This is a genomic window from Paraburkholderia sp. SIMBA_027 (assembly GCF_046535315.1).
Taxonomy (GTDB): Bacteria; Pseudomonadota; Gammaproteobacteria; order Burkholderiales; family Burkholderiaceae; genus Paraburkholderia; species Paraburkholderia tropica.
The window spans coordinates 1-230,686 of sequence record NZ_JAWRWY010000001.1 but is presented as its reverse complement, the minus strand read 5'-3'; the positions used below and the strand labels follow the sequence as shown (position 1 = coordinate 230,686).

Here is a 230,686-nt window from a genome sequence, read left to right as displayed (position 1 = left end):
CAGTTCGACTGCGGGCTTGCCCTTCTGGCTTTCCTGCGTGAGGATGCGCACGCGTTTGCCGTCGAGATCCTCGACGAGCCACGCATGGATCACATCGAGACGCGAATCGCCTTCGCCCGCCCAGCCATGCCACGCCACCCGGCCTGGCTGCCCGTTGGCCGGCGCGACATATTCGGTGCATTGCGATTCGACGGGAAAGCCGAACGTCTCGAAGTAAAAGCGCACGCCGTTTTCAAGCACGGGGCCTTTGCCGTCGTGGAAGCGAATATTTGCGGAGTTCGCGTAATACTCCGGCCAGCGCGCGGGGACGCTCAACAGCGGCCAGACGTCGGCGGCGCTCAAGCCCGCGACGATCACTTCGTTCGAGCAGAAGTTGTCGGTGAAGCCCGGGGTGTAGCCGTCGGGCCAGATGATCGCATTCATTTGCATGGCATTGCTCCGTCGCGCGCCGACTCGACCGGTCCGGCGCGAATTCAGTGAACCCGCAACGAGCCGTATGGTGACACGTTGCCGAAAAGCGTTGCGCCATGATGGCCGGTTCGCTGAAATCGATCCAATCGAATCTTCGTATTTTTGTCATTACGAATGTTGATATCTGGATCGAAACGGCTGGATTGCGCAGCGCAGCGGACGAGCCGGGGGATGGGGGGCAGGTAAGGAGCTGATGGGTTTGCTACGCGTTTTGCAACGTCTGCGCATGAAATGAATGGTGGGGGCGAGTGCCGTCGAATGCAGCCGCCCCCACAGAGTCAAACCGCCGGCACTTGCTCGAGCGGCGATTCGTCCCGCGCGGCCAGGCGCGTCAGGTTAAACAACAGCAGTTCGATCGCAACCAGCGCAATGGCGGCATAGCCGATCGCACCGAAGCCAATGAACTTGACCAGCGTGCCGCCAAGAAATGGCGCGATGGCGGCGCCCACCATCAGCATGGCGGGTGTGGCCGCCACCGCGCGTCCGGTCGGGTCCAGGCGAGCCAGCAGACCAAATGCAAAGGTGTGCGTGAACAGAATCGTGAACGCCATCAGCGCTCCTGAAGCGGCGAACAACAGATAACTCCAGGTATGCGTCACGATCATGGCAAACACCGCCTGCATGATCGGTCCGATCGAAATCACCGTGGTGGCCTTGATGCGCTTTTCGAGCAGACCGGCGAGGGGCGCCGGAAAGAGCGTGACGATCCCATAGAGCACGAGTGCGAGCGTCACCAGTTCACGGCCAAAGCCGCGTGCGATGCCGATGCGTTCGTAAAAGCTCAGCGTCATCGCCTGGGTCATGGCGAGCAGGGCGATGCCGACGATCGAGTACCAGACTGCACGCGAGAGCGGTTGAGCCCGCGCCGACGATCCCTCGCGTTGCTCATCGTCTTGCCGGCTCGGACGCGGGAAAGACAGCACGCCCATCACGGCGGCCAGCGCCATGATCGCGGCAAAGCCGATGAACAGCGTCGCGCCGCCGAATCGGGCCAGCAAGCCCGGCGTGCCGCCCAGAAACACGATGCCGAATATGCCGATCGCCAGCCCCGCCCATGCAAAAACGCGGTGCGGATTGAGCGCGCGCCCGATGGTGCCGTGCGTAAAACTCAGCGCGGTTCCCGCCGCGAGGCCGCCTGCGAAATGCAAGGGCGCCAGCGTGCTCATGCTCGTCTGGCCGTAACAGAGCGCGAACGCCAGCGCGGCAATCGCAAAGCCCGCGACGGCGGCCCACCGCGCGTTCACGCGGTTGAAGCGGGAAGCAAAGAATACGCTCGACAACGACGCGCCGATCAGAAACAGCGTCGGCAAGGTGCCGGCCTGTTGCGGATTGAGACGATAGTACGCGATCAGTGTGCCGACCCACAACGGCAGCGCGACGAGATCGAGCATGCCGGCGCAGTGGGCAATCATCAGCGTGGCCATGCCGCGCGCGCTTTCGATTTTTGGATGTTGGCTTGGCTGTTGCATGTTCGTCTCCTTGTCAGAACGCATGAATCCAGCGCAGATTCACGTGCGTGCCGGAGTAGGTGTTACGTTCGACGACGGGAAAGTAGAGGTTGGCGAAGACGAAGTTATGTCGATTGATGGTCCACTCGGCGCCCGGGCCCAGCGATAGATTCGTCGTGCGCGCCGCGGGCTGGCTCGCGCCGTTGACGCGGTCGTCGGTGATTTGACGGAACCAGAAGCCGTTCAGGCCCACTTCGAGATTCGGCAAGATCTTGTAGGCCGCCGCGAAATTGGCCCACACCGCCTGGCCCGCCTGAAAGTTCATCATATCGGGTACTTCGAATGGGTTATTGATGCCCGGATTGGTGTTCTTCAGGTTGTACAGATAGTGCATACGCACCGACACTTCCGTTTTTGGCGTAGGCAGAATCGTCACCGACCAGTACGGGTTCAGCGACCAGAAGTTCGAGCCCGGATTGACGAGCCGATTCGGGTCGTAAGCGCCCGTGGGCGCGATGACGTCGAACTCGAAACGCTGCACAAAGACCGGACGACCGTTGCTGATCACGGGCGCCATCTGCAGGAACGGACCGAAGGTAATGTCGCCGAAGCCGGAACGCGAGGTCAGCGTGGGCGCATAGGGATTGAATTCGGTCGAGTGCGAATTCAGCCAGGCAACCGGCAGCATCGCCGTGAATCCGAGCGAGCCGCCGAGAATGTGAATCGGCGACGTATAGACGATCTGCGGCATCCAGACCAGCGCATTGAGCTGCGCGTCCTTGAACGCCGGGCTGCGTGCGCCCGTATTCGTATAGAAGTTCGTGTTGTGTTCGTACTGGAGGAGTTGAATGCTCGTCCAGCCCGGCTCCGTCGAGCCGAATGCGTCGTTGAACGTCGTGGCGCCGAGGTCGATGCCGGCCGGTTGATAGGTCGAGGCCTGCACGAGGCATGACATCGCGGCCAATGTCGCGCCAGCGACGACCTGTCCATATCGACCCATCCTGCTGTGATATCCGATTCCGTTTGTCATGCTGTCTCCTTTATATAGTAGTACTGGTTATTGCATGTGAATCTTTACATCCGGGCACGACTCCCAAGGTCTGGCAATGGCGAACGGTCCGCGACGATTCGATCGCGGCTGTTTCTTATGATTAAATAGTTCGTAGTCCGATAAAAATGAACGACTACTTAGTCGTTCATTCGCGGATGATTCAGGCTAATTCAACTGCTGCCGCCACTTCTTCGTTTATCGGCTTGACGATGCGAAAGGCAGAACGAGGCGCGACAGGTGCGTGGCATCCCGGTAAATCGTGTGACTGACTGCGCGGCCAACGGGCAGATGGAACGCATCGGGCGGCAACAGCGAGTTGTGTTCATCCACCAGCGGCTCGTTGCACATGAGTTCGACCACCAGCTTGTGGCCGGGCTTGAACTCGTTGGCGAACGGATAGAGCCGGATGACGTACTCGTTGATCACGCCAGGCTCGACCGGCACGCTGCGCGTGTGCGGGTGATACGGATTGCCTTCGGTGGTCCGCTCGTCGAGTTCGCGGTGCGACGCCTTGAGAAAACCCGTCGTGACGAGTTGACGCTTGCCGGTCGGCGCTTCGTCCCACATGCGCAGAATGAAGTTGGTGTCGTCCTGATCGATGGCCGCGTAGAGGTGCGCCGCGCCCACGCCATGTACCGAGGTGGCGCTCTGGAACGGTTCGGTGGACCACGTCAGCTTTTCGACCTTGTCGACGACCGTCAGCGGCGCCTGATAGAAGCCTTCCGCATGCGCATGCTCCGCGTCGAGCGGTTCGGGTTCGAACGCCAGCTTGCTACGGGTGCGCAGATACAGCGAACGGTATTCGACGGGCGTGACGGGCCAATGCTCGCCGCTCATCCACTGGCGGCTGCCCTCGACATGCACTTTCACGGGCGGCTCGTCCATGATGCCGTTGTCGATGCCCTTGAGCCAGTAGTCGTACCAGCGGAACATGGTGTCGTGCTCGTCCACCCACGGGCGCGTCTGCATCGGCGGATACGGCCCGATCTCCAGCTTCTTGGGGCCTTTGAGCACGTCGAAAAGCTCAAGGGTGCCATCGACGGTCCAGCCTCGCCCCTGGTTGATCTGCAGATACACCGGGATGTCGATGTTGCTCGCCAGGTTGATCGGATTCTGTTCTTCGTACCACTCGCCGTCGAGGTGATTGGTGACGATGTCGAACCACGATTCATGGTGAATCGGATAGTTCAGCACATGCACGAGGTTCGGCCAGGCCGCGACGTCGGGATCGGCGAGACGCTCGGCCACGCGCTGGCGAACCGCTTCCTCGGAGTACGTTTCCAGCATGCGCGACTTGTGCCGATGCGTGAATGCCCAGCCCGAATCGCCGCCGCGGCCTTCGCGCGCCGCGCGCGGCATGAACCACATCACGCCGCCGTGATAGGTCGTCTCATAGAAGTCGAAATGACCGCCGCTGACGAAAATAGCCTTGAGATGAGGCGGGCGTTCGGCGGCGGCAAAAATCTGCATGGAGCCGAAATACGAAATGCCGATCATGCCGACGACGCCGTTGCACCACGGCTGCGCGGCGACCCATTCGATGAAGTCGTACGCGTCCTGCCCGAGCGGCACGCCGCCCGCGTTGTAGTTGCCGATGTGTTCGCCTTCGGATGCGCCCGAGCCGCGCACATCGCCGATCACGTGCACGTAGCCTTCCTTCACCACGCGCGCGATGTCACCCGCTTCGATGCAGCCGTCCCACAGCGGAGAAGGGCGGCGCTGCGGCGGCATGGTGAGCGCCAGCGCCTGAAGTTCCTTGCCGTAAGGGCTCAGTGCGACCAGCGCGGGACGTGGCTCGTCGCCTTTGGCGTGATAGGCATCGGCGGCCAGATGAACGCCGTCGCGCATCGGAACGCGCAGGTCTTTGTGTACGACGATCATGACCGATAACCCTTGTGAAAGTAGCCGTGCATAGTGGTGAAAAACGGTGAGGGTTCGAGCGTGGGATCGCCCTCGTAGCGCAGGTATTGCGCGATACAGCAGAAGGGCGAGCAGGAGGTCTTCGCAACGGCGTCGCCGTCGAGGCCGAATTGTTCGGTGGCGGCGCGCACGCGGGCCTCGATGTCGAGGCTTTCCTGGATTTTTGCCGCCGCCTGTTCGCGATCGAGCACCACGCCGAGCGATTCGGCGTTCTGGCTGCGATAGGGATGGCCGAGGAACAGGCGGTTCGGCTTGACGTGGTCGCGCAGGTGCAGCAGGCTCGCGCGGTACGCGTCCGGATCGGCGTAGCTCGGAAAGCCGTTGGCGGCGCCGTGAATCTGCACCGCGTCGCCGACGAAGACGTCGCGCTGACCTTCCACCACGTACGCGACCGAACCGGCCGTGTGGCCCGGAACGGAATGCACGGTGATCTTCACGTCCGGTCCCAGCGAGATTTCATCGCCGTGGCGCACGATCACGTCGGGTTCCATTTCGCCGGAGATCGCGGCCTCGCAGGCGGCCGTCAATTTCGCTTCCGCGTCCGCGTCGTCGATATAGCGGCCACGCGCGGCCAGATACTCGTCCACATGCGTGCGGCGGGAACGAAGGAACGGTACGTCCGCCTCGTGAATCACGATTTTTGCTTTGCGGCCCGTGAGTTCCCACAGCGCATGCGCGCCGCCGATATGGTCGATGTGTCCGTGCGTCAGCAGAATCCAGCGCACGTCTTCGATGCGCCGGCCCAGTTGCGCGAACGCCGGCGCGATGCCATTGGCGGGCGATGCGGCGATGCCCGTATCGACAATCGCCGGCTCGCTGCCGTCGATAAAAAAGCTGTAGAGGCCAAAGCGTCCCCACTGCGAGAACAGCGGGTGGATATCGACGGTTTTCATCGTTGAGGATTCCGGATGAAATCGGCCGTCTCGGCGAACACGCCCTGAAACTCGGGAAGCCACGCGAAGTACTGAACAAAGCCATGCGCCGCCGACTCGTAGCGATGCACCTTCACGGGGACGCCCGCTTGCTTCAGGTCGTGGCCATACAACTCGCCCTCGTCACGCAGCGGATCGCACTCCGCCGTGATGATGAGCGCCGCGGGCAATCCGGCCAGGTCTTTGCGCTTGATCGGCGAGACGAGCGGGTTGGCGGGATCGGCGCCGCTCTCGATGTAGAACGCGTTGAACGGCTTCAGCGACGCGGTCTCCAGACCGTTGCCGACGGCGTTGGTCTTCAGCGACGCGTAGCGCTCGACATCGAAGTCGAGATCGAGCGACGGATAATAGAGCACCTGATGCGTGATGCAGTTCAGGCCCGCATCGAGCGCCATCGCGGTGACGGCGGCCGCGAAGTTGCCGCCCGAACTGTCGCCGGCCACCACCAGGGTTTCGCCATTCCAGCCGATGCCGTTCTCCGGCTCGCGGCCATGCTGGGCGATCCACTCGAGCGCGGCGTAGCAGTCGTTCAGGCCCGCGGGAAACGCGTGCTCGGGCGCCAGCCGGTAATCGACCGCCACCACGGCGCATTGCGTCGCATTGGCGAGCGCGCGCGCCACATGATCGTGCGTGTTGAGGCTGCCGAGAAAGAACGCGCCGCCGTGGAAATATACGAGCACCGGATGCGTGTCCGCCGCCGTCGGCTGGTAGACGCGCACGGGCACGTCACCCGTGCGCGTCGGCAAGATGCGTTCGGTGACGGCGTGCACGGGCAGGCGCTGTTCGATGGGCGCAACGTGGCTTTCGTCCGCCGCCCGCATGGCGGCCGGATCAAGCGGACCCGGCGGCGGGGGCGGCAGGGAAGCGATGAACTGGGCAACCTGAGGATGAAGGGCCATGATTTAGCTCCGTGCGGCGAGTTCGCCTTGATGCTGGCTCGGGAAGACGCTTTGGACTTCGTCCTCGCTCCAGCTTTGGCGCGACAGGCGTTGAAGTTCGTCGGTGACGGGCTTGCGGCTGGCCTGGTATTGCGCCAGCGCTTGCGGAATCGACTCGGCCTCGCTCAGGCAGGCGGCGAGCGCGCCCGCGTCGAGCACCGCCGAGTTCGCGCCTTGTCCCTGATGGTGCAGCATCGCGTGCGCTGCATCGCCGATCAGCACGACCGAATTCGAGTGCCACGTCGGCACCGGGTCGATGTCGTAGACGGCGCGCAGGTTCACCTTGTCCATGTCGAGCCCCTCGGTGATCGCCACCAGTCGAGGATCGAAGCCCGCCACGACCTTCAGCAACTGTTCCTTGCTCGCCACCGGCGCGGGCGTGGAGTCGGTCGCGAGACAGGTGACGTCGAACGACACTTCGTCGCGATGATGCAGCGGCAGCAAATAGATCTTGGTGCCGTGGCCCACGTACATGCGCAGGTTGCCGTCGTCCACGAGACCGCAGGTATCCGCCGCCGGGATAACCGCGCGATACGCGTGTTCACCCGCGAAAACCGGCGGCTTGTCGCTGAACAGATGCTGACGCACCTGCGAGCGAATGCCGTCGGCGCCGACGATCAGATCGGCCGTCACGCTCACGCCGTTCGCGAAGACCGCCGTGGCGCTGTCGCCGTTGTCGACGATCTGGCTCAGACGGTGATTGAGCTTCACCATGCCTTCGGGCAGCACGCCCAGCAGCGCGTCGATAAAATCGCCACGGTGCACGAAGCGCGTGGTCGCGCCGAAGGCTTCTTTTTCGGGCCACTCTTCCATCGCGATGCGCTGGCCGAGTGCCGTGAGGATTTCGAAATAATCGCTCGCCGACGTCACGGCGGCGATGCGCTCGAATATGCCGAGCTTGCGGAACTGGTCCATCGTGGAGGGACGCAGGCCGATCCCGGCACCGACCTCTTTCACTTCTTGCGCCTGCTCGTAGACCGTCACCGTGGCGCCGGCCTGGCTCAGCGCCAGGGCGGCCGTGGCGCCGGCATAACCGGCGCCGATCACGGCGATATTCAGGTTCTTCAAATTACCGGGTGTCATGATGTGTCTCTTGAGTTGATTGTTCTGTCAATGCTGCGGGTTCGGCGTCAGGGCGAGAAACTCGGCCGTGTTCTGCACGAACAGCTGGTCGATGACCGCGTCCTCGACGCCTTCGGCGCGCAGGTCGGGCAACAGCTGTTCGAACAGATAATTCACGGTGTGGCCCTTCACGCCGGGCCAGCCGAGCGGCGAGCAGTTCGCATCCGCCGACGCCAGCACCTGTTTCACCAGACCGGTGTTGAGGAAGCGCAGGAAGTGCTTGAGACGCTCTTGACGATGGCGGCCCCAGAAGGGCGGATCGGGCAATTCGAGGTCGTAGCCGAAGGTGTCGAAGCCAATCCGGCCGCCCGCTTCCAGAATGGCTTTCTCGTTGACGAGGCCTTGACTGACGCCATCGTCGGCGTGGCCGAACAGCACGCGATGGCAGGGCAGTTCTTCTTCCGCGAAGATGTTCAGTGCCGGCGCGGAATCGACGGCGAGGTGGGTGAAGATCGGCGCGCCCGTGATGCGCGAGGCGCGCGCCGCCGCGCGATAGATGCGCAGATCGAGCTCCTTCATCTTGAAGCCGCGGCTCACGCCCACCTTGATGATCCCGGCCTTCGCGCCCGTATCGCCGATACCGACCGTGATTTCGTGCACGAACTGATCGGTCAGATACTCCACGCTCGCGCGCTCGAAGAACGGCAAGGCGGTGTCGCCGCCGACAAAGCCCGTGCTCGCGACGATATGCACGCCGGTCTTGTCGGACAGCGACTTGTAGTAGTCGATGTCGCGACCGTTGCAGATGCCCGTGGCTTCCACGAAGGTCGCCGCGCCCCACGGTTTCGTGTTTTCGTGAAACCGGCGCAGCTTGGGCACCGTCTCTTCATAACGTTGCTCCGGCGTCTTCCACCAGCGGCTGTCGAGCTCGCAACCGGGCATGCCGTAGCCGATGTGTTCGTGGATCGCAACAAAGCCAAGCTCCGCCGCCGAAATCGTGCCCAGCACTGTATTTACGCGTGTCATTTGGCTTCCCCGTTGACGCTCAGGAGTTGGGCGGTGTTGGTCATCAGAATGTGGGCGATGTGTTGCTGCGACACCCCGGCCGCCTCGAGCATGGGCGCGAACGTCGTGAGCACGTCGCAGTACGGAAGGTCATTGCCGGCTTCGCCGAACGCGATGCCGGTGGCGCTCGACGAGAGCACGATGCGATCGACGTGGCCTGCTTCGATCAACGCGACGATCAGGTCGACGCGCTCGGCGTCGGTGATGTAGAGCGGGTCGGTCGAACCAATGTGGTCGATGCCGACTCGCACGCCCGCGCGTGCAACCGCCATCGGCCAGTCTTTGGCGACGGCGTCGCGGCGATCCATGCCGCCCATGACCAGACGGTTCGGGTTCAGCGCTTCGTCGAGCGCCAGTTGCATGTCTTCCAGCGCGTTGGCGCCGTATCGGATGAAGACGGGCACGCCGTAGGTCGAACCGGCGCGCGCCGCGCCGCGCACGAGGCTGCCGTCGGTCGGCGTCATGCCGCTGCGGGTCACCGCCGTGGCGACGAGGCCCGCAGGCGCGCGGCGCTCGAAACGCGGCACCACCATGCCATCGTTGACTTCGCGGCCGAACATCTCGGCGAACTTCGCGGCCGGCCAGGGCGCGGGCGGATTGGTCTGCGGCGTCAGAAAGTAGCCGCCGAGCATGGCTTCCGGACCTTGCCCGGTGGACGCGACGATATGCACGCCGGTGGCGCGTGACAGCGCTTCATACAGGCGCAGGTCGCGCCCCTCGAACATGCCGGTCGCGTCGACGATCGCGCCGCCGCCTGCGGCCTTGAACGCGCGCAGCTTGGCTGCGATGGCGTCGAAAATCTCCGCGCGATCGAACTTGAGGTCGTAGGCGTACTGCGCGCCGGGCAACACGTACAGCAGCGATTCGCTGATCAGCGTAATGCCCAGTTCGCGGGCGTCGACGGGGCCGAGCACCGTGTTGACGGTCCCGGCATCGACGCCACCATCGTTGCGTGCGGCAAGGATGAGGGACGTGAAGGGCGGCGTCGGCTCCGGGACGCCCTGGCTGTGTTTAACGCACATGTCGGCCTCCGAGGGACTCAGGACTGCGATGCACGTCGCCAGCAATAGAAACGGTCATGCGACTCAAGAGGATGTCTCCTGTTCATTGATTACAATGTTGTATTGTTATGACAAAGTGCCGGGCAAAAAAAACCGTCAGCGGCTCAGACCAAACGCGTACTTGAAGTCTTCGGCGCGGTGCACCGCCCGGCGCCAGCCGCCGGGATGCCCGTCACTGCTGAAAAGCGTCGTCTCGGCGACGAGGACCGGCGCGCCAACGTCGACTTCGAGCGCCTGCGCCTCTTCCGGACTCGCGCCCGACGCCCAGATGTGCTGCTCGCCGCGCGTGTACACGACGCCCAGCGCTTGCTCGATCAACGCGAACACGGTGCCGACGCGCTCGAGCTCTTCGACCGACGGAGCAAAATCGGGCGGCGTGCAAAGGTAGGTACAGGCCCAGACCAGCGGGGCGCCTTTGACCGAAATAACGCGCTGGAGATAAAGCAGCTTCTCGGGCGAGGTGAGGCCGAGCGCCTCCATGACGGCTTCCGGCGGCTCGACGCGCTGAAGGCCGGTCACGCGCGAGGTCGGCGTCAAGCCTTGCTCGGTGAGGTAGCGGGTCAAACCACCCAGTTCGAGCGCCGGAGGCAGGCGCACATTCACGCCGTGAACCGGAAACGTGCCTTTGGCTCGCTGACGAACGACGTAGCCCTCGTCGACCAGTTCCTTGAGCGCCTGACGAATCGGCGCCCGGCTCACATGAAACCGTTTCATCAGGCTGGCCTCCGTCAAGGCCGGCGCGGTCGCGCTGCCCGCACCCTGCAGCTCGTTGATCAGGATCTGCTTGATCTGGCTGTACAGGGGAATGGTCGAAATCCGGTCGATGGTCTGTTGCATGGCAGGATATTGGTACAAGGTTGTACCAATAATATTGTTATGCCAAAGTGATGTCAACTTGAACCTGAAAACAGGCGAGGAGGTGGTTCTTGTCGTCGGTGAGGCGGGCGGTGCGCGGGAGGCGCCGGCGCGCCGAACCTGGACTACGCACCGGATGGCCGACGACCGCCTGCGCCCGCGATGTCGCCGATTCAGGCGTTCGACTGCCGGAGGACGTCGCAGTGCCGTAGGTCACTGAATCGGAGTTTGTTCGCAACCGGGCGATGACCGGGCATCGCGTGCTCCCGCGAAATACCATGATTCCGTCACCGGTAAGACGGGGTTGTGCACAAGTCCGCGATCAAGCTCCCTGACGGCAATTCGTTCACGAAGTCGCGCTGGTTCCCACAAATGGCGAGTTGGAAGCCAGCGCGTCGATCTGAAGTCCGGCCTGCTCTCTGCCGTGATTTTCCTGCTCCAACCAGATCTGGCTGTCGGGAAACCAGAAAGCGTTTGCGCGCGGAGGTGCGACGAGCCTGACTGGCAATGACGGATTGAAGATCCTGGACCACGCGGACAAATACGAGGGCGTCTTGATCAGATACCCGCAACTCGAGAGAAGCAGGCTCGTAATCAGCGCTTCGCGCCCGATCGCAAGCCCGGGGTGTCCGCTGAAGTGCACCGGCTTTTCTCCATTTGCCAGCATTGTCGCGGGCGCGATATCGACTGGCACGGCGAATCCCCAGTTCTTGAAAAAGTCGAGAAAGGTCTGCTCGTCGCTCGACACGAAGATGTTCGTGAGATGCGGATGGTCGGAGAGCGTTTTCTCTACCATCCGGCAAAAGGCATCTCGTTCGATTACATGGGCTTCGTACTTCTTGTCGGTTCCGCGAAAATGCACCCCGAGTGTAGATGGACCAATACCCAGTCTCCGGCATGTCGTGTCGACCTCGGTCCGGATCGATGGAGCAGGGCGATACTGCGAGAGAAACACCGTGCTCGCGTGTGTCAGCTGAAGGCCCGACTCGTATCGACGAAACCCCAGATTTCCAAGGTCTTCCACTCGTGACGTTCGCAAGCGCAAGTTTGAGTCCCGCGGTGTGGCACTGTGTGCGATGTTTTCGAAGCACTCGGCAAGCCAGTCGACTTTGCCCTGCGCGTCACCATAACTGCCGCCTCGCGCGGAGATGAATGGCGTCAGATTTTTTTCTTCGCAGTAGAGCAGGATGCACAACACGATTTGCATCACGGAGAAAAATCCCGAATTTGCGCGAATTTCTATCGCAAAGTATCCGTGATTGAAGTGCTGCTTCAGATGAAGCGACAAACGCGACGGGGAATTGAGCGCGTTCTTGAAGGCTTCACTTCGCCGGATCTGTTTTGCGAGGTCAATAAAGTCTTCGAACATGTCAGCTCTCTCCTGTCACCGGCAACACGTTACCAGCCCGGTGCGCGTTATCAATAACGATCCGGTGGATATATATTTCGCAAACCTTATTAAATGGCGTGAAGTGGATATTCGAAAATCCATGCCATCGTATCGAACCTTGGTGTACGTCGCCGAATGAAAAAATAAGATTATGTGCGGCACCGCACCATGGCTGGCGCCATGCGCATGCACCGCAATGGCGAGACGGCGCGGAGTTGGTTGCCTGAAGGGTAAAGGTTTCCAATCGCTAACTGAGCGTCATGGAAGGCAGGCAAACCCGTCGCCGACCGATAAATCAGCGCACCCGGGTCATTGCGATTGCCATCGGGATTATGCGAGCGCGCCAGGCAGGCCTTTCGACACACGCTATTTGCATCACGGCAAGTTAGGAAAATCTGACATGCGCATATGGGGAAGCCGCCGAATTCGTGCGGCAAACACATTCATCCATTCGACCAGAAGCTCATGGTCAGCGCGGTGCAATCGCCCCAGAACCGCAGATAGCGCCAAAGCTAGCCTGGTCGTTTTCGCGGTCGGAAGTCTCTGTGACAAGTATGTGAAATACTGCATTGGTCAATCTCGGCCAGGGTCGCAAGTCGCGCCACCGTCAAATTCGCGGCCCCGCATTCCATTCTCAAATGCGGCCGATGAAAGTATGCGTGCGGTTATTCACACGAGAATACGATGTTAATTTCCGCACAGCCTATTTTCGAATCATTACCAATCCGTGTAAGTATTTCCCGCGAGCTCTCTAACCGGCGGCCCGGCAATTCCGCACGCGCGGTACGGTAGGATGGTTGCGCTTTAACCGTCCTTCACGTTCTCGTCCCTTTCATCCGCCCCAATGCACAAGCCTGCCCAATCCGACGCTCTCGCCTCGCACATTCACGCGCGCTCGCTGCGCTACTTCGACGCCATCCGCCGTCACCGCTCGATTCGCGAGGCGGCGCGGCAACTGCATGTCGCGTCGTCGGCGGTGAACCGGCAATTGCTGAAGCTCGAAGCCGAAGTCGGCACGCCGCTGTTCGAGCGTCTGCCGGGCGGCCTCGCGCTTACGGCGGCGGGCGAGGCGTTCGCGCGTCACGTCATCACGGTGCTTCAGGACGCGCGCCGCTTCGACAGCGAAATGGATGCGCTGCGCGGTATCCGGCGCGGCGAGATTTCGCTCGTGACCGTCGAGGGGCTCAACACGAGCCTGCTGCCCGACGTGGTGGAGCGCATGCTGACGCGCTATCCGGGCATCCGCTTTCACGTGCATACGGCGGGCTCGGCGGCCATTCGGCGCATGATTCTCGACGGCGACGCCGATCTCGGTCTGGCGTTTTCGCTGCCGCACACGGGCGATCTCCAGCAACTGGCGGTCGGCCGCTTCCAGCTGGGCGCGATCGTGGCCGCGGGGCACGCGCTCGCGGCCGAGGCGAGCGTCACGTTCGCACAATGCGCGCGGTTTCCGCTGTTGCTCGGCAACGCGCGGCTGTCGATCGGTGGCCTGCTCGAACCGCTGATCCGCCGCTATGCCAAGCCGCTCGACACCGTGCTCGAAAGCGATTCGATCGAGCTGATGCGGCGTCTCGCGGCGCGCGGCCACGGCGTGGGCTTTCAGACGCGGCTCGGCCTCGAAAACGATTTCGCCGAAGGTTCGCTCGTGCACGTCCCGCTGCGTTCGCCGCGTCCGCTCGTCTCGGAGCTGGGCGTCTACGCGCGCGCCGGCCGCACGATGACGCCGGCGCTCGACGCCTTCGTGCGCCTGCTCGCGGAAGCCATCGCCGAACGCGAACAGGACGAGCCGATCGTGTGAGCCCGGGGGAAGGCAACGGCCACCCGCCAGCCCCGGCGCGTGCACGTGCGAGCCGATGCCGAAACGGCATCACCATGGACACTTTTCTCTGCTTTTTTGAGCACGGCGGCACGGCTAGACTTGCCTGAAATCCTTTTGCAAGGAATCCGCATGTCAGTCTGCCCGCCCGCCGAGGCGCCGTTCGCCGCGCGCATCGTACCCACGGCCACGCTGCCGGTCATCGATATCGGCGGTCTCTTATCGGCGCAGGCCGACGATCGCGCACAGGTCGGCGCGGCGCTGCACGCCGCCTGCGCCGACAAAGGCTTCTTCTACATCGCGAACCACGGTGTGCCCGTCGCGCTCGTCGACGCCGCGCGCCGCGAAGCGGAAGCCTTCTTTGCGCTCGACGAGTCCGACAAGCGCCGTGTCGACAAGGCGCTTTCGCCCTGCAACCGGGGGTACGAGCCGTTGCGCGGCCAGGTGCTGGAGGCGGGCACGCCACCCGATCTCAAGGAAGGCTTCTACATCGGCAACGAACTCGCCGACGACCATCCGCACGTGCAGGCGCGCACATTCAATTGCGGCCCGAATCAGTGGCCCCGCCATTCGCCGACGTTTCGTCCCGCGATGCAGGCGTATTTCGACGCGCTGTATGCGCTGTCGAAACGTCTGACGCGCGGCCTCGCGCTGGCGCTCGGTCTCGCCGAGGACCACTTCGACGGATTCTGCGACGACGCGATGGCCACGCTGCGGCTGCTCCACTATCCGCCGCAACCGGCGGGCGCGCTGCCGGGGCAGAAGGGCTGCGGTGCGCACACCGACTTCGGCTGCCTCACGCTGCTCTGGCAGGACGAGCACGGCGGCCTGCAAGTCGAGGACGGCGACGCCTGGATTCACGTGCCGCCGCTGCCGGGGACCTTCGTCGTCAATCTCGGCGATCTGATCGCGCGCTGGACCAACGGCCGTTATCGCTCGACGCTGCATCGCGTCGTCAACGTCTCGGGGCGCGAGCGCTACTCGATGCCGTTCTTCTTCACCGGCCGCCCGGACTATCTCGTCACCTGCATCACGGCCGCGCCGGGCGAAGCCGCCGCGTGGCCGCCGATCACGGTCGGCGACCACTTGCAGGCCTGCTACCGGAGAACCTACGGATGACGCGCGCGGCCGGCATGCTGCTGATCCACGGGGCCTGGCAGGGCGCGTGGGCATGGGACGCGTGGCGCGCGCCGATGCGCGAGCGCGGCTGGCTCGCGCACGCGCTCGATCTGCCCGGCAATGGCTGCAACGGCGGCAACGGCGGCGATCTCGCGCGCAACGCCGCGCCGGGCGAGATCACGCTCGATACCTATGTCGAGGCCGTGCGCGCGCAGCTCGACCGTTTCGACGGCCCGTGCGTGATCGTCGCGCATAGCGGCGCGGGCGTGATCGCCTCGCAGGTGGCCGAAGCCGTGCCGGAGCGCGTCGCGGCGATCGTCTACGTCGCCGGGATGATGCTGCCGTCGGGCATGGGTTACGGCGAGCTTGTCGAAGCCGCGAGCGCCGAGGTCGAGAACGCGGGCGGCATCGCGCCTTACCTGGTCTGGAGCGACGACGGCCGCGTGTCGCGCGTGCCCGCCGCCGCCGCGCTGGAAATCTTTCTGCACGACTGCCCGCCCGGCGCGGCGCGGCGAGCGGCCGGCCTGCTCACGGCGCAGGCCGAAGGCGGCCGCGCGCTCGTCGCGACGCTGAGCGCGGCGCGCTTTGGCCGCGTGCCGCGCGTCTACATCGAGGCGACGCTCGATCGCTCCGTGCTCTTGCCTTTGCAGCGCCGTATGCAGGCGCTGGTGCCCGGCGCGCGCGTGCGCACACTCGAATGCGGCCACGTTCCGCAACTCGCCCAGCCCGAAGCGCTCGCGCGGATCGTCTGCGAAACGCTCGCCGAACTCGGTATCACCCATGACGATCTGTCCGCCGCACGCTCCGCTTCCTCACCTCGCGCCCTGAAGGGAACGCCCACATGACGACGCCCGCCTGTCTTAACGCCTGTCTCAACGATTTGCCGTCCGCTGTTATGTCCGCTTTTTCGTCCACTGTGTCTTCCGCTTTTCGGTCCGCTTCGCTCGTTGCGCTCGTCGCCGCCGCGCTCGCGGGCCCGCTCGACGTCTGCGCCGCGCAAAACGCACCCGCCACGCAAGCCGCTTCCGGCGCGCCGCTCGACGTGTCGATCGTCTATCTCGGCAATCCCGGCGATGCGGGCTGGACCTACGCGCACGAACGCGGCATCAGCGCCGCACAGAAGGTGCTCGGCGGCGAGATGCAGCTCAAGCGGATCGAAAACGTCCCTGAAAACGCCGATGCCGAACGCGTGTTCCGCGACCGCGCGGCGAAGGGCGACAAGGTCGTGATCGGCACTTCGTTCGGCTACATGGACGCGATGATGAAAGTCGCGCGCGACTATCCCGACACGGTGTTCCTGCATTGCTCGGGCTACAAGAGCGCGCGCAATCTCGGCAACTTCAACGGCAAGGTCTACGAATCCGCCTACCTGGCCGGCGTGCTCGCGGGCTATACGTCGAAGACGCATGTGCTGGGCTTCGTGGGTTCGGTGCCGATTCCCGAAGTCATCCGCAATATCGACGCGTTCGCGCTCGGCGCGCGTTCGGTCGCGCCGCAGACCGTCGTGAAGGTCGTGTGGATCAGCAGCTGGTTCGATCCGGGCAAGGAGCGCCAGGCCGCTGAAACGCTGATCGGCATGAACGCCGACGTGCTGATGCAGAACACCGATTCGACCGCGACGATGAGCGTGGCCGAAGCGCACCATGTCCACGCGTTCGGTTGGGACTCGGATATGAGCCAATGGGGACCGCACGCGCATCTGGGCTCGGTCGCTTACGACTGGAGCAGGTATTACGTCAAGGCGATCGAGGCGGTGCGCCAAGGCACGTGGACGAATCAGCCCGTGTACTGGGGCGTGAAGGAAGGCATCACCGATCTCGTGCACGTCAACGCGCAGGCCGTGCCGCCCGAGGCGCTGAGCAAGCTGGCGGAGCGCCGCGCCGCGCTCGTCGCGGGCACGCTCGATCCGTTCGCCGGGCCGATCAAGGATCAGAAGGGCCAGACGCGCGTGGCGGCGGGCACGGCGCTGTCGGCGGCGGACGCCAACCGGCTCGACTGGTTCGTCGACGGCGTGCAGGGCAGCCTCGCGCAGTGATCGCGCGCACCACGAAAAAAGAACTGGGAGACGGGCAGATGGATACGTCAAACGACGCAGCGCGCGACGCGCTGATCTGGAACGACTGGCATCCCGTGGCCGCGCTCGACGGCCTGCGCGCGGGCCGCACGCAGCTGCTGGGCGTTGCGTTGTATGTCGAGCCTGGCGACGGTTCGCCGAATGCGCCGCGCGTGACGCGGCTCGACCTCGGCACGCCGTGTCACGCGCGGGCGCGGCATGGCGTGGTGTGGGCGTGCCTCGGCGAGCCGCGCGCGGACATCGTCGCGATTCCCGAGACCGCCGAGCCGGACCGCCGTCTGCTGCACGCCGGTGCGTTTCGCGTGCATGTGAGCGGTCTGCGCGCGGTCGAGAATTTTCTCGACATGGGTCATTTCCCGTTCGTGCATACGGGCTATCTGGGCGTCGAGCCTTACACCGAGGTCGCGCCGTATCGCATCGAACACGACGAGGCGAACGACGAACTGTACGCACGCGATTGCCGTTTCTATCAGCCGCGCGCGGCGATGACCGCCGATGCGGCGCTCGACGTGCAATACGTTTATCGCGTGGCGCGGCCGTATATCGCCGTGCTGTACAAGACCTGTCCGCCGCAGCCCGCGCGCTTCGACGTCATCGCGCTGTTCGTGCAGCCGCTCGACGACGAGTGGTGCGTGGCGCACACGGTCATGAGCTATCTCGACGATGCGAGCCCAGACGAAGCCTTGCGCGGCTTTCAGCAAACCATTTTCGCGCAGGACATCAAGATTCTCGTCAACCAGGTGCCCAGGCGTCTGCCGCTGACGGCGGGCAGCGAACATCCGGTGCTGGCCGACGCGATGTCGGTGGCGTATCGGCGCTGGCTGCGCGCTCGCGGCGTGACGTATGGGACAACCGATGGCGCGGTGGCTGGCACAACGGCGTCGCCGTCACAAGGAGCGCAGCATGGATGAGCGCAGGCAGGAGCCGGCGCGCTGGTACGCGCTGTGCGCGGCGGGCGCGCTGGACAAGGGGGCGATTCATCGCACCGAACTGCACGGCGAAGGCCTCGTTGTCTGGCGTGCCGACGACGGGCGCGTCAATGTGTGGGAGGACCGCTGCCCGCATCGCGGCGTGCGGCTTTCGCTCGGTCATCATCGCGGCGATACGCTGCAATGCCAGTATCACGGCTGGCGCTTCGCGAGCGGCGAGGGCGCGTGCCGCGCGGTGCCCGCGCATCCGCACGCGAGCGCGCCGCCGATCCACGCGACGACGTGGCCCGCGATCGAGCGCTACGGTTTCGTGTGGACGTACGCACGCGCGGAAGGCGCGGCGCCGACGGCGTTTCCGGCCATCGACGCGCTCACCGCCGCCCGGCCGCCTGACTGCGTGCCCTTGCGCACCACGACGATGGACGCCGATCTCGCGAGCGTGAAGCGTGCCTTGTCGGCCTATGTGCTGCCGCAGGCCGATGCCGCGGAGTGCGCCGCCTTCGAATGCGAATCCGGCACGCTCACGGTCGAGTCGCTCGACGGCGCGGCGTGCCCGGCGATCTTCGTGCTGCAACCCGCGCAGAAGGGCAAGACGCGCGTGCACGGCGTCGTGCCGGGCGACTTCGACGCGGCGCAGCGGCTCGCGCTCCAGCGCGCGCATCAGGCTCGACTCAATGCCGTGCGTGATGCGCTCGAAGCGGTGAGCGAAGAGCAGCCCGATGCGTTAACCGGTTCGCTCGCCGAAGCGCCCGCGCAAAACCGCACGCCGCGCGCGCAGCTATCGCCCGTCGCCGTCACGATGCCGCTCGTGCGCATGGACGCCGCCCCGAGCGCGATGTCCCCGGCCATCGACGCATCGAACCAGGCATCGAGCGAAGAAGACGGTCCGTTCACCGTGCATCTCGCGCGCAGCGGCGGCAGCGTCGACGTGCCCGCGAATACGAGCCTGCTCGACGCGCTGCGCGCGCACGGCGTCGAGGTGCCGACGTCGTGCGAGCAGGGCGTCTGCGGCACCTGCCTGACGCCCGTGCTCGACGGCGAGCCGCTGCATCGCGACGTGTGGCTCGACGCGCGCGAACGCGCCGCCGGCGACTGCATGCTCGTGTGCGTCTCGCGCGCACGCACGCCTACCTTGACGCTCGACCTGTGAGGCCGCCGATGCTCAAACTCCACGACGACGAACTCTGCGGCGACAGCTACAAGGCGCGTCTGCTGCTGGGCTTGCTCGGCCTGAACGCGGAGCGCATCCGCGTCGAGCGCTATCCGTCGCGCCAGCAGGATGCGCCCGCGTTTCGCGAGCTGAGCCCGCTGGGCGCGTTGCCGGTGTTGCAGGACGGCGGCACCACGCTCGCCGACGCCCACGCGATCCTCGTCTGGCTGGCGCAGCGGTACGACGCAAGCCGCACGTGGCTGCCCGAACACGACGCGCAAACGCACGCGGCGATCCAGCGCTGGCTCGGCGTGGCGACGCGGCTTTCGCACATCGTGTTTACGCGCCGCGAGCAGGTGCTCCACGACGTAGGCGCGCCGGTGCCTCGCGCGGATCGCGACGCGCGGCCCTTGCTGCGCCTGCTCGACGAAACCTGCTGGTTCAACGAGGCGATGGACACGCCGTTCCTCTGTTCGACCCGCACGCCGACGATTGCCGATATCGCGTGCTTTGCGCCCGTCGTGCTGCTCGACGAAGCGCAGATCGAGACGATCGACTATCCGTCGCTTGCAACATGGTGTACGCGCATCAAGCGCCTCGATGGCTTCGTGACGATGGCGGGCGTTTATGCGGCCCACTGAAACCGTCGGTGGTTTGGCGGGCGCGAGGGCATGCACGCACGCCTCTGGTGCTTCGATGCCCAGCCAGGGTGCCGCCAACGGCGACGCCGTGGCGCATGCAGCGCTTTGCGCCACGTCATTGCAGGGATGCGGCGTTTCGTGCGTAGCTGGCACGAAGCTCGCTTGAAACACGGCACAGAGTAGAAGCGGCTAGCGACCGGCACGGCCTTCGAGGCAGCCGGCACCGTGGGGCATTGCTCTTGGGGCGCATCGTGCGCCCACGCCGATCATCGATCGGCGTTTGACCGGAATCGTCGGATTCCGCCAACAAGGAGCGAGCGATGCAGCGGCCCCAGACGATTCATCACCACGACGTTGCCGAACCGGCGCACACACGCGCCGCGGATCGGCTTCGCGCCTTCATTTCCCACAGCACCCGGAGTTTCCCCATGAGCAACCTGCTTTGCGTTGCGCGCTGGCTTCGGCTCGCGCGTTTCCTCGGTGTTTTTGCGTCGACGGCTTTGGCGTCGGTTTTCATGACGGCCTGGCCCACCGCCGCCCGCGCCGACGATCACGTCACGCTCCTCACGAGCTGGTATGCGCAGGCGGAGCACGGCGGCTTCTATCAGGCCGTCGCGACCGGCATCTACAAGAAGTACGGGCTCGACGTGACGATCCGCATGGGCGGCCCGCAGGTCAACGGGCTGCAACTGCTGGCGGGCGGCCAGGCCGACTTCATTCTCGGCTACGACTTCCAGGTGCTGTCGGCCGTGGAGGCGAAGATTCCCGTCACGACCGTGGCCGCGTCGTTCCAGTTCGATCCGCAGGGCATGCTCACGCACGACGACGTAAAAACGCTCGCCGATCTCAAGGGCAAGACGATCCTCGTGGCGGGTTCGGGCCGCACGAGCTGGTGGCCGTGGCTCAAGGCGAAGTACGGCTACAGCGACGCGCAGGCGCGCCCCTATACGTTCAACCTGCAACCGTTCTACGCGGATCGCGACGTGGCCATGCAGGCCTATCCCACCTCGGAGACCTTTCAGGCCGACGCGGCGCACGTGAAAACCCACTTCTTCCTGTTCGCCGACGCGGGCTATCCGCCGTACAACACCACGATCGTGACGATGCGCGACACGCTCAAGCACAAGCCCGAGATGGTCGCGCGCTTCGTGAAGGCGTCGATGGAAGGCTGGAAGAGCTATCTCAGCGATCCCGCGCCGGGCAACGCGCTCATCAAGAAGGACAACCCGCAGATGAGCGACGCCCAGCTCGCCTACGGCGTGGCGCAGATGAAGAAGCTGCGGCTCGTTACCGGCGGCGACGCCGCGACGCTCGGCATCGGCGCCATGACGGACGCGCGCTGGAAACGCACCTACGACTACATGGTCGAAGCGGGCCTGCTGAAGTCCGATACGGATTACCGCAACGCCTACACGCTCCAGTTCGTCGACACCCTCAAGGTCATGCCCTGAACCTCGCGCACGCGATAAGGCAATCACGAGGACAACAAGAGGATCACACCATGCTCGTCACGCAACAGAAAGTGCTGCGCCGCTTCTGGTACGCCATCATGCCGCTGTCGCAACTCGACGCGGGCCCGCAACCGTTCACGCTGCTCGGCGAACCGATCGTGCTCTGGAAGGGCGCCGACGGGCAGCCGCACGCGCTGCGCGACCGCTGCTGCCATCGCACGGCGAAACTCTCGAAAGGCTTCGTCGACGACGACGGCAACATCGCCTGCGGTTATCACGGCTGGACCTACGATTGCAGCGGCCGCTGCGTGAAGATTCCGCAAAACGACGGCGCCGCCATTCCGTCGCGCGCCGTGGTGCCCGCGTATCGCTGCGAGGCGCGCTACGGCTATGCGTGGGTCGCGCTCGACGAACCGTTGCAGCCGATTCCCGACTTTCCCGAGGAAACCGCGGGCGGCTATCGGCGCGTCCTGCAGTTCTACGAGCGCTGGCAAACGAGCCCGTTGCGCATGATGGAGAACTCCTTCGACAACTCGCATTTCAGCTTCGTGCACAAGGCCAACTTCGGCTTGTTCAGCAGCCCGAAACCGTCGAAATACGCATTCCGGCCCAACGATTGGGGCTTCGAAGCCGAAACGCACGTGCCCGTGCGCAATCCGGCCGCCAGCCATCGCATCACCGGCACGACCGAGGAGATCACCGAACGCCATCTGCTGAACCGCTGGTTCATGCCGTTCGCGCGGCGTTTTGGTTGCGTGTATCCGGCGAGCGGCGTGCATCACATCATCTACAACTGCGCGACGCCGATCGACGACCGCACGATCATGCTGTCGCAATGGCTCTATCGCAACGACACCGAGGACGCGTGCTCGACGCAGGAGCTGATCGACTGGGACCGCCCGATCACGGATGAAGACCGCGACATTCTCGAAGCAACGGACTACGACGCCTGCATCGACGTGCGTCGCCAGCAGGAGTGCCACATGGAATCGGATCAGCCAGGCCTGCTGATGCGCCGCATGCTGCTCAAGCTGCTCGAAACGCATGGCGAGCGCGAAGTGTTCCGTATCGAAACGGAGGTCTGATCATGTCGATTCCTTTGCTTGCAGTGCAGCGCGTGGACAAGTGCTATTCGAACGGCACCGTCGCGCTCGACGACGTGAGGCTCGACATCGAGCCGGGCGAGTTCGTCTCGCTGCTGGGGCCGTCGGGTTGCGGCAAGAGCACCTTGCTCAAGATGTTCGCGGGCATCGAAACGCCCACGCACGGCCATCTGCGCTGGTGGGGCGGCCCGTTCGCGACGGTGGGCGCACCGGGGCGGCGGCTCTCGTTCGTGTTTCAGGAGGCGACCTTGATGCCGTGGGCGACGGTCGCCGAGAACGTGCGGCTGCCGCTCGATCTCGCGGGCGTGCCGCGCCGCGAGGCGCAGGCGCGCGCATGCGAGGCGCTCGAAGGCGTGGGGCTCGGCAAGTTCTGCGCCGCGCGGCCGCGCGAGTTGTCGGGCGGAATGCAGATGCGCGCGTCGCTGGCCCGCGCGCTTGTCACGGAGCCCGATCTGCTGCTGCTCGACGAACCGTTCGGCGCGCTCGACGAATTCACCCGCAACCGGCTCGACAGCGATCTGCGCGCGCTCTGGCTGCGCCGCGCGATGACGGTCGTGTTCGTCACGCACAGCATCCAGGAAGCGGTATTTCTGTCGAGCCGCGTGGTGGTCATGCAGGCGCGGCCGGGCCGCGTGATCGCCGACGTGCCGATCGACGGGCCCGCCGCGCGCGACGACGACTGGCGAATCAGCACGCCGTTTATCGAACATACGTGCGCGCTTTCGAAACGCATTGCCGACGCGCACGCCGCGTTGCAGATCGACGAGGACAGCGAGGTGCAATCATGAGCGGACAAACCGTGCAGCCGCTGCGCATCGCGCGCGCGGCCGGTGAAACCGCCGGGGCAGCCACGACCGCCGCGCGCGAGCGCGTGCCGCTGCTGCGCCGCCCCGGCGTGGCGCGCGCGCTGGCGCCCTGGTGCGTGGGCTTTCTGATGCTCGGCATCTGGCAGGCGTGGTGCACGCTCGGCGCGGTGCCGGCGTATCTCGTGCCGTCGCCGGCCGCGATCGTGCAGCAACTGGTGCAGGACTGGCCGATGCTGTTCGCGAGCCTGCTCGCGACGCTCAAGATCACGCTGCTCGCCTTCGCCGTGGCGACGGTGCTGGGCGTGGCGATCGCGTTGCTGTTCGTGCAGAGTCCGCTGATCGAGGCGAGCCTGTTTCCCTATGCGATCCTGTTGCAGGTCACGCCGGTCGTGGCGATTGCGCCGCTCATCATCATCTGGGTCAAGAACACGACGGCGGCGCTGGTCGTCTGCGCGATGCTGGTCGCGCTCTTTCCGGTCATCTCCAACACGGCGCTCGGACTGCGCAGCGTGAACCCGGGGCTCGTCAATCTGTTCCGGATTCATCGCGCGACACGCTGGCAGACGCTCGTGCGCTTGCGCATTCCAAGCGCGCTTCCGTATTTCTTCGGCGGGCTGCGCATTTCCAGCGGGCTTTCGCTGATCGGCGCCGTGGTGGCCGAGTTCGTCGCGGGCACGGGCGGCAGCGGGGCGGGGCTTGCGTATCAGATCCTGCAAGCGGGCTTTCAGCTCAACATTCCGCGTCTGTTCGCCGCGCTGCTGCTGATCACCGTGACGGGCGTGCTGCTGTTCGGCATGACCGTGTGGCTGTCGCGGGTTTGCCTGCGCGGCTGGCACGAGAGCGAGCTGTAGAGCGAGCGGTCGATGGCCGGACAATCAACGCAACGGCATTTTCATGAGGCGTCACCGATGACATCCACGATTTCCACCACGCTGATCCGCCATGCCGCCGCGATCATGACGGGCGGCGACCCGCGCGCGGGCGAAGCGACGCGGCTCGCCGGTCCCGACATCCGCTTGCGCGGCGACAGCATCGAAGCGATTGGCGCGCTCGCGCCGCTGCCGGGCGAGCGCGTGATCGACGCAACCGACTGCGTGATCTACCCGGCGTGGGTGAACACCCACCACCATCTGTTCCAGTCGCTGCTCAAGGGCGACCGCGCGGGGCTCGACGCGAGCCTCACGCCCTGGCTCGCGGCCACGCCGTACCGGTTTCGTGCGGGCTTCGACGAAGCGCGATTCCGGCTGGCGGCGCGCATCGGCCTGATCGAGCTGGCGCGCTCGGGTTGCGCGACGGTCGCGGATCACAATTACCTGTACTACCCGCAGATGCCGTTCGACAGCTCGGCGATTCTCTTCGACGAGGCCGAGCGGCTGGGTCTGCGTTTCGTGCTGCTGCGCGGCGGCGCGACGCGCACGCGCCAGCTCGAGGCCGAATTGCCGACGGCCTTGCGTCCCGAGTCTTTCGACGACTATCTCGCCGATATCGAGCGGCTGGCCGCGCGCTATCACGATCCGTCGCCGCGCGCGTCGCGCCGCGTCGTCATGGCGCCGACCACGGTGCTCTATTCGATTTCGCCGCAGCAGATGCGCGAGAGCGCGGCGTTCGCGCGGCGGCTCGGCCTGCGCCTGCACAGCCATCTGTCGGAGACGGTTTCGTATCAGGACAGCGCGCGGGCGATGCACGGCTGCTCGCCCGTGGCGTTCTGCGGCGAATACGACTGGCTTGGCGACGACGTCTGGTTCGCCCATCTCGTCAAGCTCGACGCGGACGAGATCGCCATGCTCGGCCAGACGCGCACGGGCGTGGCGCACTGTCCGCAAAGCAACGGGCGGCTCGGCAGCGGCATCTGCGCGCTGACCGAACTGGCGGAGGCGGGCGCGCCTGTCTCGATCGGCGTGGACGGCGCAGCATCCAACGAGGCCGCCGACATGATTTCGGAGGTGCATATGACGTGGCTCGCGCAGCGCGCCCGCGTGGGCATGGCGGCGCGTCCCGAGTATGCGGGCGGCAGCTTCGAGGGCGGGGCGCACGCGGCGAGCGTGGAAGACGTGATTCACTGGGGCACGGCGGGGGGCGCGCACGTGCTCGGCCTGACGGATCTCGGCCGCATCGCGCCCGGCGCGCCCGCCGATCTCGCGATCTACCGGCTCGACGATCCGCGCTATTTTGGCTTGCACGATCCGGCCATCGGCCCGGTGGCGAGCGGCGGGCGGCCCGCGTTGAAGGCGTTGTTCGCGGCAGGCCAGACCGTGGTGGTCGACGACACCATTCCAGGGCTCGACATGGTCGAACTCGGGCGCGAAGCGCGCGATGCCGTGCGCGCGCTCATAGCGCAGGCGCAGGCGTGAGTGGACTTGCCGGGCGGCGTGCGTGCTTCGACTTCTACGCAGCGATAGTTAGCGAAACGTCGTCGATATGTGCAGGAAACAAGCGCCGGAAGTCATGTGAAGCAAGGCTTTCAGCGCCTTGCCGTCCCGCCTCATGGCGGCGGACTAGCGACAATTGACTCAGCGATACCTCGCCGCTCCGCAGAGCACCTCCGGTGTAATCCCGATGGCGCCCGGCAGGACTCGGCAAGCCGACGCGTGAGCACGGGAAGGCCCACATTGGGCCGCGTTCCGTATCGTCCACACAGCAGCCGACCCGTCGCACGACCGTGTTGAAGAGTATTGAAATAACGTCGCTATGCCGAAGCTTTCCGCATCGGCAGGCGCTCCTCAAATGCGTTCGAAGCGGTGTCAATAATTTCCCGGTAGTGCTTTTTGACGTGCTTATCCCGTGCGCCAGGATGGAATGTCCTGAAACACTCGATGCCATTCGACCGGAAGTGCCAAAGAGCTTTTGGCTCGACCTTCACAGTCTGGCGTTCGGGAAGCACAGCTTTCAAGGCGCGATCGTACGTGTGGCCGCTACCGAAAATGATGAGATCCGGTTTAAGCAATTCGATTTCGAACTTGACGGTTGCTACCGAAAAATCAAACAAATGTGCGGAATGACCGATCGAGGTTCTGGAATAGCCGCGTTTCGGACGGTGCCAGTCCATTTTCATTAGGTTGTTCCAGCAAACAGCGGCTCGGTCGCCTCTCGCGAACGCGTCGGCGAATCGCTGCCATTGCCGCAATAACTCACTATTACCGGTGCCACGGGCATGTTGATCCTCGTAGCGAGCCCTCGCGATATCGATCATGTCCGGGCGCTCGTAAAAGGCTCCGAGCTTGCCACACCACCCGTTAGTTTCCTTCCCGATGAACATGACCCGGACGGGCGCATCGAGGTAAGCCTGAGATACGCTCAGGAGAAACGGCGCCGACAACTCGTGAAAATATTGAATCAAGCCGGACTTGGCCGCGGCAAGCGCTCTTGCATAATAAGTATCCAAGACCGCTTGAACATCGTCTTTAAGCATGGTTCCACCGGATGGTATGCGTTGGCGGCAGCGCTGCCCTTCGCTTTCGGCTTTAGATTCGGCGGAAATTGTCGCATAAGTGGATCAGATGTCGGCGGAACGCACGGGCGTGTCTATGACTCTCCGCGTGGGTCTCTTCTGGGAGGGCTGTGTCAGCCCGCTCTTCAAATTCACCGTCGGAAATCGGGCAGTCGGCAGTGTGTACTGCCGACCCGAAGCAATTCGCCTCTCCAGGGAATTGTGGTCATGCGAGTGTCGGCAATTCAGGCGGCGTAGTCGAATGTCCCTTGTCGGCCGGCGCGCGGAAGCTGAGAGTGGTGCTGCCATCGCGGCTCTGTCAATCGTTGAGTTTCTGTAGCTAACCCGTTTTGGACATTTAGAGACGCCGCAGTCAGTGGGCGCTTTGCGGCCCATATTGTCGTTTGTGTCGTTTTGCAACCTGACAGGCCTCGGTGTCGAATTCGCACGGTGACGCGAACGACACGGAAACGACCGTCAATAACACCCACGTCACCGGCTCGAACAGCGTGTCGATCGTGAGCGGCGGCGATACGAACATTATCGGTTCGAACGTGAATGGCGGCGCGGTGTCGGCGGTCGTCGGTGGCAATCTCGATATTGAAAGCGTCCAGGATACGGCTTCGAGCGCCGCGCATCAGAGTAGTTCTGGTTTCAGTGTCTCTGGCAGCCAGCGCAGTGCAAGTGTGAGCGTTACGGCGCAAAACGGACACGCCGATTCGAACTATGTGCAGGTCAACGAGCAGGCAGGCATTCAAGCGGGCAGCGGCGGTTTCAATATCGCAGTTGCCGGCAACACGAACCTGACGGGCGCCTATATTGCGAGCGATGCCGGCGAGTCAGAAAATGCGTTCACGACGGGCACGCTCACATTCAGCAATATCGACAATTCGTCCCACTACAGCGCTGCCAGCAACGGGATTTCGGCAGGCTTCGGTACAAGCAGCACGGTTGGGGGCAGTACGGGCAAAGCGACAGGGCCTGCTTCGGTGGCGGGTGTCCCTGGGGTGTCCCCCATGATTTCGCAGGACGAGAGCGGCGACGATAGCGCGACGACGCGCAGTGCGATCAGCGCAGGCGCGATCAGCATCACGAACCAGGCTGCGCAGACGCAGGATGTATCGACCCTGAGTCGCGACACGACGAATACCAGCGGCAACGTGTCTAAAACGCCTGATGTGAATGCGATGCTGTCCGATCAGGGCGACCTCATGCAGGCCGCGCAGGCGGCTGGTCAGGTTGTCGCCCAGAGAATTGGCACCTATGCGGACGCGAGACGCGACGAACTGATCGCCGAGGGCAAGGCTGCCTTAGCAAGTGGCGACCTCGCAACAGCTGCAGCGGACGCAGCGGCGGCGAAACAATGGCTGGAAGGGGGAAGCTCCCGCGCGGAATTGCAGATTATCGGCGGCGCGCTGATTGGCGGGCTCGGTGGCGGTAGCGGCTTTACGGCGGCTGGTGGAGCAGCGGGGGCGGGGCTCTCGTCATTCCTCGCTGACCAGATCAAGGCTGCAGGTAAAGGTGTTGCGGATACGACAGATTCGCAGTTACTGGGCAACCTCGCCGGTAACGTGCTGGCCGGTGTAGGCGGCGCGCTTGTCGGAGGGGCGGCCGGCGCGGCAACGGGATCGAGCGTCAATCTCTATAACGAGAACAACGACAAGGGCGACGAGGCCGCAAAGACGGAACTGGACGCGCTCGGTCAGCAGATTGTGTCCGCATATAACGCTGTCCAACAAGCAAGGCTGAAGGTCAGTATTGCCATCAGCTCGACGGTCAGCGGAGTAGTAGGTCAGGTGCAGGCGCATAACGGGCAGAATCCACCCGCTGACGCCAATCCGCTTGTGCAGGCGAACGACGGAGGCAATACTCCTTCTGGCTCGGCGGGCGCGGTTGTTACGCCATCGGTCATCGTCTGCACACCGAATGGCGGCTGCACAGTAACACCTGCTGTTGTGACGCCAGGAACTCCGGGTTATGTTCCTGACAATGCAACCTTGGCAAACAACGGTAGCGACAATTCACAGGTGCCTTCCTCCATCTTGGGCGAAGATGGAAAACTGCCTGCCGGGATCGGCGGACTGGGCACGCCAATTCCAATGGAGCCGACGGCTGACCCTAGCGCAACAGCAGAGCAATTTGCTACTGAGGCGTTTAATGGTCAAACTCCTGTCAAGGTTATAAAGAGCATAACGGGTGAAGGTAGTTGGGTGGCAATCATGCCAGATGGTACGGCAATCACCTACCGTCCTGCGGGTCAGGCATCGGTTGCAACGGCAGATACAACAGCGACTGTTGAAATTAATAGTGCAGCCGTAAAAAATATCAATAATGGAAATGTTGCGAAGTTCAAATTTCCGAGTGAGTGAGAGTAATGTAATGAATTTCCCTGAAAGTGACTATCAACGGCAACTCATCGTAGCAAGTCTCGATGACTTTACGCCCAACGCAACGCTGCCGAATTTTCTCGGAGGGCAATTTGGAGCTACTCCCGAAAATTGGAGGCGAGCGGTTGTGAATTTTCTGTGCCTAAATGTCAACTGCGGACTCATCGAGGCTACGCATAGGCCAGAAATATCAGCGCACGATAGCGCGCGATTTCTTGCTGAATTATTGTCTAATGGAGATGTTGGGAACAATATTCCTGTTGATGTTCTGTGGGATGTTTTATATTTCAACGGAACTGATGAGCTCAAGAAGATTGTTGAGTCGGTTGGTATGTGCAGCTGGAATTCAATTTCTTCACCTCTGAATCGGGATTTTGTCGGGAAATTGACGGAAATTTACGAGAATTTCGTTAAAAAATAAAAGGCTATGTGGCGTGATTTTCACGCCCTAATCCTGCCAGTTTTATACCCGTGAAAATCCATACCAGGTTGGCGGCACTGCCGCTTACAGCCGCGATGTCGCTCGCTCATTCGCAGACGCCGCCCAACGCGGCGGTACACGTGGACGCCGAACAACAACAGCAAGTCCAGCAACGCCGCGAGGCCCAGCAGCGCGCGGCTGCCGTGGCGGCGCCGGTCGTGCGCTCGGACGCGCCGAAGGCTGACGAATGGCCTGCGCTACCCGTCGAAACGCCGTGTTTCCGTATTGAGGTATTCACGGTCGGCGTGCCGGATTCGCTGCCAGCCGCGACGCGCGTCAAGGGCGCGTCGGCGCTGCCGATGGACCCGTTCTCGTTTCTGCCCGAATGGCTCCAGCACTATAGCGGACAATGCGTTGGCAAAGAGGGCCTTGATGTGCTGGCCAAGGGCTTGCAAGGTGTTCTCCTGAGTCGCGGCTACATCACGACGCGCGCACTCCTGCCGACGCAGGATTTGTCCAAAGGAGTGCTGAAATTTGCGCTGATACCAGGTGTCATCCGTCATCTGAAGTTTGCTGACGCGAACACACGCGGCACGCTCAAAACGGCCTTCCCCGCGCGCGATGGTGACGTGCTGAACCTCCGCGATCTGGAACAGGGCCTTGAGCAGATGAAACGCGTACCAAATCAGGATGCGACCATGCAGCTAGTTCCTGGCACGTCGCCCGGTGAAAGTGACGTGGTCGTGTCCGTCAAGCGTTCGAAACCATGGTCGCTGGTCGTGTCTGCGGATAACTCCGGCACACGTGAGACGGGCGGCTATATCGGCAATGTGACGCTCGGGCTCTATAACGTGCTAGGCGTCAATGACGTACTGTCTGCGGGCTATAACCAGGATTTGCAGTTCGGTAATCACAAGCTCGGAACACACGGCTGGAGCGGTTCCTACGCGGTGCCGTGGGGCTTCTGGACCGGCACGCTCTACGGTTATACGAACACGTACTATCAGCAGGTCGCGGGCGTCAATCAAACGTTTGTCTCCAGCGGAAACGCGCAGACCGTGGGACTCAAGCTGGAACGTGTGGTGTATCGCAGCCAGTCGGACGTGACAGGCTTTGAATTCCAGTTCATCAAGCGGTTTGGCGCGAGCTTCGTCGAGGATACGGAGATTCCGCAGCAGCGCCGCGACAACACCTTTGTCGAGGCGGGCGTGACGAACCGTCATTACTTCGGCGCATCGCAGTTCGACGGTACGCTCGCGTATCGTCAGGGTGTCGGCGGGTTCGGCGCACAGACTGACACGCCGGATGGCCCCACGTACCGTTTCCGTATGGCGACGCTCGACGCGAATCTCGTAGCGCCATTCGCCATTGCAGGGCAAAACTTCCGCTACGTTGGCACGCTGCACGGGCAGTACACCGCAGACGAACTGAACTACATTGATGACCTCACTATCGGCAGTCGTTACACGGTGCGAGGTTTCAGCGGCGAAACGATGCTGGCGGCAGAGCGTGGGTTCTACTTGCGCAACGAAGTGCAGTATTCCATCGGCCAGAGCGGCCAGGCGGTCTATGCTGGGCTCGATTACGGCCACGTCTGGGGGCCGTCCGCACAGTATCTCGCGGGCACGCAGTTGGCTGGCGCGGTCATCGGCTTCAAGGGAGCGATTTCCGGACGGTTCGGAACGCTCAGTTATGACGTGTTCGCTGGCGCCCCCGTCTATAAACCGGCTGATTTTCCGGCGTCGAGAGTGACGCTCGGCTTCCAGGTGACAGGACAGTTTTAGGTCCGGTCCGCTGCACGCGCAGATTCGGGTTCGTGGTCGATCGGTCCACCAACCGATCGGATGATCGAAGAGCAGCAGTTTGCAGCCACTTATAGCTGCCGAGTGAGCTCCTCCTCATGGCCGAGTGCCGTCTCATGCACATCGCATAGAGTGACGCACTTCGAGTTGAGGCGAGAGTCCGCATGCGACCCAAAGCTGCCTCTCATGCGTTCATAACCCAATGACCGTTTACGGCTACAGCGCGGTCGTTCGCGAATGCCCAACTATTGCAGAGTGTTCTGTCTGGCGAACCAAACACACGTGTACGCTTGAGACATCCGTTCGCTTATTCGTTGCTGGACGATGACATATATTGCTGCGGCGAAGCGCCAAACAGTCGCCGGAACATCACCGTAAATGCGCTCGGCGTGCTGTATCCGAGATCGAGTGCGACCGACGTGACCGCAGCGCCCAGCGCGAGCCGCGTCGTCGCTTCGGCGGCGCGCATATGCTGACGCCAGTGTCCGAAGCTCATACCCGTTTCCTCCTTGAAGTGCCGCGCGAGCGTGCGGCCGCTCGTGCCGATTTCGTCCGCCCACCGGTCGAGCGTGTAATCGGTGGCCGGCTCGGTCATCATGTGCTCGCAGATCGCGAGCAATCGTGCATCGCGCGGTAGCGGCAGACCTTCCTCGCCCAGCAGCGGCGCTTCTTCGAGCATCTTCAGGAGGAAGGGAACGGCCAGCGCGGTGCGGCTGTCTGGCTCGTAATCCGTGCCGTCGTGCAGCATGCCCTTGAGCAGTTCGCGCAGCAGCGGCTCGACGGGCAGCACCTTGCCGTTCGCCCACAGCCATCCGGTCGTGCCGGGCTCCACATTCACCGTGCAAAGATGCAGGCTCCCGACCGCGTGCAATTCGTGGTCGATGAATGATGGCAGCCACAGCCCGCGCGACGGCGGCAGCGTCCAGGTGCGGTTGGGCGTGAGCACACGCACCACGCCGCGCAGCGGGACGATCAAATGGCCGTGCTCATGCTGATGCCACAGTTCGCGCTCGCCGTCGTGGTAGGCGAGTGCGCGCACCGTGACCTGCCGCGCAAGTTGCCTGCGCTGGTGCGGATAGCGCTTGAGCAGAAATTCCTTCATGCGACTCCCGGAGTGACCGTTTAGATCCGGCCAGAAGATGGCTGAAACTGAACATTTGTTGTCAACCTGTGTGAAATGGTAGTCGCTATCATCCTATAGATCAACTGAGTGAGAAACATAGTGCGAATGCAAATGCAAACGCTTATCATTTAAATTGTGCCTGGCAAGGCACACAAAGGCTATAGAAGATGAAAATCGGGGATCTTTCCAACCCGCTCAAATTGAGCGTTATCGCTGCTCTGCTGGGGAGCAGCGTGCTGCGAGCGCACGCGGCCGACTCGACCGATGCCGCTTCCGCTGCAGCGGCGGCATCCGCGCCTTCGGCTTCGACGAACGGCAACGTGCTGCCCATGGTCAACGTGAAATCCGCCGCCGTCGAGGACCCGCAGGGGCCGGGCGTGGGCTACGTCGCGAAGCGCAGCAAGACGGGTTCGAAGACCGACTCGGCGGTGATCCACAATCCGCAGTCGATCTCAACGGTCACGCGCCAGCAGATGGACGATCAGGGCGTGCAGACGGTCGACCAGGCGCTGCGCTACACGACCGGCGTCTACACGCAGGACGGCACCGACGTACGCTTCGACCAGCTGCGCGCGCGCGGTTTCGACATGGACTCGTACATGGACGGCCTCGCGCTGTATCAGTCGCCGCGTTTCGCCACGCCGCGGATCGACACCTATCTGATGGATCGTATCGACGTGCTGTTCGGGCCGTCCTCGGTGCTGTACGGGCAGGGCAACCCCGGCGGCATGGTCAACTACGTGAGCAAGCTGCCGACCGACACACCGTATCACGAGGTCGAAGCAATCATCGGCAATCACAATAACTACCAGCTCGGTTTCGATTTCAGCGGCCCGCTCGACAAGGACGGCACGGTGCTGTATCGCATCACGGGGATTGGCCGCGATTCGGAAACGCAGGTCAGCGACATCAAGGACCAGCGCATTGCGATCGCGCCGTCCATCACGTTCAAGCCCGATCACCAGACCAGCCTCACGCTGCAGGCCGGTTATCAGCGCGACCCGAACGGCGGGCTGTTCAATCCGATCACGGCCAGCGGCACGATCTGGGACAACCCGAACGGCAAGCTCGGCCCGGACCAGTACTTCGGCGACCCGAACACCGACGGCATGCAGCGCACGCAGTACTGGTTCGGCTATCAGTTTCAGCACGCGTTCAACGACACGTGGAGCGTCTCGCAGAATCTGCGCTACCTGCATATCGACGAGCGCTATTACCAGACCTCGGTCACGAGCGGCCTGACCAACAACGACACGGCCTACATGTGGGGCAATGTCGATAACGAGCACTGGAGCCAGTTCCAGGTCGATACGCACGCGCAGGCGAAGTTCGCCACGGGTCCGGTCGACCATACGGTGTTGTTCGGCCTCGACTATCGCCGCGTGCTGGGCGGCGACGATACGGGCGGCGGCCTCGCCGGCACGCTGAATCTGTTCAACCCGGACTACGCCTCGCTGTCGACGATCACGCCGGACGAGCGTCTCGACTATTCGCTGGCTCAGGTCGGCGTCTATGCACAGGATGAAATGCGCTACCGGCACTGGGTCTTCACGGTCGGTATTCGCGAGGATTATGCGAGCACCAACCAGCAGGACGACAGCGCGGTCACGCATGCCACTGATCACGCGTTCACGTGGCGCGCGGGTCTGGCCTACGAGTTCGACAACGGCATCGTGCCGTACGTCAGCTATGCGCGGTCGTTCGAGCCGGTGCTCGGGTCGACGGAGAACGGCGCGCCGTTCGTGCCGACCACGGGCAAGCAGCTCGAAGTCGGCGTGCGTTATCAACCGAAGGGCTATGCGGGCTACTTCCGCCTGTCGGCCTACGACCTGCGCCAGAACAACGTGGCCACGACCGATCCCACCAACGCGAACTTCCAGGTGCAGACCGGTCAGGTGCGCTCGCAAGGGATCGAAGCCGAAGCGCACGCGAACATCACGGAAGAACTCAAGCTGATCGCCTCGTACACGTATCTGAACCAGCGCGTGACGCAGGACTCGACCTACGAAGGCAAGCGTCCGACCATCGCGCCGCGTAACAGCGCCGCGTTGTGGGCCGATTACACCTTCCATCGCGGGCCGCTGCGCAACTTCGGCCTTGGCGGCGGGCTTCGCTACATGGGCAGTTCGGAGGGCGACAGCGCGAACACGTTCCAGGTGCCGGCGCGCACGCTGGTCGACCTCGCGTTCCACTACGACTGGCAGAACTGGAGACTGGGTCTGAACATCAATAACCTGTTCAATCACGAATACATTTCGTATTGCACGAATACGTTCTACTGCTACTGGGGCGCGACGCGTTCCATCGTCGGCTCGGCGCGCTATACGTGGTAACGACGTGGTAAACATCGCCGACCTGTTCGATGAAGCCATCGTGGCGCGGCGGCGCCCGGCTCGGGAACCCGACGCCGGGCGCCGCCGCGTGCTCGGCAGGCTGGCCGCGTGGCTGGTGGCGCCTGCTTGCCTGATGCCGCCTTCGCCCGCTGCATTCGCCAATGAAGTTGCGCGCGCAGCCGTCGGAGCGCCGCGCCGTATCGTCGTGCTCGACTGGGACCTCACCGAGATCGTGCTGTCGCTCGGCGTCGTCCCGGTGGGCGTGGCGCGGCCCATCTGGTACACGCAACTCGACGGCGATCCGCCGCTGCCCGACGAGGTCGTCGATACGGGGTTGCTGTATCAGCCGAATTTCGAAGTCTTGCAGCGCCTCGCGCCCGATCTGATCGTCATCACCGCATGGCACGCCATGCTGCGTCCGTTGCTCGAACGGATTGCGCCGACGTTGACCGTGACCTTGTATGCGCCGGGCGTTGCTGCGTCGCGGGGCGACGCCTATCTGAACATGCGCACGCAGACGCGCTACCTCGCACACGCGCTGGGCCGCGAGCCGCAGGCCGACGCGCTGCTGGCGCGTCTCGACGCAACCATCGTGCGGAGCGCCACGCAGGTGCGCGAATCCGGCGCAGCGCGCTGGTCGCTGTACGCGCTGCGGCCCATCGATGGGCGCCATGTGACGGTCTACGGGCCGCAAGGGCTGTTCGACGGCGTGATGCGCGAACTCGGTCTCACCAACGCATGGCAGGGCGGTACCGACGCACAGGGCGCCGCCGAAACGGATCTCGCCGCCCTGGCGCAGCGGCCCGAGGCGGGCGCGGTGCTGGTCGGCATGGCGTCGTCCGGCGTGCCGCCAGAACTCGCACAGAGTCCGCTGTGGCGCGCGCTGCCGTTCGTCAAGGACGGGCGGCTGCATTCGATCGGCAAGGCGTCGCCGACCGGCGGCCCCGTCTCGGCCATGCGCTTCGCCACGCAACTGGCCGGTGCATTGAGCGGAGCGAGATCATGAAGCGTATCGCCGACGAAGCGGCCATCGCGCCACTGCTTGCTCGTTTTCCCATTCGAGGACCCTGGCGTCTGCCCGCGTGGCTCGCGCTGTGCGCCGCGCTGATCGCGCTGCATACGCTGAGCGGCCATCTCGCGCCCGCGCACTGGTTCGATGCGAACCCGGACTCGCCCGTGGTCGCGCTCCAGCGCATGGTCGTGCATTACGCGTGGTGGCCGCGTCTGGCCGTCTCGCTGCTCGTGGGGGGCGCGCTGGCGCTGGCGGGCACGCTGTTCCAGCAGGTATTGCGCAACCCGCTTGCCGAGCCAATGACGCTGGGCGTCTCGGCGGGCGCGAGCCTCGCCATGACCGTGGCCGCGATCTGGGCGCCCGCGCTGCTCGCCAGCCAGCGCCTCGGCGTGGCGCTCGTGGGCGCCGCCCTGGCGATGCTCGTCACGCTGTGCCTCACCTGGCGCAAGGGCTTCGCGCCCGTTCCGGTCGTCCTGGCGGGGATGATCGTCAATCTGTACTGCGGCGCAGTCGCCGTGATCTTGACGATCGCGCACGAACGCACGCTCATCGCCGTATTCATCTGGGGCGGCGGATCGCTGAGCCAGAACGGCTGGGACAGCGTGCTGTGGCTGCTGCCGCGCGTGACGGCGGGACTCGTGTGCGCCGTGTTGCTCGTGAGGCCGCTGACACTGTTCGCGCTGCCCGATGCGGGCGCGCGTCAACTCGGTCTCTCGCTCGCCTGCGTAAGGCCGTTGGCACTGGGCGTGGCGGTGGCCCTGGCGGCGTTCGCCACGAGCGCGGTGGGCGTGATCGGTTTCGTGGGGCTGGCGGGTCCGGTGCTGGCGCGCCTCGCGGGCGCACGGCGTCTGCGCGATCAGTTGCTCTGGGCGCCACTGACCGGCGCGGCGCTGCTCGCGCTGACCGATCAGCTCGTCCAGTGCCTGCCCGGTCTGGGCGGCGAGTTGCTGCCCACTGGCGCGGCCACCGCATTGCTGGGCGGTCCGCTTCTGCTCTGGCTCCTGCGCCGCCTGCCGCTCGACGGCGGCGGGGCGGGCTTGCTGCACGCCGAACCGGCCATCGCGCGACGCCGCCTCGCGACCGCCGTCATGATCCTGCTGGGTGCGCTCGCGCTCGCCGTGCTCGTCTCGCTGTGCTACGCGAACACGGAGACTGGCTGGTACTGGAGTGGCGCGCGCGAACTGGGCGCGGTGTCGCTCTGGCGCGTGCCGCGGCTGGTCGCATCGGCGGCGGCGGGCGTCATGCTGGCGATCGCGGGTACTGTGCTGCAGCGGACGAGCGGCAATCCGATGGCCAGTCCGGAACTGCTCGGCGTGAGCGGCGGCGCAATGCTCGGGCTGTTCGGCGCAACGCTGACGTCTGCCGCACCGACCGCGCCCGCGTTGCTCGGCGCCTCGTTTGCCGGTTCGCTGATCGGCCTCGCGGCGATGATGCTGTTTGCGCGCCGCAGCCGGTTCGCGCCCGCGTCGATGTTGCTCGCGGGCGTGGCGCTGACCGGGCTCTCGCAATCGGTGATCGCGCTCGCGACGGCCAGCGGCGGCGCGTTCGCCTTCCTGTTACGCAGCCTGACGCTGGGCTCGACCTATCTGATCGGGCCGGGCGTGGCCTCGGCGGCCGTGGTCTGGGCCGTGGCCTCGGCGCTCGCGGCGCTCGTCTGCGGACGCTGGCTCACGATGTTGCCGCTGGGCGCGGGCATGGCGGGCGCATTGGGCGTCGAACCGGGGCGCGCGCGCTTCCTGCTGATGCTGGTGGCCGCCATGGCGACGGCGGGCGCAACGATCGTGGTCGGCCCGTTGTCGTTCATTGGGCTGCTCGCGCCGCATCTCGCGCGGCTGCTCGGCTTTCCGCGCGCACGTGGCCAGTTGACAGTGGCGGCGCTGACTGGCGCGCTGGTGATGGTGCTCGCCGACTGGGCGGGCCGCAACCTGATCTTCCCGCAGCAGATGCCGGCCGGATTGCTTGCCGCCATGATTGGAGGTCCTTATTTGTTGTGGCTGTTGAGACGTTAGCCAGCGGCGAAGTCGTCTCGCGGACTTCGTCGCTTGCCATCGCGTGCAACCTGATTCGCAGAACAATGAATGGCCATCCGCCCGCGCCGTGCCACACTGCGCGGACGGCGAGACGGCCTCAGGAAATCCCCATGTCCATCTTTCTCTATCTCGTTCGCCAGTCGCGCTGGATGCTGATCACGGCGCTGGCCACCAGCATCGTGAGCGGCCTCGGCAACGCCGCGCTGATCGCGCTCATCAATGAAGCGCTTGGCGCGTCGAGCGACCGCCTGATCGAACTCGGCTGGCGCTTCCTGCTGGTGGGCGCGCTGGTGCTCGTCACCCGTACGCTCTCGCAGACGCAGTTCATGTATCTCGGACAGCGCGCCAAGGCCACGCTGCGGATGTACGCCGTGCGGCGCATCGGCGAAGCGTCGTTTCGCGAACTCGAACTGCAGGGCGGAGCGAAAGCGCTCGCCGTGCTGACCCAGGATCTCGATACGATCGTCGTGCTGTTCATCAGCCTGCCGACGCTCGCGATGCAGGGCGCGGTGATCGCCGGCTGTCTCGGCTATCTCGGGTTTCTGTCGTGGCGCATCCTGATGTTCGCCATTCCGATGATCGGCGTGGGCGCGGCCGGCTTCTGGTTTGCGAACAGCCGCGCGGTGTTCCATCTGCGTGCGTCGCGACGCCGCGAAGACGATCTGATCAAGCAGTTCCGCGCGCTGTTCGACGGAGCGAAGGAACTCAAGCTCCATCGCCTGCGCCGCGCCGCCTTCGTCGAAGAGACGCTGGCCGGCAACGTCGAAGCTGTGCGCGTGCAGCGCACGCGCGGCTATGTGCTGTACGCCGCCGCCGCTAGCTGGGGCAGCTTCATGCTGTTCGCGTTTATCGGCTGCACGCTGTTCGTCCTCAACCGGCTGTATCCGGTCGGCCCGCACGTCATGGCCGGTTACGCGATGGTGTTTCTGTACATGATCATGCCGATCGAAGCGTTGCTTGCCGCGATTCCGAATGTGAGTTCGGCGCGCGTAGCGCTGGAGCGCATACAGCAATTCAGCCTCGATCTGCCCGTCGAAATGGCGCGCGCCACGACGCCGTTGCACGCGTTCGATTCGATCGTGCTCGACGGCGTCACGCATCAGTACTTCCGCGAAAAAGAAAATGAAGTCTTCACGCTCGGTCCCGTCGATCTCACCTTCAAATCCGGCGAGCTGGTCTATCTGATTGGCGGAAACGGCAGCGGCAAGACCACGCTCGCGAAGATGATCGTGGGTCTCTATCCGCCCGAGCAGGGACGCGTGCTGGTGAACGGCGAGCCCGTGGGCGAAGCGCAGCGCGACGACTATCGGCAGCTGTTTTCCGTGGTGTTCAGCGACTTCTTCCTGTTCGACAGTTTGCTAGGTATGCGGCTCGACGGACTTGATCAATCGGCGCAACGCCTGCTCGAACTGCTACATCTCGATCACAAGGTGCGGATTGCGGACGGCGCGTTCTCGACACTCGAATTGTCGCAAGGCCAGCGCAAACGCCTCGCGCTGCTGGTCGCGTATCTCGAGGACCGGCCGTTCTATCTGTTCGACGAATGGGCCGCCGATCAAGACCCGCTTTTCAAGGACGTTTTCTATCGCGAGCTGCTGCCTGCGTTGAAAGCGAAGGGCAAGACGGTGGTCGTCATCACGCACGACGACCGCTATTTCCATCTCGCCGACCGCTATATCAAGCTCGATTACGGGCAGATCGTCGAAGCCGGTACCGGAGAAGAACTGCTCGCAAAAGACAGCGCAGCCACACGCGCTTCGTCCGTCGTCAAGATGTTTCGTACCAGCCAATGAGTCTTCCATGAACATGCACGCGCCTGACATGACCGATACCCACACGGCGGCGACCGCCGCTCGCCCCAACGAAGCCGACGCTAGCCCCTTGTTCTCGCTCGATCAGGTGACGTTCGAGGTCGGTGGGCGCGCGCTGCTCAAGCCGCTGACCTTGTCGCTGTCGAAGGGGCGCATGTATGGGCTGATCGGCCATAACGGCTCGGGCAAATCGACGCTCGTCAAACTGCTCGCGCGCCAGCAGCATTCTGGCGGGGGCGTGTTGCGTTTCGCGGGGCGGCCGATTGCCGATTGGGACAATCGTGCGTTCGCCCGGAAGGTGGCCTATCTGCCGCAAAATCTGCCGACCGCCGACGGCATGACGGTGCGCGAGCTGGTCGCGCTCGGGCGCTATCCGTGGCACGGCGCATTGGGCCGCTTTTCGCGCACGGACGAGAGCAAGGTGACGGAGGCGATGGAGCAGACCGATGTCGCGCGCTACGCGGACCGCGCCGTGGACAGCCTGTCCGGCGGTGAGCGTCAGCGCGTCTGGATCGCGATGCTGCTCGCGCAGGATAGCGACTGCCTGTTGCTCGACGAGCCGATTTCGGCGCTCGATATCGCGCATCAGATCGACGTGCTGGCGTTGGTGAGGCGCTTGAGCGAGGAGCGGGGACTCGGCGTGGTCGTGGTGCTGCACGACATCAATATGGCCGCGCGATTCTGCGACGAGCTCATCGCGCTGAAAGACGGCCGGTTGCTCGCGAACGGGGCGACCGCGCAGATGATGGACGCGCAAACGCTGAGCGCGATTTACGGTATTCCGATGATGACCTTGCCGCATCCGCATGGCGGCGCTGCATCGATCAGTTTTGCCTTGTAATGTGCAAGGCTGCGTTGGCAGAGGCAGGGAGTGTTGTGCGCAGGCGATTTATGTTCGCTGGCATTGACGAGACTGCGCGAGATTCGAGTGCCTTGGCGCTTTGAACTTGAGCCCGGGGTGGCCGTGATCGTCGGGGGGGAAGGTTGAGAAACGGTCGGCGATCCTGAGCATTTCATGCTGCTTTTGTCTAATAAATACCTGGTTTGAGGTATGGCTCGCCGTCGCTCGAAGCCATACCGTATCCATCACGACGCTGCGACCGGCCGTGGAAAAACGAACACGTTCCACGAAGGTGAGTAACGACCTTCAGCAAATTGGTCACGCGTTGCCCAACCAGGAGATCGTGAAAATGGAAAACGAATTGGTCAAGGCGGACCCCGCGGAACTCATCAAACTTTTTACCGAGTCCATGCGATCGGCATTGCCTGCCGAAGACATCGCGCTGGTGTCGTCCGGATTGCGCGCGGCACAAGAAGGTAAGCAATATCCGGCAAAGGCTAATGTCATCAGCGCCATCTTTTATCTGCGCTTTCATATTGAAACGACGGCGGACCGGAAATACGGCAATCCGATCAAAACGTTCACCGGAAATGCCGGCGGCATTTCCAGCCCGGGCGGCGGCGCATTGTTCGGTACCGTATTTACGAAAGACATCGAACTGCTTTATGCCGACACCCGCAGCTTTCAGTTCAATGCCAGTCCGGTCATGTTGAACGTGAACTTCTTTGGCAAGGGCAGCAAATTCCTTGGCAATTTCATGTCAGGTGGCGTCAGCACCGTAGGCGGAACGGGGGGCGGAAGCGGTCACTGGAAGTAAGCGCATCAGCGCGTCCAATGCGCGCGTCCAATGCGCGCGGTTAAGGCGGAGGCGGCGGATTCGCCGCCTCCACGTCGGGTTTGACCACGACGACGTGAGTCGATCCTGATGCGCTGGATACTTCGAATGTCGCGCCCAAGCGTGTGGCACGATGTGCCATGCTGCGCAGACCGGTCGAATAGTGCGATCCGCTTTGCCCATGCGTTTCGAATCCCACGCCGTCATCGGTGACGCGTAGCTCGAACGCGTTCTTTGTCGTACGCAGTACGATCTGCACGCGGCGCGCGCGACTGTGCTTGAGCACATTCGTCAACGCTTCCTGCAGTATGCGGGTGATATCGAGCACCTGCGCTGCCGAAAGATTGCACGGATCCGCGCCGTCGATTAACCAGCTGCATTCGATTTGCCGGTTTTCGAAAATGCGCGTCATCCGATGACGCAGCGGCCCGATCTGTTCCGCAAGCGAAGCGCTGTCTTCGGTTGAGTGAGCGGCCGCGTCAATCACGATTCTCAGATCGTCGCGAAGCTCTTTGAGGATGGAGAGAAAGCGATCCGACGAAATGTCGGCGGGCGAGTGTTCGAGCGCCGCGATACTCGACACCAGCGTGCCGCCCAGACCGTCGTGCAGATCGTGGGCGAGATTGAGGCGTTCTCCGAGCCGCGCATTCGCGACCTCGAGCGTATGCTGGCGCGTCAGCGTGTGCGCGAGTTCCTGCGTCGCGAGATCGACCCTGGAGCGCAGTTCGTCGTTGAACTGCTCGATCTTCCGGACGTTCTGGGCGAATCGCCAGGCAAGGGCAAGCGCCATGCTCAACATGAGCGCTTGCGACGTGAACACGGCGTAGTAGATGTTGGTATTCAGGATGCCGACAAAAACCAGCAGGTCGTGAACGCCGACGGCAATGAAAATCACCATGCAAACCGTCAGGATCTGCTGCTCGATTTCGCGGCTGCGCCACGAAAACCACAGCAGCAGACCGCAGCTTCCGATGAAACCCGCCATCGGTATGAGCGCCCAGAGTGCTCGCGCATCGGCAATTGCCGAGCCGGGCGTCACGATCAGCCAGCCGCTGCCGATCAGCACGATCGCCCAGAGCGCTCGCTCGGCGCGTGGGGCGCGGCGTCGGCAAAAACGCAGTACGAAGACCATGAAGCTCGCGCAATAAAGCAGAAACGCGATGGAGCTGAACTTCTCCCACGCATGCGTCGTTGCGAATGGCCACGGCGAGATCGCAATCTGGTTATAGGCATAGCACCACCAGGCGATAGACATCGCCGCGAACCATCCGTAAGCGGACTCTTGCCGACGCATGATCCACAGCGCGAGGAAGACGCCGCCCAGCGTGACCGTGATGGCGAGACCGAAGAACTGCAGGTCCTGGCGAAGCAGCAAGGCGTGCCGGTATTGCGCCATGACGGGCGCGGGGTCGCCGCGAACCACGTTGCCGAGTCCGGGACTATAGGCGGCCAGTCCCGACACGCGGATGAGCAGGGTATTGTCGCCGTCGCGCAGAACCGGGCTATCGACGATCCAGATGCGCGGCGTGTTCCATGCTCGCGATAGCGGTTCGGTCAGGTTCGTGTCGCGGCTGAGCAGACTGCCGTTGAGATACACCGCGCCCGCCATATTCAGGTAGTCGAGCAGGATGGCGCAGGGCCGGGCGGCGCCCGACCGACGCCAACTCAACCGGTACCAGACCACGCCGTCGAAACCGGGCCAGCGGCCGGCCCAGACGTCCGGCAAGGTGACGGGCGTCCATCCGGTTAGCGGCGGCGCGGGCGCATCCCAGCCGGAGCGGGCGGCTTCGATGCGATCGAAGCCCGATGTCGATGCGCCATTGTCGGGTTGGCAAGTTGCCGCCGAGTGCGCCGCGCCGGCATGTGTCGCGATGGCCAACACCGAAAGAATCAGGATGCGCCTCAGGGCAGCAAACCATGCGTGCGGGCTTCGAAGACCGCCTGTGTCCGCGAACTGACGGCCAGTTTTTTGTAGATATTGCGGATATGGCATGCGACGGTCAGGGTCGATAGAAAGAGCAGCGCGGCGATCTCGCGATTGGTGAGCCCTTTCGCCACGAGGCCGAGAATTTCGGTCTCGCGCGGGCTCAGCGGCGGCGCGGGAGGCGCGTTCGCACGAACTTCCGCGGCGCGCACGAGGCCCAGAATATGCCGCGCGACGAACGGATCGATCGGCGCGCCGCCGCGCAGTGCACTGCGAATGGAGGCCGCGATTTCGACATCGTCGCGTTCCTTGAGCACATACCCCGAGGCGCCCGCCTGGAGCGCCTGAACGATCGTCTGTTCCGTGCTCCACGCGGAGATTACCAGCATCGGCAATGCCGGGTCGCGAGCATGAAGCTCGTGTATGAGATCGACACCGCTGCCGTCGGGCAGGCCGATGTCGATCAGCGTCAGGGCGAACGGTTGCTCGGCGAGGATCGTGCGGGCCTCGGCAAGACTCCCGGCGATCGAGATTTCCTGCTCGCCATATCCCAGTCCTAAAAGAATCGACCGCAGACGCAACTGCATCAGGTGTTCGTCTTCGACGAGTAAAAGCGGGCTGGGCAGGAAGGATTCGGGGCGGTCGTCTGAAGCTGAGGTCATGGGGAACAGGTTGCCGACGAGACGCAACAGTTGGAGATCCCGTTGCTGGCGCGCAAGCCGGTGATGCCCGAAGGCGCGCGGAATCCAGCAGGGAGCCGGTGTTGCCGATGATACCCGGGCGGATGGACTTGCCGTCGCCTTTTCCGGTCCTGCGAGAGCAGCATGCGCGCGAAATACCTGGTTTAGACGATGGGACGATCGGGGCGGAGCTACTACCCTGCGCTCGACGGTTTTGCATTGAAAGTTTGCGCTTTTTCGCGCCGGTCCGCAGGTTGGCGGCGCGTTCATGACGCGCGTACGTGACGGCATAGGGCGTCACCGCAAGCCCAGACAACGGCTGACACCGGCCGACGACGAAAACAAACACGGTGGGACGCGCGCGCAGACACCACGCGAGGCCACCGCCTACGGGGAACAAACCATGAACCACATCTACCGGATTGTCTGGTGCGCCGCCGCGAATGCGTGGCGGGTCGCATCGGAACTGGCGGGGAATCGTCGCGGGAACGGTCTGAACAGCCGGACGGGCGTGAGCGCGCGGCCGGCGATGCGTGGCGAAGTCCGCGGCGTCCGCGGCGCGTGTGTGCCGTCGCCTTTGAGAGGCGTGTGTGCGGTGCTCATGGCCGCGAGTTGCATCGCCGTGACGCCGATCGCGCGTGCGGACAGCACGGGAGGCCAGGGGAGCAGTGATGGGGGCGTTGGCGGGAGTGGCAACGGTGGCGGCGGTGGCGGCGGCCTGACTGGCGCGACTGGCAGCGCAAGCGCCAACGGCAGCGGTGGCGACGGCAGCATCTTTGCTTATGCGTCGCCCGGTATGACCGGTACCGTCGGTGTGGGCGGCGCTGCGGGCGCCTCGACTACGGGCAGTACGGCGATCACCGGACAGGCCGGCGGCGCAGGCGGCGGAGTGGGGAGCCAGGGGGCATTCGACGGCGGCGGCGGCGGCGGCGGCGCGGGCGTCGACTCGACCACCGCGTCCGCGAGCCTGATCAACGCAACCACCGTGACGGGCGGCGCGGGCGGCGCCGGCGGCAGCGGTACCTACGAGTACAACGGCGGCGGGGGCGGAGGCGGCGTCGGCCTGTCGATGGTCGATGGCAGCCTCACGAACAGCGGGACCATCGCGGGCGGCGCGGGCGGCAACGGGGGCGTGGGCGGCAGCGTGGGCGGCGGGGGCGGAGGCGGCGATGGTGTCGACGTGACGGGCACGGCCGGCACGGTCATCGTCAATACTGGCACGATCGCTGGCGGTACGGGCGGCAGTAGTGACGGAGGGCAGCAAGGCGGCGGGGGCGAGGGGATCGTCGGGGCGTCGCTGAGCATCACGAACAGCGGCACGATTTCCGGCGGCAGCGGCCTCGGCGGAACCGCCAACGCGATCGAATTCACCGGCGGCACGAACGCCCTGACGCTCGAAACGGGCTCGACGTTGACCGGCAACATCGCGATCGATGCGGGCAGCGTCCTGTTCAACCAGACGAGCGCGCAGACGTTGAGCAACGCGATCACGGGCGCGGGCAGTGTGATCGTGGGCGGCACCGGCACGCTCACGCTGACCGGCGTCAGCACGTATACCGGCGGCACGACGATCGACGCCGGCACGCTGCGGCTGGGCGACGGCGCGACGGACGGCCAGATCGCCGGCGCGGTGGTCGACAACGGCACGCTCGTATTCGACGAGGCGAGCGCCGCCACCACGTTTTCGAGCGCGATTTCCGGATCGGGCAGCGTGATCCAGGCGGGCGCGCAAACGCTGACGCTGTCCGGCAACAACAGCTACAGCGGCGGCACGCAGATTCAGTCCGGCACACTCGTCATCGGCAGCAGCACGGCATTGGGCACGGGCCGCGTGGCCCTGTCCGACGGCGCGGGGCTGATGTTCGGCGCGACGGGATTGAGTCTCGCCAACGACTTCACGTTGAGCGGCGTGTCGACCTGGACCGTCGCCTCCGGCGACACGGCGAGCGTGGCGGGAACGCTCGCGTCCACGGGCGGTCTTGCATTGGCGGGCGGCGGCACGCTCACCCTCACGGGCGCGAACACCTACACGGGCACGACGACGATCGGCGCCGGCACGCTCGCGTTGAGCGGCGCGGGCAGCATCGCGCAGTCCGCCGGCGTGATCGACAATGGCACGTTCGACATTTCGGCCACCACAGGCGGTGCGTCCATCACGGCGCTCACCGGATCGGGGGCGGTGGTGCTCGGCGCCCGCGCGCTCTCGGTGACGCAGGCGAGCGGCACATTCGACGGCACGATCTCCGGTACCGGCGGTTTGAGCGTGACGGGCGGCACACAAACGCTTGGCAACGCCAACAGCTACAGCGGCGCCACGACTATCGCGAGCGGCGCGACGCTGGCGCTCTCGGGACAGGGCAGCATCGCGCAGACGAGCGGCGTGGCGGACAACGGCGTGCTCGATATTTCGGCGACCACTGTGGGCGCGGTTCTGAGCAACCTGTCGGGTACGGGCAGCGTGAGCATCGGAACGCGCACGCTCACGCTGTCCGGCGCGGACGGCGTGTTCTCGGGTAGTTTCACCGGATCGGGCAAGCTCATCAAACAGGGCGCGGGCGCGTTCATACTCGATGGCGACAGTTCGGCGTACACCGGCACGACCGAAGTGTCCGCAGGACTGCTGGAGGTGGGCGATGCCGACAACGCGCAGGCGGTGCTCGGCGGCGACGTCGACGTTGACAGCGACGCGACCTTGCGCGGTCACGGCACGATCCTCGGCGACGTCAGCAACGACGGCACCGTTGCGCCCGGCGGATCGATCGGCACGTTGACCATCGGCGGCAATTACACGCAGACGGCAACGGCCACGCTTGCGATCGAAGTCAGTCCGGGCGCCGCGTCGCAATTGCGCGTCAACGGCAGTGCGACGCTCAACGGTGTACTCGCGATCACCTACGATCCGGGCACGTACACGTCGACGCAATACACGCTGCTCACCGCCAGCAAGGGCGTGAGCGGCCAGTTTTCGTCGACGACATCGACGCTCGCGAGCGGCGCAACGCTCGGCACGCTTGAATCGTCGCTGACCTATGGCGCGAACGACGTCGTGCTCACCCTCGCGAGCGCCGCGCCGACGAGCGTGAACGTCACCGTGGTCGCGCCCACCGACACAAGTATCTACACGGCAGTCGGGACCGCGACCGTCATGAACGCACAGGGCGTGACGTCCGCCTTGATGGATCGTCTCGACGACCGGCCTGCCGGCGCGAGTGGGCGCAATGCGAGCGGCTGGGCGGTGGCAACCGGTGCGCAGACCGACGTGGATGGCACGGACGGCCGACCCGGATTTCAGGCGAATCAATATGGCTTTCTGGCCGGATTCGACCGCTCGGTCGATGACGATCTGATCGGCGTGGCGGGCGGTTATCAGCATATCGACCTGAGCGAACAGGCGACGGGCGATTCCGGTACCGTGGACGCGTTGCGCGGGCTGATCTATGCGCGGCGCTGGCTCGGGCCGGTCAGCCTCGCGGGGACATTGGGCTATGGGCTGGATTTCATGTCGCAAAAGCGTCCGTTCGCTGGCATCGGCACGGCGAGTGGCGACCACATCGGCCAGGAATTCACGGGCGCGGCACAGGCGGGCATGCCGATGGGTCTCGCAGGCTTCGTGCTGACGCCGCGAATCGGCGTACGGTATGCGTGGCTGCACGCCAATGGCTTCGATGAGAGCGGCGCGGGCGGTCAGGATCTCACGGTCGGCACCGACAATGTCCGCAGTCTCCAACCGTATGCGGAGGTCGCGCTGAAGCGGGCGTTCGGCGATGCGTTCAGACCGGTCGATGTGCAAGTCCGCGTTGGCTACGCGCGGGAGGTGCTGGACGCGGGCCGTGCGATCAGTGTGTCGTCGCAGGACGGCACGCTGTTTACCGCAGCGGGAACGAGCTTGCCGAGAGGTTATCTGACCGCGGGTATCGGCATTGGCATGAAGCCGACAAAGAACTGCACCGTGTCACTCGACTACAACGCACTGATCAACACGGATCATGCATCGGCTCAAGGCGGATCGGTGAAGGTGGACTGGCTGTTTTGACGGGTTGGAAGCGGGTTGTTCGATCGTGCCATCTGTCCGGCGGGCAACCCGGGTGCGGTTTCGATTCGCGCAGCAGGTTGTGGTCACGCGCCGTCAGCAAGGCCGCTTCGTCGCTTGCGTCGGCGAGCGCACGATATGCGTGGATTGATTACTGATCGAGTCAGAACGGTATGGTTCGCTGGCGGTCCCAACAGAAGCAGCCCTGAAGGATGTGTTTGCTATCGGTGGCGATTTCTTATTTCTCCGAGATTTTCTGATTAGTCCACGTTAGGTCTGTAGAGTACTTTATTCGGATTACTCTATAGATTTGCTTTCTGGTCAGTGATCTGGTGATTCCCCATCCCGGACAGCGATGAAGCCGTGGAGCGCGCTGCACCGGCTTCTATAGCCTTTGATTTGGGATGGTGCAGGCGGAGTTCGCGTCAACAACTTCGCAATTTCGGCGTTCACAGCCCAAGCGCATTTCATGAGAGCTCGCAGACAAGCCGGAAAGCGCATAGCGACCCGCAAGGGCCCTTCAGAATTCTAAAGAGTGGTCGTTGAAGCAATATAGATTCGAGGAACCGACCTTTTTAAATAGGTTGCTACTTTCGCCAGCGCTTCGCGCGAAGCTCGTTGAGCTTCGACTCCTTCGCGATCTTATCTAAAGCAGCGGTCACTGTGGCCGCAATCGGCGATGTTTCTTGCCCCCGAAAACTCGCTGAGCGATAAAACATGTCGATCAGCGGTTGCATGAGCGTGCAAATTCGCAAAGAAGCGGTGGCCCGCGCAACAGGCGTTCCGTCGACTGATCAATACTGCGTCGCAACGCCGGACGATCCGGCGGACCGTGCAACACAGCGCTTCATTCGTGGACACGAAACGCACACCGCAATGCGGCGCTGATGTCGCTCAATCCAGGGAAATAGGAGTTACATCATGACGACGCTCACACTCAAGGACGGCACGGAACTGTTTTACAAGGACTGGGGCAACGGGACGCCGATTGTCTTTTCGCATGGCTGGCCGCTGAACGCCGACGCCTGGGACGCGCAGATGCTGTTTCTGGCAGAGCGTGGTTTCCGTGTTATCGCGCATGACCGTCGAGGCCATGGCCGGTCGAGCCAGCCATGGGCGGGCAACGACATGGATCATTACGCCGACGATCTCGCTCAGCTGATCGAGCATCTTGATCTGCGTGACGCCGTGCTGGCCGGTCATTCGACCGGCGGCGGCGAAGTGGCGCGCTACATCGGCCGGCATGGCACGCAGCGTGTGAGGAAGGCCGTGCTGATTTCGGCGGTGCCGCCCATCATGCTCAAGTCCGATGCGAATCCGGGCGGCTTGCCGCTGTCCGTTTTCGACGAGATCCGCGCGGGCGTGCGCACGAATCGCTCGCAGTTCTTCAAGGACCTCGCGCTGCCGTTCTACGGTTTCAACCGGCCGGGCGCGAAGGCGTCGCAAGGCACCATCGACGCGTTTTGGCTGGCGGGCATGCAGTGCTCGATCAAGAGCGCTTACGACTGCATCAAGGCCTTCTCGGAGACCGACTTCAACGACGACCTCAAGAAGATGACGATTCCGACGCTCGTGATTCAGGGTGACGCCGACCAGATCGTGCCCCTTGACGACTCGGGCCGGCTTTCGGCGCAACGCGTGCCGACGGGCAAGCTCGAAGTCATCGCAGGCGCGCCGCATGGTCTGTGCACGACCCACGCCGATCAGGTCAACGCTGCGCTGCTCGACTTCATCGCGAGCTGATGGCGGCGTGCGCCTGTCGGCCCATGTGGTGCGGCAGGCGCAGCGTGTTGCAGCACCGTCGCTTGCATCGACACAGCAGGTTGCCTGATATGCCGTTGGCAGCGAGATCGGCGAGCTCGCTCAGGCGATGGGCAAGGTCATTCGAAACTCGGCGCCATCGTCAAGACCGAAGGCATCGAGCGTGCCATGATGCGCTTCGACGATGGAGCGGCAAATGGCGAGCCCCATCCCCATGCCAGTGGACTTCGTCGTGTAAAGCGGCTCGAAGATTCTCTCCATCACGTGGTCCGGAATGCCGGCGCCGTGGTCGCGCACGGACATGACGACCTGCGCGCCCTCGACGAGCGTGGATATCGTGAGCGTGCGCCTGTCCACGGCGGTCTCGCTCATCGCTTCGACGGCATTCGTGAACAGATTCAGCACGACTTGCTGGAGCTGTATGCGATCGGCCTCGACCGTCGCGTCGGCAGCGTCGAGAAGGCTCACGACGCTGACCTGCCTCGCCTCCGCTTCGGGTTGAAGCAAGTCCAGGACATCGCGCACGACGTCGTTGACGCGCATGGGTGCGAGCACCGCAGGCGCCTGCTTGGCGAGCGCCCGCAACGCGCGGATGATTTCGAGCGCGCGCAGACTGGTGCGCTTGATCTGCATGAGCCCCGACGTCACTTCCTCCAGATCCGCGGGGTCACGCTGCAGCCAGCGCAGGCTCGCATCGACCGTGGTGGTGATGGCCGCGAGCGGTTGATTGACTTCGTGCGCAATCGAGGCCGCCACGTTGCCCATCACGGTCAGGTGAGCCGTGCGCGCGAGTTCATCGCGCGCGGCCCGCAGGCTGATTTCCGCATTCAGACGGTGATCGCTTTCGTCGACGAGCCGTTCATACAGCCGCGCCGTTTCGAGAGACACGGCCACCTGAGGCGCGAGCACTTCGAGATCCGTCACGCGCGTCGGGTCGAATACGCCGGGCGCGAGATTGTTCTCGAGGTAGACGACGCCGACGAGCGAGCCTCCCCGTAGCAGCGGCGTGCACAGCACCGAGCGCTGCACGCGCCCGGCGCCCACGCGGGATCGCAATGATGGGGACTCGAATCCGGCATCCGCGAATACGAGCGTGTTGCGGGTGCGAACGACGCTGTTGAGAACGGCCAATGGCAACGCATCGTCGTCCGGTGCGGCGTTGCCGTGCGTGATGACCACCTTGGTCGACTCCACGCGCGCCATCGCGACGACCTTGAGCCCGTCATCGTGCGAAAGCAACAAGAGTCCGTATTGCGCGCCCGCGTAGACCACGATGCCGTTCAGCAGCTTTTCGACCAGCCGTTCCGTGACGGCCTCGCCAGAAATGGTCTTCGCCGTTTCGATGCCCAGATCGACGAACGGTTGCTGGCGCGAGGGCGCCTCGACCTCGGTCTGTTCGGCCGCGTTGCCGAGCAGCGATGCATGCCGCTCGTGGAGCCGTTGTTCCGCGTTCACCGCGCCCCAACGGCGGTAGCAGGCGGCCGCCTGACGCAAGTGATACATCGCGGACGATTCCAGCGTCTGCGACAGGTAAAGCTCGCCGGCCAGTTCATGAGCGAGACCTTGCTCGTGAACGAAGCCCACCGTTTCCGCCGCCCGCGCGGAATGCTCGTAGGCGATCAGCGCAGCCATCACGTCGCCGCGAAGGCGCGCGATTTCCGCTTCGATCAAAAGAAGCTTGTTGCGAAACGTGGCACCGTTTCGATTGGCCCATTTCACGAACTGGCTTCGATGCCCGGAGAGTTCAACGAGAGCGTTTGTCGGGGACACGTTTTCTGCATGCGCGAAAGCGATCGCGCGATACAGCCTGGAATCGGCAACGTTGATGTGTGCGGGGACGGTCCAGGCGAGATCGGCGGCCTTATCCAGCAGGGAAAATGCCGCAGCATAATCCCTGGCGAAAATCTTCGTCAGGCCGCCGTAGAAGAAGATAAAGAATCGGGCGATCTGGGAGACCGAGGCCAGGTTATCGACTTCGCGTTTTTCCAACCGTTGCGTGGACGCATTGTCGGTATCGATCTCGCTCGCTGGCGCTGCGCTCATCAAGGCCCGCGCAAAGTCGCGCTGCGCCTGGAGCACGGCTTCGATATCCCGATAGCGAATGATGGCCGTGAGTTCCAGGCCGCGTTCGACTTCGTCATCGACGATGGACAGATGCTCGCCCATGGCGATCAGGTCGGAAACGATGTGATTGCACGCATAGCACGCCATTCCGATGTCCCCCGAGGCGCGTCCGAGCGCTCTCGCCTGGCGCGCATAGCCGAGGGCAAACGAAAGGGGACGTGTCCAGACACTGACCTGGTCGATTGCGACGAGCGTCGCCACGCGCTGCGCTTCGAAACCGTGCTGGTCGATCAGCGCCAGCGCGGCCTGGCCGTATTCATAGCCTGCGTCGGGGGCGTCGTACATGCCCGCAAAAAGGACGCCAAACCACGCCAGGCCGCTGGGAGACTCGGGCGTCACGCCATGTTCGATCGTGAGTTCGACCATCTTGGCGAGATGCAGAATGCCAACGCCGTCGGTGGCGAAAAACGACGAAGTCATGGTGGCGAGCAGCCCCATGATGACCTGGATCCGCGGGTCATCGCAGCGCGGCAGGTGCCGCATGGGGTGGATCGTTTTGTTCTTGAGCGCGCGTTGGGCGGACTCGCAGGCGCGCCGCATCTGTTCTGCGGTTGGCGCGCGATGTAGATGGACATCGAGAAGCGCCAGCCCGGCCAGCGCGGCCGACAACGCGCCCTCGTAGTCGGACTGGACGGTCTTCAGGACGGCCTTTATCCGATGCACGTCGGCCCGATGAAGCGGCGTGAGCGGGTGCGCAAGCAAATCGTCCACGCCGTGTTGAGCGTCGACGAGGGCCGCTTGCGCCAGCGAGCACTCGCAATACTGTAGTTTCGCCCCATAGGCGAGATCGTAATGGCTCGACCACCAGGGTTCGTCCACCATCGCGAGCGCGATATTCGCATATACCGTTGCCTGGTCGAGCGCGGCCGCATTGCGCGCGCGTTTGCCCGCGAGGATGAGAATACCCACGTACGCGACGCGTGTGTCTGGCGACAGGGCGTCCATGGCGGCGCGCTCGATCTGGCTCGCGATCTCGAACGCGTACTCGGCGAGTCTGGACTGCCAATAGCCGATCATGGCCGAGGCGATGTGCGCGTGATGCAGCGGCTTCGACGCGGAGTCGATGCGCGAGTAAGCCGACTCCAATACGCGATCGTGCTGGAACGCGTAGGAGTCGGAATCCTGCACGAGCAGATTGGCGTCGACAAAAGGACGAAGCGTGTGATGCACCTCGTCATTCGACAGGCCGCTGATTTCAGCGAGCAATCCCGTTTCACAGCGAATCCCCACGCAGGCCAGACTTTCCAGCAGCTTCGTGCCTTCGGGCGGGAAACGTTCAATGCGGCGTACCAGCAGGTCGATGACGTTATCCGAGTAGAGCCGTTGCGCAATGCTCGTCTCATCCCACGTCCACGCGCCGCTCTTGACGCTGAATCTCAGTACCTCATCGTCGATGAGCATGCGCAGAAGCTGGCGGGAAAAGAACGGATTGCCGCCCGTCTTCGCATGCACGGCGCGCGCGAGCGCTTCGACGCGATCGGCCGATTCACCGAGCGTGAAGCCAATCAGCGCGGTCAGGTTCGCCACGGAGAGCGAGTGCAGCGGCACGTGTGTCAGATGCATCGTCGTGCTATCGCGCAACGCGTGTTGCCATTGCAGTTGACCGACCTGTTCGGCGGAAAACTCGCGGCACGCGCAAAGCAATAACACGTTTGGCGGCGGTTCTGCGGAGAAGGCTTTGAGGAAGCTGAGCGAGGCCGGATCGGCCCACTGGAGGTCGTCGACGAACAGCACGACAGGTGCGCCCGGCGAGGCGAATGCCGCGATCGTATTCAGCAGTGCGCGAATCAGGCGCGTCTGCGCGAGCGGACCCGCGACCTCGGCAAGCGGCGTGCACCGTCCGATGATGTGCTCGACTTCGGGCACGAGTTCGGCGACTGCCCGTCCCTGGCCTTCGAGGAGCGCGATCCAGCGCTCGCGAACGGCGGCCAGCAGGTCGTCATCCGCGCCAAGCAATTCGAGCGTCAGCGTGCGGACGATCTGCACGACAGGCGCATACGGAATGCCGGAGCGTTGCTTGTCGGCTTTACCGGAGGCATAGCGAAAGGCGCGGCGTCGTACGTCGTTGAACAGCGACTCGACGAGCGCCGATTTTCCGGATCCCGCGCTGCCGGAGATGAATACCAGCTCGGTTTTTCCGGTCTCGACCACGCGCGCGAGCGCCCGGTCGAGGTGGGCTTTCTCCGCGGCGCGGCCAAAGAGCATGCTCGACATGCTGAGCAAGCGCGATGAGACGGCGGCATCGGCGGCAAGAGGCGTTTCATGGCCATGAAAACGGATCGCGTCGCGAATGAGTTGCAGGTCCGCTAGCGCTTGCGTGGCGCTCGTGTAGCGTTCGAGCGGATCTTTCGCCATCAGCCGGAGCAACACGACGGACAGAATATCGGGCACATCGGGCCGATGCCGCGAAGGGTGCAGCGGCTCGACCGCAAGGCGCGCGTGATACCAGCCGGCCGCGCTTTCGGCCGTGAATGGCAGCGCCCCGGCCAGCAGCGCATAGAGCGTGACGCCGAGAGCGTAGAGGTCGGCGCTCTTTTCGCGCTTATGATCAGGCTCCGCATCGATGATGCCACGCTCGGGCGCGAGGAATGGCTGGGCGTTCAGCCGCTCGCGATACGCTTTGGGGGCTTCGGGATCGAAGCCGATCAGACTGACCGTGCCGTCGTCACCGAGAACGATGCTCGCGGGCCGCAGGTCGCCGTGGCAGATTCCCGCGGCATGCGCGTCGCTCAGCGCGCGCGTTGCACCGATGGCGATCCGCAAGAACGCGTCGATCGTCAACTGCCGGGGATCGACATTCGATGCTAGCGTTGCCGTGGACGACAGCGGGTAGATGACGATGACGCGCTCGTCCTGCCAGAGCGTGGCGATTTGTGGCAATCCCCACGGCAAGCGGATTCGCGCACTCCATTCCAGTTCGCGCTTCAGGCGCTCGGATGCGGAAGCGGACGAATGCGTTTCATAGCGTGCGAGCCAATGGCGATCGCCGGCGCGCTCGGTGAGCAGGCCGGTCACGACGCCGTCCGAGTGATCGAGTTCGTGCTTGTGGCACCCGTCGAACCAGGCGATGTCAAAGGGCTTTCTTGTGGTTCCCGCGCCGTCTGCATCGCGATCTTCGATCGACGTATCGGACGAGCGGGAAGGCGTGCCTTGCGTGGTCATTTTGCGGCCATGCGTATGTCGAGTTTCTGGACAATCGATAAAAAGCCGGCAGCCAGGGCGTGACAGTGTCTGACGCGCATCCGGCCGCGCTGCTGGTGTATCGATACTTCGCTACGTCTTCTTCATGAAGTCCTGCCGCCGCAGACAAGTCGTTACATGACCGTCGCGCGCTTCGCCTTGGATTGCATCGAAAATGTGGCGGCAAAGACTTCGTCGAGAAGAGCGCCAAAAGTAGCACGGGAAAATATTCGATGCGCGTAAGAGCCGACCGGTGCGAGTCACGCGTGGCTCTCGGGGCGACGGCCACGCATGCGGCGCGGGTCGCGCCCGGCGATGTTGATACGGGCCATTGTGCGCATGATTGGTGCAAGGGGAGCCGGGCGTTCGCCAGAATGCCGGACGAGCGGCGGATGACCGTGCGAATCTATAAACGCGCGGCCAATTCGCGCACGTCCCGCCGCCTGTCTGTCCATCATCGCTCCATCGCCAGCACGCGCAATCCGGCATGGTGCGCGGCGCTAACCACACGTGGAGGGACTCGCTATGGACATGTTCAAATCACTCAAGGCTTTTATCGCGGTGGGACAGTTGGGCAGCTTTACGCAAGCCGCGCGCGCATCGGGACTGTCCACGCCGGCGGTGAGCCGTGCGGTGTCGGAACTGGAGGGCGCACTGCGGGTGCAATTGTTCAATCGTTCGACACGCCGCGTGAGCCTCACGGAAGAGGGCACGCTTTTCTTCACGCCCTTGAGCCAGGGCATTCAGATGATCGAGTCGAGCATGAGCGCAGTCTGCCGCTCGAATACCGACTTGCGCGGTGTGATCCGGATTGGCGGAGCCCCGAGCATCAGCGCCATGCTCACGCGGTTGATCGCGGAATTCAGCGAACGGCATCCGGAGATCGAATTCGATGTGTCGATCGACGAGCGGCACAACGAAGTGCTCGACGAACAGATTGACGTCGCCGTGCGCGTGGGTAGCGAGCCCGAATGCCGCTGGGTCGTGCGCTCGCTCGGTCCGCTGCGGCTCGTGCATTGCGCCGCGCCTCACTACCTGCGCCAGCGCGGCGCGCCCCGAACGCCCGACGACCTCGGGCGGCATCGCTGCATTGGTCGTCGCGACACGCGCTCGGCAAGAGCGCGCACATGGGATCCGGCGGGCAGCGGCGAGAGCCCGCGTGGCCAGATCAACGCCGTGGCCACATTCAATGACGACGGCGCCATCATCCAGGCCGCCCTCGCGGGCGTGGGCATCGCGCAGATTCCCCAGTATCTCGTGCGCCGGGAACTCGACGCGGGGCGGCTTGTGCAGGTCTTGCCGGAACATACGAGCGAGCGCAGCAAGGTGATGCTCTGCTATCCTCGCCGCGCGCCCATGCCGATGCGGGTGCGAAGCTTCATCGACTTTGCCGTCAGTCGGGTGACCGAGGAACTCAACGGCCCGCCGGATGGCGCGCAGGCCGACATGACCGCGCGCCGCGTCCCGCACTGACCCAACCATACTTAGATATAGTTGCACCAGATCGAAATATAGTGTTATTGGATCGCACACCTGTCTAAGATAACGAACGTGAGCGGTCAGCCCTTCTACGCCCCGCCCGAATTGCCGTTTTGGACGAGGACTATTCGCTTGCAAACCCCCATGATTGTTTCCATTGTCGACGACGACGAAAATGTCCGCGTCGCAACGTGCAGTCTCGTTCGCTCCCTGGGTTGCAAGGTGCGGGACTACGCTTCGGCGGAGGCGTTTTTGCGCGCGGATGGCCTGAGGGAGGTGCATTGCGTGATCTCGGACGTTCAGATGCCGGGCATGGATGGGATCGAGATGCAGCGCAGGCTCAACGAAACGCCAGGCGCGCCGCCGGTCATCTTCATTAGCGCGTTCGGCTCGGAGGCGCGCCGCAGTGAAGCACTCGCCAACGGCGCCCTGTGTTTTCTCGACAAACCGGTCGACGGCGATGTCTTACTCGCATGCCTGGAAAAACTCGGTCAGAATGCGGATGGAGTTTGAGCGTCCCCGCTACGTATTGCGAAACGGAGTGGTCGCTCGCGGGCTGAACCGCCGGATCGTCGCAGCAGATTATTGCCGATGACCTGGTCGGGCCCGCCGCTTCTAGGTGCAAACGTCTCTGGTGTCATGGCGAGTTTCAGTCCGGTTTTGAATACGGGTTCGCCTGATTTTCCAGTTCACATCCGAATGTTGGTGAAATGAGCGGCGCTCTTTAGCGCCGCCACCTGTTTCCGGCAAAGCCGCCCGTGAATGCAACCCTGATCCGATCGAACACGAAGCGAGCGCTCCCCGAGGGGCCGATCGTTTTCTGGTTCGCTGCAATCGTCGCGCTGACGGTTTTTAGTATCGACGCCTTTACGTCGCTCGATATTGCGGTCGCTGTTTTCTACGTGGTGGTCGTGCTGCTGGTGGCATCCAGCGGCTCCGATCTCGCGGTCATGGGCGCGACGGTCATCGTGGCGATGCTCACGCTCGCCGGTTTCCTGATTTCGCACGACAGCGATTACGCCGGCGGCGCCATCGCGCGCTGCGTGCTGAGCCTGCTCGCCATTGGTTCGACTTCGATACTTTCGCTGCGCAATCTATCCAACACGGCGCGACTGCTCGAACAGATCGACATGCTGAATCTGACCCACGACGCCGTGCTGGTCGTGGACCTCGAAGGGCGAGTGACGTTCTGGAATCACGGCGCGGAATCGCTGTACGGGTGGAGTGCGGAGCAGGCATTGGGGCAGCGCATTCATGAACTCACGCAGACGCGCGCCGCGTTGCCGCTCGACGAAATCCACGCGAAGTTGCTCGACAGCGGAAGCTGGTCCGGCGAACTGCAACGCGTTCGCCGCGATGGGCGTACGGTGACGGTCATGAGCCGCGTCGCGGTGTGGCGCGATGCGAAGGGCGCGCCCCGCGCGATCCTCGCGACGAACAACGACATCACGCTGCAAAAGCAGATGGCCAACGAGATCGAGGCGCAGCAGGCGGAGTTGCGCGCGGCCATCGACACGATTCCCGGCATGGTGTGGAGCGCCTCGGGCGACGGCGACGTGGTGTACGTCAATCGCCGCTGGCAAGAGTCCGGCGTCGATACGGAGGGCCGCGGCGCCGATCTCTGGGACGCCGTCGTGCATCCGGACGATCTCGGCGCGATGCGCCGCGACTGGCTGGACGCGCTCCGCTCCGGGAGTGCGCTCGACAATATGTCGCGCGTGCGCCAGAGAGACGGCGGCTATCGCTGGATGCACATCGCCGCCGAACCGCTGCGCGATGCAGACTGCGCCGTGCGCCGCTGGTATGGCGTCAATACGGACGTCGAGGCGCGCAAGCGTGCGGAAGATGCGCTCACGCGAAGCGAGGCGTTTCTCGTCGACGCGCAGCGCCTGAGCAAGACGGGCAGCATCGGCATCGAAGCCGTGCACGGCAAGATGATCTGGTCGGCCGAGGCTTACCGGATCTTCGGTTACGAGCCGTCGCCAGCGTTGACGCCCGGTCTCGCGCTCATACTCGAACGTACTCATCCCGAGGATCGCCGCCAGGTTGAAATCGCGCACGGCGCCGCAATGGCGACGCCGTTGGTCGATTTGAAATATCGGCTGATCATGCCCGACGGCGAGCTTAAATACGTGCATTACGTCGCGCATTCGGGACCGCCGCTTTCCACGGATCTGAACTACGTCGGCGCGCTCATGGACGTGACATCGTCGCAACGCACGCAGGAGGCGCTGACACGTTCGATGGCGGAGCTCGCGCACGCCACGCGCATGACCACGCTCGGCGAGATGGCCGCTTCGATGGCGCATGAGGTGACGCAGCCCATGGCCGCGGTGATCACCTCGGGCGACGCGGCGCTGCGTTGGCTCGGCAGGCCGGAGCCGGATATCGGCGAAGTCTCCCGATCAATCGGCCAGATGATCCATTCCGCGCGCCGGGCGAACGACATCGTGCGACAGATTCGCGCGATGGCGCGAAAGCGGCCGTCGGCGCTCAGTCGCGTCTCGCTGGTCGAGATGGTTGAAGAGGCGGTCAGCATGATGGCGCCGGAACTGGTGCGCCACGGTGTGATCTGCGAAGTGCAGCCGCCGTCGGATGCGATTCACGTACACGCGGACAGCGTCCAGATTCAGCAAGTCGTCGTGAATCTCCTGTTGAACGCGGCGCAGGCGATGGCCGATCTGCCGGGCAAGCCGCATCGCATCGTCATTTCGATTTCCGCGCCGCGCGAGGGCAGTGTCGACCTTCGCATCGAAGATTCGGGCAACGGCGTACCCGAGGATGTTCGCGAGCGGCTTTTCACACCGTTTTTTACGACGAAAACCAATGGCATGGGCATGGGCTTGTCGATCTGTCGATCGATCATCGAGGCACATGGCGGCCGTATCACGCTTGAAGATTCATTGGCGGCAGGTGCCCGGTTTTTGATTACGCTGCCGTTGGATGCTGAAAAAAAGGAGAATAATCCATGAACCTTCAGCGCGGTGGCGCTGGCGACGCCGAGCCAAACCGGATGGTGTACGTCGTGGACGACGACGAGTCGATGCGCGATGCCGTCAGCAATTTGCTGCGCTCGGTTGATTTGCCGGTGCAGGCATTCGCTTCGGCGCGCGAGTTTCTTGCCTTCGAGCGCCCGGATGTCCCCAGTTGCCTGATTCTCGACGTGCGCCTTAAAGGACAGAGCGGATTTGCCGTTCAGGAACAGATCGCCGATGGCGCATTAAGCATTCCGATCATCTTCATGACGGCGCACGGCGACATCGCCATGACGGTCAGGGCGATGAAGGCGGGGGCGATGGACTTTCTCGCCAAGCCCTTTCGCGATCAGGACATGCTCGATGCCGTCGATCAGGCGCTCGCGGCAGATGAAAAGCGTCGTGCAGCCGATCGTTCTGTTTCGAATCTGCGCAAATGCTACGGTTCGCTGACGCAGCGGGAGCGCGAAGTGATGGCGCTGGTCGCCTCGGGGTTGCGCAACAAGCAGATTGCGGCGGAAATGAACCTGAGCGAAATTACGGTGAAGATTCACCGCGGCCAGGCGATGAGAAAGATGGAGTCGAACTCGTTTGCTGACTTTGTGCTAAAAGCCAAGACGTTGGGAATCGGATCGTCGGCGGAAGATTCCTGAAAACTGTTTGCTTCACGTCACCGTTTTTATTTTCGACGCCCGGTCATTTTTATATTTGAAAATGACCGGGCGTTTTCATTCGCGAGCGAAATTTTTCGCGTTGCCAAAAAAATATCGCGGCATTAAACAATAGTATGAGTGCGTAAAACTTATACGCGAGAGGCGCATTCTATTGTACGACTAGAATCGAATATTTGAGTCGGGTAACGTAGAGGCTAATCACACAACCTGTCTTGCTGCGTCGCGGGTCTGATCGATTCTGGATTGCGCCGACAAAGGAGAGCACCGTATGAATAGTTTATCCGACAGCCTCTCGCCACCGCGCACGGCGCGTTATCCCATCGAAATGGAACGTGAGTGGCGTCAGCCGGGAAGCGTGGAAGACGCATCGCACGAAATTCGGGTGCTGCGCTGGTCGAATCACTGCTCCGAACCTCTCGACGTGTCGAGCGACGGTGCGGCGCCGATGCATTGTGTCGCGCTGAATCTGAAATGTACCGTTGTCGATTTCTATTATGCGGCGCGTCCGTTGATTCGCGGTCGCGTGGCGGCGGGAGTAGCGCATATTGGCGCGCCCGGTGTCGCGGCGCGCGCCCGCTTTTCGTCTCAGTTCGACGTCTTGCACCTCTTTGTCACGCAGCGCGTTTTGAAGGAATTCTACGCGGACCTGTTTGGACGCACGCCCGGTGAAGAACTCACGCTTGGCGATGGCAGCTTGCTGCGCGACCCCGCGATTGAGCGGCTGAGCCAGGCGCTGGCGGTCTCGCAGACCCACGACGCGGCGCTGGGAAAAGTATTCACCGATAGCGTGAGCCTGGCCATTGCTTCGCGCCTTGTCGCGAGCCAGTATGCGGGCACGTCGCGCGGATCGCGGGGCGCCTCGGAGTTGCCGAAATGGCGCATGACCCGCGTGATGGATTATGTGGACGCGCATCTCGGCGAGCCGATTGGTCTGGCGGACATGGCCGACAGTGCGGGACTCACGCGCATGCATTTCGCCGCCCAGTTCCGTCAGGCGAGCGGTTTGCGCCCCCACGAATATCTTCTGCGCAGGCGCATTGAACATGCGCAGTCGATGCTGCTCCGCTCGCAACACAATGTGCTCGATGTTGCGCTTGCCAGCGGATTTCGTTCCCAGGCTCACTTTACGACCGTATTCAAACGATTCGTTGGCGAGACGCCCTGTTCATGGAGAAAAAATCACGATGGGCTTCGATAGCCAGATTGTCCGCTTTATGGCATGCAGCGCCGAGTATCTGTTTGGTCCGGCTTCCGCGGGTCAAGAGGCGTGCACCATCGAACGATCGCTCGCGCAATGCGCTCTGGAGTTGAGCATGCGCGAACCGAGGATGCACCCCTTGCTTTTGGATAAGGGAGCGAAACGATCCTCGGAAGTTTCGGCGGGCTGACGGTCCGGGCAACAGTAAAGAATCTATTTAAAAGCACGCGCTAAACATTCAACGGTATTGTCTACTCATGTAGGAGTGCAATATATGATTCCGCAGATTCAAACGATTGTCGATCCGTGGCAGATGACGGTTGGCTTGCTCGGCTTGTTGTCGAGGGAGAAATATGAAGGCGTTCAGGTGCCGTCTGCACGCAGGTACGTCGCGCGTCGATGCGCCGATCAGCCGGTCGCCGGCCTGACGGTTCAGCTCGTCGAGCGGGCCACCGCCACGCGTGTGACCTTGGCCTGGCGCGATCCGTCGCGTTGCGCATATTGCGATCAGGAGTGGTTTCGCACGCGGGCGCGTCGCAATGGCGTATGCGCGGTATCCGGTCGCTCGATTCGCCGGGGCGACGACGTCTATCGGCCGCGAGCCATGCGGCCACGCGCGATCAATGCCGACATGATGCTTCACTGCAACGTCGTGGAGGCGTTGTCCTGAGCGCGGATCGCCAACCAGACTGGAATCTACGCATCTGCGTATTCGAACTGACATTGATGCCCGAGGAGCCGATCCGGCTTTCTCGGGCATTCGCTCAACGCATCATCCGTTACTTTCCGCCGTTGGGCCGACCGTGCCGCGAAAGATCGCGTACTGGTAGAGGTTGCAGCCAATCATGATCGGAAACACGAAGCCAATGCCGATCAAGACCGGTGCTGATCGGCGTTGAGCCGAAGGTTGCCATTTCTATCAGGTTTTGCGGTGCGGCGAAGCGTTCGAGCGTACGCTCGCGAAAGGGATTGAACGAGATGATGCTCGCACCGCTCACGATCGATTGCGGCGGCATGAAGGTCGCTCATCATGCGCGGACTGTTGGTGCCGAATCGGGCGTGCAGCGCATTTCCGTCGCTTCCCACGCGACCGCCTTCGCGCTTCTCTCGCAGAACTCGAACGAAGATGTGTGCTTCGGATCGGGCCACGCACAACCGGGGATAAGCATGAATAAGCACGAGTAAGAACGAGTAAGAACGAGTAAGAACGAGTAAGCGCGAAAAGATGCGACTCGCTACGCCCAGTATTGGTAGCCATCTCTGCGGCTTCGCATGGACGGCGTTTCCTGAAGACGCAACAGGCGGCTTTGCTGCGCGCGCGTCGGTCTCGTCGACGAATTGAGCGGCAGCGTTTCGCGCCGAGGTGTGCGTGTGTCGTCGGCGTTTGTTGCACCGACTGCCACGCGTTCCAGTGGCAATTCCGTTTGTGCGCCGACCTTCATTAACGCGGTGCGCAGTCCCACGCCGTTCTGCAGCGATACGGCAACGATCAGGCAGGCACCGAGGGCGGCGAGCGAGGAGGCGAGAAAGCGAATGGGCACGATGTAGCTCCGTGAGCAAACTGAATCGTCGGGAATCGACGAGCGCCATTCTCGAGGGGCACGCACGCGTTCATTTTCGGATTGGCACCCGGTTGATGAAAAACGCACGGTTGCGGCTGGGGAGGGAGCGTTATGTTATTGCAGGCGGAATGGGGCAAGGGAGTGGCGTATTCGCCGAGCGTGCGAATACGAAAGATCAGGAAAGCGCAGGCGATGGCTGGGTACTGGCGAGTAGGGCGAACATCTCGCGCACCTCCGGCACCGCGCTGCACGCATCGAATCGATTCGCAAGCGCCGACAGGGCATTCCGCGCCTCGTTGGCTTCCTCATCACCAAGCGGCAATTTAATCAGATCGAGCGTCGCGCGCAATTCCCACATGCGCGCGCCCTGCGACTGTGCCATCGCGATCGCCTTCGTAAAACACGCCTTTGCACGCGTCAGCGCGTGCGCATCGTATGGGCGGTCGGTATCGAGCGTGCGGGACATGGCATGCGCGCATAAACCCCGGCCGCGCAGGATTTCAGGCATAAAGTAAAAAGAGCCGTTGATCTCGCAGAATGCCTGTGCGTCCTGCAAGCGATCGAGCGCATCCGAGGTCCGGCCCACGCTGATGAGCGCTTGCGCGCATTCGACGATCAGCGGCGACGTCAAGCGCCGGAACCCTCGCGCCAGCAGCGAGTCGAGCGTGCGCTCCAGCCTGGATAGTCCTCTGACCACGTCCCCATCGTGAATGAGGAGGATGGCGGCGAGGCATTCGCCGAACTCGTGCCAGATAGTCAGGCGGTGCAGCGTCGTTTGCGAGCGCATGATCGACAGATAGTGGCGCGCACGCTCGCGATCTCCCGAGATCAGCGCAAGCGGCGCCGCGACAACGCCGAGGACGTGCGTAAACCACGGCTCCATGGTCTCGGCGGGAATCAGATCCAGCGAGCGACTCGCGAGGCGCGCGGCCTCGCCGACGTCTCCTTCGAGCCAACGGATACGGGCCAGCCCCGCGTAGCAGACCGCGAGCGGGTCCACCGCGAACTGCCGGATCTCGGCCGCATCGTTGGGATAGGCTTGAACATGTTGCACGACGGCTTCGAGCGTCGCGGCCGCGCCATGATGATCGCCGGCGCAGTGCGCCGCGGTGGCGGCGAGCGTCGTCGCGAAGATGTGCTGCCACCGGCAATGCTTCTGACGCGCGAATTGTTCGAATTGCTCTGCATACCGGCGCGCGTCGCTGACTTTGCCGGAAGAGAGCATCGCATTCCACAATCCCCAGTAACTCCGCGCGCGCAGGCCGTCGTCTTCGATTCGCAGCGCATGCTCGTGCACTTCGCGCCAGAGTTCGCACGCGCGTTCCACCGGACCTTCCAGATTCGGCAGCACGGCGGCGAGTGCGATTTTGAGGCGGATCGCGGCAGCGGGTGGCATGGCGGGCTCAGGCAGCGCCTGACGCGCCTGAAGCGCCAGCGCGGCGCGGCGGCCGCATTCGTCCAGCTTGGCGCGCGCCAGCAGCGCGCTCACCAGCGTGGACGAAAGCTCCACGCCTGTACGCACATCGCCATCGGGAGAAAAGGCCCAATCCACCGCGTTGCGCGTGTCGTCCAGCATGTCCTCGGGATGCTCGCCAGTGGCGAGCGCCGGCCCGCTTCCGGCGGCTTCCTGGTTGCGGAACCGCGCAGCCAGATCGCGTGCATGGCGTGCCGATACTTCCTTGACTTCGCCCGCCGAGAGGAGATGTTCGAGGGCGTAGGCGCGCGTCGACTCCGACAAGCGATAGTGAGCGATCGGGCCGTCGAACGACACCTTGACGAGCGATTTCGCCAGAAGCTCGCCGATTCCGTCGATGACGGTGCTCACCGGCAATGTCGCGTCGCAAGCCACCGCGCACAGGGATTCGATCGAGAAGCGGCGGGTAAACAGCGCGAGGCGTCTCAGCAGCGTGCGGCTGCGTGAGTCGAGCAGCGCGAAGCTCCAGTCCAGCGTTGCACGGAGCGTGCGATGGCGCGGCATCGCCGTGCGAAAACCCCGTGAAAGCAGCGTCAATTGATCGGCGAGACCGCGATGGACGCCTTCTACGCCCAATGTCGGCACCCGCGCGGCGGCCAGTTCGATCGCGAGCGGCAAGCCGTCGAGCCGGCGGCAGATTTCGCCGATCAGGCCGATTTCCTCGGGGTCTCCGTGAACAGGGCGGCCTGTTGCCTCGACGCGCTTCATGAAAAGCTGCACAGCGGCTTGGCGGCGAACAGTCTGCTCGTCGGCTTCGCGCTCGGGGACGGCGAGCGGCTCAACCGGCATGAGTGTTTCGCGGTCGATCGCCAGCGCTTCCCGGCTCGTCACGAGCACATGCAACGCCGGGTAGTCGTCGAGCACGCGATGCACGATGTCGGCGACTGCCGCGATCATGTGTTCGGCGTTGTCGAGCAGAAGCAGCGAGCCGGAATTGCCGCTCGTACCGCTCGCGCCGTGCGCCGACAGTCGGGCCTTGACGGCGCGGGCGACTTCGTCGGCCGTTGCCATCGCCGCGAGTTCGATCACCATGACGTGACCGCCGCGCTCCGCTTCAAAGCGCTGCGCGACCGCCATCGACAGCGTGGTCTTACCGATTCCGCCCGATCCGATGAGCGTCAAGGCGCGCCCGCAGGTCAGCGCGCCGAGCACCGACGAAATGGCGTGGTCCCTGCCAATCGGCGGCGGAAGATTCGGCAGTCGTGCGGCGGGTGGCGTCGGGTGATCCCCGTTGCCCGGCACATTGCGTGGGCCGTTTGCGATTTCGCTGCGTGTACGCTCGTTCGCACGCGCGGCCAGAAGCCGATAGCCGCGTCCCGATTCGGTGACGATACAGGCGCGGTCATCGCCCAGCGCGCGGCGCAGCTTCGACAACTGCACCTGCAGATTGTTTTCCTCGACGACAACGCCGGGCCAGGCGCGCGCGAGGAGTTCGTGCTTCGTGACGAGCCCGCCGTCGGCTTCGATCAGCGCTTCGAGAATCGCATAGGCGCGCGCGCCCACCTGGACCGGTTCGCCGTTTCGCAGCAGGACACGCTCGCGGAGATCGACGCGCGCGTGGCCAAGCTGGAAGACAGCCGACGGCGGCTCGGAAAGCGAAGGCATGCGATCAGGACCGGAAGGAGACGGGTGACAAAACGGCTTGCTGTGCCGACGCGGAACGTGCGGCGCTTCGCAAGTAGTCCGCGCGACGTTCGACCATCGTTGCCAGTTCGCCCGCTTCGGCAAGCCTCTGCCTTCCGAACGATTTCGAAGGCGTGAGCAGGCGGTACGTTACTGCCGCGCCGTCGAAATGAATGTCGAGCAGTGAGTGATCGACCAGCTCGGACACACATTGCATCACCGCCGTTGGCGACATCCTGACATCGCTTGCGAGCGCACTCGCGGCCTGGGCGTCGAACGCGCCGTCGAACACAGAAAGCCGCTGAAACACGGTCTGTTCGCTCGACACGAGCATGTCGAAGCTCCATTTGATCGACGCGAGCAAACTCTTGTGCCGTGCGCATGCGGTGCGGTAACCGCCGTCGAGATAGGGCAGCGGATCGGCGAGATTGTTCAGGACAGGCTCCAGGCCGAGAATCGCTGCGCGCGATGCCGCCAGTTCGATGGCAAGCGGTATGCCGTCGAGGCAGCGGCAGATCTCGGCGGCTTGCGTCATGAGTTCGTCGTCGATGACCCGGTGCCGGCCGTCGTGCGACAGGCGGCGCAGAAACAAGGCGATCGCGGGCGATGGACTGCCGTTCGCGTCACAGGGCTCGGTCGCTTCGCCCGACACGGCGAGCGGCGTCACGCGATAAACCGTCTCGGCAGGAATGCGCAGCGGCTGGCGGCTCGTGACGAGAAAGCGCGGTGGGTTGGCGGAATGGCACGCGCGTTCGAGCAGTTGCGCGACGGGGTCGGCGACGTGTTCGGCGTTGTCGATCACGATCAGGCCGCGAATACGCGTGAGCATGGCGGCCGTTGTGTCGAGATCGGGCTCGCCGTCTTCGCGCGCCACGGGGCCAATTGCGCCGAACGCCAGCAGGACTTCGCCCAGCGAGCGTTGATCGGACACATCGACGAAGTGGACGTCGTCTTCGTTGCTGCCCGATGTGCGATGCGCGATTTCCAGCGCGATCGACGTCTTGCCGATGCCCCCGGGGCCCGCGAGTGTGAGCACGCGAGTGTCGCGCATCATGGCGCAGATCACGTCGATCGCCGTCTCTCGGCCCAGCAGCGCCGACCGCATCGGCATCATCGCCGTACGCAGTGTACGTTGGCTGTCGTCCTCGAAATTCGCTGCGGGCACCGGCGTGGACGGCGACGCAATCAACTGGTAGCCGCGTCGGGGGACCGTTACAATAAGCTTGCTGTCTTGCCCGATTACTTTGCGTATTGTGGAAAGATGCACGTGTAGTGCATTTTCGTCCACGATCGTATCGGGCCAGACACTGTCTATCAGCTCATCCTTGTGCACGACGCGCCCGCTCGCCTGTGCAAGCGTCGCGAGCAGGTCGAATGCGCGCGAGCCGAGTTCCAGCACGCGGCTACCCTGGCGAAGTACGCGCATGCCGATGTCGAGTTCCGTTTCGCCGAATCGTATGAACCGGGAGCCGAATTCATGCGCCGACGCGAACGTGCAAAGCTCAGAGGTCGCTGACGTCATGGTGGTTGCGTCCGTGTCGATCCGGGTGGCCCGGCGGGTTGGCAGACGGCGGGAAACAGGCGGTGCAGGGCTCCGTGACGAGCCTGCTCGCGAAGAATTGATGTCGGCTGAAGCATAGCCAGATTGTATTTTGCTGTCATTAACCGCGGATTAAATTTGGTTAATGTTCGGATTTAATTGAGGCCGTGACGGCTGGATGATGCCCGACTCGATTCCAGCGCGAATTTACCGCGGCGTTTTTCGGGCGGATTATTTTGAAATGCCGAAGCCTGTCTGCTTCGGCGGCGAAATGAAACGCCAGAGGAAACGCCAGAGCGGACATTAACGAAATTTAATGTGCGGCACAAAGACAGTCATTCGGATCGCAACCGATAATTCACCTTTCCGAAGCCTGAAGCCGCAAACCCCGGGTCATCGAAGCGCCTGCGCGTGTCGAATCGGCCGGACACCATGAATGGGCCAGATGAAGATCTTGTTAGTCGAAGACAACGTGCAGGTGGCCGGATTCCTGAAGAAGGGATTGACGGAAGCCGGGCATGGCGTCGACTCCGCCGACAACGGCCGCGATGGCATGTTGCTGGCGCTGAGCGGCGTCGCCTATGACGCGGTGGTGCTCGACCGCATGCTGCCGGGCGGCGTGGACGGGCTCAGCATCGTCGCGGCCATGCGCGCCACCGGCAGCAAGGTGCCGGTCCTGATCCTGAGCGCGCTCGACGCCGTGGATGAGCGCATCCGCGGGCTGAAGGCGGGCGGCGACGACTATGTCGTCAAGCCGTTTGCGTTCGGCGAAGTGCTCGCGCGGCTCGAAGTCCTGCAGCGCCGCACGCAGACCGATCCCGTGACGTCGTCGTTGCGTTGCGGCGACCTGAGCATCGACGTGCTGTCACGCAAGGTCTCGCGCGGCGGCAAACCCATCATCCTCAAGCCGCGCGAATTCAAGCTGCTCGAATATCTGATGCGTCATGCCGACAAAGTCGTCACGCGCACCATGTTGCTCGAAAATATCTGGGATTATCATTTCGACCCGCAAACCAATGTGGTCGACGTGCACGTGAGCAAGCTGCGGCAAAAGATCGACGCGGGTTTCGACACCTCGCTGCTACGCACCGTGCGCAATGCCGGCTACATGCTCACGGCTGAAGCATGACGCGCGATCGGGAAGACGCAATCCGCCTCGGCGACGACGGTCTGTTCGTGCTCGCGCGCGTCGCCGATGGAGCGAGTGCGAATCCCGACGCGCCCGCGCGCCTTGTCGTGTTTCCCACGTCGCCGCAACCTTCGACGCATACGCTCGCGATGCTGGAAAACGCGTGGGCATGGCGCGCGCGCCTCGACAGCCCGCGCTTGACCCCGCCGCTCGAATTTGTTCGCGAGGGCATGACGGCCACGCTCGCGCTGCTGGATCCGGGCGGCGTGCCGCTGTCCACGCTCGATCTGCGCGCATTCACGCACGCGCAGATCATGACGATCGCCGCCAACGTCGCGCAGGCGCTCGACGCGTTGCATCGACGGGAACTGGTGCATAACGACCTGCGTCCGGAACACGTGCTGGTCGACACGGCCACGCTTGCTGTCGCGCTGACCGGCTTCGGCCTGACCGCGAGTCCCACGCCCGTCGGCAACGTGGCTGCGCCGCCCTTGATGGTGGCGCAGGCGCTGCCGTATCTCGCGCCCGAGCGCACCGGCCTCGTCAACCGTCAGGTCGATGCGCGCGCCGATCTCTACGCGCTCGGCATCGTGACCGGCTGGATGCTCACCGGGCGCTTTCCGTACGCCGCGGCGTCGCCCGGCGAGTGGCTGTATTGCCATACCGCGAGCGTGCCGGTGCCGCTGCGCGACTGGCTGCCCGCGCTGCCGGAAACACTCGATCTGCTGGTCGCGCGACTGCTCGCGAAGGCCGCCGAGGATCGCTACCAGACCGCTCGCGGTGTCGAGCACGATCTGCGCGAATGCGCCGACCGGCTGCGCGGCAGCGGTGCGTTCGCGCCGTTCAGGCTCGGCAGCGCCGATACCGACGATCGCCTGCTCATCCCCGACCGCCTCTACGGCCGCGCCGCCGAACTCGATGCGCTCACGCAGGCGTTCGAGCGCGTCGCCCGCGACGGCTCGACCGAATGTGTATTTATCTCCGGCTATTCGGGCATCGGCAAATCGTCGCTGGTCGAGGATTTTCACCGCAGCATGACGCGCGGGCGTTTCGCATCGGGCAAATTCGATCAGCACCGCCGCAACGTGCCGTACGCCACGATCGCGCAATGCCTGGAGCAATTATTGCAGCGGATTCTGCGCGACGAGCCGCGCGAGCAGGCGCGTTGGCGCAAGCGCATCCAGCAGGCGCTCGGGCCGCATGGACGCCTGCTCGTCGATCTGCTGCCGTCGCTGGAACAGCTCGTCGGGCCGCAGTCCGCCGTCGCCGAAGCGCCGCCGCACGAAGCACTGACGCGCTTCGTCGCCGTGCTGACACGCTGCATCGCGGCGTTTGCCGGCGCGGGCCAGCCGCTCGTGTTGTTTCTCGACGATCTGCAATGGCTCGACGCCGGCACGCAGTCGATTCTTGAAGCGCTCGGCCGCGGCGCGGGCAACGATGCGTTGCTGATCGTCGGCGCGTATCGCGAGAACGAAGTCGGCGCGGCGCATCCGCTCGCGCATGTGATCGCCGATCTGCGCGCGCGCGGCGCGCGTGTGAGCGACCTGTTGCTCGCGCCGCTCACGGTGGACGACATCGAGCGCCTCGTGCGCGACGCCACGCGCAGCGATACGGCGGCCAGCGGCCCGCTCGCGCGGCTGATGTTCGAGCGCACGGGGGGCAATCCGTTCTTCGCGGTGCAGTATCTGCACGCGCTCGCCGACGACGGCTATTTGCGTTTCGACGATACGGCGCGCCACTGGGTCTGGAGCGTCGAGCAGATTGCGCAGCGCGCGTTTCCTGAAAGCGTCGTCGATCTGATGATCGGAAAGATCGAGCGTCTTTCCGCGCCGACGCAACGGCTGCTGACCGATTTCGCCTGTGTGGGCGCCACGGCGTCGCGCACGGTGCTCGCGAGCGTGCACGACCGGACCGCCGCACAGATCGACGCCACGCTGGCGGAAGCCGTCGAGCAGGGGCTGGTTTATCGCCGGGCGCACGCCTACGCGTTCGTGCACGATCGCGTGCAGGAAGCGGCCTATGCGCTGCTCGGGCCGCACGAGCGGGTCGCCGCGCACGGGCGAATTGGACGGCGGCTCGATCTCGACGATGCCGATCCGGAACTCGATCGCACGATCTTCGATATCGTCAACCAATATAACCGCGCCCTGAGCGCCATCGACGACGCAGCGCTGCGCCTGCGCGTCGGCCTGCTGAATCTGCGGGCGGCGCAGCGTGCCCGCGCGGCGTCTGCTTACGCCACGGCGCTCAACTATCTGGTCGCGGGCAGCGAGATTCTCGACGAAACGGCGTGGCAAACGCATTATCGCGAGAAGTTCTCGCTCGAACTGCTGCTCGCCGAATGCACGTTCCTCGCCGGTAATCCGGGCGACGCGGAAAGCCGTTTGCGCGCGCTCGCGGCGCTGGCGCGCAGCATCCCCGAAAAAGCGGCCGTGGCGTTTCTGCGCATCACGCTGCATACAGCGCTCGACGAAATGAGCGTGGCCGTCGACATCTGCCTGCATTATCTGCGCGAAGTGGGCGTCGACTGGAGCGCGCATCCCGAGCGCGCGGCGGCGCACGCCGAATACGCAAAAGTGGCTGCGCGCGTGCGGGAGCGCTCGATCATGGCGATGCTCGATAATCCCACGCTCGCCGACGAAACGCTCGAGGCGACGCTCAACGTCTTCACGGCGGTGCTGCCGCCCGCGTTTTTCACCGATGAAAATCTCGTTTGCCTCGTGCTGGCGCGCATGGCGAACCTGAGCATGGAGCACGGCAACGCGGGCGCATCGTCGCTCGGCTTTGCCTATCTGGGCATGGTGGCGGGGCCCGTATTCGGCGATTATCCGGGAGGTTATGAGTTCGGCAAGCTCGGGATGGCGCTCGTCGACGAGAAGGGCCTCGATCAGTTTCGCGCCCGCGTCTACATGTGCTTCTCGTACCACGTCATGCCGTGGACGCAACCGATTGGCCACAGCCTGCCGATTCTGCAGCGCGCCTTCGAGGTCGCCACGGAAAGCGGCGATCTCACCTACATCGGCTTCAGCAGTTGCTGTCTCGTCACGACGCTGCTCGCCGCATCGACGCCGCTCGCGGAAGTGGAAGCGCGCGCGCTCGAACGGCTGCACGTCGTACGCGAGGCCGGTTTCGGCCTGATCGTCGATATCATCAACGCGCAGCTCGCCTTGATTCGCGATCTGCGCGGCACCTCGCCGTGGTTCGGCTCGCCTGACGCCGATTACGCCGACACGGCCGCGCTGGAAAATCATTTCGAGCACAATCGCGCGCTCGATATCGCCGCGTGCTGGTACTGGATTCGCCAGCAGCAAGCGCGCTATTTCGCGGGCGATATCGAAGGCGCGCTCGCGGCGGGCGCGCGTGCCGCGCCGCTCGTGTGGACGTCGTCGGGCCACTTCGAACTCGCCGAGTATCACTTCTTTTCGGCGCTCGCGGGCTTGCGTTCGGCGCAAACCGTCGACGCGGCGCTCGAAGCACACGTGAGCAAGGTGCAGGCGTGGGCCGCGAGTTGTCCCGCCAATTTCGAAGCGCGTGCGGCTTTGCTCGAAGCCGAGCTTGCGTGCGTGCGCGGCGCGGAAATGGAGGCGATGCGGCTCTATGAACGCGCGATCGACAGCGCGCGCGCGAACCGACTGCTGCACGTCGAAGCGCTGGCGGCGGAGCGTGCGGGTCACTTCTACCTCGCGCGCGGCTTCGCGGCGATTGCGCCCGTGTATCTTCGCCGCGCGCGCGAGGCTTACGAAAGCTGGGGCGCGAGTGCGCGTGTCGCGGCGCTCGACGCGGCGCATCCGCAACTCGCCTTCGACGCGCCGCGCGCCGTCACGCCGGACGCGGCTGCGAATCTGCTCGACGTGGAGTCGGTCGTGCGTGCGTCGCAGGCGATTTCGAGCGAACGCGTGCTGGACCGGCTCATGCACACGCTCATGACGATCGTGCTGGAGCACACGGGCGCACGCCGTGCACTGCTGGTTCTTCCGCACGAGGAGCGGCTGCACGTCGAGGCCGAAGCGCGCGAGGGCGGCGAGGTGCGCATCGGACGGCAGCCCGGAACGCCGCGCACCTTGCCGCTGACCATGCTGAACGCGTGTTTGCGCACGCACGACGCGCTGCTCGTCGACGACGCGTGCGCTCACAATCCGTTCGCGGCTGACGAATACTTTCAGGACCGCGTCTCGCGTTCGGTATTGTGTCTGCCGCTCGTCAAGCAGACACGCGTGATCGGCGCGCTGTATCTGGAAAACGAGCTCGCGCCGGGCGTATTCACGCCGCCACGCATGACGGTGCTGCGCCTGCTGGCGTCGCAGGCCGCCATCTCGCTTGAAAATGCCAGTCTCGAACAGGTCGAGGCCTTGCTCGAAGAGAAGGATGCGTTGCTCCACGAGGTGCATCATCGCGTGAAAAACAACCTGCAGTTGATCAGCAGCCTGCTCAACCTGCAGGGCGCGCGCGTGCCGGATCGCGCGGTCGCCGAACTGTTCCAGGAAAGCCGGAATCGGGTCCGGTCGATGGCGATGGTGCACGAAAACCTCTATCGCGCAGGCAATTTCGCGCGCATCGACATGGCGCCGCACATACGCAATCTGTGCGCGCATCTGGCGCGCGTCTACGAAATGAGCCAGTCGGGCGTGGTCCTCGATGTCAAGGTGGACGACGTTCAACTCGACATGAATCGCGCGATTGCGTGCGGCATGATCGTCAACGAGCTGGTGTCGAACGCGCTCAAGCACGCGTTTCCGCAAGGGCGGCGCGGGAACTTGCGCGTGACGCTGAGCCTCGACGACACGGTGGAGCATGCGCCTCGTCACGCGGATGCCGCGCCGCGCTGCATCCTGAGCGTCGCCGACGACGGCGTGGGCTTGCCCGTCGCGTTTGCCATCGAAGAGGTCGATTCGCTCGGGCTGCAACTCGTTCACGATCTGAGCTGCCAGTTGCGAGGCGTCATCGACATCTCCCGCCATGGAGGGACGTGCTTTGCGATCCAGTTCTGAGCCGGACGCGCGCGCAGCGTCCGCGACGCCTCCCGCGCGCATCCTGATCGTGGAAGACGATTGGGTGGTGGCGCGCGATATCGCCCAGCAGATGCAGCGCTGCGGACATAACGTGATCGGCCAGGTCGCGACCGGAGAGGACGCGCTGGCGCTGGCCGCGCGCGACAAGCCGGGTCTGGTGCTCATGGACATCCGGCTCGAAGGTGCGCTCGACGGTATCGACGCGGCTCGGCAGCTCCGCGCGGCGCACGACGTGCCCGTCGTATTCCTGACCGCTTACGCCGACGAGGATACGGTTCGCCGCGCGACGCTCAGCGAGCCGTTCGGCTACGTGCTGAAACCGTTCGACGATCTGCAACTGCGTACCGTCGTGGACATGGCGCTCTACAAGCACGATGCCGAACGCCGCCTGCGCGAGAGCGAGCAGCGTTATGCCGTGACGCTGGCCAGCATTGGCGACGGCGTCATCGCAACGGACACCGATGGCCGCATCACGCTGATGAATCCCGTCGCCGAGCGGCTGACCGGATGGCGCGGCGACGCGGCGGCGGGACGTCCGCTCGCCGATGTGCTCGCGCTGGTCGACGAGGACACGAATGCGTCGGTAGCGGTCAGCGTGGCCTTCGCGCTGCTGGCGGGCGGCAACGTGCCGTATCCGGCGCGCACGCGGCTGGTGGAACGGAGCGGACGGACGCTGCCTGTCGAGATCCGCAGTTCGCCGATCGTGAGCGATGGAGGCGCGGTTTACGGCATGGTCTTCGCCATCCGCGATGCGACGGAGTCGAGACACGCGTCGCAAGCCGCAATCCTGCGCGAAACCAACGAACGCCTTGGCGTGGCGATGCGCGGCTCGAAAGTCGGCGTGTGGGACGTGGAGATTCCGCGCACACGTGTGCGTGCGACGCGTCTTCAGTGCTGGAATATTTCCGCGTGGCTCGGCTATGCGGAGCGCGATGCCGAGCTGGATTCCCTCCGCGTGCTGGAGCTGGTCCACGAGGACGACCGCGCGGTGCTGCGCCGCGCCTTTGCACGATGTGCGGCGCGACCGGGAAGCGGCTTCGAGATCGAGCATCGCGTGCGCAAACGTGACGGCACCTATCGCTGGGTGCTCACGCGCGGCACGTCGACGGCGCTCGCGGCGCGGGGCGGCACGCGCGTGTCCGGCACGGCGGCGGACATCACGGAACGCAAGGCGCTCGAGGAAACGGTGCGAGTCGCGCGCGACGACGCGGAAACCGCGAATCGCGCCAAGGACCAGTTTCTCGCCAACATCAGCCACGAACTCAGAACGCCGCTCAACTGCATCCTCGGGTATTCGCAGATCCTGCGGCAAGATACGTCGTTGGCCGATCGGGCGAAGACGCACATTGCATTGATCGAGCAAAGCGGTTCGCATCTGCTGACCTTGATTACCGATCTGCTCGACTTCGCGCGTGCGGGTGCCGGGAGCGTGCTGCTCGACGTCGGTGACGTGCTGCTCTCGCCATTCGTCGAAACGTTGTCGGACATGGTGTGCCTGCGGGCGCGCGAGAAAGGTCTCGCGCAGACCTGCGTGCTCGCGCCCGACACCCCGCGCGTCATTCGCGCCGACGAGAAACGCTTGCGCCAGGTGCTGCTCAATCTGCTCTCGAACGCGGTCAAATTCACCGACTTCGGCAGCATCCAGTTTTCGGTGAGTATGGCGCGCCGCGACGTGCTGCGTTTCGAGGTCCGCGATACGGGAATCGGCATTCGTGCGGACCAGCTCGAACGCGTATTTCAGCCGTTCGAACAGGCCGGCGACAGTGAGCGCAGGCGTGCAGGGCTCGGGCTTGGCCTGTCGATCAGTCAGCATCTTGCGAATCGCATGGGCAGCGCGATCCGCGTGGAGAGTGTGCTGGGGCGCGGCAGCCGGTTCTGGCTGGATTTCGCGGTTGACGCAGATGTGGAGCGCGCGCCTGCCCGTGAGACCACGCGTGAACTGGCCGGCGCCACGCGCCGCGCCGAGGGCGAGCCCTCCAGGCGCGCCGAGCCGGCCAGATCGGCGGCGCCGTTCGAGCTGCCTTCGCGCGCCAATATGGAAGTGCTCCATGCGCTCGCGCTTCGCGGGTCGATGAGTGAAGTGGTACGGCACGTGCAGAACTTGTGCGAAGGCCCTGAAAATGGCCGCTATCGCGTGTTTGCAGGGCAAGTCCGTGCACTCGCGCAGACCTTCGAATCGCGTCAGTTGCTTGCACTGATCGAAAAGCATTTGAACGAGACTTGACGTCTATGCCCGACGAATTTCAAATCAGGCCGCCGGTCGTGCTGGTGGTCGACGATACGGCGTCGAATCTGGGCATCGTAGTGGACTTTCTGGAGGCAAGCGGTCTTCAGGTGTCGATCGCGCGCGATGGTGAGGAGGGGCTGAACCGGGCGGAACTGGTGCGTCCGGATCTGATTCTGCTGGACGTCATGATGCCTGGACTCGACGGTTTCGAAGTGTGCCGCCGGCTCAAGGCGCAACCCGAAACGTGGGAGATCCCGGTGATCTTCATGACGTCGCTTTCGCGTGCCGACGACAAACACCGGGGATTTCAGGTTGGTGCGGTCGATTACGTGACCAAACCGCTTCAGATGGAAGAGTTGCTTGCGCGTGTGCAGACGCACGTCAAGTTGCGGCGGCTTCAGCAGGCACTACAAGAACGCAACGCTCGCCTGCACGAAGAGATAGAGCGCCGCCAGGTCGCGCAGGAAGCGCTGGTCGAGATGATCAACAGCGTGCGCAACTCGTCGAATGCCATCGCTCACGATCTGCGAACGCCGCTCTCCGAGCTGCGCGCGCGTATGGAAGTGATGATCTTCGAATTGCGCAAGCAGGTCGGCACCGACACGCTCGAACGCCTCGAAGGGGCGCTCGGCGATATCGACCGTGTGATCAGCATCTTCAACGCGCTGCTGCGTCTCGCGGAAATCGATGCGGGCGTCAGGCGCTCAGGGTTCGTTTCGAGTAACGTTGCGGACATCGTTTCGGAGGCCGTGGACTTCTATCAGCCGCTCGGCGACGTGCGGGGCATCGCGCTGTCTCTCACGTGTCCACTCGAACTCAATGCGATCGTCGACCCGCTACTCATTGCGCAGGCGATCGGCAACCTGATCGACAACGGGCTCAAGTACGCTTGCACGCGAGTGCATGTGAGCGTCAACGAGCGCGAAGGCGTGATCGAAATCGAAGTCGCTGACGACGGCCCCGGCATTCCGCTGTGCGAGCGCGAGAAAGTGACGGAGCGTTTCTATCGCGGCGACGCGAGCCGCGGGACGCCTGGCGTCGGACTTGGCCTGGCACTCGTGAAGAGCGTGGCGACACTGCATCGCGGAACGCTTACTCTGGCGGACAATGGCGGCGGCCTCGCGGTGACGCTGGCTGTTTCGAGCCGCCCGGTGTATCGGCTTGCGACCTCGCCTTGACGTACGGCACAGAGGGCGTTCCTCGCGGTTATACGAAGGTTTCGTTCGCTCCTGCCTTCTAGTGAAATCTCCATGCGACGGCATGATTGTCAGACCGTCAAGCCCGGCGATATTCTGGAACACATCGGTTGCCGCGTTAGGCGGTAACTCACTGAAGCCCATCAGGAGCGTTCCCGAACATGAACACGTCGCCTTCCGTACATCATGCTTCCCCGCTGCAGCCCGGTGCGCAAGCGCCGGACTTCACATTGCCCGCCACGCCGGACCAGACGATGTCGTTGTCGGAGTTGCGCGGCGCTCCGGTCGTCCTGGCGTTCTATCCAGCCGACTGGAGTCCGGTTTGCAGTGACGAACTCGGTCTTTTCAATGCCGCGCTCGACATGTTCAAGCACTACGAAGCACAGCTCGTCGCCATTTCCGTAGACAGCGCCTGGTCGCACGCGGCCTTTTCGACGCAGCGCGGCTATCACTTTCCGACGCTCGCCGATTTCGAGCCCAAAGGGGCAGTCGCCAGAAGTTATGGCGTTTATCGTGCAGCGGAGGGCGTGAGCGAGCGGGCGCTTTTCGTGATCGATGGCGCAGGCTTCGTGCGCTGGTCGGACGTCTCGCCCATCAGCATCAATCCCGGCGTGGACGGCGTGCTCGACGCCCTGCAACGCCTCGCCCCCACCACGCAACAGGTGCTGTCATGAGCAATCTCACGCCGCCCGTGCACGCCGCCGACCATATTCAGGGCACCGCTGATTCGCCGGTCACGCTTGTCGAATATGGTGACTTCGAATGTCCGTATTGCGGCGCGATGTATCCTGTAGTCAAGGCCGTTCAGCAAGCGATGGGCAATCGTCTGCGCTTTGTGTTCCGGCAATTTCCGCTGACTTCGATGCATCCGCATGCGCTCCATGCGGCCCAAATGTCGGAGGCCGCCGCGGCGGTCGGACGCTTCTGGGAGGCCCACGACCTGCTATATGAAAACCAGGGCGCATTGAACGATGCTGCGCTCTCGAATTACGCCGCGCACGTCGGCGTGAGTGCGAGCGACTTGAAATCGGCCTTCGAAGGCGCTTATGACGAACGGATTCAACGTGACTTCGACGGCGGCTTGCGTAGCGGCGTAAATGGTACGCCGAGCCTGTTCATCAACGGTCGGCGTTATGACGGCGATCGCGACGCCAGGAGTCTGCTCGAAGCCCTCGATGCTGCCGCGGCGGGCGCGTGAGCGGCGCCGATCCGGTGGTGGAGACACTGGGCGCCGAAAGCCTTCTAGGCTGAGAAACCCTCGACAAAGCGGATGAAAGCGCGAACTTTGCGCGAGAGGCGGCGGTTGGGAAGGTAGGTGGCATACACGAAAGCCTCGCCCGCATCGGCCGTGATTTCCCAGTCTTCGAATAGCCGCACGAGGCGTTCGGCTTCGAGGTCGGGTGCCACGAGCCATCTGGGCAGCAACGCTACGCCCTGGCCACCAATTGCGGCTCCCGCGATCATGTCGAGGTTATTGGTCACGAGTTGACCGGTCACGATAACGGGCTCCGTCGTGTCGCCCAAGCGAAAATTCCAGCGCTGTCGTCGCCCCGGCTTATAGGCGAATTGCAGGCATTCGGCCCGAGAAAGGTCGGAGGGCGTGGCGGGGCGTCCATGCCGCTCCAGCCACGCAGGACTCGCTACCAGAAAGCGTTTGCTTTTGCCGAGCGTCTTGACGATGAGGCGGTCGTCGAGGTCGGGCACGCCAACACGCAGGGCCACATCGAGGCGGTCATTCACGAGATCGAGGTGGACGTCCGACACGACGAGATCGATGGTGATCCTGGGATAGGCCTGAAGAAACTCGGGTATTCGCGTGGCGAGGTGAAGACGGCCATAGGTCGCGGAAACCGACACACGCAAATGCCCCGTGAGTTCGCTGCCGCGATCGATCACGCTGCTATCGGCATCGTTCAGATCGGAAAGCACCTGCCGCACCTGTTCGACATAAGCGCACCCCGCATCGGTGAGCGAGACGTTGCGCGAGGTTCTCGTGAGCAGGGGCGTGCCAAGCGATGCCTCAAGACCGTCCATGATGCGCGCGATTGAAGACGTTGTTTTGCCGAGCTCCTGTGCCGCCGCCGTGAATCCCCCGCAGTCCGCGACTTTCAGCAAGGTATGCAGGGCTAACAACTTGTCCATGTCGGTTCCCGATTGGCTTGTGGGCCCGTTCGATTCTAAGTCAACCCGGCGCCTGAACGAAAAGAGTCGAGCGAGAAAATGCAGCTCGGCTGCGGGGCCTTTCTTGCGTCCCCTTAGAACTTGTGCTTGATCCCCAGCGTGACGACGAGCTGGCGATTGCCGCTGGCCGGTCCATATCCGAGTATGGTTGCATGGTGAGCGTCGCCTGCGGCCTGCTGCATGAATGTGAGCATCGAAAGGTCCGTGCGTTTGGACAGCGAATACACGATGGCGAGGTTCAGTTCGTGCCACATGGGTATCTCGCGCGGGCGATCGTAGACGCCGCGCGTGAACACATACGCCGCGCCGAGCAGCAACCATGGTCTCAAGTAATAGCGCGCACTGACGTTGAAGTTGTTGAGCGTGAGGTGCGTGGCGTCGAGATAGTCGTAGTTGACGTTGCTGTACATCGCACCGAATATCGCCGACCCCGCCGTGTAGAATCCGCCGGTGCCGAAGATCTTCTGGCGGCTCGCGTAGGCGTGCGGGTCCGCCGCGCTGTGCGTAAAGATCAGATAGCTTGCCGAATAATCATTATCGACCGCGCCCGGCTGATTCGTCGAGCTATAAGGCGAGTCGTATTCCGCATAGGCAACGTTCCAGTTCAAACCGCCGTAGTCGTAACTCGCCCCAAAGCTGAACGCCCGATTGTTCGCAAATCCTCCAGGCGCGTTGCTCAACCCGTAAAGCGCGGTCGCCTTGAAGCCTTTGATGTTCGGCGTCACGTACTTGAGCGAATTCTGGATGCGGATATTGTTGAACGTGTTGTCGCTGTCGCCAACGCTGCCCAGCCAGCTCCACGCCGTGTTCGGCCCGAGGTAATCGACCACGGCGTCATATTGACGGCCGGCCGTGAACGTGCCCCATCTCGGGCTGGAAAGACCCACATAGGCCTGGCGTCCGAACAGGCGGCCACTTTGGCTCGCGCTGCCGGTGTAGGGATTGAAGCCATTTTCCAGCACGAATACGGCGCTATTGCCACCGCCCAGGTCCTCCGTGCCGCGCAGGCCCCAGCGGGGGCTTTGATTCTGCCCGCTCAGCGCTTGCCAGGTGTGATGGCCGGATTGATTCGGCGACCACGCAATGCCCACGGAAATGAGACCGTACAGAGTCACGGTGCTTTGTGCATGGGCCGCGCCGGCATGTGCGCCGGCCAGACAAATCAGTGCGAGTGCGTGCGTTTTTAATTTCATTCTGGATTCCGGTCATTCCGCGGACCAAAGCGCGTTCAATGGACGTGGCGATTCCCGCGTCCGCGCACGATTGCGCGGACGCTGCAATAACGCGTGAGCGTGTGGGGAAAACGGGAGATCAGGCTGCGATGGGACTGACCGGAGCGCGGCGAATCACCTTCTCGCCCGCGTCGGTCTGGACACCCAAGGCATAGAGGCCTGAATGCTGCTTGTTGTAGCGAATCTCGAACGGAAAGTCGGCGGGACGCGCGATATCGCCAAGCCAGCGCGCGAGCGCATCTTCATCCTCGCCAATTTCAATCCAGTTGAGGCCCTCGCCGCGCACCGACCCCGATCCCGGCACGACCGGCAGCGTTGCAGGATGCGGACCGTTCGTCATCTTGAAGTACAGGTTCGGCTTGCCGATGGGCCAGGCGGTCAACGCGCTGGGCGTCTGCAAGGCAAAGCTGCGATTGCCGTTCATCATCTGACGGCCGGCCTCCTTGCCCGTGGTGTTCGGATCGACCACGGTATGGTGGTGACGCGCGAAGGCCTCCAGTTCATCGAGCGTGTCCGCACGCAGGCACCATCCAACGAAGCAGTCGCCTGTTTGCGTTTGGCGCGCGAAGAATTCTGCAAGCGGTTGCCCGCGCTTGAGGACCGTATGATCGACAATGCTTTCGACCTCGATGTAAATATCTTCGGCGAGCGGCACGACGCGATGCCCGATGCCATAGAGCGGGAAGAATCCGCCGTCGTAATTGCCGATGCCGGTTTCCTGGCTCAGTCGAAATGTGGCTTCGTACACGTTTTGCGCGGCGAGGCAAATATGATCGAAGTGAATCATCGTGAGTGCGTTCCTTGCTGTGGGGTGGTGAGAGGGCGAGCCGTTTCTGCCTTGAATTCGGGGCAGGCTTACCGGTTATGAAGCGATGGCCCGATTTGCGGTGAAGTCGACGACGGGTTCGCGTTTTTAGATGAAGCATCGTTCTGTTCGTATCGAGGCATCAAGGCGAAGACTGCGGAGGCTGCAATGGCCAGCAGCGCGCTCAGCATGAGGCCGGGCTGATAGCTGCCGAACCGGTCGGCGAGCCAGCCGATGGAGAACGGGCCGATGCCGGCGACGATGCAAAGCGAGCCGTATTGCCACGCGTAGACGCGAGGAAACACACGCAGGCCGAAATACCGCGTGCACATGTATGAGACGAGGTCGATTTCGCCGCCGAATGTCCAGCCCACTGAGAACGCATAGAAAGCCGCATAACGAATGCCGCCGAAATGGATCGCGAGCAGGCCCGCTGCGCCTACCAGGCACGAAAAGACCATGAGCCAGGAAGCCTGAACATAGTCGGAAAGCCACCCGCAGATCAGTCGCACGCAAATCGTGCCGATGCCGACCAGGCTGATGTATTTCGCGGCGGTGCCCGGCGCCGCGCCGGACTCAGCGAGCAACGGCGCCATGTGCTGAGCGTTGCCGGATACCACGAGGGTGGAGAGCGTGAAGGCGACGAACATCAGCCAGAATGTGCGGCTGCGTTTGGCATCGGCGAACTCACGCTCGAGCGCTTGCATATCGACGGCGTGCAGTCTCTCCTCGCGCCGCGGCGGCGTTTCGGACGTCGTCGTTTCGGCGCGATGATCGCGCAGCACCAGGAGAGCGATGGGCACACCGGTCGCGGCCAGTGCGGACAACGCCATGTAACCGACATGCCAGCCTAGCCGGTGAATCACGGCGGCGATCAACAACGGGAACGCCGCGCCGCATAGACCCAAACCGACCTGCGTGAGGCCCAGTGCGAGACCCCGGCCGCGATCGAACCAGCTGCTGACCACGCGCGTGTAAGGCAGGCCGCTGGTGCCGCTACCCACTAAACCAAGGAGTCCGATGAGTCCGATATACGTCACGGGAGAGCGCGCGCCGGCTGCAATCGCGAGAAAGCACAGCGCAAGCGCGAGCGCGCTGGCGGCGACTGTGCGCGCGGCGCCGAAGCGAGACAGCATGCGCCCCCAGAACTGCAATCCCACGGCAAGGCCGAGTGTGAACGCGAGATATCCCGCGCCGTACTGCGTTTTCGTGAGACCGAAGGCCTGTTCGAGGTCCCTGGCAAAGAGACCGAGGTTATAAGAACCCAGGCCGATCACTCCGACACCGAGGCCGGCCGTGCAAGCAATCAATTGAGGCCAGCCTCGGTGAAATTCGTCAAGCTTGCGCATACATGTCCTGTGTCTGGATGATTTCGTCGTGCCGACGCACGCGCGAAACAAACCGGGGTTATCGTTCAAGCGCCGCTGCACATGCATCGACGGGCTCAAGAATAGGGCCGAAAAAAAACACGATAAACGGAGATCTTGCGAACGCCGCGTTGCGTTTTCTGCAATGCACAGGCGTGAAAAGGGCATGCACGCGCCGCGGAATACGCGGGTGCGCCAGGCAATTGATGAAGTGGATTAAAGGAATGCGACGCGAGGGAAATAGCGCGTCCAAGCTGAACCAAACGATCCAGCTCGGCTCAAGAAAGGGAAATCAGACGCGGGCGTGCCCCGCGCTGTAGCGGGACGCTCGCGTAGTGCAGCAGGCGGGCCCGGCTAAATGCGCAGCAGTCGTGCGGCGTTGCCGCCCACGATCATGTTGCGCCCGGCGTCATCGATCGGAACGTGGTCGAGAAAGCGCACGGGCTGCTCGTATCCCATATCGAAGCAGTAGTCGCTGCCAAGCACGAGTCGATCCACGCCGACGTTCTTGATGAGAAACTCGAGTATGGGCCCCGAATGGGAAACCGTGTCGTAGCTGAAGCGGCGCGCGTAGCTGCTGGGCTGCTGGGCGAGCTTGCGCGTTTCAGGCCGCACATTCCACCCGGCATCGATGCGCCCCAGCAGAATCGGCAAAGCCCCGCCCGCATGCGGCAGCGTGATTTCCAGCGTGGGATAGCGGTCCATCACGCCGCCGAGAATCAGATGCGACGCGGCAATGGCCGTGTCGAAAGGATTGCCAAGCAGATTGCTCAGATAGTAGTCGGCGAGGCGGCTCCCACCGACGGTTTGTTGGGGATGCAAAAAGACCGGCAGCCCCATTTGGGCGATACGGGCGAAAATCGGATCGAAGCGGGGATCGTCGAGATCGTGATTGTCGATGTTCGTGCCCATATACACGCCGCGCACGCCAGGCAAGTCCGCGGCGCGATCGAGTTCATCGAGCGCGTCGCGCGCGTCCAGCATCGGCAGCGTCGCCAGCACGACGAATCGTGTGGGGTGGGCGCGATAGACGTCCGATGCTGCCACATTCCACGTTCTCGCCAATCGCGCATTGAACGGGCGGTCGCCCCAGTATGCCATGGGCACACTCAGTGATAGCGCCTGAACATCGACGCCACTTGCGTTCATGTCCCGCAGGCGTTGGTCGACATCGATGAACTTCATGGGCAACGGACCCAGGCCGCCGGCCGGTGTCTTGAAGGTGAACGAGTGGCCGTCGGACACAAAACTGCCGCCGTATTTCGAACCCTCCTTACCCACGAGGTCGCAATACGCTTCGGGGTAGTAGTGCGCGTGAACATCGATCGAACGCTGGTTGGCGGCCGCCGCCGAAGCCTGTTTGCCGCTCACGCCGAGTGCGGCTCCCCCGGAGACCGCGCCCAGTGCGCCGAGCAAACGGCGGCGAGCCGGGGAAATACAGCATGTGCAATCCATACCTTGTCTCCTTCTGTTTATATGTGGTGAGTACTTGCGAGGCTTACGCACCGTGCGTGGTGCCTATTTCACATCTGACAGTTTGCGAATCGAACAGCATGCGCTCGCGTTGCGCGCGGGCTGAGCGGTCGGTGACTGAGAAAAACCAGATGCCCGCAAATGCGCAAATCATCGAAAAGAGCGCGGGATATTCGTACGGGTAAGCCGCATGAACGTGCCCCAGCACCTGCACCCATACTGTTGGGCTGAGTATGGTCAGCGCCACGGCGACGGCGAGTCCAATCGTGCCGCCCGCCACGGCGCCGCGCGTGGTCATGCCACGCCAGTAAATCGACAACAGCAGCACCGGGAAATTCGAGCTTGCGGCGATCGAAAACGTCAGGCTGACGATAAACGCGATATTCTGCTTTTCGAACGCGAGTCCGAGCAGGATGGCGAATATGCCCAGAACAAAGGTGGTCGCGCGCGAGACGCGCATTTCGTCGCGCTCGGAAGCCTTGCCACGGCGCAGCACGTTCGCATAGAGGTCATGCGAGATCGCAGAAGAGCCCGCGAGCGTGAGCCCCGCCACGACGGCAAGAATGGTCGAGAACGCAACGGCGCAGATAAAGCCTAGAAAGACATTGCCGCCCACCGCGTGCGCGAGATGAATCGCGACCATATTGACGCCGCCTGTCACCGCGCCCGAAGGCGTGTGATAGCGTGGGTCCGTCGCCACGAGCGCAATCGTGCCGAACCCGATCACGATAATGAGGGCGTAGCCTATGCCGACGATGCCCGTCGCGTAAAGAATGCTCTTGCGCGCCGCCTTGACGTCGCGGACTGTGAAAAAGCGCATCAGGATATGCGGCAAGCCCGCGGTGCCGAATATGAGTGCGAGGCCCAGCGAGATGGCCGAAACCGGATCGGAGACCAGGCCGCCCGGTCGCATGATTGCGTCGTGCGCCGGATGCACGGCAACGGCTTGGGCAAAGAGTGCGTTCAGGCTGAAGCCGAAGCGCGAGAGCACCATGATCGCCATGAACGCCGCGCCCGCGAGCAACAGCACCGCCTTGATGATCTGGATCCACGTGGTGGCGAGCATGCCGCCGAAGAATACATAAACGACCATCAGCACGCCCACCATCACCACGGCCACGCTGTAGTGCAGGCCGAACAGCAGTTCGATCAGCTTGCCGGCGCCGACCATCTGCGAGACGAGATAGAGCAGCACGATGACGATGGAACTCGACGCCGCGAATGCACGGATCGGGCGCTGTGCGAGACGCCAGGACACGACGTCCGCGAGCGTGTATTTGCCGAGATTGCGCAGCGGTTCTGCGATGAGGAACAGAATGATCGGCCAGCTTGCGAGAAAGCCAATCGAGTAGATCAAGCCGTCGTAGCCGCTCGTAAATACTAGCGCGGAGATGCCGAGCAGCGAAGCGGCCGACATGTAGTCGCCCGCAATGGCCCAGCCGTTCTGAAGTGCGGTGATCTTGCCGCCTGCCGCGTAGTGGTCGGATACGCTGTTGTTCCTGCGCGCCGCCCATTTGGTGATGACGAGCGTGGAGGCGACGAAAACGAGGAACATGCCGATGGCGAGCGTATTGTGGCCTTGCGCGATAGAAGAAGTCGTCGCGGCTTGCGCCGCAACGGGCAGGACCGCCAGCGTATAACACGCGAGGAGTGCAAGGCGTTTCATGACGTCCCTCCTTTTGCGCAGGCTTCGACCATCGCGTCGTGTACGCCGTTGGCGCGCGCGACATAGATCGCCACGAGCGCGAACGTGAATACGAACATGCCGAAACCGACCGGGAACCCCCAGGTCATCGGCTTGCCTTGCGTGATCGGCATGCCGAGCCATTTCGCGTTGAAAGCAAGTGACAGGATGAACGCGAAATAGACGCCGAGCATCAAGGCAGAGAGGCCCCACGAGAAGGCGCGGCGCGTTTTCACGAGCGCGGTAAAGCGGGGATTGCCGACCAGCGTCAGCGGGGGATCGGCGGACAGGGCCGCTCCTTCGGGCCCGTATGCGCCGTGAGAGGAAAGAGTGGGTTCCACGTAGTCTCCGTTTCGATTGTGTTTGGCTCGCGCGGCGTCACCCGGGTATGGCGTTGCCGATGTGCGCCACGCGGGTGCCGTCAAGCCGTCCAGGGAACGGCGGTCTCGCGCATCACCGCCTCGGGCGTGCGGTAACGTTCGGCCATCTCGCGCTCGGACGCGTCCTTGAGTTGCGCCTGCATGTACGCCCCAAGGTGGCGCGCATGCTGAACGATGGCGGCCCCGAATTCCGTGCGAACGGCGCTATAGGCTTCCAGCGCAGCGCGCACGTCGGCACCTTCGCGCAATGCCTTGACGAGTTCCATCGCATCGCCCGCGGCTTTGGTCACGCCCATTCCGCAGTGCGGGCGCGCCACGAATGCGGCGTCGCCGAGCAGGGCGATGCGGCCAAAGGCCATGCGCGGCACTTCGAGATCGAAAATGGGCTGGAAGAGCGGCTGCGCGGCTTTCGTCACGACCTCGGCGAACTGCGGCGCAAGCAGCGCATGCGCGGCGTCTTCCATGTTGGCCAGCACGTCGTCGCGAATCAGCGTCGGCGGGATGCCGCCCTCCCAGCGTTTGCCCGACGCATCGGTGAGCATGTCGCGAAGTGCCACCTGCTCGTCGGTCGCGCGGTACCAGACAAAGTTGTAGCGCCGCTCGCCGGGCCGGGTGCTGTTGGCGTGGCCGGCCACCGGGTAGCCAAGAATCTGTTCGCGCGGGGGCAGGCAGAACGCGAATTTGTCGAAGAGCGCAGCATGCGTGGGCGCGGAAATGGCCGCTTCGTCGACAAGACCGCGCCATGCGACATAGCCCGCATACTGCAACGCCACGCGCGGCAAAAACTGCTCGCGGATTGCCGAGCGCAGCCCGTCCGCCGCGATCACGAGATCCGCCGTGTGCGTCGTGCCGTCGGCCAATGTGACGGTGGCGCGCTCGGCGTCTTCGTCCACGCGGACGACCGACATGCCCGGGTGATAGTGAGCATCGTGGATCGATCCGCGCAACACGCTGTACATCTTGCCCCATGCGGTGAGCACTTGGGGCATATGGCAGGACGAGATCAATTCGCCATCCTGATCGAATGTGCCGCGCTTGTCGATGCTGACGCCGATCGTGTCGTCAAAGTGGATGTCCGCCGCGCTCAGCGCCGCGAACAGCTCCGGATGCGTGACGATACCCGCACCGCGTCCCGAGAGCGCTTCCGGGACGCGTTCGAAAATCTTCACCGTCCAGCCGTCGCGCGCGAGCAGGTTGGCGGCGAACAAGCCGCCGAGCGATCCGCCCACCACGATCGCGGTGCCCTTCGTAATCTTGCCGTTCATCTCAGTTCCCTGCCTCTGCCAGATCGCCCGATTCGTTCAGTAATGCTGACGATCGTTTCTCGCCGTGTTCGACCTCCGAGGCGGGGAAGTTCAGTTCGATGGTGACGCCCGAGGGGTCTTCCACGAAGATCTGGTGCAGGCCGAGGCTGGGCACCGTGCGATCGCGCCATTTGAGCCCTTCGGCGCGCAGCGTTTGCCACGTCGCCTGCACGCCGGTTGCGAGAAAGGCGATGTGATCGACATTTCCCGTGCCGCTTTCTACCAGGGCCTTGTCGCCCAGGTACGCGGTCAGTCCATCGGGGTTGTGCGCGTCCACGCCGATGATGTGGACGATGCCGAAGTCGGCTTCGTCGCCACCCCGGTAGAGCCACGCGCCGGGAAAGTCGAAGGGCGGCCGGTAGCCGCGCGTGAAGCCGAGCACACGTTCGTAGAACCCGCATGAACGTTCGAGATCGGTCGTGCGGATCGAGTAGTGGGCGAGTCTGGTAATCGGCATAAGATGTTCCTCATAATTTATCGATCGATAACTGATCGGTTGATAAATTGTAGGGAGGAAGGCGCCTGAATACCAAGCGCAAAAGCGCGGGTGTTTACCCTGGAGCGGACGGGCGTTCCAAGGGGCGTATCGCTCGAATCAGGCCAGGCTCGGGGCTTCGTGGATGCGCAGGGGCGTGCGCGAAATCGCGGACTGTTTGCGAGGTGGCACGTGTATGTTGGGGAGGGTGTGGCAACGCGGGAATCTGCGGCTAATGCAATGCCGCGTTGCGGACCGTGCAAGCTTGCGCGATGCTCGCGTCAGCGCGAACGTCCCACGCATGACGTGCGAGGACGAACGAGTGCGTCAGGACGCCGCTTTCGCCTGTTTTGCCCGCGTCGCTTTGGCCGCGGGCGCGGGCCGCAGATGCTTGAGCGCCGCCGGAACGCCGTTGAGGAAGGCGTCGATCTGCAAGGCGATCTGGCCTTCGAGGTCGTCGGGAACCGGCAGCCCGTAAATCCATTTGCGCACGCCGATATAGAAAATGCTGGCGTGCAGGCTCCAGATCAGTTCGAGATCGGCCGCGCGTTGTTGCGCATTGTTCGCGGGTTCCACGCCGTATGCCTCGCGAATCTCGTTCATCACGGGAACGAACACGCGCTCGCGCAGGCGCGCGAGGTATTTCGAGTTGATGCCTTCCTTTGTCAGCCCCGCGAAAATGAAAATGCGAATCCACTCGCGGCGCAGGATGACTTGGGAATAGCCGTGATAAAACGTGACCATGCGCTCCTGAATGGGAACCGTGCGGTCGAGAATCAGCTTTTCCCACGACGAGTCCCATTGGTAGACCTCGTCGTACACGCGGTCGATGAGCGCTTCCTTGCTGGAGAAATAGCGGTATAGCAGGGGTTGCGTGACCCCGAGCTGGCGCGCCAGTTCGCGCGTGCTGCCCGAAAAACCGTGCGTGGCGAAGTGGTCGATGGCCTTGAGCAGGATCTGCCGCTCGCGCACTTCAGGCGCAAGGCGGCGCGCCGTGGCGGATTGCGCCTGCGGCGTCGCGGCTCCCTCCGTTTTCTTTCGCGGCATGCTGGATCACCACTGGTTGCGTCGTGGGGATCATACAAAGATTGCCCGCCGATGGCTAGCGGGTCCCATGCCGCGCCCTCCCGCACTCGCGAGCGCGCGCTCATGAAAGACGCTGCCCCTGCATGGCCGGAATGCCCGCGTAGAGCGCCGAGAGCCAGTCGATGAAGACCTTCAGCTTCGGCGGCATGTGGCGATTGGGCGGATACACGACGGAAACCGGCCGCGGCTGGGTGTTGCAGTCGGGCAGCACCTCGCACAACCGGCCTGCGCGAATGGCGGGCTCCACGAGGTAGAGCGACGTTTTGACGAGACCGAGACCGGCGAGCGCGCATTCGACCTGCGCGTCGGCGTCGCTCACCGCGATCGCCCCGCGCAGGGCTACCGTGCGCCGCGCACCGCCCACCATGTACTCCAACGGGCGCGGGCGCCCGGTGTCCGCCGACACGTAGTCGACGGTGCTGTGATGCATAAGGTCGTCCACGCTCTCGGGCGTGCCGTGCCGCTCCAGGTAGGCGGGCGTCGCGCAGGTGCAGGTGGACATGCTGCCGATGCGCCTCGCGACCATGGAGGAGTCCGGCAGCTCGCCCACGCGCACGACGCAATCCACGCCTTCGCCCACGAGGTCCACCCGGCGGTCGGTGACCGCGAGGTCGATCGAGATGTCGGCAAAGCGTTCCACGAACTCGGGCAGCGCGGGAATCACAATGCGCCTCGCCATGGCCGTCGGCATGTTGACGCGCAGTTTGCCTTTGGGCGCGCTGCGCGCGCGCGACAGCGAGGCCTCCATGTCGTCGATCTCGCTGAGTACCGCAACGCAGCGCTGATAGTAGGTGCTTCCGTCTTCCGTGGGCGACACGCGGCGCGTGGTGCGGTTGAGCAGCTTGCAGCGCAGATGCTGTTCCAGTTGCCGCAGCAGCGCGGAGACGCGCGGCGTGGTCAGCCCCGTGAGTTCCGCAGCGCGGGTGAAGCTGCCGGTTTCGACGATGCGTGCGAACACGTGCATCGACAGTAGCGTATCCATGCTCTCTTACACCTCGATGAGCTTGCGCAGCGAGTCGCCGGCCAGCGGCAGGTCGCGAACGCGCTTGCCGCTGGCGTCGAACAACGCGTTGCCGAGCGCGCCGGCGGTCGGTCCCATGGCTGCTTCGGCCGCGCCGAGGAAGGGCGCGCCGGGGCGGTCGATCAAATGCACGTTGATCTGTTTGGGCGCCGACGAGTAGCGCAGGATGGGGTACGTGCCCCAGTCGAAGCTGCGGATGCGCTGCGTGTCGAATTGCAGGGACTCGTGCAGCGTCCAGCTCGCGGACTGGATGATGCCGCCCTCGATCTGGTTGCGGATGCCGTCGGGATTGACGATCTGCCCGCAATCGACCGCCGCTTCCGCATGCTCGAGCGTCACCTGACCCGTCTCCGGCTCGATCGAGACTTCGACGGCAACGGCAACGTACCCCATGAGGTTCTTGTACCTGGCGAATCCGAAGCCCACGCCACGATTGCGGGCGCGCGGCGCGCGCGGCCAGCCGAACTGTTTTGCGGCGAGCTTGATGACGTCCTTCGCGCGCTCGTCGTCGAGATGCCGCAAGCGGAACTCGACGGGATCGACGCCGGCCATACGGGCGAGGTCGTCCATCGTGCTTTCGATGGAGAAGACGTTCATGTGCGCGCCGAGCGAACGCATGGCCGAGGTTTGCAGCGGCATGGTCGGCGAAAAGTTGTTCATCACGTAGATGTTCGGCAACACGTAGAGCGGAATGCCGTTTCGGTCGCCGCCGCCTTCGGGTTGCAGCATCGGCGTGGAAGGCGCGGAGACGAATGGCGTTTCCAGCATGCGCGCAGGCAACAGCCGCCCCGCGTTGACGATGCGCTCGTTGTGCGAGCTGCTCCACAGTGCGTAGTTCCAGTCGACGATGCGGCCGTTCGCGTCGATGGCGGCTTTCACCTCCGTCACCATGGCGGGGGTGTAATGGTCCCAGGCATGTTCCTGCTCGCGCATCCATTGCACGCGAACCGGCTGGCCCGGCATGGCCGCCGCGATCAACGCCGCATGGGCGGCCACGTCGTCCGCGCCGTTGTGCCCGTAGCAGCCCGAACCCTCCACGTGTACGCAACGCACGTGCTCCTTCGGCAGCGAGAGCATTTCTGCGAGCGCGTCGCGCAGCGGATACACACCTTGCGAATGCGTCCAGACGGTCATCTGCGTGCCGTCGAACAGGGCGACCGAGCATGACGGACCGATCGAGCCGTGCATCATGTAGCGCTTCGTGAACTGCGCGCTGAGCGTCTTGACGGCGGGCGGCATGGGCGCGTGGTGATCCGCGATCTTGATGGGCTCCGTCGCGATGACTTTCAGGTCGCGATGCACCGTATGCGGATCGGGCAGCGCGCGGCCATTCGTCCAGACGCTTCCGGCCGAGAGCACACGTTGCGCCTGGACGGCTTGCCATTCGCCTTTCGCCACGACGGCCAGCATGCTGCCGTTGCGCACGATCCTGACCACGCCGGGCATCTTCATGACCGTGGCCGCGTCGTACGCCGTGAGGTGCGCGTCGTAGACCGGCGGCATCACCACGCGCGCGTGCAGCATGCCGGGCAACGCCATGTCCTGAACATAACTCACGCCCCCCGTCACTTTTGAGGGGATATCCACGCGCGGCAGTGAGGTGCCGATCACGCGGAACGTTTTCGGGTCCTTGAGCGGCGAGGTGGGCGTGGCGCTACGATGGAGGTTGACGAGTCCAACCGCCTCGCCATAGCTCATCATCCGGCCGTCGCGCGCGCGGATCACCGCGTTGTTCGCGACGAGCGTCGCGCCGTCCACGTTGAAGTGCGTCGCGGCGGCGTCCACGAGCAGGCCGCGTACCTGGGCGGCGGCGTTCAGCAGCGCCGACCCGCTGTCGGCGATGGTATGGCTGCCCGCGGTCAGACCTTCGTCGGGAGACGCGCCGGTGTCGGCGGTCAGGAAGGTGATGAGCGCGGGCGCCATATTCAGTTCTTCCGCCGCGACCTGGAGCAGTGCCGTGCGCACGCCCGTGCCGAGTTCGACCTTGCCCGTGAAAACGGTGACCTTGCCTTCGGGCGTGATCTTGATCCACGCGTCGAGCATCGGGTTGGTCTTGAGGCTGCCCGCGAGCGCCTGGGTCTCCTTCGAGACATGCACCGCCGCGCCTTCGTCGGCGATCACTTCCTGAGCGAACAGCTTTGCACCGGGCGCCATGCTGAAGGCAACGAACAGGGCGCCCGAGATCATGAAGTGGCGGCGGCCTTCGTCGACGAAATCGTCCTGGTGGCTCATCGTTGCGCCTTCGTTTCGATGTGAGGTTGAGCGACGGCTTGCGCAACCGATTGAAGCGCGGGCTGTGGCATGCCCGCGACCTCGCGCACGGCGGCGAGAATGCGCATGTGCGTGCCGCAGCGGCAGAGGTTCGGCTCCATGTGATCGCGCAGTTCCTGCTCGCTCGGGTGCGCGTTCTTGTCGAGCAGCGCTTGTGCGCGCATGATCATGCCCGCGATGCAATAGCCGCATTGCGCCGCCTGGTGCTTGATGAATGCGTTCTGCAAGGCTCCGGGATGCGCAGCGTTGCCGAGCCCTTCGAGCGTGCGTACGGGGCGTGCGCCAATCGCGCTCACCGGCACGAGGCAGGAAAACGTGGCCTCGCCGTCGACGATCACCGTGCATGCGCCGCATTGACCGAGGCCGCAGCCGAACTTCGCTCCGTGCAGTTTGAGATCGTTTCGCAGCGCATACAAAAGCGGCGTGGACGGGTCGATATCGAGCGTGTGCGTGGCACCGTTGACATTCAGGGTAATCATCGCGCACTGTCCTCCTTTCTGAGCTTGGCGACGAGCGGGACGGTGTCGGGCCACGCGGGTTTCGCAGACCACTTTGCGCGCACATAAGCGAGCAGATCGGCGACTTGCCGGTCGTCGTATACGCCGCTGAATGCGGGCATGTAGTTCATTGCGTCCTCGCCGTGCCAGTTGATGCCGTTCAGGAGCATCTGGATTGCGTTGCGCGGCGTGGCGGCGTTGATGGCCGTGCTGAAGGCAAGCGAGGGGCGTTCGCCGATCGTCTGCATGGGTGAGCCGTCGCCGTGGCACTGCGCGCACGATGCGCTGAACAGCACCGCGCCGCGTTGCTCGGCCGGTGTGGTCTCACGCGCAGCGCTCATCATGCTCGTGGCGGCCGCTGGCGTCGTATGCGGCGCATCGCCGTTTTGAAGCGATATGATGTACGTGGCGATCGCCTCGACGTCCGACTCAGGCACGGTTGCGAGGTCGCGCGTGACGGGCAGCATCGGGCCAGCTGCCGCGCCGTGCTCGGATGCGCGGCCCGTGCGCAGGTACGTGACGAGTTGTTCGCGCGTCCACGGCTGTGACGCGCCGTGGAGCGCGTTGAGCGGCGGCGCTTCCCAGCCGTCGACAATGCCGCCTTCGAACGCCTGCCCTGACTTTTCTCCGCCGATGGCATTGAGCGGCGAGTGGCACGACGCGCAGTGCCCGAGCCCGTCCACCAGCAGTTTGCCGCGATTCCATTGCGCGTCGTGCGCGGGGTCTGGCTGAAGCGGGCCGGGGCGCAGGAACAGCACGTTCCAGAAGGCCACGAGCGGGCGGAAGTTCAGCGGAAAAACGAGCGCGTTCGCGGGCGCGGTGGCCTTGACCGGCTCGCGGCTCATCAGGTATGCATAGGCTGCCGAGACGTCATGGCGAGACATATGCGTGAAGTGCACGTACGGAAAGGCGGGATAAAGCTGATGCCCGTCGCGCGCGATGCCGCGGCGCAAGGCGCGGGCGAAGGCCGCCTCCGACCAGTTTCCGATGCCTGTTTGCGGGTCGGGTGTGATGTTCGTGGCATAGATCGTACCGAACGGCGTAGCGAGCGGCAGGCCGCCCGCGAACGGCTTGCCGTTCTTCGCGGTGTGGCATACCACGCAGTCGCCCAGAGCGACCACGCGCGCGCCTTCCTGCTTGAGCTGGACGTCGAAGCTGTCGGGCGACGGCGGCGTGACGGGCGCGATGGCCGGCTCGTACATGACGGCGCCCGCCACCGCCAGGCCCACGACAGCGAGCGCGCCAACGGCCAGCGCAATGCGTTTGCGATTCATGCTATCTCCTCGCTTCCTCGTTCATGGGCGCCTTTGCGGTAAGGCTTCACGAGGAGAGGGCGTCGGCGGCGGACGGTTCGCCGGAGGGAGCGCCATGCGGCGGGTAATCGACGTAGCCGACATCGTCGCCGCCATACCAGCCCACCGGGCGCGGCGCGGCCAGTTCGAGATTCCCGGCAATACGCTCGACGAGGTCCGGGTTCGCGATGTACGCGCGGCCGAACGAGACGAGATCGGCGTCGCCCGCGGCGATCAGGCGATCGGCGGCCGAAGGCGTAATGGAGCCGTTGAGCATCAGCGTGCCCTTGAACGCGGGACGCAGGGTCTCAATCATGCGGGGCAAGTCCGGCTGGCCGCTCCAGCCGTTCGTGTCGGCCGCGTGCAGATACGCGATGCCCGCTTCGTCGAGCATGCGCGCGACGTACGCGTAAGTGCCATCTGGATCGGCGTCGCGCACGTTGTTGTAGGCCGCATACGGCGAAACGCGCACGCCCACTTTGGCGAGCGGCATGACTTCGCCCACGGCCTTGATGACTTCGGCGAGAAAGCGCGTGCGGTTGGCAAGCGAGCCGCCGAACTGGTCTTCGCGCGTATTCGTCGTCGACGAGAGGAACTGATGCAGCAGATAGCCATTGGCGGCGTGGATTTCAACGCCGTCGAAACCGGCGGCGAGCGCATTGATGGCAGCGCGCCGGTACTCTGCGATGGCCTGGACGATTTCGTCGGTCGTCATGGCGCGCGACGGCGTGGCGTGGATCTTCGTGTAGAAGCCGTTTTGCAGTTGCCCCCACACTTGCAGTTGCTCCAGATCGTCGTTCAGGCCCGAAGGCGAGAGCGGCTGATTGCCGTCGAGTAGCGCCAGCGAACTCACGCGGCCGCTGTGCCAGAGTTGCACGAACAGGCGTCCGTGCTTCGCGTGCACCGCTTCGGTCACGGGTTTCCAGCTCTGCACCTGGGCGTCGGTCACGAGGCCCGGCGCCAGTTCGAACGCGGCGGAGTGCGAACTGACGTTCGTGGCCTCGCTGATCAGGAGGCCCGCCGACGCGCGCTGCGCGTAATACTGCGCCATCCGCGCGGTGGCTTCGCCTTGATGTGGCGCGCGTGCGCGCGTCATGGGCGCCATCGCGATCCGGTTGGGCAGCGCGAGACCGGACAGGTCGTAAGGAGTCAGCAACGAAGACATGGCGAGTTTCCTGTGGGGCACTTTCCTGCAGTTGAACTGTGGGTACGGACTTCGGGGTCTAGCGGCCGGTGCGCACGTGGGTGCGTCCGACGAAAAGAAAGTGGACGAACGCAATGAGCGGGAAAACGAGGGCGACGCCGGCAACGAGCGTCCAGCCGCCGCGCTCGAACAGCGTGCTGGCGAGCGCCGAGCCGATCGCGCCGCCCACGAAGATGCTCGTCATGTAAAGCGCGTTGAGGCGGTTGCGGCTCGACGCATGCAGCGCGTAGATCTCGCGTTGGCCGAGCACCATGTTCATCTGCACCGCGAAATCGAGCGTGATGCCGGTGACGACGAGGCCGAACACGCCCCATGCCGGATGCACGAGGGCTGGCAGGAAAGACAGCGCGGCCGTCACCAGGGCGACGAGCGTGGCCCGCACGGAATGACCGGCGTCGGCCAGTCGGCCCGCCACGGGCGCGGAGGTGGCGCCGATTGCGCCCACGAGTGCGAACAGTGCGATCTCCGACTGCGTGAGCCGGTACTGGCGCGTCAGTTCGATCGGCACCGCCGTCCAGAAGAGACTGAACGTGGCAAACATGAGGCCCTGGTAGAGCGCGCGATCACGCAACACGGGCAGGCTTCGGGTGAGCGCGACGAGCGAGCCGAGCAATTCGAGGTAAGTGGCGCGGTGCTCGGGACGGCGCTGCGGGATCGTGAGCGCGAGCACGGCCGTGACGAGCGCCATCAGAACCGCCGCGCCGCCGAACACGACGCGCCAGCCCAGGTGGTCGGCGACCACGCTCGCGAGCGGGCGTGAGAGCAGCACGCCGAGCAGCAGCCCGCCCATGATGGTGCCGACGATGCGTCCGCGCGAGTGGTCGGGCGCGAGGTGCGCCGCGAGCGGAATCAGGATCTGCACGGCGACTGAACTGAAGCCGATCAGGAAGGAGAGCACGAGAAACCAGCTTGCCGAATGTACGAGCGACGCCGCCGTGAGGCTCGCGATCGACACCAGTGCGGTCACGATCATGAGCTTGCGGTTTTCCAGCAGGTCCCCGAGCGGAACGATGAAGAACAGGCCGAGCGCATAGCCGATCTGCGTGAGCGAGACGACGAGGCTCGCGGTGTCGGCGGACATGTGGAGCGACGAGCCGATCAGCAGCGTGATCGGTTGCGCGTAGTACAGGTTCGCAACGATCGCGCCGCAAGCGAAGGCAAACAGCGCGACGAGTCCCGACGTGAGTTGGACGGAATCCGATTTGCCGCCGAGGGCGCGAGAGGGCATGGACATGTTTGCTCCTTGAGCGGTGGCCGCGTGCCACTGACGCGGAAGACTCAACAGATCGCAACGTTAGAAGAGTCGCCGGCCTTGTGGAAGCCGAACACAACGCAACCCCGCGTTGCGTAAATTGCAATGAAAGCGCAGTGTCAGGTGCAGTATGTGCAGGTCGGAGAGTCCGCGCTTTGCGAATTGCGGTCCGTTTTTTGGATTCGCACGATGTCGATTCGACGCGAGTTGTGGAGGGCGCGATTGACAATGCCGCTCACAATCGATCGGAGCGTCTGGAAGTTTGAACGATGGGCGCGTGGCGGCGGTTACTGAAGTTGCGGATCCTGTTGCACTCGCATCTTTTACGCGATGCGTGCCGGCGAAACGTTCGCGCGAAGGCATTGATGTCGTAGCAGCAGCCGGCCGCGTAAAGAGCGATCTACCGAACAGGATTGAGTGGTCCGCACAGGCGTCGGGAATGGCCTCAGCAACCCACGCTCCATGCCAAACATTGAATGACGATGACGGACTTGGCGCCTCACACAGAGGTGAGGCTCTGTGATTTTACATAATCTAAGAACTAATCGTCGCAGAAGCTAACTTAAGCTGGCGTTACACCTGTGGGAGCCAAGCCCCACAAGCGTTAGCGGGTAGCGCCAGCAGCCGAAAACCCTTGGAAAAAATTTCCAGTGCGTGCATCCAAACGCCACGCGTTTCGGCATCTTTCGCGCTTTCAACGCGAGCAGAAGCGATCACTTCTAGCGGATCAACCCCGAGAATTTCGGCGACACGGATGCAAATCTTTTCATCGAATACCGTGCGGCCCGTCCGGTATCCGCTGATCGTCGAGCGGGTCACTCCGAGTGCCTTCGCCGCCGCATAGTCGGACTGAATGTCGAGCCGCGCTTTCGCGGCGTCGAGCCATTCGATTGTGGTTCTCATAAAAATCCCCTTAGAAATCAATTTCAACCTTGGCGTCAAGGTTAGTCGAACGCTCGGCAGCGTGCAACGCTCACCAATGACGTACGTACGTCATTGCTTGACTAGTACGTCTGCGATGAACTATTCTCCGGCTGTCGCCCCGGAAACTGGTCTTCAACCCCGCCAGTGCTGGATTTGCTACCCGGCCGCCGGGGCGATGTTTCTCAAAAAACATTGTTCTCGGGGTTGAATAGGGGGTCGCAAAATGGCTGTTTCTCGGCAACATATCGTTACAGGTCTCACTGATTTGCAACGGCTGACGACATTTGAAAAGGGTGCAATCAGCTACTTCGGCGCCGGTCACGCCACTGGCAAGCACGCCGAATCCCGCCGCAAACCGTCCCTTAAGACCGTCTCGCCCATTCATCCCTCGGCGCTCGGCGGCTACACCATCGAAGGTCCGTTCAATCGTCGCCCGTCGCGCATCGCTCGCGCGCTCGATCGCTTTTTCTACTGGCTCGGCGCGTAACTGCTATGCGCACGTCAACCGCGTTCGGGGAAATCGGGTATCGCGTCGATGATGGCGATATCGGATATGCGGGCAGTACGCACCTGTCGTTCAAGCCGCAGGCGGCGCCGAGCGTCGCGCATATCCGCGCAACGGAGCGCGGCGACGCAGAGCTCACCCGCATCAAGTCGATTCTCACCACGACGAAGGCAACGCGTAGCGCGGGGCAAAGCACAACGCCGCGCCGCTTGAACGTGACGCCCGAGGCCTATTGGGCTGGCGTCAGCAGAATCGGGCGGGGCTTCGCATGAGACCGGGTCGCGCATCAGGTGAAGGCAAGACCCCTGCGAAACGTCAATCAATAATCCGTGAACCGCGATGCACGCGCGCTGAATTCAACGCCCGGCCCGGTATAGCGGTTCGGACTCAACGTCAATTTGCAGACTGGACATTGAAGGCCGCCACCGTTGCCGTAGCCCTGCATCACGATCTTCTTCTGCGAGTCCATGCAGGGTTGACAGTAGTAATACGCGGGTGCTGGTTCGGCATCAATCTGGCGGAGCGCGTTCGCGCGAAGCTTGTAGGCAAACTGCTGCCGTCCAATATCAACAAGAACGTAGCTATTTCTATCCTGAGCCTCACGCTCAAGCTGACCGATTTCACTTTCAAGAGCAGTAATTTTCTTCTCCATCGTGCGCATGTCCTGAGTCGCCTTAAGCGCATCCTGGGACGCATTGAGTGCGGCCTGATTGATCGCCAGAAAGCGGGTCTCAAGTTCGGCCGCCTCGGCTTTTGCCTTCGCATTATCGCTGGCAGAAAGAGCGTCCTTGACGAGATTGAGCGTTGCATTCGCAGCGCCGACAGCCGCACTGATATTCGCACTGATAGTTGAGATGTCCATGGGGATTCCCGTAGCAAAAGGTTCTGATGTCGTGGCTTGGCGGCCGGTATCGGATCTGGCGCGGGGGAATCCCCGCCATATATCCGGCGGACACATTTTGCCTGAGTGTTCGCCCGCAATAGGTCACGGGGGTGATATTGATGTGGGTCTACGCGCACGCGGCTGAACGAACGATCGAGAAGACCTCGGCTATGGGCCGTGCACAAAAGCGCCTGCCGCTGCGCTGGCTGCGCAGAGCGCGTAAGGCTGCATTTGATGCTGGCCGTGCAAGCGCGCGCAGAGCAAACGCACCGCATATGTTTGACGTGGGGGCCTCCGTCGCAGCGCTTGATGCCTTCGTTGACGACCACGCACCTGAAACTATGCCGGTGACGCCTGATGCGTCGGATTTTCAGGTGTGCGACAAGGCGCGCCGCATCGCAAATGACGTCCAGAACAGGACGGCTTTTCTGTCGTCCACCGATGCGCTCGTTGTCGCAGCGCAGGCGTGCGCGACAAACGGCATCAACCTCCCAAAATTCGAAAAGGCCTCGGATGTTGTCGTGCGTGTGCGGTGCGAACTGTGGTGGCGCCGTCAACTGCGCCGCCTGCACATCCGCTCGCTTGAGCACTCGAATATCCGCCTTCATTACGTCCACTACCAGAGCGACCCGTACGCGTCGGATGACGCTGTGCGCCGTCGCCTCGCGCAGAACAGGCGCAATGCGGCCACGCTTGCGGCCGTCACGCTGGAGAACGAAGAAGGGCAGCGCTACACGCTTGAGCAACTGGCCGCGCTCGGCATGGCGAACAAGGCATTGCGGCGCGGCGAAATGATGACGCGCCTTCGTGGATGTGAAGTTCTCGCCGACGCCGCAGGATTCGCGGGCGTCATGTTCACGCTGACATGCCCGTCGCGGTTTCACGCTGTGCGCCAGCTCGGCGGCCGGATCAAGTGGATTCCGAACAAGAAACACGACGCGAATCTGACGCCGCGCGACGCCCAGCGCTATTTGCGCGGCGTGTGGGCGCGTATCCGCGCGCAACTCAGGCGCGAAGGCGTGACGTTCTTCGGCATGCGCGTGGCAGAGCCGCACCACGATTCAACGCCGCATTGGCACGGCCTCGTTTTCTCGAACAACGTGGAGCGCTTCTGTTCGATCATGCGCGCCCACGGCATGAAAGATTCGGCTACAGAGCGCGGCGCGCACGAGCGACGTGTTCGTTTCGAGCGCATTGATCGCGCGAAGGGATCGGCCGTTGGCTATATCGCCAAATACATCGCGAAGAACATCGACGGCGCGTACGTGGGCGAACACAAGACGAGCGAGGGCTTTGTCGTCCAGGCCGATCTGTTGGATGACGACGAAATCACGCCGTCACAGCGCGTAGAAGCGTGGGCGGCGACGTGGGGCATTCGCCAGTTCCAGCAATTCGGCGGCGCGCCTGTTGGTGTGTGGCGCGAGCTGCGCCGCGTCAAAGCCGAGGACCTGCCGACCGAAGAAGAGTGCCCGGCGATCCGCGCAGCGTGGGCAGCCTGTCAGAAGACCGAAACGCACCGTGCCGATTGGGCCGAGTATGCGCGTGCCATGGGCGGCATTGCGGGCGAGGCGCGAATGATCTACGTGAAGCGTGTCGCGGAAATGCGCGAAGGCCGCTACGGAATTTCGCCTGTGAAGGTGCCGCACGGCGTTGCTGCGACCGGCATCGCTCGCCTGTCGATTGGCATATGCAATTACAGCGTCGAAACGGAAATTTTCGTTCCGGCGACGCGGCATGAATGGAAGGTGGTTCAGCGCAGCGGCAAAGCCGCGAGCACTCGGACCTGTGTGAATAACTGTACGCGACCGGCCGCAGAGCCGGTATTTGACCACCACGCGGCCGCGCCGATCGACGCAGATTTCGACGGCGCGGCCCTGAATTTCGCCGGGGGCGGCGCTATTCGTACTGACCGGAGACCGGAATGACGACCATGAAAATCGAGTGTCCTTGCTGCGATGGCGAAATCGACGCGCGGCACACAGAAGGCCTGTCCGACACGATGCGCCGCATGTACTTCGTCTGCGACGACTGCGGCTATCGCACGCCCGCAGGGTTCGAAATCCTGTACTCGCTGTCGGCGTCAGCGAAACCGCGCGCCGACATTACGCTCGAAGTGCGGCCGTCGCCGATGTTGCGCGGCGGCGTCAACGCGCGCACGACCGTCGCACTCGCGAGGGCGGCATGAGGTTCACCATCAAATGCCCGCACTGCGGCGCGCGCGGCATCGCGCGGTCGATTGAAAAGGTCTCGCCAACGTCGTGGCTGCTCGATTTCCAGTGCGATGACGTGACGTGCGGCCACACGTACCGCACGCAGCTCGACATGTATCCGCCTGAGACGCCGATACCGCGCCGCGAGCGGCGCGAGACGGGCGCGCTCCAGTTCGACGAATAGGCGGCCCGCCTCATTGCAATCAGGCTGATATCGGGTCGATATCGGCGGTCTGTTTCATCATGCTCGGGGGGAGCAAATGTCAAAAATCGTAGTGATCGGCAATTCGAAGGGCGGCACGGGCAAATCGACGAGCTCGTTGCAGTTCTCGATCGGGCTCGCGCGCGAAGGCGCGCGCGTGTGGCTGGTCGATGGCGATCGGCAGGAAACGAGCGTGACCGCGATCACCATGCGGGCCGAGAACGGGAGGCCGCCGATTGCCGCGTCGGCCTACGCCAACGGCGCCACGCTGCGCGCCCAGGTACTCCAGCAGCGCGCCGCATACGATTTCGTCGTGATCGACGCGGGCGGCCGCGATTCGAGCGCGCTGCGCGCCGCGCTCACGGTCTGCGATGCCGTCGTGATTCCCTGCCTGCCGCGCACGTTCGACGTGTGGGCGATGCAAGACATGGTGCAGCTCGTCGACGAAGCGCGCGCCGTCCATGATCTGAAAGCCTACGCCTTCCTCAATTCAGCAGATGCCAACGGCGCCGACAACCGCGACGCGGCGGCCGCCATCGAAGAATTCAAACAGATCGAGCTGCTGCCGTATCGGCTCGGCCGCCGCAAGGCCTACGCGAATGCGAGCGGCGCCGGGCTGCACGTAGAGGAAATGCCGCGACGTGACACCGTGGCGTGCGCGGAAATCGACCGGCTCACGGCTGCGGTGTTTGGCGTGTAAAACAATATCGACAAGCCATCAAACCGATATCGAACAGGTATCAAGTAGATGGCAAGTCGATATCGACTCGATATCGAAAAGCGGAAGGGCAGAAAAATGACGATCACGAAGCGGCCGGCAGCCGGCGGCCATACGCAGAGCGCCGACGACTTTATCGCGGGCGCGCCCGACGCAGCGCACGAGCAGGCGGCCGAACCGGCACGACGCAGAAAAGAAGTGATAAGCCTTGGCGTCGATGGGGCGCTGCTGAAACGGCTCGACGAGCGTGCCGCCAAGCTCGGGCTCTCGCGCGCTGCTGCAATCAATCTCGCGATGGCGCGGTTTCTCGACGCTGAGTAATGGTTGGCCCTAGCCCGCGAGTTCGGCACGGATATGCGCGAGGTTGACTGCGCGGCACAGGTCAACGGCGCGGGCTCGAATGCTGGTTACGTCATTCGCAGGTACACCGGGGAGCTTTTCCCCGTCGATCCACACTTCCCCGCCCCGAGTCGTGGTGAAGGAGTCCATATAGTGGGCGATTTCTTGCGTATCGCCGAATTCCTTGACAGTCTGAGCGTATTCGAGAGCATCAGCGAAGTGGATCAAGTTCCAGCCGCACTGCTCGTCAAACCCATCAACGCGCACTTTGAGCGGGTTGTGGGTCGTGAGTAACGGTGAGTTATCGAGAATCAGCTTTCGCATCCATTCACCGGGCTTGAGTCCCGCCGATTCGGCGGCGGCATTGATACGCTTCTTTTCAACGAGGTCGAAGCGGAGAGTAGGTTTGTAGTCAGTCTGCACGAGCCAGTTCCTCGGGAAGTGATAAATGCCGGCAAATGCCGGCGAAATCAACAATGCCGGCATTTGCCGGCATTGTCAACACAAACATACGCGCGAGCAGAATCACCGAATGGGAATCGCAGCCGCGCTGATATGTGGATACACTTGGTCTCGGCAAATCCAACAAGGCGAGATCATGGCCGACATCAGCGCTGCGCTTATCGGGCTTTTAGGGGTGGTCTCTGGCGGCTACTTCAATAATTTTTTGGCGGAAGATTACCGCCGCTTTAAAGACACCCAAGCACTCGCGGGTGCGCTCGCTGGTGAACTCCACTCGCACGCTGAACCATTGCCGATGCTGAAACATGGCCTCGAAAAGATGGCGGAAAAAGCAACGAGTGAGGAAGGATTGACGTTGCCCGAAATTGCGATGCCGACAAGTCCATTGTTCGAACAGAACGCCTCAAAAATCGGTTTGCTCGGCTCTGAGAACGCTACAGACGTCGCTTACGTCTACGAAAATCTTCGAGCATTTCGACTCAATTTTCACATGCTATCGAAGGTCAATTCTGAAATGACAAAGGAGTGGAACGCTGCGACAATTAATGGATGCCTTGCGGCTCTCACACGCGCTGAGGCGCGGGGGGCACCGCTAGTTCTGCGGCTAAGGCAATTGGCCGACGACTCGTATTGGGCGCGGCCAGATACCCATACAAAGCTCAAATGGGGCGCAGCATTGGCGATAGCGTTTCTATTAGTTCTGAAAATTAATTGACAAGCAGATCAGCGCCAAATAAAAAAGGCCGCCTACGTGGGCGGCCTTTTCCTTTTCGTGAGCTCATTCTCAGACGTGCGCCGCGCGCTCCAGCACTTCGCGCGCGGCGCGGCCAAGCACTTCCTCCGACCACTGATTCACGCTCTCGCCTGAGACGGCCGCCGCGATGCCAACGCGCGCATGCACATCGGGATCAATGCGTAGCATCAGCTTTCCAGATGCAGGCTTCTGCGGCTTTCGCCCAGCCTGCTCGCAGTCCGTCAGGTAGTGATCGACGGCCGCATGAAAATCGGTCATCAGCTCGTCAACGGTCGAGCCGTGAAAGCTGATCTTGTCGTCAACGCCGAGCACATGGCCGACGAAAATGTTGTCGCGCCCATCGAAGTCGATGCGGGCGAAATATCCCTTGTAGCTCATTGCATTGCTCATGGCTTTATCCCCATTTCGCTAAACCAGTCGCGCAAGTCTTCAACCTGATACCGCTTTGCCTCTTTTCCCGGATGCGGGCGGTGATGGTAGCGGCGCTGGCCGTTCAGCTCGAAGGCGATGCGCGACCCGGCGCCTTCGTGGATTTCGCCGCCCAGGGCGACGACGAGCGATTCAATGTCCGAAAACACGATCGCGCCCAAAGTCGGCTTCGTGTAGATCGCGGCAAGGGTGCGGGCGTGCTTCGTTTTCATGCTTTCATGATAGCAAGAAGTGATATCACATTGCAATCAGAAAGTGATATCACTCTGGCATTGCTTCATTCTTTCGATGCGCTTCGGCGGCTTAAGATCCGGTCGATTACGGCCTGTTGCCGCGGAGTGGGCTTGTCCGTCAAACACGGCTCATTGTCCAGCTCGCGCTCGAAGCAACTGCAGACCGAAGAAGGCACAACGCCCGAGCCGCCGGAGCCGAGCAGGCTGCGTATCTGCTGCGCGCGCGTGATGGTCGAGCGAAGCCGGTGAATCTCCCAAAGCAGCTTCAGCACGAGCGGGTTAGGGCATTCCTCCCATATTTCGGCCAAGCGGGCGGCGGTGAGCGGCAGGCGGTGCGGCATGGAATTGAGTCAGATTAAATACTGTATAGATATACAGTATAGCGGCGCGCGACGCAGGGCGGGGTGACGGTCGGGCGCGCCAGAAGGCTCCAGAGCGGCCGCGCGCGAACAGGGTGCGAGCAGATCGACACAGTCGCGGCAACGGCATGGCGGGGCTGGCAGGCGTCCGGGCGGGGCGAAAAGAGGGCCGGGGCTTTGGCGCGCGCACACCATGACGCAGCCCCAAAAAACGCAGTCCCCTCCCCGCCTGCCCGCTTCTAAAAGGGCTCGTTTTGACGCAGGCCGCCGGCGGCGCAGAAGTCACACTACGGGCAGGATCCGGCGGTTTTCGGGCGTCTCGCAGTTAACGCACGTAAACGCAAAAAGTCGCGACATCGCATCAGCATCTGGTGCCACTTTCAGGCGACAACGTGTGACAATTACCGAATCGGTACTTCTTTCTCGAATAACTCTCGGCGTAATGCCAGAAGTTCGGCAGCCGAACAAAACGGACGACTCTATGATGTTCTTCGTCATAATCGCATACCTTATCTGCCTGTCCGCTGCAGGCGGCTTGTCGGTCGCAATGATCGCGCTAGGGACGCTCCCCAAAAACCTTGAGCCGATCCGCATCGCGCTCGCATGTTGCTGCACGGGCTTAATCGGCGGCTCTCTCTATTGCATCCGCGCCGTATACCTAAACAAGTGCGTTCGAAAATCGTGGGACGCAGACTGGCATACCTGGTATTTTCTTAGGCCAATAGCGAGTTTCATTTGTGGAGGGGCGAGCTTCCTCTTCCTGAAGGCAGGACTTCTCGTGCTTGAATCAAACACAAAGGAAAATGCTAGCGAAATAGGATTTTATGCATTGGCCTTTGTTGCTGGACTTAACGTTGATAAATTCGTCGCGAAAATCGAAGGCGTTGCTCATGCGGTCTGGGGAATAGAGAGATCGCGCTCGGCTGCGGCTGCTGAAAATGTTAAAGAAAAAGGAAGTAAATAATGGCAAAGGTGCACATTATTAACGTTTCCCCCGGGGACTGCACGATTATTGAACATAACTCCGGCAGATTGACGGGAATTGATATTTGCGGTGGGAATTTAGAAGTTCGCCAAAAAGCAGCAGCGGTCGAAGCGCGGGCTACAGGTCTACTTGGTCTCCTCGCAATGGAAAACGGCCAAAGCAACGGCAACGGTAATTTTCGCATGTGTGAAAGACCGTCCAATCCTATCAACTACATCCAGACATATGGCTTGGGAAGGTTTTTTCGTTTCATTGTGACCCATCCGGACATGGATCACATGGATGGGCTTGCGAAACTTCACACAGAAATCGGATTCGACAATTTTTGGGACACCGGTGCTCGCAGAGAAGCACCGGATTTTGATGGCTTCTATCGGTACAGCAAAGACGATTGGGATATGTACCAACGGCTGATCGCTAACCGCGTCGATGGGGTAACGGTCCTGAAGAAAATCGCCGGAGATTATTTCCCGTATGCGAGCAAGCCAGACAAGGACGGAAAAGCTGCTGATGCCTTGTACATACTGGCACCTGATAAAGAATTGCTCTGCGATCCGAATGAAAACGATGACATTAACGAGGCATCATATGTTCTCAACTACAATTCGCTTGGCGGCAACATGGTTTTTCCGGGCGACGCTCATGACGCATCGTGGGAATATGTAATTGAGAATAACAAATATCTCCAAGGAAATTGTTCGTTTTTGCTTGCGCCCCATCATGGCCGGCACTCTGAAAGATCGTATGATTTTTTGGATTTCCTTAAACCTAAACTCACGGTCTTAGGTTGTTCTCCGAGTAAATATATCGACTATGGTCAATGGTCTAGGCGAGGGCTCGAAATTTTGACAAGTAACCAGGCGGGAAATATCGTTCTCGATATCAACGATGGCTACTATGACGTCTACGTAGAAAATGACGATTTTGTGAACGCAAAAAATGGAAGCGCGCTTGGAAGCATGTTTCTCAGAAACGAGCAGGGCTTCCGTTTCTACAAGAGAATCAGCAAATAGAAGCTAGTCATCGGTCGAGCGCCAGTGAAGATGAAAGCTGGCGCCAGAGCCCTTTGACAATTCTGCCCCTCAGGGCACGTCGAATTTATCGAGGCGATACGGCGCAAATCGCACAATTTCGTCGCCGACCCAGTCGTTGAACGCGAGAAACTGCGTCTGCAGCGGCTCGATTTCGTTACGCCCGAACACCTTCGCCGCCGTGTCGGCCGCGCCGAAGCCGCCCGTATTGCTCGGCACGATGCCGAGCAGTTGCGGCGGCACTCGATGCGCCGCGAGCAGGTCGTCGCGTGTGATGTTCTTGATGTTGAAAAACTCGTCTTTCGCCGCGACTTCGCTGACCGGAATGAGTTGCAGGCCGTCTTTCTTGCCGTTCGGCGCGTAGTAGAACAGGTTGCGGAAATTGCCCGGCCCCTTAGCGCTCTTGAGCGCTTCGCGCAGGTCGTCGATATCTTCCTGTTCCTGCGCCGGGTCCGTCAGATACAGGATGAAGCCCGCATGGCTCCCGTTCTCGTAGTAACGGCGGCGAAACAGCGTAGAGCTCTCGTTAAGCCAGGCGGCGTGCAGGGCGCCGAGATATTCAGGCAGGCCATACACCTCCTGATTAACGTCAGGCTCGATGAGGTGATGCACGGCGCCCGGCTCGAATTCGTGAACCACCTGCCAGCCGTTCGTCTGCGCGTAGCTCACCATGTCAGTGCGGCGCCGCATGTATTTGCCCGGCGCCGCCTCGAATCGCAGCGTATCGCCGAGCCGGTTGCGCTGGCGCTCCACGTAGCCATTGCCAAACATCAGGAAATCGAGCGCCCAGCGCCGGAACGTGTCGCGGGACATGAGCCTGTGCGGGATGAAGGTGGACGCCAGCACGTTGCGTTTGAAGTAAAGCGCAGACGCGTGATGCGTACCAGCGCGGAACGACTTCGCGAGCGCCGACCAGCTAATCGGCGGCTCATACCAGCCGTTGTAGGTGACGAGCTCGGCGTAGTCGAGCAGCTCGGCTCGATTCATCACCGGCGTGGGATCGCCGAAGGTGAACGCGCTCGCGCCCGCCGTGGGTTTCGGCTCGGCGGGCGACGCCGTGTTCGCTTCGTGAAGCGCTGCGCGCCTGTGACTCGCTTTCATGCGGAAATCTCCATAAATCCAGAATTGCGGGCCGCCATGCCTTCCAGCGGCTCGTTAGAAATCGCGTGCAGCACCGCCCATGCGAGGTCCGCGTGGCCGGTTTCCTCGCTGCGGCCCGCCTCATAGGTCACCTGCCGGCCGCTCGGCGTCATGGTCTTTTTGATCGCCATGAACGCGGCGGCCATATCGGTCCATCCCGCGTCGAATTGCAGGCGCGCATTGCCGACGACGGACAGCCCCTTGAGCACAAGCTTTCCCTTGACCTCGGGCGAGTAGTTGAACGCGACGGCCGCAGGATAAAACTGCTTCACGAGCTGATAGACGCCCTGGCCGATGCCCGTCGTGTCGATCGCAATGTATGCGACGACGTAGCGCTGCGTGATTTCCTTGATCTTTGCGGCCTGCGCTTCAAAGTCCATGCCGCGAAACTGATGCTTTTCCAGCACGCGCATGGGGCCGCCCGACACAACCGGCGGCGCCACAACGACGAGCGCCGCCGAGTCGCCGGATAGCGCCGGGTCATATCCGACCCACACCGGCCGATAGCCAAACGGGCGCGTCAGCAGCGGCTCGAAGTCCGTCCAGACTTCCCACGAATCCACCATGCAGCGCTGCAAATTCGCCAGCGCGAAAATCGACGCCGTGTCGTCGATGAACTGGCACATGAGCAGGTTCGCGTATTCCTCGGGGCTGTATTCGAGCTGGAGCTCGGCCAGGTCGAACAGCGTGCAGCCAGCGGCCGCAGCGTCCTCGACCGTGACAATCTGGCGCCACTGACGGTCCTCGCACAGACGCCCGCGCGCGAGCGCTTCGTGCGTCACGTCGAAGTGAACGTGATCGGCCTTCGCGCGGCCGCGATTGATCTGCTCGCCGCTCCAGAATTTGTAGGCCTCGTGACCGATGCTCGATGGCGTCGAAAAATACGTTTTGCGCCATTGCTTGTGCATCGCCATGCCAGAAGCAACCTTGTTGAGCGCCGTGAATTTCGGCACCCAGAAATACTCGTCGAAATAGAAATTGCCGTGATAGCTCTGCGCCGTGCGCGCGTTCGTGCCGAGAAAGTAGAGGATGGCCTCGTTCGGCAATACGATCGGATCGCCGCTTAGATCAACGTCTGCGGCCTCGCGCGCAAACTGCATGATGTACTGCTTGAATACGTGCGCCTGCGCCTTACTGGCCGACAGGAAGATCTGGTTACGGCCTGTGTTGAGCGCGTCGACGAGCGCTTCGCGCGCGAAATACCACGTCGCGCCGATCTGCCGCGACTTGAGAATGTTGCGCGTTCGCTGCTCGCCGTTTCGAAACCAGACCTTCTGATAGTCGAACAGCGAATCACGAAAGGCCTCATTGATTTTGCCGATCTGCTCGTCGTTGAACGTGTTGCGTGTCTGCTTTTTCTTCGGCGCCGCATTGCGCGCCTCGATGTTCGGGTTAAGGTCCGATTCCTTGCCCGTCTCGGAATACTTTCGCACGCGCGCGGAGCGTTCGAGCTGCCGCATGAGCAGGTCGATTTCCTTGTAATCGCCGGGCTCCTTTTTCTCTTTCGCCACGAGCGCATTCACACGCATTTCGATGGTCATTTCGACCGTATCAATGGGCGATGCCTTATCCCAATTCTCTCGCTGCTTCCACGTCTCGACCGTCGAACGATTCAACTCAAGATGACGCGCAATAGATGACACGCGCCACCCCTGCCAGTACAGGGCGCGCGCTGCCTTTCTTGGGTCGGCATTCGTGGTCGTGTTATCCGTGATTTCAAGCATGGCCGAAGCGTAACCGGCCAACGCGCGCGCGCGCAGAAGTTCGGTTTGTACCCGGTCGCATCACGTTTTCAATTGATTGCCGCCACACGCCATCACCGGCAACATTCGGTTACACGATTTACGCCGAATCGACGAGTTAAAACTTTCCACCGGAGTGCTTATGATGTTCAAGCGCAAGCTGACTTTCCTCGCGGCCGCAGTAGGCTCCATCGCTTCGCTGTTTGCGATCGACGCACATGCAGCCACGACGGCAGGCATGCAGCACGCCGATGTGATCGGTGCAGTTGGCTCCGCAGCGGTGAGCGTGCTCGGCGTCGGCCAGATTGCAGCGACGGGCGGCAATCACGCCATCACGTCGAAAACGTTTCGCGTGGCTGTCGAAGGCTCGACGACGGACGGCCGCAACATTGAGCGCGCATGGATTCAGCAGATGGCCGCGCAGTACAACCCCGAGTTCTACGGCGCGCGCGTCAACTGCGAACACATTCGCGGCGTCGCACCGATGACGGGCGGCGAAGCCAGCGCGAGCCCGTTCGGCTCGTATGGCGACGTGATCGCACTCACGGCCGAGGAAATCGCAGACGGCCCGCTCAAGGGCAAGCTCGCGCTGTATGCGCAGGTTGCGCCGACGCAGGCGCTGATCGACCTCGTGAAAGCGCGCCAGAAGGTCTATTCGTCGATCGAAATCAATCCGTCCTTCGCGGACACGAAACAGGCCTATCTGATCGGCCTCGCCGTGACCGATAGCCCTGCGAGCCTCGGCACCGAAATGCTGTCGTTTGCGGCAAAGCAGGGCGATAACAACCCGCTCACGAGCCGCAAGCAGGCGCCCGGCAATCTGTTCACGGCCAGCGAAGAAACCATGCTCGAATTCGAAGCCACGACGCAGACGCCGATCGGCGCGGGCGTGGCCCTGTTCAAGCGTGTGGGCGAACTGCTCGGCATCACGAAAGAGAAGGGCGCCGCCGACGAAAAGCGCTTCGGCGATATCACGCAGGCCGTCGAAATGCTCGCGACGTTTTCGCGCGAGGAGGCCACGCGCGCCGACACCTATGCCGAACGTCTCACGAAGCTCGAAAGCGAGCTCGACACCGAGCGCAAGGCGCACGCCGCGACCGCTCAGGCGCTCGAAAAGCTGACGACGAAGCTCTCGACGGAACCGGGCGGCACGACGCGACCGACCGCCACCGGCACGAGCGAAGGCCACAAAACGGACTGCTGATCGCGGCCGTTACCGGCAGGCTCACCCCTCAACGAATCGGAGAATCACCCTCATGCGCAACGATACCCGCGCGAAGTTCGACGCCTATCTCGGCGACATCGCGAAGCTCAACGGCGTGCCGAATGCCGCCGTTAAATTCACGGTCGATCCGTCCGTACAGCAGACGCTCGAAGGCCGCATTCAGGCGTCGAGCGAGTTTCTGAAACGTATCAACATGATCGGCGTGGACGCGCAGGCGGGCTCCAAGATCGGCCTCGGCATCGGCGCACCGATCGCGAGCACGACCGACACGAGCACGAAAGACCGCACGCCGGTCGATCCGGCGAACCTCGACGACAGCGGCTACTTCTGCACGCAGACGAATTTCGACACGGCGCTGTCGTATGCGCGTCTTGATGCGTGGGCGCACAAGCCGGAATTCCAGACCATCATTCGCGACGCGATTCTCACGCGCACCGCGCTCGATCGGATCTGCATCGGATTCAACGGCACGAGCCGCGTCGCGACGTCGGACCGCGCAAACAACCCGCTCTTGCAGGACGTGAACAAGGGCTGGCTCCAGAAGTTCCGCGATAACGCGCCCGATCGCGTGCTGAATGAAGTGGCCGAAGGCTCGAAGAAAGTCACGGTCGGCACCGGCGGCGACTTCAAGAATCTCGACGCGCTCGTGCTCGACGCGCTGCAACTGCTCGACGAGTGGTATCGCGACGATCCGTCCGTCGTCGTCGTGCTCGGCAGTTCGCTGCTGCACGACAAGTATTTCCCGCTCGTGAGCAGCGCGAACGTCGCGACCGAACAGGCCGCGCTCGATCTGGTCATCAGCGGCAAGCGCATCGGCGGCAAGCAGGCTGTGAGCGCGCCGTTCATGCCCGCCGACAAGATGCTGATCACGCGCCTCGACAACCTGTCGATTTACTACCAGAACGGCGGCCGCCGTCGCTCGATCGTCGACAACCCGAAGCGCGACCAGATCGAGAACTACGAGTCGAGCAACGAAGCGTATGTGGTGGAGGACTACGGCTGCGGCGCTGTCGTCGAAAACATTGCAATGGCGGCCTGAGCATGACGAGCCCCGCACGCCGACACCAGGCACGCATTCGCGCCGAACGCGCGGCCGCATCGGCTGCACCCGGCGAGTCGCTGGCAGGCGCGAGCCACTACGAGCTCATGCTTGCGAAGCTCCTCACCGACATTCGCCGCCTGCACGCGATTCAGTCTGTCGCCCGCAAGATCGACGTGAAGCGCGAAGTGCTGCCTGAGTACGCCGACTATGTGGCCGGCTCGCTCAAGGGCGGGCGGGGCGCGCAAGACGAAGTGCTCACCACGGTGATGATCTGGCGCATCGACACCGCCGACTACGGCGGCGCGCTCGAAATCGCTCGCTACGCGCTGCAACACGGGCTGTCTCTGCCCGCGCGCTACGAGCGCAGCACGGCCGCCGTGCTCGCCGAGCAGTTCGCCGACGCTGCGCTCACTGCGCTGCGTGACGGCGGCACGTTTGACGCCGACCAGCTCAACGAAGTGCGCGAGCTGACCGAAGGCACCGACATGCACGACCAGATTCGCGCGAAGTTGAACAAGGCGCTTGGCCTCGCATTCATGAAGGCTATCGCCGACGAAAGCCTCGACGATCTGACCGACTACGGCCGCGCGCGTGCCGCACTGCAATGCCTCGAAACGGCATTGAAGCTCGATGCACGCGCCGGAGTTAAACAGAACATCAACCGCCTGCAAACGCAGGTGGTCGATGCGGACGGCCGCCGGGCCGCCCGCACGTAAAGAGCCCCCCGGCAATGGCGGCACCGGCGTTCACTCCCAACACCTGACGGCAACGGGATTCGAACGCCGGTCCACCGCCACCTATTTCCCTGGTCGCATGCCCTGACATGAGCAGCTTTCTCGCTACCGCAGACACCGGCGCCGCGGCGCCCGCGCCTGCCGCCGACACGCTGAAAAACGACGGCTGGTTTCCCGACGTCGAGCTCGGCGCGCTGCGCGAGCAGATGAAGATCGACGGAAACGTGACGGATGCGCGCCTGCGCCCGGCCGCGCTCGATGCGATGGCGAGCTGCAACGCGGAATTGCGCTCGTGGCAGGTGAAACAGCTCGCGGCCGGATACGCAGAGCTCGCGGCCGTTCCCGCGCCGCAGCTCGGCGGCGAGAGCACGCACGTTATCCGCTACCGCCGTGCTGTGTTCAACCTCGTGCGCGCCGATCTGACCGAGCAGTATCGCGGCCTCGACACGACGAAATCGGGCGGCCAGAAGGCCGAAGAACTCGAAGCCACGATCTGCGAAGCGCGCCGCAATGTGCGCATCGCGCTCGCCGACATTCGCGGCATTCGCCGCACCACGGTCGAGCTGATCTGATGAAGATCATCGCGCGCCAGGGCGACACCGTCGATGCGATCTGCTGGCGTTACTACGGCCGCACAGACGGCACCGTCGAATCGGTGCTTGAAGCGAACGAAGGCCTCGCCGACCTCGGCGCCGTGCTGCCTTCCGGCACCGTCGTCGATCTGCCCGATTTCGACAAGGTGCAAAGCAGCTCGACGCTACTGCAACTGTTTGACTGACACCGGAGCCGCACGCATGGCAGAACCGAACACCACCGCCGCCGCAGCAATCGCCGCGATCGGCGTCGCCGGGCTCGCGCCCGGCATCGACGGCAACGCCCTGATTGGCGCGTTCACGGGCGCCGCGCTCGTCGTCGTCACGTCCAAAGACCTCGGAATTTTCCGGCGGCTCGCGTACCTGCTGATTTCGCTCGTGATGGGCTACATCGCCGCGCCGGAAATCGTCAACGCGACGCCTGTGCATTCCACGGGCGTGGCGGCGTTCTTCGCGGCCGCGCTCGTCATCACCGTCACGCTGCAACTGATCGAGCGCGTAAAAGCCGTCGATCTGCTCGCGTTCCTCAATCGGGGCAAGGGGGACTGACATGCACATTACGTTCGCGCTGATCGCACTCGCGGCGCAGCTCGTGGCCGTCGCCTGCCTGCTGCTCTATCGCCGCAACGGCGCGCGCCACCGGCATCACGTTTCGTGGCTCGCGTGGCTGCTTGTCGTCGTGCTCGGCGGCTCGTCGATCGAGCTCGCATTGCACGCGAAGCACGTCGGCATGTTCGACGCGGGCAAGTCGATGCTGCTCGCCCTGTTTGTGTTCAAGTCGCGCGGCAACGTGGCGCGACTGCTGCGGAGTGAATCCCGATGAAAACCCATGTGCTCGGCGACCACGGCGCCGATGTTGGCCTGCTGCAATCGCGCCTGATCCGCGCGGGCTACGCGCTCGGCGTGTCGCACGTCTACGACGCCGCGACCGAAGCGGCCGTGACAGCCTTGCAGAAGAAAACCGGCCTCGTCGTGGACGGCATCGCAGGCCCGAAAACCTATGCCGCACTGGCGACCGGCCAGCGCGATCCGAAGCACCTCGCCGACGCCGACCTCGTGCGGGCCGCCGACACGCTCGGCGTGCCGCTCGCGTGCGTGCGCGCCGTGAACGAAGTCGAAACGACCGGCTCGGGCTACCTCGTCGACGGGCGCCCGAAAATCCTTTTCGAGCGCCACGTTTTCTGGCGACGGCTCAAGGCGCGCGGCATCGACCCGGCGCCGATCGCGGCCAAATACCCGACCATCGTTTCGCAGACGCCCGGCGGCTATCAGGGCGGCCAGGCGGAATATACGCGCCTCGCGTCGGCCGAGCTGATCGACCCGGCGACCGCCTATGAGTCGGCGAGTTGGGGCGCGTTTCAGGTGATGGGCGAAAGCTGGCAACGGCTGGGCTATGCGAGCATCGACGAATTCGTGAGCGCTATGGAGAATAGTGAAGCCGACCAGCTCGACGCGTTCGTGCGCTTCGTGGCGGCCGACAGCGCGCTCGTTGCAGCGCTCAAGGCGCGGAAGTGGGCGGCGTTCGCGAAGGGCTACAACGGGCCGGATTTCGCGCGCAATCTGTACGACGTGAAGCTCTCCCGCGCGTATGAAAAATATGCCGCCACCGAACAGGCGGCCGCATGAATGCGCTCGTGGCGAAACTCATCGCGTGCGCCATCGCAGGGGCGATGCTCGTCGGCGGCGTGCTCTACATGCGCGCGCTGCGCGCGGAGCTGGCCGACAGCAATCACCTGCTCGACGACGCTCGCCAGCAGATTGCGGGCCGCGACAAGACGATCAAGGGTTTGCGCGACGATTCGAAAGAGAAGGGCGCGCAACAGCAGCAGCTCGACGACTCAACCGGCCGCGTAGGCACGAAGCTCGCCAAGGCGCGTCAGGATATCCGCAAGGTGATTAATGAAAATCCGATTGTCCGCTCGTGGGCTGATACCCCTTTGCCTGCTGACGTTATCCGCGTGTCAGGTAGCGCCGCCGCCACCGGCGCCGACGCTTTCAGTGCAGGAATGCCAGCGTCTGAGCCGCTGCACGCTTCCGGCGACGGCACCGACGACTAACGGCGAGCTCGCGCACGCGCTGCTGACCGTCAAGGGCGCCTGGGCGCTGTGCGCCGCCAAGGTGGACATGATCGTCGACTGTCAGGCGAAAGTGCAGGCGAAGATCGACGCGGAGACGGCGCAGACGGAGAAGGGCGGCCATGATTAAGCCCGCGAGCCTGCGCGCCGCGATCACGGCCGCGATTCCCGATGTGGCGACGAACCCGGAAAAGCTCACCGTATTCATCGACTCGGGACTGCTCGCCGCCACTGCCGGCCGCTCGCTGTCGTTCGAATATCGCTACACGCTCAACGTGCTGCTGCTCGAATTCGCGGGCGACTCCGATCTGCTTTTCGTCGCGATCCTCGAATGGGTGCGCGAGCATCAAAACGACCTCGTGGCAAACCCCGACGAGCGCGAACGCGGCATCACCTACGAAATCGACATACTCGACAACCAGACGGCCGACGTGTCACTCAAGCTGATGCTGACCGAGAGCGTAGTCGTGAAAACCGCCGACGACGGCACGCGCACCATCACGCACGTTGATGACTCGAAGAAGCCTGACTTTGTCGCGTGGCAGTGGCATGCAGACGCGCCCGCGCGAACGCCGGAAGAAATCGCGAGCAGTGGAAGCGATAGCGTGGAGCCCACAGCGTGAGCGATGATCTGCAAGCGCTGGAACAGTGGGCGAGTGCGCTGCTTTCGCGGCTCGCGGCGCCCGAGCGGCGAAAGATCATGCTCGACGTGGCGCGCGACCTGCGCCGCAGCCAGCAGGCGCGCATCAGCGCGCAGCAGAACCCGGACGGCTCGAAGTACACCGCGCGCAAGACGCGCAAAGGCAAGAACCTGCGCGGCAAGGCGGGCCGCGTGAAACGCGCGGCCATGTTCGCGAAGCTGCGCACCGCGCGATACATGACGGTTGAAGCCACGGCCGATGGCCTCGCGCTCGGCTTCGCTGGCCGCGTCGCGCGCATCGCCCGCGTTCACCAGCTCGGCGAGCTGGCGCCCGTGGCGCCCGGCGGCCCGAACGCGCAATATCCAGCGCGCCGCCTGCTCGGGTTCACTGATGCTGATCGCGAGCTGATACGCGATCAACTGTTACACCACCTCAGGAACGGCGCTGAGAAATAGGGGGCAGGGCGAAGCAGCATCCCAACATTGCTTAAACCTAGATTCGAACGCAGTGCGGGCGCGGTGTCCCATAGTCAGCGTCGGTGATTATCGAGCGCGGAGCGTGGAAAGATTTGAAAACTTTATCTGTACAAATCTCGGAATACGCGTAGGATGAAGTCGTTGATTGCCCCGCGCGCCTTTCCTGGCATTTCCAGCCATCCTTCCCATCGGAATCGCGCCGCTCACTCTCATCAAAGGCCGAACACCGCGGCCGATTGTGCGGGAACTCAAACGAGTCGCTTGCACCTTTTCCTGCCATGCCGCGTGGTGATGCGGTTTCAAAGGTTTCCCCATGACAACCGGTTTTCGCCTCTATCGTGGCCTTGAGGTCTACCCTCTGGTCTTTCCGCATCGCGCCACCGCGCCCGGTGTAACGCATAACTACGACGAAGGCTTTGATGCCGCCGTGCGTATCAACAAACCTGAAAGTTTGGGAGGGACACCGGGTAGCCGCGTATTCAGGCTCGTTGTCAAAAGACCGTTCGAGAACGCTGGCGACGCGCGACGCGCCTCGGCTGCATATGCAGAGCAATTGATCGATTCATGCCCTGCGAACACCGACATCCTCGATCTCACTTTGTGAGAGCACCGTTTTTCTCGCAAAGAATTGCATCGCACCTTGAGTGAGGACGCTAGCAACTCGGAGGGGAAATGGACAGGACAGAGTTATTGGAGCAGATTCGACGCGACGCGCCCAGCATTGTCGATGGGTTTCTTCCACTGGACGCCCAGGCAGAGTTGGATCAGGTCATTCGCGACGGCCACCACGAAGTAGACACGAAAGCCTATCTGATGTTCATGTCGGTGCGTGCAATGCTACGCAAGGCTGGAATGCCGAGTTTCGACTCAGACAGTGAAGCTGCCCAGATCATGGCTCTTTTGAAAACCTGAATTCTTCAGCCACCGAGCCGCCGGTCGTGGTCGAAGTAGGGTAGCACCTGAGCAAGGAAAGTATATGCATTTCAATTCCACTCGATTCCTTATCGACCCGACGCCGCGAAAAGCCGACGGCGAGTTCATCGCCCATGCGCGCATCAGCACGAGCCGTGCAGACGGAAGCGAGGACGACATTCATCTGAGTGGCGATCTCGCTGGGTTTGACTTGCGCGAGGACGCCATTGCATTCGCGAAGACGTGGGCTCAGGAATGGCTCGGCTCGCGCTTCGGCTAAATCTATCGGCCAATGCGGCGACGGCTGGCCGCGCTGCGAGGTGACGTCAGCATCATGAGCCGCAACCGTTGCTTTCTGCCATTCTGCCGGCCCGCAAAAGGGGTTGTCGAAGTGCGCATCGCCCATTTCAATTTCGTGAAAATGCGCGTCTTTAAATTGCCGTTGCGGAGGTGTCATGAAGGCGAGTCGTGAAAATCTGATCGATCTTCTTCGAACCACACATTTCGCAGGGCAGCTTCCGGTGAGGCTGCTAAGAAGATTTTCTGCGTGCCAGACAAATCCGGGCATTCAGTCAGAGCCTGTCGAAGCATTTCTATCGACAGCGTTGGTGCACCAATCGCTGCTATCTCAGTGTCTATCGCGAATAGACGGCGCCACTGAACCTCGTCGGTCGAGCGAGAATGAAAATCCAGCGGAAGATAATCGTGAAGATCTCACTGGACTCCGTGTAAGTGGCGAATTGATATATCTTCGCGCTAGCGTACTGCACCAAATTGAGCTTCTCTCTTCCGTGATCGACGCAGCTGAGTCCACCGGTTTTTTCGAGACAAAGTTGGTGTGCGAGGGAATTCTGACCGAGAAGGCATCGCTTGCCAGCAAGCTGGCTGCGATGATTTCTGTTGAAGACGCGTTGTCGGCCGCCCCATGTGCACCGCGCAGCGACCGTCTCTCATCTTCCGAAGGCGAAAAGCAGTAATCAACGCGCTTCGCCGCCCGCAAAATTTATCGCTGAATCGATATGACAGCGGCGGTTGATCGTCGAAGATCTTGTGGACCAGCTCGGAACGTTAGCTGCCCCTCGCCTGTAGTCATCACCCACCTGTTTTTGTACCCAGCCAGCTCACATTGACCGCCGCTCGCCTCGCGCGAGCGCTCTCGGCAACATGAGCGGTATGGACGCCAACGAATTCCGCCGCCTCATCGTCAACCTGATCCGCAAGGGACAGGTGTTCGACGTTGACCTCACCAGCACGCCGCCGACGTGCCGCGTTTCTGTTGGCGACCCCGACGACACGGAAAGCCCCGGCCTTCAAACCAACTGGATTCCCTTCATCACGCTGCGCGCGGGCAATACCCGCGAGTGGAATCCGCTGACGAAGGGCGAACAGGTCATTCTCTTTTGCCCGATGGGCGACCCCGCCCAGGCCGTTGCGCTCGCGGGCCTCAATTCCGAAACGTTCCCGGCACCGAGCAACAGCGCGGACAAGCACATGCGCGTCTATTCGGACGGCGCAACGCTCGAATACGACCATGCCGCGCATACGCTCACCGCAACCCTGCCCGAAGCGGCCACGGTCCTGATCGTGGCGCCGGGCGCCGTCAACGTGCAGACGAAGACCGCGAGCGTGCAGGCAGACGACATCACGCTCGACGCGAAAAAGACCACCGTTACGGGGGCGATGCTCGTCAAGGGCGCCTTCGAGTTTCAGTCGGGAATGACGGGTTCGGCAGGCGACGGCGGCGGCTCCGTCATGAAGATCAAGGGCGACGCGGATTTCGACGGCGAAGTGAAATCGAAGGGCATCAGCCTGCCGCATCACAAGCACCGCGAGCAGGGCGACGGCGAACTCGTGAGCGAACCGCAATGAAAGGCATGAACGCATCGACGGGCCGCTCGATTGTCGACCTCGACCACCTCTATCAATCCGTCGCGAAGATTCTGACGACGCCGCTTGCGTCGTGCGTCAAGCGCCGCACGTTCGGCTCTGAAATTCCCGACCTCGTCGACGCGCCGTTCAATGGCGCGACGCGCACGCGCCTCTATGCGGCCGTCGCCACCGCGATCATGAAATGGGAGCCGCGCATTGTGCTCACGCGCGTGCAGCTCAACACCGACGACACGACCGACGACGACGACGGCGTGCAGGTGATCGACCTCGAAGGATATACGACCGAATCGGGCGACGCAGTGCGCACCAGCGTGAACCTCAATCAGACGAGCGCCGCATGACGACCGCATCTCTCATCGACCTGTCGAGCCTGCCGATTCCCGACGCGCTCGAAGTGCTCGACTTCGAAACCATCTACGCGGAGCGCAAGGCCGCACTGATCGCGCTTTGGCCCGCCGACGAGCAGGCCGAAATCGCCACGACCGTCGAGCTCGAATCCGAACCGCTCGCGCGTCTGTTGCAGGAAAACAGCTATCGCGAGCTCGTCTGGCGCCAGCGCGTCAACGATGCCGTGCGCGCCGTGATGCTCGCTTTCGCGAACGGAAACGCCCTCGACCAGCGCGCCGCGCTCTTTGGCCTCGTGCGCCTGCTCGTCACGCCCGCCGACACCGTAAACAACATTGCGGCAGTCTACGAGAGCAACGACGATCTGCGCCTGCGCGTGCAGCTCGCGCCGCAAGGTTTCAGCGTGGCTGGACCGGCGGCCGCCTACGAGTCGAAGGCACTCGCGGTTGACGGCCGGCTGCTCGACGCAACGGCCACGCGCCCGCGTCCGGGTGACATACTCGTGACGCTGCTCTCGCGCGAAGGTGACGGAACCGTTGACGACGATCTGTGCGCCGCCGTGCGCGACGCGCTGAGCGCCGAAAATCAACGGCCGATGAACGACACCGTAGACGTGCGCTCAGGCGAAATCATTCGCTATCGCATCCACGCGAAGGGCTACACGCGTTCGGCCGTGGGCGCCGACGTGTTGATCGCACAGGCGCAGCTCAACGCACAGGCCTACGCCGACAAGGTGCGCCGCCTCGGCGTGGGCGTCGCCGAATCCGGCATCAAGGGCGTATGCCAGGCCGCAGGCCTGACGAAAACCGAGCTGATCGAGCCCGCTGGCGATATCGCGATCGACGCGACGCAGGCCTCGTATTGCTACGAAATCGTCATCGAAAACGGCGGGCTCTATGCCTGATCTTTTGCCACCGAACGCGACGCCGCTCGAAAAGCGCACCGCGGCCGCGCTCGCGGTCGTGGATTCGATTCCGACGATGACGCGCGAATACTGGAACCCCGACGACTGCCCGGCCGAGCTGCTGCCGTATCTCGCCGCCGAAGTGTCGGTCGATGGCTGGGAGCTCGCCGAGTCCGACGAAGCCCGGCGCGCGCTCATCAAGGGCGCCATCCAGCTCCACCAGAAACGCGGTACGCCGTGGGCCGTGCGCGAAGTGATTCGCCGCCTCGGGTTCGGAGAAATCGACCTCGTCGAAGGCCGCAATGTGCGCCGCCGTGATGGCACCGCGCGCTATTCCGGCGAGTGGGTTCACGGCAACGAAAACGGCGAATGGGCGCAATACATCGTCCGTCTGCATCAGGCGATCACGCTCGATCAGGCCGACAACCTTCGCGCGGTGCTGGAGCGCTATGCACCCAAGCGCTCGGAACTCTACCGCCTCGACTACAGCCAGGCACCGCTACGCCGCAACCGTCAGGGCCGCTATGACGGCCAGTACACCAGAGGGAGCATTAACGTATGACGACCAACCTGACCGAAACCGCCCAATGGGAGGACGGCATTCGCCAGTTCGAAACGTCCGATCCGGTAGAAGGCGGCCCGGATGGCGTCGACAACATCCCGACGCGCCAACTTGCGAACCGCACGAGCTGGCTGCGCCGTGTGTTGCAGTTCGGCCGCACGACGTGGATCGCGGACACCGGCACGAAAAACAACATCGTTGCGAACCTCGTGCCCGCCGTGACTGAATTGCTTGACGGCATGGAAGCGTGTTTCCGCGTCGCGTTCACGAACGACAACGCATGCACGTTCACACCGAACAGCGCGGCAGGTAGCACGATTCCCAAGCTGCCGCTCTATGGCGCCGACCATGCCGAGCTCGGCAAAGGTGATCTGCCCGGCGGTGCGAACGTGCGCGCCCGGCTCGACACGACGCTGAACAAGGCAGGCGGCGGGGCGTGGGTGATCCAGTCGATTTCCGGCGGCATGGCGCGCCTTGTCACGCCGCCCGTTGGCGATGCCTCGACGCGCGCCGCGAACATGGCGGCCGTGTTCGCGGCAACGGACGGGCGGCAGGTGATCGACATGAGCGGCGACGCCGCGACGATCACGCTCACGGCCGCGCAGTATGGCGTCGCCATGCTCACGTTGACCGGCGAGCTCAAGGCCTCGAAAGACCTCGTTTTCCCGGCGCAATCGGGCCAGTGGATCATCGAAAACAGCACGACCGGCAATTACAACGTCACGGCGAAGGTAGACGGCGGCTCGGGCGTCGTCATCGCCGCAGGCGCGCCCGTGATCGTCTGTAGCGACGCGGCCGCGATGAAACTCGCGAGCGCGGGCGGGCAGGCGGGTTTTCGTGCCGTACCGCTCACGGGCATCGTCGGCAACACGATCAACATTGTGGGCGGCTATACGCCGGGCGCCGTGCTGCTCGAACGCAACGGCGCGTTGCAGCAGCCCGGCACCGCGGCGTCGCCAGACTTCCTCGCGACGGACGGCCTGACGATCAAGCTCACCACGGCCGCGACGGCAGACGAGCAGTTCACCGCCTACGTGTTCGCCACGTTCAGCGTCGCCGACGCCGTGAAGAAGTCGGGCGATGCGATGGGCGGTCCGCTCGCGCTCTACGCTGGTTCGACCGTATCGAACCCGGCCGCAGGCGACAACAGCCAGAACGTTATCAATTCGGCATGGTTCAAGAGCGAAGCGGCCGCCGAGACGAACGCAGGGACGGCCAAGATTGCCACGCTGGCGCAGACCACCGCAGGCACCGACGACGCGACGATCGTCACGCCGAAGAAGCTGCGCGCGGGGTTTGCGCTTTCACTCGGCTTGAACGGCTATGTCGCATTTCCGACGTGGCTGGGCGGCCTGATTTTCCAGTGGGGCACCGCAACGGCGCCTTCCGCCGGTTACGTCGATATCACCTATCCCGTCGCATTCCCGACGAAATGGCTTACGGGACTGGTGACGGCGCGTAGCAATTCGGCCGCTACCGGTGCCTACACGGCGCAATGGGATGACGGCACAAACTGGAGCTCTCTGACTGTGGCGCGCATCGACTTTCGTTACAACAACGCCGCCTACACGGGCAATTTCATGTGGTTTGCCTTGGGCTACTAATCATCGGTGAAATCAGAAAATGAGTCTCGCATCCAATCTGGCCGCACTCGCGCGGCTTCTCACGGCCGCAGCAAGCGGCATTGTGAGCGGGAAGGCACCGGCGGCAGGCGACAGCAGCACGGCGCTCATCAATTCCGCATGGTTCAAGGCCGAACAGGCTACCGAAGCCACGCAAGGCACCGCGAAAGTTGCCACGCAGGCGCAGACAACCGCAGGCACCGATGACGCGACGATCGTCACGCCGAAGAAGCTGCGCGCCGGGTTTGCATTCACCGGCGGCACGAACGGTTATTTCGCGTTTCCGACGTGGCTCGGCGGCCTGATTATCCAGTGGGGCTATTACAGCGGAACCGGGACGGCCGACGTCGTCACGTTGCCGCTCGCCTACCCGAACGGCCAGTTCGGGGCGTGGGCTTCTGACACCGGCACCGGAATTCACTCGTGTGTTGTGTCGGGCATGAGCAAGACCGCCATCACGGTTTATGGCGGTGCGCCCAGCGGCACGAGCGGCGTCGGAACATTTTCCGCAACCAATTACCGCTATCTCAGCATCGGATACTGAAATCATGGGTCAAAAATTCGCTACCTACGACGCCACCGGCGCCATCACCGGCTATTACGACGACGCAATCAGCGCGCCGCCCGCCGGTTCGCAATTCGTGAAGCTCACGGCGGACCAGTATCGCGCCATGCTCGACGGCCAGTCGGAAGGCAAGCGCGCAAACATCGACGCGAGCGGCAATCCCGTGCTGCTCGATCCGCCGGAGCTCACGGGCAACGCGCTCGCCGAGCTCAAGCGCGCGGCGCGCAACGCGGCCATCACCGCCACCGACTGGATCGTTGCACGCCATCAGGACGAGCTCGCGCTGGGCGGCGCGACCACGCTCACGGCCGAGCAGTACGCGGCGCTGCTCGCATATCGCAAGACGTTGCGCGATCTGCCCGACTCGGCGAGCTGGCCGGGCGTGGAGCTGCCGGCCGTTCCCGACTTCGTCACGGCCATGTAACGGCCACGCCTTTTTCAACATCAACAGGAGAAACCGAACATGGCGCAGGACTATCACCACGGCGTGCGCGTGCTGGAAATCAACGACGGCACGCGACCGATTCGCACCGTATCGACGGCCGTGCTCGGCCTCGTCGCGACGGCCGAAGATGCGGACGCGGCAACGTTCCCGCTCAATACGCCCGTGCTCATCACGAACGTGAATTCGGCACTCGGCAAGGCAGGCACGAAAGGCACGCTGTACAAGGCACTGAAAGCCATCAGCCTGCAAACGAAGCCCGTGACCGTCGTGGTGCGCGTGGCGGAAGGCGCGGACGATGCAGAAACCACGTCGAACGTGATCGGCACGGTGACGGCCGAAGGCAAATACACCGGCGCGATGGCGCTCATGACCGCACAAACCAAGTTCGGCGTGAAGCCGCGCATTCTCGGCGCGCCGTTCCTCGACACGCAGGCCGTGACGAACCAGCTCGCCACGATCGCGCAATCGGTGCGCGGTTTCGTCTATGCCTTCGCGAACGGCTGCAAGACCAAGGAAGAAGCCACCACCTACCGCAAGCAGTTCGGCCAGCGCGAAGTGATGGTGATCTGGCCGAATTTCACCGCATGGGATGACACGGCCAACGCCGACGTCGAATATCCGGCCGTGGCGTTCGCTATGGGCCTGCGCGCGAAGATTGACAATGACACGGGCTGGCACAAGACGCTGTCCAACGTCGTGGTGAATGGCGCGACCGGTATCACCGCTGACGTGTCGTGGGATCTGCAAGACCCGGCAACGGATGCGGGCTACCTCAACGAACAGGACGTGACGACGCTCGTGAATCGTGACGGCTACCGCTTCTGGGGCTCGCGCACCTGCACCGACGACACGAATTTCGCTTTCGAAAACTACACGCGCACGGCGCAGGTGATCGCGGATTCGATCGCAGAAGCGCAGGCGCCGATCGTCGACGGCCCGCTCAATCCGTCGCTGCCGCGCGACATTATCGAGAGCATCAATGCGAAGTTCCGTAGCTGGACCTCGCTGGGCTATCTGATCGGCGGCTCGTCGTGGTGGGACGCCGAGCCGAACACCACCGACGAATTGAAGTCGGGCGGCGCGTACATCGACTACGACTACACGCCCGTGCCGCCGCTCGAAAATCTCAAGCTGCGCCAGCGCATCACCGACCGCTATCTCGCTGACTTCGCGTCGCGCGTAACGGCTTAATTACGGCTCGACAAAGGAGAAATAGCGATGGCAATGCCGAGCAAACTGAAAGGGTTCAACCTCTTTCACAACGGCGAAAACTTCGTCGGCAAGATTCCCGAAGTGCAGCTCCCGAAGCTCACGCGCAAGACCGAGGACTATCAGGGCGGCGGCATGGGCGGCCCGATCAAGATCGACTTTGGTCAGGAAGCGATCCAGATGGAATGGACCGCAGGCGGCCTCATGAAATCGGTGTTGCAGCAGTACGGCACGCTCAAGCATGACGGCGTGCTGCTGCGTTTCGCGGGCGGCTATCAGGCCGAAGATTCCGACACGTTCGACGCACTCGAAATCATCGTGCGCGGCCGCCATACCGAAATCGACCTCGGCACCGCGAAGCCGAAAGACGACACGGCGTTCAAGGTCACGACGGCGGCCAGCTATTACAAGCTGTCGATCAACGGCGAGGACATTATCGAAATCGACTTCGTGAACATGATCGAGAAGATCAATGGCACCGATCTGTTGCAGGCGCTTCGCACGGCGATCGGCCTGTAACGCAGCGAGCGCGGGCGGCTACGGCTCGAATCGGGTCGCCGCGCCTCTCAAACCTTTCTCCCTATCGCACACCATGAAAACGAACACCCACGCCAGCAGCGCCCCGGAAAACGCCTCGCAGAACGATCAGGCAGAGAAGGGCGCGGACAATGGCGCAACGCCGCCCGAGAAAGACCCGAACACGATCGAGCTCGACACGCCGATCGTGCGCGGCAAGCAGACCATCAGCGAAATCACGCTGCGCAAACCGCGCTCGGGCGAACTGCGCGGCGTGTCGCTGCAAGACCTCGTGAATCTCGACGTGATCGCACTTTCGAAGGTGCTCCCGCGCATCAGCGCGCCGACGCTGACCGAGCACGACGTCGCGCAGCTCGACCCCGCCGACCTCGTGCAATTGGGAGGTGTGTTCGCCGGTTTTTTGTGGCCGAAGGCAGTGAAAGCGAGCATGGAATCCCTGAACGGGTAGAAGATGCGATGGCCGATATCGCGACCGTGTTCGGCGGCTGGACGCCCGCCCTGATGGACGAGTTCGGCCTTGCGGAATTGATGGACTGGCGCGAGCGTGCGCGCGTGAGAAGCGGAAACGGAAACGATGGATAACGCCTTGAAACTTCGCGTCGTCTTTGACATGGTCGACAAGATGACGAAGCCCCTCAAAACCATTCTCGCCGGTAACAAGGGGCTCGCCGGTTCGCTCAAGGAAACGCGGCGCGAGCTGGCCGAAATGGGCAAGACGCAGAAGGCCATCGGCGAGTTTCGCCAGATGCGCAGCGGGCTCGAAGCAACCAATACGCGACTTGGCGATGCCACGGCCCGCGTAAAGGCGCTTTCGGACTCGCTGCGCGCGTTCGGGCCGCCGTCGCAGCAGATGACGGCCGAGCTCGCAAAGGCGCGGCAGGCCGCCTCACTGCTGCGCGCGGAACAGAAGCAGCAGACCAACGGATTGCAGGAGCTGCGCACGCGCCTGAGCGGCGCCGGGATCGACACGCGCAACCTCTCGCAGCACGAACGCGACCTGCGCGGCAACATGACGGCGACCACGATCGCCATGAACGACCAGATGCGCAAGCTCGAAGCGCTCGGCGAGCGCGAGAAGCGCGTCGGCGCAGCACGCAAGAGCATGCAGAAAATGCAGGGCGTGGCGGCCGGTATGGCCGTGGGCGGTTACGCTGCGAAATCGACCGGCTCGCACATTTTCGGCGACCTGCACGAATCGCTAGATCAGGCCAAGGAATACCAGCGCGAAGCGATGCGAATCAAGGCGCTCGGCCTCGGCGATCACGCGTCGACGAATGCCGTCAAATACGCGAGCTCGTTGAACACCTACGGCGTATCCACCAACGACAACATGGTGATGATGCGCGACGCCCTGAGCATTTTCGCCGACGAGCATCACGCGCAGATGGTGATGCCGACGCTCGCGAAAATGAAGTTCGCCAACGATTCGATGTTCGGTGCAGAGGACGCGCATGCGAACGAAGAAAAATTCATGAACATGCTCAAGGTGATCGAGCTGCGCGGCGGCACGAAAAACGAAGGCACGTTCAAGGATGAAGCGAACATGGTGCAAAAGGTCATCACGGCGACGGGCGGTCGCGTCGGCGGTGACGAGTGGCGCAACTTCATTCAAACCGGCGGCGTCGCGGCGAAGCAACTGCGCAAAGATGCGTTCTATTACCAGATGGAGCCGCTGATTCAGGAAATGGGCGGCCATGCTGTCGGTACGGGCCTCATGTCCGCATACAGCAACGTCTACCAGGGCAAAACGACGGTGCGCGCGGCCAAGCAGATGATGGCGCTCGGGCTGCTCGATCCGAAGATGGTCGAATACACCAAGATCGGCACGATCAAGCAGGTGAAGCCGGGCGCGCTCGCGGGCGGCGACCAGCTCAAGGCCTCGCCGCTCGAATGGCTCGAAAAGGTGCTGCTTCCGAAGCTCGCGGCGAAAGGGATCACTGACCCGGACAAGGTCAAAGACATGATCTCGACGATTTTCACGAATCGCACGGCCGCGAACCTGTTCACGACCATGTATATGCAGCGCGATCAGATTCACAAGTCGGAACGACTCAACACGGGCGCCGATGGGATCGACGAAGGCGCGGCGAAAGGGCGGCAGCTCGCGCAGGGCGGCGAGCTCGAAACGCTGCGCCAGCTCAAGAATCTGCAAGGCGAAATCGGCGACAAGATTCTGCCCGCCTACAACGCGGCGCTCGGCGTCACGGCCAGCGCGACGGCGAAGGTTGTCGGATTCATGAAAGAGCACGGCACGGCCGCGCGCGTGATCCTGATCGCACTCGCGGCGCTCGCTGCGATTCTCGTCGTATGCGGCACGCTGACGATAGCGCTCGCGGGCGTGCTCGGGCCGATGGCCGTCGTCAAATTCAGCATGCAGACGCTCGGCATGCAGGGCGGCTTGCTCGCGCGTTCGCTCGGGCTCGCCGGTTCGGCGTTCCGTATGTTCGGCATGGGCGCAATGTGGGCCGGGCGCGCCATGCTCATGAACCCGATCGGCCTCGCCATTACGGCGATCGTCGTCGTGATCGCGGGCGCGGCTTATCTGATCTACCGCTACTGGGACCAGATTCGCGCGGGCGCAGTGTGGGCGTGGGACGGCGTGCGCGGCGCAATCGGCGGCGCGCTGTCGTTCTTTGCTGGATTGCCCGCGCAGTTTGCGACGTTCGGATCGAACATCATTTCAGGGCTCGTGAACGGCCTGACGAACGGCCTCGGCACCGTGAAGGATGCAATCGTGAACGTCGCGAGCTCCACGGTCGCATGGTTCAAGGAAAAGCTCGGCATTCACAGCCCGAGCCGCGTATTCGGCGAGCTCGGCGGATTCATCAGCCAGGGCGCAGCAATCGGCATGGAAGGCGAGCAGGGGCGCATCGCGAAAGCGGCCGTGGGCCTGGCCACCGTCGCCACGACGGCATTCGGCGCGCCCGCCTTCGCGAACGGCGTCGGCATGGCAAACGCCGTGGGCGTACCGCTCGTGCGTCCGACCACGCCGATTGACCGACGCGCGCCGATCACGGCCGCGAGCGGCGGCGCGGGGGCGACCGCGGCGGCCGCCGCCGGTCCTTCGCCGATCGTCATCCAAATCTATCCGCAGGCCGGTGACGATCCGCAGGCGATCGCGCGCGCCGTCTCCGCCGAGCTCGACCGGCGCGAACGCATGAAGCGCTCGCGCGCAACGTCGAGCCTGTCAGACCACTAACCGGAGCCGAACCCATGCAAATGGCGCTCGACCAATTCGTTTTTAGCCTCACGACCGTGCCGTATCAGGAGCTCCAGCGTCAACGCAACTGGAAACACCGCACGAGCTCGCGCGTCGGCACGCGCGATGCGAGCCAGTTCACCGGCGCCGGTGAAGACACGTTCACCCTGAATGGCGTCGTGGCGCAGGATAACGGCATCGGCACGGCCGCATCGCTCAAGCAGCTCGCCGACATGGGCGACGCAGGCGACGCGTATGTGCTCGTCGATGGTACGGGCGTGGTGTACGGCGCCTATATCATTGAAAGCCTCAACGAAACGGGCCACTATCACACCAAGGAAGGTATCGCGCGGAAGATTGAATTCAACCTCTCGTTGAAACGCGTCGATGACGATATGGCGCTTGCCGTGAACGAACGGAAGGTGCAGTGATGGCCGATTCGAATAACGATCGGAATGCTAACGATTCAGCAAAACGAGCCGGGCGCGTGCAACCGCAGGCGGATTACCGCGTGACGCTCGACGGCCGCGACCTCTCTCGCCTGATCGCGCCCGACCTCATCAGCCTGTCGCTGTCGGAATCACGCAGCGACGAAGCCGACACGCTCGATATCGTGATCGATGATTCGAAAAACAAATTCGCGATACCGAAGCGGGGCGCAGCGATCAAGCTCGCGCTCGGGTGGGTGGGTGAACCGCTCGTCGACAAAGGGACGTTCACGGTGGACGAAGTTGAGCACAGCGGCGCGCCCGATATCATCACGATCCGGGCGCGCTCGGCGTCGATGACCGAAGCCATGCACGAGCGCCGCGAGCAGAGCTGGCACGCGCAGACGCTCGGCGCGATCGTGAAGGCAATCGCGGGACGGCACGAGCTCAAGCCCGCAATCGCGGCCGCGCTCGCGCAAATTGCGATCGCGCATATCGACCAGACGCACGAAAGCGATATGTCATTTCTGACGCGCCTCGCGAAGCGTTACGACGCGGTGATGAACGTCAAGGATCTCAATCTGCTTTTCATGCCGATCGGCACCGGCAAGACGGCGAGCGGAAAAGCCCTGAGCGTGCTGGAGCTCACGCGCAATAGCGGCGACCAGCATCGCTACCACGTTTCGCAGCGCGAGAGCTACGCGGCCGTGCGCGCGCACTACCATTCGAACGGCAAGGGCAAGCGCAAGTCCGTCATCGTGGGCGGCGAGAACAATCACAACGTCAAGGTGCTGCCCGAGGACTATCCGGACGAAGCGCAGGCGCGCGCAGCCGCACAGGCGGAATTCAACCGGACGCAGCGCAGCCAGGCAACTTTCGATTACACGCTCGCGCGCGGCTGTGCCGAAATCTTTCCCGAGCTGCCCGTGACAGTTTCAGGATTCAAGCCGGATATCGACGAAACGCCGTGGCTCGTGAAAACGGTACGGCACGAGCTTGGCGAAGGCGGATTTACGACGACGCTCTCGCTCGAAGTGCGCGACGATCCAACGACGGACAGACACCGGACACATTTCCGCCGCGGCTAACAAAGGGCGCTATTATTAAGGCATAAGAATGGGAGGAATATGAGCGAATTGCAGGAGTCGAGCACGCACACGGAAGTTGCGGGAGATAACCGCGAGCTGCAGGAATGGGTCGAGAAAGCTGCGATCGAAAACCTGAAAGAGCATTACGCCAGTGCTGACCAGATTGCGAAAGATGCAACGACGACGCTGACGGTGTTTCTCGCTGCAGTGGGTGGCGGACTCGCCTATGCTGCGAAAGCAATTGAACAGCACAGCGTGACATGGCTATCGGCTGGTGCGATTGCATTCACAGTCTGGTTTCTTGTTTTGAGTCTGTTGCTGGTTTGGAAATGCATGATGCTGAGACCGTTTTCAACCGTCTACAACGAGCCGAGGAGCCTTTATCAGCCACAATACTCGCTGAGCCAGTTGCGGGAGGCAGAATTCAAGAATCTGCAAAACAGAATCAATCGCGCAGCTCAGCAAAACGGAAAAGTCGCGCGGTGGCTGAACAGGCTAAGGCTTGCGGCCGCAGCCTGTCCCGTTGCGTTTATCGTCGGGGCGGCTGTTGGTTGGGCTGTTGCGGGGGCCGCTTTTCGTTGTACTCTCGGTTAGGCTCTCGATAGACAGGCTGCGAATCCGGTACGACCGGCGGATTATTTGAAGTATTCATTCGCTTCGGTGTTTCAGGTTGAGGAACCGGTAAACATACCAGAAGAGTTTTCAGACCCGCCTCGGCGGGTTTTTTTATGTGCGCGCACTACGACTTGATGTAAGCGGGCGGCCCGTTGTCCTTGAGCAAGCGACCGGAACGCCATGATTTCGGGATTTCGAGCGCGAGCACATGCCAGCGCGTCAGAACGTCGGCGAACGTGCCTTCGCGTTTCGCCCGGCGAATCTTATCCACGACGTTCCAGCCGCGGACATAGAGCGCAAAGCTGCGCTGGCTCGAAAGGAAATGTGGAGCGTGAACACCGACCCACGCAAGCATTTCGGCGGGCGGTACGTCGGGCGCTGTGGGATCGGGCTCAATGTTGGGCGTCAGTCCAACATCGGAATTGGCGGGCCGGGTCTCGGCCGGTGACTCTGCTGCTGGGGCCGTTTCGCGTTTCAGCAGGCGCAGTAGCTCGATGCGATGCCACGGAATTGGCGAGCGGCCGGCCACGTAGTTACGGACGGTTCGAGTGCAGCAGCCCAGCGCCTCGGCGACACGGGCAATTGACAGGCCATCTGTCAACGTTAGGAAGTCGGATAGTTCGCCGTGTCTGGGCGCTGCGGGAATCATTGCTAGAGCGGCGAAGAGAACGTAAGCGATTGTAAGTATGTTTACAAAACGTTTCCTTCAACCTGACAAGTTTGATAGGTTATCAAACTAGCTTCCGCGACTTTACATAATCTAAGTTATCGCACTTTTCAGTATCAACCAAACGCCCCCATCCCCAACCACCTTGCATCAAACCCAATAAACGATAATAATTCTCATTCGTAAAATAACCGTAAGTGACATGAAACCGGCCGCCCGTGCGGCACTGGTGCCGTGCAGACCGATCCGTGCAGCCGTCTTCCAGCCTCGCCAACGCCTTTGCCGCGCATTACCGGACGCTCGTCGCGTTCGCCGCGCGCCGCATGAAGTCGGCGGAAGCCGCGGCGGATCTGGTTCATGACGCGTTCGTCAAAGTGGCGTCCTTGCCCGGCACCGCGGAGGTCCGGCAGCCGCGCGCGTTCTTCGTGCGCGTGATCGAGAACCTCATGATCGACCGTTTCCGCGAAAGCCGCGCGTCGGCGCACGCACGCATCGACGTGACGCCGCTCGACGACGATAATGACGCCTTCGCCGATCTGGCGATCGATCCGGTCGATCCGAGCCAGCTCGCCGAGGCCATGCAGACGGCGCGCGCGCTCGAAAGCGCCGTGAACGCGCTGCCTGCGCGCTGCCGCGAAGTGTTCGTGCTGCGCAAGGTGCACGGGCTCTCGCACGAAGCGATCGCCGAGCGTCTGCAGATCAGCAAGAACATGGTCGAAAAACATTTGCGGCGCGCCTTGCTGGGTCTCGTCGAGTTCGATCGAGGCGCGCACGGCGACGACATCCCGCCGGCTCATGACTAAGGAATTCCCGCAACCGGCCATGTCCGTTTCCACTTCAGCCGACACCCCGAGCGACGCGCGGGCGGCCGCGCATGCGCGCCGCATTCGCGCCGAGGCGGCCGTCTGGGTCGTGCGGATCGACGCGGGCCGCGCAACGCCCGACGATGCGCGTCTCGCCCGCTGGCGAGCGCGCTCGCCGCTGCATTGCGCGGCCTTCGACGACGCGCTGGCGCAATGGCGCAGCGCCGATGCGCTGCACGTTTCGGCGCGCACTGATGCTGCCGCACAGCGCGTCGACCGGCGCGCCGAGCAACCTGTCGAACAACGCATGGAACCGCGCGCCAGGCGCCCTGCCGCGCGTTTCGCTTTGGCTTCGATCTTCACGCCGCCGCGCGCGGCCTTTGCATCGCTGTGCGTGGCGCTCGGCGTCGGCGCGGCGTGGTATGTGCATGCGCCCGATTTGTCGACATCAGCGGGCGAAGTGCGCACGTTCGCGCTCGACGACGGGAGCATCGTGAAGCTCGACGCCGATTCGGCCATCGACGTCCGCTACGACGCGCACGAGCGCCGCATCGTGCTGGCGCGCGGACGCGCCGCGTTCGACGTGAAGCACGGCGACGCGCGCCGCTTTGTCGTGCGCGCGGGCGATGGCGAGGTCGTCGACATCGGCACGGCCTTCCAGGCGAGTCTGCCCGGCGACGACGCCCAGCACAGCGGCGAATCGCTCGTCACGGTCACGCAGGGACGCGTGGACGTGCGCAACGCGTGGGGCAATCTGGAAGCGGGCGCGGGCCAAAGCGTCGCCTATGGCGACGCGGTGCGCGCGCCGGCCGCCGCCGTGGTGGATGCCTACTCGGTCACCGCGTGGCAGCGCGGGCGCATGGTGTTCACCGATGCGCCGCTCGCCGACGTGGCCGCCGCGCTCAACCGCTATTGGAAAGGCCATTTCATCTACGTGCGCGGCAGCGCGGCGACGTTGCGCGTATCGGGCAATTTCGCCATCGGAGCGCCGGCCCAGGCGCTCGACACCCTCGCCGAAACGTTGCGTTTGCAAGCCACGCGCATTGCGGGCCGCGTCGTGATCTTGTCGGCGCCGTCGTGAGCCTCACGCGATAAACACGTCGCGCAAAAATATTTCGCGCGCGACGTCCGGTTTTTTCTCCGCACAACGTCTATTCCCTCAGTAAGACCAAACAATCAGGGGAATTTCGTTGTTCACGCAAGCATCACTTCGACCACTCGCGATCAGCGCGGCGGCTGCCGCTCTCTTCGGCGCTTCGTTGCCCGCGCTCGCCCAGCAAACTGCTCAATCGGCTCAAGCGACGCAATCCACGCAACGCGATGCGCGTATCGACTATCGCATCGCGCCTTCCGACCTCAACACGGCACTCAACCGCTTCGCCGAAGCCAGCGGCGTGCAGCTCGCTTACGCGAGTTCGCTCGTCGCCGGCAAGCAGTCGCCCGGCTTCACGGGCCGCGCCGATGCAGCCGGCGCGCTCACGCAGGTCCTGCGCGGCACGGGTTTGCGCGCGGTGCGCGGCCAGAACGCGGCCTTCGTGCTCGAAGTCGATCCCGAACCGCCCGGCACCGACGCGAACGTAGCCGCCGAAACATCGCTGCCCGCGATGACGATCCGCGCGCAAAGCGAAGCCGATGCGCACGATCCGACGGTTGCCGGCGCGGCGCTCAAATCGTCCACGCCGCTCACGCGCACGCCGCAATCGGTGTCGATCATCGAGCGCAAGCAGATGGACGAGCAGAACGTGCAGTCGGTCGCGCAGGCACTGCGTTATTCGGCGGGTATCGTGCCGGAAACGCGCGGTATCGGCGATCGCTACGACAGTTTGCAGATGCGCGGTTTCGGCGGCTTCGGCGGCAATGCCGTGTACGTGAATTTTCTCGACGGCCTCAATCTCGGGCGCGGTCTTTCGTATGCGGTGCCGCAGATCGAGCAATACGGTTTGCAGCGTATCGAAGTGCTGCGCGGACCGAGTTCGATTCTGTATGGTCAGGCGAATCCGGGCGGCGTGGTGGTGCTCGAAAGCAAGCGTCCCGAAGCCGATCACGTGAATGAAGTGATGCTCGGCGCGGGCACGCACAATCGCTGGGAAGGCGCGTTCGATCTCGGCGGCGCGGTCGACGCGGACAAGCGCGTGCTCTATCGCTTCGTCGGTCTCGCGCGCGATGCGGACACGCAGGTTTCCGGCACGAAGGAGCAACGCATTTATGTGGCGCCGTCGCTCACGCTGCGTCCCGATGCGAATACGGAATTCACGCTGCTCGCGAGCTATCAATACGATCCGAACAACGGCTATTACGGTTTTTTGCCGCGCTACGGCACGGTTTCGTATAACCCCAATGGGCAGATCGGCACCGGTTTCAACGACGGCGAACCCGATTACGATCACTTCCGCCGCGAGCAGGCGAGCATCGGCTATGCGTTCACGCACCGCTTCAACGACGTCTTCACGGTGCGTCAGAACGCGCGCTACACGCATATGTGGAGCGATTATCAAACGGTCTATTCGAGCGGCTACACGAATTCGAGCAACCGTTACCTTAATCGTCTGACGACGGCCTCACTCGAACATCTCGACGCGCTCTCGACCGACACGCAGCTCGAAGCCGATTTCAACACCGGCCCCGTGCGTCACGCGGTGCTGATGGGGCTCGACTATCAGATGACGATGTCCGACCGCCGTCTTTCGTCGGGCAAGGCGCCCTCGCTCGACATTACCGATCCCATTTACGGCCAGTCGCTGACCGCGCCCAAGCTCGCGAGCTACACGCGCCAGCGCACCGACGATCTCGGCCTCTACGTGCAGGATCAGATGACGATCGGCAAATGGTCGTTCGTGCTCGGCGCGCGCGAGGATTACGCGTCCACCAGCGCGAATGAATATGTGAAGCACACATCGTCGTATCAATTCGATCGCGCATTCACGTGGCGCGCGGGCGTGCTTTACGCATTCGACAACGGCATTTCGCCGTTCGCAAGTTTCTCGCGCTCGTTCCAGCCGGTCACGTCGGGCACGACGGCGGACGGCAGCTCGCTCAAGCCGTCGACGGGTCGTCAATTCGAAGTGGGCGTGAAGTATCAGATTCCGGGCACGACGAGCTTCACCACGCTGTCGCTCTACGATCTTCAGCAAACCAACGTGTCGACGCCCGATCCGAACAACGCGAATTACCGCGTGCAGACCGGCGCGGTGAAAAGCCGTGGCGTCGAACTGGAAACGCATTTGAACATCACGCGCGATCTTTCGCTGATCGCGGCATACAGCTATACGAGTGCGTATGTGGCGAGCGCGAACGATAGTTCGCTGGGTCATACGCCGGCCGCCGTGCCAAAGAATACCGCTTCGCTGTGGGCCGACTACACGCTGCATCGCGGTACGTTCAAGGGTCTCGGCATGGGCGCGGGCGTGCGTTATATCGGCAGCACGTATGGCGCCGCCGACGATTCGTTCAAGGTCGGTTCATTCACCCTCGTCGATCTCGCCTTGCATTATGAAATGCGCAATTGGCGTTTCGCGCTCAATGCGTCGAATCTGTTCGATCGTCAATATGTGGCGGCGTGCGCGAGCGCGACGCAATGTTTCTGGGGCGTGCGCCGCGAAGTGATTGGCACGGCGCGCTATCAATGGTGAGTCTCACGATGAAATCCTCACGCGCTTTCGTGCGACGCACGGTATGTGTCTTCGCGGGAATGTCGATGGCGGCGGCTGCGTGGGCGGCAACGCCCAATGCAGCGTCCGACACTGCATCAACGCATTCGGAGCCGAAAGTCATTGGCGCGGCAAACGCCCTGCTTCCCGACACGGAATCGTTCGTGATCGACGCCACGCCGAACGGGCCGCGCTATCGCATCTGGCTGTATCACCCCGCGTCGTCCGTTTCAGGCCGCCCTCAGCCCTTGCTCGTGCTGCTCGACGGCAACGCGACCTTCGCGCTCGCCGTAAGCGCGGCGCGCCTGCAGGCGAAGCTGATCGGTCCGGTGACGATCGCCGCCATCGCCGCCGACAACGACGCCCTTTTCGATGAAAGCCAGCGTTTTCGCGACTTCACCACGCCGGCGCGCGACGGCTGGGGCGTGCCGAACGACGCGCAAGGCAAACCGCTCGACACCGGCGGCGCGCAGGCGTTCGAGACCTTCGTGAACGAGACCTTGCCGCGCGCCATCGAAGCCCGCACGCAGCTTGCGCCGCGCGCCCGCATGTTGTTCGGGCATTCGCTCGGTGGCTATTTCGTGCTGAACGATGCGCTCGCGCATCCGCAGGCATACTCGCGATATATGGCGGCGAGTCCGTCGATCTGGTGGAATGGCGCGGAGTTGCTGGCGAATGTTCGCGCGAGCGCGCAATCGTCGGCGGGAAAAAACTCGCACCACGCGCAAGCGCGCATTCCGCTCGCCATCCGCATCGGCGGCGACGAACAGAAACTCGCGCCCAATGCGCCGCCCGCGCGCGTCGAGCGCGTGACGCACGCGGCGATGCTCGACAACGCACGCACCTTCGCGGACCTCCTGCACACGACGCCCGCGCTCGGTTTCGACGCCGACTTGCAGATCTACGCGGGGCAGAATCACGTGTCGTATCTGCCCGCTGCGATCAGCGAAGCCGTGGCGCTCGCGGCGCGAAGCGTGCCGTAATCGGCACGCTGGCACATTCAAGCACGTTCGAGCGCCGCCATCGCGCGCGCGATCACCAGCAGCACGGAGAGGCTCACGTTGCTCGACGCACGCAATTCGGCGAGCAGATGGCCATAGCGTTCGAGCGCCGCTTCGTGCTGCGCGCACCATGCGTCGACGATCGCTTCGGCGTCGGCCGTGTTGGGCGACTGGGCGAGCGCGCTGGTCGTGAGCGCGCGCTTGAGCCGCGCCACTTCGGCGAGCGCGGCCGCGCGCGCCATCGTGTCCCAATGCGTGGGCGTGGGCAAAGTGGCCGCGCGTTCGCTAATCCAGCCATAATTCAGACGCGTGCCGAGCGCGAAGTATGCGGACGCGACCAGTTCGAGCGGACGTCCGCAGGCCGCTGCCACTTCGGCGATATCGAGCAGCGCCACCGGAATTTCGCCGCTTGCCGCGCGCAGAGCGAGCGTGCTCTCCACGCCCGCGTTCACGAGTTCGCCCTGGCGCACCGAGAGCGCTTCGAGATCGGCTTCCGGCAAAAGCGCGGGCAATTGCGGCGCGAGGCGTTGAGCGGCATCGCGGCATCGCGCCAGCAGCGAACCCACACCGTCGCGATCCACCGCGCCGGCCTGCAGATGGCGCAGGAACCACAGCGCCGCGCGTTCTAGCAAGCGCGCGATATCGACGAACATGCGTGCCTGCACATCGTCGGGCACGCGATTGTCGAGCGCGTCGATCGCGCGCCAGATCCCGTCGAGATCGAACACATCGCGCGCCATGATGCAGGCGCGCACGATTTCGTCGGGCCGCGCGTCGGTCTCCTCCATGAGTCGGTGCACGAACGCGCAACCCACGCGATTGATAAGCGCATTGGTCAGATGCGTCGCGAGAATTTCGCGGCGCAACGGATGCCGCTGCATCGGTTCGCTGAAACGCTGCTGCAAAGGCTTCGGAAAATAATCGATCAGCAAGGCCGCGACGAGCGGATCTTCGGGGACATCGGAATTGAGCAGCGCATCGTAGAGCCACATTTTGCTGTACGCGAGCAGCACGGCGCGCTCGGGCGACGTGAGGCCGAGTTTCGACGCCTGGCGCTCGGCCACTTCCTCATCGGTCGGCAGGAATTCGATCACGCGATTGAGTCGCCCGGCGCGTTCGAGCCAGCGCATCACGCGCGTTTCCGCATCGAGCAGCGGCACTGCATAGCGGCCCGCAATCGAGAGCGACTGAGTTTGATAATAGTTGTCGCTCAATACCAGCAGGCCGACTTCGTCGGTCATTTCCGCGAGTAACGTATTGCGCTGCCGGGTGGTCATTTCACCATCGGATACCACCAGTCCGAGCAAAATCTTGATGTTGACTTCGTGATCGGAACAATCCACACCCGCTGAATTGTCGATCGCGTCCGTATTGATACGGCCGCCGCGTTGCGCGAATTCAATGCGCCCGAGTTGCGTGACGCCGAGATTGCCGCCCTCGCCCACCACCTTGCAACGCAGATCCGAACCGTTCACGCGCACAGCGTCGTTGGCACGGTCGCCCACTTGCGCGTGCGTTTCGCGCGCGGCTTTCACATACGTGCCAATCCCGCCGTTATAAAGCAGATCGACCGGCGCCTGGAGAATTGCGCGAATGAGTTCGTTCGGCGTGAGCGCAATTGCCTCGATACCGAGTACCTCGCGCACCGCGGGCGAAAGCGGAATCGTCTTGACGGTGCGCGGAAAAATACCGCCGCCCGCTGAAATCGCGGCAGTATCGTAATCGGCCCAACTCGATCGCTCCAGTGCGAAGAGCCGCTTGCGCTCCGCGAAACTCAGCGCCGGGTCGGGCGCAGGATCGAGAAACACATGGCGATGATCGAATGCCGCCACGAGCTTGATATGCGGTGACAGCAGCATGCCATTGCCGAATACGTCGCCCGACATATCGCCGACACCGACCACGGTAAAATCGCTCGCCTGCGTATCCACACCCATTTCGCGGAAATGGCGTTTGACCGATTCCCACGCGCCGCGCGCGGTGATCGCCATTTTCTTGTGGTCGTAGCCCACCGAGCCGCCCGACGCGAAAGCGTCGTCGAGCCAGAAACCATATTCGGCGGAAATGGCGTTCGCATAATCGGAAAACGTAGCCGTGCCTTTGTCGGCCGCGACGACGAGATAAGGATCGTCTGGGTCGTGACGCACGACATCGGGTGGCGGCACGATGGCGTTATTCACGAGATTGTCGGTGAGATCGAGCAGGCCGCGCAAAAAGGTCTGATAACAGGCCACGCCTTCGCGCATCCACGCTTCGCGATCGCTGGGCGGCGGCGGATTCTTGACGACGAAGCCGCCCTTCGAACCAACCGGCACGATCACCACGTTCTTCACCATCTGCGCTTTCATCAGGCCGAGCACTTCCGTGCGGAAATCCTCGCGACGGTCGGACCAGCGCAGGCCGCCCCGCGCGACGCGTCCGCCGCGTAAATGCACGCCTTCCACACGCGGCGAATACACCCAGATTTCGAACATCGGTTTCGGTTCGGGCAATCCGGGAACTTTCGACGGATCGAACTTGAACGACAGCGATGGACGCGGCGCGCCATTCGGCTCGTGACGGAAATAATTGGTACGGACCGTCGCGTTGATCACGCCGAGAAACTGGCGGAGAATGCGATCCTCGTCGAGATTCGGCACCTGATCGAGCGCGGTTTCAATGGCCTTGAGCGCAAGTTCGGCGCGCTGTTCGCGCGCCGCTTCTACGTGTGGATCGAAACGCACCATAAACAATTCGACCAGTTGCCGCGCAATGGCCGGATTGCCCGTTAGCGCGCGTTCGATATAAGCGTCGCTGAATGTCGAGCCCACCTGGCGCAGATATTTCGCGTAGGCGCGCAATATCGTCACCTCGCGTGCGCCCAGATACGCGCGCAAAACGAGGCGATTGAAATCGTCATTCTCGATGCGCGCACTCCATACGGCTTCGAACGCGTCCTCGAACAGATCTTTCACGCGTTCGATATCGAATTCGGCATCGTCGGCGAGTTCGAGCCCGAAATCGTGCACCCACGCGGGATCGCAGCCCGGCACCTGAATCACATAAGGCCGCTCTTCATCCACGCGCACGCCGAGATGTTCGAGCATCGGCAAACTGCGCGAGAGCGCAATCGCTTCGCCCGCGCAATACACCTTGAAACGAAACGCGCGCGGCCCGGATTCGATGGGCCGATACAGATTCATGGCGATGCCCGCACTGCCCTGCACACGTTCGATCAATTCGATATCGCGGACCGCCGTGCGCGCCGGATAATCGTCGCGATAACCGGCGGGAAACGAATCGCCGTAACGATGCAGCAAGCGCGTGCCCTGCTCTTCGCCAAATGCGTCGAGCAATGCATCGGCGAGATCGTCTTGCCAACGCCGCGTGACCTGCACGAGTCGCGCTTCCAGTTCACGCGTATCGACATCGGGCATCGTGCCGGGCTCGGCGTGCACGACAAAATGAATACGCGCAATGGCCGATTCGGAAAGCAGCGGCGTAAATTCCACGGAAATTCCGTTGAATGCCGAAGCGAGCAGATTGGCGATGCGTCGGCGCAAATCGGTATTGTATTTATCGCGCGAGACATAAACGAGGCAGGAGACGAAACGATTGAAACGATCGCGCCTCACGAACAGACGCGTGCGCTGATGCTCCTGCAAACGCAATACACCAAGCGCGATATCGTAAAGCTCGTCTTCCGTGGCCTGAAACAGTTCGTCGCGCGGATAGGTTTCGAGGACGGTCACGAGCGATTTGCCGAGATGCCCTTTCGGTAAAAAGCCCGCGCGGCGCACGATATTCGCGCACTTGCGGCGCACGATCGGAATGTCGGCGGCGGGCACCATATACGCCGTCGAGGTATATAGACCGACGAAACGGCGCTCGCCGCAAATCTTGCCGTCCGCGCCAACGAGTTTCACGCCGACATAGTCGAGATAACCGGGCCGGTGCACCGTTGCGCGCGAATTCGCTTTCGTCAGAAAGATCGGCGAGGCGCCCGCGATGATGTCCGCCGCGGCGGGCGGCAGCGGCGTAATGTCGGGGGTGTCGGGCGTGCGCAACGATTCGCGCAGAATACCGAGACCCGAATTGCCTACGCCGCGCAACCCGAAACCGTCGCCATGCTCGACGAGCGCATAGTCGCGCTGACCGAGAAACGTGAAATGGTCGGCCACCATCCACTCGAGAAACGCACGGGCTTCGAGCTCTTCCGCGCTCGTTTCCCGGGCCTTCATGCCTTTGATGGTTTCGCGCGCCACCTCGACGATTTTCGGCCAATCCTCGACGGCGGCGCGCACATCGCCCAGCACTTTGGCAATATCGCGGCGCAATTCGTCGAGTTTTGCTGCATCGCCGCAGCGGTCCACTTCGAAATGAATAAACGACGTGAGTTGCGACGGCCCGTCTTCGGCGCCGGACGCCCCGACGTCAATACGCTCGATGCCGCCTTCCTTGCCTCGCCAGACGCGAAACACCGGATGCATGGCCGAATGCAGCGCGAGCCCGAGCTTGTTGACGGCCATCGACACCGAATCGACCAGAAACGGCATATCGTCATTCACGATTTCGATGACCGTGTGATCGGAATGCCAGCCGTGCTGTTCGAGAATCGGGTTATAGACCCGCATGCGCTCGGAGCCGGGCACGAAACGCTGCGCCGTTTGCCAGTGCGCCATCGCCGCGCCATAGAGATCGGCGATGCTGCGGCTGCGCAAATCCTCGGCATCGACGAAATCGTAATAGTGGCGCAGGAACGGTTCAACCGTTTGAAAGGCGGGTTCCGGCAATCGCGCTCTCGCGAATGCCAGAACATCGGAGAGCAGATGGGCGACGAATTCCTCGTTCCTCGCTTGCATGGCGGACTCCTCGACGGATGGCCATCGACTGCATCGGCGGTAAAGCCATTATGCACCGGCAAGGTGATTGAACGATGACTGCGTGTGCGGTGTTCTACTTACGCGAGCATGCCCGAGTTCGCGTTGAGAATGAATGTTTTAAAACGTTATTGCGTCGAACACACGCACGGAGCTGTTTAATCGGGGCAAACGATACGGCATAGCGATTGCTTCTGGCCGGCGGCGGGCGCACGGAACGAAAACAACGCGCCCGCAAACGGCTCGCGGGCGAGCGCCGCTTCGTCCAGACCTTTGCGCGCGGTGGTCACATAAGCCGTCCGCAGATCGTCGCCGCCGAATGCGAGTTTCGTCACGTTCGAACAGGGAAAGGCAACGTGCCCGACGCTCAGGCCATTCGGCGCGTAGCGTTCGATGCGCGCGCCGCCGAACGTCGCGACCCAGACCTAGCCTTCGGCATCGACGACAAGACCATCGGGATGGCCCGGCGGCGCGTGCGTACTAAAGAGCCGCCTCGACGAGAGTTCACCGTCATCGCCCACGTCGAATGTATAAATGGCGCGGCGCAGCGAATCGACGTGATACAGCGTGCGAAAATCCGGACTCATCGCGGGACCGTTCGTGATGATGTAGCCGCTGTCGTGCACGCGCGGCGCCTGATCGCCCTCGACGCGCCAGAGCGAGCCGGTTGGTTCCCGTTCCGCGTCGTCCATCGAGCCGAACCACAGGCGCCCTTCGGTATCGACATGCGCGTCGTTGAGTCGGTTGCCGGGCAGACCGCTTTCAACCGGCACGCGCAACACGAAGCGCGCGTTTTCCGGCGTGAAGCGATGCAGCCCGCCCTGCAATCCGCAGACAAAGCCGCCGTCCGCGTGCGGCAGCACGAAACCGGTTTGCGCGGGCGCCTCCCAACTGCTGCGCTCGCCGCTTTCGGGTACATAGCGATGCACGCGGCGTCGTTTGATATCGACGAAATACAGCGCGCGCTCGCGCTCCACCCACACGGGGCCTTCGCCGAGCAGCGCGCCCACGTTCCATTCGACCTCGGGTGTCAGCGTATTCATGCGCCGTACCAGCCGGCGTCGACGAAATAATCGCGGCCCGTGCAACGCGCGGCGTCGTCGGAAGCGAGAAACAACACCATGCGCGCGACATGCTCGGGTTCGATGCGGGCGTGCAGGCATTGCTGCCCGAGCAGCTCCGATTCGCTTTCGTTCGATTGCCAGAGCTTCATTTGACGCGGGGTGCGAACCGCACCGGGAATCACGCAATTCACGCGAATACCGTATTCACCGAGATCGCGCGCGAGCCCGCGCGTGAGGCCCTCGATTCCTGCTTTGGCAGTCATATACACGCTGAGATTCGGCGTGGCCAGATGCCAGGAAATCGAGCCGAGATTGACGATCGCGCCTGCGCCCTGCTTGCGCATGCCGTCGACGACGGCTTGTGCACAAAAGAATTGATGGCGCAGATTCACGGCGAGCCGATCGTCCCAGTAAGCCGCGCTGACGTCGCCGACGTCATGACGGTCGTCATTGGCCGCGTTGTTGACGAGAATCTGTACGCCACCGGCAGCCTGAGCAATGGCGTCGAAACAGCGTTGCAGGGCGTCGATATCACGCAGATCGCAGCGATGGTAGACGGGTTCGTATTGCGTTTGCCTGCACGCCTCGACGAGCGCGAGCGACGGTTTGTCGGCTACGTCGAGAAAATGCACGCGTGCGCCTTGTGCGCTGAACGCCTCCACCATGGCGGCGCCAATGCCGGTGCCGCCGCCCGTGATCACGACCACCTTGTTGTTCAGGCTCGGATAAATTGCATAAGACATGGGTTATTTCGCTTCCGGTTCAATCGATGCGTGATGGCACGCGCACGGGACATTCAATCGACGCTCACATCGCTCGTCATGCGCCAGTCGCGCGGCAGCGTACGCGTCGCTTTACCCGTGACGGCAAGCGTCGCGTGCAAGTGAATATCGCGGCTTGAACTGCCAATCATCAGATCGAATTCGCCGGGTTCGACAATGCGCTCGCCGCGACCATCGGTGAAATTCAACATGTCGACGGGCAGACGAACATGCACGCGCGCCGCGCCGCTCGCTTGCACCGTCACGCGTGAAAACGCCTTCAATTCACGCACCGGACGCGCACTTGACGCCACGCGATCACGCAGATAAATCTGCACGACTTCCACGCCGCTGCGAGCGCCTGTGTTCTTCACCGTGAATGAAAACGCGAAGGTGCCGGTTTCGATGGGCGCAGTGGGCGTCGCGATGTCGAGCGCTTCATAAGCGAAGCGCGTGTAGCCGAGTCCGAATCCAAACGGATAACGCGAGCCGAAATGCCACGCAACCGGCGTGCCCGCGCTTTTGAGCCGATGGTTATAGACGTAAGGCACTGCGCCCGCGCTGGTCGGCACGGAAAGCGGCAGGCGGCCGCTGAAATTCTCGCGCCCAACAAGCAGAGCGGCGAGCGCTTCGCCGCCCTTCTCGCCCGGCGCGAACGCCATCAACTGGGCAGCGACGCGTTCCTCCTGGCCGCCGAGGTTGTAAGGGCGCCCGCCCGTCATCACGACGACCGTGGGCGTGCCGGTCGCGAGCACGGCGTCGAGCAGCGCCTGCTGCACGCCGGGAAGCGCGAGGCTGTCCGTATCCGAGCCTTCGCCCACGGTGCCCGACTGGAACAGGCCCGCGAGGTCGCCGACAAACACGATCGCCACATCGGCGGCGCGTGCCGCTTCGGCGGCGGCGACAATGTGCGTGGTGTTGGTACTGATCAGTGCGTCGCGGGTGCCCACTTCACGCGTGTCGAGCGAGACGTCGCCCGGAAAGACCGGCGCGCCCGCGCGGCGTTCCTCGATAATCGCGCAGCCCTGCGCGTAGCTGACGTTCACCTCGCCGAGCATATTGCGCAGCGCTTGCAGCGGCGTCGTCATCGACGAGTGCGCACTGTCGCCGCTATTGATCAGATGCACGGGAAAGCTGTAACCCGCGAGCAACGCCAGCGGATCGTCGGCCGTCGGCCCGATTACGGCCACGTTCTGCCTGCCGTCGTTGGCGAGCGGCAGCACGCCGTCGTTGCGCAACAGCACCACAGATTCGAGTGCCACCTCGTGAGCCACATCGCTGGCGGCTTCACTGCGTACGTTCACGCGCGCCACGTCGGCATAGGGCTGTTCGAATAAACCGATGTCGAACTTCGCACGCAACACGCGTTTGACTGCCGCATCGATCGTGACTTCGCTGATCTCGCCACGCGCCAGGGCTTCCTTGAGATGCAGCGCACACTCGTGGCCGGGCAACTCGATGTCGAGTCCGGCGTTGAACGATTGCGCCGCGGCATCGGCGACGTCGCGCGCGATGCCGTGATGCGTGTAGAGCAGATTCACGGCCGCATAATCGGCGACGATCAAACCGTCGAAGCCCCACTTATCGCGCAGCACGCCTTGCAGCAGATCGCGATTCGCATGGCACGGCACGCCGTCGATGTCGTGATACGCGGGCATGATCGAGCCTGCGTGCGCGAGCTTCACCGCCATTTCGAATGGCAGCAGGAAGGTGTCGTTGAGTTCGCGAGGCCCGACGTGCACGGGCGCGTGATTGCGCGCGCCTTCGCTCGCCGAATGCGCAACAAAGTGCTTGAGCGTGGCAAGTACGTCGCGCTTCTCGCCTTGCAGGCCCTGCACATATTGGCACGCCATCACACCGACCAGATACGGATCTTCGCCGAACGTCTCTTCCGTGCGCCCCCAGCGCGGATCGCGCGAAACGTCGAGCACGGGCGCGAGTCCCTGATGACAGCCAATCGAGCGCGCCTGCTCGCCGATGACCTCGCCCACTCGTCCAACGAGCGCCGGATTCCATGTGGCCGCGTAATTGAGTGGCGACGGAAACAGCGTGGCGTCCTTGATCATCAGCCCGACGAGACACTCCTCGTGCGCCATCACCGGAATGCCCAGACGCGTATGCTCGATCATCTGCCGTTGCAGCGCGTTGAAGGCCTCCACGCCCTCTTGCGGATCGACCGTGTGCGTGCCGAGCGGGCGCGTGACCTGACCGAGCCCGTGTTGCAGGAGCGTGTCGAGCGGCACGCCCGTATCGCGCTGCGCGAAGTCTTCGGTGCGCCACTCGTGACGGCCATTCGCGCGCAGCTTGAGCCAGACGGCATGCAACTGCGCGATTTTTTCGTCGATCGTCATGCGCGCGAGCAGATCGGCGACACGCGCTTCGGTCGGCGTATCAGCGCGACGATAAACGGGCACCTCGCTTTGATGGTCAAGCGACATCACAACACTCCTGGTTGGTCGTGCGCCAGGCGCAATGTTCGCCCGAACACATTAGTTATCCTGCTTAATATTTCAACGCGACGGCTCATTGAATCACCCGCACGCAACGATCAATGCATGCGTTTGAACGCCATGTCCCGATCGTCGAACAGATGGCAGGCTTCGGGCGGCAGCGCGATCGTCACGTTCTCATCGAAGGCCAGCGCACTGTCGCCGGGCAGCTTGGCGATCAGCGTGGCAGAACCCGCGCGTGGCTGAACGAGATGCACGTAGCTGTGCTCGCCCATACGCTCGACGAGCCGTACGCGACAGGCGAGTGTAGGCGCGTTGCGCACGGAGTCGGCGAGACGCAGATGCTCCGGGCGAATACCGAGCGTCACCTTCATACCGACACTTGCGTGGCCGGGTTCGACGCGCGCGAGCACGCGCTCGCCGCTATCCAGCGTGACGTGCACGCCGCCCACGTCCGCGCTCGCGATCGTTCCCGCAAAGAAGTTCATCTTCGGCGAGCCGATGAAACCCGCCACGAAGCGGCTGCGGGGATGGTGATAGAGATCGAGCGGCGCGCCCACCTGCGCGATGCTGCCGTGCCGCTCCATCTCCGTGCCCGCCTGCAGCAGTACGATGCGGTCGGCCAGCGCCATCGCCTCGACCTGGTCGTGCGTGACATACACGGCGCTCGCTTCACGGAACTCGCGATGCAGGCGCGCGATCTCGGTGCGGGTCTGCACGCGCAGCGCGGCATCGAGATTCGAAAGCGGTTCGTCGAACAGAAATACGCCCGGCTCGCGCACGATGGCCCGGCCAATCGCCACGCGCTGACGCTGTCCGCCGGACAGCGCTGCGGGACGGCGTTCGAGCAACGCGTCGAGTTGCAGCGCGGCGGCGGCACGGCGCACTTTCGTATCGATGAGCGCTTTATCGATCTTCGCCTGGCGCAGGCCGAACGCCATGTTTTCGTACACGCTCATGTGCGGATAAAGCGCGTAATTCTGAAACACCATCGCCACGCGACGCTGCGCGGGCGCAACGTCATTCATGCGCTGGCCGTCGATACGCAACTCGCCGTCACTAATCGATTCGAGGCCTGCAATCATGCGCAGCAGCGTGGATTTTCCGCATCCGGACGGTCCGAGAAACACGCAGAACTCGTTCTTGCCCACTTCGAGCTGTGCGTTGCGAATCACCGCCTGACCGTTTGCGTAAGACTTCTGTACGTTTGCGAGAGAGATGCTTGCCATGTCGTGATGTCGGTGTCGGTGTCGGTTTAAACGGTGCGTCAGCCTTTGAGCGAGCCGGCCATCATCCCCTTGATCACGCGTTCCTGACCAAAGGCGTACGCCACGATCAACGGCAGCGAAGTCAGCGTGACGACGGCGAGCATCGCAGGTACGTCCGACGAATACTGGCCCTGAAAATCCCATACCGCGAGCGGCAGCGTGCGATGCTCGGAGGTGGAGGTGAGCATGTAGGCGAAGATGAATTCGTTCCACAGGCCAATGCCGTTGTAGATCGCGACCGTCGCGAGGCCTGGGCCGGACAACGGAAAGAACACGCGCCAGAAGATGCCGAACGGGCCGCAGCCGTCGAGTTGCGCGGCTTCTTCGAGTTCGCGTGGAATCTGCCGCATGAATTCCGTGAGGATGAAAATCGACACGGGCAGGCTCAACGCGACATATGGCCCGAGCAGCGCGAACGGCGTGTCGTAAAGGCCGAGATTGCGCGTGAGCAGATAGATCGGCACGAGCGTGGCGTGCAGCGGCACGATCATCCCTGCAACCACGAGCGCGAACAGGGTCTTGTTGAACGTGAAGCGCAGGCGCGCGAACGCATAGGCGGCCATCGCGCTCACGATCACGATCAGTACCACGGACACGCCCACGACGAACAGGCTGTTGCGGAAGTAGGTGAAATACGGGCCTCCGAGTACGGCCGCGTAGTTGCCGACATACAGATGTTTCGGCAAGGCCCAGACCGGCGAGGAGAAGGTTTCGTCCTGCGTTTTCAGGCTCGTGGCCACCACGAAGATGAACGGCACTGTCGTGACGGCCAGCCAGATCAGCGCGAGCAGCGGCACACCCACGCGGAGCTTGCGCAGACTGAATGCGCGTTGATGAGGGAGCGTCGACATCGCTTAAACCTCCGTTGCGTAACGACGCGTGAAGCGCAGCGAAATCGCCGCCACCGCGCACACGATGATGAACATCGCCGAGCCGATGGTGCTGCCGTAGCCGAGCTGGAACGAACTGAACACGGTGCGGTACATATACGTCGCCATGAGTTCGGACGAGCCTTCGGGACCGCCCCCCGTCATCACGTAGATCAGATCGAAATAGCGCAGCGAACCCAGGACGGACAGCAGCACGGCGGTGCGCACGGTGCCTTGCAGATGCGGCAGCTTGATGCGCCAGAAAATGATCCATTCGGAGGCGCCATCGAGCCGCGCAGCTTCCGCGATTTCCTGCGGCAACGAAGAAAGACCCGCGAGAAACAGGATCATGTAGAACGGCGTGTTCTGCCAGCAGATCACGGCGATGGTCGAGCCGAGCGAAAGATGCGGGTCGCCGAGCCAGTCCCGCGCGAGCGCGTCGAGTCCGAGTCCATGCAGCGCCGCGTTGAGCGGGCCGAAGTTCGGATCGTAGACGTTCTTGAACAGCACGCCGATCGCGACACTCGACATCAGCAGCGGCAGGAAATAAAGAATCTTGAGCAGACGCGCGCCGCGCCCCGCTTTTTCAAGCATGACGGCGAGCGCAAGCGCAATCGGCAACTCCACTACGATCGATGCGGCGGCGAGCAGCGCATTGTTCGCGAGCGATTGCCAGAACACGGCATCGTGCGCGAGCTTGGCCCAGTTGGACAGCCCCACGAAACGCGCGTTGCTGCCGAGTCCGTTCCAGTCGAGCAGGGAAAGCCGCAAGCTGGAAACAAGCGGATAAAGCAGGAAAACGGCGAGCAGCACCACCGCGGGCGCGAGAAAGGTGGCGGCAACGAGCCACTGCGCGGAGAATCGCAAGCGGCGTTCTGGAACGGCGGAAAGTGCGATATTCACGGAGCGTTCTGCCGGCGACGTTCTCGCGAACGCGCCGGTCTTAAAGATAAATTGATCAGGATAGCGAATCGTAATAGCGTGAATCAGCCGCCTGACTTCGACGCGGCTTCCATTTGCTGCGCGGCGGCCTGCGGGGTGACCGAGAGGCCGAACAGCGCCTGGGTCGTGTCCTTGTGCACTTCGCCCAGCCGCGGCGGCAGCGCCTGGTCGTACCAGAGCTGCACATTCGGCGCCTGCACGATGAGCGCCTGCAGACGCTTGAGGAACGGATCGGGAATCGCCACGTCCTTGACCGGCGGCACCTTGTGATCGGTGACGCGTGCGCGCATCGACTCGTCGTCGGTGAGCGACTGAATCAGCTTGAACGCCTGATCGGGATATTTGCACGCGCTCGAAATGCTGAGGAAGCCGTCGCCGACCGTGCCGATCACGTCGCGCGGATCGCCCTTGCCGCCCGGCACGCTCGGGAACGGGAAGAAGTCGAGCTTGGCCGAGAAGGCGGGATTTTCATTGGCGATGGTCGAGGCTTCCCAGCCGCCCATCAGTTCCATCGCGGCGCGGCCCGAATACAGCAGGCGGCGCGAGGCGCCCACATCGTAATCGAGGCCGTTGTAGCCCTGCGCGAACGCGCCCGCTTTCACGAGATCCTGAATGTACTTGCCCGCCTCCACGAAGGCCGGGTCGCCGAAGCCTTTGCCACCGCCTTCCACCGCGCCGCGCACGACGTCCGGGCCGCCGATGCGATCGACGAGATACATGTAGTACATCGAGCCCGTCCACTTGTTCTTGTTTGCGAGCGCGAATGGCGCGATGTCGTGGGACTTGAGCACCTGCACCACGTGCATTAGTTCGTCCCACGTAGCGGGCGCCTTGAGGCCGTATTGCCTGAACAGGTCCTTGTTATAGAAGATCACGGCGGCCGAGGCGTTTTCGGCCGCAACGCCATAGGTCTTGCCGTCGAAAGTCACGGCTTTCCAGGAGGCGGGCAAGAATCGATCGCGATACGCGGGGTCTTTCTGCAGATACGGCGTGAGGTCAGCGATCTGGCCGGCCTTCACATATTCGTTGAGCGTGCCGCCGCCCCACGATTCGAACACGCAAGGCGGCTGATTCGCACCGAACGCCACTTTCAGCTTGGTCTTGTAAGCGTCGTTCAGGATGTGCGAGTTTTCGACCTTGTAGCCCGGGTTTTTTTGCTCGAAGCGGTCGGACGCGGCGCGCAGGATCTTGCTGGAACTGGCATTGGTCTGCTGATCCCACGTCGTGATCACTTTCGCGTCCTGCGCGTGCACCACGCCCGCCGCCGCGAGTGCGGCGAACAGCACCGCCGCGCCCGTCGTTTTCGCTACCACCGCGTACGCCATCTTGGTGTCTCCTGTCGTTGGTTTTGTTTGCGACCGCTTAACGTTAGCCTTAACGTTACAGGATCGTAGTCATAACGTTACAGGCTCGCCAGACAGTGTTAACCCTCGAACTACGCCACGGGCAATGGTCGAGCGACGTTTCCGTACAACGCTTGCTGCACGGCCTGTGCGTGCCTGAAGTGTCGCGCTGCGCGGTTCTGCTAGAATCATTTCCACTGTAACGCTAGCGTTACCAAGACTTGCCCAGTTGCGGTTCGTGTCGCGCCGCCTCACTCTTTCATAACAAGCTAGTCGCATGACCAAGCAAAATCCCACGCTGGCCGACGTCGCGAGGCTGGCCGGCGTGTCGCAGATGACCGCATCGCGTGCGCTCAACGGGCGTCCGGGCGTGTCGCGAGAAACGCGCGACGAAGTGCTGCGTATCGCGTCCGACATCGGTTACGTCGTCAATCGCACCGCCCAGAAGCTCTCGGGCGGACGCAACGGCATCATCGGCATCATGACGCCCACGCTCGACACGCAGTTCTCGAGCGAGCTGATTCTGGGTGCGGGCCGCGCCGCGCGTGCGGCCGGTTGCGAAGTGCTCGTCTACACGGTGTCAGACGACAGTCACTCGCATCAGGAACTCATCAAGCTCGTGCGCCAGTTTTCCGATGGTCTGCTGGTGATCCTGCCGCGCGAGACCATGTGCCTCGATGCGCTCGCCACCGCGCACGTGCCGGTCGTGGTGGTCGATCAGCGCGGCACGCTCAATCGCTTCCCTTCGGTGTCGGTCGACAATTACGGCGGCGCGCGGATGGCGGTCGAGCATCTTGTGTCGCTCGGCCACAAGCGCATTGCGTTTCTCGGCGGCGACGAGGCGATCGAAGGCGTGCGCGACCGGCAGCGCGGCTATCACGACACACTGGTGCGCCACGGCATCGAGCTCGATCCGGCGCTCGTCGTGACCGGCGATCTTTCACAGATGACCGCCTTCGAAGTGGCGACCGGGCTGGTCAACCTGCCCGATCCGCCCACGGCCATTTTCACGGCCAACGACCAGAGCGCGTTTGGCGCGATTGCAGCCGCGCGCGAGGCGGGTCTGCGCGTGCCCGACGATATCTCCGTGATCGGTTTCGACGATATCCCGATGGCCGAGCAGTTTCATCCCGCGCTCACCACGGTGCGTCAACCGTTTCAGCAGATGTCGAGTTCGGCGGTCAATGCGCTGCTCGCGCAGATCGCGGGCAGCGACGCGGTCGCGCAGCGCACGACCTTCCCCGCCGAGCTGGTGGTGCGCCAGTCCACGGCGCAAGCTCCTGCTGCCGCGCGGCGGCCTGCGGAAGCTGCACGGCGTGTGGGGCGTCAACGCGCGAAAGCGTAACGGTGATTGAATAGAAAGCGGCGCGCATTATCTTCGGATAACGCGCGCCGTTTTTGCGTTGAGGCCTTTATTTGCGCTGCTTTTCACCAGATGGTGTCGAGATGCGTGAGCGCGCGCACGCGTGCGTCGGGCGTGACGAGCGGCACGCCGAGCGTGCGCGCCGTGGCGGCAACAAGCCGCTGCGATGACGGCAATTCCGGCGACAGCGTGGTGGCACGCACCGCGATCGCGGTATCGACGGGCACCATGCGCACGCCTTCGATCGACGCGAGCGTGGCGAGCCAGCGCCGCGTATCCATCGACAAGGCGAGCCGGCCGTTTTCCACGAATTGCGCCAGTTCCAGCACGCTGATCGTCGAGATCAGCACCTCGCCGTTTTCCAGCGCGCCGTCGATGGCCGTGCGCGCGGGCTCGCTCAGCGCCTTGTCGTCGCGCAGCCAGTAGACGAGCGCGCAGGTGTCGAGCGTGACCATGGCCGCATCTTATTTGCCGACGGGCGACGCGCGACGCGTGCCCTCGCCTACGGCCTCGCTCAGTGCATCGATGCGCGCATCGACCGGCGCGTTGAAATCGCAATGAACGATGGCCGCGCGCAGCGAGTCGAGTGGACTCTTGCGCTTCGCGCGATAGGGACGTATTTCGATGGTCGGCTGGCCGCGGTCGGTCACCACCACGCTTTCGCCGAGCATTTCGACTTGCCGGAACAGTTCGCAGGCTTTCGCCTTGAACATCGCTTTCGATACCCGTTTTTCCATTGAAGGATCTCCACCCATCGTGATCGGCGCGCTGTAGTTTTGTAGGAGTCGCATTGCGAGACGTCGCGCACCGTGGACGTTATCGCTAACGTCTGCAAGATAGCATGGTCGTCGGGCGACATTCAAGGGCGGATGAACGCGGGGTTTCCCGAGTGCGCGCCGACCCCGGAATGCGTGGATACGCGGGAAATAGCGATGAAACGGAAAACACGCGGCTTTGAAGCGGAGGCTGAAAAAAAGGACGCCGGCATGTCAGGGTGGAGGAGTTTGACCACGCCGGCGCGGCCCGGACCAACGTCCGGCCGGGCCTGTCCATACGACTCGCTACTGCTGAGAACTCACTGGGTACTGCATGGAAATTGCGGTTGCTGCTGCAGACTGCGTCTGTTCCGCCCGAATCAGAACAGATGCATGACGCCCGCGAACACGCCGAACTGGCCCTGCCCGTAATTCGGATTGCCGTTCGCCGACGAGCCCGTGGTCGGATCGTAGTCGTTGTTGCCGTACGAACCGTTGCCGAGATTGATATTCGACGTCGAGCTGTTATGCACGTAGCCCGCTTCCGTGTAGAGGAAGGTGCGCTTCGACAGGTTGTACGTGCCGCCCAGCGTATAGAGCGTGGCGTTACCGTTGCCCTTGTTGGCGTTGGCGTGGAAGACCGCCGCCGTGATGGCCGCCGCCGCGTTGATCTGCCAGGCTGCGCCGATCCATTCGTGATCGACCGCCGTCGGTGCGGATACGCCGCCAGGCTGCGAAGCATCGGTCACGCCCACGCTCGCGTTGGTCGCGTTCGGCGCGCTCAGATGCTGATAGCCCGCGTAGAACTTGACCGGGCCGAACACCAGCGTGCTGCCCGCGAGGATCGAGCGCGAGTGCTGATAGACGTCGTTGAACGTGCCGTCTGCGCCGCGCACTTCGTCGTAGATCACGCGGAAATCGCCGAGGCCGTACGAATAGACCGCTTCGATGCCGTCCGTGCGGCCCTGCCCCGTGGGCGTCGAGGCCGCGTTCCACTTGGTGTTGTTGGTCAGCGCGTACTGGCCGCGCATGTAGAAGCCGCCCCAACTCGGCGTCTGGTATTCGAAGCCGTTCGAGGCGCTCGCCCAGTTGCGGCCGCGCACCAGCGTCGCGATCGCGTAACGCTGCATCAGTTGCGGGTCGGCGCCCCAACTGTCCTGCGAGATTTCGCCCGCGCCGAGATTACCCATCTTGAAGGTACCGTAGCGGTCGTTGTCGAAACCGACGATCGCGTGACGGCCGAACAGCGCGCCCGCCGACTGGCCCGTCTGCGTGTTGAGCTGGCCTTCGAGCTTGAAGATCGCCTTCGTGCCCGCGCCGAGATCTTCGGAGCCTTCGAGGCCGAACCACGAACAACCCCAGTCGCCGCTTTCGGCGCTCACGGCGTTCTTGTTGCCCGGCAGACCTGTTTCGTACTGAATGCCGTTGTCGATACGGCCGTACAAGGTGACCTGGCTTTGCGCCTGGGCGGCGGACGATACCGCAGCCAGCACGGCGAGGCCAATCAGCTTCTCTTTCATCAGGTATCCTATCTTTTTGCGTGTGTCTCCAAACCACGTCCCGGCTTCGTGGGGCTTGCCGGCGCAGCGACCCGAAATGCGCGAGGCTCAGGCCCCTTGCACTTCGGGAGCCGATTATAAAAACGCCCCGCGCGCTCGCGGCGGCCTCAAGCGCCAGGGAAAATGCGCCCCAGTTCTAACGTTGTTTCCACTCGGGAGTTGCGCTAGCGCTAACGTTATGGCTATGTCATGTGGTCAGATCCGGCGGCGAAGCCGGTCGCAGCGTGGCGCGCCGCGGGCGCGCCAGCGTTACACACGTGTGCAAACCGCGGTGGAAACGCGTTCCACCGTGTTACCGACCGGACGGTCGCGCTTAACGTTCAAGGTGGGTGTCGCGCTAACGCGACGCTGGCGGGCATGGGTTCTGCGGGCTGAAGTACAGCGGCGCATGTGCGCCACCCCGCCCACCCTTCTCTCTCTGCGATGAATCGACATTCGTCCGCGCCGGGGCCGGCCCCGGCTTCCGCGTCCCTTCGCCCGCTGCGCGTGGCCATCTGGCTCGGGCTGGTCGGTGCGCCGCTGCTCTGGGTGCTTCAACTTGCGCTGGCGGTCACGCTCGTCTCCGCAGCATGCGGCGACGGCATCCAGCGCCACGCCGACATGCCCTGGCCTCACGTCGAGGGCATTGTGGGTGTGGCGTCAGCCTGTGCGTTCGTGATCGCGCTTGCGCTGGCAATCGCGGCCGGTCGCGCGTGGCGCCGGACCGTGTCGCTTTCGCCGGACAAGCACGACTCCCAGCGCTTTATTGCGTGGTGCGCCGCCTCCTGCTCCGTGCTGTTTCTGGCACTCATTGCATTCTCCACGTGCGTGCTGGTGATCGCGCCGATCGAGCGGTTGTGCACCCCGTTCAATTGAAGCGTGTGTGAAAATCCTGCCCCGTTAAAATCGTCTGATCAACGAAATATTTACCGCTTTTACCGCCTGTATTAGAACGCGAAAATCGGGGCCATGGCGAGGAATCGAATGTCTGCGAATGCATTTTGATTTGCGATGCCAAATGCCCGCATCTCGTGCAATTGAATAGTGCGGATGAACCGTAAAGTCGAAGCCGTCGGGGAACCCATAGCGAGCGTTTCCCGGTTTCAGGGAGAAAGGCAGTGACTTCGGTAAATATGGGTTGGGCGCTGCGCGCGACAGTAATGGGCGCGGCGATTTTGGGAGCGGCGGCCGTGCAGGCGCAGGAAGTGTATGTGACGGGGGGCACGCTCGGCGCAGGTCTCGGCGGCGCGATCAATCTGGGCCCGCATTTCGGCATGCACGCAGAAGCAGCGGGATTCGGCCTGAGTCACACCGTGACAGTCGACGATAACCGCTACGACGGGCACCTCACGCTCGCACAAGGCGGCACCTATCTCGATCTGTATCCGTTCGCGTCGAGCGCGTTCCGGTTGACCGCGGGCGCCCTCTTCAACGCGGACTCGCTTTCGGCAACGCTTTCGCCGAACGCGCAAGGTAACTATCAGATCGGCGGCCAGACAGTGCCGGCGCTCGGTCCTTCGCCAACCGCGAAAGCAACGCTGCCGCACGTGATGCCGTATATCGGCATTGGTTATGGTCACAAGAAGCCGGCACTCGGTCTGGGCTTCTCGTTCGACCTGGGCGTAGCGTATGGCCGTCCGCGTGTGTCGTACGACGTGCCGTCGATTTACGATCCGTATGTCTCGCAGCAGGATATCGCCAACGAAGAACAGAAGTTCAGCGACAAGATCACGCGCTATCACTGGTATCCGGTTGCGCAGATCGCATTGACGTATCGCTTCAATTAAAAATAGGGCGAGGCTTCACGCATGCGGGCCTCGCCACATATTGCATCGGCGATCAGAACGACATATCGATGCCAAGCATGGCGACGATCTGCGTAGGTGTCGATGATCCCGTGAGGTTTTGCGAATCGCCGACGGCCGGGGCGGCGTTCACCACTTGCCCCGTGCTGTCCAGCGTCTGGCCGCTCGCGTGCTGCCACGCTTCGAGCGCGTAGAGTTCGGTGCGCTTGGAAAGCCGATAACCCTGCTTCAACGAAAGCTGCGCATAGCGCGCGGCATGCGCGACACCATTACCTTTCGAGGCCATCGTGTACGAGACGCCCGCCGCCAGATTGACGTCCGCCTCGACTTGCCAGCGCGCAAATGCACCGTACGTATTGAACGAAGCCGTGTCCGCGAAAAGCGAACGCGCGCCGGGCAAATAGCGCACGTTGGAATACATCAATCCCACGCGCGTCGGGCCGAAGGTGTAGCTGCCTGCCATTGCGACATCGCGCATCGATCGCGCCGTGACGTAGCCCTGATTCACCTCGGAGACGCCGAACGAGCCGGTCGATGTCGAATTGAATGCGGCGCTCGTGCTGCCTTCCGTGTTTGCCGTGCTGGTGAGCGCGTTATCCATGCGCAGATAACCGGCGGCGAGCGCGAGCGGTCCGTGCGCATAGCGCAGCGCGACGCTCATCGTCTGGCCGCTGCCGATGCTCCCCGCCACGCCACCCAACGCATACATACCCGCTGCCTGCAAGCCATGCCATTGCGGCGACACGTACAGGGCCGCGTTGCTCGCGCGCACGGTCGTGTCCATGCCATCGAGGTCGCCGGGATGCGCGCCCGCCGCGCCGGTCAGCGAACCGACCGACGAAAGCGGCCCGACGAAAGCGGCCCGACGAACAGGAAATAAGGCGTGTATTGACGACCGAGCGTGCCGGTGCCGTAACGGTCGTTGGAAAGGCCCACGTAGGCTTGTCGATTGAATATCGAACCGCTCGAAGCCGCTTCGCCTTCATTCAAATCGAAGCCCGATTCCAGCACGAAAATAGCGTGCGTGCCGCCGCCGAGCATCTCATCGCCTTTCAGGCCGAATTTCGAAGCGTACAGATTGCCCTGGCGAAGATAGAGATTCGCGTGACCGTGCTGATTGTTGACATAGCTGATGGCGTCGTCGGCCACGCCGTAGAACGTGAGGCTGCTTTGCGCGTGCGCGGACGGTGATGCCACGGCGGCAACGGCGAGCAAAGCGCTGGCCGATGCGCCCAAAAAGGAATTCTTCTGTTTCATTCGATGGGGTGATGCGCACAGAACAATGATACGGAGTCCGTAGTTAACAATGCGATTCTCTGTTCTATGAATGAATGCTGCTTTGATACGGCATTTGTCCGGAAGATTCTCCAGACGAATACCGAAACCTGAATAGAAACCGCGCGCACCGCACAATAGCGCGGTGCGCGCGTTTCAGGGTGAGCAGCCAGCGCAGCCGTCTTGTGACGGCATGCGTTACGTAGCTTGCTCGGCGATCGTCGTGCGGATTACTTGCCGCTCGCAGCCGTATCGATGGTATTGAGCACCTGGCGCAGCGATTTTGCATCGACCTGGCCCGGCGCTGACGCCTGGCCGATCATGCCGAAGGTCAGATCCGAGCCGAACACTTCGCCCGAGAAACGCGAGACCGCACCAAGACCGCCCATCGACATGGTCAGCAGCGGCTTGCGGGAATAGTGATCGCGAATCTGTTCGGTGGCGTCGAGCAGTTTCAGCACGTCAGCGGCGTTATGCGGCATGACGGCGATCTTGAGAATGTCCGCGCCCATCTTGTCCTGCTTGCGCAGCCGCGAAATGATTTCGTCTGTCGACGGGGTTTTCTTGAAGTCGTGACTCGACATCACGACCTTGATACCGGCCGCGTGCGCCGCCGCCACGACTTCGCGCACGACGCCCGGATCGCGGAACATTTCAACGTCGAGAATATCGATGAAATGCGCCTTGATCAAGGCGAGATACAGATCGCCGTATTGTTTGTCGCTGATTGCCTTCGCACCGCCTTCGGCCTTGGTGCGGAACGTGAGAATGAGCGGCTTGCCGTTCGCCACGGCCGCGACCTGCTTGCCCAGTCCGGCGACGCGTGTGGCGTCGGTATCGAAGTCCAGATAGTCGACGCGATACTCGATGATATCGACATCGGGGTTGCTGCCAATCGCGCGCGCCTGAGCCAGCACGTCGTCGGCCGTCGAACCCGTGGTCGGAACGATGATCTTCGGTGCACCCTGGCCGATCACGACGTTGCGGATGGTGATCGGCTCGGCATGCCGTTGTGTGACTGCCGCCGCCGGGGCGCTGGTCGCCGCCGACGCGGTCGTGACCATTGCGAGCCCCTGGGTCGCCAGCAACATCGAAAGCGAAATCACCGTCTTGCGCATCTTCATCGTTTCAAACTCCTTGTCATGTATTCGGGTGTACTCGGGCGTGGACCTCGCGGCGCGCGACGGGCTGGCAAGGCGAAGAAAGACGAAGGTCAGGAAGAAATGAACCGAGGCCGAATCGCGTTTGCGCCGCGTCGTTCATGAACGTGGCCATGCGTGCGCGAGAGCGGTCCGGTATCCGGTTCGCGTCGCAGAGTATGAGGGAATTCATGACATGCTGCGCTGTTTCCGCCACGCCGCACGCGAGAAAACGAGCGGTATCGTAGCAAGCATGCCGCGGAAACAGCGCCGCAAAAGATGAAGCTTTCTTTAGGAAGCGTTTTCGGAATCGTTAAAACGAGCGAGAAGAATCGCGCGTATCGATCCGCTGCGTGTGAGCATTTTGTTACGGATGCGCCGCCATGCAGTCATGCCGATAATCGACGGCGAGCTTTTGCTCCGCCGAATTCAGATCGGCGGGAAACACGCCGTTGTCCGAGCCGGGTTGATAGCCGCGTGCTTCGAGTTCGCCGAGTTCTTTCATCAGATCGGCGTGCGTGACGCCTCCGACCGTTTTCTTGAACGGATACGACAGGCATTGTTGATGCGAAAGATGCGTCGCGGCGGAAGCGGCGAAGCTCGACGTGAGTACAACGAGGGCCATCGCGAGATGAGGCAAGCTTGATTTGAGGTTCATGATCGACTTTTTTATAGGTTGCGCAGTGCGCTGAACTCGAACCATTAGACTAGCTGACGCCCCCTGCCAGGTAGTCCCCCAAAAAGTTAAAGATAATTTAGGCGTCGCGCATTCACGTCCACGTCGGCCCGATAACCAAGACGTGGAATCACCACGAGCCTCACTGGCGCGCCGGATTTAGAAAAGCGGCCGCGCAATCGGGACACCAGTCGGTGTAGCGATGTCGGGTCTACTTCGAGTTCGCCGAATACATAATCGACCAGTTCGGCATGACGAACCGGTTCACCAGGATTGCGCAGCAAGCGATCCATCAGCAGATATTCGCGACGACGGAGCAGCAGCGCATTGCCATCGCTGCAAATCAGGCTGCGCGTGGCGCGCGAGAGCAAGGGTTGCGATGCACTGTCTGACGTCGTTGTATTGGTCGCGGTTTGTATCGTGTGGCTGCCGGGGCGCGTGATGGCCTGAAGGCGAGCGTGCAACTCGACATAGTCGCAGGGCTCGTCGAAACAGATATCCACGCCGGAATCCAGCAGTTTGACGCGCGTTTCCGTCGTGGCCTGCGATTCGACGATCACCAGCACCGTATGCTTCGGTCGCGCCGCAAGCGTGCGGGCGACGTGCTCCGCCTCGCCGTTCGTCAGCGCGATAATCGCGTCGAGATAGTCGGTGCCGGCGAGCCAGGCAGCGTCATCGGGGCGGTCGAGTTCGACGACGCTGTGATTCGATTCTTCCAGCGCCCTGGCGAGATAGCGCCGCCGTCGCTCGACGCCGATGCAAAGGATGCGCATACCTTCTCTCCTCCGTCGTCCATTCAGTCACGCTTGAATTGCGTCCAGCAATCGAGCCGGACGCAGAGACCCGGATGCGCATCCGTAAGCGTCAGGCCGAAATCGTGCAAGCGAACCACGGCCTGCACCACCGAAAGGCCCAGCCCCGAGCCCGGCACGACGCTGGTGAGGTCGCTGCGATAAAAGCGTTGAAAGACCGCTGTGCGTTCGGTATCGGGAATGCCGGGACCGGAATCGGAGACCACAATGGTCGGGCCATCGCTGCCGTCCACCACACTCAGCAATACCGTGCCGCCTTCCGGCGTGAATTTGATCGCATTGTCGAGCAGATTGACGAGCACCTCGAACATCAGCGGATAATCGGCGCGGATGGTGGCGCGCGAGCGCAGATCCACCAAAAAATTCAGACCGTTCGCAGCCGCGACCGGCTGATAAAGATCGGCGGCTTTACGGCACAACGCCTCGATTTCGACATCGCTGAAACCTTTTTTGCGTTTCATCGATTCGATTTCGGAGATCCGCATGATCGCTGCAAAACGCTGCAGCACGTCTTCGGTTTCTTCGCGCGCCTGTTCCAGCAATTGCGCGTGCGACGAAGACAATTCATTGCCCTGAATACGCGCCAGCAGCGAGCGAATGTGAATGACGGGCGTGCGCAAATCGTGTGCGATGCCGTCGCTTGCGCCTTTCACTTCATGCATGAGCCGCGACACTTCGTCGAGCATGTGATTCACCATGGTCGAGAGCCATGCAATCTCGTCGCGCCCCGCTTCGGGCAGACGCGCCTCGAAGTCGCCGCGCGTGATCTGTTGCACGACGCGGCGTACGTCGCTGACACGACGCAATTGCGAAGTCGACACGAGAATGCCAATCGCCAGTCCGCCGAGCACGACAATAGCCGCGCTCCATGCGAGTCCGCCCAGCATATAGGCGCGCAAACGGGACATTTCGTCGACGTCGCGCGAGACGACCAGGATGTCGCCGTTCTCCAGTTTCATCGCCTTCGTGCGCATGTAATCGGGTAGCGCGGTGGCCTGCTCGGCGAGTAGGGGTTTGCTCCAGACGCCCTCGCCGTCCGGCTGCACCCTGGAGGGAAAAGCGAGAATGTCGCCGGCGATATGCCGATGGTTGTCGCTGAACAGCCCGTAGAAATTGACCGGTCGGCGCACTTCGCTGCGAATATGCGCCGCGATCTGCATCGGCACCTTGTCGACTGGCAGCGCCGAGAAATACGCGAACTGCCAGGCAATGTTGTAATCCGCCTGCGTCGCCGTATAAGAAGCGGAATTCCAGTAATTCATATACACGACGCCGGACATCGAGCCTGCAAACACGAAACCGTAAATCAACAGCAGCCGGAAAATCGCGCTGCGCCATAGGCTCATCTTCATACGGCTCATCCAAGCATATATCCCGATCCGCGGATCGTCTTGATCAGCGGCTTGAGGCCAGCCCGGTCGATTTTCTTGCGCAGATTGCCGATATAGACTTCAATCAGATTCGTGCCCGGATCGAAGTGCATGTCCCACACCGACTGAAAAATCATGGTCCGCGTCACCACCTGTCCGGAATTGCGCGCGAGATATTCGAGCAAACGGAATTCGACGGGCGGCAGATTGACTTCGATATCCGCGCGTGTCACGGAACGCGCGATCAGGTCGATTTCGAGGTCTTCGACTTTCAGTGTCGTGATCACCTGTTGCTGCAGACGTCCCCTTCGACGCAACAGCACCTGAATGCGGGCGCGCATTTCCGTGGCCGAAAACGGCTTGGCGATGTAATCGTCGCCGCCTGCCAGCAGGCCGGTGACGCGCTCGTCCACGTCGCTGAGAGCGCTGATCATCAGCACCGGCGTTTCGATGCCGACGCTGCGTATGGTCTTCACGATCGTGAGACCGTCGATGCCGGGCAGCACGCGATCGAGCGTAATGGCGTCGAACTCCGGGCTGAGCGCGCGTGCAATGCCTTCCGCGCCCGTACGCGCCCACTCGACCTCGAAACCCGCGTTGGTGAGTTCTTCCGTGATGTCCCTGCCAACGATGGGATCGTCTTCAATCGTGAGAATTTTGCTCATGCTCCAACCTGGTTCCAGCCTGATAGATGGGGGACGCCGATCCCCCCGTTTTGCGCTCGTGTTTTACAGCCCGCCTTTTCAGCCAGTATCGCAAAGGCGAAATGGGCGAGAATGAAGAATCCTTTAGGTAGGCGCGGACAGGCGCGTGGGGAAACGGACGCAAGCGAAGCGGCGGCGCGCGGGCGCAGTATGCCACCGACGGCGCGAGCGCCACGACGCGGGAATCAGGCCGAATGGACGCCATGTCGCCCAGGCGCGGGATCGAGACCGCGGCAGGCGACAATACGTCGCATTGGAGCAGGTGAATCGGCGTCGAGCTGCCGCGATTGATGAGACGAATGCCTCATCGGCGAGGCGAAGGTGAAGCCCGACAAGGCCGGCGCGGCGCCGTTTTCGCGGCCGCCGCGCCACGCTACGCTAGCGCGTCTTGAACACGTCGATCGACGAAAGCGCGTGACCGTGAAAGTCGAACAACGTGTTGTTGTCCCACTGATCGCCGCCGCCCACTTTCCAGCCGACATCAGGCGTGGGAATCCACTCGGGCTCCCACCAGAAGATGCCCTTGCCGCGCCCGTCCGGAATACTTTTCACCACGTTCGTCAGCGCCGCGAAGAATTGCGACTGGCCTTGCGGAGAAGGCGGGAACGTCGCGGTGCCGGTATTCGTCATTGCGTTGGGCTCCGCGTCGCCGTCGCTCGTGGTCCACGGGTACGCCGTTTCCACCACGATGATGTCCTTGCCATAGCGCGCGGAAAGATCGTTGGCGTTGTTCTGCAGGTCGTCGAGCGAGCCTTGCCATTGCGGATAATACGAAAGCCCGATCAGGTCGAAATTCACACCGCGCTGCACGGCGCTGTCGAACCACCAGCGGCTCTTGGCGTTATCGCCGCCGCTGTCGATATGCAGCATGTGCTTGATATTCGGATCGACGGACTTCACCGCGTCGTGCGCGGTCTTCAGCAGCGTCGCGAGGTTGTCCCATTGATCGTACTTGCCGAGCGGCCAGAGCATGCCGCCCGTGATCTCGTTGCCCGTCTGCACCCATTCGGGTCGCACGCCTTCTTCGCGTAGCATGCGCAGCACGCTCGTGGTGTATTCGCCGAGCAGATCGCAGGTCTGCGCGAGATCCTTGCCGGCCCATGCGTGAGGAGGATACTGCTTGCCCGGATCGGCCCACCAGTCGCTGTAATGGAAGTCGATCAGCACGCGCAGCCCGAGTTCGGCGGCGCGGCGGGCGAGCACGCGCACGTGCTTCGCGTTGTTGTAGCCTGCCAAAGGACTTTGATTCGCCGGAAAATAATCAGGATTCCCAGGATCATTCCAGACTTTGATACGTATGGCGTCCAGGCCATGACGCTTGAAGATGCGCAGGCAGTCGTCGGCTTTGCCGTGATCGTAGAAGCGCGCGCCGTTCGCTTCGAGTTCGAGCAGCGTCGATACGTCGGCGCCCATCGCGAGGCGCTCGCCGTGTGCTCCACGCGTCGTGCTTTCCGTTTCGCCTGCCCGCGCGAGGCCCGGAAGCGAGGCGCCCGACGCGAGCGCCGTGCAGGCCAGCCAGGACAGCATGTCTCTTCGATTCATCTGTGCTCCTCCTTGGTATGCGGCGGGCCATGCGAACGCTGCGACGGTCCGCCTGATGGTCCGGACGTAACGGCATCATTCATGCATACGATGTGCACGATGCGTTCGTTACGTCCGGCGTGCCGGGTCAGTTCAACTCGGCCCGGTTATTCGCCTCGACTCAGCGCGGATCGCGCCACGCGCAGACATCGCCGCGCGCGAGTTCCGGAGCGCCGAGCACGAACTGCGCGCCTTCGGGCGCAGGCGCACGCACGCGCGCTTCGCCGAAGTTGAACGCGAAGCTCAAGCCGCCGCGACGCGCGAGACGCACGCCTTCGGGCAGCGTCTGCGTATCGAGCCCGGCCGCGCGTGCCGCCGCACCGAGCAGCGCGCGATGCAGATCGTGCGTGAGCCACGCCGTGGCGTATTGCACGCGGCCGCTCGACAGCAGCGCGGGCCAGCCATCCTCGAACGTGGCGTCGACCTGCGCGCCTTCGTTCGCACGCACGTGTTCGCGCCAGTGCAAAGCTGCGCCGCTTACGTCGCCGAGCGACAGCGCGGGCGCGAGCGTGGGCCGCAGCGATTCCGCTTCGAGCACCTGCAGCGGCAGCACGCGTTGCAGCGGCCCCGGCGGCAGATTGCCGGGAATCGCGAAGTGCGTGGTTTTCGAGCCGGTACGCGGGCCAAACAGCCAGCGCGCGTCGCTCTGTTCGACCTTGGCGATAAACGCGTCGTCGAGCACGGCCAGCGACGGCACCACGACGAGGCGGTACGCAGAGAGATCCGCGTGACGCGAGACGATATCGACGTCGAGGCCTTGCTCGCGCAGCGCACTGTAATAGTCGAACGCGAGCGTCTGATAATCGAAACCCACGCCGTGGCGTTGAATCTCGAACATCCATTGCGTCTCGTAGTCGAACACGAGCGCGACGGCGGCAGGTGCGGGCGCGCCGAGCGTGCGCAAGGTCTCGCTCAGCGCGATTTCGCGCGCGGCCTGCGCCACTTCCTCGCCGCCCGGCGAGAGTTCGTTATTCGGCAGATTGAGGCCCGAATGCATCTGTTCCTGCGCATACGGGCACTGACGCCAGCGGAAATACGACACGAGTTCCGCGCCGTGCGCGAAGGCCTCATAGGCCCACAGGCGCACCATGCCCTTCGCGGGCACCGGATTCCACGGCGCCCAGTTCACCGGACCGGCCTGCTGCTCCATAACCCAGAAACGGCCCGCGCCAATCGCGCGATAACGGTCGTGATCGAACGCCGACACATCGGGATGCGCGGTGCGTGCATAACGCGCCTTGTCCGCTTCCGGCACGCCGATCACTTCGGTGCGCGCGATCGGGTAGCTGTCCCACGTCGCCACGTCGATGGCGTTGTTCGCCGCGAATTCGTAGTGATCAAAGGTCGTGAAAAAGCCCATGAAGTTGTGCAGCACGTCCGCATCCGGCGCGTGACGGCGCAGCACCTCGGCTTGCTCGCGATGGAAGCTCGCCACTTCGTCGGACATGTAGCGGCGGAAGTCCAGCAGATGCGAGGGATTGGCGTCCGTAGGCGTGAGCACGGGCAGACCGACCGTCTCGAACGACGGGTACTCCATGCTCCAGAACACATTGCCCCACGCTTCGTTGAGCGCCTCGATGCTGCCGTAGCGTTGCGCGAGCCACGCCTGAAAACGCTGCTGCGCGGCGGCCGAATAGCTCGGCACCGTGTCGTGGCAACCGAGTTCGTTATCGGTCTGCCACGCGACCACGGCCGGATGCTGGCCATAGCGCTGCGCCATCGCTTCGGTAATGCGTTCGCATTCCCTGCGATACGCGACGCTGGCGATGTCGTAATGGCGTCGCGAACCGTAATTCCAGCGCGTGCCGTCCGCGCGCACCGGCAGCATGTCGGGAATCGATTCGACAAGCCATTTCGGCGGCGACGCCGTGGGCGTGCCGAGCACGAGTTTCAGGCCGCGCGCCGCGAGCGTTTCGATCGCTTCATCGAGCCACGTCCAGTCGAACACGCCCTTGCGCGGCTCCATGCGGCTCCACGCGAATTCGGCGATACGCACGTGCGAAATGCCGAGTTCGGCCATGCGCCGCGCGTCGTCGGCCCACATCGTGCGCGGCCATTGTTCGGGGTAGTAGCAGACTCCGATTTGCATGAGTGAAAAACCCGGTACGGTTAAACGTTGAACAGCGGAAAAAGCACCTTCGACACCAGCGAGGATTCGTTTAGCCCTTGCTGGCGCCGAAGGTGAGACCCGCGACAAAATGCTTTTGCATGGCGAAGAACATCAGCACGGAAGGCAGCGCCGCGAGCACCGAGCCGGCCGCCACGAGATTCCACGCCGTGGTCCACTGCCCTTTCAGCGCGGCCACGCCCACGGTGATCGGCGCGGCGTCGTCGCCCTGGGTGAGACAGAGCGCCCAGAAGTAGTCGTTCCACACGAAGGTGAACACCAGAATGCCGAGCGCGGCGAGCGCGGGCCGCACGAGCGGCATGACGATGCGCCAGTAAATGGTCCATTCGCTCGCGCCTTCCACGCGCGCCGCTTCGATCAATTCGAATGGCAACTGCTTGATGAAATTGCGCAAAAACAGCGTGCAGAAACCCGTTTGAAACGCGACGTGAAAAATAATCAGCGCCCACACGGTGTTGTAGAGGCCCACGCGCAGCGCCATATCGCGCACCGGAATCATGAGAATCTGGATCGGCACGAAATTGCCCGCAACAAAGGCGAACAGCACGGCGGTATTGCCGCGAAATTTGTAGGTCGAAAGCGCGAAGCCCGCCATCGACGCCAAGACGATTGCGCCAATCACCGAAGGCACGGTAATGAGCACGCTATTGGCGAAGTAATGCAGCATGGGCGTTTGCGTGAGCGCCGCGCCGTAGTTATCGAACAAGGCGAAATGTTTCGGCCAGCCCCAGTAATCGCCTTGCTGGAGTTCTTCGGTGGAGCGGATCGAGGTGACGAGCACGGCCAGCATCGGCAGCAGCCAGATCACGAGCGCGATGGGCAGCGAGAGTTTATAGAGCGCGCGATTCGCGGGTTTCCAGCGTTGGACGGGAAGCGGATACATAAAGGCAACTCCCTTGTTTCAGTGTTCTTCGCGCAGCATGCGGCGCAGATGGAACACGATGTAGACCAGCATGATGGCGAACAGCACGACGGCGATCGAAGCCGAATAGCCTTCGCGGTAATACTTGATGGCCTGGTCGTACATGTAATAGGCGAGCACGGTGGAGCTGTCGAACGGACCGCCGCCGCTCATCACCGCGATCAGGTCGAAGCTGCGCAGCGCGCCGATCACGGTCAGCACGATCGCCATGAACGTCACGGGGCGCAATTGCGGCAGAATCACGTGCCAGAAAAGCTTGAAACCCTTCGCGCCTTCCATGCGCGCGGCTTCGACAATTTCCGGATTGATCGACGTAAGGCCCGTGAGGTAGAGCACCATGCAGAACGGCGTTTGCGGCCACAGCGCGGCGAAGATGATGCCGTAGGTCACGAGCTTGGGATCGCCGATCACCGGCACGCCATGCCCCAGAATCAGGCGCAGCAGGCCGAACGTGGGGTCGTAGAACCACGAGAACACGAGGCCCACCACCACGCCCGAGAGCACGAACGGCGCGAAAAACAGCGACTTCACGATGCGAATACCGCGCACCGTCTGATTCAGATAGAGCGCGAACATCAGACCGACGGGCGGTGCGAGCTGGAACAGCACGAGCCAGAGCAGATTGTTCTTGAGCGCCGTATAGAACGTGTCGGTCTGGAATAACTCGATGTAGTTCGCGAGGCCCACGAACGTCTTTTCGGTCATGCCGTCCCAGTTATAGAAACTGAGCGCGATGCTGCTGAAAATCGGGTAGATCACGCAAAGCGTAAACAGCACGCCGCCTGGCAACAGGAAATACAACGCGGCGCGATTCTGCTGGCGACGCGACGTGGAAGCGCGACGCGGCCGCGCCGCCCCCATGGGGCGCGCTACGGTATCGGACATGTTCAGGCCTCGCTATTTATTACGGATGACGAATCAAGCGAATGAAGATTTGCGTGGCGGGCCGGCGGCTGCGCGCCGCCGGCCGTCATGCAATGACGTGCGATTTACTTGTGGTAAATGCGCTGACGCGTGGTTTCGAGTCGCGCGAGCAGCGCGTCGATCTGCGTCGGATCGGAATAGAACTGCTGCATGGCCTTCATGCCTTCGTCGGCCATTTCCTTCTGCATGTCGCGGTCGTAGAATTGCGCGATGCCGCCCTTCGTGTTCGCGAGCGTCTGGAAGCCGACCTTCGAGATCGCATCTTCAGGCTCGGCCGCCTTGTTGTTCGACGGCAGCTGGCCCCAGCCGCGCGCGAGATCGGCGTTGATTTGCGGCGATTCCATGAAGGCGAGCAGACGGCGCGCGTCGGCCTTGTTCTTCGCCTTCGCGGGCACCAGCAGCACGTTCACGGGACCGTCTTCGGCGGTTGGCACGTTGGCGTCGATGATCGGGAAGCGGAAGAAGCCCACGTCCTGCTTCATGTTGGCCGGGAAGCTGGCCGAGAAGAACGTGCCCATCAGCATCATCGCGGCCTTGCCGTTCACGAGCACCGGCGCGATCGAATCGACGTCGTAGGACAGCGCGTTGTCCATGAAGTAGTGGTTGTCGATCAGCGTCTTCCAGGCGGTGAAGACCTTCTTCACGCGCGGGTCGGTGTAGGGAATCTCACCGGCCATCAATTGCTGATGGAACGCGTTGCCGTTGATGCGCAGATCCAGATAGTCGAACCACGCAGCGAGCGTCCAGCTGTCGCGCGCGGCGACGGCGATCGGCTGCACGCCGACGGCCTTGAGCTTCTTGCAGGCGTCGAGGAATTCGTCCCACGTTTTCGGTTCTTCCTTGATGCCGGCCTTCTGGAACAGGTCCTTGCGATAGAAGAAGCCGTACGCGTCATAGCCGAGCGGCGCGGCGTACTGCTTGCCCTTGTACGTCGACGCTTCCTTCACCGAAGCGTATTGCTCGTTCCAGCCGTTCTTCGCCCAGTCGGACGAGAGGTCTTCGAGCAGGCCGCGCTGCGCGTAATACGCCATGCGCTCGCCGTCGTGCCACGACACCACATCGGGCGGATCGGTCGCGAGCCAGCCGCTCATCTGCACCTTGTAGGCCTCTTCGGTCACGTACGACACCTTGAGGTCGACGTCGGGATTGGCCTTCTTGAACTTGTCGAAAGCGTCTTGCCAGGTCGAGCGCTGATTGCCGCGCGCCGATACGTTGACGGTGAGCGTGGCCGCGTCGGCGCCGGCGCTCGCGAGCGTGGCGGCCACCAGCGTCACGGCCGCCGTGGCGCGCGCGAGCGTGCCGAAGCTGCGGAAGCGTTGTGCGAACATGTTTTGTCTCCAGATGTGCGTTGTTTGCTCGTCTTGCATGCGGTTACTGCGTGCGTGTTGACTGCTTCACTGCTTGTTTACCTGCGTGCTTGCCTGTGAAACTCGCCCCGCTCTCGCGGCGGGGTAAAGCTGACTACGCGCGAGCGCGTTTTTATCAGATCAGCGCTGCGGCCGCCGCCGAACCCGCATCGGCGTGTGTGCGCGCAACAGCCAGCCGCTTGCGCGCAAGACCCGCTGCGTCGAACAGATGGCAGGCGTCGGCGGGCACGCGAATGCGCAGCCGCTCGCCCACGCCGATAGGCGTGTCGCCAGGCGCCTTCGCCACCAGCGTGCCGGCGGCGTGATCGGCGTGCAGATAGCTGTGCTCGCCCAGACGCTCGGCGAGCACGGTCGCGCCCGAGATCGATTGACCTTCGCCATCGAGACGCAGATGCTCGGGCCGCACGCCCAGCGTCACACGCTCGCCGCGTTGCAGACCGCGCCCGTCGACGCTCGCAAGCAGCGTGTCGTTGCCGCCCGCAAAGGCGACGCGCACGCCCTGCTCGCTCACGGCGTCGACCGTGCCATCGATGAAATTCATGCGCGGCGAACCGATGAAGCCCGCCACGAAGCGCGACTTCGGATGGTGATAGAGATCGAGCGGCGCACCGCTTTGCGCGACGCTGCCGTACTTCTCCATGTCCGCGCCCGCATGCAGCAGCACGATGCGGTCGGCGAGCGTCATCGCCTCGACCTGATCGTGCGTGACGTAGACCACGCTGGCATTGTCGAAACGTTGATGCAGACGCGCGATTTCCACGCGGGTGTGGCTGCGCAGCGCGGCGTCGAGATTGGAAAGCGGTTCGTCGAACAGAAACACGCCGGGCTCGCGCACGATCGCGCGGCCGATCGCGACGCGCTGGCGCTGGCCGCCCGAGAGCGCCTTGGGATGGCGGTCGAGCAGCGTGTCGAGTTGCAGGCTGCGCGCGGCGTCGAGCACGCGGCGCTCGATTTCGGGCTTCGGCACCTTGGCGATCTTCAGGCCGAAGGCCATGTTCTCGAACACCGTCATGTGCGGGAACAGCGCGTAGCTCTGGAAAACCATCGCCGCGCCGCGCTGGGCCGCGGGCACGTCGTTGACGACGCGCCCGCCGATGCGCAGCTCGCCTTCGGTTACCTCTTCGAGGCCCGCGATCATGCGCAGCAAGGTGGATTTTCCGCAGCCCGACGGGCCGAGGAATACACAGAATTCGTGGTGGCCAATCTCGAGATCGACGCGCCGGATCACGGGCGCGTGGTCGCCGTATTGCTTGCCGACGTTCGATAACTGGATCGTCGCCATCTTGTCTCCTCCGGATTTAAGCGCTTAAATTCTACGCTATAAATATGGCCGGGGGCTTGTGCGTCGGGCATTTAACCGCTTAAATTGCTGTGCGGAGATTCCCTGCGCTCATCGCCTTCCCGGCATGGTGTGGGTGAAAATTATCAAATTCCCCCGGCGGCTTGCAACATTTGAGTCGCAGTCCCTGAATGTGGGAAACGAGACAACAAAGGCAGCCCATGGTCACCTTGTCAGAAGTCGCGCGGCACGCCCGCGTCACCGCGGCCACCGTTTCGAACGTGCTGCGCAATCGCGAGAAGGTCCGCCCGGAGACGGCCGAGCGCGTGCTCAAGGCGATCGCCGAACTCGGCTATCGGCCCAACCTCAACGCGCGCGCGCTCGCGCAGGGCCGCTCGTCCACGCTCGCGCTGATGCTCTCGAATATCGCCAACCCGTTCTATCCGGAGTTCGTGCTGGCGGCCGAGCGCGCGGCGCGCAAGGCCGGTCATTTCCTGATGGTCTGCAACACCGACGACGACGCGCAGATCGGCCGCGCCTACCTCAACCAGATCGCGGGCACCTTCGCCGACGGCGTGCTCGTGATGAACACCGACATCGCCATGAACGAGCTGTGCATCTCGGCGATGCACAACGGCCCGATCCTGCTGGCGATGTGGGAGCACCCGGAAAAACCGCCCGCGCTGCCCTGCGTGGCGGTCGACTTCGCGCGCGCGGGCAGGCTTGCGGCGCAGCATCTGCTCGAACTCGGGCACCGCAAGATCGGCATGCTGATCGGCGACGGTTGCGGCGGCTTGCAGGACGCGCGTTCGGACGGTTTTCATGCGGCGCTCGCCGAAGGCGGCGTGGCCTGCGCTGCCGCCGAATTGCAGGTGCGCGACTCGATCGACGCGGGCCACGCGGCCTGCCTGACGCTGATGGCGGCGCACCCCGAACTTACCGCGATCTTCGCGTCGAACGACCTGCTCGCGATCGGCGCGATCCAGGCGCTGGTGGGCATGGGGCTGGCAGTGCCCGGCGATGTATCGGTCATCGGCATTACCGATATCCAGCTGGCGCATCAGGTGCGCCCCGCCCTCACGACCGTCGCGATCCAGACCGAGGCCGTGGCGGAACTGTCGATCAGCAGCCTGATCCGTTTGATCGGCGAGCCGGTGCAGGCGCCGTCGATGGCGATCGGGCCGCCGCCTCAACTCGTCGTGCGCGATTCTACCGGGCCGGTGAGAAAGCGCGCGCGTCGCGCGGCTTCTAAATAATACGGATGCCGAACTATCTGCGTCGACGCCTAGGCGACAGGAGTCGTGCGCCAGCGAATCAACAGTGCAATGACGGCCACGCAGCCGCAGAACACCGCCAGCCAGGAGAGCAGATTCGCGCTGGCCACGAGCGTCGCCTGGGTTTGCAGCGCGGTGGCCATGCGCATCATCTCGGGCATCGGCGGCACGCCGCCCAGATCGAACGGCGTGATGCGCTCGATGAGGTGTGTGCGCGCAACCGTCTCGCCATATTGCAGCCACAGGCTCGCCGCGCCGGTGCCGCTCGCGGTCGCGATCTGGCGCACGATGTTCTTGAAGGCGTAGGCGTCCTGGAAATCGTCCTCGTCGAAATCGACGAAGGTCATGCCCGCGACCTGCGCCATCACGAATGGCACGGTCAAGCTCTGCAAAAGGAGCGCGGGCAGGATCGCCGCCATCGATGCGCCGCTCATCGTGCGCAGCGAAAGCATCAACAGCGCGGCCGAGAAGAGCACGTAACCGAACGCGATATAGCGGCGTCGGCCGAACATCCTGGGCGCGACCAGCGAAAAGCACATCATTGCGCCGAGACTCACGGTGGACGCCCAAGTGAGTGCCGCGCCCGTGACCTGAAAACCGAAGCCGAAACCGCTTTGCAACAGCGTCGGAATCAGATAATTCCAGAGGCCGTTGAGGAAATAGTAAATCGCGTAAAACAGAATGCCGATGAGAAAACGGCGGCCGAGCAGCGCGTGCGGATCGAGCCAGAGCTTCGACTCGCTGCGCAGCCGCACGAATGCGGCGCCGATCAGCGCGAAGCCCAGCAGCGGCGTGAGCGCAACGGCGGGGGAACTCGCGAATTCGTAGAAGCGCAGGTCGCCGAGTCCATGCATGAGCACCATCGCGCCGAGGCTGAAGAGAATCACCACGGTCCAGTCCATCGGATCGATGTCGAGTGCCCAGAGGCCGCCCGGGGGCGGCACGCGACGCGGATACGTCAGCAGCACGAGCACCAGCACCATGAGCGCGAGCACCACCTGGATGGCGAACACCATTTGCCATGCGGCGCTTTCAACGAGTTCGGCCGCGAGCCACGGCGTGATCGCGAGGAGTCCCTGCGAGCCGATGTTGAAGCCGAAGTAAAGCGCTCCGCGTTCGTCACGCGTGGCCAACAGTTGCATGATGATGCGCGAGGCCGCGAACAGGCCGCCCGCGCCGAGGCCCTGCACGCCGCGCGCAATCGCGAGTTCGAACGGCGTTTCGCTGAGCGCGCACAGCAGCGAACCGACGATCGCGATGATCAGCCCGATTACTGTGAACGAACGATAGCTGGTGTGGCGCGCGATGCGCGCGAGCATGAGATTCGCCACGCTCGCCATCGCGGCATAGGAGGTCATGCTCCAGAGGAAATCTTCGGGTGAGGCGTGCACGCCGCCGCGGATGTGCGTGCCGGCGATACCCATCATCGACGAGGCGACGAAGTCCACGCCTGCCGCACCGCCTAACGCGACCGTGAAGAAGAATATGCGCAGTGGCGAAAAGTCAGGCAGCGCGCGCAATCTCACCGGCGCGCTCCGTCATGGACGCGCGCACCGCGAGTAGAAACCGGAGACCCGCCAACGATGCTGTGCGTCACGCTCTCCCCTGGGCGCCTCTGCTGGCGCCGCGTTGAAATGAAAAGATAAGGTGTCTAGAAGCGGTCGATCATGCCGAACTGCACGCCGCGCACGGTCGCACCGGGCCATGATGGCGTCAGACCCGTCACGTTCACGCCGCGCAGCGTCATCTCGCCTTCGCCGCGATTGCGCAGCCAGCCCGCGCTCGCGTAGAGCAGAACTCGCTTCGAGAAATCGTACTCGCAGGCGGCGCTGAACTGGTCGGCGTTATCGCCGCCACCTTTGCGGTCGCGCATATAAGTGTAGCCGAGCGAGGCGCGAAAGCGCGCGCTGACGGCATAGCGCGCGGACACCGAGACGCCGTCGTTGTGATAGCGCGGCGTACCGCCGTCGCCGTTGAAGAACGACAGAAAGCCCGTGACCGGTCCGTAGACGTACGAGATGCCGCCGAGGTTCGCGCGCAACGCGCCCGAGCCGTGCGTCTGCTGATGCGCATATGAAATGCGGAACGGGCCGTCGTGGTACGCGAAGGTTTCGATGTGGCCAGCGAGGCCGTTGCCGTCCCCGTCGCTCGCGCTGCGCAGCGAGGCCATGATCGTCGTGGAGAAGCCGTGGTACTCCGGCGACAGGTACGTGATCGCGTTGCTCTCGTACGGCGTGATCTTCGAGAGATTGTTCAGGCCCGAGGCAATGGTGCCCGCGCCGAACGCGTCGAGTCCGCCCTTGAACGGGATGTAGATCGGCGAATACTGGCGGCCCATGCGCAGCGTGCCGTACGGCGTGCCGAGGCCGATCCACGCCTGACGATTGAAGATCGTGTTGGCGACCGCGTAGGTGCCGTCGCCGGAACCGAAACCGTTCTCCAGATCGAAGAGAATCTTCACGCCATTGCCGATATCTTCCGCGCCGCGCAGGCCGATGCGCGAGCCGCGATACGCGCCCGAATCCATGCGCGCGACATAGCCCGCGCCCGGATTGGTGATTTCGATGCTGGTGTCGATTGCGCCGTAGAGCGTGACTGAGCTTTGCGCGTGGGCGTCGCCGGCATGCGTGGCCAGTGCGGCGCAAACGGTGAAAGCGGAGAACGCGGAAATCGCGCGCGGAGCGAACTGCGCGAACGGCATCAGGCGGCGCTCGCAAACGCGCGCGCGTGAGACAGACCGGTGCGGGCCGAACGGCGCACGGAAGCTTGAATGCATACGGGAAACAGAAAAACGGCGCGTGCGTGGCTGCGCGGCGCGCGGTGGGAATGGCGGGAGAAGCCGCATGTCAGGCCGCGCGATTCACGCGGCGGGAGATGCTGCCTGTTCCGGCGGACTCATCGTATCAAACGACTCGTTTCGACTACTGAATACTGGCATCGGCGCTCGCCAGCCAGCCTGCCAGCCTGCCAGCGCTTCCACGAAAGCGCCGCATTTTACCGCAGCGAAATCGCATCGCGATCCGTAAATTAACCGGTTGGTACAAATACCACAAACGCTTCGGGCGCACGGAAGGCCCCGTGAAACACCTGCGAAAAACGCATGAAAAAAGCGCGGCGCGCCCGGACGGTCACGCTCGATCTGAGCGTTTCCGGCCGGCCGCGCCGCGCCTTCTGCTATCGCCCTGCCCTTACTGCGGCAGTGCGTAAGCGATCACGTAGTCACCCAGCTTGGTGCCGAACGAACCGTGGCCGCCCGCGGCGATCACCACGAACTGGCGGCCGTTGACCGAGTAGGTCATCGGCGTAGCCTGGCCGCCTGCCGGCAGGCGGGCTTCCCAGAGCTGCTTGCCGTTGTTCACGTCGAACGCGCGCAGATAGTTGTCCGCCGTCGCGCCGATGAACGCAACGCCGCCGGCCGTGACCATCGGGCCGCCGAGCATCGGCATGCCCATCTTGAACGGCAGCGGGATCGGCGAGCTGTCACGCACGGTGCCGATACGCTTCTTCCACACGATCTCGTTGGTCTTCAGGTCGACGGCCGAGATGTAGCCCCATGCCGGCTGCTTGCACGGCAGACCGAACGGCGAGAGGAACGGGTTGAGCGTCACGCCGAACGGAATCCCGTACTGCGGCTGGATGCCCGATTCCGTACCGCTGCCCTTCGCGCCCGGTTGCGGTTCCTGCGGATTGCCCGGACCACGCGGGATCAGACGCGAGACGAACGGCAGCGCGATCGGGTTGGCGATGGCGATCTGACGATCCGTGTCGAGTGCAATGCCGCCCCACTCGAACATGCCCAGGTTGCCCGGGAACACGAGCGTGCCTTGCAGCGAAGGCGGCGTGAACGTGCCTTCATAGCGCAGCTTGTGGAACATCACGCGGCAGACCAGCTGGTCGTACATCGTCGCGCCCCACATGTCCTTGTCCGTGAGGAGATTCTTCGGACGGAACGTGAGTTCGGAGAACGGCTGCGTCGGCGACGTGTGATCGCCCGGCGCGGCGCCTTGCGGCACCGGCAGTTCGGGCGCCGGCACGACGGTCTCGCCGGTGCGGCGGTCGAGCACGAACAGGTTGCCGGTCTTGGCCGGCGCGTACACGACCGGCACGGTCTTGCCGTCCTTGTCGGTGATGTTCGCGAGCGTCGGCTGCGACGGCATGTCCATGTCCCAGAGGTCATGGTGCGCGGTCTGGTAGAACCAGGCGAGCTTGCCGGTCGATGCGTGCAGCGCGAGCAGGCCGCTGGCGTAGCGCTCCATCTCCGGCGTGCGGTCGCCGCCCCAGATGTCCGGGGTGCGCACGCCCATCGGCAGATAAACGATGTCGAGCTTCGCGTCATAGGCGGCCGGCGCCCACGAGTTCGGCGAGTTCCACGTGTAGTGCTCGCCCGGACCCGGGATCTTGTTCGGATCGGCTGCACCCGGATCGAAGGCCCACAGGAGCTTGCCCGTGCGCACGTCGAAGCCGCGGATCACGCCCGACGGTTCGCGGTTCGAGAAGTTGTCCTCGACTGCGCCCGCGACCACGATCACCTTGCTGGTGATGATCGGCGGCGACGTCGGCTCGTACATGCCCGGCGTCGTGACCGGCATCGCATGCTGCAGATCGAGCTTGCCGTTATCGCCGAACTCCGGGCACGGCGCGCCGGTCTCGGCGTCGAGTGCGTAGAGATGGCCGTCGTTGACCGGCAGATAGATGCGGCGCGTGCAGGCTGCGTTCGCGGCCGGAGCGGCGGCGAGCGTGGCCGGTGCGTCGCTGGCCGGAGCGGCGGCGTCGGTGGCCGAGGCGCCCGAGGCGGCAGAGGTCGCGCTCGAAGCGGCGGCGTCCGATGCGGCGGCTTGCGCCGGCGCGGCCGTGGCAGCCGAATCGTCCGATTGCGCGCTCGCCGACAGGTCGACGTACGACACGCCACGGCAGGTCACGTGCTGGAACGACGGGTCCGGCTGCAGCTTCGGATCGAACTTCCACTTGAGCTGGCCGCTTTGCGCGTCGAGCGCGAACAGGATCTGGTGCGGCGAGCACAGGTAGAGCAGGTTGCCGATCTTGATCGGCGTCACCTCGTTGGTGATCTCGACCGGATCGTTCGGGCCTTTCAGGTCGCCCGTGCGGAAGGTCCAGGCCACCTGCAGGTTCTTCACGTTGTCAGGCGTGATGGTCTGCAGCGGCGAGTAGCGCGTGCCTTGCTGGTCGCGGCCATAGGCGGGCCAGTCGGACGGCGCGATGCCGTCGACATGCGCGGCCGGCGTGCCGGTCGACGCGTTCAGCGTGCCGTTGACCGTCTGCGGATCGTTGAAGCAGGCGTACACGAGCACGCCCGCCCAGATCACGAGCGAGCCGACGAGCGTCTGCACGCCGAGCTTGCGCGGCGCTTCGAGACGCCAGCTCACGAGCAGCAGCAGCCACACGCCGAACACGACGAGGACGCCCGAGCGCGGTGCGAGCGCCCAGAAGTCGGGACCCGACTCCCACAGCGCCCAGATCGCGGTGCCCACGAGCACGAGCGCGTAGAGCATGAGCGCGGAGGCGCGGCGGCGGTACAGCAGCCACGTCACGCCGAGCAGCAGGACGCCGGTGATGACGTAGTACGCCGAGCCGCCGAGCGAAAGCAGGTACGCGCCGCCTATCAGCAGATAGAGCGACGTGAGCGCAATAAAGATTAGGGTGATGACGCCGATGAACCCCGGCGATGATGATTCTCTGGATCTGGACATGATGATCTCAACCTTCTTTTGAGGACGCCGCTTGCCTCGTCTTTCACACGAAGCCGGCGGCGAGGCGCGCCGACGCGAACGCCGGCGAGTCGTCCAGCCACTCCGCTACGCCCGGAGTGGCCGGCAATGCGGAAAAACACTCCGCGAAAAAAGCCTTTAGAAGACGTGCATCATCCCGACGTACGCGCCGGTCTGCGACTCGCCCACGTTCGGGCTGGTCGGCGAACTCGAATCGCGCGGCGTGGCGAACACCGAGAAGTTGCCGTTCTTGCTGTTGTCCACGTACGCGACGGTGCCGTACAGGAACGTGCGCTTGCTCAGGTTGTAGGTGGTGCCGAGCGCGTACAGCATCGCGTGGCTGCCCGGGTCGTGCGAAATGTCGCCGCTGCCCTCGCCTACATGAATATAGAAGCCGGCCGCCGTGACGGCCCACTTCGGCGTGGCCTGATAAGTCGCGCCGAGCCAGTAGTGATCGGCCGAGTCGGCCACGCCAACCGGTGAATCCGGCGCGCTGTAATGCGTGTAGGCCGCCTGGATCTTCCACTTCTGCATGCGCAGGTTGCCGCCCACGAAGTATTCGCGCGAGGCGGTGAAGATGTTGGAGAAGCGGCCGTTGGAGTCGCGCAGTTCGTCGTAGATGCCGCGCACGTCGAACAGCGGCGAGTGGTACGTCAGCATGACGCCGTCCGAGCGGCCGAAGTCGCCGTCGGCGCCATTGTTGAAGCCGCTCGTCTGGTTGCCGAAGGCGTACTGGCCTTGCACGTCGAAGCCGTTCCACACCGGGCTGTGGTACTCGACGTTATTGCTGGTCTGCTGCCAGTTGCGCCCGCGCACGAGCGACGCCGACGACACGGCCTGCTGCACGAACGGGTCGAATTCCCATACGCCGTCGCTGTCGATGAAGAGATTGCGACCGGCCTGGATTTGCCCCCAGGTGTCGTTCTTCAAACCGACATAGGCGCGGCGCGAAAACAGTTTGCCGCCGCCGGACGTGCCGTCCATGATCTGCAGCGCGGTTTCGAGGTCGAACAGCGCGCTGGTGCCGCCGCCGAGATCCTCAGTGCCCTTCATGCCGAGCATGCTGGTGCCCCAGTCGCCGCCTTCCGCGCTCCAGCGGCTCGAGGTGCCGCCGTTGCCATTTGCAATGTGATTCAGATATTCGATGCCGCCGTCCACGCGGCCATACAGCGTCACGCTCGATTGCGCCGATGCCGCCGAACTGGCTGCGAGCAGCACGAGTGCGCCCAGTTGATATTTCACGTCAGCTCCCAGGTGGATTCTTCTTTCGTTTGTCCGTGCCGTCCGGGCGCTGCCCGCCGTGCCTGACCAGACATGGGCGAGAACGCAAACGGGCCGATCCATCCGCACCGCAGGGTTGCTTTACGCGGCGCCCGGCGGCAACGCAGGGGTGCAATGCGAACCGGCCAGGCACATGGCGTCTAAAAAATATAGCGCGTCATCCGGAAAGGTGCTTTCTGGCTGGTTGCAGCGGGGCGCGACTATAACAGCCTGCGGCAAAATGTGCATTGAAAATTGCGCAATTGGGCAAAACCCGCACGCAGCGGGCGCTCGCGGCCGCGCGAGCGCGCACCGACAGCACGTTGCGTACCTTACTTTTCTATTTCAAGCGCGTTGGGAAGAGGCAGATTGGCGCAGCGTCAGGCGCCGGGCAGCACCGTACTGCCGCGGCCTGTGCGCACGCGTTCGGCGGCCACGGCGAGGATGCAGTCGACGAAATATTCCGCCGGTTTCGTGAGCTGCGCCTCGGGCGGCGAGTAGAGATAGAGCTGCAGCGGCGGCGGACGCTGCGGCAGCGCGAGTTCGACGAAGGCGCGGCCCAGCTCCGCCGTTTCGAGCGTGTGGCGCGTCCAGGCGAACACGGCGTCGTTGCTCAGCGCGAGCCCGTAGAGCAGCCCGTACGAGGTGCAGCGCGTGACGCGGCGCGGCGGCGCAAGCCCTTCGCCCTCGAACATCGCGCGGATGCGCTCGGGATAATGGTCGGTGGCGTCGGTGTGTATCCACTCGGCGTCCTGCAACTGTGCGAGCGACGTGGCGCGCGCGAACGCACCCTGCGCGCGCGTCACGAACACGGAATCGAACGCGAACAGCGTCTTGACCGCTTCCGGATCCTGCTCGGCGGGATTGGCCGGAAACGCTGCGAACGCGAGATCGAGCGTGCGGTTGCTCAGTTGCTCGCGCAACTGGTTGAAGCCCAGCTCGCGAAACTCGACGGTCACGAGCGGCCAGTGACGCCGAAAGTCGGCGAAGGCGTCGGCGAGACCCGCCGTGCCCGCGATCGGCGTCACGCCGATCACCAGCCGCCCTTCGCGCAGGCCCTTCAGATGCGCGAGATCTTCCTGGGCGCGCTCCAGCTCGCGCAGCACCGTGCGCGAGCGCCGCAACAGCGCCTCGCCTTCGGCGGTCGGCACCACGCCCCAGGGATTGCGCTCGAACAGCCGCACGCCGCACTCGTCCTCCAGATCGCGCACGGCCTTGGTGATGGCGGGCTGCGTCACGTGCAGCCGCCGCGCCGCGCCGTTGATGGTGCCCGTGGCGGCGATCTCGACCAGCGCTCTCAGTTGGTGGATTTTCATGATGCGGTGGATATTACCATTGGTTATCGACATGCCGATTTTTGCTTTTTTATTTCGACCGATCGTCCTTAGTCTGTAACAAATGCGGCCGTTGCAGCACACGGCAACCACGGCCGACCGCACCCGGACTCCAGGACAAGGAAATGACGCAGCAAATCCCGCAAGCCAGCCAAGCCGCCACCGCACCCGAGCGCGCCGACCTGATCGACGCCATCCGCGAGCAACAGCAGCCATTTATCGCGATTCGCCACGATATTCACGCCCATCCCGAACTGGGCTTCGCGGAGACGCGCACGTCGCAGATCGTCGCCGAAAAGCTCGCGCAATGGGGCTACGCGGTGACGACGGGCGTGGGCGGCACGGGCGTGGTCGGGCGTCTGCGTCGCGGCAGCTCGACGCGCGCGATCGGTCTGCGCGCCGACATGGACGCGCTGCCCATTCAGGAAAGCACCGGCCTGCCCTACGCGAGCACCGTCGCGCAGACCATGCACGCCTGCGGCCACGACGGCCATACGGCCACGCTGCTGGCCGCCGCGCATCACCTCGCCAGCGCCGATTTCGACGGCACGCTCAACCTGATTTTCCAGCCCGCCGAGGAAGGCCTGGGCGGCGCGTCGAAGATGATCGCCGACGGTCTGTTCGAGCGCTTTCCGTGCGATCAGGTGTTCGCGCTGCACAACGCGCCCGGCGTGCCCGTGGGCCACTTCGCGGTGCGCCACGGCTGCATGCTCGCGTCGTCGGACTCGGTCACGATCACCGTGACGGGACGCGGCGCGCACGGCGCCATGCCGCAACTGGGTTGCGATCCGGTGGTGGCGGCGGCGAGCATCGTGATGGCCTTGCAGAGCATCGTCGCCCGCAACGTGGAGCCGACGCGCGCCGCCGTGGTGACGGTGGGCGCGATCAACGCGGGCAAGGCGGGCAACGTGATTCCCGAAACCGCCACGCTGCAACTGTCGGTGCGCGCGCTCGACAGCGAGACGCGCAACCTGCTCGAAGCGCGCATCCGCACGATCGCCGAGTTGCAGGCGCAGTCGTACGGCGCGACGGCCACGGTCGACTATCACGCGATCTCGCGCCCGCTCGTGAACGAGCGCAACGCCACGCTGCTCGCCATCGACGCGATCGAGTCGCTGGTCGGCCCGCATGGCCTGACGATGATGCCCGACGCCGTAATGGGCAGCGAAGACTTCTCGTGGATGACCGAGGTGCTGCCCGGCTGCTACGTGCTGATCGGCAACGGCGTGGGCAGCGTGGGCGGCTGCTCGGTGCACAACCCCGGCTACGACTTCAACGACGACGCCCTCGCCTACGGCGCGGCGTGGTTCGTGGCGCTCACGCAGCGGTATCTGCGCGCGAGCTGAGGTTCATTCCCGGTGCGATGACCCATGCGATGCCGCGTTCGTGCGGCTCGCCCCGGATCACCACGACTTGATACGGATTCCTGATCGATGGACCGACGGCGGCGCCGCATTCCGCTTCTCGCCCGCGCGCACCGCTTTCCCCGCAGTTTCTGACCAACCTGAAGAGCTAATAACAATGTCAGCAAGCAGCAACACGTCGTCTTCCCACGAACCCCGGCGCGCGCGGACCACGCGCGCCGCGCGTCTGCTCGTTTGCGCCACGGCGCTCGGCGGCGCCTCGCACGCGGCGCTCGCCCAGACCTCGGATCTGTTTCTCCTCGACTATTTCCAGGGCATTCCTTACGCGACGACGGGCGCCTACACGCCCGGCGTGCGCCTCTATGGCGCCGTCGACCAGTCGATCGGCTTCACCAAGGGCGCGCAGACCGCCTTCGTGCAGCAGAGCGGCGGCGAATGGACCTCGAAGATCGGCCTGTACGGCGTGGAAGATCTGGGCGGCGGCTATCGCGTGCGCTTCGCGCTCGAAAACGGCTTCGACGCGGCAACCGGCAAACTGGGCAGCACGAACACGATGTTCAATCGCGAGGCGTGGGTGGGCATCGGCTCGGCGAAAACCGGCGAGCTGAAGTTCGGCTTGCAGGACGACGTGGGCGTGCCGCTGTTCGTCGACGTGTTCGGTCAGGTCGGCACCGTTTCGACGGTCGCGTACCTCACCGCGTGGACCTACGATCTCGGCCCCGGCGCGAGCTTCGAAGCGGCGCGCCTCACCAATGCGGTCAGCTATTCGTCGCCGTGGTTCGGGCCGCTGAACGCGCAGGTGGCGCTCGCGCTGCACGACGCGGGCTCGACAGCGCCGACCATCCAGACCAAATCCATCGCGCTCAATTACTTCGACGGCCATCTGTTCGGCACGCTCAGTTATATCGGCAATTACGGCCTGAACGCGCTCACGACCTCGCAGTACGTGCGCACCGACAACTTCGCGGCGGGCCTGCTCTACGACCGCGGCAACTACGTGCTGTCGGCGGGCTACAGCTTCCTCGCGCCGCGTCTCGAAGGCGACCGCGTGGCTTCGCTCTACACGCTGGGCGCGCTCTATCGCTACCTGCAGCGCAACGATTTCCGCATGGAATTCGCGTATCGCGACGTGGCGGGCGCGGGCAGCCATTCGTACGGCGTGACGCTCGGCTACGACTACAACCTCTCGAAGCGCACGGCGCTTTACGTGCGCGGCTCGCTGATCCACAACACCGGCACGACGCCAACGTACGGCAAATATCCGACGATGCAGCCGACTGTCGACAACATCGCGACGAGCTATACGGGCTCGGAAGGCACGACGGCGTATCAGTCGCCGCATCTCGTGCTGGTGGGCATGTATCACAAGTTCTGAGCCGCACTTCAGCGAATTGGACGATCGAATATCAACGTGGAGACCTGACATGAAACAGCGAATCTTTTTGCGCCTCGCCGCCACCACGCTCTGCGTGGCCGCGAGCCTGAGCGCTCACGCGCAGGGCGATAACGCGTCGCAGACCGGCGCCGCCTCGATGCATCCGGCGACGAGCGCCACGAGCAAAGCCGCCGACCGCGCACTCGCCAACGACGTGCGTCACGCATTGCGCGCGGCGCGCAAGCAGGGGCTCAAGGCGACGTTTATCCGCGTGCGCGCGCACGACGGCGACGTGACGCTCACGGGCGTGGTCGCGGACCAGAAGCAGATCGACTTCGCGACGTCGATCGCGCAAGGCGTGAGCGGCGTGCGCTCGGTGACGACAAAGATCACCATCCGCGACGGCGAAGGCATCAAGGGCAGTCAGTAACGTCTGTAACGCCCGCACTACGGAGCCACGCGCGTGGCTCCGGCTTTGACCTGGCTTCAACCTGGCTTTAATCCGGCGCCCTCGCCGGTCTTGTCATCCGAACAAGGTTTCATCATGAACGTCGCACACCAACGCGCCGCCTCGGGCGCCCCGCAAGCACCGGACGCTTCGGCCACGCGCACGAAGCGCTCGATGGTGCTCGCCGCCGCGCTCGGCAACGGTCTGGAGTTCTTCGACTTCACCGTCTACAGCTTCTTTTCGGCGCTGATCGGCCAGTTGTTCTTTCCGGCGCACGACGCTCTCACCTCGCTGATGATGTCGCTCGCGACCTTCGGCGTCGGCTTCGTCGTGCGACCGCTCGGCGGCGTGCTGATCGGCGCTTACGCGGACCGCGCGGGACGCAAGCCCGCGCTGATCCTCACCGTGCTGCTGATGGCGCTCGGCACCGGGCTGATCGGCCTGGCGCCGACTTACGCGCAGATCGGCCTCGCCGCGCCCGCGCTGATCGTGCTCGGGCGTCTGCTGCAAGGCTTTTCGGCGGGCGGCGAAGTCGGCGCGGCGACCACGCTGCTGATGGAAGCGGGCCGCGAAGGCCAGCGCGGCAGGCTGGTGAGCTGGCAGATGGCGAGCCAGGGCGGCGCGGCGCTCGCGGGCGCGTTGATCGCGGTGCTGCTCTCGAAGTCGCTGACGCACGAACAACTGGTCGCGTGGGGCTGGCGCGTGCCGTTTCTGGTCGGGCTCGCGATCGGGCCCATTGGCTTCTGGATGCGCTCGCGTCTGGACGATACCTTGCCCGCGCATGCCGTATCCGCTTCGCAGACGAACGGCAGCGCGAGCCGCGCGGCCGCTCCGGTGCGCCGCAAGCTGCCGCTGCGCCAGATCGTGGCGGGCACCATGCTCGTGATCGGCGCGACCGGCACGATGTACACCATCGTGTTCTTCCTGCCCGCATTTCTCGCGCTGACGCTGCATATGCCGACGGCCGCCGCCTCGGCCAGTGGCGGCATCGCGGGCGTGGTGCTGCTGGTCGGTTCGCCGCTGGCCGGGCGGCTCGCGGATCGCGTCAAACGCCGCAAGCCGATGCTCGCCGCCGGTTCGCTCGTCTCGCTCGCGCTGCTGTTTCCGGCCTTCGCCGCGATTGCCGCGTGGCCTTCGGTCGGCACGGTGCTGGCGGTCGTGCTGGTGCTCGTCGGCCTGATGACGCTCACGAGCCCGGCCGGCTTTCTGATGATGCTCGAAGCGCTGCGGCCCGAAGTGCGGGCGACCTCGCTCGGCATCATCTACGCCGTGGGCGTGACGCTGTTCGGCGGCTTCGCGCAGCTCGCCGTCGGCGCGTTGTGGCGCGCGACGGGCAGTTTCTATGCGCCCGCGTGGTACGTGTTCGGCTGCGGGATCATCAGCCTCGCGGGTTTGATGCTGTTCGAGGAAAAGACCGCAACCGCGCACTGAGCATGCATGACGCGCCTCAGTGCGCGTCCTGCGAGGCCTCGTCGGCCGCCGCTTTGCGCGGCGGCTTTTTCACGAGGTCGCGCGTCTGAAACACCGGCAAACGCCAGCCGTAGTAAAGCGCCGCGAGCCGCAGCGCGACACAGGCGGCGGTAGCCACCCACGGCGTCCAGAACGACGACCAGTCGAAGTACGTGAGCCCCATCTGCACCGAAGCGCCCAGCAGCGCCGCCGACGCGTAGATCTCGCGTTCGAGAATCGCGGGCACGCGCGAGAGCAGAATGTCGCGCAGCACGCCGCCGCCCACGGCGCTCACCATGCCGAGCACGATGGCGGTCTCCGCGCTGTTGGTCCAGATCCACGTTTTCTGCGCGCCCGCGACCGCGAACAGCCCGAGCCCGATCGCATCGAAGAACAGCACCGGATGGCGCAGCCGCCGCACCTGCGGATAGGCGGCGATGGTCAGCGCCGCCGCGAGCAGCGAGACCGCGAGATACGCCCAGTTCGACAGCCCCGCAGGCGGAATCGCGCCGATGCAGACATCGCGCACGATACCGCCGCCGCACGCCACCATGAACGTCACCACGACGATGCCGAACAGATCGAGCCGCCGCTGCCGCGCGGCCACGGCGCCCGAAATCGCGAACGCGAACGTGCCGATCAGATCGAGCACGGTATAGGCCGTGTGGGCGTTCATATGCGCGCCCACGTGCGCGCCCAGCGCCAGGCTCATGCGGCCTCGCTTTCGTGGCCGAGCCACGCGGCGGCGGCGCACAGCATCGCTTCGAGGCCGGTGCGCAAGGTGCCGTCGAGCACCGGCGCGAACTTCGGCGAGTGGTTGCTCGGAATCTCGTTGATCTTCTTCGCGGTCTTCGCCTTCTCGAAGGTCTCGGGATCGGTGCCGCCGATGAACCAGAACGCGTACGGCACGCCCCATTCGCGGCCGAACACGCTGAAGTCCTCGCTCGCCGCCGCGGGCTGCGTTTCATAGGCGCGCGCGCCGAAACGCGCTTCGAAGGCGCTGCGCAGACGCGCCGTGGTGGCGTCGTCGTTGACGGTCAGCGGATAGCTCGACAGCGTGGTGAATTCCGGCTCGCGCGGCGCGTTCGAGGCCATGCACTCGGCGCAGCAGATGCGGCGGATCGCGCCCAGCATGTACTCGCGCACGTCCTCGTCGTAAGTGCGCATGTTGAGCTTGAGCGTGGCGTCGTCGGGGATGATGTTTTCCTTCGTGCCCGCCTGCAGCGCGCCCACCGTGAGCACGGCGCTGTCGCGCGGCGAGATCTCGCGCGAGACGATGGTCTGCAGACGCAGCGTCGTCGAGGCCGCCATGATGACGGGATCGATCGAAGTCTGCGGCTGCGAGCCGTGCGAGCCGCGCCCGAACAGCTTGACCTTGAGGCTGTCGCCGGCCGAGAGAATCGTGCCGCTGCGATAGCCGACCGTGCCCGCCGCGCCCACCATCACGTGCTGGCCGAGGATCACGTCGGGCTTCGGAAAGCGCGCGATCATGCCGTCGTCGATCATGCTGCGCGCGCCGCGCCCGACTTCCTCGCCGGGCTGAAACACGCACATCAGCGTGCCGCGCCACGCGTCGCGATGCTGCGCGAACAGGCGCGCCGCGCCCATCAGCCAGGTGACGTGCAGATCGTGGCCGCAGGCGTGCGCGACGCCCACCTGCACGCCTTCGTCGTCCTTCGCCGTGACGCTGCTCGCGTACGGCAGGCCGGTCGCTTCGGTCACGGGCAGCGCGTCCATGTCGGCGCGCAGCATCACGGTCGGGCCTTCGCCGTTGCGCAGGATCGCCACGACGCCGGTCACGCCCACCTCGCGCGTGACTTCATAGCCGAGCGCTTCCACGTAATCGGCGGCGATCTTCGCGGTGCGGAACTCCTGCATCGAGAGTTCGGGATGCTGGTGCAAGTCCTTGTAGACGGCTTCGAGCTCGGGCAACAAGGCGTCGACGGCAGGCGCGACGGTTTCGACGAGCGGCCTGGAAACCGCCTTGGACACTGGATTGGCGACCGGAATGGACATGGGCGACTCCTTCAATGACGGCTTCGGATACGGAATAGCGGGTTGGAATGCGCGCGAGATTCAGGCGGATGCCCCGTCGAGCAGACTGTCCGAGAGCTTGCCGAGCAGACGGTCGAGCGTCTTGCGCTCGGCATCGGTCAACGCGACGGCGAGTTCGGCTTCGAGCGCGGCCCCGGCCTTCGCCGACGCCTTCGCGACCTTCTGCCCTTCCGGCGTGGCGTGCAGCGCGACGCTGCGGCGGTCGTCGGCGTGGGTATCGCGGCCGATCAGCCCACGCGACTCCAGTTCGGCGAGCGTTTTCGACAGCAAGGTCTTTTCGATCAGCGCGCGCTGCGAGACGGCTTTGGGCGTGACGCCCGGCTCCGCGCAGACGATGCGCAGCACGCGCAGCGCGCGCACATCGAGGCCCCAGCGCTCGCGATACACGGCATTGGCGCGCTCGCTGAGCAACGCGCTCGTGAGGTCGAGCCTGAACGTCAGGAAATCGGAATACTGACCGGATGACACGCGCGCTCCCGCAGCCTGGCCGGCGAACCGGCGACGCATCGGAGTATAGTCAAATAGTTGAAAATTTCAACTATTCTGACGCGGGAATTTGAGTGCCGGATGAAGGCGCGGCATGCGGCTTGCTGCTCGCACTGATCCGATGAATGACGTGTTTCGCTGCGAGGTCACCATGAAGAAGGCTTTGAAGCTGACGCTGAGCGCGTGCTGTTGCGCGAGTGCGATTGGGTTGGGCCTTGGGTTGGTCGTGGAGCCCGCTTTCGCCGCCGACTCTTCCGATACCGCCGCGCCATGCGGCAAGCTTTCAGGCCCGAGCGGCCCTGACGCGCACTTCGTGCTGCGCGACGGCGAACCGGTCGATTTCAGCAGCGGCGGCCAGACCGCGCACGGCAAACTGCGGCTCTTTCACGAAGGTGCGCTCTATCACGCGTATTGGCAACCGGCCGCGAGCGCCGAGCCATACGCGCTCGCGAACGCCGCGCCGAACGGCGTGCGCCTGATCTCCACGCCGCCGCAAGGCACGCCCGCGAACGACGGCAAACCGGGCATCGATACGCCGCCGCTGAACGTGCTGTCGTGCCCGAAGCTGTAACGATCAACCGCGATCAACCGTTGTCGCCGCCCGCCACCGCGAGCACCGCGCCGGTGATATAGCTGGCTTCGTCGGAGGCGAGAAACAGGATCGGCGCGACCTGTTCGTCGAGCGTGCCGTAGCGCTTGAAGAACGTCGATTCCGTGACTTGCTGCACGGCATCGTTCATCCACGTCTTCTCCTGCTCGGTGTCGCCCGCCGCGTTGCGCGGCACGCGGCGCGGCGGCGCACTGGTGCCGCCCGGCGCGCTGGCGACCACGCGGATGTTGTACGGCGCGTATTCCATCGCCAGCGATTGCGTGAGCGCATTGACGCCGCCCTTGGCCGCCGAATACGGCACGCGCCGAATGCCGCGCGTCGCGTTCGAAGAGACGTTCACGATCGTGCCGCCGCCACGCGCGAGCAGATGCGGCAGCACGGCGTGACACGTATAGAGCGTCGGCATCAGCGAGCGGCGGATTTCAGCATCGATCTGCGCGGGCTCGAATTCCGCGAACGGACGCATGCGGATCGCACCGCCCACGCCGTTGATCAGAATATCGATGCCGCCGAACCGTTGCGCGGCAAACGCCATTGCCGCGTGCGCGCCCTCGTAAGTTTCCAGATCGGCGACGAAACCGGCGGTTTGCGCGCTGGAATGCGCGACCTGCGCCTGCGCCGCCACCTCGGCGACGAAATCCGCGCGATCGACGAACACGACCTTGCCGCCTTCCGCCGCGGCGCGCAGCGCCACGCCGCTGCCGATCCCCTGCGCCGCGCCCGTGACCACCACGACCTTGCCTGCGAATCGTTGCTGCATCATGCCGCCTTCGCTGTCGTAGCCGTCGTCGCTGTGCTCGCGTTCGGCGTGAACTTCTCGTAGTGGAAGCTGTGGGGCTTCACGCCTTCGTCGTCGAAATACTTGCGCACGGCGTCGACCATCGGCGGCGGCCCGCACAGATACACGTCGACGTCGCCATCGTTGAGCGCATCGGCCGGAATATGCTGCGTAACCCAGCCTTTGCGCGGATGCGTCGACGCCGCTTCGGCCACGACGGTCGCGTAAGTCAGGTTCGGCAGTTTCGCGCGGAACGCCTCGATGGCCTCAACCTGCACGAGATCGAGATCGCGCGTGACGCCGTAGATCAGATGCACCTGCTGCTGCGCGTGCGTGCGCGCCAGCACTTCGAGCATCGAGAGGAACGGCGCGAGTCCCGTGCCGCCCGCGAGAAACAGCAGCGGGCGCTGCACGTCGCGCAGATAGAAACTGCCGAGCGGTCCGTGCAGATTCAATTTATCGCCCGCTTGCGCAGTTTCCAGCCACGTGCTCATCACGCCGCCGGGAATCTTCTTGATCAGAAAGCTGATTGTCGATTCGCCCGGCGCCGAGGAAAACGAATACGAGCGATGCTGGCCGCTGCCCGGCACGTCGATATTCACATATTGACCCGGCAGAAATACGGGGGCATTGGCGTCCATGTTCATTTCGAGCACCACGGCTGCGTCGTTGTGCTGCTCGACTTTCGAAACCGTGGCGGCAAACTGGCTCTGCCCCGTCTTGCAAGCGGTGGACGACGAGGGAATCGCAATCACGCAATCGCTTTGCGGCACCATCTGGCAGGTCAGCACGAGACCGCCGTCTTTTTCGTCGTCGCTGAGCGCGTCTTCGATATAGTCGTCGCCGAGATCGTAGCTGCCGCTTTCGGCGCGGCATTTACAGGTGCCGCACACGCCATCGGAACAATCCATCGGCAAATTGATCTTCGCGCGAAACGCGGCGTCGAGCACTTTTTCTCCGGCCTTGCAGTCGATGAAACGCGTAACGCCGTCTTCGAAATTCAGTGCGATCTTGAAACTGGACATGGGAACCTCCTCTACTGCCTCTGATACGTTGCGCCCGACATCACACGTGATAAACGTCGAGCACCTGCCGGATATAGTCGTTTTTCAAAACGATCTTCTTATAGGCAATCAGTAATTGATCGCCCGAGCGGCGCAAGGTGACGAACATCGTGCCGAAGAAATGATCGGTGACCTTGTAGCGATGATTGAGCGTGTGAAAGTTGTAGCGCACGTCCACTGCGTCGCCGCGATCGGCCAGCACTTCCACGTTCGTGACGTTGTGGCTCGTGCGCGGCTCCGGTGTCGACGCGCCGCTGCGCTCGGTCTTAATCCGGAATACGCGATCTTCGAGACCGCCTTTGTCCGGGTAGTACATCAGAGAGACCTGGCTTTCGTGATCGTCGGTCAACTGGTCGTCGTCGTCCCAGGCGGGCATCCACCAGGTGACGTCGTCCGCGTAACAGGCGAGCCATTCGTCCCACTGGCGGTCATCGAGTAACCGTGCTTCGCGATAGAGCGCCGCACAAATCGTTTGATAATCGATGCTCATGCCAGCGTCTCCTCGCTTTCCTTCTTGAGCGCGTCGCGCATCACGCGCACCCAGTACTCGTGCTGCACCACGAACAAGCCTTCGTCTTCACTGCGCTCGCCGGAAATGAGCGGATTCAAGCCCATCTTTTTCGCGTTGTCGTCGGCGCCTTCGACCCACAGCGGCGCGCCGCGCGAGAGATCGTTCCAGAGCGCGGCCGTGCCGGCATAACCGTTCTGGCACGCGCGAAACTCTTCCAGATCGTCGGCCGTGCCCATGCCGGACACGTTGAAGAAGTCTTCGTATTGACGAATGCGCGTGGCGCGGTCTTCGGCGCTTTCGCCTTTCGGTGCGAAACAGAAAATCGACACTTCGGTTTTATCGACGCTGATCGGACGCACCACGCGAATCTGGGTGCTGAACTGATCCATCAAAAACACATTCGGATACAGGCACAGATTGCGCGTTTGATTGACGATGAAATCGGCTTTCGTTTCGCCCACGCGCGCCGTGATTTCGTCGCGCTGACGATAAACCGGACGCACCTCGGGATTCATCGTCTTGGTCCACAGCAGAATATGGCCGTGATCGAAACCATAAACGCCCGCTACCGATTTGCTCCAGCTGTTCGCATCAACAGCCTGCGTGCCGTCTTCCTTGCGTCGGCCCATGGTGGCGGCGTAATTCCAGTGCACGGTGCTGACGTGATAACCGTCGCAACCGTTTTCCATCTGCATTTTCCAGTTGCCTTCGTAGACATACGAGGAATTGCCGCGCAGCACTTCGAGACCGTGCGCCGCCTGATCGACAATCTGGTCGATGATCACGCGCGATTCGCCGAGATAGTCTTCGAGCGGCATCACATCCGCGTTGAGACTGCCGAACAGAAAGCCGCGATAATTCTGGAATCGCGCGACTTTCTTCAGGTCGTGCGAACCGTTCTTGTTGAATTGCACTGGATATTCGGTGGTCTTTTCATCTTTGACTTTCAGCAGTTTGCCGGTATTGGCAAACGTCCAGCCGTGAAACGGGCACGTGAAGCTGCCTTTATTGCCATGCTTGCGTCGGCAAAGCATCGCGCCCTTGTGCGCGCAGGCATTGATGATGGCGTTCAGCTCGCCGGTTTTATCGCGCGTAACGACCACCGGCTGGCGGCCGATCCACGTGGTGTAGTAATCATTGTTGTTCGGCACCTGGCTTTCATGCGCCAGATACACCCAGTTGCTCTCGAAGATGTGTTTCATCTCCAGATCGAACAACGCGGGATTCGTGAAGATATCGCGACGGCAACGGTACACACCGGCTTGCTTGTCGTCCTGCACCGCAGTGGCTAACAGGTGTTCCAGTTCGTTGGCTTTGTCGATGGTGGCGGACATGTTTTCTCTCCGTAGGCGCGAGCAAGCTCCTGCACGGCTTTCGCGCATCGGTGTGCATTGATTCTCGCGGGAACCCGAACGGCGACGGTGGCGTGGCACCGTCGCGCTAGCGGGCGATTACGCCGTCGCGGCTGCGCGTGGGCGATTGACGATCTGGTTGTCCTTGCCCTGCACCAGCGTGGTCAGGGAAAAGTCGAACGCAATATCCTTGTAGGCATCGGCCTTCAGGCCCAGCGCCGCGCCGCCGGTCTTGTCGACGACGTGAGGAATCAGTTCCTCGCGCGTGGCGTAGGCGAAGTCGTCCCAGATCAGCGGATCGCCTTCGATATTGAACTGCGTCGTGAGCTTGCGGTGGCCTTCGCTGGTGACGAAGAAGTGCACGTGCGCCGGACGGTTGCCGTGACGCGCGACGGCGTCGAGCAGTTGCTGCGTCGCGCCTTGCGGCGGGCAGCCGTAACCGACCGGCATGAGCGTGCGGATTTCGTATTTGCCGTCCGCGCCGGTGCGCACCGCGCCGCGCAGATTGAAGTCGTCCTGTGCGCCGGTCGGGTCGAAGTGCGAGTAAAAGCCCTTCGAATTGGCGTGCCAGCATTCGACCACAGCGCCCGCCACCGGCTTGCCGTCCGGACCGTTCACGGTGCCGTGAATGACGAGCGGGCCGGCGTCCGCATCCGGGTTGATGTCGATCTTCGACACGCCCTCGCGCACCGGCGCGCCGGCGACATACAGCGGGCCTTCGATCGTGCGCGGCGTACCGCCGTCGAGACCGGCCGCTTTATCGGCGGCATCCATGCGGATGTCGAGATATTTTTCCAGACCGAGACCGGCGGCCAGCAGCGCCGCCTCGCCGTCCTGGCCGAGTTTGTTCAGATAATGGATGCCGGCCCAGACTTCGTCGGGCGTGATGTCGAGATCGTCGATGGCTTTGAAGAGATCGCCGAGCAGGCGGCCGAGCACCTGCTTGAAACGCGCGTTGCCGCCCGCGCCTTCTGCGTTGGTGGCGGCCTTGAGCAGGTCCTGGACTTCTTTCGTGTCGAACACTTTCACGTTCATGATCACTGTCTCCACTGAATCTTTTAGCGGGGGAAATTTTTAAGGGGCGTGCACGCCCTCTAATGGATTGCGTTACTCAGGTTCCAACCGGTTTTCAACTTCGACTCACCGACTCACATTCAAATATCGTTTTCGCGAATCGACGACGGATGACGGCACAGCGGCGTCACCGAAATCTCCATATACGGAAACAGCGGCAGCGCAGTCAGAATGTCGTGCAGTTCTGCATTGCTTTCGACGTCGAAAATGCTGAAATTCGCGTATTCGCCCACGAGACGCCAGATGTGGCGCCACTTGCCGCTGCGTTGCAGATCCTGCGAATAGGCCTTTTCGCGCGCCTTGATTTCGTTGGCGACGTCGGCGGGCATATCGGACGGAATCTTCACGTCCATGCGTACCTGGAAAAGCATCGTTGACTTCCTTTATCTGAAGCGGAAATTGCGTGATTGAGCGCGCAATCTAGCGCGTGACCTTGGTAAGTCCGTCGCGCGTGAATCGCTTGACCTTCGCCTCGTCGAGTTCGATGCCGAGTCCCGGGCCGGTCGGCACGGTCAATTCGAAATCGCTGTAATCGAGCGGCTGGGTCAGAATTTCCTCGGTGATGAGCAGCGGGCCGAACAATTCGGTGCCCCACTGCAGATTGGCGAAACTGGCGAACAGATGCGCCGAGGCCGCGGTGCTGAATGCGCCTTCGAGCATGGTGCCGCCGTACAGTTCGATGCCCGCGGCGTCAGCGATCGTCGCCACGCGCTGCGCGGCAAAGAGTCCGCCGCTTTGTTCGATCTTGATCGCGAAAACGTCCGCGCCGTGCTGTTTCGCAATCTCGAAGGCGCTTTCGGGACCTTGCAAGACTTCGTCAGCCATCAGCGCGACCGGGAAGCGGCGCATCAGGCGTCCAAGCGCCGCCGCGGACGCAACCGGCTGCTCGACGAGTTCGCAACCCGCGTCGGCAAGCGCCGGAATCGCCCAGGCCGCCTGGGTTTCGCTCCACGCCATATTCACGTCCACACGCACCGCTGCGCGATCGCCGAGCGCGCGCTTGATCTGCGCGACGTGCTCGATATCGGTCTTGACCGCCTTCGCGCCGATCTTCAGCTTGAAGACGCGATGACGGCGTGCGTCGAGCATCGCTTCGGCTTCCGCGATGTCTTTGGCCGTGTCGCCCGAGGCGAGCGTCCACGCCACCGGCAGACGATCGCGGCGGCGTCCGCCGAGCAGTTCGCTCACGGGCACGCCAAGGCGCTTGCCGTGCGCGTCGAGCAAGGCGGTTTCGAGCGCGCTCTTCGCGAAGTGCGTGACCTTCACGAGCTTGCCGAGATGCGCCATCAGTTCCTGAATGCGCGTGGCGTCCTTGCCGATCATGGCGGGCGCGAAGTACGCGTCGACCGCGAGCTTCATCGCTTCCGGGCTTTCCGGACCGTAGGCCATGCCCGCGATCGTCGTGCCCTCGCCCACGCCAATCACGCCGTCGCTGCACAACACCTTCACGAGCATCAGCGTCTGGCCGTGCATGGTGGCGACCGAGAGCTTGTGCGGGCGGATCGTCGGCAAATCGACGAGACAGGTTTCGATACGTTCGATCGTCGCGGATTTCATGGCGGCAACGGCAGGAGTGGAGTTCATGGATTGGATTTATACGCGCCGCGCAAAGGGACCGTCCAATACTTTTCGGGCTGCGGTTTCATACCTTTGAGGTATAGTGATAAGGTCAAATACGAGTGAAAACCCGTATTTACCGGATAAATTCATGCTCGCGAGGTATTGTCAGCGGGCAAATCGGCAGGCGGGCTTGATGGAACTGAGACACCTGCGCTACTTCGTGGCCGTGGCCGAAGAGCGCAATTTCACGCGCGCAGCGCAGCGCTTGCACATTGCGCAACCGCCGCTGTCGCGGCAGATCCAGCAACTCGAGGAAATACTCGGCGTGCAGTTGTTCGAGCGCGACGCGCGGCCGCTCAAGCTCACCGACACGGGGCGCTTCTTCTATCAGCACGCGGTGCAACTGCTCGCGCAAACCCACGAACTCGAATCGATGACGCGGCGGGTCGGCAAGATCGAGCGCGGTCTCACGGTGGGTTTCGTCGGCTCGACGCTGTACGGCATGCTGCCGAAGATCATCCGGCGCTTTCGCCAGGAGAATGGCGCGGTCGAACTGAGCCTCGTGGAAATGTCCACGATGGATCAGATCAAGGCGCTCAAGGAAGGTCGTATCGACGTGGGGTTTGGGCGCATCCGGCTCGAAGATCCGAGCATTCGCCGCGTGGTGCTGCGCGAGGAGCGCATGATCGTGGCGCTGCCGCTCGGGCATCCGCTGATCGACGCAAAGCCGGAGCTTTCGCTGCACGACCTGCTCAACGAAACCATCATCATCTTTCCCAAGCATCCGCGTCCGAGTTACGCCGACCAGGTGCTCGCGGGTTTCCACGATCGCGGACTCGAACCGATGCGGATTTACGAAGCACGCGAATTGCAGATCGCGCTGGGCCTCGTGGCGGCTGGCGAAGGGATTTCGATCGTGCCGAGCAGCGTCTACGGCCTCAAGCGCGACGACGTCTCCTACAAGGATCTCGACGACAAGCAGCTCGTTTCGCCCGTCATCATGAGCATGCGCATGCTCGACGAATCGGCGGATATTCGCCGCATGCTTGAACTGATCTACGTGCTCTACGGCGAAGCGAAAATGGAACACGTGGCGCCGGCGGCGCGCTGAGTTGCGCGTCGCCAGTCGCTCGCGCGGTTTATTCCGCGAGCCGTTGCGCGGAAAAACGCAAACCGTCGAACAGTTTTGCGGCGACGCGCTCCGGAAATCCCGCAGGCAACGCCGCGCTCACGGTTTCAATCGCGGCGGGCGTGCGTTCGATCAGTCGATCGATCATTGATTCGGCATCCGAACCATAGTGACAAAGCTGCGCCGTGGCATTGAAATGCGCGCGCTTCACGTCGCGCATGCGGTAGTGCCGGCTCTTGCCCCACACCGCCATCGCCAGCGACGCCTTGTGCCACGACCACTGATTGCCGCCGTCGCCGGCCACGGGCCAGATCGACATCACGTCATAGAGCGGCGCGAGCTGAAAGCGCCCGCCCGGCAGCAGACGCAGGCTGAAGTTCTTCGCGTGGCCATCGGGCGCGGCCATCATCCAGTAGACGATCTGCGCGGCGAGAAACGTGTCGATATCCGCGCGCGCCTGTTGCGACTGACGCAGCAGATCGGCGATCTCGCGCACGCCGGGGCCGCCGTCGGTTTCGTACTTGAAATGCGGCGCGACGCCGAGCGCCTGGCAAAAATCCTCCTGCGGCAGGCGCAGCAACGCGCCCGTGCGCGAGACGGCGCGATCGAAGCGCTCGACCGCGAGCACTTTCTGCGCGCCGAACGTGGCAATGCGCGCCGACGACACCGGCAGCCCGTACGCCGCGAGCAGCGCGAGACACAGCCACTCGTTCTCCACCGAGGTGTTGAAATCGACCTTGCGATGGCCGATCAGGCCGAGCGGCAGCTTGAGAATGTGCGTGGTGGGCGTGGCGCCGTGCGGCAGCAGCCAGCGGCCTTCGTGATGGAGCAGCGCGGTTTTCTCCTGCGCGCCCGCCAGCGAAATGCGCAGCGGTTCGTCGTCATCGTCGTTGCCTGCGGGCAGCGCGCCCGCCGTTTCGAGCAGCAGCCGTTCGATGTCGGCCTCGTCGAGCGGCGTGCCGTCGATACGGCCCTGCGGCTCGGGCGTTTCGTCTTCGTCGAGCAGTTGCACCGCGCCCACGCAGTCGCGCCCGATCGCCTTGAGCAGATCGAACGCGTCGATCGACCCGGTGCGAAAGCGCGCGGCAATGCGGCGGCGGATCGGCATGCTGTCCGGCAGCAGATTGTCGAAGTAATGATGGACGCGCTCACCGCGCAACGGCCGCTCGCCGACGCCGAACGGCAGCGAGAGCGACAGCGGCCGCCCGGCTTCCGAGACCTTCCAGGCGGCGTCGTAACGCAACTCGGCTTCGCCCGTCACGCCGAGCGTCCAGGTGCCGACGCGCTCGCCGTTCGCCCAGATCGACAGGCTGCTCGAATGCGATTTGCGGCCCATGCGCTACCACTCCAGCCGGTCTTCGCGCGCCTCCAGCACCCCGCTGGTGTCGCGCGACTGCACGCACAGTTCGAGTCCGTAGAGCGAAAGCAGCGTGAGCATCTGGGCCAGCGAGATGCTGGCCGTGCCGGTGGTTTCGAGCGCCGACAGGCGCGGCTGGCCGATGCCGAGCGCGCTCGCGGCCTGCGCCTGGGTCAGGCCGTATTCTTTTCTGGCCGACAGCAGGATTTCGGCGAGCGCCGCCGGCGTATTGACGATGATCTTCATGGGATATTCCTGTGAAGCATAAAGCGATTATATGCCTGTGAGGCATAAACTACAAATATCGCTGACACGCATAAACAGGAAATATCACTGACGCTAATATTCAGGGCGCGATAACTCGCCCGCCGCCGGCCTCAAACCGTCTCCGTTTCCTTGCGCCGGAAGCCCGCGCCGGTGTGACGATCGGGCAGCGTATCGCCCGCGCCGAACAGCTTGTGGCGCAGCGAGCCCGGCTCGTAAGCGGTTTTATAGAGCCCGCGATTCTGCAACTCGGGCACGATCAGATCGACGAAATCCTCGTAGCTTTCGGGCACCACCGTGCGGCTCAGATTGAAGCCGTCCACGCCCGCTTCCTCGACCCACGCCTGCAACTCGTCGGCCACCTGCGACGCGCTGCCGACGATGGCCGGATAGCGTCCGCCCAGCTCGAACATCTCCAGCAGCGAACGGCGCGTCCAGCCGTGCTGCTGCGCCGTGCGCGTGGCCGACTCGATGGCGTTGCCGGGCGTGTAATCGACCGGCGCGTCGAGATCGTATTGCGCGTAGTCGATGCCCGTGCTCGCCGCGAAGTGCGCGAGACCAGCCTCGCGGCTTGCGTACTGGCGGTAATCCGCGTACTTCTCGCGCGCTTCGCGTTCGGTCGCGCCCGGCACCACCGCCGCGCCGACGAACACCTTCACGTCGTCGGGACGGCGCCCCGCGCGCACGAGCTGCTCGCGCAGCGCGCGCACCGTTTCGCGACCGACCGCGCGATTGGGCGGCGAAATGAACACGCATTCCGCGTGGCGCGCGGCAAAGCGCTGGCCGCGTCCTGAACTGCCGGCCTGAAACAGCACCGGCGTGCGCTGCGGCGACGGCTCCGCGAGATGATAGCCATCCACGTCGTAATAACGCCCCTTGTGCTGCACGCGATGCACTTTCGCCGGATCGGCATACACGCGCCCGGCCTTGTCGCGCAACACCGCGCCCGCTTCCCAACTGCCTTCCCACAGTTGATAGAGGACGTCCAGATATTCGTCGGCGCGTTCGTAGCGCTCGTCGTGCGGCAACTGCTCGCGCACGCCCATCGCGCGCGCCGCGCTGTCCAGATAGCCCGTCACGATATTCCAGCCGATGCGCCCCTGCGTCAGATGATCGAGCGTGGAAAAGCGCCGCGCGAGCAGATACGGCGCCTCGTAAGTGAGATTGACCGTCACGCCGAAGCCCAGATGCTGCGTAGCCGCCGCCATCGCGGGCACGAGCAGCGTGGGATCGTTGACGGGCAGTTGAATCGACTCGCGCAGCGTGACGTCGACATTGCGCTGATAGACGTCGTACACGCCGACGATATCGGCGAGAAACAGCCCGTCGAACAGGCCGCGTTCGAGCGTGCGCGCGAGATCGGTCCAGTACGCGAGTTGGCGGTAATCGGCCGAGCGGTCGCGCGGATGCGTCCACAGACCGTGATTGATATGGCCCACGCAATTCATGTTGAACGCGTTGAGCAGGATCGGCTGTTTCGTCTTCGGCATGACAGGAGGGCTTCGAATGGACCGGAATGCGCCTCGCCCGCGCGTCGCGCCGGGCGAGTCCAGCGGTCATTTGAACAGCCCGTGCCGCAATCCCCTACTAGAAAATCCGCGATTGCATATGAGCTTTTCGGCTATGCGCGATTGGCGCCGATGTTTTTATGCTCAGCCGCGCATGCAGGCGGGGCAATCGTCGGCGCGTCGCGCGGTGTCGCCCGCTTGCGGCGTGTAATCCTCGCCGTCGATGTCGTAGCCCGACGGCTCCCAGCGAATCGCCAGCAGCACGAGCAGCGACGTCAGCGGCGCGACCGCGATCACCCAGAACACCTTCGTGCCGAGCGCCGCCGCCAGCACCGGAAAGAGAAACAGCGAAATGGTCGACGACGAGCGCACGAGCGTCTGGTTGAACCCCACGCCGATGCCGCGCAGCGAAGTCGGATAGCTGAGCGACGCATACGTCATCGAATGCGAGCCGGGGCCGAAACCTTGCCCGAACAGATAGGCGCCCAGCAGCAGAATCGCGAGCGCGACGAACGCACCGCTCGACGGATGACCGATCAGCGCGAGTCCGACCAGCGCGCTCACCTGCAACGCGTGGCCCGCCACGGTCATCTTCCACGCCCCGATGGTGGGCGCGGTGCGCACGCCGATCAGGCCGCCGACGAAGGCGAACAGCAGATTGAGCAGCAGCGAAGCGACGATAGTGGTAAGCGGACCCTGTTTGAAAAAGCTCGCGATGATGACCGGCAAGCCGAAGATGATCGCGTTATAGCCGAACGACGAGGCCGCGCCGATGGTGGCCGCGAGGATCGTGCGACGCCGATAGGTGGCGTTGAACAGCACGCCGTAATTGCGCCACGAGGCGGCGCGCGGCGTGTGCTGCGCGGGGTTGGCATCGTCGCGCTCGACCACCGCATCGACGCCCCACGAACGTTTGAGAATGCGCGCTGCGCCTTCCAGATCGCCCTGATTCGCGGCCCAGACCGGCGACTCGCTGATATAGCGGCTGCGCACCGCGATGATCAGCAGCGCCGGCACCGCGCCGAACGCGAGCGTCAAACGCCAGAGCCAGCCCGCGTGATGCGCCGGCAGAATCGCGTAGAGCGCGAGAATCAGCAGATAGCAGGTACTCGTGGCCGCGTACCACGCGGGGCACCAGGCGGCCACGCTCGCCGCCTTGTTGCCGCGGCCCGCCACGCGCGAGAACTCGGCGAGAAAGGCCATCGCCACCGGCAGGTCGAGCCCCACGCCGAAGCCCATCAGGAAGCGCGCGCCGCCGAGCACCCACGCATTGGGCGCGAGCCCGGCCGCGATGGCGGCGACCACGAAGAACAGCATGTCGGCCATGAAGACGCGATAGCGCCCGATGCGGTCGGTCAGATAGCCGCCGAACAGCGCGCCCAGAATCGCGCCGAACGTGATCGCGGCGGAAACCACACCGACCTGAACCGGCGAAAGCGCGAATTCGCGCGCGATGTCCTTCACGCCATAGGCGAGCGAGGTGAGATCGTAGGCGTCGAGAAACACGCCGCCGAGCGCGATGGCGATCACCACGCGCGCCTTGCTGCCCGTCTGCGCCCCTTCGTTGACGATGCGCGCGACGTCCTGCGCCGAGCGGATGACGGGGCGCGCGTGCGGCGCGGCGGCGTCGCTCCATGTATCGACGTGACCGGCTGGATCGGCACGATCGGTACGGTCGGCATGAGCGGGGACGGCGACGGTCGACATGAGGGGAATCCGGACAAAGTGACAATCGAAGCATCGTAGTCATCGCCCGGTCCGTGGCAAAACGACGTATACGCATATGCTTCGCGCGAGACGTGCATTGCGCGATCGCCCCATAGCACGCGCCATCGCGCCCTGACCCGGCCCTTCAATCCCCCGTAAGCACGCGCCGCGATGTGCTTATCAGCGTGCGTGCGATAACGAACGTGCGCGAAATTGGTTGGACGCGGCCCGCGCGCGCCCTAGCATCGCCCCATCTTTCACTCCGCCACGGGCGCACGCATATGAACAAGAACAAACGAACCCTGATCGCCGCGGGACTCGCCTCGCTGACGCTCGTCGCCGGTCTGTTCGGGCCGCTCGCCTCGACGGCGCAGGCGGCGCAGACGCTGCGCGTGGGCATCATGTCCGGCGAGGACGAAGACGTCTGGCGCGTGGTGGCCGCGAACGCCGCCCAGCACGGCCTCGACATCAAGGTGACGACGTTCTCCGACTACACCCAGCCCAACGAAGCGCTGTCCGAGCACGATCTCGACGCCAATTCGTTCCAGCACAAGCCCTATCTCGATGCGCAGGTGGCCGCGCGTCACTACACCATCGTGCCGGTGGGCTTCACCTACGTGCAGCCGATCGGGCTCTACTCGCGCAAATATCCGTCGGTCGCGGCGCTGCCGCAGGGCGCGACTATCGGCGTCCCGAACGATCCGAGCAACGAAGGCCGCGCGCTGCTGCTGTTGCAGGGTCAGGGTCTCATCAAGCTGCGTAGCGATGTCGGCCTGCTGCCGACGGCGCGCGATATCGCCAGCAATCCGAAGCAAATCAAGATCAAGGAACTCGATGCGGGCATCGTCGGGCGCGCGATTGGCGACCTCGACGCCGCCGTGGTCAATACCGACTGGGCGATCAAGGCCGGCATCCGCATTCCGCAAGAGCGCATCGCGCAGGAAAAGGTCGATGGCAGCCCGTATCGCAACTTCATCGCCGTCAACGAGAAAGATGCGAACGCGCCGTGGGTGAAGACGCTCGTGGCCAGCTACCAGCAGCCGAACGTGGCGGCGAAGATTCTCGCCGTCTATCACGGCGTGACGCTGCCCGCGTGGAACGGCGCACCGCAGCAGTAAGACGCACGGCCGTCATCCGTTTGTCATGACCGGGCGGCGTCCTGCCGCCCGAACTCGCAGTGCGGCGTGCCGCAAGCGGCCATTTCGACTTCGCCCTACACTGGAGCGAGCGCCACACGCGGCAATCGCCACGGCCGTGCGCCCAATGCCCACTGCCGACTGCGAGGAGCCGCGTCATGCAAACCAGATCCGTCAAGATTCCCGGCCCGGACCATCCGATCACGATCGAGCTGCTGGCGAAGCACGTGGTCGTGAAGGTCGCGGGCCATGTTGTCGCCGACACGCGCCGCGCGCTCGAACTGCGCGAGGCGAACTACCCGCCCGTGATCTACGTGCCGCGCGAAGACGCGGACATGTCGCTGCTCACGCGCACCGACCACACCACCTACTGCCCCTATAAGGGCGACTGCGCGTACTACTCGATCGTGCCGGGCGGCGAGCATTCGGCCAACGCGGTCTGGACCTACGAGCATCCGCATACGGCCGTCGCGGAGATCCAGAACCATCTGGCGTTTTATCCGGATCGCGTGGACGCGATCAAGCAGCTCGACCTCTGAGCGCGCCGCGCCAAACGCGGGCGCGATTTCCTCATACCCGGCGATACGCGAATCCGCCGGCGATCGCGCCGTTCAACGCGCCCTGTCCGGCGCCGGTACGCCGATCAGCAACGCCGCGCCGCTCGCCACGAGCAGCGCGGCCAGTATGTAGAGCGCATTGTCCATGCTGCCGGTATGCGTCTTGATGAGGCCAATGGCCCACGGACTCACGATGCCGCTCGTAATGCCGATACTGCTGATCAGCGCGATGCCCGCCGCCGCGGCCTTGCCGGAGAGATACGCAGGCGGCACGGCCCAGAAGATCGGCAGCGCAGCGAAAATCAGCACGGCGGCCATCGAGAGAATCGCCATCATCGCCGCGAAGCTCGCCAGATGCAGCGTGAGCAGCGAAAGCGCGACGCCGCCGCCCACCGTGCACGCCGCGAAGTGCCAGCGCCGCTCGCCGCGCCGGTCCGAGCGACGCGCGATCAGCATCAGGCCCACCGCGCCGACCGCGTTCGGAATCACCGTGTAGAGACTGATCGCGAGCACGTCGTGCACGCCGAAATCGCGGATCATCAGCGGCATCCAGAAGTTCAGCGTGAGCGACGCGCAGGTCAGCGAAAAATAGATGAACGCGAACAGGTAGACGCGCGGATTGCGCAGCGCCGCCCCGAACGAACGCGAAGCGTGCGCTGAATGTGCGGAATGTGCCGACGATGCGCCCTCGCGCTGCGCAAGCAGTTGAGCCTTTTCAACGTCGCTGAGCCAGCGCGCCTGTTCGGGGCCGTCGACGAGCCAGAACGCCGCCATCAGACCGAGCAGCACGGCGGGCAGTCCTTCGATCGCGAACATCCAGCGCCAGCCTTCGAGTCCCATGACGCCGCCCATGTCGCGCATGATCCAGCCCGACACGAGGCCGCCCAGCACGCCCGCCACCGCCACGCCCGCGAAGAAGATCGAGAACACCGCTGCGCGCCGCCGCGGCGGGAACCAGTAGGTCAGGTAAAGCACGATGCCCGGAAAAAAGCCGGCTTCGAACACGCCGAGCAAGAAACGCAGCGCGTAGAAATGCGTAGGCGTGTGCACGAACATCATGCAGATCGACGCGATCCCCCACAGCAGCATGATGCGCATGAACGTGCGGCGCGCGCCGAAACGGGCGAGCAGCATGTTGCTCGGCACTTCGCACAGCACATAGCCGATGTAGAAGATCGCCGCGCCGAGTCCGTACATGGCGTCGCTGAAACCGAGATCGTGCTTCATCTGCAACTGCGCAAAACCGATGTTGATGCGGTCGAGAAACGACACGACATAGCAGACGAACAGAAACGGAATGACGCGCCACGCGACCTTGCGGAACAGCAGGTCGTCGCTGACGCTCCCGGCGCCCGAAGCATGGGCGGCTGGCGCGAGCGGACGCTCGGACACGCGGTCCGAGATGATCGATTGAGGCATGGGCCTGTCTCCAGACATTGTGGCGAATCCCGTGCGGCGGGTCTTCGGTAGCCGGCGTCTGACGCGCCGTACGCACACAGCAACCGCACTGACCGCGCTTAACGTGCGCGGCCCGGTGTGGCGACTGTGCGGCCATCATAGGAGTGGCGCATTTTATTTGTCAATAGCAAATCAATTAGCCAACTACAAACATTATTTATCGGATGAATGCGGTGTGTCGGCCGGCATGCGTAGCGAAACGCCACGGGCGGGCGATGCAGGCGCCGGCGCGCAAGGACGTGTCTGCGTGAGGCGGAGGGACAGCCCGACCGGGCAAAAGAGAAGGACGATTCGGGCAGCCTGCGCCTACGCGCGCCACGGCCAGATCACCGGAAAATACCGATTAGCGAGCCTGACGACGCGACAACCCCGTGCGGCGCGCGCCACGCGCAAATTGCTCGCGATATGCCGCCGGAGTGGTGAGCGCGATGCGCCGGAAATGCCGTCGCAACGACTCTTCCGAGCCGAACCCCGCGAGTTCCGCGACGCGCTCCATGCTCAATGTCGGGCGCGCCTCCAGCAGATCGCGCGCGACGCTCACCCGCTCGCGCACGACCCATTCGTACGGGCCCATGCCGGTGGCGTCGAGAAATTGCCGTTGCAGCGTGCGCGGGCTCATCGCCGCGCGCGCGGCCAGCGACGCGACGCTATGTTCGAGGCGCGGATTCGCGCGCACCCAATCCATCAGCCGCGCAAGCGGACTGCTTTCATCGCGCGGCATCGGACGCGGAACGAACTGCGCCTGCCCGCCTTCGCGATGCGGCGGCACGACGAGCCGCTGCGCCACGCGATTGGCCACTTCGCCGCCATGATCGCGGCGCACGAGATGCAGCAACATGTCGATGCCCGCCGCCGATCCGGCCGACGTCAGCACCTGCCCTTCGTCGATATAGAGCGCATCGGCTTCCACCTGAAGTTGCGGATAGCGCTCCTGCAACGCCTCCGCATAACGCCAGTGCGTGGTGACGCGCTTGCCGTCGAGCACGCCCGCCGCCGCCAGCACGAACACGCCCGAGCAGATCGAACACAAACGCGCGCCGCGCGCATGGGCGGCGCGCAGCTTGCGCAGCAGCGCCTCGGGCGGACGCTCGTCGGCATCGCGCCAGCCCGGAATCACGATGGTCTGCGCGCGATCGAGCATGGCCAGCGTATAAGGCGCCGACACGGTCACGCCGCCCGCCGCGCGCAGCGGCCCGCGCTCGGCCGCGCACACGGCGAAGCGATACCACGCGACGTCGAGTTCGGGCCGTTCGAGCGCGAACAGCTCCGTCACGCAGCCAAATTCAAAGGTGCAGAGACGGTCGTAAGCCAGCGCGACGACGAGATGAGGAGCGGTGCGAGACATGGCGCGATGTTACCGGAAAATGACGATCGCGCCACTGTCGGCGAAGTCGCTGCGCACGCGACAATGCCTCACATCGACACTCGAATACGGAGCGCAACCATGACCGTTCAGACGCAGCTTTCTTCGCAGCCTTCCTCTCTCGTCAGCGAGATTCCCGCCGCCGCGAGCGCGGACGCGCTGACGCATTTCAGCGCCTCGCTGGCGTTCGAAACCGATTGCTGGGACGTGCATGCGGCGCTCGCCGATCGCAGCCGCCAGCCCGATTTCGTACTGCTCGACGTACGCAGCCCCGCGCTCTACGCGCAGGGTCACGTGCCGGGCGCGATCAACCTGCCGCACGGCAAGATCGTCGCGTCGAAGCTCGAAGCGTATGCGCCCGACACGCTGTTCGTGACGTATTGCGCCGGGCCGCACTGCAACGGCGCGACGCGCGGCGCCATCCGGCTCGCGCGGCTCGGCCGCCCGGTGAAGCTGATGATCGGCGGCATCACCGGCTGGCTCGACGAAGGCTTCGACCTCGAACAAGCCTAGCCGCCGGCTTCCGTCGATTCCTCGGCGGCGCCGCCGGTTTGCGCGGCGGCGGCGGCATCGTCGGCGCGCACCAATAGCACCGGACACGGCGCCTGACGCGCGACACGCTCGGCCACGCTGCCGAGCAATGCACGACGCATACCCCGCCGTCCATGCGTGCCGATGACGACGAGCCGCGCGCCGCAAGCCGCGGCCTCGCGCGCGACGCCGCCCGCAATGTCGTCGTTCAGGTTCGCGAGCTGGATCAGCTCCGTCTCGCAGGCCACGCCCGCCACCCGCGCCTGTTCGTAGGCTTCCCTCAGCAAGCGCCGCGCGTCGCCGCGCATGGCGTCCAGCAGATCGGCGGGCACATAGCCCGCGCCCATCCCGAACGGCGACACGGCGTCGAGCACGTGCACCACGCGCAGTTCCGCCCCGCAGATATCGGCGAGCCGGATCGCATGGGCGAGCGCGGCGCGCGACATCGCGCTGCCGTCGTAGGCGACCAGAATCCTTTCATACATCGCGTACCCTCCTCTCGTGTCGCGGCCGTTGTCTTTACACTTTTTGACTTTAGAGGCCGAGGAGAAGCGTGCGTTGACAGGTATCAAACAGATATCCGGCGCGCGTTCCGGATCGCTACAATCGTGCGCATCCGTCACACGAGGCGCGCGCCGATAGCTTTCACGGTGAGCCCTCCGCATTCGCACAAGGACCGCCGCCGTGATCACCTGCACCCTGCGTTACGTCATCGACCCTTACCGCCTGGCCGAATTCGAGACTTACGCCAGAATGTGGATTCCGCTCGTCGAGCGCTTCGGCGGCCAGCATCACGGCTACTTTCTGCCGTCCGAAGGTGCGAACAACATCGCGCTCGCGCTGTTTTCCTTCCCGAGTCTCGCGGCTTACGAAACCTACCGCGAGCGTTCGGCGACCGATCCCGACTGCCAGGCGGCCTTCGGCTATGCCCACGAAAACCGTTGCATCGTGAGTTATGAACGCAGTTTCATGCGGCCCGTATTCGGGTAGGATGCCGGATATCGCGCGCCTCGCAACACAACGACCCTCGCACCCAGCCGCCGCGCGCGGGACCGGGCGCGCTCCCAACCTCGCCACCACACCGCACCGCTATGCAACAAGGCACTCCGGCCACCGCCGCCAGCTTTGCCAATATGGGCGTCGACCTGCTCGACTTCTTCGACGTCACGCCCACCTCGTTGTGGCTCGAAGACTATAGCCAGTTGCGTGCGCTGTTCGAGCGCTGGCGGGCGGCGGGTGTCGTCGATATTCGCGCCTTTCTCGAAGAAGATCCGCGCCGCGTCGCCGAATGCTCGGCGTGCATCCGCGTGCTCAAGGTGAATCGGCACACGCTCGAGCTTTATGGCGCGAGCAGCCACGAGGAACTCACCGCGCGCCTCGCCGACGTGCTGCGCGACGACATGTTTCAGGCCCACGTCGGCGAACTCGAACAGATGTGGGCCGGCGAGCCGCGCTTCCAGAGCAAGAGCGTGAACTACACGCTCGGCGGCCGGCGCATGGACATTCTGCTGAACGGCGTGATCCTGCCCGGCCATGAGGCCGACTGGAGCCGCGTGCTGGTGGCGATCGAAGATGTCTCCGCGCTGGAAGATGCGCGTCAGCGCGCGGCCGCGAGCCAGCTCTACGCGCAGGGCATTTTCGAGCACGCGCCGGTTTCGCTGTGGGTTGAAAATTTCTCGGCGATCCGCGAATTGCTGGAAGAAGCGCGCATGCAGGGCATCGTCGATTTCCGCACGTTCACCGACGTGCATCCTGAGTTCGTCGAGCGGTGCATGAGCGAGATTCAGGTGCTCGACGTGAATCACTACACGCTCGGCATGTATCGCGCGCCCGACAAGGCCACGCTGCTCGCGCGCCTGCCCGACGTGTTCCGCGACGAAATGCGTCCGCATTTTCGCGAGCAGTTGCTCGATCTCTGGGAAGGCCGCCTGTTTCAGCAGCGCGAAGTCGTGAATTACGCGCTCGACGGCAGCGAGCTGAACGTGCATCTGCAGTTCTCGGTGTTTCCCGGCCACGAGGAAAAGTGGGATCTCGTGCTGCTCGCGCTCACCGACATCACCGCGCGCAAGAAAGCCGAGGCCTACCTCGAATTCCTCGGCAAGCACGACGTGCTCACGAAGCTCAAGAACCGCTCGTTCTATGTCGATGAATTGAACCGGCTGCAACGCAAGGGGCCGTTCCCGGTCAGCGCGATCGTGGTCGACATGGACAATCTGAAGACCGTCAACGACCAGCTCGGCCACGCGGCCGGCGACGCGCTGCTGCGCCGCGCGGGCGAAGTGCTTGCGAAGGCGATCCAGAAGCCGTATCACGCGGCGCGGATCGGCGGCGACGAATTCGCCGTGCTGATGCCGGGCGCCGACGCGCGCGATGCGGAAATCGTCGCCGACAGCATTACGAAACTCGTCGAGCTGAATAACCAGTTCTACGGCGGGCCGCGTCTGAGTTTTTCGCTCGGCTGGGCGAGCTGTGGGGAAGGTGAAAGCGTGGAGGGCATGCTGCGCGAAGCCGACGCCGCGATGTACGAAGCCAAACGCCAGCGCTACGAACTGCACCGAAACGGCGCGGTGAACGAGAGCGTGCGCGCCTCGGCGGGCAAGAACGAGGCATAACTGCACGCGTAATGGCACACGTAATGGCGCGTAAAGAACGCCGCGTAAAAACCGTAGCGTAAAACAGCGCGGCGTGAAAAAAGCCGCGCCAGAAATGCACACCGGGAGCAAGGCGCGACGCGCCCTGCTCCCGGCTTGAGATGCGTTGCCGCCCGAAGGCGTGCCACGCGGCGGAGGCAGACGACCTGTGGCCGCCCGCGCCCGCCTGGTTCGACGACGCGGCTAACCGGACTAATCAGCGAGCCAATCAGCGGCGGTCAGCCGGCGGCAGACGACATCACGACGCGTTGACGGCGTCCTTGAAGGCCTTGCCAGCCGTGAACTTCACCGTCTTCGCCGCAGCGATCTGGATTTCCGCGCCCGTGGCCGGGTTACGGCCGACGCGAGCGGCACGTTGGCCGGTCGAGAACGAACCGAAGCCGACGAGCTGCACGGAATCGCCCGACGTGACCGCCTTGGTGACCACTTCGAGGATCGCGTCGATTGCGGCTCCCGTGGCTGCCTTGGTCTCGCCCGTGCTTGCGGCGACTGCGTCAATGAGTTCCTGTTTGTTCATCTGCTTCCTGTGTTGAGTTGAGAAAACCTGCATACCCTACCGCACAAGGGCGAAACAGGCAAATCGCGTTGCATATCGAAACCTCCGGCACACGGGGCTTACACCGTCCTGCCGCGAGCTGGAACGAATCGTGCAGAGCGATTTTCCCGCCTAATTCATGACTATTTCGCGTATTTTCACAAAAACCACCGATATTCGCGTGCGTGGATGGCGTTCATGAAATCGAGATGGTCTTGCCGTTTATTTTCACAAAAAACCATCGTGAAGTCCTCGCCGAGCCCTTCCCGCACGCCCGCATGCGAGCGCATCGCGGCCACCGCCGAGAGCATGTCGCCCGGAAAATCGACGCCGCTCGCACGGTTTTCGTTGAGCGGCGCAATGGGTTCGTGCTGCGCATCGAGGCCGTATTCGATGCCCGCGAGAATGGCGGCGAGCACCAGATAAGGGTTCGCGTCGGCGCCCGCGAGACGGTGTTCGATACGCAGATTCGCCTCGTCCGACTCCGGAATGCGGATGCACGCATCGCGATCCTCGAAGCCCCAGCTCGCCCGGCTAGCCGCGTTGACCATCGCGCCGTAACGGCGAAACGCGTTATGGTTCGGCGCAAAAACCGGCATGCAATTTGGCAGCAGCGCGAGGCAGCCGGCCACCGCGTGACGCAGCCCGCGCCGGCCGTTCGCCGCGAGTGCGTTGCGGCCGGCGGCGTCGTAGAGACTCACGTGCACGTGCATGCCGCTGCCTGGCGCATCGAGCCACGGCTTCGACATGAAGCTCGCGCGATAACCGTGCTGCATGGCCACGCCGCGCGTGCTGCGGCAAAAGAGCGCCGACCAGTCGGCGGCACGCAAGGCGTCGTCGCAATGGCCGAAGTTGATCTCGAACTGGCCCGGCCCGAGCTCCGCCGTGATGACCGTCGCGTCCACGCCCTGCTCGCGCGCCGCGTCGACCATCTCGTGCAGCACCGGCGCGAAACGCGACAGGCGCTCGATATGCATGTTCGGTTGATCGTCCTCGTCGCCGCCGAGCGGATCGCGCGCGTGACGCGGCAGGCCCTCGCTGAGCTTCGCATCGAACAGATAGAACTCCAGCTCGAACGCGACGACCGGCCTGAGTCCGCGCCGCCGGAAACGTTCGAGCACGCGCGCGAGCACTTCGCGCGGTTCGAAGCCGATGGGGGCCGCCGTGCCGTCAGAGGTGATGAGCATCTGCGCGAGCGGCCGCGATTCCCAACGTACACGCTTGAGTGTGCCGGGCACGAGACGGCGCGGCGCGTCGGGATCGCCGTCGCGAAAACAATAGTCGCCGATCGGATACACGCCGCCCTGCGTGCCTAGCAGGATGCAGTTTTGCGGCAGTTTGAGCAGCGCGCCCGCGGCGACCTTTTCGAGCATGTCGATCGGATAGCGTTTGCCGTAGAAATGCCCGGGAAGATCGAGGCAGATCAGATCGACGTAACGCACGTCGGGATGCGCTGCGCGAAACGCGCGGACTTCGCGCAGCAGATCGGCAGCGTTGGCGGGTTCATGCGCAGTTTCATGGGCAGTTTCATGGACAGTCACTTCGATTCCCTCTTGTTCGTGTCGCGAGAATGACAATGTTTTTCGGGTTTTAGTTCGATATTTAATTCGGAGTACAAATAACCATGAATACGCCGCTACGCGACGTACGGCAGCTATCGCCGCCAGCAACAGGCGTAATTATGCAAACACCCAGAGCACGCGTGCGTTCTGTTCCGAGCGGTTCGCGTAGCTGAAACGACAGCGCGAGGGCAACTGGAAGCTGTCGCCGGCGCGCAGCGTGACTTCGTCGTTTTCGCCGTCGACCCAGATCGTGAGTTCGCCTTCGAGCACGAAACCGCCCTGCTCGTCGCTGTCGTCGACGGGACGCTCGCCGCTCGTCGCGCCCGGTTCGAGCAAACTCTCCAGCATCGAAAATCCGCCCGACGACATGGTCGGCGACACCAGCACGTCGGTAATGCCGCCGCCGTAATAAAGCGTGCGCCGCTCGCCGGGCCGCGTCACCCACGGCAGCGCGCGCGGCTTGCTCACGCTGTAAAAGTACGTGGTGGGCGTCTGCAGCGCTTCGCCGATCGCCGTGAGATCGGCCACCGTGGGCCGCGAGAGACCGCGCTCGACCTGCGAGAGAAAGCCCACCGAGCGCCCGATCTTCTGTGCGAGGTCGGACAGCGTCACCTTCTTGTGCTTGCGCAGATCGCGAATCAGGATCGCGAGACCTTCGATTTCTTCCTGCTTGTCCATGTGCATTCCATCGGGTCGGGCGGAATTGAAGCGCGGGCGGCGGCGCTAGACGACATCGCGCAGCCGATACCAAAGCTTGCCGAGCGCCTCGAGCGGCGCAGCGAGCGCGTCGCCGCCAGGAAAACGCGGATTATGGATGGCCTCGTAATGCGAGAGCAAGCGCGTGTCGCCGAGGATCGCGTCGGTCACCGCGCGCGCGGCGGCCAGCGTCGGCAATACGCCGTGGCCGGAAAAACCTTGCAGCCAGTACCGTCCGCGCGCATGGCCAACATCGGGCGTACGCCGGATGCTGATATCGATATGGCCGCCCCACGCATAGTCGAGCGCCACGCCGCGCAACTGCGGAAACGCGCGTTCGAGGCTCGGGCGGATCGCCGCGCGAATGTCTTTCGGGATGCCGCCGAGATAGGTGCACGCGCCCCCGAACAGCAGGCGATGATCGGGACTCAGGCGGAAGTAGTCGGGCACGAACTGGTTGTCGATCACACAGCTATTGCGCGGCAGCAGCGACTGCGCAAGCGACGGATCGAGCGGCGCCGTGGCGACCTGATACGTGCCGACGGGCAGCACGCGGCGCGCCAGATCGCGGTCGAGGCGATCGATATAGGCATTGCAGGCGAGCACGAGCGTACCGGCGTGCAGCGTGCCGTGCGGCGTCGTGACGACGAAACCGGCGGGCGTTTCGCGCCACTCGCGCACGCGCGTCAGCTCGAAAATGCGCCCGCCCGCGCGCTCGATGGCCGCCGCGAGACCGAGCGCAAGCTTGAGCGGATTCAGATGTCCCGCCTCGGGATCGTACAGCGCCGCGCGATAGCGGCGGCTGCCCACCCACTCGGGCATCTCCGCTTCGGGAATCACGCGCAGCGCGTCGTAGCCCCACTTCTGCTGCGCTTCGTCGCGTGTTTCTTCGAGCAGCGCAACGCGGCTGCGCTTCACGGCGGTCCACAAACTGCCCGGCCGATAGTCGATGTCGAAACCGTGACGCGCGGGCAACTCGCGCACTTCACGCGCGGCCCAGCGCATGCTGTCCCACAGTTCACGCGCGCGTTCGACGCCGAGCGAATGTTCGAGCGGGCCCATGTCGCAGGACCAGCCGAGCAGCGCCTGGCCGCCGTTGCGCCCGGACGCGGCCCACGCGACCCGGCTCGCCTCCACCAGCGCCACGCGCTTGCCCGCCAGCGCGAGCCGCAGCGCCGTGTGCAGGCCGCTGAACCCGGCGCCGACGATCGCCACCTCGGCGTCGTGATTGCCCTCCAGCGCGGGGCGCTCGGGCAACGCGCCCGGCAAGGTGCGGGCGTAGTAGCTGTCAACGTGTTGAGTCGATTCGACGAACATCGCGGCATCCGTGAAATTTTATCGGCCAATTTTCATGAAAAATTAGCACGACAATTTCACGGATGCAAATCGGGGACGCCCAAGGGCGTCGCCGATCAGTTCGCTGCGGTTTGCGCGCCCTGCTGCAGAAAGCGCGCGCGCATCGGCTTGAGCACGAACAGCGCGAGCACGGCGGTGACGATGTCGAGCGTGATCGCCGAGGCGAACACCGGCACCCAGCTGCCCGCATGCAGATGCAGCAGCGCTGCGAGCGGGCCGCCGAAGATCGAGCCGATGCCCTGCGAGATATAGAGCCAGCCGTAGTTCTCGGTCGCGTGGCGCGTGCCGAATGTGTCGGTCAGCGTGGACGGGAACAGCGAGAAGATCTCGCCCCAGCCGAAGAACACCACGCCCGAGAGCAGCACGAACAGCACGGCGTTATCGCGCGTCAGCAGCCAGAGCGCCATCGCGACGCCTTCGAGCGCAAAGGCGAAAAACATCGTGTTTTCACGGCCAAAACGATCGGAGACCCAGCCGAACAGCGGACGCGTGAGGCCGTTCGTGAAGCGGTCGATGGTCAGCGCGAGCGGCAGCGCGGCCATGCCGAACACCACCACTTTCGTGATGCCGAAGTCCGCCGCGAAGGTCGCCATCTGCGAGGTGACCATGAGGCCCGAGGTCGACATCATCGTCATCATGGCGAACATCAGCCAGAACAGCGGCGACTTCATCATCTGCGACGGACGCAGGTTCGGCACGCTTGCCGACGCATTCACGTTTGCTGCCGAAGCCGTCTGTGTCGGCGCAGCATCGCGCGGCACGCGCAGACCTTGCGAGGCCAGAAAGCCCACGACCGCAAACGCGATGCCGTACATCCACAGCGTCGCGTCGAGGCCGCGCGTCGCGAGCGAAGCCGAGATCGGGAACGTCGTGACGATCGCGCCCATGCCGTAACCGGCCGCCACGGCGCCCGCCGCGAAGCCGCGTCGATCGGGGAACCAGCGCACCATCAGCCCGACCACGCCAACATAAACGATGCCCGTGCCGAGCCCGCCCACAAGGCCGTACGTGAGGTAGAGCATCGATGTGCTCGTGACCAGCGAAGCGAGCACCCAGCTCAGCCCCGACATCACCGTGCCGAGAGAAATCAGCAGACGCGGGCCGAAGCGGTCGATCAGCTTGCCCTGAAACGGCGAGAAAAAGGTCTGCAGGATGATCAGCAGCGAGAACGTGACCTGCAGTTCGGGCAGCGGCACGCCGAGTTTCGCGGACAGCGGTTTGGTCAGCAGCGTCCACACATATTGCGGACTCGAAATGGCCATCATGCACAGCAGGCCGAGGCCGAGCTGAAGCCAGCGATTGTGCGTCGCGACGGCGTGCGTGCTTGCGGTGGTCTCCGCGCCGAGCGTCTGAATGCGTGAATTCATGTGTTTTCCCCGTTGAATGCGGATGAAAAAGGACGAGTGCCGCCCTCCGGTTCGGCACAACGCCGAACCGGATATAAAAAACAGTCGATGAGTTAACTCAGTGCATGCGTCAGGTCATGCGATGGATCGCGCTACCAGCCCGCGGCCGAACCGTCGCTGCGTGGATCGCTGCCCGCCTCCATCAATCCATTCGGATACCGAATGATTGCACCGGCATGACCCATCGCTTCGTCGTAAGCGTCGAGCACTTCGACGTCGTGGCCGAGCGCGCGCAAGGCATCGACGGTGGCCGCCGGGAAACGCGCTTCGAGTTTCAGCGAATCGGTCGATTGACCCCACGTGCGCCCGAGCAGCCAGCGCGGCGCGTCGATCGCGGTCTGCGGATTCCAGCCGTAACGCGCGATGCGCGAGAACACCGCGCTTTGCGATTGCGGCTGGCCGTCGCCGCCCATGTTGCCGTAGACCATCGTGCGGCCATCGGTGAACTGCGCGAGCGCCGGATTGAGCGTGTGGAACGGACGGCGCCCCGGCATCAGCGGATTCAGCGAAGCGGGATCGAGCGAGAAACTGCAGCCGCGGTTCTGCCAGTTGATGCCCGAATCCGGCAGCACGATGCCGCTGCCGAACTCGTGATAGATGCTCTGGATAAAGCTCACGGCTACGCCGTCGTTGTCGACGACGCCCATCCAGACCGTGTCGCCGGGCCCGCGGCCGTTGCCCCACGGCATCGCGCGCGACATCGACACCTGGCGCGCCATCGCATCGAGTGCCTCGGGCGCGAGCAGCGCGTCCGGATCGATGCGCATATGGTCGGGATCGGTCACGTGCTCGTCGCGCACCTTGAATGCGAGCTTGGTCGCTTCCACGCAGGCGTGCACGAAGTCGGGGCCGAGCGGGTCCATGCCGTCGGTCAGCACGCGATCGAGCACGCCGAGAATCAGCAGCGACACGAGGCCCTGCGTCGGCGGCGGCATGTTGTAGACCGTGCCGAGCGTGTGGTCGAGCGCGAGCGGCGTGCGTTCGCGTGCACGATGGCGTTCGAGATCGTCGAGCGTGATGAGCGTTTCCAGCGACGAGAGATCGCGCGCGATGCTGCGCGCGAGATCGCCGCGATAGAAGTCGTCGAGGCCTGCGTCGGCGAGTTGTTGCAGCGTCGCCGCGAGCCGCGCGTTCGTGAAGCGCTCGCCGGTCTGCGGTGCGCGGCCATCGGTCATGAAGGTCTGCGCGAAGCCCGGCACGTGCTGCAGTTCGACGCCCTTGCGCGCGACGCAATCGGCGTGACTGCGCGTGACCGGCGCGCCGTGTTTCGCGTAGTGAATCGCGTCTTCGAGCAGGCGCGCGACGGGCAGCCGACCGCCGAGCGCGGCTTGCGAATGGCGCTGCGCGAAGTCCCAGCCGGACACGGTGCCCGCCACCGTATTCGCGGCGAGCGGGCCGCGCGCCGGCACGGCGTCCAGCCCGAACGCGCGATACGTGGCGATGTCCGCGCGCATCGCCGCCGCGCCGCACGCCTCGATGCCGATGGGCGCGTGACCGGGACGCGAGATCAGCCAGAAGCCGTCCCCGCCGATGCTGTTCATATGCGGATACACCACGGCAATGGTCGCGGCGGCGGCGATCATTGCCTCGACCGCGTTGCCGCCTTCGCGCAGGACGGCGAGCGCGCTCTGCGACGCGAGCGCGTGCGGCGCGACCGCCATGCCGCGCGAGCCGCGCGTGGGATTCAGGATGGGTGCAGCAGTGTGTTCGAGAGGCATCGACGTTTCCTTGTATACAACGAAAACGTTAATGCGAGATTCGTGCCAGACCTTGGTAAAAACCCTGAGAATGCCGATTGGATAAGGCTTTCAGCCTGCCTACGCTGCGCTTCGCCGGTGGCCGCGCCGTGCCGTCAGGTGGTGCGCCGAGGCCGCGCTGGTGCGTGCGCAACGGCATCGCGCCCCGTGTCGGTGCGCACGGCGCGCAGGCGTTGCAGCGTGAGACCGTTGACGCTCGCCTGACTGCCGCCGATATGACGCGAGACGAGTTCGACGCTCAGCGCGCTGTCGCCACGGCGAATGGCGTCGAGGATCGCGGCGTGTTCGTCGTAGGTTTCGGCGATGCCGTCGCCGTGCACGAGATCGAGCCGCCGAACCACGCGGATGCGGTCGGTCACGCGCTGCATCGTCGCCGTGAGTTCGTCGTTGCCCGCCGCCGCGACCAGCGCGTGATGCAGCGCCTCGTCGAGTTCGACGAGCCGGTGACCATCGGCGATACGCTGGGCGCGCCCCACTTTCCACGTGCGATCGAGCGCGTCGAGCAGCAGATGCAGTTCGGCTTGCGGCGCTTCGCCGCTGCACAGCTTGCGCACCGCGAAGGTTTCGATCATCTGGCGCATTTCGTAGAGATCGTCGAAACGCTTGTTGTCGATCGGCACGACTTCCCAGCCGCCGCGCACATAGCCCTGCATCAAGCCGTCGCTTTGCAGACGTTGCAGCGCTTCGCGCGCGGGCGTGCGCGAGACCGCGAAACGCTCGGCGATCGCGCCCTCGGTGAGCCGGTCGCCCGGCAGCAGGTGCATATCGAAAATTTCGTTGCGCAGCGTGTAATAGACGCGGTCCGCCCGCGTCAGCGCGGCGTCCGCTGCGATCGGCGCGGACGGCGGGCTGTCGTGGAGCGAGAGGTTCAGCTTGATGTCGGGCATGGTCGGAAAGCTTATCAAACGCGCCTGCCCGGAAGAAAACAATTGCGACGCCGCGCGGCTATCGCGTCGCGCTAGCGTGGCCCGTCGGGTGGCCCATCGTGCGGCACGAGCCCGTATTCCTGCAACAGCGTGCCGATCTGCGTCGCGTCGAGCTTCTTCAGCAGCAGATTGCGCAGGAACGCGGGGCCGGGAATATCGAGCGGCTTGCCGTCGCGCAGTCGCCCCGTCGCGGCCAGCAGGCTGCGCACATCGTAGGTGGAATTGAACACCTCCGGCACGCCGCGCTCGACGCCGAGCAGCGTGTAGACGGCTTCCATCGGCGTGCGCACCGAATACTCGGTGGTGAAGATGCAGTCGCGCTGCCGCGATTCGGCGAACTGGCCGATAAACGCGAAGTTGACCGCGCCCTTGGGCACGACATCGGGGCGATCGCCCGCACGGCGCGGCATGAAGAACGCGGTCACATACGGCATCATGACCGGCACGGTTTTCGCGCCGCTCGCGGCCAGTTCGTCGATCTGTTCGCGCGGCACGCCGAGGTGATAGAGCCACTCGCGCGTGATCTCCTCGCCGGTGCAATCCTGCATGGGCTTCTTGACGTAATCGCCGGGCGTATCGACGAACAGCGCGTAGAACCACACCACGATCTGGTCTTTCGGCTGCTGTTTAAAATGCGGCTGGCGATTGACTGTCCAGCTCAGCAGCCAGCTCGAATCCTTTGCCGTGACGATGCCGCCGGTCACGACCTTGCCGCTGAACGGATCGCGCTTCGCGATCTTCTGGATGTACTGAGGGATGCGCACGTCGAGCGTGGTGATCGTCGCCGATTCCCATTTGGTTTCGGCAATATGCGAGCCAAAGACCTCGGGGCGGCCGAACGCCGCGTCGCGCGCCGCGATGCGTTTCCACAGTTCCCAGGCGGGCGCCGGGCCCGCGTCGAGTTCAGCCGCAGTGTGGTGATCACCGTTGCGGGAGTTTTCGGTCAGCGAGCCGATGGTCATGAACACGAGATCGTCCGCGCCGAGATCGACGCCGCCCGCGGCGCCGTCACGCAACCAGTGAATACGCGTGGCCTGCTTGCGGCCCGGCTCGATGCGGAAATCGACGTCGACGACCTCGGTGCCGTACTGGAACGTCACGCCGTGATCCTGCAAATACTTCACGAGCGGCAGCACCAGCGACTCGTACTGGTTATAGCGCGTAAACTTAAGCGCAGAAAAATCGGGCAAGCCGCCAATATGATGAATGAAGCGATGCAAATAGAGCTTCATTTCCAGCGCCGAATGCCAGGCTTCGAATGCAAACATCGTGCGCCAGTACAGCCAGAAATGGCTGGCGAAAAAATCGTCGCCGAATACCTCGTTGATGCGCTTGCCTTCCATTTCCTCGCGCGTGGCGAGAAATAATCGCACGATGTCTTTCTGCGCCTGCTCGCTCAAACTGAACTGATTGTCGGTATGAGCGTCCTGCCCCTGGTTCACGGTGGCGCGCTGCAAGGAGTAATTGGGATCGTCCTTGTTGAGCCAGTAGAACTCGTCGAGCACGCTCGCATTCGGCACGTCCAGCGACGGAATGGATCGAAACAGATCCCACAGGCATTCGAAGTGATCTTCCATTTCGCGACCGCCGCGAATCACGAAACCTTTTTCCGGCTCCTTGATGCCGTCGAGCGCGCCGCCGGGAAGGTGCTGCTGTTCGAGAATGGTGATGCGCTCGCCCGCCATCTGCGCATCGCGAATCAGGAACGCCGCACCTGCCAGCGACGCCAGTCCCGAACCGACGAACCAGGCGCGCTTGCCATCGACACCGGCTGGCTTGCGAGGACGGGCGAATGCTTCGTAATTGCCGCTGCTGTAGTACATGGCGCGAATCCTTTCGGAAAATCAAACAGAATTGGCTGACTCAAGCGACTCTAGCTTGAATGGCCGAATCGTGATCCGAAAGACGCCACAGTGCGCACGCGCGCTAAATGGGTGAATTCGCGTGTCTATAAGCGGTTGAATGACGTCGATGCGCGATTCACTGCCCTTTCGCGAATCACGCATGCGCGCATTTACCGCATACGATTGATTAACGTGACAGCGACGACGCCTGCTGCGCCCACGCTTTCACATAATCCGGCGCGTCGTCGGGGCACTCGCCCGCCTGCGCGGCGACGCGCTCGGGCGGCAAGGGCTTGAGCGCCAGCGGCAGCACGCCGGCCCAGACGGGCAACGCGAGATCCGCTTCGTCGTCGCTCGGACCGCCGGTGCGAATCTTCGACACCGCTTCGTCAAGCGGCAGACGCAGGATCGTCGTCGCGGCGAGTTCGTTGCGGTCGCCGCGACGCACTTCATTCACGCGTCCGCGCGCGATGTGATTGAGAAAGGCGTCGAGTGCGGCAGCCTTCTGCTCGGCGGGGACGACTTCGAACGCGCCGTAGATCATCGCCGAGCGATAGTTCATCGAATGGTGGAATGCGGAGCGCGCGAGCACGAGGCCGTCGAGATGCATGACCGTCACGCAGCACTGCGCGCCCTCGGCGGCGAGCTTGAGCATGCGGCTGCCATTCGAACCATGAATGTAGAGATGATCGCCCTCGCGCCAGCACGCTGTGGGAATGCAGTGCACGCCGCGCTCGTCGGCGAATGCGACGTGGCATACATAGGCATCGTCGAGAATCGCGTGCAGCGTGGCGGTCTCGTAGTCGGCGCGTTCCGCCATGCGACGCACGCGCGTGCGGGGCGACGGCGGCGTGCCCTTGCTGGCGACGGTATCGGTCTCGGACATCCTCGGCATCTCCTGGCTGGATGAAATGCCGATCAGACTAGCGAAGCGGTGGCTCCAGCGCTAGACCCAGCATATGCAACTTGCGTAGAGCCACGCCGAACCGCGAACTTCCGCGGGATTATGACTTTGTGGCGGTTTTGCGCGCGGGCCGCAGCGGTTTGGCGGCCGCTTCGGCAGGCCGCCCCGCGCGACGCGGCGCACGGCGGGCCGGCGCCTGCGCACTGGCCGAGCCCGATTTGCCACGGGCCGCATCGAGCTCTTTGGCTTGCGCCGCATGCGTGGCGCGCAGCGCTTCGAGCCGACCTTCCAGCACACCGGCCTGATGGCGCAAATCGCCAAGCTGCCCTTGCAGCGACTGAATTTCGGCACGCGCACTTTCCTCCGCGCGCGCCGCGCGCTTCGCGGCGGCTTCGCTATCGCGCTGCAAACGCGCAGCGGACGTGCGCTCGCGCTCAATCTCCAGCAGCGCGCGTTTCTCGGCGGCTTGCAGTCGCGTTTCGGCAAGCTCGGCGCTGGCGCGCTGTTTTTCGAGTTCAGCAGCGAAGTCCGCACGCGCCTGCGCCAACGCGGTGTCGCGCTCGCGATTTCCCTGCTGGAGGCGCTCGGCCTCGCCTTCGAGCGCCTCGCGCGTAGCCACCGCCGCAGCCTGGGCCTGCTCCAGTTCCTGAATACGCACCTGCGCCGCCAGCAGGGCAGACGTGCGCTGCTCCAAGGCGGTTTCCGTGCGCGCGAGATCGCTCTGCAAACCGGTGACGGCAACTTCGGCTTCCTGGCGCGCCGCCTCGACCTCCTCGCGCAGCGCGTCGAGCGACGCCTGGGCCGAGGCCGTTGCGCGCTGCCAGAGCGCCCCGATGAGTTCGCCCGCCGCGCCCTGCAACTCCTCGGGCAAGTCCGCGTGCTCGATGCGCACACGGCTCTTCTCGCGCAACTCCGCCCAGAACTCGGACAGCACCGCCGTGGGCGTGCCCATGCTGCCGCGGCGCACGAGCTGGTACAGCCGGTTCGCCGTAGGCGTTACGCCGAAGCGAAAGAACAGCAGCGCGCACACTTCGCGATACAACTCGCGCGTCTTGGGAAAGTCGGCTTTGAGACGCTCGATTTCCGCGGCGATGCGGACTTCGTCGGGGGCAATATCGGACATGGCGAACTTTGACGGCAGTAATTTCTAAAATAATACTACGTAAACCGTCAACTTTCTACTTTTCATACCTATAAATTTGACATTAACCGTATAATGTCGCTACTTCAGCCGTCTCACCCCGTGCAAATGCCACGCAGCGTTTTGCCAGCACATCGGTCGGGTCGATCAGCGTCACGCGCGCGCCGCTGGCCGATTGATACGCCCCACCGGCGAGCAGCAGCGGCAACTCGGTGCAGCCCAGAATGACCACCTCCACGCCTTCGGCAATCAAACCATCCAGCGCGGCCGCGATATCGTCGAAACACGGCCCGCTCGTGAAACCCGCCTTCACGCCCTGCTTGCCGTAGATCGCCGCCATCACACGCGCCTGCAAGGCGGCATCGGGCGCCATCTCGCGCAATCCCTGCGATTCGAGCGCCTGGCGATAGACCCCGCTTTCAATCGTCCCCGACGTCGCGAGCACGCCCACCTCGCGCAGCGCCGGAAACGCCGTCCGCAGATAGCGCGCCGTTTCGGTCAGCATATTGACGATGGGCACGCCCAGATGAGGCTGGATGCGTTCGACGAACGCATGCGCCGTGTTGCACGGCATGGCGATCACATCCGCGCCGCCCTCCTCCAGCCGCTTGCACGCGGCATAGAGCGAGAGCGTGGGATCGACGCCGTCACCGATCAGGTTTTCCGTGCGATCGGGAATTTGCGGATTTTGCTCGACCAGCATTTTGATGTGGTCCTGATCGCGCGCAGCGGGCGTATTGCGCACGACCTTGTGCAGAAAATCGACCGTAGCGGCCGGACCGATGCCGCCCACCACGCCCACTTTGATGGGCTGTACCGGCACGGCACAGCGGCCCTCAATTGCATACAGTGCGTAAGCGAGATTCGCGTCGATAACCGGCACGCCGCGCGCGGCGCTTTCGACGGCGCCACGCGCGTCATCGTCCAGATCGTGCACGATGATTTGCGCGCCTTGCTCGATCAGGCTTTCGCACGCCGCCTGAACATCGCCGCGTTCGATGCCTTGCTCACGCGGATAAACACAAGTCAACGGCAACCTCGCGTGCGTATCATCGGCATTCAGAAAGCCCACGCACCGTGCGTCAGGAAACGATTCCACCACGACACGCTGCACCGCGTCGCCCCGGTCGAGAATCTGCACACGCGCATTCGCCCTCAATTCGTCGATGAACGCAGCGCTCGTGAGAGACGGCAACAACACCGTCGTCACGCCGCTTTTTTCGAATTCGCGAATCGTGTCGAATATCCGCAGTTTCCATGCGGATGAATCGAGCGCCTCGCCACGCCACGGCAATTGCCGATAGATCGCATCGAAATCCGCAGCGTCCGCGCGCGCCGATGCCAACTTCGCCAGCAGCCGGACCAACTCCGCGCCCGCCAGCGGCACGACCCCGCCAATCACACCAAACTTCCGCCCCTTCAGGCCAGCGCATTGCGTCACTTCGCGTCTCCCTGCGCCTGCGGAAACAGTCCTTGCACCGATGCATCGCGCTGCGGCTCACGCGCGGCTTCCCACTTTGCGATCACGGCGGTCGCCACGCTGTTGCCGATCACGTTGGTCATCGTGCGACCCATATCGAGAATCTGGTCGATGGCGAGCACCATCGCCACGCCCGCAGCGGGCAGATGAAACATCGGCGCCACGGCGGCCACCACGACCACCGATCCACGCGGCACGCTCGCCATGCCCTTACTGCTCAACATCAGCACGAGCAGCATGAAAATCTGCTGCGAAACCGGCATATCCACGCCAAAAGCCTGTGCAATGAAAATCGCGGCGAACGCCTGATACATCATCGATCCGTCAAGATTGAACGCATAGCCGAGCGGCAGCGTAAAACCCACCACTTTCTTTTCCACGCCGAATCGTTCGAGTTGCTCCGTGAGGCGCGGATAGGCCGCTTCGCTGCTCGCCGTCGAGAACGCAATCATTGCGGGCTCGCGAATCGCCTTGAGCAAGGGGCCGACACGTCTGCCCAGAAACAGATAACCGATACCGACAAGCATCGCCCACAGCACCAGCAAGCCCAGATAAAACGAGCCGATCAATTTGCCGTACGTGTAAAGCACGTCGAGGCCGCGCAGCGTCACCGCCGAAGCAATCGCGCCGAAAACACCGAACGGCGCGGCGCGCATCACGTAATTCGTCACGCGCAGCATGACCGGCACCATGCCATCGATACAGTCGATCACGACGGCTACACGCGACTGCCGTTTAAGCGCGCCGAGCGCGAGCCCGAGAAACACCGAGAACACCAGAATCTGCAGGATGTCGTTGCGCGCCATCGCATCGAGCAGACTGGTCGGAAACGCGTGCGTGAGCACGTCCTTCACGTTGAGCGCCGCCGTGTTGAGCCCGGTATCGACTTCGCCCGTACCGGCCGTCATATGCAACCCCGCGCCAGGTTGCAGCGCATTGGCGAGCACGAGGCCCAGCGCCAGCGAAATGAGCGACGCGCACACGAACCAACCCACCGAACGCAGCCCGATCCGTCCGACGTCCTGCCCGCTCTCCATGCCCGCCAGCCCGGAAACGAGCGTGACGAACACCAGCGGCGCGATAATCATTTTGATGAGCCGCAGAAAGATGTCAGTGACGATCGAGAAATAACCGGCAATGGTTTTGGCGCTCGCGGCGTCGACGGCATGCGTATGGCAGACATAGCCTGCCGCCACGCCCAGCAGCATGCCGATGCCAATATTCAGAGTGAGGCGATTCTTCATATCCGTCCTTGAATGGCGCGCGACGAAGGCCGCGCAATCAGAACGGATGGTAAGGAGGAGAAAAAAGAGGTCGATGCCGGTCTGGCATATGCGTATGCGAAACTCGCATAACGCGTGATTTTTCCGAATGGATCAGCGACTGTCTTGTGCGACCGCGCGCAAATGCTGCCAGAGCGTATCGATGAATTCGCTGCGATTCGAGGCGTCGCGGTACACGCGCAATTCCACGTCGAGATGCCACGCGGACGGCCCTGCCGGCACCAGTTCGCCGTCGGCCAGTTCACGCGCGATCGCGCTTTTCGGCAGCCATGCAACGCCTTCGCCTTGCATCACGAGTTCCTTGAGCACCGCCGCCATGTCCGATTCGTAGTGCAGGCGCAAGAGCGGTTTCGTGGCCGCGCGCCCGAGCAGCAGCGCCACGCAGCGGCCGAAATAACTCGTCTCCGTATAGGCGATATGCGGTAAAGGCTGTTTCGCGGTGCCGGGCAAACGGTAAGCGGGCGCGGATCGCGCATTCGGGCGACTGGCAGGCAGCAAGGTGTCGAGGCCCACAGTCACGTGCTCGTATCGGGCGGGATCGAGATGCAACGGCAGTTCGGGATGGTGATACGCGAACATGAGTTCGCAATTGCCATTCACGAGCATCAAGATCGAATCGTGCACGTTGGTCGGCACCACGCGCGCGGGAATCTCGCCAACATGTTTCGCGAGCTGTTTGAGCCACGCCGGCAGAAAATTCAGGGCGATCGTATGACCCGCCGCGATTTGCAGGCTCTTTCCGCCAATCCGCTGCTCGGTACGGATGATCGCGCGCGTATCGTAGAGTTTGCTGAGCACGTCGTCCGCCGCTTCGCGAAAGAGTTGCCCGGCGGGCGTTAAAACAGGCGGAAAACTGCTGCGATCAATCAGTTCCGCGCCCACCCATTGTTCGAGCGATTGAATGCGTCGGCTGAATCCGGATTGCGTGACGTTGCGAAACTCAGCCGCGCGCGAAAAACTCTGATATTGCGCGAGCGCGATGAAGTCTTCGATCCATTTGATTTCCATGCGCAAGACCGGCGCGCCATTCGCCGCGTGCTGTGATTGAACCGCGCCATTGTACGCCCGCGTGATCGCCGAACGCTTTACGGTTCAATACGGCGAATCGATTTGCGCAAGACGCGCTGCGAGCACGTCGATTTCCCAATCGGCGAACACTTCGATGCCATTCGCGCGCAATAACGCCGCCGTGACGCCTTCGCCTGCGAACTTGTGTCCGCTGAATGTGCCGTCGTATATGAAGCGGCTCCCGCATGAGGGACTGCCGTCGATCAGCAGCGCAAAACGACAGTCGTGTTCGCGTGCGAGATCGAGCGCCGCTTGCGCGCCCGCGATAAAGAGCGCGCTCACATCGGCGCCATACTCGTCGATCACATGCGCCGCGCCTGCGAGCACGGCATCGCCCGATTGCGACTGCGCGATTTCCGCAGCCGGACGCGGCACGGAAAATCCGCCGCTCAATTCCGGACAAATCGCCACGACGCGGCCTTCACGCTGCCACGCATCGAGCGCGGCATGCGCCAGCGTTTTCGCCGAACCGTTGTAACGCACGGGACGGCCCAGCAAACAGGCGCTGACCAGAATCTTGTGAGACATACGGATGCAATGCGCGGCAAGCGCTTAATCGAGTAAGGCACTATCCAGTTCGGCGACCGGCGCGCCCAGCGGCAAGGCGTCCGATTCGCCGTCCATCAGCGCGATGCGTGCGTAAAGATCGTCCCAGTCGACTGCGAGCAGCGGCGCCGTCAAATCGCCGCGCGCGCGATAGGCGAGAAACCGCATCCAGCCGTCGAGAAACACGCCGGCACCGGGCATCAGCAAACAAGGCGGCCTCGCCATCGCGGGATAGCGCACGGCGCTTTCGTCGAGCGCGGCGCGCAATGCCGGGGTATCGGCGCCACGCGTTCCGTGATCGGATACGAACTTTTGAACCGCCGTATCGACAATTGCCATTGGCAATTCAACATAGGCGGCGCGTACTTCGCCCAGTGTGCATTGTGTCGATTTCGACGATGCTTCAGTTAATTCATTCATGCACAGTCGTTTAAACACGACCGTTCGCGCCTGAAGCGGCAATGCATTCAATGACGTGGCGCCGTGCCGGAGCGCCTCTCTGAACAGGGGATAACGGCCCAACCAATGATCGATTTCGGACATGCATGACTCCGGCGCGGGACCGCGAGGCGTGCATCATGAAAACGGCGCCTCCTGCCCTGCTGCTGCTCTCAGGTTTTTTTATTCCAAAAACTATAACGTTGCGTCTTGCATCGCACAAGTGAAAGGTTCCGCATCATCGGTATTCATGCATTCGTCATAAAACCTGCAAGCGGAATTATTTTCGAATTTTTTTAGCGAAACACCGATTTATTTTTGGAACCAAGCCATCGAAAGCATTTCGTAAACATCGATCGCCACGCCGGCGTCGTCGCATCCCCACCCGCCGGCTAATCATTCTGGAGCCTCGATCGATGAATCATCCGAAACGCTTTCTGCTTGCCAATCTCGCGTGGTCTTCGGAGGTCGCCGCGCGCGAGCCCGAATTCTTCACGCAGCTCGCGCAAGGCCAGCGCCCGCGCGCGCTCTGGATCGGTTGCTCGGACAGCCGCGTGCCCGCCGAGCGCATCGTGAATGCGCAGCCGGGCGAACTGTTCGTCCATCGCAACATCGCGAACCTGTTCACCGCCGACGACGCCAACGCGTCGAGCGTGGTCGAGTACGCCGTGCATGCGCTCGAAGTCGAGCACATCATCGTCTGCGGACATCACCATTGCGGCGGCGTGCGCGCGGCGCTTTCCGCGCCGCTGGACGCGCTGCCGAACGTGAACCGGCGCATCGCCGGACTGCGCGAACTGGCCGGGCGTCACCGCCCCGAACTCGACGCCATCGCCGATCTCGATGCCCGCGTCGACCGTCTCGCGGAACTCAACGTGATCGAGCAGGTGCAGCGCCTCGAAGCCTCGCCGATCGTGCGCGCGGCGCGGCGTCCGCCGCAGATTCACGGCTGGGTGTTCGGTCTGCGCGAAGGCCGCCTGCTGCAATTGACCGAAGCCAGCGCGGCAGTCTGAGCAGACATTCCCATCGATCCTGAGCGCCAACGCCCGCTCATTCACGCCTTTCACGTCACCTTAGCGGACCCTTCACATGCCGAACTCCCGTCACATCGACCTCGCAAGCCTGCGCAGCGATTTATTCGCGGGCATCGTCGTCTTTCTCGTCGCGCTGCCTTTGTGCCTCGGCATCGCCACCGCATCCGGCGTCGAGCCGTTCGCGGGACTGCTCTCCGGCATTGTCGGCGGACTCGTCGTCGCCCTGCTCAGCGGCTCGCATCTGAGCGTGAGCGGCCCTGCCGCCGGGCTCGTAGTGATCGTCGTTTCCGCGATCGCCTCGCTCGGCAGCTTTTCGGCGTTTCTCGCCGCCGTGCTGATCGCGGGCGTCTTGCAGTGCGTGTTCGGCATGCTGCGCGCGGGGCAACTCGCGAGCTTCGTCCCGGTGCCGGTCATCAAAGGCATGCTCGCGTCGATCGGTCTGCTGCTGATCGTCAAGCAGGTGCCGCTCGCCGCCGGTTTGTCAGAGGGTTTGTCCGCTTCCGCCGCGTCGCTCGCCACGCCCTTCGGTGCGGTGCTCGTGCCCGCGCTCGTGCTGGCCGTGGTCTGCGTGATCCTGCTGTTCGTCTGGGAAACGCCGCGCGCGAAACGCTACGCGCTCGTGCGCATCGTGCCGGGACCGCTAGCGGTCGTGGCGCTGGGCATCGCGGCGACGCTCGCGCTCGACGCCTTCGCGCCTGCATTCGCCTTGCCGGGCGAGCAGCGCGTGGCGCTCGACGCGCTGCAATCGTTCGACACGCTCGCGGGCGCGCTGGCGTTTCCGGACTTCACGCAACTCGTCGATGCGGACGTCTGGCGCGTCGCGCTCACGCTCGCCGTGGTCGCGAGCCTCGAAACGCTGCTGAGTCTCGAAGCCGTCGAGCAGATGGACCCGCAACGCCGCCGCGCCTCGCCCGATCGCGAATTGAAGGCGCAAGGCGTGGGCAACATCGTGGCGGGCGCGCTCGGCGGCTTGCCGATCACCGCCGTGATCGTGCGCAGCTCCGCGAATCTGAACGCAGGCGCACGCACGCGTCTTGCGGCCTTCGTGCATGGCGCGCTGCTGCTTGCGAGCGTGTTCGCGCTGACCGCCGTGCTCAACCTGATTCCGCTCGCCTGCCTCGCCGCGATTCTGATCCAGACCGGCTACAAGCTCGCCAAACCCGCACTCTTCGTCTCGATGATGCGCGAAGGCACCGACCGCATCGTGCCGTTCGTGGCCACGATCGTGGGCGTGCTCGCGACGGACTTGCTGATCGGCATCGGTATCGGCATTGCGGTGAGCATGCTGCTGGCCATGCGCGCCAATCTCGACGACACCTTCGCGCTCGCCGAGCACGACGACCATTATCTGCTGTCGTTTCGCAAGGACGCGTCGTTTCTCGCCAAGCCGATGCTGATGCGCTGCCTCGCGCGCATTCCCGACCACGCGACGGTGTTGATCGACACGGAACGCGCCGATTTCGTCGACCGCGATATCCGCGACACGCTCGAACGCTTTATCGCCGACGCGCCGCGCCGAAGCATCGCCGTGGAAAACGTGCAGTGGCCGCGCCTGAATTCGACGCCGAAAAAGCGTTTGCCGTGGGCGCGTTCGCCAGGCGCGACGTCATAAAAAAAGCCGGGTATCGCTACCCGGCTTTTCTCCCCGTTTAAAGCGCTTATTCGAAATGCTCGCGCAACCATTTCTTGTTCAGTTTGCCGACGCTGGTTTTCTCCAGCGCCTCGACAAACTTCACGACCTCCGGCACCGCGTATTTCGAAATCGTCCCGTTCTCGCTGAACTTGAGCACGTGCTGTTTGAGTTCATCGGCCGTGACGGGATTGTGATCGGCGCGCAGCACGACGAGCGCGGCCGGGCGCTCACCCCATTTGTCGCTCTTGATGCCGATGACCGCCACTTCCGCCACGGCGGGATGCTGCGAAATCAGGCTTTCCACTTCCAGCGACGAGACCCATTCGCCGCCCGACTTGATCACGTCCTTGATGCGGTCGGTGATCTGCAAATAGCCGTCCGCGTCGATGCGCGCCACGTCCTGCGTATGCAGATAACCGCCTTCCCATAGCGTGGCCGACGCTTCCGGATTGTGCAGATAGCCTTGCGTGAGCCACGGCGCACGCACGACCACTTCGCCGCTCGCGCTGCCGTCGTGCGGCAGATCGCGCATTTCCGTATCGACAATCCGCAGATCGACGAGCGGAATCGGCAAGCCCGTGCGGCAACGCAAACTCACTTCCTCGTCGAACGAAAGCGCTTCCTTCTGCGGCTTCAATTGCGCGAGCGTGAGCACCGGACACGTTTCCGACATGCCGTAGCCCGTGAAAATATCGATGCCGCGTTCGAGCGCCGCGCGCGCGAGACCCTGCGGCAGCGCGCCGCCGCCGATCACGACTTTCCATTTGCTGAAGTCGGCGGATCTGGCCTGCGGGCAATTCAGCAGCATGTGCAGAATCGTGCCCACACAATGCGAGAACGTCACGCCTTCGTCGCGCAGCAATTCGACCAAACGGTCAGGCACATAGCGTCCCGGATACACCTGCTTCACACCCAGCACCGTGGCGATATACGGCATGCCCCACGCGTGCACATGGAACATCGGCGTGATCGGCATATACACGTCGCCGCGATGAAAACGCTGGCCCGATTCGGGACTCGTCAGCGCCGCCATCACCGTAATCGTATGCAGCACCAGTTGCCGATGCGAGAAATAGACGCCCTTGGGCAAACCCGTCGTGCCCGTTGTATAGAACGTGGTGGCGCGCGTGTTTTCGTCGAAGTCGGGGAAGTCGTAGTGCTCGCTGCACGATGCGAGCAATTGCTCGTATTCGCCGGCGAATTCCAGACCGTGCGTATCGCTGACGTTGCCGTCGTCGTCGATCAGAATCAGCGTGCGGACCTTCTCCAGCTTGTCCCGAATCGCCGCGAGCACGGGCAGAAAATCCGCATGGACGAGCAGCACTTCGGCGCCCGCGTGATTGATCGTGTAGGCGATCTCGCTTTGCGACAGACGGATATTCACCGTTTGCAGCACCGCGCCCATCATCGGCACGGCAAAATACGCTTCCAGATAACGATGGCTATCCCAATCCATCACTGCAACCGTGGTGCCAAATTGCGTGCCCACGTTTTTCAATGCGTTCGCCAGCTTGCCCACACGCTGACCGAATTGCGCATACGTAATGCGCGTCGTGCCGCGATAGACGATTTCCTGATTCGGCGTTTGCTGCAACGGCGTGAGCAGCAAGCGTTTGATCAGCAAGGGGTACGAATACGCCGATGCCATCGTTTCGCTGGAATGGTCGTGCATCGCTGTCTCCATCTTGGGATAGTTCAATTGCGGTGTTCAATGCAGACATGCCGCAGCGCGCGCTGCGGCATGTCGATATGGCCGGTTTAGCGGGATCGACGAAAAACGCGAAATACGCCGCGTTTAAGCCGCGTTCTCGAAGATCGCCGCGATGCCCTGGCCGCCGCCGATGCACATCGTCACCAGCGCATAACGGCCGCCGATGCGTTGCAGTTCGTGCAGCGCCTTCACCGTGATGAGCGCGCCGGTCGCGCCGATCGGATGGCCGAGCGAAATGCCCGAACCGTTCGGGTTCACCTTGGCCGGATCGAGGCCGAGTTCCTGCGTCACCGCACACGCTTGCGCCGCGAATGCTTCGTTCGATTCGATCACGTCGAGATCCTCGACGCGCAGGCCCGCGCGCTGCAGCGCGAGACGCGTGGCCGGCACCGGTCCGATGCCCATGTAGAGCGGTTCGACGCCCGCATGCGCGTAGGCGACGAGGCGCGCCATCGGTGCGAGGCCGCGCTGTTCGGCAGCTTCGCGCGACATCAGCAGCACGGCGGCCGCCGCGTCGTTGATACCCGAGGCGTTGCCCGCCGTCACCGTGCCGTTTTCCTTCGCGAACACCGGCTTGAGTTTCGTGAAGTCTTCGAGCGTGGCGTCGGTGCGCAGATGTTCGTCGGTGTTGAACACGACTTCGCGGCCCTTCACGGTGCGCGTGACCGGCACGATCTGGCCCGCGAAACGGCCTTCGGCGATCGCCTGCGCGGCGCGGCGATGCGATTCGAGCGCCAGCGCGTCCTGACGCTCGCGCGAAATCTCAAAGCGGCGCGCGACATTCTCGGCGGTCACGCCCATCGGCACCGTATCGAACGGATCGTTGAGCGCGCCGAGCATCATGTCGATCAGACGCGCGTCGCCCATGCGCGCGCCAAAACGCGCGTCGGGCGCGATATAGGGCGCGCGGCTCATGTTTTCCGCGCCTGCGCCGATCGCCACGTCGGCGTCGCCGAGCAGAATGGTTTGCGCCGCCGAAACAATCGCCTGCAAGCCCGATCCGCACAGACGATTGACGTTGAACGCGGGCGTCGATTCCGGAATGCCCGCGTTGATCGCGGCCACGCGCGAGAGATACAGGTCCTTCGGCTCGGTGGCGATGACGTTGCCGAACACGACGTGCCCCACGTCGTCGGCCTTCACGTTGCTGCGCGCCAGCAGTTCGCGCAGCACGATCGTCCCGAGTTCGGTCGGCGCCACGTCTTTCAGGCTGCCGCCGAACTTGCCGATTGCGGTGCGTACACCGCCCACTACGACGACTTCTTTGCTCATGTCTCTTCCTCGTTTGCTGGTCTGCGCAACAGCGCTGCGCACGCGTTACATATTCGGATAATTCGGCCCGCCGCCACCTTCCGGCGTGACCCAGACGATATTCTGCGTCGGGTCCTTGATATCGCAGGTCTTGCAGTGCACGCAGTTCTGCGCGTTGATCTGCAGACGGTCGCTGCCGTCGTCGTTCTTCACGAACTCGTAGACCGCCGCCGGACAGAAGCGCGCTTCCGGACCCGCATACGTGCGCAGATTCACATCGACCGGCACCTTCGCATCTTTGAGCGTCAGATGCGCGGGCTGATTCTCTTCGTGATTCGTGTTCGAAATAAACACAGAAGAAAGACGATCGAACGTGAGCTTGCCGTCAGGTTTCGGATACTCGATCGGCTTGCACTGCGACGCCGGACGCAGCATCTCGTTGTCGCGATGCTGATGATGCAGCGTCCACGGCACATTGCCGCCCATCAGCTTCTGCTCGAGCCCGACCATCAGCGTGCCGAGGTACAGACCCTTGCTCATCCACTGCTTGAAATTGCGCGCCTTGTACAGTTCCGTGTAGAGCCACGACTGCTTGAACGCTTCCGGATACGCCGTCAGTTCATCGCTCGTGCGACCGGCCTGCACCGCGTCGAACGCCGCTTCCGCCGCGAGCATGCCGGTCTTGATCGCCGCGTGACTGCCCTTGATGCGCGCCGCGTTCAAAAAGCCCGCGTCGTCGCCGACGAGCGCGCCGCCCGGAAACACGAGCTTCGGCAGCGACATCAA

At 63.5% G+C, this 230,686-nt stretch carries 204 protein-coding genes and 3 pseudogenes (1 of these 207 cut by a window edge); 98 read left to right on the top strand and 109 right to left on the bottom strand.

Annotation, left to right across the window (positions count from 1 at the left end):
• From SB764_RS01035 to SB764_RS00985, 11 genes are all read right to left on the bottom strand, one after another.
• Nucleotides 1–429 carry the 5' portion of an SRPBCC domain-containing protein gene (locus SB764_RS01035; RefSeq protein ID WP_410862359.1) on the bottom strand. 90 nt of this gene lie to the left of the window's left edge, so the window shows 429 of its 519 coding nt (coding positions 1–429); it begins with the start codon at nt 427–429; its stop codon lies off the left edge, out of view.
• Nucleotides 430–749: 320 nt separating this feature from the next.
• Complete coding sequence (locus tag SB764_RS01030) at nt 750–1,940, bottom strand: MFS transporter (protein WP_124261923.1); 1,191 nt, start codon at nt 1,938–1,940, stop codon at nt 750–752.
• Between the two features lie 13 nt (nt 1,941–1,953).
• Entirely contained in the window at nt 1,954–2,874 is a 921-nt protein-coding gene (locus SB764_RS01025) for a transporter (RefSeq protein ID WP_260183522.1), read from the bottom strand.
• 291 nt (nt 2,875–3,165) lie between these two features.
• Nucleotides 3,166–4,851 carry a CocE/NonD family hydrolase gene (locus SB764_RS01020; protein WP_110329051.1) on the bottom strand — a complete coding sequence of 562 codons (1,686 nt, stop codon included), beginning with the start codon at nt 4,849–4,851 and terminating at the stop codon, nt 3,166–3,168.
• Entirely contained in the window at nt 4,848–5,783 is a 936-nt protein-coding gene (locus SB764_RS01015; protein WP_410862358.1) for an MBL fold metallo-hydrolase, read from the bottom strand. The genes SB764_RS01020 and SB764_RS01015 overlap by 4 nt, the downstream gene beginning before the upstream one ends.
• Nucleotides 5,780–6,721: an alpha/beta hydrolase gene (locus SB764_RS01010; RefSeq protein WP_410862356.1), complete on the bottom strand. Its 942-nt coding sequence runs from the start codon at nt 6,719–6,721 to the stop codon at nt 5,780–5,782. The genes SB764_RS01015 and SB764_RS01010 overlap by 4 nt, the downstream gene beginning before the upstream one ends.
• Before the next feature lie 3 nt (nt 6,722–6,724).
• The gene (locus SB764_RS01005; RefSeq protein WP_410862355.1) at nt 6,725–7,843 is read right to left on the bottom strand and encodes an FAD-dependent oxidoreductase; all 1,119 of its coding nucleotides are present in this window, start codon (nt 7,841–7,843) and stop codon (nt 6,725–6,727) included.
• A gap of 27 nt (nt 7,844–7,870) precedes the next feature.
• Nucleotides 7,871–8,848, bottom strand: coding sequence for a phosphotriesterase (locus SB764_RS01000; protein WP_176080659.1), 978 nt, complete (start codon nt 8,846–8,848; stop codon nt 7,871–7,873).
• Nucleotides 8,845–9,909 carry a phosphotriesterase gene (locus SB764_RS00995; RefSeq protein WP_410862354.1) on the bottom strand — a complete coding sequence of 355 codons (1,065 nt, stop codon included), beginning with the start codon at nt 9,907–9,909 and terminating at the stop codon, nt 8,845–8,847. The genes SB764_RS01000 and SB764_RS00995 overlap by 4 nt, the downstream gene beginning before the upstream one ends.
• A gap of 135 nt (nt 9,910–10,044) precedes the next feature.
• Nucleotides 10,045–10,785 carry a GntR family transcriptional regulator gene (locus SB764_RS00990; protein WP_065062913.1) on the bottom strand — a complete coding sequence of 247 codons (741 nt, stop codon included), beginning with the start codon at nt 10,783–10,785 and terminating at the stop codon, nt 10,045–10,047.
• Between the two features lie 364 nt (nt 10,786–11,149).
• Nucleotides 11,150–12,172, bottom strand: a complete 1,023-nt coding sequence (locus SB764_RS00985) for a hypothetical protein (RefSeq protein WP_410862352.1) — start codon at nt 12,170–12,172, stop codon at nt 11,150–11,152.
• Between the two features lie 865 nt (nt 12,173–13,037).
• Here SB764_RS00985 and SB764_RS00980 point away from each other — a divergent pair.
• From SB764_RS00980 to SB764_RS00925, 12 genes are all read left to right on the top strand, one after another.
• Nucleotides 13,038–13,991, top strand: coding sequence for a LysR family transcriptional regulator (locus tag SB764_RS00980; RefSeq protein WP_124261928.1), 954 nt, complete (start codon nt 13,038–13,040; stop codon nt 13,989–13,991).
• 150 nt (nt 13,992–14,141) lie between these two features.
• On the top strand, nt 14,142–15,128 hold the full coding sequence (locus SB764_RS00975; protein WP_183715745.1) for an isopenicillin N synthase family dioxygenase: 987 nt from the start codon (nt 14,142–14,144) through the stop codon (nt 15,126–15,128).
• Nucleotides 15,125–15,973 carry an alpha/beta fold hydrolase gene (locus SB764_RS00970; protein ID WP_321904076.1) on the top strand — a complete coding sequence of 283 codons (849 nt, stop codon included), beginning with the start codon at nt 15,125–15,127 and terminating at the stop codon, nt 15,971–15,973. Before SB764_RS00975 ends, SB764_RS00970 begins: the two co-directional genes overlap by 4 nt.
• Nucleotides 15,974–16,023: 50 nt before the next feature.
• Nucleotides 16,024–17,163, top strand: coding sequence for a BMP family ABC transporter substrate-binding protein (locus SB764_RS00965; RefSeq protein WP_408583682.1), 1,140 nt, complete (start codon nt 16,024–16,026; stop codon nt 17,161–17,163).
• Nucleotides 17,164–17,201: 38 nt separating this feature from the next.
• A complete protein-coding gene (locus tag SB764_RS00960) occupies nt 17,202–18,113 on the top strand; it encodes an aromatic ring-hydroxylating oxygenase subunit alpha (RefSeq protein ID WP_065063039.1) in 912 nt (303 codons plus the stop codon).
• Complete coding sequence (locus SB764_RS00955; RefSeq protein ID WP_321904074.1) at nt 18,106–19,281, top strand: Rieske 2Fe-2S domain-containing protein; 1,176 nt, start codon at nt 18,106–18,108, stop codon at nt 19,279–19,281. Before SB764_RS00960 ends, SB764_RS00955 begins: the two co-directional genes overlap by 8 nt.
• 8 nt (nt 19,282–19,289) lie before the next feature.
• Entirely contained in the window at nt 19,290–19,922 is a 633-nt protein-coding gene (locus SB764_RS00950) for a glutathione S-transferase family protein (protein ID WP_065062927.1), read from the top strand.
• Nucleotides 19,923–20,437: 515 nt separating this feature from the next.
• Nucleotides 20,438–21,373, top strand: coding sequence for an ABC transporter substrate-binding protein (locus tag SB764_RS00945; protein WP_124261940.1), 936 nt, complete (start codon nt 20,438–20,440; stop codon nt 21,371–21,373).
• 50 nt (nt 21,374–21,423) lie between these two features.
• On the top strand, nt 21,424–22,458 hold the full coding sequence (locus SB764_RS00940) for an aromatic ring-hydroxylating oxygenase subunit alpha (protein ID WP_065062931.1): 1,035 nt from the start codon (nt 21,424–21,426) through the stop codon (nt 22,456–22,458).
• Between the two features lie 2 nt (nt 22,459–22,460).
• Nucleotides 22,461–23,264 (top strand): ABC transporter ATP-binding protein, encoded by an 804-nt coding sequence (locus tag SB764_RS00935; protein ID WP_410862348.1) that lies wholly within the window; start codon nt 22,461–22,463, stop codon nt 23,262–23,264.
• Nucleotides 23,265–23,410: 146 nt separating this feature from the next.
• Nucleotides 23,411–24,133, top strand: coding sequence for an ABC transporter permease (locus SB764_RS00930; protein ID WP_231957685.1), 723 nt, complete (start codon nt 23,411–23,413; stop codon nt 24,131–24,133).
• A gap of 57 nt (nt 24,134–24,190) precedes the next feature.
• Complete coding sequence (locus SB764_RS00925; protein ID WP_410862346.1) at nt 24,191–25,633, top strand: amidohydrolase family protein; 1,443 nt, start codon at nt 24,191–24,193, stop codon at nt 25,631–25,633.
• A gap of 335 nt (nt 25,634–25,968) precedes the next feature.
• Here the strand turns inward: SB764_RS00925 and SB764_RS00920 are convergent, their stop codons facing one another.
• Nucleotides 25,969–26,691 carry a hypothetical protein gene (locus SB764_RS00920; RefSeq protein ID WP_065062935.1) on the bottom strand — a complete coding sequence of 241 codons (723 nt, stop codon included), beginning with the start codon at nt 26,689–26,691 and terminating at the stop codon, nt 25,969–25,971.
• Nucleotides 26,692–27,137: 446 nt separating this feature from the next.
• On the opposite strand from SB764_RS00920, the pseudogene SB764_RS00915 reads away from it, so the two are divergent.
• From SB764_RS00915 to SB764_RS00905, 3 genes and pseudogenes are all read left to right on the top strand, one after another.
• Nucleotides 27,138–29,078 (top strand): annotated as a pseudogene (locus SB764_RS00915) (hemagglutinin repeat-containing protein); the annotation flags it as partial.
• A gap of 10 nt (nt 29,079–29,088) precedes the next feature.
• On the top strand, nt 29,089–29,517 hold the full coding sequence (locus SB764_RS00910) for a hypothetical protein (protein ID WP_124261934.1): 429 nt from the start codon (nt 29,089–29,091) through the stop codon (nt 29,515–29,517).
• A 95-nt stretch (nt 29,518–29,612) separates the two neighbouring features.
• Entirely contained in the window at nt 29,613–31,301 is a 1,689-nt protein-coding gene (locus SB764_RS00905; RefSeq protein ID WP_410862592.1) for a ShlB/FhaC/HecB family hemolysin secretion/activation protein, read from the top strand.
• A 325-nt stretch (nt 31,302–31,626) separates the two neighbouring features.
• Here the strand turns inward: SB764_RS00905 and SB764_RS00900 are convergent, their stop codons facing one another.
• On the bottom strand, nt 31,627–32,421 hold the full coding sequence (locus tag SB764_RS00900; protein ID WP_065062944.1) for an AraC family transcriptional regulator: 795 nt from the start codon (nt 32,419–32,421) through the stop codon (nt 31,627–31,629).
• A 254-nt stretch (nt 32,422–32,675) separates the two neighbouring features.
• Here SB764_RS00900 and SB764_RS00895 point away from each other — a divergent pair, with 254 nt between their 5' ends.
• The 6 genes from SB764_RS00895 to SB764_RS00870 all read left to right on the top strand — a co-directional run bounded on the left by SB764_RS00895 (nt 32,676) and on the right by SB764_RS00870 (nt 41,286).
• Nucleotides 32,676–34,775, top strand: coding sequence for a TonB-dependent siderophore receptor (locus SB764_RS00895; protein WP_410862344.1), 2,100 nt, complete (start codon nt 32,676–32,678; stop codon nt 34,773–34,775).
• A 4-nt stretch (nt 34,776–34,779) separates the two neighbouring features.
• Nucleotides 34,780–35,781 carry an iron-siderophore ABC transporter substrate-binding protein gene (locus tag SB764_RS00890; RefSeq protein ID WP_410862342.1) on the top strand — a complete coding sequence of 334 codons (1,002 nt, stop codon included), beginning with the start codon at nt 34,780–34,782 and terminating at the stop codon, nt 35,779–35,781.
• Nucleotides 35,778–37,796 carry a Fe(3+)-hydroxamate ABC transporter permease FhuB gene (gene fhuB, locus SB764_RS00885; protein ID WP_410862340.1) on the top strand — a complete coding sequence of 673 codons (2,019 nt, stop codon included), beginning with the start codon at nt 35,778–35,780 and terminating at the stop codon, nt 37,794–37,796. Before SB764_RS00890 ends, fhuB begins: the two co-directional genes overlap by 4 nt.
• Nucleotides 37,797–37,927: 131 nt before the next feature.
• On the top strand, nt 37,928–39,610 hold the full coding sequence (locus SB764_RS00880) for a cyclic peptide export ABC transporter (RefSeq protein ID WP_410862338.1): 1,683 nt from the start codon (nt 37,928–37,930) through the stop codon (nt 39,608–39,610).
• A gap of 28 nt (nt 39,611–39,638) precedes the next feature.
• Nucleotides 39,639–40,469, top strand: a complete 831-nt coding sequence (locus SB764_RS00875; protein ID WP_110328986.1) for an ATP-binding cassette domain-containing protein — start codon at nt 39,639–39,641, stop codon at nt 40,467–40,469.
• Nucleotides 40,470–40,761: 292 nt separating this feature from the next.
• Nucleotides 40,762–41,286: a VapA/VapB family virulence-associated protein gene (locus tag SB764_RS00870; protein ID WP_410862336.1), complete on the top strand. Its 525-nt coding sequence runs from the start codon at nt 40,762–40,764 to the stop codon at nt 41,284–41,286.
• Nucleotides 41,287–41,326: 40 nt separating this feature from the next.
• Here the strand turns inward: SB764_RS00870 and SB764_RS00865 are convergent, their stop codons facing one another.
• Nucleotides 41,327–43,186 (bottom strand): 7TM diverse intracellular signaling domain-containing protein, encoded by a 1,860-nt coding sequence (locus SB764_RS00865; RefSeq protein ID WP_410862334.1) that lies wholly within the window; start codon nt 43,184–43,186, stop codon nt 41,327–41,329.
• Between the two features lie 20 nt (nt 43,187–43,206).
• Entirely contained in the window at nt 43,207–43,890 is a 684-nt protein-coding gene (locus SB764_RS00860) for a response regulator transcription factor (RefSeq protein WP_065063053.1), read from the bottom strand.
• 421 nt (nt 43,891–44,311) lie between these two features.
• On the opposite strand from SB764_RS00860, the gene SB764_RS00855 reads away from it, so the two are divergent.
• Both SB764_RS00855 and SB764_RS00850 read left to right on the top strand, forming a co-directional pair.
• Nucleotides 44,312–47,941, top strand: a complete 3,630-nt coding sequence (locus SB764_RS00855; protein ID WP_410862332.1) for an autotransporter domain-containing protein — start codon at nt 44,312–44,314, stop codon at nt 47,939–47,941.
• 918 nt (nt 47,942–48,859) lie between these two features.
• The gene (locus SB764_RS00850) at nt 48,860–49,681 is read left to right on the top strand and encodes an alpha/beta fold hydrolase (protein ID WP_065062953.1); all 822 of its coding nucleotides are present in this window, start codon (nt 48,860–48,862) and stop codon (nt 49,679–49,681) included.
• A gap of 120 nt (nt 49,682–49,801) precedes the next feature.
• On the opposite strand, the gene SB764_RS00845 is transcribed toward SB764_RS00850, so the two are convergent.
• Nucleotides 49,802–54,838, bottom strand: a complete 5,037-nt coding sequence (locus SB764_RS00845) for an AAA family ATPase (protein WP_410862590.1) — start codon at nt 54,836–54,838, stop codon at nt 49,802–49,804.
• Between SB764_RS00845 and SB764_RS00840 the strand changes: the two genes are divergently transcribed.
• The 7 genes from SB764_RS00840 (at nt 54,800) to SB764_RS00810 (ending at nt 61,999) form a co-directional block, all read left to right on the top strand.
• Nucleotides 54,800–55,048 (top strand): hypothetical protein, encoded by a 249-nt coding sequence (locus SB764_RS00840; RefSeq protein WP_410862607.1) that lies wholly within the window; start codon nt 54,800–54,802, stop codon nt 55,046–55,048. The two genes, SB764_RS00845 and SB764_RS00840, sit on opposite strands and share 39 nt — an antisense overlap.
• Nucleotides 55,049–55,534: 486 nt before the next feature.
• On the top strand, nt 55,535–56,476 hold the full coding sequence (locus SB764_RS00835; protein WP_176080674.1) for a LysR family transcriptional regulator: 942 nt from the start codon (nt 55,535–55,537) through the stop codon (nt 56,474–56,476).
• 138 nt (nt 56,477–56,614) lie between these two features.
• Entirely contained in the window at nt 56,615–56,995 is a 381-nt protein-coding gene (locus SB764_RS00830; protein ID WP_244174723.1) for a response regulator transcription factor, read from the top strand.
• Nucleotides 56,996–57,240: 245 nt separating this feature from the next.
• On the top strand, nt 57,241–59,454 hold the full coding sequence (locus SB764_RS00825; protein ID WP_410862330.1) for a PAS domain S-box protein: 2,214 nt from the start codon (nt 57,241–57,243) through the stop codon (nt 59,452–59,454).
• Nucleotides 59,451–60,110: a response regulator transcription factor gene (locus SB764_RS00820; protein WP_065062962.1), complete on the top strand. Its 660-nt coding sequence runs from the start codon at nt 59,451–59,453 to the stop codon at nt 60,108–60,110. The genes SB764_RS00825 and SB764_RS00820 overlap by 4 nt, the downstream gene beginning before the upstream one ends.
• 289 nt (nt 60,111–60,399) lie before the next feature.
• Complete coding sequence (locus tag SB764_RS00815) at nt 60,400–61,329, top strand: helix-turn-helix domain-containing protein (RefSeq protein ID WP_410862328.1); 930 nt, start codon at nt 60,400–60,402, stop codon at nt 61,327–61,329.
• A gap of 274 nt (nt 61,330–61,603) precedes the next feature.
• Nucleotides 61,604–61,999 (top strand): DUF3331 domain-containing protein, encoded by a 396-nt coding sequence (locus SB764_RS00810; protein ID WP_074986871.1) that lies wholly within the window; start codon nt 61,604–61,606, stop codon nt 61,997–61,999.
• Nucleotides 62,000–62,204: 205 nt separating this feature from the next.
• Here SB764_RS00810 and SB764_RS00805 read toward each other — a convergent pair.
• From SB764_RS00805 to SB764_RS00790, 4 genes and pseudogenes are all read right to left on the bottom strand, one after another.
• Nucleotides 62,205–62,489: pseudogene (locus SB764_RS00805) on the bottom strand (hypothetical protein); the annotation flags it as partial.
• 75 nt (nt 62,490–62,564) lie between these two features.
• On the bottom strand, nt 62,565–62,870 hold the full coding sequence (locus tag SB764_RS00800; RefSeq protein ID WP_410862325.1) for a hypothetical protein: 306 nt from the start codon (nt 62,868–62,870) through the stop codon (nt 62,565–62,567).
• Between the two features lie 196 nt (nt 62,871–63,066).
• Nucleotides 63,067–65,970 (bottom strand): ATP-binding protein, encoded by a 2,904-nt coding sequence (locus tag SB764_RS00795; protein WP_410862323.1) that lies wholly within the window; start codon nt 65,968–65,970, stop codon nt 63,067–63,069.
• Nucleotides 65,971–65,974: 4 nt separating this feature from the next.
• Complete coding sequence (locus SB764_RS00790; protein ID WP_410862321.1) at nt 65,975–67,510, bottom strand: ATP-binding protein; 1,536 nt, start codon at nt 67,508–67,510, stop codon at nt 65,975–65,977.
• Nucleotides 67,511–67,973: 463 nt separating this feature from the next.
• On the opposite strand from SB764_RS00790, the gene SB764_RS00785 reads away from it, so the two are divergent.
• From SB764_RS00785 to SB764_RS00760, 6 genes are all read left to right on the top strand, one after another.
• Nucleotides 67,974–68,657, top strand: a complete 684-nt coding sequence (locus tag SB764_RS00785) for a response regulator transcription factor (RefSeq protein WP_065063058.1) — start codon at nt 67,974–67,976, stop codon at nt 68,655–68,657.
• Nucleotides 68,654–73,645, top strand: coding sequence for an AAA family ATPase (locus SB764_RS00780; protein WP_410862319.1), 4,992 nt, complete (start codon nt 68,654–68,656; stop codon nt 73,643–73,645). Before SB764_RS00785 ends, SB764_RS00780 begins: the two co-directional genes overlap by 4 nt.
• Nucleotides 73,629–75,890 carry a PAS domain S-box protein gene (locus tag SB764_RS00775; RefSeq protein ID WP_234775260.1) on the top strand — a complete coding sequence of 754 codons (2,262 nt, stop codon included), beginning with the start codon at nt 73,629–73,631 and terminating at the stop codon, nt 75,888–75,890. The genes SB764_RS00780 and SB764_RS00775 overlap by 17 nt, the downstream gene beginning before the upstream one ends.
• 5 nt (nt 75,891–75,895) lie before the next feature.
• Nucleotides 75,896–77,071 (top strand): hybrid sensor histidine kinase/response regulator, encoded by a 1,176-nt coding sequence (locus SB764_RS00770; protein WP_065062981.1) that lies wholly within the window; start codon nt 75,896–75,898, stop codon nt 77,069–77,071.
• Nucleotides 77,072–77,250: 179 nt separating this feature from the next.
• Nucleotides 77,251–77,763, top strand: a complete 513-nt coding sequence (locus tag SB764_RS00765) for a redoxin domain-containing protein (protein WP_410862317.1) — start codon at nt 77,251–77,253, stop codon at nt 77,761–77,763.
• Between the two features lie 17 nt (nt 77,764–77,780).
• Nucleotides 77,781–78,287, top strand: a complete 507-nt coding sequence (locus SB764_RS00760) for a DsbA family protein (RefSeq protein WP_410862315.1) — start codon at nt 77,781–77,783, stop codon at nt 78,285–78,287.
• A gap of 44 nt (nt 78,288–78,331) precedes the next feature.
• Here SB764_RS00760 and SB764_RS00755 read toward each other — a convergent pair whose 3' ends face one another.
• From SB764_RS00755 to SB764_RS00675, 17 genes are all read right to left on the bottom strand, one after another.
• Nucleotides 78,332–79,231, bottom strand: a complete 900-nt coding sequence (locus SB764_RS00755) for a LysR family transcriptional regulator (RefSeq protein WP_065062987.1) — start codon at nt 79,229–79,231, stop codon at nt 78,332–78,334.
• Nucleotides 79,232–79,344: 113 nt separating this feature from the next.
• Entirely contained in the window at nt 79,345–80,463 is a 1,119-nt protein-coding gene (locus tag SB764_RS00750) for a porin (RefSeq protein ID WP_065062989.1), read from the bottom strand.
• A gap of 118 nt (nt 80,464–80,581) precedes the next feature.
• Complete coding sequence (locus SB764_RS00745) at nt 80,582–81,289, bottom strand: VOC family protein (RefSeq protein WP_065062991.1); 708 nt, start codon at nt 81,287–81,289, stop codon at nt 80,582–80,584.
• A 68-nt stretch (nt 81,290–81,357) separates the two neighbouring features.
• Nucleotides 81,358–82,656 (bottom strand): MFS transporter, encoded by a 1,299-nt coding sequence (locus tag SB764_RS00740; RefSeq protein WP_183715717.1) that lies wholly within the window; start codon nt 82,654–82,656, stop codon nt 81,358–81,360.
• Between the two features lie 372 nt (nt 82,657–83,028).
• A complete protein-coding gene (locus SB764_RS00735; RefSeq protein WP_410862313.1) occupies nt 83,029–84,129 on the bottom strand; it encodes an amidohydrolase family protein in 1,101 nt (366 codons plus the stop codon).
• 43 nt (nt 84,130–84,172) lie between these two features.
• Complete coding sequence (locus SB764_RS00730) at nt 84,173–85,813, bottom strand: cation acetate symporter (RefSeq protein WP_410862311.1); 1,641 nt, start codon at nt 85,811–85,813, stop codon at nt 84,173–84,175.
• Nucleotides 85,810–86,172: a DUF485 domain-containing protein gene (locus SB764_RS00725; protein WP_124261720.1), complete on the bottom strand. Its 363-nt coding sequence runs from the start codon at nt 86,170–86,172 to the stop codon at nt 85,810–85,812. The genes SB764_RS00730 and SB764_RS00725 overlap by 4 nt, the downstream gene beginning before the upstream one ends.
• Nucleotides 86,173–86,252: 80 nt before the next feature.
• Nucleotides 86,253–87,476, bottom strand: coding sequence for an FAD binding domain-containing protein (locus tag SB764_RS00720; RefSeq protein ID WP_176080685.1), 1,224 nt, complete (start codon nt 87,474–87,476; stop codon nt 86,253–86,255).
• 1 nt (nt 87,477) lies between these two features.
• On the bottom strand, nt 87,478–87,972 hold the full coding sequence (locus tag SB764_RS00715; RefSeq protein WP_410862309.1) for a VOC family protein: 495 nt from the start codon (nt 87,970–87,972) through the stop codon (nt 87,478–87,480).
• Nucleotides 87,973–88,317: 345 nt separating this feature from the next.
• Nucleotides 88,318–89,037, bottom strand: a complete 720-nt coding sequence (locus SB764_RS00710) for a TetR/AcrR family transcriptional regulator (RefSeq protein ID WP_065063004.1) — start codon at nt 89,035–89,037, stop codon at nt 88,318–88,320.
• Between the two features lie 100 nt (nt 89,038–89,137).
• Entirely contained in the window at nt 89,138–90,058 is a 921-nt protein-coding gene (locus tag SB764_RS00705; protein WP_410862308.1) for a LysR family transcriptional regulator, read from the bottom strand.
• 6 nt (nt 90,059–90,064) lie between these two features.
• Nucleotides 90,065–92,329 carry a molybdopterin cofactor-binding domain-containing protein gene (locus SB764_RS00700; RefSeq protein WP_410862306.1) on the bottom strand — a complete coding sequence of 755 codons (2,265 nt, stop codon included), beginning with the start codon at nt 92,327–92,329 and terminating at the stop codon, nt 90,065–90,067.
• Nucleotides 92,326–92,847, bottom strand: a complete 522-nt coding sequence (locus SB764_RS00695) for a (2Fe-2S)-binding protein (protein ID WP_065063010.1) — start codon at nt 92,845–92,847, stop codon at nt 92,326–92,328. The genes SB764_RS00700 and SB764_RS00695 overlap by 4 nt, the downstream gene beginning before the upstream one ends.
• Nucleotides 92,844–94,139: a c-type cytochrome gene (locus SB764_RS00690; protein WP_410862304.1), complete on the bottom strand. Its 1,296-nt coding sequence runs from the start codon at nt 94,137–94,139 to the stop codon at nt 92,844–92,846. Before SB764_RS00690 ends, SB764_RS00695 begins: the two co-directional genes overlap by 4 nt.
• Nucleotides 94,140–94,185: 46 nt before the next feature.
• Nucleotides 94,186–95,322, bottom strand: coding sequence for an alkene reductase (locus tag SB764_RS00685; protein WP_074986855.1), 1,137 nt, complete (start codon nt 95,320–95,322; stop codon nt 94,186–94,188).
• 58 nt (nt 95,323–95,380) lie between these two features.
• Nucleotides 95,381–96,595 carry an MFS transporter gene (locus SB764_RS00680; protein WP_065063017.1) on the bottom strand — a complete coding sequence of 405 codons (1,215 nt, stop codon included), beginning with the start codon at nt 96,593–96,595 and terminating at the stop codon, nt 95,381–95,383.
• A 591-nt stretch (nt 96,596–97,186) separates the two neighbouring features.
• A complete protein-coding gene (locus SB764_RS00675; protein WP_184853257.1) occupies nt 97,187–97,516 on the bottom strand; it encodes a helix-turn-helix domain-containing protein in 330 nt (109 codons plus the stop codon).
• Between the two features lie 244 nt (nt 97,517–97,760).
• Between SB764_RS00675 and SB764_RS00670 the strand changes: the two genes are divergently transcribed.
• Nucleotides 97,761–98,024, top strand: a complete 264-nt coding sequence (locus tag SB764_RS00670; RefSeq protein ID WP_410862302.1) for a hypothetical protein — start codon at nt 97,761–97,763, stop codon at nt 98,022–98,024.
• Between the two features lie 5 nt (nt 98,025–98,029).
• Nucleotides 98,030–98,314 carry a hypothetical protein gene (locus SB764_RS00665; protein ID WP_410862300.1) on the top strand — a complete coding sequence of 95 codons (285 nt, stop codon included), beginning with the start codon at nt 98,030–98,032 and terminating at the stop codon, nt 98,312–98,314.
• Between the two features lie 47 nt (nt 98,315–98,361).
• Here SB764_RS00665 and SB764_RS00660 read toward each other — a convergent pair whose 3' ends face one another.
• Nucleotides 98,362–98,904, bottom strand: a complete 543-nt coding sequence (locus tag SB764_RS00660) for a hypothetical protein (RefSeq protein WP_410862298.1) — start codon at nt 98,902–98,904, stop codon at nt 98,362–98,364.
• Nucleotides 98,905–99,044: 140 nt separating this feature from the next.
• Here SB764_RS00660 and SB764_RS00655 point away from each other — a divergent pair, with 140 nt between their 5' ends.
• The 5 genes from SB764_RS00655 (at nt 99,045) to SB764_RS00635 (ending at nt 102,376) form a co-directional block, all read left to right on the top strand.
• Nucleotides 99,045–100,850: a replication endonuclease gene (locus SB764_RS00655; protein WP_410862296.1), complete on the top strand. Its 1,806-nt coding sequence runs from the start codon at nt 99,045–99,047 to the stop codon at nt 100,848–100,850.
• Nucleotides 100,847–101,110 carry an ogr/Delta-like zinc finger family protein gene (locus SB764_RS00650; RefSeq protein WP_410862294.1) on the top strand — a complete coding sequence of 88 codons (264 nt, stop codon included), beginning with the start codon at nt 100,847–100,849 and terminating at the stop codon, nt 101,108–101,110. The genes SB764_RS00655 and SB764_RS00650 overlap by 4 nt, the downstream gene beginning before the upstream one ends.
• On the top strand, nt 101,107–101,319 hold the full coding sequence (locus SB764_RS00645; RefSeq protein WP_124261711.1) for an ogr/Delta-like zinc finger family protein: 213 nt from the start codon (nt 101,107–101,109) through the stop codon (nt 101,317–101,319). Before SB764_RS00650 ends, SB764_RS00645 begins: the two co-directional genes overlap by 4 nt.
• 76 nt (nt 101,320–101,395) lie before the next feature.
• Complete coding sequence (locus tag SB764_RS00640; RefSeq protein ID WP_410862292.1) at nt 101,396–102,037, top strand: AAA family ATPase; 642 nt, start codon at nt 101,396–101,398, stop codon at nt 102,035–102,037.
• Between the two features lie 96 nt (nt 102,038–102,133).
• The gene (locus SB764_RS00635) at nt 102,134–102,376 is read left to right on the top strand and encodes a hypothetical protein (RefSeq protein WP_410862290.1); all 243 of its coding nucleotides are present in this window, start codon (nt 102,134–102,136) and stop codon (nt 102,374–102,376) included.
• A 9-nt stretch (nt 102,377–102,385) separates the two neighbouring features.
• Here SB764_RS00635 and SB764_RS00630 read toward each other — a convergent pair whose 3' ends face one another.
• On the bottom strand, nt 102,386–102,880 hold the full coding sequence (locus tag SB764_RS00630; RefSeq protein WP_410862288.1) for a hypothetical protein: 495 nt from the start codon (nt 102,878–102,880) through the stop codon (nt 102,386–102,388).
• Nucleotides 102,881–102,992: 112 nt separating this feature from the next.
• Between SB764_RS00630 and SB764_RS00625 the strand changes: the two genes are divergently transcribed.
• Complete coding sequence (locus tag SB764_RS00625) at nt 102,993–103,571, top strand: hypothetical protein (protein WP_410862286.1); 579 nt, start codon at nt 102,993–102,995, stop codon at nt 103,569–103,571.
• A 69-nt stretch (nt 103,572–103,640) separates the two neighbouring features.
• Here the strand turns inward: SB764_RS00625 and SB764_RS00620 are convergent, their stop codons facing one another.
• The 3 genes from SB764_RS00620 to SB764_RS00610 form a co-directional block, all read right to left on the bottom strand.
• A complete protein-coding gene (locus SB764_RS00620) occupies nt 103,641–104,000 on the bottom strand; it encodes a type II toxin-antitoxin system HicB family antitoxin (RefSeq protein ID WP_341354579.1) in 360 nt (119 codons plus the stop codon).
• The gene (locus SB764_RS00615; protein WP_133187935.1) at nt 103,997–104,251 is read right to left on the bottom strand and encodes a type II toxin-antitoxin system HicA family toxin; all 255 of its coding nucleotides are present in this window, start codon (nt 104,249–104,251) and stop codon (nt 103,997–103,999) included. Before SB764_RS00615 ends, SB764_RS00620 begins: the two co-directional genes overlap by 4 nt.
• A gap of 65 nt (nt 104,252–104,316) precedes the next feature.
• Complete coding sequence (locus tag SB764_RS00610; protein ID WP_410862283.1) at nt 104,317–104,613, bottom strand: hypothetical protein; 297 nt, start codon at nt 104,611–104,613, stop codon at nt 104,317–104,319.
• 412 nt (nt 104,614–105,025) lie between these two features.
• Between SB764_RS00610 and SB764_RS00605 the strand changes: the two genes are divergently transcribed.
• Both SB764_RS00605 and SB764_RS00600 read left to right on the top strand, forming a co-directional pair.
• On the top strand, nt 105,026–105,595 hold the full coding sequence (locus SB764_RS00605; RefSeq protein ID WP_410862281.1) for a hypothetical protein: 570 nt from the start codon (nt 105,026–105,028) through the stop codon (nt 105,593–105,595).
• The gene (locus SB764_RS00600) at nt 105,595–106,629 is read left to right on the top strand and encodes a ComEC/Rec2 family competence protein (RefSeq protein ID WP_410862279.1); all 1,035 of its coding nucleotides are present in this window, start codon (nt 105,595–105,597) and stop codon (nt 106,627–106,629) included. Before SB764_RS00605 ends, SB764_RS00600 begins: the two co-directional genes overlap by 1 nt.
• Before the next feature lie 69 nt (nt 106,630–106,698).
• Here SB764_RS00600 and SB764_RS00595 read toward each other — a convergent pair whose 3' ends face one another.
• Nucleotides 106,699–107,748 (bottom strand): phage portal protein, encoded by a 1,050-nt coding sequence (locus tag SB764_RS00595; protein WP_410862278.1) that lies wholly within the window; start codon nt 107,746–107,748, stop codon nt 106,699–106,701.
• Nucleotides 107,745–109,511, bottom strand: a complete 1,767-nt coding sequence (locus SB764_RS00590) for a terminase ATPase subunit family protein (RefSeq protein ID WP_410862276.1) — start codon at nt 109,509–109,511, stop codon at nt 107,745–107,747. The genes SB764_RS00595 and SB764_RS00590 overlap by 4 nt, the downstream gene beginning before the upstream one ends.
• A gap of 160 nt (nt 109,512–109,671) precedes the next feature.
• On the opposite strand from SB764_RS00590, the gene SB764_RS00585 reads away from it, so the two are divergent.
• From SB764_RS00585 to SB764_RS00435, 31 genes are all read left to right on the top strand, one after another.
• Nucleotides 109,672–110,733 (top strand): GPO family capsid scaffolding protein, encoded by a 1,062-nt coding sequence (locus tag SB764_RS00585; RefSeq protein WP_410862274.1) that lies wholly within the window; start codon nt 109,672–109,674, stop codon nt 110,731–110,733.
• Nucleotides 110,734–110,785: 52 nt separating this feature from the next.
• Entirely contained in the window at nt 110,786–111,793 is a 1,008-nt protein-coding gene (locus SB764_RS00580) for a phage major capsid protein, P2 family (protein WP_410862272.1), read from the top strand.
• Entirely contained in the window at nt 111,790–112,512 is a 723-nt protein-coding gene (gene gpM / locus SB764_RS00575) for a phage terminase small subunit (protein WP_410862588.1), read from the top strand. The genes SB764_RS00580 and gpM overlap by 4 nt, the downstream gene beginning before the upstream one ends.
• Before the next feature lie 107 nt (nt 112,513–112,619).
• On the top strand, nt 112,620–113,102 hold the full coding sequence (locus tag SB764_RS00570) for a head completion/stabilization protein (protein ID WP_410862270.1): 483 nt from the start codon (nt 112,620–112,622) through the stop codon (nt 113,100–113,102).
• A complete protein-coding gene (locus SB764_RS00565; protein WP_310631474.1) occupies nt 113,102–113,308 on the top strand; it encodes a tail protein X in 207 nt (68 codons plus the stop codon). Before SB764_RS00570 ends, SB764_RS00565 begins: the two co-directional genes overlap by 1 nt.
• A 16-nt stretch (nt 113,309–113,324) precedes the next feature.
• A complete protein-coding gene (locus SB764_RS00560; protein ID WP_410862268.1) occupies nt 113,325–113,672 on the top strand; it encodes a putative holin in 348 nt (115 codons plus the stop codon).
• Between the two features lies 1 nt (nt 113,673).
• Nucleotides 113,674–113,946, top strand: a complete 273-nt coding sequence (locus SB764_RS00555; protein ID WP_410862266.1) for a phage holin family protein — start codon at nt 113,674–113,676, stop codon at nt 113,944–113,946.
• Nucleotides 113,943–114,749, top strand: coding sequence for an N-acetylmuramidase domain-containing protein (locus SB764_RS00550; protein WP_410862264.1), 807 nt, complete (start codon nt 113,943–113,945; stop codon nt 114,747–114,749). Before SB764_RS00555 ends, SB764_RS00550 begins: the two co-directional genes overlap by 4 nt.
• Entirely contained in the window at nt 114,746–115,180 is a 435-nt protein-coding gene (locus SB764_RS00545; RefSeq protein ID WP_410862262.1) for a protein lysB, read from the top strand. Before SB764_RS00550 ends, SB764_RS00545 begins: the two co-directional genes overlap by 4 nt.
• Nucleotides 115,065–115,328 carry an Rz1-like lysis system protein LysC gene (gene lysC, locus SB764_RS00540; RefSeq protein ID WP_341354589.1) on the top strand — a complete coding sequence of 88 codons (264 nt, stop codon included), beginning with the start codon at nt 115,065–115,067 and terminating at the stop codon, nt 115,326–115,328. The genes SB764_RS00545 and lysC overlap by 116 nt, the downstream gene beginning before the upstream one ends.
• On the top strand, nt 115,321–115,821 hold the full coding sequence (locus tag SB764_RS00535; RefSeq protein WP_410862260.1) for a phage tail protein: 501 nt from the start codon (nt 115,321–115,323) through the stop codon (nt 115,819–115,821). Before lysC ends, SB764_RS00535 begins: the two co-directional genes overlap by 8 nt.
• Nucleotides 115,818–116,294 carry a phage virion morphogenesis protein gene (locus SB764_RS00530; RefSeq protein WP_410862258.1) on the top strand — a complete coding sequence of 159 codons (477 nt, stop codon included), beginning with the start codon at nt 115,818–115,820 and terminating at the stop codon, nt 116,292–116,294. The genes SB764_RS00535 and SB764_RS00530 overlap by 4 nt, the downstream gene beginning before the upstream one ends.
• A gap of 334 nt (nt 116,295–116,628) precedes the next feature.
• Nucleotides 116,629–116,919, top strand: coding sequence for a hypothetical protein (locus tag SB764_RS00525; RefSeq protein ID WP_410862256.1), 291 nt, complete (start codon nt 116,629–116,631; stop codon nt 116,917–116,919).
• Nucleotides 116,920–116,987: 68 nt separating this feature from the next.
• Entirely contained in the window at nt 116,988–117,227 is a 240-nt protein-coding gene (locus tag SB764_RS00520) for a hypothetical protein (RefSeq protein WP_410862254.1), read from the top strand.
• Nucleotides 117,228–117,291: 64 nt separating this feature from the next.
• Complete coding sequence (locus SB764_RS00515; RefSeq protein ID WP_410862252.1) at nt 117,292–117,507, top strand: hypothetical protein; 216 nt, start codon at nt 117,292–117,294, stop codon at nt 117,505–117,507.
• A gap of 175 nt (nt 117,508–117,682) precedes the next feature.
• The gene (locus SB764_RS00510) at nt 117,683–118,204 is read left to right on the top strand and encodes a hypothetical protein (RefSeq protein WP_410862250.1); all 522 of its coding nucleotides are present in this window, start codon (nt 117,683–117,685) and stop codon (nt 118,202–118,204) included.
• 196 nt (nt 118,205–118,400) lie between these two features.
• Nucleotides 118,401–119,096, top strand: a complete 696-nt coding sequence (locus SB764_RS00505; RefSeq protein WP_410862248.1) for a phage baseplate assembly protein V — start codon at nt 118,401–118,403, stop codon at nt 119,094–119,096.
• Nucleotides 119,093–119,458, top strand: coding sequence for a GPW/gp25 family protein (locus tag SB764_RS00500; RefSeq protein WP_410862246.1), 366 nt, complete (start codon nt 119,093–119,095; stop codon nt 119,456–119,458). Before SB764_RS00505 ends, SB764_RS00500 begins: the two co-directional genes overlap by 4 nt.
• Nucleotides 119,455–120,366 (top strand): baseplate J/gp47 family protein, encoded by a 912-nt coding sequence (locus SB764_RS00495; RefSeq protein WP_410862244.1) that lies wholly within the window; start codon nt 119,455–119,457, stop codon nt 120,364–120,366. Before SB764_RS00500 ends, SB764_RS00495 begins: the two co-directional genes overlap by 4 nt.
• On the top strand, nt 120,359–120,928 hold the full coding sequence (locus tag SB764_RS00490; protein WP_410862242.1) for a phage tail protein I: 570 nt from the start codon (nt 120,359–120,361) through the stop codon (nt 120,926–120,928). Before SB764_RS00495 ends, SB764_RS00490 begins: the two co-directional genes overlap by 8 nt.
• Nucleotides 120,925–122,532 carry a gp53-like domain-containing protein gene (locus SB764_RS00485; RefSeq protein WP_410862240.1) on the top strand — a complete coding sequence of 536 codons (1,608 nt, stop codon included), beginning with the start codon at nt 120,925–120,927 and terminating at the stop codon, nt 122,530–122,532. Before SB764_RS00490 ends, SB764_RS00485 begins: the two co-directional genes overlap by 4 nt.
• A gap of 19 nt (nt 122,533–122,551) precedes the next feature.
• Nucleotides 122,552–123,094: a hypothetical protein gene (locus SB764_RS00480; protein ID WP_410862238.1), complete on the top strand. Its 543-nt coding sequence runs from the start codon at nt 122,552–122,554 to the stop codon at nt 123,092–123,094.
• 4 nt (nt 123,095–123,098) lie between these two features.
• Nucleotides 123,099–123,539, top strand: a complete 441-nt coding sequence (locus SB764_RS00475) for a phage tail assembly chaperone (protein ID WP_410862236.1) — start codon at nt 123,099–123,101, stop codon at nt 123,537–123,539.
• Between the two features lie 39 nt (nt 123,540–123,578).
• On the top strand, nt 123,579–124,751 hold the full coding sequence (locus SB764_RS00470) for a phage tail sheath protein (protein WP_124261681.1): 1,173 nt from the start codon (nt 123,579–123,581) through the stop codon (nt 124,749–124,751).
• Between the two features lie 27 nt (nt 124,752–124,778).
• Entirely contained in the window at nt 124,779–125,288 is a 510-nt protein-coding gene (locus SB764_RS00465) for a phage major tail tube protein (protein ID WP_410862234.1), read from the top strand.
• Between the two features lie 73 nt (nt 125,289–125,361).
• Nucleotides 125,362–125,754 carry a phage tail assembly protein gene (locus tag SB764_RS00460; protein ID WP_410862232.1) on the top strand — a complete coding sequence of 131 codons (393 nt, stop codon included), beginning with the start codon at nt 125,362–125,364 and terminating at the stop codon, nt 125,752–125,754.
• Nucleotides 125,755–125,762: 8 nt separating this feature from the next.
• Nucleotides 125,763–125,888 (top strand): GpE family phage tail protein, encoded by a 126-nt coding sequence (locus SB764_RS00455; RefSeq protein ID WP_410862230.1) that lies wholly within the window; start codon nt 125,763–125,765, stop codon nt 125,886–125,888.
• Nucleotides 125,881–128,505: a phage tail tape measure protein gene (locus SB764_RS00450; protein WP_410862229.1), complete on the top strand. Its 2,625-nt coding sequence runs from the start codon at nt 125,881–125,883 to the stop codon at nt 128,503–128,505. Before SB764_RS00455 ends, SB764_RS00450 begins: the two co-directional genes overlap by 8 nt.
• A gap of 14 nt (nt 128,506–128,519) precedes the next feature.
• A complete protein-coding gene (locus tag SB764_RS00445) occupies nt 128,520–128,936 on the top strand; it encodes a phage tail protein (protein WP_133187983.1) in 417 nt (138 codons plus the stop codon).
• Entirely contained in the window at nt 128,936–130,021 is a 1,086-nt protein-coding gene (locus SB764_RS00440) for a phage late control D family protein (protein ID WP_410862227.1), read from the top strand. Before SB764_RS00445 ends, SB764_RS00440 begins: the two co-directional genes overlap by 1 nt.
• Before the next feature lie 39 nt (nt 130,022–130,060).
• Nucleotides 130,061–130,615, top strand: a complete 555-nt coding sequence (locus SB764_RS00435) for a hypothetical protein (RefSeq protein WP_410862225.1) — start codon at nt 130,061–130,063, stop codon at nt 130,613–130,615.
• Between the two features lie 145 nt (nt 130,616–130,760).
• On the opposite strand, the gene SB764_RS00430 is transcribed toward SB764_RS00435, so the two are convergent.
• Nucleotides 130,761–131,237, bottom strand: coding sequence for an IS21 family transposase (locus tag SB764_RS00430; protein ID WP_410862223.1), 477 nt, complete (start codon nt 131,235–131,237; stop codon nt 130,761–130,763).
• A gap of 314 nt (nt 131,238–131,551) precedes the next feature.
• Here SB764_RS00430 and SB764_RS00425 point away from each other — a divergent pair, with 314 nt between their 5' ends.
• From SB764_RS00425 to SB764_RS00410, 4 genes are all read left to right on the top strand, one after another.
• Nucleotides 131,552–132,106 (top strand): sigma-70 family RNA polymerase sigma factor, encoded by a 555-nt coding sequence (locus SB764_RS00425; RefSeq protein ID WP_065059246.1) that lies wholly within the window; start codon nt 131,552–131,554, stop codon nt 132,104–132,106.
• Nucleotides 132,099–133,187 carry a FecR family protein gene (locus SB764_RS00420; RefSeq protein WP_110328965.1) on the top strand — a complete coding sequence of 363 codons (1,089 nt, stop codon included), beginning with the start codon at nt 132,099–132,101 and terminating at the stop codon, nt 133,185–133,187. The genes SB764_RS00425 and SB764_RS00420 overlap by 8 nt, the downstream gene beginning before the upstream one ends.
• Before the next feature lie 109 nt (nt 133,188–133,296).
• Nucleotides 133,297–135,735, top strand: a complete 2,439-nt coding sequence (locus SB764_RS00415; protein WP_082991822.1) for a TonB-dependent siderophore receptor — start codon at nt 133,297–133,299, stop codon at nt 135,733–135,735.
• A gap of 182 nt (nt 135,736–135,917) precedes the next feature.
• Nucleotides 135,918–136,736, top strand: coding sequence for an alpha/beta hydrolase (locus SB764_RS00410; RefSeq protein ID WP_074986852.1), 819 nt, complete (start codon nt 135,918–135,920; stop codon nt 136,734–136,736).
• 17 nt (nt 136,737–136,753) lie between these two features.
• Here the strand turns inward: SB764_RS00410 and SB764_RS00405 are convergent, their stop codons facing one another.
• From SB764_RS00405 to SB764_RS00370, 8 genes and pseudogenes are all read right to left on the bottom strand, one after another.
• Nucleotides 136,754–141,595: an NAD-glutamate dehydrogenase gene (locus SB764_RS00405; RefSeq protein WP_410862220.1), complete on the bottom strand. Its 4,842-nt coding sequence runs from the start codon at nt 141,593–141,595 to the stop codon at nt 136,754–136,756.
• A gap of 176 nt (nt 141,596–141,771) precedes the next feature.
• A pseudogene (locus tag SB764_RS00400) lies at nt 141,772–142,656 on the bottom strand (SMP-30/gluconolactonase/LRE family protein).
• Entirely contained in the window at nt 142,653–143,420 is a 768-nt protein-coding gene (locus tag SB764_RS00395; protein ID WP_110328962.1) for an SDR family NAD(P)-dependent oxidoreductase, read from the bottom strand. The pseudogene SB764_RS00400 and the gene SB764_RS00395 overlap by 4 nt, the downstream one beginning before the upstream one ends.
• Before the next feature lie 53 nt (nt 143,421–143,473).
• Nucleotides 143,474–145,876 carry a glycoside hydrolase family 3 N-terminal domain-containing protein gene (locus tag SB764_RS00390; RefSeq protein ID WP_410862218.1) on the bottom strand — a complete coding sequence of 801 codons (2,403 nt, stop codon included), beginning with the start codon at nt 145,874–145,876 and terminating at the stop codon, nt 143,474–143,476.
• Nucleotides 145,877–145,986: 110 nt separating this feature from the next.
• Nucleotides 145,987–147,117, bottom strand: coding sequence for a sn-glycerol-3-phosphate ABC transporter ATP-binding protein UgpC (locus SB764_RS00385; RefSeq protein WP_321855869.1), 1,131 nt, complete (start codon nt 147,115–147,117; stop codon nt 145,987–145,989).
• A 38-nt stretch (nt 147,118–147,155) separates the two neighbouring features.
• Complete coding sequence (locus SB764_RS00380; RefSeq protein WP_176080698.1) at nt 147,156–148,007, bottom strand: carbohydrate ABC transporter permease; 852 nt, start codon at nt 148,005–148,007, stop codon at nt 147,156–147,158.
• 3 nt (nt 148,008–148,010) lie between these two features.
• The gene (locus SB764_RS00375) at nt 148,011–148,928 is read right to left on the bottom strand and encodes a carbohydrate ABC transporter permease (protein ID WP_410862215.1); all 918 of its coding nucleotides are present in this window, start codon (nt 148,926–148,928) and stop codon (nt 148,011–148,013) included.
• An 83-nt stretch (nt 148,929–149,011) separates the two neighbouring features.
• Nucleotides 149,012–150,292, bottom strand: coding sequence for an extracellular solute-binding protein (locus SB764_RS00370; RefSeq protein WP_321904047.1), 1,281 nt, complete (start codon nt 150,290–150,292; stop codon nt 149,012–149,014).
• Nucleotides 150,293–150,587: 295 nt separating this feature from the next.
• Here SB764_RS00370 and SB764_RS00365 point away from each other — a divergent pair, with 295 nt between their 5' ends.
• The gene (locus SB764_RS00365) at nt 150,588–151,655 is read left to right on the top strand and encodes a LacI family DNA-binding transcriptional regulator (protein WP_065059235.1); all 1,068 of its coding nucleotides are present in this window, start codon (nt 150,588–150,590) and stop codon (nt 151,653–151,655) included.
• A gap of 83 nt (nt 151,656–151,738) precedes the next feature.
• On the opposite strand, the gene SB764_RS00360 is transcribed toward SB764_RS00365, so the two are convergent.
• From SB764_RS00360 to SB764_RS00350, 3 genes are all read right to left on the bottom strand, one after another.
• Nucleotides 151,739–152,128 (bottom strand): type II toxin-antitoxin system VapC family toxin, encoded by a 390-nt coding sequence (locus SB764_RS00360; RefSeq protein ID WP_065059234.1) that lies wholly within the window; start codon nt 152,126–152,128, stop codon nt 151,739–151,741.
• A 9-nt stretch (nt 152,129–152,137) separates the two neighbouring features.
• Entirely contained in the window at nt 152,138–152,410 is a 273-nt protein-coding gene (locus SB764_RS00355; protein WP_074986844.1) for a type II toxin-antitoxin system Phd/YefM family antitoxin, read from the bottom strand.
• A 398-nt stretch (nt 152,411–152,808) separates the two neighbouring features.
• Nucleotides 152,809–153,948 carry a porin gene (locus SB764_RS00350; protein ID WP_410862212.1) on the bottom strand — a complete coding sequence of 380 codons (1,140 nt, stop codon included), beginning with the start codon at nt 153,946–153,948 and terminating at the stop codon, nt 152,809–152,811.
• 525 nt (nt 153,949–154,473) lie between these two features.
• Between SB764_RS00350 and SB764_RS00345 the strand changes: the two genes are divergently transcribed.
• Nucleotides 154,474–154,842, top strand: a complete 369-nt coding sequence (locus SB764_RS00345) for a hypothetical protein (RefSeq protein ID WP_110328957.1) — start codon at nt 154,474–154,476, stop codon at nt 154,840–154,842.
• A 242-nt stretch (nt 154,843–155,084) separates the two neighbouring features.
• Nucleotides 155,085–155,753: a hypothetical protein gene (locus SB764_RS00340; protein WP_231957503.1), complete on the top strand. Its 669-nt coding sequence runs from the start codon at nt 155,085–155,087 to the stop codon at nt 155,751–155,753.
• A gap of 52 nt (nt 155,754–155,805) precedes the next feature.
• On the opposite strand, the gene SB764_RS00335 is transcribed toward SB764_RS00340, so the two are convergent.
• The 13 genes from SB764_RS00335 to SB764_RS00275 form a co-directional block, all read right to left on the bottom strand.
• Nucleotides 155,806–156,555, bottom strand: a complete 750-nt coding sequence (locus SB764_RS00335) for a porin (RefSeq protein WP_410862210.1) — start codon at nt 156,553–156,555, stop codon at nt 155,806–155,808.
• 38 nt (nt 156,556–156,593) lie between these two features.
• Nucleotides 156,594–156,968, bottom strand: a complete 375-nt coding sequence (locus SB764_RS00330) for a porin (RefSeq protein ID WP_410862208.1) — start codon at nt 156,966–156,968, stop codon at nt 156,594–156,596.
• A 308-nt stretch (nt 156,969–157,276) separates the two neighbouring features.
• The gene (gene aroD / locus SB764_RS00325) at nt 157,277–158,170 is read right to left on the bottom strand and encodes a type I 3-dehydroquinate dehydratase (protein ID WP_183040226.1); all 894 of its coding nucleotides are present in this window, start codon (nt 158,168–158,170) and stop codon (nt 157,277–157,279) included.
• A 382-nt stretch (nt 158,171–158,552) separates the two neighbouring features.
• Entirely contained in the window at nt 158,553–158,843 is a 291-nt protein-coding gene (locus SB764_RS00320) for a DUF4148 domain-containing protein (RefSeq protein ID WP_321866385.1), read from the bottom strand.
• Nucleotides 158,844–158,929: 86 nt separating this feature from the next.
• Nucleotides 158,930–159,634 carry a winged helix-turn-helix domain-containing protein gene (locus SB764_RS00315; protein WP_410862205.1) on the bottom strand — a complete coding sequence of 235 codons (705 nt, stop codon included), beginning with the start codon at nt 159,632–159,634 and terminating at the stop codon, nt 158,930–158,932.
• Nucleotides 159,635–159,657: 23 nt separating this feature from the next.
• Nucleotides 159,658–161,025 carry a sensor histidine kinase gene (locus SB764_RS00310; protein ID WP_161495560.1) on the bottom strand — a complete coding sequence of 456 codons (1,368 nt, stop codon included), beginning with the start codon at nt 161,023–161,025 and terminating at the stop codon, nt 159,658–159,660.
• A 5-nt stretch (nt 161,026–161,030) separates the two neighbouring features.
• The gene (locus tag SB764_RS00305; RefSeq protein ID WP_065059225.1) at nt 161,031–161,708 is read right to left on the bottom strand and encodes a response regulator transcription factor; all 678 of its coding nucleotides are present in this window, start codon (nt 161,706–161,708) and stop codon (nt 161,031–161,033) included.
• Between the two features lie 417 nt (nt 161,709–162,125).
• Nucleotides 162,126–163,289: an arabinogalactan endo-beta-1,4-galactanase gene (locus SB764_RS00300; RefSeq protein ID WP_183708180.1), complete on the bottom strand. Its 1,164-nt coding sequence runs from the start codon at nt 163,287–163,289 to the stop codon at nt 162,126–162,128.
• A 160-nt stretch (nt 163,290–163,449) separates the two neighbouring features.
• Complete coding sequence (locus SB764_RS00295) at nt 163,450–165,417, bottom strand: beta-galactosidase (protein ID WP_410862203.1); 1,968 nt, start codon at nt 165,415–165,417, stop codon at nt 163,450–163,452.
• Nucleotides 165,418–165,487: 70 nt separating this feature from the next.
• Nucleotides 165,488–166,339 (bottom strand): carbohydrate ABC transporter permease, encoded by an 852-nt coding sequence (locus tag SB764_RS00290; protein ID WP_065059222.1) that lies wholly within the window; start codon nt 166,337–166,339, stop codon nt 165,488–165,490.
• Between the two features lie 18 nt (nt 166,340–166,357).
• The gene (locus SB764_RS00285) at nt 166,358–167,263 is read right to left on the bottom strand and encodes a carbohydrate ABC transporter permease (RefSeq protein WP_065059221.1); all 906 of its coding nucleotides are present in this window, start codon (nt 167,261–167,263) and stop codon (nt 166,358–166,360) included.
• Nucleotides 167,264–167,367: 104 nt separating this feature from the next.
• On the bottom strand, nt 167,368–168,630 hold the full coding sequence (locus tag SB764_RS00280) for an ABC transporter substrate-binding protein (RefSeq protein ID WP_065059220.1): 1,263 nt from the start codon (nt 168,628–168,630) through the stop codon (nt 167,368–167,370).
• Nucleotides 168,631–168,784: 154 nt separating this feature from the next.
• Nucleotides 168,785–169,951: an ABC transporter ATP-binding protein gene (locus tag SB764_RS00275; protein ID WP_124261660.1), complete on the bottom strand. Its 1,167-nt coding sequence runs from the start codon at nt 169,949–169,951 to the stop codon at nt 168,785–168,787.
• A gap of 218 nt (nt 169,952–170,169) precedes the next feature.
• Here SB764_RS00275 and SB764_RS00270 point away from each other — a divergent pair, with 218 nt between their 5' ends.
• Complete coding sequence (locus SB764_RS00270) at nt 170,170–171,204, top strand: LacI family DNA-binding transcriptional regulator (protein WP_065059218.1); 1,035 nt, start codon at nt 170,170–170,172, stop codon at nt 171,202–171,204.
• Between the two features lie 29 nt (nt 171,205–171,233).
• Here SB764_RS00270 and SB764_RS00265 read toward each other — a convergent pair whose 3' ends face one another.
• The 5 genes from SB764_RS00265 to SB764_RS00245 form a co-directional block, all read right to left on the bottom strand.
• Nucleotides 171,234–172,670 carry an MFS transporter gene (locus SB764_RS00265; protein WP_410862200.1) on the bottom strand — a complete coding sequence of 479 codons (1,437 nt, stop codon included), beginning with the start codon at nt 172,668–172,670 and terminating at the stop codon, nt 171,234–171,236.
• A 203-nt stretch (nt 172,671–172,873) separates the two neighbouring features.
• Entirely contained in the window at nt 172,874–173,923 is a 1,050-nt protein-coding gene (locus tag SB764_RS00260; protein WP_110328948.1) for a porin, read from the bottom strand.
• Between the two features lie 487 nt (nt 173,924–174,410).
• Nucleotides 174,411–176,930, bottom strand: a complete 2,520-nt coding sequence (locus SB764_RS00255; protein ID WP_410862198.1) for a glucose/quinate/shikimate family membrane-bound PQQ-dependent dehydrogenase — start codon at nt 176,928–176,930, stop codon at nt 174,411–174,413.
• A gap of 156 nt (nt 176,931–177,086) precedes the next feature.
• Nucleotides 177,087–178,190, bottom strand: a complete 1,104-nt coding sequence (locus SB764_RS00250; RefSeq protein ID WP_065059214.1) for a porin — start codon at nt 178,188–178,190, stop codon at nt 177,087–177,089.
• Between the two features lie 398 nt (nt 178,191–178,588).
• The gene (locus SB764_RS00245; protein ID WP_410862197.1) at nt 178,589–179,524 is read right to left on the bottom strand and encodes a LysR family transcriptional regulator; all 936 of its coding nucleotides are present in this window, start codon (nt 179,522–179,524) and stop codon (nt 178,589–178,591) included.
• Between the two features lie 143 nt (nt 179,525–179,667).
• Between SB764_RS00245 and SB764_RS00240 the strand changes: the two genes are divergently transcribed.
• From SB764_RS00240 to SB764_RS00225, 4 genes are all read left to right on the top strand, one after another.
• Nucleotides 179,668–180,888, top strand: coding sequence for a M20 aminoacylase family protein (locus tag SB764_RS00240; RefSeq protein WP_176080711.1), 1,221 nt, complete (start codon nt 179,668–179,670; stop codon nt 180,886–180,888).
• 175 nt (nt 180,889–181,063) lie between these two features.
• The gene (locus SB764_RS00235; protein ID WP_181441066.1) at nt 181,064–182,281 is read left to right on the top strand and encodes a porin; all 1,218 of its coding nucleotides are present in this window, start codon (nt 181,064–181,066) and stop codon (nt 182,279–182,281) included.
• Nucleotides 182,282–182,330: 49 nt separating this feature from the next.
• Nucleotides 182,331–182,711: a BON domain-containing protein gene (locus SB764_RS00230; RefSeq protein ID WP_110328944.1), complete on the top strand. Its 381-nt coding sequence runs from the start codon at nt 182,331–182,333 to the stop codon at nt 182,709–182,711.
• 114 nt (nt 182,712–182,825) lie between these two features.
• On the top strand, nt 182,826–184,160 hold the full coding sequence (locus tag SB764_RS00225; protein ID WP_234775256.1) for an MFS transporter: 1,335 nt from the start codon (nt 182,826–182,828) through the stop codon (nt 184,158–184,160).
• Between the two features lie 16 nt (nt 184,161–184,176).
• Here SB764_RS00225 and SB764_RS00220 read toward each other — a convergent pair whose 3' ends face one another.
• Genes SB764_RS00220 through SB764_RS00210 form a run of 3 tightly spaced genes read right to left on the bottom strand, consistent with a single transcriptional unit; the run spans nt 184,177 to nt 186,701 of the window.
• Nucleotides 184,177–184,854 (bottom strand): trimeric intracellular cation channel family protein, encoded by a 678-nt coding sequence (locus tag SB764_RS00220; RefSeq protein ID WP_080180418.1) that lies wholly within the window; start codon nt 184,852–184,854, stop codon nt 184,177–184,179.
• 32 nt (nt 184,855–184,886) lie between these two features.
• Nucleotides 184,887–186,194 (bottom strand): M20 family metallopeptidase, encoded by a 1,308-nt coding sequence (locus SB764_RS00215; RefSeq protein WP_321943118.1) that lies wholly within the window; start codon nt 186,192–186,194, stop codon nt 184,887–184,889.
• Between the two features lie 60 nt (nt 186,195–186,254).
• Entirely contained in the window at nt 186,255–186,701 is a 447-nt protein-coding gene (locus tag SB764_RS00210; RefSeq protein WP_234775255.1) for a MarR family winged helix-turn-helix transcriptional regulator, read from the bottom strand.
• Between the two features lie 169 nt (nt 186,702–186,870).
• On the opposite strand from SB764_RS00210, the gene SB764_RS00205 reads away from it, so the two are divergent.
• The gene (locus SB764_RS00205; protein WP_410862194.1) at nt 186,871–187,290 is read left to right on the top strand and encodes a hypothetical protein; all 420 of its coding nucleotides are present in this window, start codon (nt 186,871–186,873) and stop codon (nt 187,288–187,290) included.
• A 13-nt stretch (nt 187,291–187,303) separates the two neighbouring features.
• Here the strand turns inward: SB764_RS00205 and benD are convergent, their stop codons facing one another.
• The 7 genes from benD to SB764_RS00170 all read right to left on the bottom strand — a co-directional run bounded on the left by benD (nt 187,304) and on the right by SB764_RS00170 (nt 193,665).
• Nucleotides 187,304–188,092 carry a benzoate diol dehydrogenase BenD gene (gene benD, locus SB764_RS00200; protein ID WP_410862192.1) on the bottom strand — a complete coding sequence of 263 codons (789 nt, stop codon included), beginning with the start codon at nt 188,090–188,092 and terminating at the stop codon, nt 187,304–187,306.
• The gene (gene benC / locus SB764_RS00195) at nt 188,089–189,132 is read right to left on the bottom strand and encodes a benzoate 1,2-dioxygenase electron transfer component BenC (RefSeq protein ID WP_065059205.1); all 1,044 of its coding nucleotides are present in this window, start codon (nt 189,130–189,132) and stop codon (nt 188,089–188,091) included. The genes benD and benC overlap by 4 nt, the downstream gene beginning before the upstream one ends.
• Before the next feature lie 40 nt (nt 189,133–189,172).
• On the bottom strand, nt 189,173–189,661 hold the full coding sequence (benB, locus tag SB764_RS00190; protein WP_110328939.1) for a benzoate 1,2-dioxygenase small subunit: 489 nt from the start codon (nt 189,659–189,661) through the stop codon (nt 189,173–189,175).
• A complete protein-coding gene (locus tag SB764_RS00185) occupies nt 189,658–191,016 on the bottom strand; it encodes a Rieske 2Fe-2S domain-containing protein (RefSeq protein ID WP_065059203.1) in 1,359 nt (452 codons plus the stop codon). Before SB764_RS00185 ends, benB begins: the two co-directional genes overlap by 4 nt.
• A gap of 117 nt (nt 191,017–191,133) precedes the next feature.
• A complete protein-coding gene (gene catA, locus SB764_RS00180) occupies nt 191,134–192,069 on the bottom strand; it encodes a catechol 1,2-dioxygenase (protein WP_110328938.1) in 936 nt (311 codons plus the stop codon).
• Between the two features lie 119 nt (nt 192,070–192,188).
• Nucleotides 192,189–192,479, bottom strand: a complete 291-nt coding sequence (gene catC / locus SB764_RS00175; protein ID WP_065059201.1) for a muconolactone Delta-isomerase — start codon at nt 192,477–192,479, stop codon at nt 192,189–192,191.
• Between the two features lie 49 nt (nt 192,480–192,528).
• Nucleotides 192,529–193,665: a muconate/chloromuconate family cycloisomerase gene (locus SB764_RS00170; protein WP_410862586.1), complete on the bottom strand. Its 1,137-nt coding sequence runs from the start codon at nt 193,663–193,665 to the stop codon at nt 192,529–192,531.
• A 196-nt stretch (nt 193,666–193,861) separates the two neighbouring features.
• On the opposite strand from SB764_RS00170, the gene SB764_RS00165 reads away from it, so the two are divergent.
• Nucleotides 193,862–194,779, top strand: coding sequence for a LysR family transcriptional regulator (locus SB764_RS00165; RefSeq protein WP_205991662.1), 918 nt, complete (start codon nt 193,862–193,864; stop codon nt 194,777–194,779).
• Nucleotides 194,780–194,807: 28 nt separating this feature from the next.
• Here the strand turns inward: SB764_RS00165 and SB764_RS00160 are convergent, their stop codons facing one another.
• From SB764_RS00160 to SB764_RS00145, 4 genes are all read right to left on the bottom strand, one after another.
• Nucleotides 194,808–196,133 (bottom strand): type II toxin-antitoxin system HipA family toxin, encoded by a 1,326-nt coding sequence (locus tag SB764_RS00160; protein WP_321869313.1) that lies wholly within the window; start codon nt 196,131–196,133, stop codon nt 194,808–194,810.
• Nucleotides 196,134–196,136: 3 nt separating this feature from the next.
• Nucleotides 196,137–196,400 (bottom strand): XRE family transcriptional regulator, encoded by a 264-nt coding sequence (locus SB764_RS00155; protein ID WP_065059197.1) that lies wholly within the window; start codon nt 196,398–196,400, stop codon nt 196,137–196,139.
• A 131-nt stretch (nt 196,401–196,531) separates the two neighbouring features.
• Complete coding sequence (locus SB764_RS00150; protein WP_065059196.1) at nt 196,532–197,908, bottom strand: LLM class flavin-dependent oxidoreductase; 1,377 nt, start codon at nt 197,906–197,908, stop codon at nt 196,532–196,534.
• A gap of 162 nt (nt 197,909–198,070) precedes the next feature.
• Nucleotides 198,071–199,633 (bottom strand): MFS transporter, encoded by a 1,563-nt coding sequence (locus tag SB764_RS00145; RefSeq protein ID WP_183040241.1) that lies wholly within the window; start codon nt 199,631–199,633, stop codon nt 198,071–198,073.
• Nucleotides 199,634–199,914: 281 nt separating this feature from the next.
• On the opposite strand from SB764_RS00145, the gene SB764_RS00140 reads away from it, so the two are divergent.
• Both SB764_RS00140 and SB764_RS00135 read left to right on the top strand, forming a co-directional pair.
• Nucleotides 199,915–200,751: a MetQ/NlpA family lipoprotein gene (locus SB764_RS00140; protein ID WP_110328936.1), complete on the top strand. Its 837-nt coding sequence runs from the start codon at nt 199,915–199,917 to the stop codon at nt 200,749–200,751.
• Between the two features lie 176 nt (nt 200,752–200,927).
• Nucleotides 200,928–201,308 carry a DUF427 domain-containing protein gene (locus SB764_RS00135; protein WP_065059193.1) on the top strand — a complete coding sequence of 127 codons (381 nt, stop codon included), beginning with the start codon at nt 200,928–200,930 and terminating at the stop codon, nt 201,306–201,308.
• Nucleotides 201,309–201,380: 72 nt separating this feature from the next.
• On the opposite strand, the gene SB764_RS00130 is transcribed toward SB764_RS00135, so the two are convergent.
• Both SB764_RS00130 and ftrA read right to left on the bottom strand, forming a co-directional pair.
• Entirely contained in the window at nt 201,381–202,745 is a 1,365-nt protein-coding gene (locus SB764_RS00130) for an MFS transporter (RefSeq protein ID WP_410862188.1), read from the bottom strand.
• Between the two features lie 382 nt (nt 202,746–203,127).
• A complete protein-coding gene (ftrA, locus tag SB764_RS00125) occupies nt 203,128–204,129 on the bottom strand; it encodes a transcriptional regulator FtrA (protein WP_110328934.1) in 1,002 nt (333 codons plus the stop codon).
• 99 nt (nt 204,130–204,228) lie between these two features.
• On the opposite strand from ftrA, the gene SB764_RS00120 reads away from it, so the two are divergent.
• Nucleotides 204,229–204,660, top strand: coding sequence for a rhodanese-like domain-containing protein (locus tag SB764_RS00120; RefSeq protein ID WP_321904028.1), 432 nt, complete (start codon nt 204,229–204,231; stop codon nt 204,658–204,660).
• Here SB764_RS00120 and SB764_RS00115 read toward each other — a convergent pair.
• Nucleotides 204,657–205,163 carry a universal stress protein gene (locus tag SB764_RS00115; RefSeq protein WP_074986818.1) on the bottom strand — a complete coding sequence of 169 codons (507 nt, stop codon included), beginning with the start codon at nt 205,161–205,163 and terminating at the stop codon, nt 204,657–204,659. The two genes, SB764_RS00120 and SB764_RS00115, sit on opposite strands and share 4 nt — an antisense overlap.
• Nucleotides 205,164–205,362: 199 nt before the next feature.
• On the opposite strand from SB764_RS00115, the gene SB764_RS00110 reads away from it, so the two are divergent.
• Nucleotides 205,363–205,668, top strand: coding sequence for an NIPSNAP family protein (locus SB764_RS00110; protein WP_110328931.1), 306 nt, complete (start codon nt 205,363–205,365; stop codon nt 205,666–205,668).
• A gap of 101 nt (nt 205,669–205,769) precedes the next feature.
• Nucleotides 205,770–207,290 carry a GGDEF domain-containing protein gene (locus SB764_RS00105; RefSeq protein WP_373681703.1) on the top strand — a complete coding sequence of 507 codons (1,521 nt, stop codon included), beginning with the start codon at nt 205,770–205,772 and terminating at the stop codon, nt 207,288–207,290.
• 277 nt (nt 207,291–207,567) lie between these two features.
• On the opposite strand, the gene SB764_RS00100 is transcribed toward SB764_RS00105, so the two are convergent.
• From SB764_RS00100 to SB764_RS00030, 15 genes are all read right to left on the bottom strand, one after another.
• Nucleotides 207,568–207,879, bottom strand: coding sequence for an HU family DNA-binding protein (locus tag SB764_RS00100; RefSeq protein ID WP_161495561.1), 312 nt, complete (start codon nt 207,877–207,879; stop codon nt 207,568–207,570).
• Nucleotides 207,880–208,022: 143 nt separating this feature from the next.
• Nucleotides 208,023–209,405, bottom strand: a complete 1,383-nt coding sequence (locus SB764_RS00095; protein ID WP_311681314.1) for a glutamine synthetase family protein — start codon at nt 209,403–209,405, stop codon at nt 208,023–208,025.
• A 138-nt stretch (nt 209,406–209,543) separates the two neighbouring features.
• Nucleotides 209,544–210,104, bottom strand: a complete 561-nt coding sequence (locus tag SB764_RS00090) for a helix-turn-helix domain-containing protein (RefSeq protein WP_065059185.1) — start codon at nt 210,102–210,104, stop codon at nt 209,544–209,546.
• A gap of 45 nt (nt 210,105–210,149) precedes the next feature.
• Entirely contained in the window at nt 210,150–211,439 is a 1,290-nt protein-coding gene (locus tag SB764_RS00085; protein WP_110328928.1) for an NAD(P)/FAD-dependent oxidoreductase, read from the bottom strand.
• Between the two features lie 95 nt (nt 211,440–211,534).
• Nucleotides 211,535–212,845 carry an oxalate/formate MFS antiporter gene (gene oxlT, locus SB764_RS00080; protein ID WP_065059183.1) on the bottom strand — a complete coding sequence of 437 codons (1,311 nt, stop codon included), beginning with the start codon at nt 212,843–212,845 and terminating at the stop codon, nt 211,535–211,537.
• A 131-nt stretch (nt 212,846–212,976) separates the two neighbouring features.
• Complete coding sequence (locus SB764_RS00075; protein WP_321892367.1) at nt 212,977–214,602, bottom strand: gamma-glutamyltransferase family protein; 1,626 nt, start codon at nt 214,600–214,602, stop codon at nt 212,977–212,979.
• A 134-nt stretch (nt 214,603–214,736) separates the two neighbouring features.
• On the bottom strand, nt 214,737–215,528 hold the full coding sequence (locus tag SB764_RS00070) for a GntR family transcriptional regulator (protein ID WP_321904025.1): 792 nt from the start codon (nt 215,526–215,528) through the stop codon (nt 214,737–214,739).
• Nucleotides 215,529–215,599: 71 nt separating this feature from the next.
• On the bottom strand, nt 215,600–217,390 hold the full coding sequence (locus SB764_RS00065; protein ID WP_183040249.1) for an oleate hydratase: 1,791 nt from the start codon (nt 217,388–217,390) through the stop codon (nt 215,600–215,602).
• A gap of 208 nt (nt 217,391–217,598) precedes the next feature.
• Complete coding sequence (locus SB764_RS00060; RefSeq protein WP_074986812.1) at nt 217,599–218,297, bottom strand: pyridoxamine 5'-phosphate oxidase family protein; 699 nt, start codon at nt 218,295–218,297, stop codon at nt 217,599–217,601.
• Between the two features lie 118 nt (nt 218,298–218,415).
• Nucleotides 218,416–219,438 (bottom strand): DNA-binding protein, encoded by a 1,023-nt coding sequence (locus SB764_RS00055; protein ID WP_321866407.1) that lies wholly within the window; start codon nt 219,436–219,438, stop codon nt 218,416–218,418.
• 82 nt (nt 219,439–219,520) lie between these two features.
• Nucleotides 219,521–220,858 carry an aspartate/glutamate racemase family protein gene (locus SB764_RS00050; protein ID WP_410862183.1) on the bottom strand — a complete coding sequence of 446 codons (1,338 nt, stop codon included), beginning with the start codon at nt 220,856–220,858 and terminating at the stop codon, nt 219,521–219,523.
• A gap of 35 nt (nt 220,859–220,893) precedes the next feature.
• The gene (locus SB764_RS00045) at nt 220,894–222,180 is read right to left on the bottom strand and encodes a dicarboxylate/amino acid:cation symporter (protein WP_065059176.1); all 1,287 of its coding nucleotides are present in this window, start codon (nt 222,178–222,180) and stop codon (nt 220,894–220,896) included.
• A 132-nt stretch (nt 222,181–222,312) separates the two neighbouring features.
• Nucleotides 222,313–223,227, bottom strand: a complete 915-nt coding sequence (locus SB764_RS00040) for a LysR substrate-binding domain-containing protein (protein ID WP_074986809.1) — start codon at nt 223,225–223,227, stop codon at nt 222,313–222,315.
• Nucleotides 223,228–223,311: 84 nt separating this feature from the next.
• Nucleotides 223,312–223,815, bottom strand: coding sequence for a DUF523 domain-containing protein (locus SB764_RS00035; protein ID WP_110328921.1), 504 nt, complete (start codon nt 223,813–223,815; stop codon nt 223,312–223,314).
• 24 nt (nt 223,816–223,839) lie between these two features.
• Complete coding sequence (locus SB764_RS00030) at nt 223,840–224,376, bottom strand: hypothetical protein (RefSeq protein ID WP_146230075.1); 537 nt, start codon at nt 224,374–224,376, stop codon at nt 223,840–223,842.
• Nucleotides 224,377–224,687: 311 nt separating this feature from the next.
• Here SB764_RS00030 and SB764_RS00025 point away from each other — a divergent pair, with 311 nt between their 5' ends.
• Both SB764_RS00025 and SB764_RS00020 read left to right on the top strand, forming a co-directional pair.
• The gene (locus tag SB764_RS00025) at nt 224,688–225,284 is read left to right on the top strand and encodes a carbonic anhydrase (protein ID WP_321901778.1); all 597 of its coding nucleotides are present in this window, start codon (nt 224,688–224,690) and stop codon (nt 225,282–225,284) included.
• A 76-nt stretch (nt 225,285–225,360) separates the two neighbouring features.
• Complete coding sequence (locus tag SB764_RS00020; protein WP_110328918.1) at nt 225,361–226,917, top strand: SulP family inorganic anion transporter; 1,557 nt, start codon at nt 225,361–225,363, stop codon at nt 226,915–226,917.
• Between the two features lie 46 nt (nt 226,918–226,963).
• Here SB764_RS00020 and SB764_RS00015 read toward each other — a convergent pair whose 3' ends face one another.
• From SB764_RS00015 to SB764_RS00005, 3 genes are all read right to left on the bottom strand, one after another.
• Nucleotides 226,964–228,610, bottom strand: a complete 1,647-nt coding sequence (locus SB764_RS00015; RefSeq protein WP_322007452.1) for a fatty acid--CoA ligase — start codon at nt 228,608–228,610, stop codon at nt 226,964–226,966.
• A gap of 123 nt (nt 228,611–228,733) precedes the next feature.
• Nucleotides 228,734–229,921 (bottom strand): beta-ketothiolase BktB, encoded by a 1,188-nt coding sequence (gene bktB / locus SB764_RS00010; RefSeq protein WP_065059169.1) that lies wholly within the window; start codon nt 229,919–229,921, stop codon nt 228,734–228,736.
• 45 nt (nt 229,922–229,966) lie between these two features.
• The coding region (locus tag SB764_RS00005; protein WP_410862180.1) for an electron transfer flavoprotein-ubiquinone oxidoreductase at nt 229,967–230,686 on the bottom strand (720 nt) is incomplete at its 5' end.

Coding starts and splice junctions, on each gene's coding strand:
- SB764_RS00480 (WP_410862238.1), top strand. CDS start 122,552: ATGAGTCTCGCATCCAATCTGGCCGCACTCGCGCGGCTTCTCACGGCC.
- SB764_RS00810 (WP_074986871.1), top strand. CDS start 61,604: ATGATTCCGCAGATTCAAACGATTGTCGATCCGTGGCAGATGACGGTT.
- SB764_RS00160 (WP_321869313.1), bottom strand. CDS start 196,133: ATGGGCCGCAAATCGCATTCGAGCAGCCTGTCGATCTGGGCGAACGGC.
- SB764_RS00300 (WP_183708180.1), bottom strand. CDS start 163,289: ATGAATCGAAGAGACATGCTGTCCTGGCTGGCCTGCACGGCGCTCGCG.
- SB764_RS00980 (WP_124261928.1), top strand. CDS start 13,038: ATGCACAAGCCTGCCCAATCCGACGCTCTCGCCTCGCACATTCACGCG.
- SB764_RS00470 (WP_124261681.1), top strand. CDS start 123,579: ATGGCGCAGGACTATCACCACGGCGTGCGCGTGCTGGAAATCAACGAC.
- SB764_RS00335 (WP_410862210.1), bottom strand. CDS start 156,555: ATGGACACGACCGTGCGCGCGAGCAACGCGGCCCTGTACGTGTCGCCG.
- SB764_RS00960 (WP_065063039.1), top strand. CDS start 17,202: ATGGATACGTCAAACGACGCAGCGCGCGACGCGCTGATCTGGAACGAC.
- SB764_RS00220 (WP_080180418.1), bottom strand. CDS start 184,854: ATGAACGCCCACACGGCCTATACCGTGCTCGATCTGATCGGCACGTTC.
- SB764_RS00765 (WP_410862317.1), top strand. CDS start 77,251: ATGAACACGTCGCCTTCCGTACATCATGCTTCCCCGCTGCAGCCCGGT.
- SB764_RS00720 (WP_176080685.1), bottom strand. CDS start 87,476: ATGAACGGCAAGATTACGAAGGGCACCGCGATCGTGGTGGGCGGATCG.
- SB764_RS00085 (WP_110328928.1), bottom strand. CDS start 211,439: ATGTTCGTCGAATCGACTCAACACGTTGACAGCTACTACGCCCGCACC.
- SB764_RS00685 (WP_074986855.1), bottom strand. CDS start 95,322: ATGTCTTCGTTGCTGACTCCTTACGACCTGTCCGGTCTCGCGCTGCCC.
- SB764_RS00495 (WP_410862244.1), top strand. CDS start 119,455: ATGACGACCGCATCTCTCATCGACCTGTCGAGCCTGCCGATTCCCGAC.
- SB764_RS00170 (WP_410862586.1), bottom strand. CDS start 193,665: ATGAAATCCGCGACGATCGAACGTATCGAAACCTGTCTCGTCGATTTG.
- SB764_RS00445 (WP_133187983.1), top strand. CDS start 128,520: ATGCAAATGGCGCTCGACCAATTCGTTTTTAGCCTCACGACCGTGCCG.
- SB764_RS01000 (WP_176080659.1), bottom strand. CDS start 8,848: ATGACACGCGTAAATACAGTGCTGGGCACGATTTCGGCGGCGGAGCTT.
- SB764_RS00475 (WP_410862236.1), top strand. CDS start 123,099: ATGGGTCAAAAATTCGCTACCTACGACGCCACCGGCGCCATCACCGGC.
- SB764_RS00350 (WP_410862212.1), bottom strand. CDS start 153,948: ATGAAAGAGAAGCTGATTGGCCTCGCCGTGCTGGCTGCGGTATCGTCC.
- SB764_RS00255 (WP_410862198.1), bottom strand. CDS start 176,930: ATGTCCAGATCCAGAGAATCATCATCGCCGGGGTTCATCGGCGTCATC.
- SB764_RS00040 (WP_074986809.1), bottom strand. CDS start 223,227: ATGGAAATCAAATGGATCGAAGACTTCATCGCGCTCGCGCAATATCAG.
- SB764_RS00150 (WP_065059196.1), bottom strand. CDS start 197,908: ATGCCGAAGACGAAACAGCCGATCCTGCTCAACGCGTTCAACATGAAT.
- SB764_RS00260 (WP_110328948.1), bottom strand. CDS start 173,923: ATGCCGTTCGCGCAGTTCGCTCCGCGCGCGATTTCCGCGTTCTCCGCT.
- SB764_RS00940 (WP_065062931.1), top strand. CDS start 21,424: ATGCTCGTCACGCAACAGAAAGTGCTGCGCCGCTTCTGGTACGCCATC.
- SB764_RS00585 (WP_410862274.1), top strand. CDS start 109,672: ATGATGTTCAAGCGCAAGCTGACTTTCCTCGCGGCCGCAGTAGGCTCC.
- SB764_RS00490 (WP_410862242.1), top strand. CDS start 120,359: ATGCCTGATCTTTTGCCACCGAACGCGACGCCGCTCGAAAAGCGCACC.
- SB764_RS00680 (WP_065063017.1), bottom strand. CDS start 96,595: ATGTCCATGCCCTCTCGCGCCCTCGGCGGCAAATCGGATTCCGTCCAA.
- SB764_RS00215 (WP_321943118.1), bottom strand. CDS start 186,194: ATGTCCATTCCGGTCGCCAATCCAGTGTCCAAGGCGGTTTCCAGGCCG.
- SB764_RS00750 (WP_065062989.1), bottom strand. CDS start 80,463: ATGAAATTAAAAACGCACGCACTCGCACTGATTTGTCTGGCCGGCGCA.
- SB764_RS01005 (WP_410862355.1), bottom strand. CDS start 7,843: ATGACACCCGGTAATTTGAAGAACCTGAATATCGCCGTGATCGGCGCC.
- SB764_RS00070 (WP_321904025.1), bottom strand. CDS start 215,528: ATGCCCGACATCAAGCTGAACCTCTCGCTCCACGACAGCCCGCCGTCC.
- ftrA (WP_110328934.1), bottom strand. CDS start 204,129: ATGTCTCGCACCGCTCCTCATCTCGTCGTCGCGCTGGCTTACGACCGT.
- SB764_RS00305 (WP_065059225.1), bottom strand. CDS start 161,708: ATGAGCAAAATTCTCACGATTGAAGACGATCCCATCGTTGGCAGGGAC.
- SB764_RS00820 (WP_065062962.1), top strand. CDS start 59,451: ATGAACCTTCAGCGCGGTGGCGCTGGCGACGCCGAGCCAAACCGGATG.
- SB764_RS00555 (WP_410862266.1), top strand. CDS start 113,674: ATGCACATTACGTTCGCGCTGATCGCACTCGCGGCGCAGCTCGTGGCC.
- SB764_RS00465 (WP_410862234.1), top strand. CDS start 124,779: ATGGCAATGCCGAGCAAACTGAAAGGGTTCAACCTCTTTCACAACGGC.
- SB764_RS00055 (WP_321866407.1), bottom strand. CDS start 219,438: ATGTCCGATATTGCCCCCGACGAAGTCCGCATCGCCGCGGAAATCGAG.
- SB764_RS00590 (WP_410862276.1), bottom strand. CDS start 109,511: ATGCTTGAAATCACGGATAACACGACCACGAATGCCGACCCAAGAAAG.
- SB764_RS00025 (WP_321901778.1), top strand. CDS start 224,688: ATGAATCATCCGAAACGCTTTCTGCTTGCCAATCTCGCGTGGTCTTCG.
- SB764_RS00735 (WP_410862313.1), bottom strand. CDS start 84,129: ATGGATTGCACATGCTGTATTTCCCCGGCTCGCCGCCGTTTGCTCGGC.
- SB764_RS01030 (WP_124261923.1), bottom strand. CDS start 1,940: ATGCAACAGCCAAGCCAACATCCAAAAATCGAAAGCGCGCGCGGCATG.
- SB764_RS00615 (WP_133187935.1), bottom strand. CDS start 104,251: ATGAAAACGAAGCACGCCCGCACCCTTGCCGCGATCTACACGAAGCCG.
- SB764_RS00485 (WP_410862240.1), top strand. CDS start 120,925: ATGACGACCAACCTGACCGAAACCGCCCAATGGGAGGACGGCATTCGC.
- SB764_RS00955 (WP_321904074.1), top strand. CDS start 18,106: ATGGATGAGCGCAGGCAGGAGCCGGCGCGCTGGTACGCGCTGTGCGCG.
- SB764_RS00130 (WP_410862188.1), bottom strand. CDS start 202,745: ATGCCTCAATCGATCATCTCGGACCGCGTGTCCGAGCGTCCGCTCGCG.
- SB764_RS00500 (WP_410862246.1), top strand. CDS start 119,093: ATGAAAGGCATGAACGCATCGACGGGCCGCTCGATTGTCGACCTCGAC.
- SB764_RS01025 (WP_260183522.1), bottom strand. CDS start 2,874: ATGTCATGCCTCGTGCAGGCCTCGACCTATCAACCGGCCGGCATCGAC.
- SB764_RS00115 (WP_074986818.1), bottom strand. CDS start 205,163: ATGTATGAAAGGATTCTGGTCGCCTACGACGGCAGCGCGATGTCGCGC.
- SB764_RS00275 (WP_124261660.1), bottom strand. CDS start 169,951: ATGGCGACGATCCAGTTATCGAACGTCGGCAAGCAATACGGCGACCAC.
- SB764_RS00105 (WP_373681703.1), top strand. CDS start 205,770: ATGCAACAAGGCACTCCGGCCACCGCCGCCAGCTTTGCCAATATGGGC.
- SB764_RS00695 (WP_065063010.1), bottom strand. CDS start 92,847: ATGATTACCCTGAATGTCAACGGTGCCACGCACACGCTCGATATCGAC.
- catA (WP_110328938.1), bottom strand. CDS start 192,069: ATGAACGTGAAAGTGTTCGACACGAAAGAAGTCCAGGACCTGCTCAAG.
- SB764_RS00545 (WP_410862262.1), top strand. CDS start 114,746: ATGAATGCGCTCGTGGCGAAACTCATCGCGTGCGCCATCGCAGGGGCG.
- SB764_RS00165 (WP_205991662.1), top strand. CDS start 193,862: ATGGAACTGAGACACCTGCGCTACTTCGTGGCCGTGGCCGAAGAGCGC.
- SB764_RS00120 (WP_321904028.1), top strand. CDS start 204,229: ATGACCGTTCAGACGCAGCTTTCTTCGCAGCCTTCCTCTCTCGTCAGC.
- SB764_RS00240 (WP_176080711.1), top strand. CDS start 179,668: ATGACGCAGCAAATCCCGCAAGCCAGCCAAGCCGCCACCGCACCCGAG.
- SB764_RS00360 (WP_065059234.1), bottom strand. CDS start 152,128: ATGGTCACGCTCGACACCTGCGCGCTCGTCTACTGGCTGCGCGACGAC.
- SB764_RS00995 (WP_410862354.1), bottom strand. CDS start 9,909: ATGTGCGTTAAACACAGCCAGGGCGTCCCGGAGCCGACGCCGCCCTTC.
- SB764_RS00715 (WP_410862309.1), bottom strand. CDS start 87,972: ATGCCGATTACCAGACTCGCCCACTACTCGATCCGCACGACCGATCTC.
- catC (WP_065059201.1), bottom strand. CDS start 192,479: ATGCTTTTCCAGGTACGCATGGACGTGAAGATTCCGTCCGATATGCCC.
- SB764_RS00550 (WP_410862264.1), top strand. CDS start 113,943: ATGAAAACCCATGTGCTCGGCGACCACGGCGCCGATGTTGGCCTGCTG.
- SB764_RS00580 (WP_410862272.1), top strand. CDS start 110,786: ATGCGCAACGATACCCGCGCGAAGTTCGACGCCTATCTCGGCGACATC.
- SB764_RS00020 (WP_110328918.1), top strand. CDS start 225,361: ATGCCGAACTCCCGTCACATCGACCTCGCAAGCCTGCGCAGCGATTTA.
- SB764_RS00730 (WP_410862311.1), bottom strand. CDS start 85,813: ATGAAACGCCTTGCACTCCTCGCGTGTTATACGCTGGCGGTCCTGCCC.
- SB764_RS00700 (WP_410862306.1), bottom strand. CDS start 92,329: ATGAGCCACCAGGACGATTTCGTCGACGAAGGCCGCCGCCACTTCATG.
- benB (WP_110328939.1), bottom strand. CDS start 189,661: ATGAGCATCGATTATCAAACGATTTGTGCGGCGCTCTATCGCGAAGCA.
- SB764_RS00780 (WP_410862319.1), top strand. CDS start 68,654: ATGACGCGCGATCGGGAAGACGCAATCCGCCTCGGCGACGACGGTCTG.
- SB764_RS00455 (WP_410862230.1), top strand. CDS start 125,763: ATGGCCGATATCGCGACCGTGTTCGGCGGCTGGACGCCCGCCCTGATG.
- SB764_RS00440 (WP_410862227.1), top strand. CDS start 128,936: ATGGCCGATTCGAATAACGATCGGAATGCTAACGATTCAGCAAAACGA.
- SB764_RS00280 (WP_065059220.1), bottom strand. CDS start 168,630: ATGTTCGCACAACGCTTCCGCAGCTTCGGCACGCTCGCGCGCGCCACG.
- SB764_RS00975 (WP_183715745.1), top strand. CDS start 14,142: ATGTCAGTCTGCCCGCCCGCCGAGGCGCCGTTCGCCGCGCGCATCGTA.
- SB764_RS00665 (WP_410862300.1), top strand. CDS start 98,030: ATGCGCACGTCAACCGCGTTCGGGGAAATCGGGTATCGCGTCGATGAT.
- SB764_RS00355 (WP_074986844.1), bottom strand. CDS start 152,410: ATGGAAAAACGGGTATCGAAAGCGATGTTCAAGGCGAAAGCCTGCGAA.
- SB764_RS00630 (WP_410862288.1), bottom strand. CDS start 102,880: ATGCCGGCATTGTTGATTTCGCCGGCATTTGCCGGCATTTATCACTTC.
- SB764_RS00090 (WP_065059185.1), bottom strand. CDS start 210,104: ATGGACAAGCAGGAAGAAATCGAAGGTCTCGCGATCCTGATTCGCGAT.
- SB764_RS00505 (WP_410862248.1), top strand. CDS start 118,401: ATGGACGCCAACGAATTCCGCCGCCTCATCGTCAACCTGATCCGCAAG.
- SB764_RS00030 (WP_146230075.1), bottom strand. CDS start 224,376: ATGTCCGAAATCGATCATTGGTTGGGCCGTTATCCCCTGTTCAGAGAG.
- SB764_RS00225 (WP_234775256.1), top strand. CDS start 182,826: ATGAACGTCGCACACCAACGCGCCGCCTCGGGCGCCCCGCAAGCACCG.
- SB764_RS00320 (WP_321866385.1), bottom strand. CDS start 158,843: ATGAACCTCAAATCAAGCTTGCCTCATCTCGCGATGGCCCTCGTTGTA.
- SB764_RS00405 (WP_410862220.1), bottom strand. CDS start 141,595: ATGCAAGCGAGGAACGAGGAATTCGTCGCCCATCTGCTCTCCGATGTT.
- SB764_RS00290 (WP_065059222.1), bottom strand. CDS start 166,339: ATGTATCCGCTTCCCGTCCAACGCTGGAAACCCGCGAATCGCGCGCTC.
- SB764_RS00985 (WP_410862352.1), bottom strand. CDS start 12,172: ATGTTCGAAGACTTTATTGACCTCGCAAAACAGATCCGGCGAAGTGAA.
- SB764_RS00710 (WP_065063004.1), bottom strand. CDS start 89,037: ATGCCGCGAAAGAAAACGGAGGGAGCCGCGACGCCGCAGGCGCAATCC.
- SB764_RS00015 (WP_322007452.1), bottom strand. CDS start 228,610: ATGCACGACCATTCCAGCGAAACGATGGCATCGGCGTATTCGTACCCC.
- SB764_RS00185 (WP_065059203.1), bottom strand. CDS start 191,016: ATGTCCGCCACCATCGACAAAGCCAACGAACTGGAACACCTGTTAGCC.
- SB764_RS00395 (WP_110328962.1), bottom strand. CDS start 143,420: ATGTCTTATGCAATTTATCCGAGCCTGAACAACAAGGTGGTCGTGATC.
- SB764_RS00525 (WP_410862256.1), top strand. CDS start 116,629: ATGACAACCGGTTTTCGCCTCTATCGTGGCCTTGAGGTCTACCCTCTG.
- SB764_RS00135 (WP_065059193.1), top strand. CDS start 200,928: ATGCAAACCAGATCCGTCAAGATTCCCGGCCCGGACCATCCGATCACG.
- SB764_RS00570 (WP_410862270.1), top strand. CDS start 112,620: ATGAGCAGCTTTCTCGCTACCGCAGACACCGGCGCCGCGGCGCCCGCG.
- SB764_RS00990 (WP_065062913.1), bottom strand. CDS start 10,785: ATGCAACAGACCATCGACCGGATTTCGACCATTCCCCTGTACAGCCAG.
- SB764_RS00650 (WP_410862294.1), top strand. CDS start 100,847: ATGACGACCATGAAAATCGAGTGTCCTTGCTGCGATGGCGAAATCGAC.
- SB764_RS00515 (WP_410862252.1), top strand. CDS start 117,292: ATGCATTTCAATTCCACTCGATTCCTTATCGACCCGACGCCGCGAAAA.
- SB764_RS00740 (WP_183715717.1), bottom strand. CDS start 82,656: ATGCGCAAGCTTGACGAATTTCACCGAGGCTGGCCTCAATTGATTGCT.
- SB764_RS00910 (WP_124261934.1), top strand. CDS start 29,089: ATGAATTTCCCTGAAAGTGACTATCAACGGCAACTCATCGTAGCAAGT.
- SB764_RS00565 (WP_310631474.1), top strand. CDS start 113,102: ATGAAGATCATCGCGCGCCAGGGCGACACCGTCGATGCGATCTGCTGG.
- SB764_RS00100 (WP_161495561.1), bottom strand. CDS start 207,879: ATGCAGGTTTTCTCAACTCAACACAGGAAGCAGATGAACAAACAGGAA.
- SB764_RS00770 (WP_065062981.1), top strand. CDS start 75,896: ATGCCCGACGAATTTCAAATCAGGCCGCCGGTCGTGCTGGTGGTCGAC.
- SB764_RS00945 (WP_124261940.1), top strand. CDS start 20,438: ATGACGGCCTGGCCCACCGCCGCCCGCGCCGACGATCACGTCACGCTC.
- SB764_RS00610 (WP_410862283.1), bottom strand. CDS start 104,613: ATGCCGCACCGCCTGCCGCTCACCGCCGCCCGCTTGGCCGAAATATGG.
- SB764_RS00520 (WP_410862254.1), top strand. CDS start 116,988: ATGGACAGGACAGAGTTATTGGAGCAGATTCGACGCGACGCGCCCAGC.
- SB764_RS01010 (WP_410862356.1), bottom strand. CDS start 6,721: ATGGCCCTTCATCCTCAGGTTGCCCAGTTCATCGCTTCCCTGCCGCCC.
- SB764_RS00510 (WP_410862250.1), top strand. CDS start 117,683: ATGAAGGCGAGTCGTGAAAATCTGATCGATCTTCTTCGAACCACACAT.
- SB764_RS00635 (WP_410862290.1), top strand. CDS start 102,134: ATGACGATCACGAAGCGGCCGGCAGCCGGCGGCCATACGCAGAGCGCC.
- SB764_RS00315 (WP_410862205.1), bottom strand. CDS start 159,634: ATGCGCATCCTTTGCATCGGCGTCGAGCGACGGCGGCGCTATCTCGCC.
- SB764_RS00625 (WP_410862286.1), top strand. CDS start 102,993: ATGGCCGACATCAGCGCTGCGCTTATCGGGCTTTTAGGGGTGGTCTCT.
- SB764_RS00380 (WP_176080698.1), bottom strand. CDS start 148,007: ATGTCGACGCTCCCTCATCAACGCGCATTCAGTCTGCGCAAGCTCCGC.
- SB764_RS00690 (WP_410862304.1), bottom strand. CDS start 94,139: ATGAATCGCAAACGCATTGCGCTGGCCGTTGGCGCGCTCGCTGTCGTG.
- SB764_RS00755 (WP_065062987.1), bottom strand. CDS start 79,231: ATGGACAAGTTGTTAGCCCTGCATACCTTGCTGAAAGTCGCGGACTGC.
- SB764_RS00795 (WP_410862323.1), bottom strand. CDS start 65,970: ATGCCTTCGCTTTCCGAGCCGCCGTCGGCTGTCTTCCAGCTTGGCCAC.
- SB764_RS00900 (WP_065062944.1), bottom strand. CDS start 32,421: ATGAAGGAATTTCTGCTCAAGCGCTATCCGCACCAGCGCAGGCAACTT.
- SB764_RS01020 (WP_110329051.1), bottom strand. CDS start 4,851: ATGATCGTCGTACACAAAGACCTGCGCGTTCCGATGCGCGACGGCGTT.
- SB764_RS00670 (WP_410862302.1), top strand. CDS start 97,761: ATGGCTGTTTCTCGGCAACATATCGTTACAGGTCTCACTGATTTGCAA.
- benC (WP_065059205.1), bottom strand. CDS start 189,132: ATGTCCAGTTTCAAGATCGCACTGAATTTCGAAGACGGCGTTACGCGT.
- SB764_RS00840 (WP_410862607.1), top strand. CDS start 54,800: ATGGCGATCGCCGGCGCGCTCGGTGAGCAGGCCGGTCACGACGCCGTC.
- SB764_RS00950 (WP_065062927.1), top strand. CDS start 19,290: ATGCTCAAACTCCACGACGACGAACTCTGCGGCGACAGCTACAAGGCG.
- SB764_RS00935 (WP_410862348.1), top strand. CDS start 22,461: ATGTCGATTCCTTTGCTTGCAGTGCAGCGCGTGGACAAGTGCTATTCG.
- SB764_RS00860 (WP_065063053.1), bottom strand. CDS start 43,890: ATGACCTCAGCTTCAGACGACCGCCCCGAATCCTTCCTGCCCAGCCCG.
- SB764_RS00450 (WP_410862229.1), top strand. CDS start 125,881: ATGGATAACGCCTTGAAACTTCGCGTCGTCTTTGACATGGTCGACAAG.
- SB764_RS00855 (WP_410862332.1), top strand. CDS start 44,312: ATGAACCACATCTACCGGATTGTCTGGTGCGCCGCCGCGAATGCGTGG.
- SB764_RS00930 (WP_231957685.1), top strand. CDS start 23,411: ATGCTCGGCATCTGGCAGGCGTGGTGCACGCTCGGCGCGGTGCCGGCG.
- SB764_RS00875 (WP_110328986.1), top strand. CDS start 39,639: ATGACCGATACCCACACGGCGGCGACCGCCGCTCGCCCCAACGAAGCC.
- SB764_RS00145 (WP_183040241.1), bottom strand. CDS start 199,633: ATGTCGACCGTCGCCGTCCCCGCTCATGCCGACCGTACCGATCGTGCC.
- SB764_RS00785 (WP_065063058.1), top strand. CDS start 67,974: ATGAAGATCTTGTTAGTCGAAGACAACGTGCAGGTGGCCGGATTCCTG.
- SB764_RS00295 (WP_410862203.1), bottom strand. CDS start 165,417: ATGCAAATCGGAGTCTGCTACTACCCCGAACAATGGCCGCGCACGATG.
- SB764_RS00705 (WP_410862308.1), bottom strand. CDS start 90,058: ATGGATACGCTACTGTCGATGCACGTGTTCGCACGCATCGTCGAAACC.
- SB764_RS00060 (WP_074986812.1), bottom strand. CDS start 218,297: ATGTCCGAGACCGATACCGTCGCCAGCAAGGGCACGCCGCCGTCGCCC.
- SB764_RS00460 (WP_410862232.1), top strand. CDS start 125,362: ATGAAAACGAACACCCACGCCAGCAGCGCCCCGGAAAACGCCTCGCAG.
- SB764_RS00390 (WP_410862218.1), bottom strand. CDS start 145,876: ATGTCGCTTGACCATCAAAGCGAGGTGCCCGTTTATCGTCGCGCTGAT.
- SB764_RS00435 (WP_410862225.1), top strand. CDS start 130,061: ATGAGCGAATTGCAGGAGTCGAGCACGCACACGGAAGTTGCGGGAGAT.
- SB764_RS00815 (WP_410862328.1), top strand. CDS start 60,400: ATGAATAGTTTATCCGACAGCCTCTCGCCACCGCGCACGGCGCGTTAT.
- SB764_RS00745 (WP_065062991.1), bottom strand. CDS start 81,289: ATGATTCACTTCGATCATATTTGCCTCGCCGCGCAAAACGTGTACGAA.
- bktB (WP_065059169.1), bottom strand. CDS start 229,921: ATGAGCAAAGAAGTCGTCGTAGTGGGCGGTGTACGCACCGCAATCGGC.
- SB764_RS00065 (WP_183040249.1), bottom strand. CDS start 217,390: ATGTACTACAGCAGCGGCAATTACGAAGCATTCGCCCGTCCTCGCAAG.
- SB764_RS00270 (WP_065059218.1), top strand. CDS start 170,170: ATGGTCACCTTGTCAGAAGTCGCGCGGCACGCCCGCGTCACCGCGGCC.
- benD (WP_410862192.1), bottom strand. CDS start 188,092: ATGATGCAGCAACGATTCGCAGGCAAGGTCGTGGTGGTCACGGGCGCG.
- SB764_RS00970 (WP_321904076.1), top strand. CDS start 15,125: ATGACGCGCGCGGCCGGCATGCTGCTGATCCACGGGGCCTGGCAGGGC.
- SB764_RS00385 (WP_321855869.1), bottom strand. CDS start 147,117: ATGGCAAGCATCTCTCTCGCAAACGTACAGAAGTCTTACGCAAACGGT.
- SB764_RS01015 (WP_410862358.1), bottom strand. CDS start 5,783: ATGAAAACCGTCGATATCCACCCGCTGTTCTCGCAGTGGGGACGCTTT.
- SB764_RS00230 (WP_110328944.1), top strand. CDS start 182,331: ATGAAACAGCGAATCTTTTTGCGCCTCGCCGCCACCACGCTCTGCGTG.
- SB764_RS00045 (WP_065059176.1), bottom strand. CDS start 222,180: ATGAAGAATCGCCTCACTCTGAATATTGGCATCGGCATGCTGCTGGGC.
- SB764_RS00075 (WP_321892367.1), bottom strand. CDS start 214,602: ATGCCTCTCGAACACACTGCTGCACCCATCCTGAATCCCACGCGCGGC.
- SB764_RS00790 (WP_410862321.1), bottom strand. CDS start 67,510: ATGACGTCAGCGACCTCTGAGCTTTGCACGTTCGCGTCGGCGCATGAA.
- SB764_RS00595 (WP_410862278.1), bottom strand. CDS start 107,748: ATGAAAGCGAGTCACAGGCGCGCAGCGCTTCACGAAGCGAACACGGCG.
- aroD (WP_183040226.1), bottom strand. CDS start 158,170: ATGAAGATGCGCAAGACGGTGATTTCGCTTTCGATGTTGCTGGCGACC.
- SB764_RS00905 (WP_410862592.1), top strand. CDS start 29,613: ATGTCGCTCGCTCATTCGCAGACGCCGCCCAACGCGGCGGTACACGTG.
- SB764_RS00370 (WP_321904047.1), bottom strand. CDS start 150,292: ATGGCGTACGCGGTGGTAGCGAAAACGACGGGCGCGGCGGTGCTGTTC.
- SB764_RS00880 (WP_410862338.1), top strand. CDS start 37,928: ATGTCCATCTTTCTCTATCTCGTTCGCCAGTCGCGCTGGATGCTGATC.
- SB764_RS00835 (WP_176080674.1), top strand. CDS start 55,535: ATGTTCAAATCACTCAAGGCTTTTATCGCGGTGGGACAGTTGGGCAGC.
- SB764_RS00245 (WP_410862197.1), bottom strand. CDS start 179,524: ATGAAAATCCACCAACTGAGAGCGCTGGTCGAGATCGCCGCCACGGGC.
- SB764_RS00155 (WP_065059197.1), bottom strand. CDS start 196,400: ATGAAGATCATCGTCAATACGCCGGCGGCGCTCGCCGAAATCCTGCTG.
- SB764_RS00660 (WP_410862298.1), bottom strand. CDS start 98,904: ATGGACATCTCAACTATCAGTGCGAATATCAGTGCGGCTGTCGGCGCT.
- oxlT (WP_065059183.1), bottom strand. CDS start 212,845: ATGAATTCACGCATTCAGACGCTCGGCGCGGAGACCACCGCAAGCACG.
- SB764_RS00655 (WP_410862296.1), top strand. CDS start 99,045: ATGTGGGTCTACGCGCACGCGGCTGAACGAACGATCGAGAAGACCTCG.
- SB764_RS00140 (WP_110328936.1), top strand. CDS start 199,915: ATGAACAAGAACAAACGAACCCTGATCGCCGCGGGACTCGCCTCGCTG.
- SB764_RS00420 (WP_110328965.1), top strand. CDS start 132,099: ATGACTAAGGAATTCCCGCAACCGGCCATGTCCGTTTCCACTTCAGCC.
- SB764_RS00365 (WP_065059235.1), top strand. CDS start 150,588: ATGACCAAGCAAAATCCCACGCTGGCCGACGTCGCGAGGCTGGCCGGC.
- SB764_RS00235 (WP_181441066.1), top strand. CDS start 181,064: ATGTCAGCAAGCAGCAACACGTCGTCTTCCCACGAACCCCGGCGCGCG.
- SB764_RS00675 (WP_184853257.1), bottom strand. CDS start 97,516: ATGAGAACCACAATCGAATGGCTCGACGCCGCGAAAGCGCGGCTCGAC.
- SB764_RS00035 (WP_110328921.1), bottom strand. CDS start 223,815: ATGTCTCACAAGATTCTGGTCAGCGCCTGTTTGCTGGGCCGTCCCGTG.
- SB764_RS00310 (WP_161495560.1), bottom strand. CDS start 161,025: ATGAAGATGAGCCTATGGCGCAGCGCGATTTTCCGGCTGCTGTTGATT.
- SB764_RS00920 (WP_065062935.1), bottom strand. CDS start 26,691: ATGCTTAAAGACGATGTTCAAGCGGTCTTGGATACTTATTATGCAAGA.
- SB764_RS00620 (WP_341354579.1), bottom strand. CDS start 104,000: ATGAGCAATGCAATGAGCTACAAGGGATATTTCGCCCGCATCGACTTC.
- SB764_RS00965 (WP_408583682.1), top strand. CDS start 16,024: ATGTCCGCTTTTTCGTCCACTGTGTCTTCCGCTTTTCGGTCCGCTTCG.
- SB764_RS00640 (WP_410862292.1), top strand. CDS start 101,396: ATGTCAAAAATCGTAGTGATCGGCAATTCGAAGGGCGGCACGGGCAAA.
- SB764_RS00850 (WP_065062953.1), top strand. CDS start 48,860: ATGACGACGCTCACACTCAAGGACGGCACGGAACTGTTTTACAAGGAC.
- SB764_RS00925 (WP_410862346.1), top strand. CDS start 24,191: ATGACATCCACGATTTCCACCACGCTGATCCGCCATGCCGCCGCGATC.
- SB764_RS00205 (WP_410862194.1), top strand. CDS start 186,871: ATGAAGAAGGCTTTGAAGCTGACGCTGAGCGCGTGCTGTTGCGCGAGT.
- SB764_RS00535 (WP_410862260.1), top strand. CDS start 115,321: ATGATTAAGCCCGCGAGCCTGCGCGCCGCGATCACGGCCGCGATTCCC.
- SB764_RS00285 (WP_065059221.1), bottom strand. CDS start 167,263: ATGTCCGATACCGTAGCGCGCCCCATGGGGGCGGCGCGGCCGCGTCGC.
- fhuB (WP_410862340.1), top strand. CDS start 35,778: ATGAAGCGTATCGCCGACGAAGCGGCCATCGCGCCACTGCTTGCTCGT.
- SB764_RS00600 (WP_410862279.1), top strand. CDS start 105,595: ATGGCAAAGGTGCACATTATTAACGTTTCCCCCGGGGACTGCACGATT.
- SB764_RS00560 (WP_410862268.1), top strand. CDS start 113,325: ATGGCAGAACCGAACACCACCGCCGCCGCAGCAATCGCCGCGATCGGC.
- SB764_RS00645 (WP_124261711.1), top strand. CDS start 101,107: ATGAGGTTCACCATCAAATGCCCGCACTGCGGCGCGCGCGGCATCGCG.